This window comes from Kineothrix sp. MSJ-39, from assembly GCF_018917935.1.
Taxonomy (GTDB): domain Bacteria; phylum Bacillota; class Clostridia; order Lachnospirales; family Lachnospiraceae; genus CAG-194.
In genome coordinates this window covers 173,015-338,750 of sequence record NZ_JAHLPN010000002.1, presented here as the reverse complement: position 1 = coordinate 338,750, position 165,736 = coordinate 173,015, and the positions used below count along the sequence as shown (strand labels likewise).

Here is a 165,736-nt window from a genome sequence, read left to right as displayed (position 1 = left end):
ATTCATGTTGAACCTCCGGTCTGATTGTTTTGTTTACATCCGCCAAGATGCAACTCAATCTTACCTTGAGGTTCTTTTTTATTCAATTGGCGCTTTTAATGAATTACAGGAATGCTCCTCCTGAATTACCTAATGGTAACGAAATGATCAGGGTACAGGATCATACCCGCCTTTTGAAAAAGGATTACATCTTATAATCCGCCATAAAGCAAGGGCTCCGCCCTTAAGTGCCCCATATTTTTCAATCGCTTCCATACCATATTCGGAACAGGAAGGAATATAAGGACATTTTGTACTTTTCATTGGCGAAATATATTTTCTATAGAATTTAATGATAAAAAGAAATAATTTTTTCATATCAATTTCTAACTTCTCCATCTGCATGTGAAATACCATGGAGTTTTACAAGATGTAAAAAAGCAGATTCCGCTTCCTTATAAGAAACGTCCTTTGCATTTGGTCGTGCAATGACTACTATGCTTAAACCACTATTAAGCATATCTTCATGTAGTCTGTAAATTTCGCGGACAATTCTGCACAGGTGATGTCTGACGACACTATTGCCCACTTTCTTACTTACAGATATTCCAATATAATTTCTATCCTGACTGTTTTCTAATACATACATAATAAAATACTTATTGGCAAAAGATCTGCCATTTCGATAGACATATTGAAAATCTCTGTTTTTTTTCAGCGATTCTGAAAATTTCATAAACTTTCCTCATGAGAGAAAAATAGGTCACATAAATGTGACCTAAGCTGATAATCTCTTTCTTCCTTTAGCTCTTCTTGCAGCTAAAACTTTTCTTCCACCTGCAGAACTCATTCTTGCTCTAAAACCATGAACCTTAGATCTCTGTCTCTTCTTTGGCTGAAATGTCATTTTCATCGATATACACCTCCTTTTTAACGATTAGAAAACATCATTAACGATTATATAAGAAAGAAGAAACCTCGTCAAGCCTTATAAATCATAAAAAATTTTTTTAATTTTTTTCACTCTATATCTTGTCTTCTGCCATTCTTTCCACATACTATATCTAGTTTTTCACAGAGTAAAAAATTTTGCACTTATTTACATAAATTTATACACAAAATGTGCATGGAATGTGGATAACTTTGTTTTTCCACACAATTATTTTTCAATTTTTCCCATTTTATAGGGTTTTGAATGTTGATAACTTCAAAAAAGTTTTCAACATTTTTACCCTGAATTTACATAATAAAATTTTTTTTATAAAAAATTATTGAAAGCCCCTCTGATTTGAATTTTTTTCAAGTTTAGTTTAATATAGTAATACATTTAGGTAAGGAGAATCAATCATGAATCAGATCGGTGAAAAATGGGAAGAAATCAAGCAGCATATCAAAACAGAATATGATCTTTCTCCCGTATCATTTAATACATGGATCCAGCCACTGAAATTTCACGACGTAGATCACGATACGGTACAGATCGTCATTCCTTCTGATCAGGCACATGCAGTCAGCTATATTTCTGCTAAATATAAAAACTACTTTCAGGTATCCATCTCTGAAATGTTCAATCATGAATATAACGTTTCCTTCTTATTAGAAAAGGACATTCATAATAAGAAAGAAAACGAAGAAGAAAATTATATTTATAATATCAACAGCGCGAAAGCTAACTTAAATCCAAAATATAATTTCGATACCTTCGTTGTAGGCAGCAACAACAAATTTGCACATTCCGCAGCACTTGCTGTTGCAGAATCTCCGGGTGAAGTTTACAATCCGCTTTTCCTTTACGGAGGAGCCGGTCTTGGAAAGACCCATCTGATGCATTCCATCGGACATTTTATTTTGGAACAGAATTCCGAGAAAAAAGTGCTTTACGTCAATTCCGAGCAGTTTACAAATGAAGTAATCGAATCAATTCGTTCCGGTAATGCAGCTTCCATGACAAACCTGCGTGAAAAATACAGAACGATCGATGTCCTGCTTCTGGATGATGTACAGTTTATTATAGGAAAGGAAAGTACACAGGAAGAATTTTTCCATACCTTCAATGCGCTGCATACAGCAGGCAAACAGATCATTCTTTCCTCCGATAAACCACCAAAAGAAATGGAAACTTTGGATGAAAGATTCCGTTCCCGTTTTGAATGGGGACTCATTGCTGATATCCAGCCGCCGGATTACGAGACCAGAATGGCGATTTTGAAAAAGAATATTGAAAATTACGACCAGGATATTGATGAAGAAATACTGAAATACATCGCTACCAACATCAAATCCAATATCCGTGAGCTGGAAGGTGCTCTCCGTAAGGTAATAGCTTCTTCCAGACTGAATAATACAGAATTATCTCTTTCCCTGGCAGAAGATGCCCTGAAGGATATTATTTATCCGGAAGCTCCAAAGGAAATTACGCCGGAGCTTATTATGAATATTGTAGCGGAACACTTTAATATTTCTGCTTCCGATATTGCTTCTTCCAAGAGAAATTCCGAAATTGTCATGCCAAGACAGATTTATATGTATCTTTGCAGAGAGCTTATCGATATTCCTTATAAATCCATCGGTAAAACGATCGGTAACAAAGACCATACTACCGTTATGCATGGTGTCGATAAGATCAAGAAAGAAATGGAAGGCAGTGAAGATCTTCGCAATAAAATAGAAATTATTAAAAAGAAGATCAATCCTGCTTAATACACATTTTTGTGTGGATAATGTGGGTAAATACAGTTGAAATGCAGTTGATAAACTTTTATAAATGTTTATTTCTGTTTTCCTTTACAGCTTAAACGATTTCTGTTTGAAAAAGGAATGTTGAAAAATACCCTTTTATCCCCCTAAAATTTAAAACAATATACGAAGTTATCCATTCCATTTTTTCCGATAAAATAGTATAATAGAAAGGGTTATCAACAAATCCACATCTATTACGAAGAATATTATGAAATAATCTTTTAATATGTATTATATGCAAATTTTTACTTTTTCCACTTTTTGTTTTGAAGGAGTTTTAAGGCTATGAAGATCATATGTAAAAAATCTAATTTATTAAACGGTGTACAGATTGTATCAAAAGCTGTATCCAGTAAAACAACAATGCCTATCCTGGAATGTATCTTAGTTGATGCATCACAGGGTATCATCAAGCTGACTGCCAATGATATGGATCTTGGTATTGAAACGATCATTGAAGGTGAGATTGCAGAAAGCGGTATCATTGCCATTGAAGCCAAATTTTTCTTAGAGATTGTACGTAAGCTTCCTGATAATGATGTAACAATAGAAACAGATCAGAATTTGAATACATTTATCTCCTGTGAAAAAGCACATTTTAACATTGTAGGTAAATCAGGAGAAGATTTTTCTTATCTGCCTGTCATTGAAAGAGAAAATCCTGTGATCATTTCACAGTTTACTTTAAAAGAAATCATCAGACAGACTATTTTCTCTATTGCAGACAACGATACAAATAAGCTGATGACAGGAGAACTCTTTGAAATTAAAGAGGATGTACTCAAAGTAGTATCTCTGGATGGACATCGTATTTCCATCCGCAATACATTCCTGAAAAATGCCTATGATTATAAAAAGGTGATCGTTCCGGGCAAGACTTTAAATGAGATCAGCAAGATCTTATCGGGAGATGCAGATAAAGACGTCAGCATTTATTTTACCGATAAGCATATTATTTTTGAATTTGATCAGACGGTCGTTGTTTCCAGACTGATCGAAGGAGAATACTTCAAGGTAGATCAGATGATCTCTTCTGATTATGAAACAAAAGTAAAGATCAATAAGAAAGAGCTTTTAAACTGTATCGACAGAGCAACACTTATGGTAAAAGAAGGCGATAAGAAGCCGATCATCATGGATATCAATGATGTCAGCATGGAGCTTCGTATCAATTCTACGATCGGTAGTATGAACGAACTGATCGATATCAGAAAAGAAGGAAAGGATCTGATGATAGGATTCAATCCGAAATTCATGATCGATGCATTAAAGGTAATTGATGATGAAGAAATTGAAATGTTTATGGTAAATCCAAAAGCACCATGTTTCATTAAGGACGAAAAGGGTACATATTTGTATCTGATCCTTCCTGTTAATTTTAATGTCATCAAATAAAAGAGAGAGAAGCATAAATGGAAGAATTAAAAATAAAAGATGAATTTATAAAGCTGGGACAGGCATTGAAGCTTTCAGGAATTGCCGCATCCGGTATTGATGCCAAGATCATGATACAGGATGGAGAAGTGAAATATAATGGACAGACAGAGCTGCAGAGAGGGAAGAAGGTATATCCCGGAGATACGTTTGAAGCAGCAGGAAAGCAATTTGTAGTCGTAAAGTAGGTTAAACTGTGATCATAAAATCTATTAAGCTTGAAAATTTCAGAAATTATGAAAATCTGGAGCTTTCTTTTGAGAAAGGCACCAATATTTTATATGGTGATAATGCGCAGGGAAAAACCAATGTATTAGAGGCTGTTTATCTGTCAGCCACTACAAAATCTCACAAAGGAAGTAAGGATAAAGAGATGATCAGATTTGGGCAGGAGGAAGCACATATCCGCACGAATCTGGATAAAGAGGGAATGGAATACAGAGTTGATATGCATCTGAAAAAAAGCAAGTCAAAAGGGATTGCGGTCAACGGACAGTATTTAAAGAAAGCAGCGCAGCTGCTTGGTCTTTTGAATGTGGTATTTTTCTCGCCGGAGGATCTTTCCATCATTAAAAACGGTCCTTCCGAGAGAAGAAGATTTGTTGACATGGAGCTCTGTCAGATTGATAAATATTATCTTTATAATCTCAACCAATATAATAAAATAGTGAATCAGAGAAATAAGCTGCTGAAGGACTTTTATCACAATACAGATATTTCCGAAACACTGCACGTGTGGGATATGCAGCTTGTTACATATGGCAAACAGATCATTGAAAGAAGAAAAGAATTTGTAGACCAGCTCAACGAGATCATTTATGGAATCCATAAAAATCTTTCCGGTGATAAGGAAGAGCTTGTGATCGTGTATGAGCCGGATACGGAAGCAGAAAACTTTGAAAATGCTCTGCGGATTTCCCGTGAGAAAGATATCAAGTATAAAATGACATCCGTTGGACCGCACAGAGATGATTTCAGTTTTGTGGCAAACGGTGTGGATATCAGAAAGTACGGCTCGCAGGGACAACAGAGAACAGCAGCTTTATCTTTGAAGCTTTCGGAAATAGAGCTGGTGAAAAAAGTAACGGGTGATAATCCGGTACTTCTGTTAGATGATGTTCTTTCAGAGCTTGACAGCAACAGACAGAACTATCTGTTAAATAATATTGGAAATATCCAGACGATCATTACCTGTACGGGTCTGGATGAGTTTATCAATAACAGATTTTCCATCGATAAGATATTTAAAGTAACAAATGGCAGGATAGAATCAGAGAATTAGCATTATAGGAGGCAGAGCATGAGTGAAAATTACGGAGCAGATAATATTCAGATATTAGAAGGACTTGAGGCTGTCCGTAAAAGACCGGGAATGTACATCGGAAGTACTTCTTCGAGAGGTTTACATCATCTTGTTTATGAGATCGTAGACAATTCTGTTGATGAAGCACTTGCCGGTTATTGTACGGAAATCCAGGTTTTTATCAATGAAGATAATTCTATTACCGTTATTGATAACGGTCGAGGTATTCCTGTCGGTATCAATCATAAAGCAGGGATTCCTGCTGTTGAGGTTGTATTTACGATCTTACATGCGGGCGGAAAGTTCGGCGGTGGCGGATACAAAGTATCCGGTGGTCTGCACGGCGTTGGTGCTTCTGTTGTCAATGCGCTTTCCAACTGGCTGGAAGTACAGATCTACAGCGAAGGCAAGATTTACCAGCAGCGGTATGAAAAGGGACATGTCTGCTATCCGCTGAAGGTAGTTGGAGAATGTGATAAAGAAAAGACCGGTACAAAGGTTACATTCTTACCGGATGATACGATTTTTGAAGATACAGTTTACGATCATGATATTTTAAAGCAGAGACTGCGTGAAATGGCATTCCTGACAAAGAATCTGAAGATCGTTCTGACTGATAAAAGAGAAGAAAATTATGAAAAGGTGTTCCACTATGAAGGTGGTATCAAGGAATTTGTCAAATACTTAAATTCCAGCAAAACACCGCTTTATGAGGATGTACTTTACTTTGAAGGAAAAAAAGACGGCGTTTATGTGGAAGTTGCGATGCAGCATAATGATTCCTACAATGAATCAGCCTTCAGCTTTGTAAATAATATCAATACACCGGAAGGTGGTACACATCTTGCCGGTTATCGAAATGCCCTGACAAAAACATTCAATGATTATGCCAGAAATAATAAGCTGTTAAAAGACAGCGAGGCAAATCTTTCCGGTGAAGATATCAGAGAAGGTCTGACAGCAATCGTTTCCATCAAGATCGAGGATCCGCAGTTCGAAGGTCAGACAAAGCAGAAACTGGGTAACTCCGAAGCAAGAGGAGCTGTTGATTCTGTAGTCAGCGAGCAGCTTACCTATTATCTGGAGCAGAATCCGCAGGTGGCAAAAATTATCTGTGAAAAATCTATTATGGCACAGCGTGCCAGAGATGCAGCCAGAAAGGCGAGAGATCTGACAAGAAGAAAAACAGCTTTGGGAGATACAGCACTTCCGGGTAAACTGGCAGACTGCTCCGATAAGGATCCGAAAAACTGTGAAATTTACATCGTAGAGGGAGATTCCGCCGGCGGATCCGCAAAAACAGCCAGAGACCGTGCAACACAGGCTATCCTTCCACTGCGTGGTAAGATCTTAAATGTAGAAAAAGCAAGACTTGACCGTATTTACGGAAATGCGGAGATCAAAGCAATGATCACTGCATTCGGTACAGGTATTCATGAAGATTTTGATATTTCAAAACTTCGTTATCATAAGATCATCATTATGACCGATGCCGATGTGGATGGTGCACATATTGCAACACTGATGCTTACATTTATTTATCGTTTTATGCCTGAGCTGATCAAACAGGGATATGTATATCTGGCGCAGCCACCACTTTACAAGCTGGAAAAGAATAAGAAGATCTGGTATGCCTACAGTGATGAAGAACTGGATAAGATCTTAAATGAAGTAGGCCGTGACCAGAATAACAGGATCCAGCGTTACAAAGGTCTGGGTGAAATGGATGCGGAGCAGCTTTGGGAAACAACCATGGATCCGGAAAGACGTGTTTTATTAAAAGTTGTGATTGACGATGAGGCAGAATCTGAGCTTGATCTTACTTTTACAACCTTAATGGGTGATAAGGTAGAGCCAAGACGTGAGTTTATTGAAGAAAACGCCAAATTTGTAAAGAATCTGGATATTTAGTTTAGGAGGAAAGTCATGGACGAAATGATGGATCAGAATATATTTGATAAGGTCAAGCATGTTGACTTGAAAAAGACAATGGAAACCTCCTATATCGATTATGCAATGAGTGTTATTGCATCGAGAGCGCTTCCGGATGTCAGAGATGGTTTAAAACCGGTACAGAGACGTGTTCTTTATTCTATGATCGAGCTGAATAACGGACCGGATAAGCCACATCGTAAGAGTGCGCGTATCGTCGGTGATACAATGGGTAAATATCATCCGCATGGAGACAGTTCTATTTACGGAGCACTTGTCAACATGGCACAGGAATGGTCAACACGTTATCCACTGGTAGACGGTCACGGTAACTTCGGTTCTGTGGATGGAGACGGCGCAGCAGCCATGCGTTATACAGAAGCAAGACTTTCCAAGATTTCCATGGAGCTTCTTGCGGATATCAACAAAGATACAGTTGATTTTGTTCCAAACTTTGATGAAACTGAAAAAGAACCTTCCGTACTGCCAAGCCGTTATCCGAATCTGCTGGTAAACGGTACAACAGGTATTGCAGTTGGTATGGCAACCAACATTCCGCCACACAATTTAAGAGAAGTGGTAGATGGTGTTGTAAAGATCATTGATAATAAGATCGATGAAGACAGAGATACCGATATTGAAGAAATCCTGCCTATCATCAAAGCACCGGATTTTCCGACCGGCGCAGTGATCCTTGGTACAAAGGGATGTGAGGAAGCATATCGGACAGGCCGCGGTAAGATCAGAGTCAGAGCTGTCAGCAATATTGAAACAATGCCAAACGGAAAGAACAGGATTGTAGTCACTGAGCTTCCGTATATGGTAAATAAAGCAAACCTGATCATAAAGATAGCAGAGCTTGTAAAACTGAAAAAGATAGACGGTATCACAGATCTTCGTGATGAATCAAGCCGGGAAGGTACAAGAGTTGTCATTGAGCTCAGAAAAGATGTCAATCCGAATATTATCCTGAACCAGCTTTACAAACATACACAGCTTCAGGATACATTTGGTGTCATTATGCTGGCTCTTGTGGATAATCAGCCAAAGGTACTGAATCTTCTGGATATGCTTAAGTATTACTTAAAGCATCAGGAAGAGGTTGTAACAAGAAGAACCAAATATGATTTGAATAAAGCAGAAGAAAGAGATCATATTTTACAGGGCTTACTGATCGCGCTGGATAATATCGATGAAGTGATCCAGATCATCAGAGGCAGTGCAAATACACAGGTTGCAAAAGAAAATTTAATAAACCGCTTCGGTCTTTCCGATGCACAGGCACAGGCGATCGTCGATATGAGACTTCGTGCTCTGACAGGTCTGGAAAGAGAGAAGTTAGAGGCAGAGCATGCAGAACTGGTAAAAAGAATTGCAGAACTCAAAGCAATTCTGGGTGATGAAAAACTTCTGTTGGGTGTTATCAAGACAGAAATCAAAGCAATCGCCGATAAATACGGTGATGACAGAAGATCCAAGATTGGATTTGATGAATTTGATATCAGCATGGAAGATATGATCCCAAGAGAAAATACAGTCATTGCCATGACATCACTTGGTTATATCAAACGTATGACAGTCGATAATTTCCGTGCACAGAACAGAGGCGGTAAGGGAATCAAAGGAATGCAGACGATTGAAGATGATTACATCGAAGATCTGCTGATGATGCATACGCATTACTATATCATGTTCTTTACAAACTTTGGCCGTGTTTACCGTATGAAGGGATACGAGATTCCGGAAGCAGGCAGAACGGCAAGAGGTACAGCAATCATCAATCTGCTGCAGCTTAATCCGGGAGAAAAGGTAAATGCAGTCATTCCGATTCCGGATGATCATGAGCTTACCGGAAAAAATCTCTTTATGGTAACGAAAAACGGTATCGTAAAGAAAACACCGATCGATGAATTCAACAATATCCGCAAAAACGGTCTTGCTGCCATCAATTTAAGAGATGATGACGAGCTGATAGAAGTAAAACTGACTGATAAAGACACAGAGATCTTCCTGGTAACAAAGAATGGTATGTGTATCCGCTTTAAGGAAACAGATGTCAGAGCAACGGGAAGAACTTCCATGGGTGTTATCGGTATGAATCTGACAGATCAGGATGAGATCATTGGTATGCAGCTTGATCATCAGGGAGACAGTCTTCTGATCGTATCCGAAAAGGGTATGGGAAAGAGAACCTATCTGGATGAATTTACCGTACAGAAACGTGGCGGTAAGGGTGTAAAATGCTATAAGATCACAGATAAGACAGGATATGTAGTCGGTGTAAAGGCGGTCAATGATGATCATGAGATCATGATGATCACAACGGAAGGCATTATCATCCAGCTTCGTATGGAAGATGTATCAACGCTTGGCCGTATCACATCCGGTGTTAAAATGATCAATCTGGATGAAAATGTAAAGGTTGCTAAAATCGCGAAAGTTCGTGAAAAGGTTTCCGATGGAGATCATGAGATAGAAAATATCGAAGATGTGGAAGAGCCTGAAGAAATTGTTGAGGAAAAGACAGAAAGCTTTCCGGAGGATGAAGAATAATGGAAGCATATGATGTATTTCGTGATCTTGCGATCATAATTATATTTGCAAAATTTTTTGGTATTGTAGCAAGAAAATGTAAAGCGCCACAGGTTGTAGGTGAAATTGTGGCAGGTCTGTTGATCGGACCGAGCGTGCTCGGTCTGGTAGATCAGACAGATTTTATTGTACAGATGGCGGAGATCGGTGTTGTACTTCTGATGTTCAGTGCCGGACTTGGTACAGATCTGAAGGAACTTTTAAAAACAGGACCGATCGCATTTCTGATTGCCTGCTGTGGTGTATTTGTTCCACTTGTACTTGGAGCAGTCTTTTATATCTGTTATTATGGCGCGCAGCCATGGGGCAGCGAAGGTTTTTACAAGGCAGTTTTTATCGGTACGATCATGACTGCAACGAGTGTCAGTATTACCGTTTCTTCCCTGAAGGAAATGGGCAAACTGAAAACAAAGGTTGGTACAACCATTTTAAGTGCAGCTATTATTGATGATGTCATTGGTATTATGGTTCTGACATTTGTTATCGGATTTAAAGATCCTGAAACAGAACCTTCCAAGGTTGTGATCAGCACATTATTATTCTTTGTATTTGCGATCGTTGTCGGATTTATCAGCTATAAAGTGTTTAAGATCGTGGATAAAAGATATCCGCATACGAGAAGAATTCCAATTGCCGGACTTGCTTACTGTTTTGCATTTGCCTATATTGCAGAGCATTTCTTTGGCATTGCGGATATTACAGGTGCTTATTTTGCCGGTATTATCCTTTGCAGTATCAATGATTCCGATTATATAGCAGAAAAGATGGATATTAACTCTTATATGTTATTTGGTCCTGTTTTCTTTGCTTCCATCGGATTGAAAACGGATATTGATGATATGAATATTCCAATCCTGCTGTTTTCTATTGGATTTGTCATTGTAGCACTGCTTTCCAAGATCATTGGTTGTGGTCTGATGGCAAAGATCTGCAGATTCAGCTTTGCAGATTCTATTAAGATTGGTGTTGGTATGATGACAAGAGGTGAAGTAGCACTGATCGTAGCGCAGAAGGGACTTTCTGTCGGATTGGTAGAGCCGGTTTATTTTACATCGGTTATTCTGCTGATCATTGTTTCTTCGATCGCAACGCCTATTTTGCTGAAAGTGTTGTTCTCAAAAACGCCGGAAGCGGCTTAATATGTTTAAGATGAAAAAATTCCTGCAATCATTTCATGAAAAACGATTGCAGGAATTTTTATTTTAACTTATTTTAAACTCATCAGCTCTATATTAATATCTTGGTATTACACCGTAAACATCTAAGTTCTTGCTGTCTGAAGAACTGTTATATTTCTTCTTACCAAATTTTACTTTATTTGCTTTGATATAGTAGAAGTTGTTCTTAGACTTTGGATTGTACTTCACGTTGGCGCTTGTGCCTTTTACATTCTTTGCAACAGCTTTCCATTTGCCCTTTAAAGATGTTTTCCAGTAAACTGTGTAAGATGTTGCACCTGTAACTTTAGTCCAGGTTAATTTACCGGATGTTGCATATCTGCTTGCTCTGACGATCTTTTTCGGAACTGCGCCCGGAATGTATTTCTTCATGGATGACCATACACTGTACTTTTTCTGACCGTTGATTTCAACATAAGCTCTCATTCTGTACTGGAATGGCTGTGTAAAGAGTTTCTTGTTATAGATAGCTTTGTAGGATGAATAAATGCTTACATTTTCTTTTGCAATTTTTTTGTTCTTTGCATTTTTAATTTCCAGTTCGTAACCATCTGTATTGTCTGTCGTAGAAGTAGCATTCCATGTGAAATATGTTGAATTGTTGCTACGCTGTTTGATAGATACATTGTTTGGAGCAGTCGGGACTGTTTTGCATTTTCTGGAACTGTAATTGTATGAAGTAGTTACAAATTTTTCCGCTCCCGCAGATTTACGGACCGGATACACAAATACATAAAATGAAACATTTGGCTGTGTCTGTAAAGTAACAGAGCAGTTTGTTGTTGTACCATAAGCCTGTGCAGTTTCTTCATTGGAAGTACTGCCAATACCAATCAGATAATGTGTAGCACCTGTAACCGGAGCCCAGGAAACTGTAACCGAATTATTTGTTGCATTTGTCTGTGTAACCGTAGAAATCGTATCAGGTGCTGTATTAAATTCAATAACCTTTGACCATGCAGCAGGTGTATAGGTTTTATAGTTGGAATACTGCTGATAATTATCTACAGAACAGATCTGTGCATAATAAGTTGTACCAAGTGTAAGGCTGTAAATATAAATTTCGTTTTTGGTTGTTCTTTCGTAATTAAATGTTGTTGCATTTGGTGTAGCAGCATATCGGATAATATATCCGTATGCACCGCTCTGGGCAGTCCATCCCAGTTCTACTGATCTGGTAGATGCACCTGTTTGCTGCAGATCAGTTGGTGGCTGGGCTGCTTTTACATTTGCAGGCTCTAAGAAAACCGTAATTAGAAGAACCATTGCAGCAATAAACCACAATTTGCGTAATTTTTTACTTGTTTTTTTCATGAAATCCTCCCTTTTAGATAATGGTTCAAAAATAAGAAATAGCTCTTATTTCTGAAAATAATAGTGGTACTTTAAATGTACCTAAAGTAGCGCATAACGTCAATATAGGACATGATAAAATATAAAAGGGGGTATTGTACAGAATATACAAATTGTACAAAGAAGTATAAAAAATAAGCACCGTCCCCATGGCTCAAGTCCACAAAAACAGTGCTTCTCATGCGCGATCAGGGGCTCGAACCCTGGACACCCTGATTAAGAGTCAGGTGCTCTACCAACTGAGCTAATCGCGCTTATTGCAAATGCCTTATTTACAACGCAAGTATGATTATAGTATAATAAACCTTAGTTTGCAAGTCTTTTTTTGAAAAAAATTTAAAAAAATTAAAAATAAGTGAAAAAGAAAGAAAAACAAGAGGAAATTTGAAATGATTATTGATTCACATGCACATTATGATGATGAAGCGTTTGAAGAAGACAGAGACAGTTTGTTACAATTCATGCAGGATAATGGGATTGAAAAGATTATCAACGTCGGTGCCAATATAAAAGGAAGCAGGGCTTCTATAGCATTATCTGAGCAGTATTCTTTTATTTATGCTGCAGTCGGTGTTCATCCGAGTGATACGGAAGAACTGGATGAAGAAAAGATGGCATGGCTGAAGGAAGTATCTGCAAAGAAGAAGGTTGTAGCGATCGGAGAGATCGGACTGGACTATTACTGGCCGGAGCCGGATCGGGAAATACAGAAAAAATGGTTTATCAAACAGATGGAACTGGCACAGGAGGTTAATCTGCCTGTCATTATCCATTCCAGAGATGCAGCACAGGATACGATCGAAATTTTGAGGCAGTTTCCGGCAAATGGTGTGATTCATTGTTACTCTTATACGAAGGAATCCGCAAAAGAATTTTTGAAAATGGGATATTATTTTGGTATCGGAGGTGTTCTTACCTTCAAAAATGCCAAAAAGCTGAAAGAAGCGGTAATGGAAATTCCGATGGAACGGATCTTACTGGAAACAGACAGTCCGTATCTTGCACCGGAACCAAATCGCGGAAAAAGAAATTCTTCCCTGAATATTCCTTATGTGGTAAAGGAGCTGGCACAGCTGAAAGGTATATCCGAAGAAGAAGTGGTAAATATTGCGACAGAAAATACAAAGAAATTATTTCATCTGATATAATAAAACATGAAACGAAATTTTTCATGTAGCATTCATTCATAAAACGAAAAAGGAAAAATAATATGGCTAACTTAGGAAATCCATCGGGAACGATAGAAATATTACAGAAATACAATTTTAATTTTCAAAAAAAATTCGGGCAGAATTTTCTGATTGATCCGAGAGTGCTCGATAAGATCATAGATGCAGCGGAGATCACAGGGGAAGATATGGTGCTGGAAATCGGACCGGGCATCGGTACGATGACGCAGTATCTGGCAGAGCATGCAAGAGAAGTGGTTGCTGTGGAGATTGATAAAAATCTGATCCCGATTCTGGAAGATACCTTGTCTGCTTATGAAAATGTCACTGTGATCAATGAGGATATCTTAAAAGTGGATATCAGAAAGCTGGCAGATGAAAAGAACAATGGAAATCCGATCAAGGTGGTGGCAAATCTGCCTTATTATATTACAACACCGATTATTATGGGGCTGTTTGAAAATCATGTACCGCTGAAAAGCATTACGATCATGGTACAGAAGGAAGTGGCTGACAGAATGCAGACAGGACCGGGTTCAAAAGACTATGGCGCATTATCCCTTGCTGTGCAGTATTATGCAAAGCCGGAAATCGTTGCGAATGTTCCGCCAAACTGCTTTATTCCAAGACCGAATGTGGGAAGCGCGGTTATCAGACTGACGAGATATGAAGAAGCACCTGTTTTTGCAGAAGATGAACATCATATGTTTTCTCTGATCCGGGCAAGTTTTAACCAGAGAAGGAAAACGCTGGTAAACGGTCTGACAAACGGTGGTGTGGCGCAAAAAGAACAGGTTCTTTCGGCACTTTCCGAGATGGATCTGCCTGCTACGATTCGGGGAGAAGCACTGACACTTTCCCAGTTTGCGACACTTTCCAATTTGCTGCTTTCCATGGTAAAAGAACAATAAAAATTCACAGTTAAAACACGGTTATTATTTTGACACAGGTATATGACTATGTTAAACTAAAACGGAATATGAATGTTTAAAAAAAGCAGTTCTTACCATTAAATTGAGGTGAAAGAAATTGGATAAATACGAATATCGGATCAGGGCAGAGGAAATCAATGCACTGATCGAGCAGAAGGACTACATACAGGCAGTAAAAATAGCAGATACGATCGACTGGAGAAGAGTCAGAAGTGTTGTAATGCTCTGCAAGGTGAGCGAGCTTTACAAGATCAACAGACGATATGAAGAAAGTAAAGAAGTATTATTATTAGCTTATGATCTGCAGCCGGGATCACGTAAGATCGTGTATTCGCTTTGTGAGCTTTCCATTAAGCTGGAAGAAACAGTGCAGGCTGTTGAATATTATAAAGAGTTTATCCAGATCGCGCCAAGAGATACAGGACGTTTCATTTTACAGTACAGATTGTATGAAGCACAGGATGTCAGTCTGGAAGAGCGTATTGCTGTACTTGAGGAATATAAGAAAAGAGATTATCGGGAAAAATGGGCATATGAGCTGGCTTATCTGTATCACAGGATCGGACTTGCCACACGGTGTGTGGAGGAATGTGATGAACTGATCTTATGGTTCGGAGAAGGCAAGTATGTTATAAAAGCATTGGAGCTGAAAATGCTGCATGCACCTCTGACACCGGAGCAGCAGGAAAAATACAATGCAAGATTTGCAGTTCCGGAACCGGAAGAAGTGCAGGAAGAACAGCAGCCTTCTATGCCGATCGAGATCAAATCTGTAGAAGCAGCAGGTGTGATCACAGCGGAAATTCCGACAAAGGAAGTAGAAGAAGAAATGGAAGCTGAAAATCTGTATCCGCAGGAAGAAGCAGAAAATGACGAAGAAGCTGCAGAGGAAGAATCCGAGGCTTCGGCGGAAAACGAAGATACAGATTCTGCAGAAGCGGAAGACGAAGATGCTGATATGAAGATCGTAAGTCCTGATATAGATGATATTCAGGTAAAGACGATCGATGTCGGTGATGAATACAGCACGATCAATCTGCAGGAAGCACTTGCAAAAAATATAGCAGAAATGCTGGCAGAAGAAGATATGGAAGCCTCCGATGCGACAAAGGCACTTCCGGTGGATTCTATTTTTCAGGCAACGACACAGAAAATAGAAGATATGCCTGCTTTCAGAGAAGAAGAGAAAAAGGCGGAGCAGGAAGAAAAACCGGAGCCGGAATCTGTAGAAGAGGAAGCTATAGAAATTGAAGAACCGGAGCAGTATTCAGAACCTGTAGAAGTGAGAGAGATTTCTGCAGATGAGAAACCGGAAGAAATAGAAGAAGCAGGGGAATCGGAAGATAAAACTGCAGAAACAAATATATCGGAAGAAATTCCTGAGACAGAAGAACTGGAAGAGATCGAAGAAGCAGAGCCTGTAGAGGAGTCAGCAGAAAAAGAAACGGAGCAGGAAGCAGCTAAAGAGGATATTGCAGAAGCTGTCATAGAATCAGAAGATACTGAACCTGTAGAAATGACAGAAATTTTCTCAGAAGAAAAGCCTGAAGAATCAGAAGAACTCCCGGAAACAGAGGAACTGGAAGAAATCGAGGAAACAGAGCAGGTAGAGGAGCCAGCAGAAGAACCGGAATCTGCAGAAGAGCAAGAGCCGGAAGATATCAAACCGCTTCTGTTTGGCGGAGACAAACCGTTACCGGAAGCACTGATCCAGGCAGTTCAGACTGTTGCAATGGAAGCAGCGAAGGAAGCAGCCAAAGAGGCTGCAAAGCAGGCAGCACAGGAAGTGGCACATGAAGCAGTGGAAGCCATTAAGGAAATGACGCCTGCCAAAGAGGTTGCTGAGGAAGAAACAGAAGCAGAAACCATCAAGGAAGAAGAAACACTTGTAAAAGAGCCGGAACCGATGGTAGAAAAGCAGATCACCGGTCAGCTCAGTTTTGCAGATATTATGGCAGAATGGGAAGAAACCAAGAAAGCCAACGAAGAAAAGCATTTACAGGAAATGAAGCAGCGGGTTTTAGAGCAGACAGGCCCTCTGTTATCGGATTTTGATGCAGCAGCAAGAGCCAGTGTCCAGTCAGATCTGGATATGATTAATCCGGTTCTTGATGTATTCTCCGATACGGATGATCTTGCTACGGAAGTAGAAGATGCATTAAAAGAAGAAACAACAGAAGAAAAGACCGAGACAGAAGAACCGGTTGCAGCAGAAGAGCCTGCAGCGGAAGATATCGATCTGCCGGAAGAAGAATCTGTAGAAGAGATCGTTGCTTCCGTAGAACAGACAGATTATGTGGCTGAGCCTGAGCAGGAAGAATCCGCAGCAGAAGAAGAAACAGAATCTGTAACAGAAACAGAGCCGGTTTCAGGCGATGAAGCGGAAGAAGAATTGCAGGATCGGCCGAATAAATTTAATACGGCAGAGATCAACGGTCTGGAAGCCAAGCTGATGACAGCACTTGAAAACCAGCATTATGATACAAGCAATATGCAGGTACAGGCGCTGGAAGAAGAAATGGAACAGTCCGAAAAAGATTCCAAACCGGAGAATTTTATTTCATTATCTGAGATCGAAAAGCAGCAGGAAAGTGTTTTACCGGCAGAAAAACAGGAAGAAAAGCCGGACGGTCTGGAAAAACGTACTCTGACAAAAGCAGAAAAAGAAATGTTTGGTGCGATCGCGCAGACAAAAGAACTGCAGGAACAGATCGCACATGCACTGGATGCCATTTCACTCGTTCCGTTTACCGGTAATGTGATCATTACAGGAGATAAAGGAACGGGCGCGTTAACGATCGCACAGAATATCGCACTGGATATGCAGTCGAATGAATCCTTTACGGGAAGTACGGAAACGCTGACAGCAGAAGAGCTGGAACAGAAGGATATCACAACATTATTTGAAAAAACGGCAAATGGTGCGATCATCATCGATCAGGCGGGTGATATCAAACAGTCTGTATGCCAGAGTATATTAAAGGCCTGTGATGAAATGCAGGGAAAAGGCATTCTGCTTATCCTGACAGATACCAAGCAGGATATGGACAGACTGATCCGTTCAAATCCAAAAGTACAGGATTACTTTAATGTAAAGATCGATATTCAGGTTCTGGATAATGACGGACTTGTAAATTTTGGACGGGAATATGCGAGGGAACAGGAATATTCCATTGATGATATGGGTGTTCTGGCACTTTATAACCGAATTGAAGAAAAACAGACAAACGAGCATGCGGTTACGGTAGAGGAAGTAAAAGAGATCATAAACGAAGCGATCAGTCATGCGGACAAAAAAAACCTTTCCCACTTTATGGATGTTGTTTTTGCAAAGCGGTATGACAAAGAAGATATGATCGTATTAAGAGAGAAGGATTTTATCAAAAAATAGAAAAGGGGTTAAGGTATGACAGAAAGCAAAAAACAGGAATGTCCGGTTATGATCACCGAGGCAGATGCTTATCTTTTTGCACAGGGTACACATTATGAAATCTATGAAAAAATGGGTGCGCATGAAGCGGAAGTAGATGGGCAGAAGGGAGTTTACTTCGCAGTATGGGCACCAAATGCCAAATATGTGAACGTGATCGGCTCTTTTAATAACTGGGATATCTTCAAGGATAATATGGAGCGTATTTCAGACGGAGGTATTTTTGCACTATTTATTCCGGACGCAAAGGTTGGGGATATGTACAAATATGTGATTACGACAAGTGATGACAGAAAATTGTACAAAGCAGATCCTTACGGCAATTATGCACAGCTCAGACCGGATAATGCATCTATCGTAACAGATCTCTCCGGTTTCAAATGGACAGATACTGTATGGCAGACAGAAAAGCAGACAAAAGATGTTTTAAAACAGCCTATGGCAATTTATGAATGTCATATCGGTTCCTGGATGAAACATCCGGTCAGTGATCCGGAGAAAGAGACCGGATTTTATAATTACCGTGAATTTGCAGATCGCTTTGTAGAATACTGCAAGGATATGAAATATACGCATGTAGAGCTGATGGGAATTGCTGAGCATCCGTTTGACGGTTCCTGGGGATATCAGGTAACAGGCTACTATGCACCGACTTCCCGTTACGGAACACCGGAAGATTTCATGTATCTGGTCAATACCTTACATAAACACCATATCGGTGTCATTCTGGACTGGGTTCCGGCGCATTTTCCAAAGGATGAATTCGGTCTGGCAAATTTTGACGGAACATGTCTGTATGAGCATCCGGATGCCAGAAGAGGAGAACATCCTGACTGGGGAACAAAGATCTTTAATTATGGCAGACATGAGGTCAGCAACTTCCTGATCGCCAATGCGATGTTCTGGATCAACAAATTCCATATTGACGGACTCAGAGTAGATGCGGTAGCTTCCATGTTATATCTGGATTACGGCAGAGAAAACGGACAGTGGCTGCCAAATGAATTCGGCAATAATAAAAATCTGGATGCAATTGAATTTTTCCGTCATCTGAATTCCATGATGAAGAAAAAATATCCGGGCACAATGATGATCGCAGAAGAATCCACTGCATGGCCGCTCGTAACAGGCGATCCAAAGGAAGGCGGACTTGGCTTTACTTTCAAATGGAATATGGGCTGGATGCATGATTTCTGCTCTTATATGAAGCTGGATCCGATCTTCAGAAAAGATAATCATTATAAAATGACATTTGCGATGAGCTATAATGAAAGCGAAAATTATATTCTGCCGCTTTCCCATGATGAGGTCGTTCATCTGAAATGCTCTATGCTCAATAAAATGCCGGGCTTTTATAAAGACAAATTCGCAAATCTGCGTATAGGATATACTTATATGTTTACCCATTGCGGTAAGAAGCTTCTGTTTATGGGACAGGATTTCGGACAGGACTGCGAATGGTCGGAAGAAAGAGAGCTGGAGTGGCATTATCTTGAAGATAAAGAGCACAGTTCCATGAAATACTACACACAAAAGCTCCTGGAGATCTACAACAAATATCCATGTCTGTCTGAAAATGATAACAACTGGAAGAGCTTTGAATGGATCAATGCGGATGATAAAGACAGAAGCATTTACAGCTATGTGAGAAAGTCAGAAAACGGCAGAAATAATATTCTGGTTGTTCTGAATATGACTCCGATGGAACGGAAGGACTATCAAGTCGGTGTTGATAAAAAGAAGAAATATAAATTGCTTTTAAACAGCGATGATGTTGATTTTGGCGGAAACGGTGCTGTGATTCCGAAAGAGATTACTGCAAAGGCAGTGGAATGTGACAACAGACCATATTCCCTGACATTTGATCTGCCGGCTTACGGTGCTGCATTATTCCTGTTTTAAGCAGCATTCTCTTTAGAAAAAAGAAAAAGAATCCGAAATAAAAGGTAAGCACATTGTGCTTACCTTTTTTTGTTATGGCGACGAGGAAAATGCACGCATTTATGCGATGCATTTGACGACCGCTAATCAGAGCGAGATTCGCAGAGCGTATCTCGTCTCTGTAATGAAGATAGAAACCGAAAGAAAGAGGATCCTATGAGAATCAACTTTACGAATATACAGGTCAATCAGGAAAAAGAAATACCGAAGGCGCAGACAGCAGAAAAAAAAGATACAAAAGCTGCTGCTGTATTTGCTGCAAATCCGTTTTCAGCTACGCAGACAAAACAGGGTATTTACGATAAACAGGGAAAAACGATGGAAGATATCCAGACAGAAACATCGGTTGTGGATACTGCCTCTTTAAAGGATTATATGACGGTTATGGCAAATACCATGTCTGCGGATGATTATCAGGCACTTGTAAAAGACGGCATAAATCCGGGCAGGATTGAAGCAGGTGATGCGGTAACGATCATGGATCACATCAAGGCGGAAATGGCAAAAGCCGGTACTGTGATCACGGGTTTTAACAGCAGTGATGATTTTTCACTGGATAAGCTGACAGCACTTTCCGGCGATGCAGGCTATGCGCAGAGCCTGATGGCGGCATTTTCCCAAAATGACATTCCGCTTACGGAAGATAATGCCCGGGAAACAGTAGATGCAAAAGATCTTGCTATGCAGATCGGTGATGTAACGGATGATATGAAGCAGTATCTTTTGGAAAACGAGCTGCCTGTCACGATTGAAAATACTTATAAAGCAAAATTTGCCGCCACTTATCAGGGGCAGGAAAAGGATCAGGCGATGGCAGCAGATCCTGCTTTTGCAAAGCAGATCGACAGTGTGATAGAAGAAGCAGGGCTGACTGCTGATGAACAGACAAAAGCCGATTGTATGTGGCTCGTTGGAAGAGATATCCCATTGACGGCGGAGAATCTTCTGCTGCTGCAGGATATGAACCGTATGGAGCAGGGAAATGAAGCTGCTGTTACGGAAAAGATAGTAGAAGCATTAAAGGAAGGAAAAGCACCGAAGGAAGCACTTCTCGCCGGAGAGAGCCTTCTTAAAAAGGCAGAAAAGATCATGGATGAGGCTGTTTCTATCAGTGATGAAGCTGTTGACAAGGTTGTTTCCGAAGGACAGACCTGCAATATCCACAATCTGGCAAGAGCGCAGGCGGATCTGGAGATGCAGCAGAAGGAAGCTTCCGTTTCGTCCGGTAATATGACGGAAACAGATGCGCAGCTATCAGGGCAGCAGATCCATGCAAGACGTGTTATGGAAGAAGTGCGGCTCCAGATGACAGTCAGAGCCAATCTGCTTCTTTTGCAGAGTGATTATGCGATTGATACACAGCCAATCGAGGATCTTGTGGAAAACCTTAAAAAAATAGAGCAGCAAAGTGGAGAAACCATGGGAATTTCTCTCCCGGATGAAGCGATGGATGCGGTCTGGAAGGAAAACAGTCATAAGATTATGCAGATCGGTCAGATGCCTGCTGCAATCCTTGGTCCGATCGGCAGACAGATCGGCAGTTATCAGCTTTCCGGTATTTATGAGGCAGGTCTGAGCCGTCAGAGTATGTACCAGAAAGCGGGAGAAAGTTACGAAGCACTGATGACACAGCCAAGAGCGGATCTGGGAGATTCCATCAAAGATGCTTTCCGAAATGTGGATGATCTGCTTTCCGAAAACGGAATGGAAGCTACGGATGCAAACAGAAGAGCTGTCCGTATTTTGGCTTATAACCGGCAGGAGATCACAAAAGAGAATATTGAAGAAATCCGATACGCAGATGCAAAGCTGCAGAACTTGCTTTCTGAAATGACACCCGCGAAGACGTTGCAGATGATACGGGAAGGTGTCAATCCGCTGGAGGAAACAGTAGATGATCTGACTGCTTATCTGCAAAATCAGCAGACAGACTATGTGGACAATGAAGAAAGATTCAGCCGGTATTTATATAAGCTGGAACAGGAAAAATCCATTTCCGCAGAAGAAAGAGCTTCTTATATCGGTATTTACCGTCTGATCCGCCAGATTGAAAAAGGAGACGGAAAAGCGATCGGAACCGTTGTTGCAAACGGGCAGGAGCTTAGTTTTTCCAATCTGCTTTCCGCTGTCAGAACAGGACAGAAAAAGAAAGTGGATGTAAAAGTAGATGATGATTTCGGTCTGCAGAAGGAAGTGGTGCAAAAGGGCGAAAGCATTTCCGACCAGATCGACAGCTATTATCAATATCAGGCGAAGGGGCTGTTTGATGCACTTTCCATGGAAACGGTACAGACGGAAATGGAAAGCATTTCTATCATGCAGAGCGGGGAAGAGCTTGCCAAGATGCGGGAAGATCTCACGGGTCAGGAACCTGTGATCGAATTTCTGACGGCTTTCGGGCAGCCTGTGCATGCCCAGAACATGGCAGCGGCAAAACAGATGTTAAACAGCCGCGGAGATATGTTTAGAAAGATCAAAGATGCAGAGTCTGAGACGGAAAATGCAGATACTTTCCCAAATGTCGATGCTGCTTTTGAAGAGCTGTTATCTCATTTTAACGATGTGGAAGAAGCAAAGCAGTCTTATAAGGACTTTACCGATACAATGCAGGAAGCAGTGGAGGAAGCTGTTTATGAACAGTCGGATCTGCTCGATATCAAAGCACTTTCTTTGGTTGCCAAGCAGCTTTGTTTATCTTCTCATCTGGCAAAAGAGGAATGCTATGAAATGCCCGCTGTGATACGCGGAGAACTGACAAGTGTTACTGTCCGCTTCCGTCATACAGAGCAGAAAGAAGCATCTGCTTCTTTACAGGTAACTTTGACGGATGGAGAGATCATAGCTGCAAAGTGCAGACAGGAAAATGGCAGAATAACAGGATATATCGGCTGTAACAGGGAAGATACCCTGCAGAAATTACAGGAAAAAGAGGAAGATTTTAAACAGTCTGTTCTTTCGGAAACAGGATATTCTGCCGATATTACTATTGTATATAGTCAGGATATTAAAAATTCTTATTATGATACGGAGCAGTCTGCAGGGAAGCAGATGCATACAAATACAGAAAACCGGTCAGAAGAGGTACAGGGAAGTCATACTTCTGCAAATGGTCTGTATCAGACAGCAAAACAGCTGATCAGACTGTTAATGGAAATATAAGCAGAAAGGTGAACAGGTATGAAGATCAATTACAATGTATCGGCGGTTGTAGCCAATGCAGCACTTACAGTGAATGAAAAAAAGTTTAATGTTTCAACAGAGAGATTATCGACAGGTTATAAGGTAAATCATGCAAAGGAAAATCCATCCGGAATTGCGATCGCAAAGCGTATGAATGCACAGCTCAAGGGGCTTTCACAGTCTAAGGATAATGCAAGTACGGCAGTTTCCGTTGTCAGCACGGCAGAAGGTGCACTGACAGAAATACAGTCCATGATACAGCGTATGAATGAGCTTTCCGTACAGGCAGCAACAGGTACAAAAACAGATTCCGACAGGGAATCCATTCAGGCAGAGATAAAAGAGCTGAAAGAAGAAATCGAACGTATGAAAAATGATACGGAATTTAACGGCAAAAAGCTGTTAAACGGCGATTGCGATCTAAAAGGCTATGCAGATGCAAAGGGCATTAAGGTAAGCTATTATTCCGATGAAACACCGGTCGCAAATTATAAGTTCAGTCTGGTAAATCCGATCCCGCTTGATCAGGATGGAAATGTAGATCTGAAAGACGGTAGTGTAACACTTCTGCAGGATGGCAGTGAAAATGCATTCCCGAAAGATGCCAAGATCACTTATGACGGCGACAAAGTAACTGTCACAGCAGCAAATGAATTTGAAATTACATTCCAGGTAGATAAAGACGTTACAAAAACAAGTCAGGATGGCAGCATTTCTCTTGATATTACAGGAATCGGAGCCATGCGTGTCCAGATCGGAGCCAATGAGGGACAGGTGCTTGCGATTCGTATTCCGGAGGTTTCTCTGGATACACTCGGTCTTTCTGATATCGATATTTCCACACAGGAAGGTGCGCAGCGTGCGATGGACCTTACCAAACAGGCGAATGCTTATATTTCTACTGTCAGATCCAGAATTGGTGCTTATGAAAACAGACTGGAGCATACACAGAGCAGCCTCGGTGTCACAGAAGAAAATGTGACAAGTGCTTTCTCCCGTATCATGGATACAGATATGGCAGAGGAAATGACAGAATATGCAAACCAGCAGGTGCTCAATCAGGCAGGCATTTCCGTTCTGACACAGGCGAACCAGAGACCGGCAGAAGTACTGCAGCTGTTACAATAATTGCCACATATTTGCGAAGCAAATGTGCGGCCAAATAACTTGCAAAGCAAGTTATAGAATAATTGTCATATATTTGCGTCAGCAAATGTATGACCAAATAACTTGCAAAGCAAGTTATAGAATAATTGCCACATATTTGCGAAGCTTGTCACATATTTGCGTCAGCAAATGTGCGGCCAAATAACTTGCAAAGCAAGTTATAGGACATTAGAGGACTCCTACATGACAAACGAAAAAAAACAGGAATTTACACTGCGGATCACGCAGGCAAACAAAAGCCAGCTCATTGTGCTGTTATATGAAATTTTTCTGCAATATATGGAAGATGCAAAAGATGCGCTTGCGGACGGACAGAAAGATGCTTTTCACAGAAGCATGGAAAAATCCATTGACTGTCTGCGGGAGCTGACAGATAGCGTGCAGGAAAAAAATGAGCTTGGCAGAACTGTTCTGGGTTTATACTTATATGTCAGCAGGCAGCTTGGCATAGCCCTTGGCAGTAAAAAAGCAGAACCGCTTTTTGAAGCAGAAAAGGTGATGCGCAGACTTTACGAAATATATAAAGAAGATGCTGTCAACGATACGAGTGATCCTGTCATGCAGAAGAGCCAGCAGGTTTATGCAGGTCTGACCTACGGACGGGAAGATCTGACAGTCAGCAGTCAGGATGGCAGCAGCAGTCGCGGTTTTTACGCATAAGACAGATAATAAAAATAGTAATATTATGATACATCCTTTTCACAGGATAATAAAATTTTAGATAAAAACAAAGAATAGAAACAAGCCAATGCTGCAAAACCAAAAAAGAACAACAGGCTTCCGATCATGACCAGATTTTTGCCCGAAAGAGATGAAAGAAAAAGTAAAAAGGCAGGGATAAACAGGATCAGAATGGTTGTTGGCAGATTACTGAGACTCAGCAGTATGGCATTTTTTAAAGTGTCTTTTAAAGTTGCTTCATAAAAGGAAAGCAGCGGAAACGCATAAATGATAATGGAAAATAACACAAACAGCAGAATCAGAAACGGAACTTGTAGCAATACATATTTCCGGTCAAGTATAAAACAGACAATATACAAATCTGTCAGGAAAAAAGCACATAAAAGAAAAAGACAGATCCATAAAGGCGTTGCAGATTTAAACTGCTTTCGAAAACAATGCATATAGTTTTTATGGATTGAAATACCTTCTTTCCGGATCATTTTAATACTTGTATTATATAATGCGCAAAGTGAACTCCCTATTGTAAAAAGAGGGAGCGATGTCAGAATAAAGAGAAAATTAAGTTCCATCAGATCAAAAAAACATTCTAAAATCCGAATCAGTGGATTATCAGCCTGAAACAAATCCTTCATAAAAATCATTCCTTTCTTTAAATCATCCATATTATAAATTGAGTATACAGGAAATATGTGTTTATTGTTAGTACGAAATACATATTTGGCAAGAATTGCAAAATAAAAAGCAAGAATCGTAAAGAATCAAATATAAAAAAATGTATAATAAAGTTATGTTATTACACAACGGGGCCTGTTATTGGGAATAGCAATGCAAAGTAAAAAACAAAGGGTATTGTAAGGAGGAAAAAAATGAAGAAGTTAATTGCAAGTATTTTATGCGCATGCACAATATCAACTCTTCTTGTTGGTTGTGGCAGTACATCTGATCAGGCTGATCAGGCTGGAGATACAACTGCTGAAACACAAACGGATGCAGAGAGCGAAGAAAGTACAGAAAGTACAGGAGATGCAAAGACAAATGCAGATGCGGATCATGTGATCAATGTCTGGGCATTTACAGATGAAGTGCCTAATATGATTGAAAAGTACAAAGAATTGCATCCTGATTTTGATTATGATATCAACACAACAATTATTGCAACAACGGATGGTGCTTATCAGCCGGCACTGGATCAGGCACTTGCATCAGGAGGAGCTGATGCACCTGATATTTATTGTGCAGAAGCAGCTTTTGTACTGAAATATACACAGGGTGATGCTTCACAGTATGCAGCAGCTTATGAAGATCTTGGCATTGATGTAGCTACTATGACAAAAGATGCGGATATTGCGCAGTATACGATGGATATCGGAACAAATCCTGACGGAAAACTGGTTGCACTTGGTTATCAGGCAACAGGTGGTGCTTTTATTTATCGTCGTTCCATTGCAAAAGATGTCTGGGGAACAGATGATCCGGCAGAAATTTCAAAGAAGGTTGGTCCTGGATGGGATCAGTTCTACAATGCAGCAGCTGAATTAAAAGCAAAAGGTTATGGTATTGTTTCAGGTGATGGCGATATCTGGCATGCAGTGGAAAACAGCTCAGATAAAGGTTGGATTGTGGACGGAAAATTAAATATCGATCCAAAACGTGAAGAGTTCTTAGATCTTTCTAAAAAACTGAAAGACAATGGTTATCATAATGATACACAGGATTGGCAGGATGCATGGTTTGCAGATATGAAGGGCGAAGGTGCACAGCAGATTTTCGGTTTCTTTGGTCCTGCATGGCTGATCAACTATACACTTGCTCCTAACTGTGGTGGCGAAAAGGTTGGAGAAGGTACTTATGGTGACTGGGCAGTATGTGAGCCTCCAATCGGTTTCTTCTGGGGCGGTACATGGCTTCTTGCAAACAAAGATACACAGAAGAAGGAAGCTGTAAAGGATATCCTTGAGTGGATTACACTTGACAGCAGTGAAGAAGGTCTGCAGTATATGTGGGCAAACGGTACTTATAATGGAGAAGGTGGCACAAAAGACTGTGTAGCCAGTGGAACAGTTATGTCAAAATCTGACGGATCCGTGGATTTCCTTGGCGGACAGAACATGTTTGATGTATTTGTTCCGGCTAACTCTTATGCAAAGGGTACCAACCTGACACAGTATGATGAGACGATCAATACTTACTGGAGAGAACAGGTTCGTGAATACACAGCAGGTAATAAGTCCCGTGAGCAGGCAATTGCAGATTTTAAACAGCAGGTAGCGGATAATCTGGACGTAATCGTAGAATAAAAATGATCTGAAGCCTCATCCCGGTTAAGGGATGAGGCTGTATCATACATCTTTGATGTATGAAAGGAATTGGAGGTGAAAGATGTGAGAAAAAGAAAGCATCACGGATATGCAAAATACGGTTACATATTCAGTATTCCTTTTATGGTTGCATTTATATTGTTTTCTTTATATCCGATCGTATATACAGCTTTGATTGGTTTTACAGATCTGAAGGGTCTCGGAATGACAAATTTTCATTTTCTGACAGAAGATCCCTTTCGTAATTTTAAAATTATATTGACCAATCCGTCTTTTCAACAGGCGTTAAGAAATACAGTTTTCCTGTGGATCTGTAACTTTATTCCACAGATATTATTGGCACTTTTGTTAACTGCATGGTTTACAGATAAACGAAGTAAGGTAAAAGGACAGGGATTATTTAAGGTTCTTTTCTATATGCCGAATATTATTACTGCTGCAACTGTGGCAATCCTGTTTAATGCTTTATTCGGATATCCGATGGGACCGGTAAATGATCTACTTGTAAGACTTGGTATCACTAATGAGCCTGTAAACCTGCTCATTAATAAAGCAGTTGCAAAGGGTGTTGTTATTTTCATCCAGACATGGATGTGGTATGGCTATACAATGGTTGTCCTGATTTCCGGTGTACTTGGTATCAGTCCCGAGATTTTTGAAGCAGCGGAAGTAGATGGCGCGAATCGTGTACAGACATTCTTTTATGTTACGATTCCGAATATTAAAACAATTTTGTTGTTTACACTTGTTACAAGTCTTATCGGTGGTCTGAATATGTTTGATATTCCAAAGCTGTTCCTGCTTGGCGGACCGGATAATGCAACACTTACAACAAGCGTATTTATTTACAATCAGGCATTCAGTGGCAGTTATATGTATAACAGGGCAGCAGCAGCGAGCATGATCATGTTCCTGATCATCTGCGTTATCTCAGCATTTATGTTCTACATTTTAAGAGATAAAGATGAAGAACTCAGACTTCGTGAGATCAGAAGACAGGAAAAGAAGTACAAACAGGAGCTGAAGGCACAGAAAAGAATGGAAAGGGAGGGTGCAAATGTTACACAATAAAGAAAATAGAATTCTGAAGATTGTGATCTACGTTGTATGTATTCTGCTGGCGATCATCAGTATTATGCCCTTCTGGATCATGATTATGAATGCGACGAGATCGACAACGGAAATACAGCAGCATGCAATTTCTCTTCTGCCATCTACACATGTGATCAAAAACTTGAAGATTCTGCTTGGAAAAAGCTTTAATCCTGCCAGAGGATTTATGAATTCCCTGATCATTTCCGTAGGTTCCACAGGGCTGGCGGTTTATTTCTCATCATTGACGGCATATGCACTGACAGCATATGACTGGAAACTGAAACGGCCGTTTTTCAGCTTTATCATGGCTGTTATGATGATTCCTGCGCAGGTTACGATGATCGGTTTTTACCAGATGGTTTATAAAATCCATATGACAAATAATCTGCTCATGTTGATTTTACCGGCAATTGCTTCGCCATCTATGGTATTTTTTATGAGGCAGTATTTACAATCCACTTTATCGATGGAAATTGTGCAATCAGCAAGAATTGACGGTGCAGGTGAATATTTTATATTCAATTCCATTGTCCTCCCTATTATGAAACCGGCGATTGCAACACAGGCAATCTTCAGTTTTGTATCCAGTTGGAATAACCTGTTTACACCGCTTGTCCTGCTGACAGACCAGGATAAATATACCATGCCTATCATGGTCAGCCTTCTTCGGGGTGATATTTATAAGACGGAATACGGTTCTGTCTATCTGGGTCTGACATTGACCGTTTTACCACTGATCATTGTGTACCTGTTGCTTTCTAAGTATATTATTGCAGGTGTCGCATTAGGTAGCGTAAAAGGTTAATATAAAGTATCTCTCTCATTCACAAAAAAAGGAAGCTTTTGGCTTCCTTTTTTGTTGAAAAGAGATGTTTAATTTACCTGTTCTTCGCGGAATTTATTACGGTATTCCGTTGGAGAACAATTGGTACATTTTTTAAAACACCGGCAGAAGGTAGTCAGATTATTAAAACCCGTCTGGAATGCAATGTCCGTGATCGGAATGTCGGTTGCAAGAAGAGACTGCGCAGCCTGTACTCTTTTGTGAGACAAATAATCATAAAAAGTTGTATTTGTATGGATCTTAAATAAACGTGAAAAATGGTATTTGGAAAAACCAATGTAATCAGCAGCCTGTTCCAGACTCAGATCTTCCTGATAGTTAGCATCAATAAAGGTCAGAAGGCTTACGAACTTATCATAATGTTCCCTGTGTTTATTAATATTATCTGTATCAGCCTGAGTAACGGACTGATCATATTGTTCTTTTCCAATCAAAATACAGCTTTTCAGTAAAAGAGAAAATATCGTTGTTTCCCAAAAAATATCATTGGAAAAATAAGTATCGATCATCTGCATCAGATTAGCATAAAATTCCTGATAAATAGAAGGCTTAGTAATGGCAGAGCAGTAATAAGCATCCATAAAAACAGGATCAAGTGTATGATAATCTTCCAGATTGGAAAAGGAATCGATATTGATCAGAAAAATAAAGCGGGTACCTTCTTCCTGACAGATGATCTTGTGTAACATATTTGGTGGAATCAACAATATATCGCCAACATTTAAATGATAGGTCTTGTTGTTGGCAATAACAGTGTATGTGTTTTCTATGCATAGGATCATCTCCATTGCAGTATGATGATGTGTGGCATATCCTTCTACCTGATTATTGTACCATATGCGGATATGGGATTTGGGACTGTAATCGATCTGCTCCAGAGAGCCTGTCAGATTCCGCCCTACAAACTCAGTAACAGGCTGCTTATATTTTGGTGGTGTTTCTCTTTTTTCTGCCATAAAACTCCTCCTTTTACATGCATAAAACGCAAAATTACCTTCTTTTTCCATTATAAAATACAAATTGATAAATGGAAAGTTTTTGCGTGTATGATTCGCAATATTTGTAAACGATATCGCAAGAAATGTGAGGTCGCTGCAAAAGTAATTTTGTAAGATAAAAGCAGAAGTTAACAAAGGACGGAACAACAGTAGAGAGTATGAGGATTTTGCAATGAACAGAAAAGAAGCAGAAGAAAGAGCGGTTCATCTGGTTGATCAGATGACAGTAGAAGAAATGGCATCGCAGCTCAGATATGATGCACCGGCTATTGAAAGACTGCATATTCCGGCATATAACTGGTGGAGTGAAGGACTTCATGGTGTGGCAAGAGCCGGAACTGCAACTGTATTTCCACAGGCAATAGGGCTTGCAGCTACATTTGATCCGGTGCTAATAGAAAAAATAGGAGATACGATCGCGACAGAAGCCCGTGCAAAATACAATGCAGCTTCTGCGCATGGGGACAGAGATATTTATAAAGGTCTGACAATCTGGTCTCCTAATGTGAATATTTTCCGTGATCCGAGATGGGGACGCGGACATGAAACATATGGAGAGGATCCATATCTGACAAGCAGACTTGGAGAATCCTTTGTAAAAGGATTACAGGGTGATGGATCTTATTTAAAAACAGCGGCGTGTGCAAAGCATTTTGCGGTACATTCCGGTCCGGAAAAGGAAAGACATCATTTTGATGCCAAGGCCACCAGAAAAGACATGTGGGAAACTTATCTGCCCGCTTTTCAGGCCTGTGTGGAGGCAGGTGTGGAATCTGTGATGGGTGCATATAACCGCACGAATGGGGAGCCATGCTGTGCCAACACTTATCTGATGGAAGAGGTATTGCGCGGTAAGTGGCATTTTGAGGGACATTATGTATCTGACTGTTGGGCAATCAAGGATTTCCATGAAAACCATAAAGTAACCAGAAATGCGGAAGAAAGTGCGTATCTGGCGCTGGAAAAAGGATGTGATCTGAACTGTGGCTGTACCTACCGGGAGATTATGCCTGCTTATAAAAAGGGAGATCTGCCACTTTCCCTGATCCGCCGTGCGGCGATCCGTTTGTTTACAACAAGATTTCTGCTCGGAATGTTTGACAAAACAGAATATGATGAGATACCATATGAAACCATTGCCTGCAAAGAACATCTTGCGCTGGCAAAAAAAGCAGCAGAAGAAAGTATTGTTCTTTTAAAGAATGATGGTATTTTACCGCTGAAAAAGAAAAAAGGTATGACAATTGGCGTGATCGGACCAAATGCAGACAGCAGAGAGGCACTGATCGGCAATTATCACGGAACACCTCCGAGATATATTACGGTTCTGGAAGGAATCCAGGATTATCTGGGAGAAGACGGACGTGTATTATATGCACAGGGCTGTCATTTATACAAAGACAGAGAAGAGGCACTGGCACAGCCTGATGACAGGATCAGTGAAGCAGTCAGCTGTGCAGAACATGCAGATGTGGTTGTTCTCTGTCTGGGACTCGATGAGACTCTGGAAGGAGAGGAAGGAGATACCGGAAATTCCTATGCTTCCGGTGACAAGCTGGATCTGCTTCTTCCACCGCCGCAGCAAAGGCTTTTGGAAGCAGTTGCGAAAACAAAGAAACCATTTATCGTCTGCCTGCTTGCAGGTTCTGCAATGGATCTTAATTTTGCGGATCAGGAAGCTGCTGCCATTCTACAGGCGTTTTATCCGGGAGCAGAAGGCGGAAGAGAAGTGGCAAGGCTTTTATTTGGAGAATATTCACCATCCGGAAAGCTTCCTGTCACCATATACCGGGATCTGACAGAAATGCCTGCATTTACAGACTATACGATGCGGGGAAGAACTTACCGCTATCTGACAAAAAAACCACTTTATCCGTTTGGCTATGGTCTGACCTACAGTGATTGTGTGATAGATGAAATACAGCCGGAAAAAGAATATACTTACGAAGATGCTGTAAAAGACGGTATAGAGATAAAAGTACATGTGGAAAACAGGGGCAGTTATGATACAGAGGAAGTACTACAGGGCTATGTGAAAGTACAGAGTCCGAATGAAGTGTTGCATCCGAAGCTCGGTGTTTTTGCAAGGATCCATATAAAAGCCGGGGAAGGACAATGGATCAGCCTGCATATTTCCAAAACTGCATTTTCTACTGTAACAGAGGATGGCGAACGTGTCTATGATGGTAAAAAGGCGCAGATCTTTATTGGATTCGGACAGCCTGATGAGCGGACAGCAGAGCTGCTTGGTGTCAACAGTCTGTCATTTGAAATCTGATAAAATTTTTACTATGGAATAGGCAGAAGGATCATACATAAATAATAAAAACAGGCATACACTGAAATAGAAAAATACATGATGGTGTTTGAAATGGGAGAATTTACATCTCAGAATTATATGTATATTTTTATTGTGTGTGTCTGTCTTTTTGTTTTGTTTTTGAGCAGTTTTCAGAAAAAAAGACGACTGGTGCTTGGTCTGGTGGAACGTGGCATTTTAGGTTTTGTGACGATCATAGGACTGGATCAGCTCTTTTCTTATCTGGCACTGGATCTGTTCGTCGGGGTTAATGTCTGGACGCTTTTGACAAGCACGATCCTAGGAATTCCGGGGGTTTGCATGCTGTTTTGCATGCAGCTTTTCTGAAAATCCGGCAGTTTTCACAAAAATGATCTTTTTTGTAAAGAGGGGTTTACTTTTGTAAATCCCTCTTATATAATGCAGCTTACAGACAGATAGCAGTTCTGCTATCGGTGAAACAGTTCCTGTTTCACAATTTCCACGTTTTTAAAATTATATCATTTTGGAGGATGTATGATCTTTTTGTATGGAATCCTCTGTCTGGCAGTTGTGATGGATCTTTTTACGTTCCGGATCAGTAACCGGATCATACTGGCAGGATATCTGGCAGGCATCTGTTATCGGTGGCTGACTGGTGGCTGGATAGGAACAGGCAGAGGTATTTTGGAAGCAGCGGTTTTCTTTTTGCTTCTCATACCGGTTTACCGCTTTGGTGCATTTGGAGGCGGTGATATCAAGCTTTTCAGCGTGTGTGCCCTGTTTACGGGAATTATGCACAGTATTTCTATTTTTATCTATGCCTGCTTTGCGGGCGCGTTCATTTCCATTATCGTATTGGCATATCGCCTCATTTTCAAAAAAACAAGAAAAAAAGCAGTCATCCATTTCAGTATTCCAATCCTGTTTGGCGTGATTGCACTACAAACAGGAGGAAGTATTTTATGAATCAATTACTTGCAATCTGTGACAGGGAAACAATCCTTGTGAAAACACTTTCTGCGTATTTAAAAGACCGCTTTCATTTTCCTATCATGGCATTTGATGATGCGGATCGTTTTCTGGCATTTGAAAAGGAACGGGAGGAAGAGGATATCTGCCTGATCGGAGAAGATTTTCTGGATGCTTTTCAGACGGAGCAGCTTCTAACAAAAGTCAGACGTCCGCTGTATCTGACGGAAGCAAAGAACGGCTCCGGTATTTATAAATATCAGTCGATCCATGAGATGGCAAAGGCCATTTTGAAGCTGTGTGAGGAAGAAGCACTTTTACCGGTAAAGGGAACTGCAGCTACGGAAACAAAACTGATTGCTTTTTACTCTCCGGCGCATCATATGCTGCAAAGTTCTATCGCACTGACGATGGGGCAGATCCTTGCAAAAAATAAGAAAGTGCTTTATCTGAATTTTGAACCTTATTCCGGGTTTGAGTATATCATGCAGAAGAAATTTGTATACGATATGATGGATATTCTGTACTTTTTACAGGAAGATGCGGAAAAATTCAGATGCAGATTGGAAAGCATGGTGGAAATGACCGGAAATCTTTACTACTTACCACCCGTTTTTTCCTATCCCGATATGGAGGAAATCGATGAAAAAACATGGCAGGCATTTTTGCGGAAGATCATCCGGGAAACAGACTATGAAGTGATCATTCTGGATCTGACGGAGCAGGTAAGAGGACTTTTTTCTTTGCTGGAGCTGTGTGATGAGATTTACAGCTGTATCCCTAAGGATGGACTGGCAATGGCAAAGATGGAGCAGTATAAAAAGCTGCTCTCCCATATCAAAAAAGAGGATCTGCTTTCCAAAACGAAAGAATGCAAAATACCTGTTTTTAAGGAATTTTCCTATCAGGCGGCACTTTATACACATACGGAACTGGCGGATTATGTACAGAAGCTGATGGAAAAAGAGGAAGAAGATGAATGAGCTGAAACAGGAAATCAAAAGCCGCCTTCTGGAAAAGCTGGATCATTCCATGGAAATGGAAGATGAAGCGGTGCAGGAACTGGTTGAAAACGAAGTCTGGCTTATGGGGAAAGAGACATATATCCCACTGGCAGAGAAAAAGAGACTTTGCCGGGAAATTTATTATGCGATCCGGAAGTATGATGTTTTGCAGGAGCTATTGGAAGATGAAACTGTGACAGAGATCATGGTAAACGGTCCGGATCACATTTTCATTGAAAAGGAAGGAAGACTACAGCAATGGCAGACTGCCTTTGAATCAGAGGATAAGCTTCTGGATGTGATCCAGCAGATCGTTGCAAAAGCAAACAGAGTGGTTAATGAAAGCAGTCCGATCGTAGATGCAAGACTTTTCGGAAGCCGTGTCCATGTCGTACTGCCGCCTGTTGCACTCAATGGGCCGATCCTGACGATCCGCCGCTTTGGGAAGACACCGCTGCTCATACCGGAGCTTTTAAGACTTGGTTCTGTTTCACAGGAGATCTGTACTTTTTTGGAAAAGCTTGTCATTGCGGGCTATAACATTTTTATCAGTGGCGGAACAGGCAGCGGAAAGACGACCTTTTTAAATGCACTTTCTTCTTTTATACCCCGCACAGAGCGGATCATCACGATCGAGGACAGTGCGGAGCTGCAAATTCAGGGAAATGACAATCTGGTGAGGCTGGAAACAAGAAATGCCAACGTGGAAGGCTGTAAGCCTGTGACGATCCGGGATCTGATCCGTGCATCACTTCGTATGCGGCCGGATCGGATCATCGTCGGAGAAGTCAGGGGCGCAGAAGCAATCGATATGCTGCAGGCCTTAAATACCGGTCATGACGGAAGTCTGAGCACGGGACATGCCAACAGTGCAGCAGATATGATAGCCCGTCTGGAAACAATGGTACTCATGGGGATGGAGCTTCCGCTTGCAGCGATCCGCAGGCAGATCGCCGGTGGTGTGGATCTGATCGTTCATCTGGGAAGACTGCGGGACAAGAGCAGACGGGTATTGTCCGTATCAGAGGTTGTTGGTTATGAGCAGGGGGAAGTTCTGCTTTCTGTTTTGTATGAATTTCAAGAAACAGGAGAAAGGAATGGCAAGGTGCAGGGAATATGGAAAAAGACAGGATCGCTTGTTCATACGGAAAAACTGCAGCAGGCGGGTATTACACTATGAATTATGACAAATATACATTCAGACGGCGGGAGATGATTTCGTTTCTGATTGCTGTTACAGTTCTGTTTTTACTGATCGGAAAGCTTTTTTTCGGAACATTTTTGGCAGGCGGTCTCTGTATTGTTTTTTTCCCTTTTTTATGGAAAAAGAAAAAGAAACAGCTTTTGGAAAAGCGGAAAAAGCAGCTTGTAAAAGAGTTTAAGGATCTGATCCTTTCCTTTGGTGCTTCTCTGAAGGCGGGTTATTCCATTGAAAATGCCTTTCTGGAAGCCTGCAGAGATCTGACTTATTTATATAATGCATCTGCGGATATTCTGCAGGAATGTCAGAGCATGAAACGACAGATGGAAAACCACATTTCTCTGGAAGTGCTTTTGAATGATCTGGGAGAGCGAAGCCGGATGACGGATATCATGGATTTTGCAAAGGTATTCGCCACAGCCAAAAAGAGCGGCGGAGATCTGAACGCCATGATTGCCAATACAGCAGATGTGATCGGTCAGAAAATAGAACTGCTCGCGGAAATAGATGTCATGCTGACCGGAAAGAAAATGGAACAGCGGATCATGCTTCTGATCCCACTTTTTATCATGGGATATATTTCCCTGACTTCCCCCGGTTATTTTATGCCTCTGTATCAAAATCCAATGGGTATTCTGATCATGTCCGCCTGTCTCCTTCTTTATGCCACAGCTTATCTGTTATCTGAAAAGATCATGGAGATCCACATATGAAAAAATTAGTTTATGAATTTTGTTACCGGCTATTTGGGTATTCTGTTTTTCAAAAATTGTATCAGCCAAAAGTAAAAGAACATTTAAGGATTTTGCATCCCACGATGGAAAAACAGGAAGCTCTGCGGACATATTATGCAAGGAAAACCGCGGATCTGCTGCCTGTTCTGCTGGTAGGGATCTGTTTTCTTCTGCTTTTGTACGGAAAAGAGAAAACAGAATCCGTTCTGCAGAACGGTTATGAGCTCAGGCGCGGACAGTATCTGGAGGATCCGAGAGAGGTTGCACTTGTCATATCCAATGGCAGGGAAGAAAAAAATCTGGTCTATGCGCTGCAAAGCAGACAATTTACCAAACAGGAACTTACCGAAAAACGGGAGCAGTTGATAAAAGCTTTTGAAACCATATTGCTTGGAAATAATACATCTTTTGCTCATGTGACGGAAGATCTGAACTTACAGAAAGAATATGAAGGATATCCGTTCCGGATCGATTGGGAAAGTGATGATTATACACTGATCGACAGTGATGGCAGTGTGAATACAGAGGAACTCAAAGAGCCAAAAGCTGTGCTTCTGACTGCGATCATGTCCTGTCAGGAACAGATCTGGGAACACAGTTTTTCTGTGATGGTATATCCTTATGTTTCCAAGGAAAAGCAGCAGGAAGAAGTACTGACAGATATTCTGCAGGATGCAGATGAGAAGCAGAAAACAGAAGAAGTAATGCAGCTTCCCAAAGAAGTACAGGGACAGACTGTCAGCTATCATCTTTCGGATCAAAATACAGTTCTGATCGCTTTTCTCTTCCTCCCTGCTGTGTTTCTCCTGCTTTTCCTCGCAAAGGATCGGGATCTGGAGAAGGAAACAGAGAAAAGAAGCAGGGAGCTTGTACTTTCCTATCCGTCATTTGTCAGCAAATTTACGTTGCTTGCAGGTGCAGGCATGACGGTTCCTTTTATTTTTCAGACAATGGAAAAAGAAGAGAAAAATCCTTATCTTGCCATGGAACTAAAGCTTTTTTGCCGGGATATGAAAAATGAGATGCTGGAACCGGCGTTGGACAAATTCGGAAAACGATGTGGAAGTGCTCTTTATCTGAAATTTTGTGCCCTGCTGATCCAGAATGTAAAAAAAGGAACAAAGGATTTTCTGCCTATGCTCCGGGAAGAAGCAGCTTCTGCCTTTCTTCTACAAAAGCAGCAGGTAAAAAAAGCGGGAGAAGAAGCAGGGACGAAGCTTTTGTTTCCCATGGTACTGCTTTTACTGCTTGTCATGCTGCTTATCATGATTCCGGCATTTTTATCGTTTTCAGTTTCCTGACGTTTTCCGACATATGCATGGTAGTCTGCGTCAGAAAATGTCTGAAATATAGATCATGCTACGTATCCGCTCGGGTGCGAAAGTGTGCGGTATATAACCTGTTTAAATCCGGAAAGGGGGTGAGAAGATGCAGGTGATCAAAGAAATCTGGCGTGATGAAAAAGGAATCGGAACAGTGGAAATGATCCTGATTCTGGTTGTTTTGATCGGACTTGTTCTGATCTTTAAAAAGCAGCTTACGACGATTGTCAACAATATTTTCAAGACCATTTCAACAGAAAGCGGCAAAGTCTGAGCTTTGCGAAGGGAGGTATCAAATGAAAAAAGGATCTGTTACTGTCTATATGACATGGATGCTGGCGGTGTTACTGTCTTTGTTTGTGACGGTCATAGAAGGTGCCAGACAAAGAGCAATCAGCATACAGGCAGAAACCGCTGTGGATCTGGCAGTGTATTCTGTGTTTGCAGAGTATAACCGGGCACTTTTTGATGCATATGATCTTCTTTTTATAGATACCTCCTATGGAGAGGAGAAAGGCTCCCTTGCACGTACCAAAAAGCATTTCAGTTACTATGCAAATGAAAATCTCATGCAGGGTCAGATGGCAGCTACGGCAGATCTGACGAAATGCTTCCTGTCGGATGTTTCTTTCCCTGCATATGCATATGCAACAGACCAGAAAGGAGCGGTTTTTGAAAAACAGGCAATCCGGTATATGGAACAAAAATATGGCCTGTCTTATGTGACAGACCTGAAAAAAGAACTTACCGACGCACAGGAAAGTGGATTATTTACAAGAAATGTGACGGCGGAAAGGGAGCAGAACCAACGCATTATAGAAGAAACGGAGCTTCCGAAAAAAGACACCGGAATGGTTGATGCGGAAGGAAATCCTGTTTTGGAAGAAACAGAATTGGAAAATCCGGCGGATCAGGTAAATGGAAGCAGGGCAAAAGGGGTTCTTCTGCTTGTAACAGACCAGAAGCAGCATATTTCGGAGCAGATGATCGATCCTGCCAGATTCAGTTCTCACAGAGAAGGAAAGCAGGAGGGAATCGGTCTTACCACGCGGGAGCAGGTAAAAACAGCGGAAAAGCTGTTGTTTGACAGTTATATCATGGAAAAATGCAGTTGTTTTCTCGATGAGGAAAAAGACGCAGGAGAATTGTCCTATCAGCTGGAATATATTCTGGGCGGAAAAAACAGTGATATAGAAAATCTGAAATATGTTGTCCATAGGTTACTTCTGATCCGGGAAGTCAGTAATGTTACTTATCTGTTTTCTGATGGAGCCAAAATGGCGGAAGCAGCGACGATGGCTTCTGCAGTCGCTACGGCAGCAGGTGTTCCGGTATTGATCGAACCGATCAAAATCTCTTTGTTATTTGCATGGGCTTATGCAGAGGCGGTGTATGATGTCAGAACGCTTCTGGCAGGTGGCAGTGTGTCTTTGCTCAAAACAGCGCAGAACTGGCATTACAGCCTGGAAGGAATGCTGCAATATGAGGGAGATACGGCAGTTAAGGATACACAGGAGAAAAAGCCGGGAGAATTGTCTTATCAGGAATATTTGCGTCTGCTTCTGGCAGCGGAAGGAGAAGAGAAAAAGGTACTGCGTATGATGGATGTTGTGGAAATGCATCTGCAGACAGAGGATGCATCCTTTTATCTGGCAGATTGTGTGGATTATCTCAGCGTACAGGCAGAGATCGGAAGTAAATATGGCTACAGTAAGGAATTAGAAAGAACTTTTTACTACTAATATAAATCAGAAAAGGAGGGTACAGAAGATGGTCTCTGGCATACATAAAATCAGAAGACAGAAAGGAAAAATACTCCAGACACAGTTTTATTATCCCGTTCAATCGAACAACAATCTCCCAAAAAAGATCTGCCAGAGACCATTTTCTGTATCCTTCTTCCATAAGCGGCGGAAGAATCGGGGAAGTATGACCGTAGAAGCCGCGCTGGTTGTTCCGGTCTTTCTGATCGGATGTCTTATGCTGTTATCAATCGTTTTGCTGATGCGGGACAATATGGGCCGGCAGTTAAAGCTGCATAAAACCGCCAGGGAAACGGCGGTTTTGGCTGTCAGTGTGCAGAGCAGCCAGAGCGATATGATCCGTCTGCGCCGTGTTTATCCAGCTTCTTTGACACCAAAATGTCCGGGTATACAAACGATCCTTTTGGAAAATCGCTGTGTTGTCCATAAATTCAACGGCTATAATGCGGCAAACGGGGATGTGACAGGAGAGAGTGAGATCTACGTTTATCTGACAGAGCATGGAACGGTTTATCACAGAAAAAGAAGCTGTAAGCACTTGAATATCGATATTTTACCCGTCAGTGGCAAAGATGTCGGTGCAAAAAGAAACAAGGACGGAAAAATTTATGATACATGTAAAAAATGTCTGAAGCTGACGAAGGAAGAGCTGAAGCGGACAACTGTGTTCATTACAGATTATGGGGTAAAGTATCATACGGAAATTACATGCCCGGATCTGAAGCGGAGTCTGCGGGTTGTATTGTTGTCGCAGGCAGAAGGGAGAGCAGCATGCAAAGATTGCTGCAGAGAATAAAATGAGGCGGGAATGGATCTGTTTTCTTTTTCTGCTCTTGTTATCTGTGCGGGATATCAGAGAAAAAAAGATAAATATTGTTCTCCTTTTACCGGGGGTTGTACTTGCATTGTATCAAATACCGGATGGGTTTTTACGGGCAGCAGTACCGGGCTTTCTTTTCAGTATTTTTGTGTTTGTTCTTTCTTTTCTGACAAAGGAAGCGATCGGAATGGGTGATGCTTTTGCGGTTTTACTGTGTGCATGTTATCTGCCCTTTTATTCTTTATTTCTTATTTTTGCAGCAGGACTTTTTATGGCAGGTATTGCGGGGGTATTTCTTATTTTGATACACAGAGGAAACAGAAAGACAGAAATACCATATCTTCCGTTTCTTACGCTTTCATATATGATTTATTTGGTTAGTAATTTCTTAGGGATAAAAGGATGAGCAATGGTTCTGCTAAAATCAAAGATGAAAACAGGCAGATATATAGAAATGGAGCAGAAAATGAAAATGGGCGTGATAGAAAGCAGAAAAATAAAAAGAATACGGGCAGGAAAATACGACAAAAAGGGCAGTGCAACTGTGGAAGCTGCATTCCTTCTGCCGCTTCTTCTGGCACTGTTTATGCTTTTGACAGAAACGGCTCTTTTCTTTTATAACCGGGCAGCAGCAGTGGATCTGGCAGGGCAGGCAGTGATCCACGGTGCGCAGATGGAGCATGCGGGAAAGCGCGAAATAGAGGACAAGATCCTCAAAGAAATGCGGGAAATGGGGAAAAAGAGGCTGGTTTTTCTGACAAATGTGGATTATTCCGTTTCGGTTTCTTTATGGGAGATCAAAGCACAGATCAGACTGGAACGAAAAAGTCCCCTTCTTTCCTTTTTCCGGGGAATGGGATTTCAGGCAGGGGTATTTTCCGGGCAGATTGACAAAAAGATAAAACGTGTGAACCCATCGAAAGTGATCTGGGAATCGCACCGGATCCGGCAGATCAGTAATCAGACCAAAAGAGAGGGCAAAGGATGAAAATAGAATATCAAAAGCAGGCACAGGGCAGTTTTCTGATTCTGGAGGAGATGGAACGGGCATCTGCATTTTCCCTGCAGATGCTGGCAGAAAATGAAATATCGGGACTTTTTCCATGCAGTCTGCAAAATTTTAACGGAGAAAAGAGACTTTCTTATGCTGTATGCGGAAGCGATCTGGAAACACTGGCAAAAAGACAGGCTCTGACGGCAGCAGATATGCAGACTCTTTTTACGGCTCTTTATCTGGTTTTATTAAAGCTACAGGAATATTTTCTGCCTGCGGACGGCTTATTGCTTTCTCCGGAGATGATCTATTTTTATGAAGGATCCTTTTATTTCTGCTATGATCCTTCCGCTGTGGCAGTTTTGCAGGAAAAGGTCACAAATCTGGCGCAGGAGCTTTTGAGCATGATCGATCAGGAGGATGAATTTGCAGTTACCTATGCCTATCAGTTTTATAAGCTGGTACGGGAAGACAGTCTGGGACTGGAGGCAATTCTGACGCGGATCATAGAAAAGCCAAGGGAAAAGGAAAACAATACAGAAAGTCTACCGGAAGAAAGAAAACAATCGGAGGAAACGGGAAAAGAGAGAAAAGAAAAGGAGATACAGAAGAAGCATACAGAAGGTGAAGCAGAAGAAAATGTGAAAAATAAAAAAGCTCCGGTTCCGTTATTATTTACCTGTGTGATATTCTTAAGTCTGATTTTTATCGGTTATTGCATATGTACAGGCAGAAATTCCGCTATAACAATCGCTTTTTCCGTTTTTTTCTGTTGCTGCGGAATGCTTGGAAATGCAATTTTTTATCTGTATCGGAGGTCGCATTAGCCACTGCTAACATTGACATCAAAGGCAAGAAATGTTACCCTTTTAAAGATAGAAAAGGGTAACTTTATGAATGAGAAACTGGAAGAATTTTTTATAGATCAGGGTTTTAAAAAGCTGATGGAATTTGTTCCCGGCTTTGCGGTTTATTTCATTATGGAAAACAGATATGCAAATGCAGTCTGTCTGATCGACCAGACAGCACATCCGGAAATTACCGCAGAGCAATATGAGCAGATCACAAAGAAGATCAGCTGGCGTTTTGTAGACGGCGGTTGTCTGGATGTACATATGTTATCTCTGATCCTGACAGATGATGAAAATGCCGCAATGCGGTTATCCGGTGATGATGCTTTCTGCTGGCTGATCCTGAAGCAGGAAAACCGGCTTCTGATCCCGGAAGGCAGAGCAGAAGATTTTTATGGTATGAAGGAGCTTCTGACAAAATGTCTGGAAGAGCCATATGCATTAAAGGGCAGACTGGAAGATCCGATCATCTATGATGCCAGAGGACAGCAGTTTTATAAAAGCATCAAAGAAAGACCACTTGTCAATCATGCGATCTTTATTATCAATGCGCTTGTATTTACAGCCTGTATCCTGACAGGAGATTTCCTGTATGACAGAGGAGTATTAAATCGTGACCTGGTGTATAACAGCGGACAGTGGTACAGAATCCTGACCTGTATGTTTTTGCATGCGGATATCACGCATCTGGTCGGCAATATGATGCTGCTTTATTTCCTCGGGGATATTGTAGAGCGGGCACTTGGACATTTTAAGTATCTGCTTTTATATCTGGGAAGCGGAATTGCGGGAAGCTTTGCATCTATGGCATTTTCGTATTACTTTATGGATGACAGAAGTTCCCTTGGTGCAAGTGGAGCGATCTTTGGTATGATCGGCGGACTTTTGTGGGTTCTTTTGCGGAACAGAGGAAAGCTGGAGATCATGACAGTTCCGAAGATCCTGTTTTTGATCAGTTATTCCCTGTTTTCAGGATTTACGGGCAGTAATATTGACAATGCAGCACATGTAGGCGGCTTACTTAGCGGATTTATTCTGGCAATTCTTCTATATAGGAAGAAACGCAAAAAACCGCAGGAAAGCAGAAACGGATAGAGACAGAGAGAAGGAAACAGATGAAGATCAATATTTATTATGGTGGCAGAGGGCTTGTAGATGATCCGACGATCGTTGTGCTGGATAAGATGCAGGCAGTTTTGGAGGAACTGAATGTTTCTGTGGAGCGGTTCAATCTGTATGAAATGAAAAATGCACTGACGACACTTCCGTTGACGCTGAAAGCAGCAGACGGTATTATTCTGGCAACTACCGTGGAATGGTACGGTATCGGCGGATATATGCAGAGCTTTTTGGATGCGATCTGGATGTACGGAGATAAAGATAAGATCCGTCAGATTTATATGTGTCCGGTTGTGATGAGCACAACCTACGGAGAAAGAGAAGCAAAGCTGAATCTGAGCAATGCATGGGAAATTTTAGGCGGTCTTCCTGCAAGCGGCATTTGCGGTTATATCAAAGATGTTTACGAATTTGAACAAAATAAAGATTATGTGACGATCATTGAGAAGAAGGCAGAGGATCTTTACCGGACGATCCATCAGAAGGTAAAAAGCCTTCCTGCAAGTAATCAGGCAGTCAACCAAAGTGTAGCACTCAATAAAGGCATGGAACTGACGCCACAGGAATCGGAACAGCTTTCCAAATATGCTTCCGATGAGATCTATGTACAGAAGCAGAAAGAAGATATTCAGGAGCTGTCCGCATTATTTAAGGGTATGCTCGGCAAACAGGAAAAAGCACAGATGCAGCAGATTTATGCACCGTTTGAAACGCATTTTCATCCATTGCCCGGACAAAAGGGTCTGTATAAAATAGAACTGACAGACAGAGAAGATGTCTTCTATTTAAAAATAGAGCAGCATGAGCTGGAGATCTTAGAGGAAACAGGGACAAAACCGGATATTGAGATGACACTCACGGAAGAAGTGCTGCAGAAGATCATGCAGGGACAGGAAACATTCCAGAAGGCATTTATGACCGGTAATATCAAAATGAAAGGTGATTTTGGTCTGTTCCGTATGCTGGATGAAATGTTTGTATTCTGATAAATAGAAGGAGGAAGCAGTATGAAAAACGATTCATGTATTTTTTGTAAGATTGCCAATGGAGAAATTCCATCCAAAACATTATATGAGGATGAGAAGTTTCGTGTGATCCTGGATCTTGGCCCGGCGACAAAGGGGCATGCACTGATTCTGCCAAAGGATCATTTTGCAAATCTGTACGAACTGCCGGAGGATGAGGCAAAGGATGTGATCGTCCTTGCAAAGAAAATGGCAGCTAAAATGACAGAAAAACTTGGCTGTGACGGTTTTAATCTGGTACAGAACAACGGAGAAGTAGCAGGGCAGACTGTATTCCATTTCCATATGCATCTGATCCCGCGTTATAAAGAGGACGGACAGAAGATCGGATGGAATCCGGGCAGTCCTTCCCAGGAAGAATTGGAAGAGATCAAAAATCAGATCCTTTCCTAACAGAAAGATAAAAAACAAAATCGAAAGATAAGAGAGGAATTTAACATGCAACAGTCAGGACAGACCTATCTGGAAACGATCTATTTACTGAAAAGAGAAAACGGACGCGTAAAATCCATCGACGTAGCAAAAGCACTTGGTTTTTCCAAGCCGAGTATCAGCCGAGCCATGGGTAAGCTCAAGGCAGAAGGATATCTGGAAGTTGGCGAAAAGGGAGAACTGGTCCTTACAAAGGAAGGCAATAAGATCGCAAAGGATCTTGTGGAAAAACAGGAAACACTGACACAGTTTTTGATGATGACAGCAGATGTGGATCAGGAAACAGCAGAAGACGATGCCAGAAAAATGATGCATTTTATCAGCAAAAAATCCTTTCAGGGTATCCAGAACTTTATCAAACAGGTAGAGGAACTTAATTAGGAAATTGGAGGAAAGACATGCAGACGAAACCGGACGTAGAGCAGATGCTCATGCAGTCTTTGAAAGAGCTTGTACTTGTAATACCTCTTGAAAAAATCACAATTAAAGAAATCACAGATAAGGCGCAGGTGATCCGTCCGACCTTTTATAATCATTTTCAGGATAAATATGAAGTGATCGAACGCATCATAAAGGATGAGATCCTGCAGCCGATCCGTCCCCTTTTGAAGAATGATATGATCGATGAGTCCATGATCCTGATCTTTACCAATCTGCAAAAGGAAAAAGAGTTTTATACAAAGCTGGCAAAAACAACAGGGCAGAACAGCTTTGAAGAAATCGTCAGAAAATGTGTAGAGGAATTACTGCTGGAATTCATGATCTCTAAAACAGGGGAAAAGGTTGTGAAGGACAAGTGGCTGACGCCGTCAATGATCGCCAAATACTATGCACAGTCCATGACTTTTGTTGTCATGAACTGGATCCAGAGCGGAATGCCTCTGTCTCCAAAAGAGATTGCAGAGGTTTATGACTATATCATTACAAGATCCATGCAGGATATTATAGACGAGTTAAAGGAGTAAGTTACGCCTAACATTTTTTTGAATATGTAATAATTTGATATACAAATCGATCAATTTGTATATCAAATGAGAACAAAGAAAAAGAATTGCATCTTCCTAAATGCAGTTCTTTTTTTTATACTGCATGCAGAGTAAGAGAAATATTGATTTCAAATCAAAGAAAGAGATGAGGAAAGTTATGGACAAATTTAGCAGAGGTATTGTAAAAAGCCGTTTTGTCATCTTCATCGTCAGTCTGGTGCTTCTTGTACCGTCCTTCTTTGGATACATAAGCACAAGAGTCAATTACGATGTCCTCTCTTACCTGCCAAAGGATATTGAAACAATGGTAGGACAGGACGTTCTGACGGAGGATTTTGGAACCGGTGCATTTACAATGATCGTTACCGAGGGGCTTCCCTATAAGGATGTCTCCAAACTGAAAGAAAAAGTAGAAGATGTCGATCATGTTAAAAAAGTAATCTGGTATGACAGCTTCGTAGACATCTCCATCCCGACAGAGCTTCTTCCACAGGAGCTGCAGGATGCATTTGCAAAAGGAGATGCCACTCTGATGATCGCCATGTTTGATACGACAACAAGTGCGGATGAAACAATGGATGCGATCGAAGAGATCCGTGATGTGACACAGAACCAGTGCTTCGTCAGTGGTATGTCAGCAGTCGTAACGGATACAAAGAACTTATCCAACAAAGAAACACCGATCTATGTACTGATCGCCGTTATTCTTTGTAGTATCATTCTTTCCCTGACAATGGATTCCTACATCATTCCGCTTTTCTTCTTACTGAGTATCGGAATGGCAATCGTATATAACTTAGGTTCCAATGTCTTTATGGGACAGATTTCCTATATTACGAAGGCGCTCGCCGCGGTATTACAGCTGGGTGTTACGCTTGACTACTCCATTTTCCTGTGGCACAGCTACGAAGAGCAGCAGGAGTTATGCGGCGGAGATAAGAAAGAAGCAATGGCAAAAGCCATCAGCGCTACTTTCTCTTCCGTAGTCGGCAGTAGTATCACAACAATCGCCGGATTTATCGCACTTTGCTTCATGAGCTTCACACTTGGTCTTGACCTTGGTATTGTCATGGCAAAGGGTGTTCTGATCGGTGTAATCGCCTGTGTAACAGTTCTTCCGTCATTGATCCTGATCTTTGATGGCATTATTGAAAAGACAAAGCACAAACCACTGCTTCCGGAATTCCGGATTTCAAAGTTTGTGGCAAAGCATTACATTATCATTGCAGTAATCTTCATAGTGCTTTGGATTCCGGCAGTTTTCGGTTATAACAGAACAAGCGTATATTACAATCTGGATTCCACATTACCGGAAAGCTTACCGAGTATTCAGGCAAATAACATACTGAACGATAAATTTGCCATGAATACAATGGAGATCGTTCTTGTGGATACAAACCTTTCCGCAAAGGAAAAAATGCAGCTGGCAAATGATATGAAGGATGTAGACGGTGTTAAGACCGTACTTGGTCTGGATGCACTTGTCGGACCGGCAATTCCGGATGAACTGATTCCTGATGACATCAAGAGCGAGCTTGTACAGAACGGTCGTGAAATGATGCTTGTCATGTCGGAATATAAAGTTGCATCCGATGAAGTCAATGAACAGTGTAATAAACTGGAAGAGATCATCAAGAGTTACGATGACAGCGGAATGCTGATCGGTGAAGCACCTTGTACAAGAGATCTGATCAAGATTACAGATAAGGACTTTAAGACAGTCAGTATTGTTTCCATCGGTGTTATCTTCCTGATCATCGCGGTCGTATTTAAGTCAATCTCATTACCGATCATCCTCGTTATGACGATTGAATTTGCGATTTTTGTCAATATGGGTATTCCGTATTATACAGGATCCGTTATCCCGTTTATCGCATCGATCGTAATCGGAACGATCCAGTTAGGTTCCACAGTCGATTATGCGATCCTGATGACGACAAGATATAAAGTAGAAAGAAATAATGGCAAGGATAAGAAAGAAGCGGTTACAATCGCACATCAGACATCGATCCAGTCAATCTTTGTCAGTGCCATGAGTTTCTTCGCAGCAACTTTTGGTGTAGGTGTTTATTCCGATATCGATATGATCAGTCAGTTATGTACCTTAATGGCACGTGGCGCGATCATCAGTATGATCACAGTTTTACTGGTACTTCCATCTATGCTGATCATCTTTGATAAGCTGATCTGTGTAACAAGTATCGGAATTGGAAAGCGTTCTAAGAAAAATAAGGAGGAAGCATTATGAAAAAATCAGCAAAAGTAATTGCACTGGCATGTGCAACAGCACTTTTGACCACTACGATCTTTACAGATCAGGCATTAGCGGAAAAAGAAACTGATCAGGATTTGAGTGAGCAGGAGGAAACTCTGACAGACACTTTAAATTCCCAGTTCTCTTCAAGTAATACATCAGATGTAGATAAGGAAGAAACCGTATATGTCTTTACAGATGCAAACGGTAATACAGATCATATCTTAGTCAGTGACTGGTTAAAAAATAAGACCGGTGCAAAAACGATCGAGGATTCATCCGATCTGAAGGATATTGAAAATGTAAAAGGTGATGAAACCTTTGATGGCAGCGGAGATAAGATTACATGGAATGCAGATGGCAATGATATTTATTATCAGGGTACATCTACAAAGCAGTCTCCGGTCAGCATCAAACTTTCCTATTACTTAGATGATAAGGAAGTTACACCGGAAGAAATTGCCGGTAAGAGCGGTAAGGTAAAAATCCGTTTTGACTACACAAATAATGAAACACAGGAAGTTGAAGTCAATGGTAAGAAGGAAACCATTCATGTTCCGTTCGTTGTATTGAGTGGTCTGGTATTATCAAATGACAACTTCAAAAATATCGAAGTTACGAATGGTAAACTGATCTCAGAAGGTAACAATTCCATTATTGCCGGTATTGCAATGCCCGGACTGAAGGACAGCTTACAGGTTAACTCCAAAAATTTTGATACAGATAAGGTAAATGTTCCGGAATATGTAGAGATCACAGCAGATGCAACAGATTTCTCACTGGATATGACAATGTCCATGATTTTGAGCGATATTCTGGATGATCTGTCATTCAACAGTGATGATATTGATACAAGCGAACTGACAGACAGCATGGATCAGCTGACAGATGCAACAGACCAGTTATTAGACGGTACAAAGCAGCTTGCGGATGGTACAGGAACATTAAAGGAAAAAGTTGGCGAATTTAATGACGGACTGAGAACATTAAACAGTGGTATCGGTCAGTATACAGCAGGTGTGGCACAGCTTGCATCCGGTATCGGAGAACTGAAAGCCGGTACAAATCAGTTAGCAGCAGGTGTTCCACAGCTGACAAAGGGTATAAAACAGTTAAAAGATGGCGCAGTATCTGCTAAAGATGGTGCAGATCAGTTAGTTGCAGGCTATAAAGGAACCGATAAATCAGCAGGTGCAGCAAGTGGTGCAAAATCACTGGCAAAGGGTGCTAAGACATTAGATAAGAGCATGGCAACAGCAGATCAGGGTGCACAGCAGTTAAAAGCCGGTGCAGATCAGTTAGTTGCAGGTTATGCGGGAGACGGAACAGCAGCAAATCCTGGCGCAGCAAGTGCAGCAAGCCAGATTGCAGCAGGACTTTCACAGCTGAATACAGAAGTACAGAATATTTCTCTTCCGGGTTCTACATCAACAACACCGGAGCAGGCAAAGGCACAAAATGAGATTATAGAAAAAGCAGTTGAGGATGCAATGAATGATGAAAAGGTTCAGGCAGCACTTTATCAGGCAGCTTTGGGTGAAGTTGATACAGATACAATAAATACAGCTATTTCACAGGTAATTATAGAAGAAGTAAAAAATGCGCTTACAAATTCTATTACAACAGCTGTGCCAGGTGCTATTATGCAGATGGCAGCAAATAATCAAATCCAGTTCACTGTAAGTGGTAATGAATTGGAAAATGCAGTTAAAGGTGCAGCAGGATCAGTTGGAAAAAATGTTGAACAGTCTTTATCACAGTTATCTGAAAACAAAAATATACATGACACTGTTGAAAAGCAAATTACTGGTACAGTAAAATCTGCATCAAAAGCAGTTGCAGATAAAACAGCGCATATTGCAGGTGCAGCAGGTGCAGAGGCAGCAGCAGGTATTGCAGCTTCTCAGGTTACAGAGTTTGCTCCACAGGTGGAAAAACTGAAAAATGGTGTTAGTCAGTTAGCAACAGGTTCTGCAGCTCTGAATCAGGGTATCGGCAGTTTATACGATGGTTCAAAACAGTTACAGTCAGGTATTACAACATTAGCAAGCGGTACTTCACAGCTTTCCGCAGGTGCAAGTGCATTATCTGATGGTGCAGATGCTTTAAACAAAGGTATTAACGGTTACACAAATGCCAAGGGAGAAAAGGTAACAGGTCTTTACGGTGGCACAAAAGCACTTGCAAAAGGTCTGAAACAGTTAAAGACAGGTCTTGTTACATTGGATTCCAAGAGCGCTACATTGGCAGCAGGTGTGATCCAATTAAACGAAGGTGCAGGTAAGCTTCAGGAAGGTGCAGGTAAGCTGACAGGAAGCTCAGGAACATTAGTAGATGGTTCTGCTAAGATCGTAGATGCAGGTAAACAGCTTGCAGATGGCGTAGATACATTGGATGAAGGTGCAAATAAGTTAAATGATGGTATGATCGAATTTAACGAAGAAGGTATTCAGAAGCTGACAGATGCATTTGATGGCGACATCAGTACATTACTTGACAGAGTAAATGCAGTAATGGATGCAGGAAAAGATTATAACAACTTCAGTGGTGTGGCTGATGGTAAGAGCAGCAGCGTGAAGTTCATTATCAAAACAGAAGGTGTAAAAGCAGAGTAATGAAAAGGGGAGGTGCAAAGCATGGATGCCAGTTTATTATTGGTAATCGGAATTGCTTTAGGATTAGGCTTTGATTTATATGCTAAGGCAGTCTGCCAGGGAGCTTTGCTCTCCCGTATCGATAAAGCAAAATTAGCGCTTGGACTTTTGGTCTGTGGCATATACCAGTTGATTGTGTTACTGGTTGGATATGCACTGACGATCTGGCTCAGAGGTTCTTATCTGGCAGATAAAGGAGAAGCTTTAAATCCATTGATCAGTATGATCATATTTGTGGCATTTGCCATAAAAATGCTGAAGACCGCATGGAAAAATGAAGGTATCGTGGAAAGCAGACATGATGAAAAATATCTGATCCGTATTTTCATAAGCCTTTGCCTGCAGGTTGGATTTTATACACTTCTGACCGGTATTGCCCTTGGTATGATGCAGCTTCGATCCATTTATGAGATTGGTATTTTAACAGTTGTCTGCATCATAGCCGTATTACTTGGTCTGATCGGTGGATATCGTTTTGGATACAGCCAGAAAACAGGTGCTTATGCAATCGGTGGCAGTATCCTGATTATTGTCGCTGTAGCGACAGGATTTTTATATCTTTAATCATTTTCAGATCCTTTCAGGATCTGCAATGATATATTTTCATTCCCTATTTGATAACTGCCCGGTTCGCCGGGCAGTTGTTTTTTGTTATGGCGATGAGGAACAAAATCAAGCATATGCTAAGTTTGACATGAAGGATATAATATAATAAATGAATCATATGCCACAATTTTATTAAGGAAGGTATAGAACGTGATACAGGATATTGCACCAAAGAAGTTTTACAATCAATATGCAGCAAAAAAAACATCCGCAAATAGCCGGATCTTGAGTTTTTCTGATGGGAAGATACTCTATCGGGAAACAGCCGGAGAAATGGATTTTCTCACATTTGAGCAGGTAGAGGCACATTTCATGCTGGAAAATGAAAAATCAGAACTTCCGGTATATACTTATTTATTTTCTATAGATGAAGAAGATTTCTTTTTGATGGATCTGCAGGATCAGATATTTGAGGATTTCACGTATCACAGAATGTTTGAAACCAGACGACTTCATCCAAAGGAATATGTACTTGCAGCAGCGACAGGCTGGCATTTATATGTATGGTATCGTGATAATCAGTTTTGTGGCAGATGTGCCCAAAAACTTGTGCATGATGAACATCTTCGGATGATGAAATGTCCATCCTGTGGCAACATGGTTTTCCCAAAGATTGCGCCGGCGGTTATTGTAGGTGTGACAAATGGAGATAAGATCCTGATGACGAAATATGCAGGCAGGGAGTATAAAAAATATGCGCTCATCGCAGGCTTTACAGAGATCGGAGAGACTGCAGAGCAGACAGTAGAGCGGGAAGTCATGGAAGAAGTCGGACTTCATGTCAAAAATATCCGCTACTACAAAAGTCAGCCATGGGGATACGACAGTGACCTTTTGCTTGGCTATTTTTGTGAACTTGCAGAGGAACATGAGATAGAGCTAGATGAAACAGAGCTTTCGCTTGCAGAATGGGTAGATTATAAGGATGTTCCGGATGATCCGGAGGGACTGAGCCTTACCAGAGAGATGATGCTGACCTTCCGGGAGAAAAAGAAAAGAGAACATGGGGAACTTTCATAATTCTTAAGTTTTTTTCGGGTAAAAAGTCATTAAAAAAACACATTTATTATGTATAAATGACGGTAACAAAAAAAGAAAGGATGAAAGTTTATGAAAGCAAAACAAATTGCAATATTATTAGCATTGACTACTATGATGATCGCTGGATGCGGATCAAATACAAAAAATACAGATACTCCGACTGAGGTTAATACAAGTACAGAAACGACAGATGAGACCTCATCTGATGAAACAAATGTAAATGAGACAGCTTCTGATGCGTCATCATCTGATGAAGCAAATACGGAAGAAACGGATTCTAATTCCGGCGAGACTGCAAATGAAGCAGCAGTCAATTTTGCTGAGAAGATCAAAAGTGCTGTAGCTGCAAAGGATCAGGAAGCTCTGGCGGATCTTGTGAATTATCCGGTCTATGTTGGTTTTAAAGATAATGGACAGGTTGTAGATACGAAGGAAGATTTTATGAAACTGGATGCTTCCGAATTGTTTACCGATGATCTGCTTGATGCTGTTGCAAATGCAGATGAGAGCGAAGATGTCATGAGTCCGAGTATGGCAGGGTTTACCCTATATCACAACAATGAAGGTGCAAGCCTGACTTTCAGTGTACAGGAAGGAAAGCTGGGCGTTACAGGAATTAATTATTAATAATGGTATTTGTACAGAATGAAACGGAATATGATGGCACAGAATATATGGAAGATCTGGGAAAATCAGAGGAATATGTAAAGAGTCTGATAGAATCTTAAAAAGCATTGAGATTGAAGTTAAAACATATAATCCTCCTTTTGATAACGAACAACACAGACCCATGTTGATTCATTGTCAAAAGGAGGATTTTATTATTGTGTATGAAAAAAAGGCTACTTGGTATCCAATATTTGGAATGCTCTGTAAACAGATAAATTAAATTCCCGTGGTCCCATATTCCTTCCTCTTTCTCTGGCGGCGGTTCTAAAGTCCTGTAAAATCCAGTTATGTGTTTCTTCACTTAATGGACCGTCTGCATCAAATATACCGGCTCTTTCCAGAGCAGGGACAGCGTCCAGACTGAGATCACTTAAGTAATAAACATCCGCATTTTCCTGCTGACAGTTGTAAGCTGCAGTGATCGCATCCGGTCTTGCCAGAGAGAAAAGCAGGTAGCAGACGGTAACTGTTACTGTCATGAAAGAGAACAGTGGGAAACTGCTTTTGTAAATGGAAATAACAACACCGGTCAGGCAAATGGCAAGGGTAAGGAGTGCCACAAGTACAAAAATCCGTAAAAAGGTCAGTTGATAGGATTCTATGTATAAAAGCATACGCATTGTGCTGGAGGCGATCATAATATAAGTACACCCGCAGATAATGGTCAGGATGATTTTGAGCACTTTGTTTTCCCGGTAATGCTTCTGGCAGAACAGGACAAGTACAAGATTGATCAGGCAGACGAACAAAAGCTGGAAAAAGCCCTGTCTTGCATATGCTGCATAGGTGTAACCATCAGGTAACTGCATGTTTCCAATAAACAGATAGGCAATCTGAATAATACTGAAGCACAGATAGATCACCGTTAAAATAGAGGAAAAAGTAATGGCAATGATCGGTTCCATTGTCTTTTTATTTTCCATGACAGGGTTTACATCCTGAAAAGCAAGCTCGATCAGGATACAATAAGAAGCAAACATGCCAAAGCAGATGGTAAACACAATTGCGAATATGGTACCAAAGTCAATGTTCTCAAAGAGACTGGAAAACAGCCGGTCTGAAAAGGAACGGAATACCACATCCGCACTTAACAGTAAGGAACAGACAACTAAAAGCAGCGGAATTGCGATCAAAATACCCAAAAAGACATAGTAAATTTTGGTGTTTTTCCTTTTCTGATGTGCTTTTAAATATTGCTGCAAGCTCTTAAACGGATAGTTGAGCCGTCCAATAGAAAATGTAATTGTATGAAGGAGCGCGCCGCAGAACTTGGAAAAATCCCATTCCTTTGTATCGTAAAAATGGCGCAGTAAAAAGCAGAAAAATAAAAGTATAATACCTACATAATTTAAAAAGGCAAGAATCAGACTGTCAGTCAGCATATTGGAAAGCCCTAAAAGACAGATGGAAATGATAAAGAACCATTTCTTATTGTCTGTCTTAATAGAGAGTTTCTTAAAACAGAAAAGTACATAACCGATCGTGGCAGCGCAAAGTAAGACAGAGGTAACAGCCATGAAATTCTGATAGATACAAAAACAGAAAAACAAGCCATATAAAATACTGCCAACGCCGAAGGTAGAAAAGTTATCCACCATAGCCTTTATGAGAGGCGGATCGTCCTTTTTGCAGGTTACAGGGCTCATATTGGTAGATATCTCAGTATTATTTGTAACCTGTTTATTTTGATCTGCAGTATGCTTTTCCGGATTTTGATTTGTAATATTCATTTTACTTCCCTTCTTTCTCATTTATTTTCCGTACTATTTTCATCCGGTTCATATGCTAAAATATCGCCGGGCTGGCAATCCAGTGCTTTGCAGATCGCGTCGAGAGTCTGCAGGCGGATTGCCTTTGCTTTATTGTTTTTTAAAACGGACAGGTTTGCCATTGTGATATCTACTTCCTTGGATAATTCAGTCAGGCCTTTTTTTCGTTTCGCCATCATGACATCAAGATTGATAATGATTGCCATAGTATATTTCCTCGTCTTTCTTTTCTAAATGATAGAATGCTTCTGAATTGCTTCATCAGATCGTCAGATCATTTTCTTCTTTGTAGCTGACAGCGCGGTCAAATACACCGGCGAGCACTTTACTGAACAGTCCTGCGATCACAAAAACAAGAATAATGATCAAAACAGCGGGTGTTAAGTAAAGAAACAGGCGGAAAGCTGTCAAAAGAGCAATTAGAAAGCTGTATGTACCCATTTTATGCAGGCTTTTTACATTTTCTTTGACAAAGCAGTTGTCCGCAAGTACCGTATCGAACATTTTCCGTAATTCTCCGATCAGCAAAATTGCTAAAACGCCGGACAGGAAAAAGATTACGACAAGCGGCCAGTAGTAGATAACAAACAGATCATTGTAGGATCCGTACCATTTGAATGTAAATGGCAGTGTCAGGCATACAAGCATGCCTGCAAAATACATAAAATCCAATAAAAATTTTGTGATTCTGGTCAGTTTCAGATTCATGGTAATTCCTCTTCTTTCTTTCCTTTGATTTATCCAGATCATAATACAAGATCATATGAATGTCAATAATAATTTATCGTAAATCGATAAAATATTATTGCAAAACTATAAGACAAATTTGTATATTGTCATATATTATTGCATCTTTTATAATAAGTGCATAGGGCAGGATAAGTCCTTCTGGGGATTGTTATGAAATGAACGGTTTATGTAATGTCTGAGATTTTACCGATTAGATAAAATCTATTGAGTCATGGCATAAGATGAAGGAAAAGAAACAAAGAAAGACAAATGCTGAGCAGTTGTCGATCGTGGAAAAGCTCAGACCGATTGATGATGGATTCTTTGAAGTGATGATGGAAGATCCGGATACTTGCGAAGAATTGCTGCAGATATTTATGGAAAAGGCTGATCTGAAGATCCGTAAAGATACGGTTACAGGGCAGAAAAGCATCCATATTATTGGAAAACGTTCGATAAGAGTGGATGCATACGCAGAAGGGGAAGAAGATGTTGTTTACAATATCGAGATTCAGAAAGCAGATAATGATAATCACGTAAAACGAGTCCGTTATAATGCATCCGCGATCACAGTAAATCGTTCAGAACCCGGAGACAGATTTGAGCATGTACAGGAAGTATACATTATTTATGTTTCCAATTTTGATGTATTGCAGAATGGGCGAACAATCAGTCATGCAGAGATGATTTGTAAGGAAACAGGAGAATCGTTACAGGATGGACTGCATGAAATTTATGTGACGACAACCGGAAAAGAAGATAGCAAAATAGCACGTCTTATGAAGGAATTTCTGAATCCGGATATGAATAATCCTGAATTTCCCAAAACATCCAGACGTGTACAGGCAATGAAGCATGATCCAAAGGAGGTGGCAATCGTGTGCAAGGCAATAGAGGAATATGCAGATAAGAGAGCGATAAAAGATGTTATTGATGAATTAAGAGTATTTGGTGTTACCAATGAGCAGATTGCTGAAAGAATAAAGATAAAATATAATCTTTCCGATGACCAGATTGCTGCTTATTTGAAAACAGAATAAAAGTGAAAATGTCTGAGAGCAAGAATCAGATATATACTATAACCCAAATTCCCGGAAGTTATCCCATTACTTCCGGGAATTTTTATGTATACAGGCTATTTTCTGCCACTTACCTGCGTATTTCGACCGCTTACCGAAAAGGCATTTACATTTGGCATAGATACCGTATAATGACAACAACAGGAGGTGGTCAGGTGAAGATACGAGTGGAAATAGATCCAGAAGCGTCAGAAGAAGAAATCGTGCTCCATTGCAGGGAGCTGACGCCGGAGGTCGTAAAGCTTCAGCAGATGTTGGCGAAGCAGATCAAAAGTGCCGGTCAGATCATATTGTATCAAAACGACACCGAATATTATCTGGAAACAGACAGAATCCTGTTTTTTGAAACGGAAGGCTCGCAGGTGCTGGCACATACGGAAACTGAAATATTTGAAGCAAGGAAAAAACTGTATGAGCTGGAAGATATACTTGGAGCGGATTTTCTGCGGATCTCCAAATCCGCGATCGTGAATCTGAACCGGATCTATGCGATCCGGCGGAATCTGGCAGCATCCTCGGAGATTTCCTTTCAGGGAACGCACAAACAGATTTATGTTTCAAGAGCTTACATAAAAGTATTGAAGGAAAGATTGGAAGAAAAGAGGTTAGAAAGATGAAAAAAACAAGCAGAATATTTTGGGGACTTGGATTTATCACAGCAGCGGTATTTCTGGTATTGAGCCAGATGCATCTGATCACAGCACAGATCAGTGTATGGAGTGCATTGATCGGTATTTTGTGTGCAGCACTCCTTGTCAGCAGTATTGCAGACAGAAGTTTTGGCGGGATCTTCTTTTCACTGGGGCTTGCCTGGCTTACATTTGCCGAAACACTGGGACTTCCCAAAGTCGGTTTTTGGAATGTGGTGATCATAGTTGTATTTCTGACGATCGGATTCAATATTTTGTTTCCACATAAACACAAAAATCATGGAGAGCAGGATGATCCGCATGCAAAGAGATCGGATTTTACCAAGTACCAGAAGATAACTGAGGAAGAAGGAGACGGTTATGTGGAATGCTCCAATTCATTCGGCGAAACAACGAAATATGTCAATATGTCTGATTTAAAACGCGGACGTTTTCAGAATTCTTTCGGAGAACTGAAGGTATATCTGGATCAGGCACATATGGCAGGAGACAGCGTAACGATCGAGGTTTCCAATAGTTTCGGACAGCTTACTTTATTTGTCCCGAAAGAATGGAATGTAGTGCAGAAGGTCAGTGTATTTGCGGCAAGTGTGGATGAGAAGCGTTGCGGAGATTCTAATGGTCCGGTCTGCTATCTGAACGGAAGCGTCAGCTTCGGAGAAATTGAAATTGTATATGTATAAAGTGGAATAGCCTATGAAAAGAGGGTTGCTTCCGGCAAATGATCTTGTCGGAAACAACCCTCTTTTTTGTCGGCTGTTTTTTATGGATTGCTTAAAAATTCATCCGGCGTATAAAAATTCCCACCGTAAGGGTGGCAACAGGATCAAGATTGTAGTGTTATAATCATTACGTTGAAAACCAAATTGATTCTGTAATACAAAGCATCAACAGTAAGCAGAAGATAACTGCAATATTTAACAAAAGAATACCAAGATAATGGACTACTTTATTTCGGCTGCGGCAAAATGGCAGGAACCTTTGTACGTCAAGGTAATTAAAGCTGCAGAAAATGATAGAGAGAAATATCGCGAAAACATAGATTCTTTCAACCCATAAATGCGCGCCATAGGTGTTTTTAATCTCAAGTGTCAGGCAGAGCCATGTAAGAAACAGGTAACAGAGAAAGGACAGAAACATTTTCCATGGTGTCTTTGTCCGGAATCCCGGTAATGCATATTTTTGAAAACCGGAGGAAGCTGTAGCAGAAAGACCGGTTTCGGATGGCAGCTTTGAGAGATGGGATAATTCATTTCTAAGTTCCCTTACATCCTGATAACGCCCGGAAGGATCTACCTGTGTACATTTCTGTATGATTGTCTGAATTCTTTTATCAGAGTAGTTTACGGAAGCAGTCATTTCTTTCAGGAGAATGCCCAGAGAATAAATGTCTGTCTGGGGAGAGGATGCGCCAAAGCCGTATTGCTCCGGGGCTGCATAGCCCTGTGTACCAAGCAGCACTGTATCTTTTTCCTGCTCGGAGTAATATTTGGCAGCATTAAAATCAAGCAGAACTGCTTTGTTGTAATTTGTGATGATAATATTGGACGGCTTGATATCTCTGTGTATGATGGCGGGAGAATGTGCATGAAGGCTTTCCAGAATATCGCACAGCTCCGGCATATAGCAAAAGATATCGGTTAGGGAAAGCTTACCTTCATCGATCTTGTCCTGAAGAGAACAGCCCGAAATGTATTCTTCGATCAGGATCAGCCTGTTATCCTCTTCCAGATATTCGATGATCCGGGGAATTCCCATAACAGGATTTTTGTACAGGTATTCATAAACGGCAATATTATAAACATCCAGGATCTTTTTGATATAAAGTTTCTGTGTTTCAATATGTTGTACCAGATAAATATGGTGCGGTTCATTTATAGTAGCGATTGTTTTGTAATAGGAGACAGCAAGTCGATGTGATAAGTCCATAACAGCAGCCCTTTCTTTTTACTATGTGGATATTATAGCAGACAGGAGGATATATGAGCGAAAAATCTACCAAAGAGTTAGCAGATATTTTGGGAAAAACACATTTATCGGAGTTTGACCAGTATTGTAAGGATCATAAGGAGAGCATGAAAGCAGGAAAAGATATGTTTTCCATTTATATAAAAAATATTTTGAGCGAAAAAGGCATGACCCAGCAGACAGTGTTTCTGAAGGCGGATATTCCGGAGCGATACGGTTATAAGCTGTTATCGGGAGAAAAGCACACAAAGCAGAGAGATGTCATTTTGCGGATCTGTTATGCGGCAGAACTGTCTCTGGCAGAGACACAGAGAGCACTGCAAAATTATGAAATGCCGATGTTATATGCAAAAATACCGCGAGATGCGCTTTTGATGATCATTTTTAATGAAAGACCGGGCAGTATTATCGAAGTCAATGCACTTTTGAAAGAAAATAATATGGCACCGCTGCGCACAAGCGGATCACAGGATTAGAGGGATAATAAAGCGGGGACGCCTGTTTTTATTATAAATAACAATTTTCAGGAGGTACATAGGAAATATGAAGAGGAATCTGAAGGTAGTAACGTTAGGTGTTTGCCTTTCTCTTTTAGCAGCGATGGCAGCAGGCTGTGGATCTGACAATGTCGGAGAAGACAAGCAGATCGCAGGCGTGGAAACAGATTCTGCCGATGCAGAAGCAGAAACTTCAGCAACAGATGCAGCAGAGGATGGAAGCGCACAAGAAGCAGCAGGAGCTGCAGCCACGATCACAGAGCAGGTCTTATATGATGAAAATGATATCAAGATCACCGCAACGGGCTTAGAAGACGGTTTGTTTGGTACAGAGCTGCAGTTGCTCATTGAAAACAATTCCGGGCAGGGGATCACCGTGCAGGCAAGAAATGCCAATGTAAACGGATACATGGTTTCCACTATGATGTCAGCGGATGTGGCAGCAGGCAAAAAAGCAAACGATTCCCTGACTTTTGAAACAAGCGGCTTAAAGGAATGTGGTATTGAAACGATCGCAACGATGGAATTTGCTTTCCACATTTTTGATACAGAGTCGTGGGACGATATAGCAGACACTGCGGTCATAAAGGTAGATACTTCCGCAGCGGGCAGCTACACACAGACATATGATGATTCCGGGGAAGTGTTAGTCGATGCTGACGGCGTTAAGATCGTTGGAAAGGGATTATCCGCAGATGGTTCGTTCTGGGGACCGGGCGTGATCCTGTATATCGAAAATAACACAGAAAAAGATATTACTGTGCAGGTCAGAGATGTGTCTGTCAATGGATTTATGGTCGAGTCATCCATGTCGGAAGATGTTGTGGCAGGAAAGAAAGCGCTCAGTGCAGTACAGTTTTTCAGCTCTGATCTGGAAAGCAATTCGATCACAGATATCACGGATGTAGAGCTGTATTTCCATATTTTTGAGCTGTCAACTATGGATACGGTATTTGATTCCGATGTGATCACAATTCAGTTTTAAGAAAGGGAAGAGGTTTCAATATGAAGGTTTGGAAGTTAGTTTCAGGTATTTTATCAATGGTTCTGTTTATTCTGGTGGCTTTTCAGTCCTGCGCTGCGGGCGTGTCAAATGCGCTGGAGAATAACGGAGAGGTTTCCGGATCAGCGGGACTGATCGTGGCAGTGCTGATGCTGGCAGGCGGGATCGTTTCCGTTGCAACAAGAAAGTCCGAAAAGATGGGCGGCAATATTGCGCTGATCATCTTATTCGGACTGGCTGCTCTGCTTGGATTTTCAAATTACGGAAGCTTTTCCGATCTGATGATCTGGTCTGTCTGGTGTCTGCTGAATGCGATCCTGGCAGTTGTTGCGATCATCACAGGAAAGAAGAAAGCGTAAATTATTCTTCTTTTTTCTTCCGGTAACACATTCTATATTCTATTTCGCCGAGATCCTCGTGCGGAAGAGAGCGGAGCTTCTGGAAATTACGGTTTTCGTAAAAACAGACAGCTCCGTAATTTTTCTCGAAAACATCCAGCTCGATGAAGTCATAATATTGCAGGACATAGGCGATCAGCTTTGTCCCGATGCCAAGCCCGCGGTAATCCTTATGGACGAAAAGCCCTTCAATATAGCCTTCATCCACACCAATAAAACCGACGATCAGACCGTCTATTTCGTATACATAGACCTCTGATTTCGGAATCAGTCTGGATACATACCCATAACTCCTGTCCCAGTAGGAGATAGGAATAAAGTCATGCACTTCACAGTTACCATCGTACCAGATCTGCATGACTTTCTTTAAATCCATATCATAAAATTTCCGAATGATATCCATATAATCAATCCCCCAATCGATTATAGTCTGCCATATTTCTCATGTTGTAAAAAATCCGCTATATAAAAAATCGGAGTGACAAGATTCGAACTTGCGACCTCCGCCTCCCTAAGACGGCGCTCTAACCAAACTGAGCCACACCCCGAAAATCAACAGTTGAAAAACCGTATCAATACTGTACCATCATATATGTAATTCCCTAAAAACGCAAGAGAAAATTATATATTCTTTATATATTTCAGCGTCTGCTATATGGTATAATGTAATAAACGCAAAAAGAAAACAAGCGACACCGAAGGTGTCATTTGTTTTCTTGCGTTTATTAACGAGCAAACGGTCTGCGAAGCAGACAGAGAGCACCGGAGGTGCGGGTTTGCGAGTAAATCCGGAGGAGAAGGAAGAGCAAACGGTCTGCGAAGCAGACAGGAAGCACCGGAGGTGCGGGTTTGCGAGTAAATCCGGAGGAGAGGGAAGAGCAAACGGTCTGCGAAGCAGACAGAGAGCACCGGAGGTGCGGGTTTGCGAGTAAATCCACTACAGAAAATAATAAAAAGGAACTCAACATGAAACAAGGCATACTTTTTGATTTAGACGGAACATTATGGGACAGCGCACAAGCTGTCGTAGACTCCTGGAATGAGATCATCGAAACCTTACCGGACTTTCATAAGCTGATCACGAATGAAGACATGTGTCAGCTCATGGGTAAGACAATGGATGATATTGCATATACTTACTTTCATACAGTCAGCAGGGAAAGGGCACTTGAGATCCTGCAGGCTTGCATGGATCATGAAAATGATTATATTGAGCAGCATGGCGGTGTTTTATTCCCGGGGCTGGAAGATGTGCTGAAGGAGCTGTCGGAAAAATATGATCTCTTTATCGTCAGCAACTGCCAGCTTGGGTATATCGAAGCTTTCCTGTCATACCATAAGCTCGGAAAATATTTTAAAGATACGGAATGCTTTGGACGAACAAAGCGTTGCAAAGGGGATTCGATCGCAATCCTTCTGGACAGACAGGATCTGGAGCAGGCTGTTTATGTGGGAGATATTGAAGGCGATTTCATTTCTGCCACGCAGGCGGGACTTCCGTTTATCCATGCAGCATACGGTTTTGGCAAAGTACCGCAGGCAGCTTACGCGATCCGGTCCATACAGGAGCTTCCTGCCATGGCACAAAAGGTGTTTGCAAAGAAAGACATCCGTGCGTTTCTGCACACGCAGAAGCTGATCACCGATGGTGCATTTGGTACGTATTTCAGCAGCATCTGTCAGAACGGCATTTTCCCGGAACGCGCCAATACACAGGCGCCTGCACTTGTAAAACAGGTGCATGAGGCTTACCTTTCAGCCGGCGCACAGCTTATCCGAACGAATACATTTGCAGCGAATACAAAAACGCTGGATATGGGACTGGATGAGGTGCTGGAAACGATAGAAGCGGGCTTTACGATCGCCAAAGAGGCAGCGGAGCCTTACAGACAAAAGCATCCGGTCTTTCTGGCAGGTGATATCGGGCCGATCCCCGGTGGCAGACAGGAGCAGGAAGAAGAGATCACAGAGGAATATTTGCAGATCGCGCGGAAATTTGTGGCACTGGGAGCAGATCTTCTGGTGTTCGAAACATTCCCGAATCTGGATCAGATCCTGCCCGTGATCCAGCAGATCCGCAAGGAATCACCGATCTTTATTCTGGTGCAGTTTGCGGTCAACCAGCTGGGCTACAGCGTGGCAGGCATCAGTGCAAGAAGCCTGCTTGAGGAGGCTGCGCAGGTTACAGAGATCGATGCAGCAGGCTTAAACTGCGGTGTCGGTCCTGGTCATATGTATAATATCGTCAAACAGGTAAATACCCTGAGCAGTAAATATTTATCCGTACTTCCGAATGCAAGTTATCCGAAGGTTGTACAGGACAGATTGGTATTTCTGGAAAATATGGATTATTTTGCGGACAAGATGGTGGAGATCACCGATCTCGGTGCCTCTATTGTCGGTGGCTGCTGCGGAACCAATCCCGACTATATCAGAAGACTGGTAAAAGCACTCGGAGAGAAGCATCTTCGAGCAGAAAAGCCTTCTCCGGTGCATATCACCGTAAAGGAAAAGACAGAGCAGGCAGAGGATCACAGCTTTTATGCGGGAAAAAGCGGAAAGCTGATCGCGGTTGAGCTTTCACCACCGCCTTCTGCGAACGATCAGAAGCTGTTAGAGGCAGCGCATCTGCTTTCTGCCATGCATGTAGATACCGTTACTTTCCCGGATTCTCCGTCCGGGCGGACAAGAGCGGATTCCATTCTGATGGCGGCAAAGGTAGCGCGGGAAACAGATCTTTGTGTTATGCCGCATATCTGCTGCAGGGATAAAAATGCGATCGCGATTCGTTCACAGCTTTTGGGCGCATATTTAAGCGATATCCGTAATGCGCTGGTGATCACGGGAGATCCTGTGCCAAGTATGGCAAGAGAAGATGTCAGAAGTGTATTTAATTTCGATTCTGTCGGTCTTATGAAGCTGGTTCAGGAGATGAACCGAGAGGAATTTGCATCCGATCCGTTTTTTGTAGGTGGTGCGATCAACCAGAACAGGCTCAGGCTTGATGTGGAGATCAATCGTGTGAAACGGAAAATGGAACATGGAGCAACTTTCTTCATGACACAGCCTGTTTTTACAAAAGAGGAGATCGATAAGATCCACCGTATCAAGGAAGAAACAGGTGCGCGGATCCTCTGTGGTATCATGCCGCTTGTCAGCCGTAAAAATGCGCTGTTCATCAAAAATGAGATGACAGGCATGTGTGTGACGGATGAGATCGTGGCACGTTTTGCAGATGACATGGGCCGCAGTGAAGGAGAAGCGGTTGGCTGCGCTATTGCAAGGGAAATGATGGCACTTGCGGCAGATTTTGCAGACGGTTATTACTTCTCGATCCCATTTAACAGGGTATATTTATTACGTGATATGACAGGAGTTATCAATGAGTCAGGAAAAGAAAAATGATGGATTTATCATGCAGGCTGGTATTCTGGCGATCACCGGTATTTTAGTCCGTGTCATTGGAATCTTATACCGTGCGCCGCTTACAGGCATTATAGGGGATGAAGGAAACGGCTATTATACAAGTGCGTACAATATTTACACGATCATTCTGCTGATCTCATCTTATAGCATTCCTTCTGCGATCTCCAAGGTGATCGCACAGCGACTGGCACTGCGCGAGTATCGGAATGCACATAAGATCTTCCGCTGTTCGCTCCTGTATGTGTTTATCGTGGGCGGAATTGCCAGTCTGGTTGCATTTTTTGCAGCCCCTTGGCTGGTGGAAACGAATTCTACGATCGTACTGCGTGTGTTTGCACCGACTATCTTTTTATCCGGTTTTTTAGGTGTACTTCGCGGCTATTTCCAGGCGCATCGGACAATGCTGCAGACATCCTTTTCCCAGATCATTGAGCAGATCTTAAATGCAGTGGTCAGTCTTGGAGCTGCTTATTTGCTGATCAAAACGGTTTCGGGAAAGGACGAAACAACACAGGCGATCTACGGAGCCATGGGAAGTGCCATGGGTACGGGCAGCGGTGTTTTGATCGCGCTTCTTTTTATGTGGCTTGTGTACAAGCTGAACCAGAAGTTTATCCTGCGCAGAGCCGATCGTGACAGAAATCATACAGAACTGAGTTATTCCCAGATATTCGGCATTATTTTCAGTATGGTAACGCCGTTTATCCTGAGTACATTTATTTACAATTTTTCCACCTCGTTAAACCAGACGGTCTATACCAAGATCATGAAGTATGTGCTTGGTATTTCAGAAAAGGAGATTGCGACCAATTACGGTGTGTTCGGCGGAAAGGCAGTTGTCATTGCCAATATTCCGATCGCGATCGCTTCCGCGATGTCCTCTGCGATGATCCCAAGCATTTCCGGTTCTTATGCACAGGGTGATCTGAAAAAGGCGCGTCATCAGGTGGCAGCAGCGATTAAAACAACCATGCTGATCTCCATTCCGTGTGCAGCGGGCTTATTTGCACTGGCACAGCCTGTCACACAGTTGTTATTCCCGCAGAGATCTTCCCTTGCGCTGGCATCTTCCCTGCTTCGGGCGATCAGTATCACAGTTGTCTTTTATGCTCTGTCTACATTGACAAATGCGGTATTACAGGGAATCGGAAAAGTGAATGTTCCGGTTATCAATGCAGCACTTGCCCTTGTTGTGCAGACGGTCGTTTTAGTACCGCTTCTGCTGTTTACAAAACTTTCTTTATATGCACTGGCGATCGCCATGATCACATATTCGCTGCTGATGTGTGTGCTCAATAATATAGCGGTCAGAAAATCCCTGCATTATAAGCAGGAATGGCTGCGTACTTTTGTGGTTCCGGGGCTTGCTTCCCTGATCATGGGTGTTCTGGCATATCTGATCTATCAGGGCATTTATATGCTGCTGAAGATCAATGTGGTAGCACTTTGTATTGCGATCCTGGTTGCGATCTTTGTATACTTTGCCCTTGTGATCTGGGCAGGCGGACTGACAAAGGATGAGATCCTGAATATGCCAAAAGGAGCGACTCTGGTTCGCATTTTACAGAAAATAAGATTACTGTAGTGAATGTCATGAACCGAAAGGTTCATGATGTAGCCTCAGCTCATCTGCGAAGCAGATTATGCATGAGCTGAGGTTCACGATATTTTCATGATATTATAGGAGGATAAATATGAAAAAAAGAACCTTGATCCTATGTGGACTGCTTCTTTCCATCAGTCTGCTGGCAGGCTGTCAGAAGCAGGAGGAAGTGACAGCAGATCAGACACAGGAAGTTTCAGATGTCTCCGCTGATCAGGTACAGGAAGAAGACGGACAGGCGTCTGATACAGATACAGCAAGTGATGAAGCGGAAGCTGCAGATGACAGTGAAGCGTCCGATACGGAAGAGAATGTATCCGATAAAGCTGCAGCTTTTGAGATTTCCTATGAAAAAGAAACGGGTGAGATGAAATCGGATGATGGAACGATTTCTTATCTGAAGTATGAATTTAATCTGCCAAAGGTAACCAGTACAGACAATCCGGAAGCGGCTGAGCAGATCAACAGCTACTTTGCGCAGCAGAAGGAAGCCCTGCTTTCCGATTGTAATGAATATTATGAGTGGGCAAAAGAGGATTATCAGACCAGAGTGGATATCGCACAGGAAAACGGAACAGAAGAACCGACGGAAGATACCTTCGGTTATTACAGTGGCAGCGATTATACCGTGATGCGGCAGGACGATACCGTGATCAGTTTTCAGGAGCAGTCCACGACTTATACCGGAGGTGCACATGGCAATAATATAATCGCCGGTGTTACCTTTGATGCAAAGACAGGAGAGAGGATCCTTCTGAGTGATCTGATGGAAGACGAAGAGGAAGGAAAAGCGCAGGTTGATCAGCTTCTGCTTGAAAAGGCACAGGAAATGCAGGAAAAATCCATGCAGGAAGACGGATATGGCATCTTTTTTGAAGAATATGAAAACTATATTCCGGATGTGCTGACAGAGGATTCCTGGTATCTGACAGAAGATGGCATGACGATCGTATCGAACGAATATCTGCTTGCACCATATGCAGCAGGTGCGACCTATTTTGATCTGCCTTATGAGACTTGTGATTTTATAAAGGAAGTGTATCGAAAATGAGTGAGAATATCCATGCAGCCAGAATTAATCAGCTGAGAAGCAGAATGCAGCAGGAGGATCTGCGGGCCTATCTGATCCCGATGAATGATTTTCATGGCTCGGAATATATCGGAGAATATTTTAAAACAATTGCGTGGTTTGGCGGATTTACCGGATCTGCCGCCACGCTTCTTGTCACTGAGACGGAAAGCCTTTTATGGACAGACGGCAGATATTTTCTGCAGGCAGAGGAACAGCTTGCGGGAACGGGCATCCGGTTAATGAAAATGGGAGAGGCGAATGTCCCGACAGTAACGGCGTATATTGCCGGTCAATTACAAAAATGTAAGCAGGCAGGGAAAACGATGCGGATCGGTTTTGATGGCAGAGTCGTCGGTGCTGCTTATGTGGAAAAGCTGCAGCAGGAAATTGAAGAGCTGTGCGGGCAGAAGGCACAGATAGAGGACGGAAAGGATCTGGCAGGTGAGATCTGGGGGGCGGAAAGACCTCCGCTTTCCAAGGAACCGATCTGGGAGCTTGCACTTTCTTATGCAGGGGTAGCCAGAGATATCAAGCTGAAGGCTGCACAGATCAAAATGCAGGAGCAGGGCGTTGATTACCTGATCCTGACTTCGCTGGATGAGATTGCCTGGATCCTGAACCTGCGCGGGAATGACATTGCCTACAATCCGGTATTTCTTTCTTATCTGGTGCTTTCCAAAACAAGAGCAACCTTATATGTCCGCAGCAGAGAATCCTTACCGGTATTTGAGGAGGCGGTCGATGTCAGGGCGTATGAGGATTTCTATCAGGATCTTCAGTCATTCCCGGCAGGAAGTAAGATCTGGCTGGACGTGGATACTGTGAATTACAAAATTGTAAGTATGTTGGCAGAGAATTACAATATTGTAATCTCCAAAAGCCCGGTCGCTTTGGAAAAGGCAGTAAAAAACCATACAGAAGTAGAAAATGAAAGACAGGCACATATCTGGGACGGCGTTGCGGTGACACGTTTCATCCGCTGGCTGAAAACAGAGGTCAGAACCGGTAAGGAAGAGGCTACAGAGCTTTCCGCGGCGGAAAAGCTGGAAGGCTACAGGAAGCAGATGCCGCATTATCTGGGGCAGAGCTTTGCGCCGATCATAGCCTATGGCAGTCATGGTGCTATCGTGCATTATGAGCCGACGGAAGAAACGGATATCCCGATCGGAAAAGAGAGCTTCCTTCTGGCAGATACAGGCGGTCATTATCTGGAGGGAACGACAGATATCACAAGGACAATTGTCATGGGGCCGATTACAAAATTGCAAAAGCAGCATTATACCGCGGTGCTTCTGGGCAACTTACGGCTGATGGATGCAAAATTCCGCTATGGACTGAGCGGAGCGCATCTGGATTATCTGGCGAGAGAGCCATTATACAGAATGGGGCTTGATTTCAAGCATGGAACAGGGCATGGAGTCGGTTATCTGCTGAATGTGCATGAAGGGCCGAATGCGATCCGCAGCCGCGTGGCGGAGGATGGCGTATTCAAGCAGGGCATGATCACTTCCGATGAACCGGGGCTTTATATAGAAGGTGCATATGGGATCCGTCTGGAAAACCTGCTCCTGTGCGTGCATGCGGAAAAGACAGAGTACGGACAGTTTATGAAATTTGAGCCGCTTACGTTTGTGCCTTTTGATCCGGAAGCGATCGACTGGGAGATGCTGTCCGGGCACGATAAAGAGTTGTTTGAGGGTTACCAGAAACAGGTATATGAGACACTGGCACCTCATTTAACAGAAGAAGAAAAGCAGTGGCTTTTACGGGAAACAAGGAATTTGTGATGCAAAAGGAGGAAAATGCATGAAAACAGGCAATATCTTGGTCATAGACGATGATGTGGAGATCCGTGAGATCGTACAGGTGCTTCTTTCCAGTGAAGGATATACGGTAGAAACTGTGGCAGATGGTATGCAGGCACTAACGATCCTGAAGGAAAAGACATTTTCGCCGGATGTGATCATTCTGGATATCATGATGCCCGATATGGACGGATACAGTGTCTGCAAGCAGATCCGCGAGATCTCGCAGGTTCCGGTTCTGTTTTTGACGGCAAAGAACAGGGAGACCGATCTGGTAGAAGGCTTTCTGGCAGGCGGTGATGATTATATGCAGAAGCCGTTTTCTTATACAGAGCTGATTGCCAGAGTGGGCGGACTGATGCGCAGATACAGACAATACGGCGGACAGTCGGATCCGCAGAAGGAAAAGCAGGTCTTTATCAGCGATCTGATCATCGACAAGGATCAGGTTTCCGTGACGAAAAACGGCAAAAATGTGGAGCTGACGAATACAGAGTACGGCATTTTACTGCTGCTTTCCGAAAATAAGGGCAAGGTATTCTCCCTGCAGGAAATCTATGAAGCGGTCTGGCAGGATACTTTTTTACCTTCCGCGAGCAATACAGTCATGGTGCATATCAGAAATCTGCGGGAAAAACTCAAGCAGGAAGAAGGACAGGGCGAGCTGATCAAGAATAAATGGGGAAGAGGCTACTATATTGAGTAAGGAAAAGAAGCAAAAAGAGATCTATACTTCTGTATTTAAGACAAAGCTCTGGAAAAAGCTGTATTTTTGCTGTCTGGGGGCAGCAACGGGATCTGTTTTACTGCTTGCACTGCTTTTCTTTGGCAGCAGGAGCATTATTTACCATCATATGGCAGAGCAGGATGTACAGCAGACACAAAAAGATCAGGTTATGGCGGAATTACAGGCTTTTGTATCCCAGCGGGGACTTTCCACGATCAACAAAAAGGAGATCCTGCAGTGGGAAAAGAAAAAGGGCGTGATGGGCACAAAAGATACGATCCGGGAGCTTGAAACGTTGCAGGCAAAATATAACAACTCCGTCATTTCGATCTACCAAAGACCGCAGGAGATACAGCCATACGAGGTGCGTTTCAAGGATGCGGTTGTCCTGTGCGAACCGATTTTGGACAGAATGACGGAACGGTATACGACGGTCGCACTTGTTATTTCCGTGCTGATCTCAACGTTATTTTTTATCTTTTTGCTGATGCAGTGCATGAAAAAGAGATTGTCTTACGTAGTAGGACTGCGCGACGATCTGCGTCTGCTCGAGGCGGGAGATCTGGATCGTGAGGTTACAGTAAGCGGAAATGATGAACTGTCACAGATTGGAGAGGGTATCAATAACCTGCGGCGGAACGTGCTGCATAAGATCCAGACGGAGAGAGATGCCATTACGGCAAACCATGAGCTGATCACGGCGATGTCGCATGACCTGCGGACGCCTCTGACAAAGCAGATCGGATATCTGGAGATTTTGTACCGGCGCAAATTCACACAGGAAGAGGAGCTGTTTGATTATATCCAGAAGGCAAGAAGTAATGCATTTATCATGAAGGATACAACGGACAAGCTGTTCCGGTATTTCCTTGCATTTGGCGGACAGCAGCAGGAGGCGCAGCAGTCCGAGGTAGACGGCAAAGCACTGCTGAATTCTGTCCTGAAGGAACAAATCGCTTATATCAACAGCCAGGGCTTTGTTGTTTCCTTTTCACCCATCCAGGAATCGTTCCGGATGCTGATCAATCCCGAGGAATTCGCGCGGATCTTTGACAATATTTTCCATAATCTGCGTAAATACGGAGATAATACGGTTCCTGTCAATATCAGTTATACACTGCAGCCGGGAGAGCTGCTTTTAATGGTGCAGAACGGCGTCAGACAGGATACTTCCAAGGTGGAAAGCACGAAGATCGGGCTGAAAATTGTGGAAAAGATCATGAAATCCATGGGTGGCAGTGTAGAAGTTATGAATGATGGACAGTATTTTATCATTCAGCTGGTTTTTAAAGTCGATGATTAAAACACAAGGAGAACGGTATGAAAAAATATATGATGGCACTCGATCAGGGTACGACAAGCTCCAGATGTATTCTGTTTGATAAAATGGGGAATATCCGAGCAAAAGCACAGAAGGAATTTACGCAGATCTATCCGCAGGAGGGCTGGGTAGAGCACAACCCGAAAGATATCTGGTCTTCCCAGTATTCGGTCATGACGGAAGCGCTGACGATGCTGGGTGAGGATGAGTGTATTGCCGGTATTGGGATCACGAACCAGCGAGAGACAACGATCGTCTGGAATAAGCAGACAGGTGAGCCTGTTTATAATGCCATTGTCTGGCAGTGCAGAAGAACGGCAAAGGAGATCGACCGATTAAAGGAAGAAGAGCCGGCGCTTTCTGCTTATATCATGGAAAAGACAGGGCTTCTGCCGGATCCGTATTTTTCCGCTTCCAAGATCGCATGGATCCTCGATCATGTCGAAAACGCAAGACAGGAAGCAGAGACCGGAAATCTGCTGTTCGGAACGGTTGATACATGGCTGATCTGGAATCTGACCAGAGGAAAGGTACATGTGACAGATTATACAAATGCATCCAGAACGATGCTATTTGATATCCATACACTGTGTTGGGATCAGAAGATACTGGATTATTTCCATATTCCAGCTTCCATGCTTCCGCAGGTAAAGCCGAGCAGCTGTGTTTATGGTTATGCAAATCTGGGTTCTCTGGGAGAAAGTATTCCGATCGCGGGCGCAGCGGGTGATCAGCAGGCAGCGCTGTTCGGACAATGCTGTTTTACACCGGGAGAAGTAAAAAATACATATGGAACGGGCTGTTTTATGCTGATGCATACAGGCGACAGGGCTGTAAAGTCGCGTGCGGGACTGTTGACAACGATCGCAGCATCGGCGGACGGAAAGGCAGAATATGCACTCGAAGGCAGTGTTTTTGTGGCAGGGGCTGCGATCCAGTGGCTCAGGGACGGAATGCACCTGATCGAGCAGGCACCACAGACACAGAAGATCTGTGAATCGGTAGAAGATACCGCAGGCACGATGATCGTTCCTGCTTTTACGGGAATGGGAGCACCTTACTGGAATCCATATGCCAGAGGTATGGTAACGGGATTGACGCGAGGCTGTCAGAAGGAGCATTTTATACGGGCGATCATGGAGTCGATCGCATTCCAGACGATGGATGTGCTTACCGCCATGCGTGCGGATGCGGAACTTTCTTTGCTGAAGCTGAAAGTGGATGGCGGCGCAAGTGCCAATGATTTTCTGATGCAGTTTCAGGCGGATCTGCTTGGTGTGGATGTGCAGCGTCCGCGTTGTATTGAGACAACCGCACTTGGTGCGGCTTATCTGGCAGGACTGGCGGTCGGTTACTGGAAGGATACAGAGGAGATCAAAGAAAACTGGCAGATTGACCGGGTCTTTACTGCTTCCATGCCACAGGAAAAGAGACAGGAGCTTGTCAGAAGCTGGAAACGTGCGGTAGACTGTGCGCTCTACTATGCAAAATGGGAGGAAGAACATGATTGATTCTTCAAAGATATCATTGAATTTTATCAAGAAACTGGAATATACCGGTGGGTATCAGGGGATGCGCTATATGCTGAGAAAAGAAAGCAGGGATGAAGATATGGTGCTGACCGCCTATGCATGGCCGGAACCATTTTGTTTCTCCAAAACAGAGCCGGAGAAAAAAATACAAAAAGAATTCCCCCTTACCCCGGAGGGCAAGGAGGAAGCTGTTAACTGGTTAAATGAAACATATCAGTCGCAGTTTGCGTAATTACCGACGTTTCTGCCTGCATCTGTTCCGATGAGGTTCAGTGCTTTCTGCGTCAGATGGAGTCCGTCTCCCTGCAGATAGGCAGCGGAAAGAGTTGCGGCTTTGGCAGAGCCCATCGTAAAGGAATTGCTGTTTTTACAAAGCTTTGCCTGTGCATTTCGTATAATGGTATAGTTTCTGGCTATTTCAGGATTATTATAGTATTTCGGAAGACCGATGATGAAGCACTGCTCCATATTGGTCTTCTTTTTTATCTTCTGATACATGGATTTCAGATTGGAGGTATGTGCTTTTGCGGACATACCGGCAAACGCATCGTTTTCACCCTGCATCCATACCAGATAGGTATGTCTGACAGTCAATCCTTTTTTCTGTGCAAGCTTCTTTGCTGCATTAACTCTGGTGATCACAGATTTATATCGGAAATCTTCCCAGGAAACAGAGCCGGTTCCGACTGCGGAAGCTGGAACGGCGATCACAGGCGTCTTTGTCTTCTGATAATAGGCATTGACAAAGGCTGTTACCATAGAACCTCTGGCATAATCATAGTTTTGCAGATTTTCGTCGTCCTGTCCTTTGCCAAAAGGCTCTTTCAGTGCGGAAAACTTATTTTTGGCAGTGACATAGTTGTATGCATATCCTGCATGATCCTTCAGCTTGGGTGCGGAAGCTGCATTTCCGACACCGGTCATATTGCTCTGGCCTGCAAAGACGATAATATCAACGTGATCCTTTACGGTTACGGTACAGGTTAGCCTTTTCTTGCCTTTTTTAGCAGTAATCACAGCCTTCCCTCCGCTTTTTGCCTTTATGCGGCCGGTATCTTGATTAACGCGGGCAACAGACGGGGCAGAAGATGTGTAGGTATAACCGCTGCCTGCTGAAAAAGTGGCTGTTTCCCCTTTCAGTAAAGTCATGCTTTTTCCCGCTGCGTTGACAGATAAGGAAGGACAGATCAGCAGGATCAGTCCCAGAAAAAGAAAGAAAATACGATAATTACGTTTCATAAAGTCCCCCAATAGTTACATGTTTTTTATACTGTTTTAATTTCCAGATAACCAACCAGATTCTTCTGATCAAAATTGTCCAGAATACCCATGGTCGGATCGTAATAAGTGCCATCATAGCAGAGAAGATAGTGGCTGTAGCGTCCCATCTTTTCCATTAAGATTGCACATTTAGGAAGTGAGACTTCTGCGCCTTGTGTATAATGGATCACATTTTCGTGCTCCAGTCCGAGATAATCAAGTGTATCGACCATTTTGCCCATGCTTGCCTGCCAGTCTCTGCAGTGCATGATCTCACATGCCTCGTCAAGTGTAACTCCTGCCAGCATGGCGATACAGGTCTGTCCGCATAAGCCGTCGTTTGGCTGTGTGATCAGCTTTACGGAATCGATCCTGCGGATCGGCTGTGCTGCGGAATAAGGAGAATCACCGCGGTAATGCGGGCTGCGGTTCAAGATTTCAAAAGTAACCGGGAATTCTTCTTCCATATGTCCCTCTGCCTGCTGCTCTGTGACCGGAATGGTGTAATAGCCCTTGCCGAGCGGTGTCAGATTACATTCCCAGGAAAGATCCATGGCATTGACGGAAATCGTGAGAACCCCCTGGCTGTCACAGACTTCCCATACATTAAATGGAATATTTATTTTCAGTTCTCCGTTTTCGGATAAGATATGGCCACTAAAGTGGAATTTCATGTTCTAAACCTCCTGTTTCATCATTTCACTCAATTTTGCAGCAAAAACAAATGTTTTTCGTGAGTGTACTTAATAACATGATAGCATACGCCGCTTTGACGGAAAAGAGATAATGTGGGTTTTTCTTGTATTTTTTGACAAGCAATCACAGAATGTATATAATTTGGAGAGTTGGAGGATACAGAATGAAAACAAAAGTACTGGTACTGGATATTGACGGAACATTGACAAACTCCAAAAAGGAGATTACGCCGGAAACAAAGCGCGGCATTATCCATATTATGGAGCGCGGACATAAAGTGATCCTGGCATCGGGCAGACCGACACCGGGCATGCGCCGCTATGCGGATGAGCTGGAGCTGGCTGCTTACGGCGGTTATCTGCTTTCCTTTAACGGAGGCAGGATCATCAACTGCAAGACTGGTGAGATCGTATACCAGCGCACGCTTCCGCCGCATGTGATTTCCGGGCTTTACCAATATGCCTGTAAACATGATATGGGTATCATCACCTATATGGGAGACGATATTCTGGTTGGCAGAAGAATGGATGAATATATTGAACTGGAATCGCGGATCAATGCGATGCCATGCAAGGCTGTCAAAAACTTTGCAGCTTACGGTGAATACAATCTGAATAAATGCCTGATGACTGCAGAGCCGGAGGCGGCCGCACGTCATGTGGAGAAGCTGAATGAGCTGTATGGCGACATTTTAAGTATTTACCGTTCAGAGCCTTTCTTTATTGAAGTAATGCCTAAGAACGTAGATAAAGCCACCTCGCTCGACCGCATGCTCGAGACAGTGGGACTGACAAGAGAAGATGCGATCTGCTGCGGAGATGGCTTCAATGATATTTCAATGATCAAATATGCAGGTGTCGGTGTTGCCATGGCAAATGCACAGGAAGAAGTCAAGAAATCAGCTGATTTCATTACAGATTCCAATGACGAGGATGGCATTGTCAAGGTTATTGACACGTTTGTGCTGAATCAGGAGAATGCGTAATCCGCGTTTTCTTTATGTAATAGGTAACTTTGTTCCTATTACATAAAGAAAACGCTCCGCGGGGATGCGCACTGCGGCGTACAATGTAGATGTCGCAAGCGACCGCCGCAGGCGCAAGAATGTGCTAGGGCACATTCTTTGTTAAAAAAAACCGATACATTGGCACAGATACTAAAATACCTGACAGGATCCAGAGGATCGGTTCACAGATGCAGACGGCGAGATAGCCCATGCGCGGTACCAGCACAAACACGATGACGGCTTTGCCTGATAATTCGATGATGCTGGCGATCACGGGAATGATTTTCTGTCCGAGTCCCTGCAGGGTAGAGCGGAAAAAGCAGAGAACACAGAGGAACACGTAAAACGGTACATTGATCCGCAGGTATTTCACAGCGGTTCCGATGACGAATGTATCGGAATCCGTGATCATACGGACAAGTGCTGCACCATCAAAATATAACAGGAAAAATGCAACAAGCGACCAGACGAATCCAAGGATGGTCGCTGATTTTATGCCTGCACGGACTCTTTCCGGTTTTCCTGCGCCTGTGTTTTGGCTGGTAAAGGTAACCAGAGAAGCAGCCAGCGTGGAGATCGGCAGAATGGAGAAGGAGAAGATCTTACGGGCAGCAGTATGTGCGGCGATGATCTCCGTACCAAGGGAGTTGATACCACTCTGCAGGATAATGGATCCGATATCGACGATCGAATACATGAGTGCCATTCCTGCACCTGATGTCAGAAGATCCGTAAAAGTCTTTCCGTTCCATTTGAAATGTTCCGGTCTGACATGCATATACGGGATTTTCCGGATGACATATATAAGGCAGACGATCACGGAAATAAGCTGTGCGATGACGGTTGCAATGCTCGCACCGCGGATGCCAAGTCCCAGCCCTTTGATGCAGACCAGATCAAGCCCCAGATTCAGGGTGGAAGAGATCGCAAGTGCGATCAGCGGGAAAACACTGTCTCCGAGGGCACGCAGCATATTGCTCATCAGGTTATAAGCAGCAGTTACGATCAGACCGAGGAAGATCACCTGGATATAAGCAATGGAATCTTCCATGATATCCGCCGGTGTATGTAAAGCGGTCAGAAGGGGTCTGATAAAGATAAGCCCCAGAACGGTCATGGTAATCGTGATCAGGAACATCAAAAGGATGCTTTTGGCAATGGTTTCTTTGATCCTGTTTTCATCGTGTGCACCAAATGCATTGGCGGTCAGAATGGAAAAACCGATACAAAAACCATTGATCACATTAAACAGAAGAGAAACGACAGCAGTCGTGGAACCGACCGCAGCCAGTTCGGAAATACCGAGCGTCCGTCCTACAATGATCGTATCACCTAAATTATAAAATTGCTGCAGGATATTTCCCAGAAGAATGGGAAGAGAAAATAATAATAATAGTTTTGTCGGATTACCTTTTGTTAATTCTTTCATGACAGCTCCCAAGAACCTTACTTAATCGTTTAACAGAGGTTCTTTTTTTTTACGAGCTTTCTCAATCCGAAGCCATTCTTGCACAAAAAGCCGGAAATGTCAAATAAAAAAACACATTTTTTACACAAAAATTTCCAGATTTGCACACAACTGTTCTTTATGCTTTGAATAGTTCATTTCGAGACGGAGAAATGCCGGTTTTATTCCCGGTATTTTATGAAACAAAAGGAGGTTCCCATGGAGGAGGAAAAGAAATTCAGGAAAAAGGTGTGGATCATTTTAGCCTTTGTCATGCTGCTGTGTATCATTGGTACGGTTATTTTTATGCAGCAGAAAAAATTGCGGAGCACGAAGGATCGGAAAGGAGTGATCACACAGCAGACCGCTACAGTGGAAAAGCAGGATATTTCCTCCTCCATCAGTGTGACCGGAACGATCGCAAGTGCAGATGCAAGAGATGTCTCCGCTTCTGTGAAGGATGTGGAAGTCACAGCGGTGAATGTCAGTGTGGGTGATTATGTGAATGCGGGCGATACGATTGTTACACTGGATTCTTCCGCACTCAGTGATGAGCTTACCACCGCACAGGATACATACAGTCTGGAAGAAACCAAAACAAATAAATCCGTTGCCGATGCAAAAGACAGCATAGCGGATGCGCAGGATGCTTATACGGAAGGCAGCGAGGAGCAGGCAGCGCTTGTCAGTGATGCCCTTTCTTCTTATAACGAAGCAAAGCAGACGGAAAATGATCAGAAAAATGCTTATGAGCAGGCACAGGAGCAGACCAAAAAGGCGAAGCAGGCTTATGAAAAGCTGAAAGACCAGAAAAGTGCGCTGCAAAAAGCATTAAAAACGGCAAAAAAGGAAAATGAACAGGCGCAGCAGACGCTCAGTGAGGCACAGGCAGCTTATGAGCAGGCGCAGGCAACGGCAAAAGATGAGAACGGAAATGTAGATACGGAAATCTATCAGGCATATACGGATGCCCAGAATGCTGCAAAGGAAAAAGAGCAGGCATTAGAGCAGGCGCAGCAGGCATATGATGCAATCGAAACAGCAAAAAATACATATGAGCAGGCAAAGGAAGCGGAAGAGGCGGCAAAAGCAGCTTACGAGGAGGCTTCCTCCAAAACGGGAAATGCTTATTCTTCCTATGAAAAATCGCTGTCTGAGCAGGAAAAAACAAACGAAAAGAACGAAGAGGCTATTTCGGACAGCCAGTATAACTATACGATCACTGCGCAGGAAGCGGCGAACAACTTAAAAAGCCAGAAATCACAAGTACAGGAGCTGACCGAAAAACTCGGCAAGTGTGTTGTGACTTCTCCGATCAGTGGTGTGATCACTTCGATCAATGTGGAGGAGGGCGATACCTACGATGGCAGCACAATGTTTACCGTGCAGGATATGAGCCAGTTTGTTGTAGATGCAACAGTCGATGAATATGATATTGCGGACATCCAGAAGGATATGGAGGCAGTTGTGAAAACAGATGCGACGGGGGACGAAGAACTGACCGGAACAGTGACATATGTGGCACAGACACCGGAAAGCACGGACAGCTCCCAGCAGTCCACAAGCAGCGCAAGCTCTGCAAGCTATAAGATCCAGATCACACTCAGTGATACCAATGACAGACTTCGTGTCGGTATGACTGCCAAGACGAGCATTGTGCTGACTTCCGCAAAGGACGCGCTCACGCTTCCGTATGACTGTGTGGAAACGGATGCGGACGGCAGTTATTATGTGACACTCGAGGACGGAACAAAGCTGACCGTCGAAAAGGGTGTGGAGAGCGACTATTATGTGCAGGTGATCTCCGATGAGATCTCGGAAGGCACAAAGGTACAGATTCCGCTCAGCAGTCAGTCAGATACAAGTTCTTCCGATGTGGTATCACCGGAAAATGCAGATTTTATCATGGATAATAACGGCAATATGATGGATGGCGGAAGTATGGGAGGCCCGGGTGGTGGACCTGGCGGATCCGGCGGACCGGGTGGTATGTAATATGGAAAAGACAATGATTCAATTAAAGGGGATCCGAAAAAGCTTTTACGAAGGAACGGCAAATGAACTGGAGATCCTGCACGGACTGGATCTGACAGTCAGACAGGGAGAATTTGTTTCGATCGTGGGAGCATCAGGATCCGGCAAAACAACACTGATGAATATTATCGGACTGCTTGACCGTCCGTCCCAGGGAAACTATCTGCTGGACGGTGTGGATGTCTGTGCGGCAAAGGACCAGGAACTGTCCCATATCCGCAACCGCAAGATCGGATTTGTATTTCAGACGTATAATCTGATCTCCCGGACAAGTGCGCTGAAAAACGTGGAGCTTCCGATGCTGTATGCGGGCATTTCCCGTGCGCAGAGAAGAGAGCGGGCAAAGGAGCTTCTTGATATGGTCGAGATGACAGAGCGGATGCAGCACAAACCGGATGAACTGTCCGGCGGACAGAAACAGCGTGTGGCGATCGCAAGAGCCATGGCAAACGATCCGGCGATCCTGCTGGCGGATGAACCAACAGGCGCGCTTGATTCTGTAACCGGCAGAAAGATCATGGATCTGTTCCACAAGCTGAACCGCGAACAGGGCAAAACGATCGTGCTGATCACACATGCTACAGAGCTGGCAGCGGAAACAGACCGTATCATTACGATAAAAGACGGCAATATTACCGGCGAAAAGGCAGGAGGTGGCATCTATGCTGGTGTTTGAGAATATCATGCTGGCACTTTCGGGGCTGAAAGCCAATAAAATGCGGGCGCTTCTGACGATGCTTGGCATTATCATCGGTATTGCTTCCGTAATTGCCATTATGACGGTAGGAAATTCCTTGAGCACTTCGATCACAACCTCTATGCAGGATATGGGTGCAAACGACCTGACCGTCGGTGTAAAGCAGAAAAGCACGTCGCAGGAGGTCACCAGAGATGGGATGCGGTTTGGTGCAGGCAGAGGCAGAAGTATGAGTGAGGAGGATTATATCACAGAGGATATGATCACAGCCTATGAGCAGACCTATGCAGAAAATATCAAATGCATTTCTCTCACAGAATCTGTCGGAAGTGCGGTGGCAGAGGATGGGGAAGCCTATGCTAATATCAGTATTACAGGTGTCAATGACGGGTTTCTGGAAGCTAACGACTTGACTTTGTTAGCGGGAAGATCGCTGACAGAGCGGGATCAGGAGGAAGGCAGAAAGGTTGTCCTTGTTTCGGATAAGCTGGTGTCGAATCTGTTTGACGGAGACGTGACAAAGGCAGTCGGCAGTACGATAGAGGCGGCGGTCGGAAGCCGCTATTACACGTATACGATCGTCGGTGTTTATGAATATGAGGATTCTGCGTTCAGCAGTGACTCGGAATATGATACGACAACAGATGTGTATCTGCCTCTGCTTACAGCAAAAAACCAGACACATGCAACAGATGGTTTCTCTCAGCTTACCGTTGTTTCGGCGACCGGAACGGATACGGAAACTTTTCTGGAGGAAACGGAGAATTTCTTTAACCGGTATTACAGCAGAAATGAATACTACGAAGTGAGTGTGACAAGTATGGAATCCATGCTTTCTTCCATGACCAGTATGCTGACGACCGTTTCTCTGGCGATCGCAGTCATTGCGGGAATTTCCCTGCTGGTAGGCGGAATCGGTGTTATGAACATTATGCTGGTTTCCATTACGGAACGTACGAGAGAGATCGGAACAAGAAAAGCACTCGGTGCGACAAACGGATCGATCCGTCTGCAGTTTATCATGGAATCGGTTGTGATCTGCCTGCTGGGCGGTGCAATAGGAATCGTGCTCGGACTGACGCTGGGAAGTGTTGCCACAAAGATGCTTGGCTATGCAGCGAAAGCATCTGTCATGAGTATTGTATTTTCTGTGGTATTTTCTATCTTTATCGGTGTATTTTTCGGGTATTATCCGGCAAATAAAGCCGCAAAGCTCAATCCGATCGAAGCCCTCCGATACGAGTAAGGCGGGGAAAGAGCTGCTTTATTGTTCTACAATGGAAACCTCTGTCCTGGTGGCAAGATCCAGATCATAGACGGAAACCTTTCCGTCCGGATCTCTGTCATCAATGACACGGATGACCGGCTGATACGGAAATCCCGGATTCTGGGATTTTACGATGCCATGTGTTCCGTCGGACAGATAAACAACGATACCGTTTGGATAGATCGCAACATTGGAAAGCAGTGCATCTAAGTAAGCACCGTTTAACTTGCCGCTCCGGACATCCTCCTGCAGGATCCTGCAGGCTCTGTAGTTGCTCAGGCTCTTCCGGTAGCAGCGTTCGCTCGTCAGGGCATCGTAGACATCTGAAATGGCAACGATCTGTGCATACGGATGGATCTCATCGCCCTTTAAACCGGCGGGATATCCGCTGCCGTCCAGTCTCTCGTGATGCTGCAGAACGACAAGGCGGGAAGCATCGGAAAGCAGATGTTTTTTCTCCAGTGCTTCATAGCCGAGCGAAGGATGCAGCTTGATATGATTGTATTCCTCCTGCGTGAGTGCGGAGGATTTCAATAAAATAGATTCGTTTAAAATGATCTTTCCGAGGTCATGCAGGAGTGCACCTTCTGCAAGCTCTTTCAGCTCTTCTTTGGAAAGTCCGGATTTAACACCGATGAGGACGCTGTAAATAGTCGTGTTAACACTATGTACCATGGTTGCATCATCTACAGTACAGATCTGACTTAAACTGATCAGGATATCTTTGTTCTGGAAGATCTCATCAAGTAAAGCAGTTACGATCTCAGCCAGTTCCGGCTCATGGAAATTGCCCTGCTGGCGCAGATGATCGCAGACAAGACGCAGAGTTGCCTTGCACTTTTCCCTGGTCTGTTCACATACCACGTCAGGAACTGTGATATCGTCAGAGACCGGATCGTTGACATATACGGAAAAAACACCGATGTTATTCAGCTTTTCCTTATATTTGGTAAGCTCTGCTGCGCCGGTCTGCAGGATCAGCTTTGTGCCCTGATAGATCGGCTTTGCAAGTGTCATGTCATCTGTTACTTCATTTAGTGAGATTCGTCGCATACTATTTCCTCAATTAACCCCGTAATGGTTGCGATAGCACCGAGCTGGTTGCTCTTTTCCATGTTATCGATGTAAGTCTGACGGGTAAAGAACAGCTCGTGTACTTTATCGGTCAGCGCAGTTTCTGTTATATCATCCTCGGAAAGCACCATGGAGAAGCCCTGTGCTTCAAAGGACTTGGCATTTAAAACCTGATCGCCGCGACTTCCGCTGACAAGCGGGATCAGCAGGTTCGGCTTTTTCAGGGCAAGCAGCTCACAGATCGCATTGGCGCCCGCGCGGCTGATGACAACATCTGCCATGGCAAACAGATCCTTGAGCTCTGCTTTTACATATTCAAACTGCTTATAACCCTTTGTGGTCAGAAGCAGATTATCCACTTTTCCCTGTCCGCAGATGTGTACGACCTGGAAATCCTTTAACAGGGCAGGCAGTGCGTCGCGGACGGCTTTATTGACATTGGCAGCACCAAGACTGCCACCGATGACCATGATCACAGGCTGGTTGGCAGAAAAGCCGCAATAGTCAAGACCTGCGATCTTATTGCCCTTTGTCAGCTCCTCGCGGATCGGAGATCCGGTCAAAACCGCTTTATCAGCCGGGAGATTCTGCAATGTTTCCGGGAAGTTACAGCAAACCTTTGTTGCGACCGGAATACATAATTTATTCGCAAGACCCGGTGTCATATCGGACTCGTGGATGATGCACGGGATCTTCAGGCTGGCAGCAGCACGGACAACCGGAACGGATACAAAACCGCCTTTGCTGAATACAATATCCGGTTTGATCTGCTTTAAGATCTTTTTCGCTTCTGCGAAGCCCTTCACAACACGGAACGGATCCGTGAAATTTTTCACATCAAAATAGCGGCGCAGCTTTCCTGTCGAGATCCCGTAATACGGAATATCAAAGTCTGCGATCAGCTTTTTCTCGATCCCGTCATAAGAACCGATATAATGGATCTCATAGCCAAGCTCGCGGAGCTTTGGCAGAAGTGCGATATTCGGTGTAACATGTCCGGCTGTTCCACCGCCGGTCAGGACGATTTTTTTCATGATTTCGCAGCCTCCAGTGATTCTAAGGCACGTGCAAGCTGATCCGGGCAGGACGTATTTTTAAAGCCGCAGCGGATTCCTTTTAATCTGGAAATGGCATCTTCTACTTTCATGCCCTCTACCAGTCTGGAAATACCCTGCAGATTGCCGTTACAGCCGCCTGTAAAGGAAACGGATTTGATGATGTCACCTTCTACCTCTAAATCGATCGCACTTGAACAAGTACCTGATGTTTTATATATCATAGTTTACCTTCTTTCTATAAATATATGAAGATGTGGCTAACAAAACAAACTTCTTCAAAGTGCATTATAGCAGAAACTATTTGACTGTAAAAGATATTTTTCCGGGAATGGGAGAAAAAACGATATTGCACGATATGCTTGCAAAATACACGTTCTTTTGCTACACTAAAGCTGTTTGAGATACTTGAGGAATGTCGGGGTTACGAGCGGTTACGGTATCCGGCAGATCCCTCCCAACAGAAAAGGAAATAAAGGAGCGAAAAAAATGAGCAATAAAGTTACATTTGATTACTCAAAAGCAACTTCTTTCGTAAGCGAAAACGAAGTTGACTTAATGAAAAAGATCACAATGGATGCAAAGGAAACATTAGTATCCAAAACAGGTGCAGGTAATGATTTCTTAGGATGGATCGATCTTCCGGTTGCCTATGATAAAGAAGAGTTTGCACGTATCAAAAAGGCAGCAGCCAAGATCCAGAGCGATTCAGAAGTACTGCTTGTCATCGGTATCGGCGGTTCTTACCTTGGTGCAAGAGCAGCGATCGAATTCCTGCGTCACAGCTTCTACAATATGATTCCGAAGGAAGTTCGTAAGACTCCTGAAATCTACTTCGTAGGTAACTCTATCAGCTCTACTTATATCAAGCATTTAATGGATGTCATCGGCGACAGAGATTTCTCTATCAACATGATCTCCAAGTCAGGTACAACAACAGAGCCTGCTATCGCTTTCCGTGTATTCCGTGAAATGATGGAAAAGAAATACGGCAAAGAAGAAGCAGCTAAGAGAATTTACGCAACAACAGATAAAGCAAAGGGATCTTTAAAGGGTCTTGCTACAGAAGAAGGCTTCGAGACATTCGTTGTTCCGGATGATATCGGTGGCCGTTTCTCAGTTCTGACAGCAGTAGGTCTTCTGCCGATCGCTGTTTCAGGTGCAGATATCGATAAGTTAATGGAAGGTGCTGCAAGCGGAAGAGAAAACGCATTAAATCTTCCATATGAAGAAAACGATGCCCTCAAATATGCTGCAGTTCGTAACGCACTGAACCGCAAGGGCAAAGGCATTGAAATCTTAGCAAACTATGAGCCAAGCTTCCACTATGTAGCTGAGTGGTGGAAACAGTTATACGGAGAATCAGAAGGTAAGGATCAGAAGGGTATCTATCCGTCAAGCGTAGATCTTACCACAGATCTTCACTCTATGGGTCAGTTCATCCAGGATGGTACAAGATCCATGTTTGAAACAGTTGTAGAGATCGAGAAGTCCCGCGAAGAGATCACGATCGGTGAAGAACCGGTTGATCTTGACGGACTGAACTACTTAGCCGGCAAGACAGTTGACTTCGTCAACAAATCAGCTATGAACGGTACAATCCTTGCTCATACAGATGGACAGGTTCCAAACCTGAAAGTTAATGTACCGGAAGTAAACGAGTTCTACTTAGGACAGTTATTCTACTTCTTCGAGTTCGCCTGCGGTGTATCAGGTTACATCCTTGGTGTAAACCCATTCAACCAGCCGGGTGTTGAAAGCTACAAGAAGAACATGTTCGCTCTCCTTGGCAAACCGGGCTATGAAGCACAGAGAGAAGAGCTGTTAAAGAGACTGTAAGATAATATGTAATAAGTATGTAACAGCATATGCTGTTATGCTATGTACTTTATGTGTTTAGAATGATTTATGGGGCTTCGCGAACGCGAAGCCCTGTTATTTTGTTATGGCAACGAGGAAAATGCATGCATTTATGCGATGTATTTGACGACCGCTAATCAGAGCGAGATTTGCAGAGCGGATCTCGTCTCTTTCTTATTATCTTTATTTATCTTCATTTATCTGATGTCTGCAACAGATTTAAAGGGAGTTACCACTGGATAGTGGCAGAATTCATTTATTATTTTGATATTTAAGGCAGATTTATCACAGGATGCTTCAGTCAGGGGGATAAATATCGGTGGATTCGTCCAATATCCGGTAAATTAGATGATATGTATGAATGAAATTTTTATGTTTTTTAAAAGTTCGTCTTTTGGGGAAATTTTCTGGAATTTAGGGCGAAGAAAAAAGTTGTCGCTCTTCTTGATTTTTCAGGAATTCATACGAAATGAAGCAAATTGTCGTTTTTGGATGAAAAAATCATATTAAAAAGTTTTCTGTGATGAAAAATCAGATGATAAAAGAGAAAAATTTCATACCAAAAGGAAGAAAATAGAGAAAAAGTATGAATTTCCTGAAAATAGGGTTTGGGCAGGGAAGAATACTTCATCCAAAATGCCGGAAAATCTGTAATTGGTATGAAATTGTAAATTTGCATATCATTTGTGCTAATCTACAGATTTGTAAGGCAGTCTTGAGATTTATTCTCCCGGACAGCAGTCTGTAGTGATATAATGGAAACTATAAATAACGAAACTGAGTAAGAGAAGCAAAATGCAATATATATAGAAAGAGCAACAAATGAAACGAACACTGACCTACAAGATCACAAACCCGATGCCCGGGCAGAAGGTGAGTGGCTTTTTGAAAACGAAGGGATTTTCCACGCAAAATCTCATCAATCTGAAAAAAGATCCGGAGAGTGTGCAGGTAAACGGAAACTTTGTTTATCAGAATTACATTCTGCAGGATGGTGATGAGATCAAAATTACGATATGGGAGACGGAGGGCTCTGAGCAGATCCTTCCGGTGGAACTGCCGCTGGATATCGTATATGAGGATGAAGATCTGCTGGTGATCAATAAAGCTGCGGGCATGCCCATTCACCCATCACTGCATAATTATGATAACTCTCTGGGCAATGCGCTGGCGTGGTATTTCAAGCAGAAAAATACGCCATTTGTATTTCGCTGTATCAACAGGCTGGACAGAGATACGTCCGGGCTTACGATCGTGGCAAAGCATATGGTAAGCGGTGCGATCCTGGGGCAGCAGGTAGCGGCAAAATCCCTGCAGGGAGAGCAGGCAGAGGGGATCAGCAGAGAATATTATGCGATCGTAAAAGGCAAGGTAACGCCGTCCGCCGGTGTGATTGATGCGCCGATAGGACGGAAAGAGAGCTCATGCCTGGAGCGTATGATAGATTTTGAACATGGGGACAGGGCGGTAACGCATTACCGTGTGGTAGCAGAGGCTAACGGACACAGCCTGCTCGCGCTTGTGCTGGAGACAGGCAGAACGCATCAGATCCGTGTACACCTCAAATATTTGGGCTATCCTCTGATCGGCGATTATCTGTATAATCCGGATAAAGAGCTGATCGACAGACAGGCACTGCATGCGCACAAGATCAGTTTTATGCATCCGATCACCGGAAAGCGGATGGAGTTTACCGCGCCAATGCCGGAGGATATGCAGCATGTGCTTGCACCGCATGAAATATAATTTTATAATAATGATATGATGTCAGGGTCATAAGGTCTAACCCCATGTGAGCTTGCTCACAGGTGGGTGAAAGACCTTGGGACCCGCCCCGATATGAGCATAAAAGTGGGATGACAATCCCACGATATGCGAATATTGGGTAGAATTGCGAGAGCAGCGTAGCTGCGAAACAATTCGTAGGGAAACAAGTAATATCTACTAAAATTAGCATAGAAATAAAACAGGGATACAAAAATAAAAATGGAACATAACAAAGAAAAAGAACTGCCGATCGGCTTTATGGATTCAGGTCTGGGTGGGATCAGTGTACTGAAGGCAGCAGTGCAGATCATGCCAAATGAAGATTTTATTTATTATGGAGATTCCAAAAACGCGCCATATGGCGTGAAAGACCGGGAAAAGATCAGAGAATTGACCTTTCATGTGGTGGAAACTCTGATGAAACGGGGAATCAAGGGACTGGCGGTCGCCTGCAACACGGCGACGAGTGCGGCGGTGAAGGATCTGCGGCTGATGTACCCTGATCTTCCGCTGGTCGGGATCGAACCGGCGATCAAACCGGCGGTCAGCCAGTATAAGGGCGGCGAGATCTTAGTGCTGGCAACGCCTATGACGATCCGGCAGGAAAAATTTCATAATTTACTCGGATTGTACAAGGAACAGGCGCATATTATTCCCGTGCCATGTGCAGGACTGATGGAATTTGTCGAGGAGGGACATCTGGACGGCGAGTTTCTGGATGCTTACTTCTCCAAATATCTGCTCCCTTACATAACGGACAAAACAGAGACGATCGTACTCGGCTGTACCCATTATCCGTTCCTCAGACCGCATCTCCGTGAATTTCTGGGCAACAGACAGATCGAGATCATCGATGGCAGCATGGGAACGGCAAAAGAGCTGAAAAGACGTCTTGGCGAAAAAAATCTGCTCCACGCAGAAAAACGGGAGCAGCAGATTATTTTTGAAAATTCTATGGAAAAACAGGAAATGATCGATCTGAGCTGGAAGCTTCTCCGCCTGCCGATTGATTAAACTGTATGCAGATGGCAGTCCCAGACTGTTCAACTACCGATATTGTTTACAATAGATAGCAGAAAGCTCACTGATATTAGGCATAATGGGAATCTCATTTGCCAAGTAGTGCACGAAGTTTCGCGGAGGTTTCCGCATAAGAGGTAAATTGCAGTGCCTGCAGTCCAAACGCTTTTGCACCGGCGATATTTTGGACACGGTCATCGATAAAAACAGTTTCCTGCGGCAGAATATTGAATTTTTCGCAGGCATAGGCATAAATTTCACGATCAGGCTTGATCATCTTACATTGATACGAAAACAAAGCATCATCCACGTATTGTAAAAACGTCATGAGGTGCTTTGTTTTTTCATATAATTCTCCGGCGTAATTGGACAGGATGTAAACAGGATATCCCTGTGCTTTTAAAGATTTTACCCAGTCATCCGCATAAGAAAGCGGGAAAAGCGTTTCCTTTGTGCGTCCGGCAATTTCGCGGATCAGAGCTTCCTGCGACGGATCTGCCTTGATAAATTCCTGCAGGGCTTCTGTTTCCGTTACCGTTCCTTTGTCGAGCTGATTCCACAGCGGATGGGTAAAAATGCAGCGCATGGCAATTCCCTGCTGCTCCTTTGTATAGCCCGCCTCTCTTAAAAACCGCTCCGGGTCAAAATCGAGCAGTACATTTCCCACATCAAACAGTATATTTTTAATCATTTGTAAAATTTTCTCCTCGTATCTATACAGTATCCAGTATATAAATATAATAATTTATTGTAAAATCATAACACACCGTAGTTTTGAATGCAAAGCATCCTTTGCTGATTCTTAACCGGGGACTATTTATAATGTATCGTATGGGAGGCCACCATGAACAAAAACATAAGAAGAAACATACTGAAAACGGTTTTGATACCGGCTGTGTGTCTGCTTGTCTGTATTATCATAGAGCGTTACTTTGCGGTTGATATGGTAGCACCTGCGATCATGGCACTTGCAGTATTCCTTGTTTCGCGTGTAACAGAAGGGTATGTTTACGGTATTGCGGCGTCGGTTTTAAGTGTTCTGGCGTTGAATTTTGTATTTGCATTTCCTTATTTTGCATTTAACTTCAGTATACCGGAAAATATCATATCCGCACTGATCATGCTGATCATAACGATCATGACAAGTACTGTAATGGCGCAGCTCAAATGGCAGGAAAAGGTGCGGGCAGAGAGTGCGAAGGAGAAAATGCGCGGCAATCTGCTGCGTGCAGTATCACATGATTTCAGAACGCCGCTGACAACGATCTATGGTTCGAGTACGACGATCATAGACAACTATGATCATCTGAAAAAAGAGCAGATCCTGCAGCTTACGACAGGTATCAGAGAAGATGCGCAATGGCTCATGAATATGGTTGAAAATATTCTGTCCATTACAAGAATTGATAACGGAGGGGTCAGGCTCAAGAAAAATTCCGTTGTACTGGAAGAGCTGATCAACTCTGTGCTGGTGAAATTTAAAAAAAGATATCCGAACCAGAAGGTCACCGTGTCAATCCCGGATGAATTTATCAGTATTCCGATGGATGCGGTGCTGATCGAGCAGGTTATCATCAATATTCTGGAAAACGCTGTGCAGCATGCACAGGGGATGACAGAGCTTTCCCTGACGGTCCATACGGAAAGCGGAAAAGTTGTTTTTGAGATCACCGACAATGGTTGTGGCATTCCCAAAGAACGGTTAAAGAGCATTTTCAAAGATTATTTTGAAATCCAAGATGCTCCCGTGGATCATAATAAGAAGAGCATGGGAATCGGACTTGCGGTATGTGCCTCTATCATTAAGGCACATGATGGTGAGATCTCCGTGGAAAACCGGGAAGAAGGCGGATGTACCTTCCGATTTACGCTTGATGAGGAGGACAGCTTAAGTGAACAGCTATAAGATTCTTGTAATAGAAGATGAAAAGAATATTTGCAATTTTATGAAAATGATCTTTGAGACCAATGATTATCAGGTCATTATGGCACAGAACGGAAAGAACGGACTGACGATGTTCTTTTCGCATAATCCCGATCTTGTCATCCTGGATCTGGGACTGCCTGATATGGATGGAATTGAGATCATTCGGAAGATCCGGGCAAAAAGTGATACGCCGATCGTCGTTCTGTCAGCCAGAACGGATGAATCGGATAAAGTGGAAGCGTTGGATCTTGGCGCCAATGACTATGTGACAAAGCCGTTCGGAACTGCGGAGCTTTTGGCAAGAGTCCGTGCAACACTTAGGAACAGTCGTTTTCAGGGTACGGGTAAAAGCGTGCGGGAATCTTTTTCTCTGTATGACATGGAGATCGAATATGATGCAAGGAAGGTCATGATTGCAGGAGAAGAGATCAAACTGACACAGACAGAATATAATATTGTACAGCTTCTGGCACTGCATGCGGGAAAAGTACTCACCTATGCGGAGATCATCAAAAAGGTATGGGGCTATTCCGATTATGGCAGTGTAAAAAAACTGCAGGTCAACATGGCAAATATCCGGAAAAAATTCGGAGAAAAGCCGGGCGAATACAAATACATATTAAATGAACTGGGAGTCGGTTACCGCATGAATGATGTCTGAAAAGGAGGATTATCATAATGGCGGAAAATATTTTTGCCGGTCTCATGGGTCTGGCAGTGATCGCTGCAGGCATATGGGGATGGACGCTGGAACATGGCAAATCAAAGAAAAAAGAACAGACAAAACAAGAAGAAGCGAAATAACAGGATATGAAAAGGCGGGTTAACCTGCCTTTTTTCTTTTGAAAGGTACGGCGGCAGGTCAGTATTTGTGCAGGTCAAAAAATGCTTGACCTCAAGTCAGCTTTAGGATATATAATAAAGCATAATGAGAAAAAATAGCAAGAGGAAAGGAGTATCTTAAGATGGATAAGATCAAGAAAAATTTTGGTTTTGGATGTATGCGTCTTCCGATGAAGGGTGATCAGGTAGATACAGAAGAAACCTGTCGTATGGTAGATGCATTCCTGGACGCCGGTTTCAATTATTTTGATACGGCGCATGGCTATCTGGACGGCAAAAGTGAGCTTGCATTAAAGGATTGTCTGACAAGCCGCTATCCGCGTGACCGTTATATCCTGACAAATAAACTGACAAACTTTTATTTTAAGAAGGAGGAAGAGATCCGGCCCTTCTTTGAAAGCCAGCTTGAAGCGTGTGGTGTGGACTATTTTGATTTTTACCTCATGCATGCCCAGAATGAGGAGATCTTCAAGTTTTTCAAATCCTGCCATGCATATGAGACAGCATTTGAACTGAAAAAGGAAGGCAAGATCCGTCATGTTGGTATTTCCTTCCATGACAGGGCAGAGATCCTGGAGCAGATCCTGACAGAATATCCTGAGATTGAAGTCGTACAGATCCAGTTCAACTACGTCGATTATGATGATCCGGCTGTACAGAGCAGAAAGTGCTATGAGATCTGCCGTAAATTCAACAAACCGGTACTTGTTATGGAGCCAGTCAAGGGCGGCAATCTGGTGAATCTGCCGGAAGAGGCAAAGAAAGTGATCGAGGATCTGCACGGAGGCAGTCCTGCCAGCTATGCGATCCGTTTTGCAGCAGGTTTCCCGGGCATGATGATGGTACTTTCCGGTATGAGCAGCCTTGCACAGATGCAGGACAATATCAGCTTTATGAAAGATTTCAAGCCACTGGATGAAACAGAGATGGAAGCGGTCAAGAAGGTGCAGGCGATCTTCAGAAGCATGAATCTGATCCCTTGTACTGCCTGCCGGTATTGTACAGCAGGCTGTCCGAAGAAGATTTCCATTCCGGATCTGTTTGCGATCATGAATACAAAGCAGCTCTATCATGACTGGAATGCTGATTACTATTATAATGCGGTACATACTGCACCGGGCAGAAAGGCTTCCGACTGTATCAAGTGCGGAAAATGTGAAAAAGCCTGCCCGCAGCATCTGCAGATCCGCAAGCTGCTTGAGGAAGTTGCAAAGGAATTTGAAAATAATCAGGGAGAATAAGGAGAAATAAGATGTCAAACACAAAGATGAAAACTTTAGAAATGCCGCGTCTTTCCATTAAGACACAGACATTTGCAACCATAGGCGCAGTCATTGCTGCAGTTTTACTGCCACAGATCCTGCATCTGGTCGGCGCTGTTTCCGGAATGGGTACAGCACTCGGTGAAACCTTTTTACCGATGCATCTGCCGATCATTTTAGTCGGTCTGTTAGCAGGCCCTTACGCCGGTGCGATCGCCGGAATGATCAGCCCGCTTTTAAGCTTTGCGGTAACGGGAATGCCCGGAGCTGCCATGCTTCCGTTTATGATGATCGAGCTGTTTGTTTACGGACTTCTGGCAGGACTTCTGCGTACAAAATCTATGCCAACGATCGTGAAAGTCCTGGCTGTACAGATCGGCGGACGTGTGATCCGTGCAGTTGCGATCTGCTTTGCTGTTTATGTGATCGGAAGCAATAAGATCCCGGTTTCTATTATTTTCAGCAGTATCAGAGTCGGTCTGATCGGACTGCTTCTGCAGTGGGCACTCATTCCGCTCATCATTTACCGCGTGGAGGACGCAGCAAGACATGAAGGCTGATACGGAAAAAGCAAAAGCTCTGCTGCTGGAAAAAAGCTGTACATTTGCAGCGGTCAGGGAAGATGACACGCTGACAAGTGAAGAACGCGGCGTAAGACCACTGCTTTCCCTGCGCAGAGAAGGAAAGAGCCTGCAGGGTTACTGTGTGGCAGATCAGATCGTGGGAAGGGCAGCAGCTTTTCTGTATGCAGCACTTGCCCCGTCTGAGGTATATGCATCCGTCATAAGCGATGCCGGGCTTGAAACGCTGGAACAATACGGAATCCCCGCATATTACGGCGAAAAGACGGCGCAGATCCGCAACAGGCAGGATACAGATATCTGCCCGATGGAAAAGGCAACAAAGGATGCCAGAACACCGGAGGAAGCGGAAGAAAAGATCCTCGAAGCGATCCGGCAGATGCAGATGATGCAACATAAATAGATCTAAGAGAGAAGAAATGAAAGACCTTTCGTTTCTGGTAATCAACCAGAAACGGGAGGTCTTTCTGTTTCTTCTCTGTGGAATGTTTCTATTTTGTATCAAATTATATTGACAAATAAATATAAAATGATATCATGATGATATCAAATAGAAAGGAAGGTATTTCCTATGAATGAAAAAATTTACACAACAAAGAAAAATGGTATGGTAGTTCTGCTGGCAGAGCTTCTGGTTTATGCGCTGGCGATCACGGGCATCGTGCTTTTCGCGATCTCTTATGAAAGATATCCGCGCACGGGCACACTTGTCATGATGGTTCTCTGCATTGTCATAACGGCGATCGCGTGGATTCCACTTTGCGGTCTGCGTATTTTAAAGCCGCAGGAAGCACTTGTACTGACACTGTTTGGTAAGTATGTCGGTACGATCCGTGAAGCAGGTTTTTATTTTGTGAATCCGTTCTGCAGTGCAATCAACCCTGCAGCAGCAACAAAGCTGGCACAGTCCGGTGATATCCAGACAGCCAAGACAACCCTCAACATATCCGGAGAGGGCGCGGCACTTTCGGTAGCAGAGGCTTCCGGCAAGAAGATTTCTTTAAAAGCAATGACACTGAACAATGGCAGACAGAAGATCAATGACTGTCTCGGTAATCCGGTCGAGATCGGAATTGCCGTGATCTGGCGTGTGACAGACACCGCAAAAGCAGTATTTAACGTAGATAACTACAAAGAGTACTTATCTCTGCAGTGTGACAGCGCACTTCGTAACATTGTACGGATCTATCCATATGATGTGGCACCGAATGTAGATACAACAGGTGACGGGCAGGCAGATGAAGGAAGCCTGAGAGGTTCCGCCGAGATCGTCGCAGCAAGGATCCGTGATGAGATCCAGAGCAAGGTCAACGATGCAGGGCTTGAGATCGTTGAGGCAAGGATCACCTATCTGGCATATGCACCGGAAATCGCCTCTGTTATGTTGCAGCGTCAGCAGGCATCTGCTATCATAGATGCAAGAAAAATGATCGTAGACGGCGCTGTCGGTATGGTGGAAATGGCTCTTGAGCAGCTTAGCCAGAAACAGGTCGTTGAACTGGATGAGGAGAGAAAAGCAGCCATGGTATCAAATCTTTTAGTTGTTTTGTGCGGCAACCATGATGCGCAGCCTATCGTAAATTCGGGAAGTCTTTACTGATGGCTGCCAAAAAGCAGATTCCGCTGCGCCTTTCGGAAAAGCTATATGCCGATATTGCCGCATGGGCAGAAGATGATTTCCGTTCTGTCAACGGACAGATAGAATATCTGCTTTCCGAGTGTGTCAGACAGCGTAAAAAAGATGGAAAATATGTATCAACCGAGCTGGATGTACCGCCGGAGCTTGATATAGAATGAGGAAATTTGTATGAACAAACCATATATTACAAAAAGGCATCTTGTGATGGAGATCCTGTCATATGTACTTTTGCTTGTATGCTTTATCATTGCGATCGTCGGTATGGCAACTTTACCGGACGAGATACCAACGCATTTTACGATGAGTGGCAAGATCGACGGATATGGCTCACCGGGAACGCTTTTAATGCTTCCCATTATCATGCTGATATGCAATGGCATGACCAGTCTGATAATGCATGTTATGCCCCCAACCATGTGGAATACGCCCTCAAAGCTGAAACCGCAAAATGCGGTCAGGGCATTACAGGATATCATGTCCATGATCACATGGATGGAGCTGGAGGTCAGTGCATTTACCCTGTTTTTTACAATCTGCATTTACCGGGGAAGAGATTCAGGCTGGCTTTCTATTGTTCTGTTTGTGGGAGCATTGACGGTAACGATCATTTACTATACAGTCGCTTTTCAGAAGCATAATAATATGTAACTATTCAGAGCCATGCAAATCCGTAATAAACTGACCATTTATGGGCAGATTTTTACGGATTTATATGGCGAAGTAATCACATGAGCAAAAGGAAAGCATCGTAAGATGCGATTTTGCGAATGTGGTTCTGAATAGTTACAATAATAAAATTTAATTCAATAAATATACACCGAAATTCAGATAACCGGCGAAGGTTACCCAGAGCAGATAAGGAAGCATCAGGTAACCAGCCGGTTTTTTGATGCGGAAAAACGCGATCATGGTTGCCAGAATAAGTCCCCAGAGACAGAGCAGCCATAAAAAGGAAAACAAATACCAGGCTCTGTCAAAAAACCAGATAGACCAGAAGAAATTAAAGATAAGCTGCAGTCCATATAAACATAATGCGCCGGAATAAGGCTTTTCCATGCCTGCAAGGTAGGAAGCAATTCCCATCAGAATATAGAGGATCGTCCATGTGATCGGGAATAACCAGTCCGGTGGAGTAAGTGGCGGCTTATTGACGAGTGCAAATGCTTTCATACCGTCTTTGGTCAGCCATGCACTGGCAGCACCTACAGCGAGCGGGATCGCAATCGCCGTGATCAGATTTTTCCAGTCTGTTTTCTTACGCATCATGGATTTCCTCCTGTTGCTATGCCATGTCACGCACATGGCATAGATCCGTTTCTTCATGGACTAGTATATGAAAACAGAAGGGAAAATATGTAGAGATCAGTCTTTTAAAATATGACTTTCCAAAAATGCATCCATTTTTTCCAGATAAGCATCTGCCTGTACAATAAAGCCGACATGTCCGCTCGGAACAGACAGAATCTGTGCATCTAAAGGTCTGAAAAGAGCAGCCAGTCTGTCCTGATCTTCCTTTGTGAACATATCGTGATCCGGGAGTAGAACCTGCACTTTGCCACGCAGATAAGCAAAATCGCTTTCCGTAAAAAGCTTGCACCTTTTCAGCTCGTTGACAGCTTTTACGCTGTGGATAAATTTTTCTTTATAATGCAGATCGGAGGCGACCGTTTCGTAAAAGGTTTTTCCATATGCCTGATCTTCCGGGGATTCACAGGTTAAAAAGCCATCACATTTTTTCAAAAGAAGCTGCATTTCCTTTTTTGCCGGGGTCAGTCGAAGTGTGGTTAAAAGGATCGGACAGGTCAGCCATTCTTTTTTGAAATGCCGGCAATAATCGGAATCTAAGGTCAGGGTTGTCATCAGTATCATGCCCTGTACCATAGCAGGATATTTCTTGGCAAACATCTGCGCATGGATACCGCCATCGCTTGCACCGATCAAAATAACCCGGCTGATGGAAAGTTTCTGTAACAGCGCATAGGCAAATTCCATCTGTTTATCGATAGATGCGGTATGAAGTGGATATTCATAATTCAAAAATCGATAGTCTTTTTCATAATGCAGCGCATAAGCTGTCCACATTTCCTGCATTTCCAGTCCGTGGAAAAAAAGAAGAATAGGCGCGTCTTCCTTTCCGCCATACTGATATCTGACTTTGATCCCATTCACATCGATCGTCTTGTAGGGATATTTCTGTACAAAAGCTTCATATTCTGTTCTGAAATTTCTTGTCTGGTTCATAACTGACTCCTATCTGTAACATTTTATTTTACTGTACGTGACCAAAATAAGTTAGTTTAGTCATATCTAGGTTAGCATTTCCTAACAGCCATGTCAATAGGAATACTTTCAAAGAATAAACAGTACAAAAAATAGGAGATAGGTATAAAATAGTTGACTGCCTGATGCAACAGGCATATAAAAGAAATGGAACAGACAAAAGAAAAGCCATAGAAGGGAAGTAACAAAATGAAGGTTGTCATTGTGGCACGGAATTTTGACGCCGGGAGCAGAGCGGCGATCGAGAAACTGGAACAGGCAGGATATGAAATAGAAGAATGTAGGGATCATGAATTTGGCGTTGGAGCGGGAGAAGAAGAGCTTTATGAACGAATTAAAGACGCGGAGGCTGTAATCGCAGGGCTGGAGCCTTATACGGAGCATCTGCTCTCCCGTTGTCCGAAGCTGAAGATGATCTCAAGGAGAGGCATCGGTTATGATTCTGTTGATATTGCTGCCTGCCGGAAATTCGGTATTACACTTGCAAGAACGACAGGCGAGGTAGAAGCGGCTGTTGCAGAGCATGTGCTGGCATATATTTTATATTTTGCGAGAAGCCTGCATACGCAGTCCGCGGATATGCATGAAGGGCTCTGGAACAGGTGTATGCATCCGGGCGCGAAAGGAAGAACGATCGGCCTGGTCGGATTTGGCGGGATCGGCAAAGAGATCGCAAAGAGGGCAAATGCCATGGATATGCATGTGCTCTATTATTGCAGACATCCGAAACCGGAGTGGGAAGGGCTTTACGGTGCAAGCTACAGACCACTGGAAGAACTGCTGGCAGAGAGTGACTACGTATCCGCCAATATCCCGCTGACTAAACAGACGGAAAACTTCTTCGGAGAAGCAGAATTTGCACATATGAAGGAAGGCAGTTATTTCATCAATATTGCCAGAAGCCCTGTTGCAGACAATGATGCCCTCAAAAAATATCTGTTAAACGGGCATTTAAGCGGCGCAGCACTTGATGTATTTCCGCATGAGCCATGCACGGACTCTGTTTTCATCGACGTTCCGAATGTCATCCTGACCCCACATACGGCTTCTTATACAATGGAAAATTTTGTGTGCATGAATGAAGTTGCTGCGCAGAATGTGATTGATTTTGTGCAGGGGAAATTGGAGGAAAAGTATAGGGTAGTATAGATGTAGCATAGATGAAAATATTCATTTCATTTCTTGTTTCCGTTATGGCAGGTGTAGTCAGCTACTACATATGCAAGTGGTTAGGCGGTAACGATAGCGACAATTAGCCCGCGGATGCTCTACCGTATAAAAAGAGAAGAAGCCCCAACAGACGGCAATCTGTTGGGGCTTCGTTTGTGCATACACACTTTCATTTCATTTCTTAGCTAGCTTTACTATAGCATATGCATCTTATCATTTCAAGATTCTTCTCGTAAATAAAATCCGCCCTTGACATATATAGATGATCGATATAATATATAGACAACCGATATATCGGCAATCTATATAGTGCGAAAGGAGTACAGAAATGGCAGTAGAAAAATCACTGGTATCAGGCAGTATGACAATGCTGCTTTTGGGACTTTTAAAAGAGAAGGATATGTATGGCTATGAAATGATCGACACGCTTCGCCGGAAATCCCAGAATGTATTTGAACTCAAGGCAGGCACTTTATATCCGCTCCTGCATGGCATGGAGGAAAAAGGGTTGCTTACCGCTTACGAACAGGAATACGCGGGAAAGGTCAGAAAATATTACAGCATTACGAAAAAGGGAAAACAGGAGCTTGCCAAAAAGACGGAAGAATGGCAGGAATATGCTTCTGCCGTGACAAACGTGCTGGCTTTTCAAGGATAGCGGAGGGTAACTATGGATGAATATTTAGAAAAATTATTATCACAGATCCGCAGCAAAAAGGCGCGTCCCTTTATAGAAGAAGAGATCAGAGCCCATATAGAGGATCAGACTGCCGAGAATCTGAAAAACGGTATGAGCCCGGAAGAAGCAAGGGCAGCAGCAGTCCGTGATATGGGAGATCCCGTACAGGCGGGCATTTCTCTGGATGCTGTCCATAAGCCGCAGATCGCCTGGGGACTTCTGGCATTTGTAGCACTGATCAGCGGGATAGGTATCTTTTTGCAGATGGAGATCAGCAGACAGCTGGGAGATGGTACATCCTATATGGATGGAACACAGTACGTATTCTTTGTTATGACAGGTATCGTATTGATGAGTATTGTGCAGTATGTGGACTATACACGCATCGCAGGCTATGCAAAGTGGATCGGCGCAGCGCTCCTGCTTGTTGGTTTGTACGCTGTCCTATTTGGCAGCATGGCTAATGGAAGTCTTTACTATATTACAATAGGCAGCTATCATATTTCTTCTCCGTTTTTGGGATTTATTTATGTACCGCTGTACGGAGCGATCCTGTATCAGTACTATGGGCAGGGGTATCGAGGACTTTTGAAAAGTCTGATCTGGATGCTCTTACCGGTATGGATCCTTGGACGGGCAAACAGCATTTCCATGACGATGTCGTTTACGATCTGTTTGTCTGTTGTACTGACGCTTGCGGTGGCAAAGGGATGGTTCAAAGTTTCTAAATGGAAGGTATTGACCGCTTTATGGTCTGTTGTATTGCTGCTTCCCATGCTGGGACTTTTCCTGCTCTACAAATTACAGATACTTGCACCTTACCAGATCGCGAGGGTAAAGGCATTTGCAACAGGAAACGGTGAAGCCGGTTATGTGACTGCAGCACTCCGTGAAAGTTATCAGTCGCTAACTTGGATCGGTGCTATGGACCAGCAGACAGGTGCGAAACTGCCGGATCTGAATGCAGATTATATTTTCACGTATCTGTGGTCGGAGTATGGTATTTTGGCAGGTATTTTGCTCTGCTGTCTTCTTGGTATTCTGCTTGTGCTTGTATTTGGTGCAGCCCTGCATCAGAAAAATGAGCTTGGCTTCATGATGGGCTGTGGATGTGGAACCGTTTTCCTGACCCAGATCGGGCTGAACATTATGATCAATCTCGGTCTGTTTCCGGCTTGCGCGACCTCGCTTCCTTTCCTGTCTGCAGGCGGCGGCAACATTTTATTGTCTTATACGCTGATGGGCATTGTGCTGAGCATTTACCGGTATAAAAATATATATCCGCGTTTTTTCGGCCGCCGGGCAGTCTCTTCCCTCTTGCGCTGATCCCGTCTGCGTTGTAAGATAGGTAATCATAGCAAAGCAGATGTAACAATGGGACAGAAGGCATAAGAAAAGAGGAAACAACATGAGACTTGATAAATATTTAAAGGTATCCAGACTGATCAAACGCCGCAGTGTTGCAAACGATGCCTGTGATGCAGGACGTGTCATGCTCAATGACAAGGTCGCCAAAGCAGGTACAGAGGTAAAGGTCGGTGATGTGATCACGATCAACTTCGGCAATAAAGATGTCAAAGCAGAAGTGCTTTCCGTACAGGAAACCGTGCGGAAGGAAGAAGCAAAAGAAATGTTTAAACTGTTGTAGTTATAAATCAGAATTTCTCACATATATTGAAAAGAATCAACAAGGGATCATATATGGGAGGAATGACATGGAAGAGAATATGGCAACAAAGCAGAGAGCACATAAAGTCATGCTGACAAACAGAAGGACATGTATGGTCAGTGGCGTGGCGGATGTGCTCTCTTTTGATCTGGCGGAGATTTTGCTGGAAACAGATCAGGGCATGCTGATGATCAAGGGAAAGGATCTGCATGTAAACCGTCTGACATTAGAGCGCGGAGAGGTGGATATCGAGGGGCAGATCGATTCTTTCACCTATTCAGATGCCGGTCAGTATGGGGAGAAGGGAGAGTCCTTTTTGGGCAGATTGTTTAAATAATGAGTGTGGAAGTGATAGATCAGGGTGTTTTCTGGCTGTATTGCTTTGTAACGGGGGCTGTGATCACCTTTATTTATGACCAGATCAGGATCGTAAGACGTGTATTGCCGCATGGCTCCGTTCTGGTTGCGATCGAGGATCTTTTATTCTGGTTTTTTGCGGCGATCGTCATTTTTTCATTGCTTTATCGTATGAATGCGGGAACGCTGCGCTGGTTTGCCGTGTTCGGTCTTGCTGCCGGTATGTATCTATATAAAAAAATTTTCAGGGATTTTTTGGTAAATTTTATGTCAACAATTATACGGCGCATACTAGATATAGTGGTACGTATTCTGATGGTTCCACTAAACTTTGTAAAACGCCCAATTTTAAAGGGTTTGCGGGCTGTTAAGAGCAGTAAAAACAGACTAAAAAAGAAGTTGACGGCTAACATAAAAGAAGGTAAGATAACTTTATGTAAACACAAAAACCAGTTAGAAATGGGGAATCGTGATGAGCCGTAGAAGGTATCGGGGAAGGCGGCAGAATCGGTCTGGTATGTTTTTGGTTTCGACAGTTGTCATTGTGTTGATGCTGATGGTTTCCGTTAAATGTGTGGAGCTAAAAGAAAAGCAGGATCAATACGTTGTCAGACAGGAAGAACTGAAGCAGCAGATAGCAGACGAGGAAGCAAGAGCCGAAGAATTAGAAGAACTGAAAAAATATGTCCAGACAGATTCTTATGTGGAAGAGATCGCAGAAGAAAAGCTGGGGCTTGTTCATAACGGAGAGATTATATTTAAGACAACAAAGTAAGCAGGAGCTGATAAATCGGCTCCTGCTTTTAGTATCAATAAGAAAAAACAACTGCCCACCACATTTTGACAAATTTTGAACCGCCCATGCTGTATACTAAGATTCCGAAAAGAGAAAAAGGAGTCTGACCTATGGGAAGAAAAGAAGGAATCGAAACATATACCAGAAGTCGTCTGATCGGATACGCACAGCTTTTACAGGAGATCGCGCAGGAATATAAAGCAGGGCAGAAAAGGACCGATGGAGCGGAAGAAGCATGCCTGACCAGATCTTCTCTGCTGCTGCGTGAGCAGGAGCGGGAAAATACAACTATTTTTGCGGGATTTGTCATGGATACCTCAAGACAACTGGAAAGTCTGGCGGAAACGGAATTTGCCGGATCCGCAGTTTGTGAGCGGCAGAAAAAGCGGATCGTGAAGCTTTTAAGGGAAGAGGGGATCAGTGTTCTGGAGTTTTACCGGACAAGCAACCGGAACGGATATCTGGAGATCGGAATGGTCGTAAGATCCGAAAACAGTTGTTACTATGATGTAACGGAGATAGCGGATCTGTTGTCGGAGATCACACATAAGTCGATGCTGCCTGTGGGAGGACATGCTTATATCCACAGTGAGCCGGCAGTTGTCTGTTTTCAGGAAGAAGCCACGTACCGGATCTTCGGTGGTTTCGCAAAGGCAACAAAAGAAGGCGAAGAGGTGTCCGGAGACAACTATATTCTGCGGGAATTCGGAGACGGTACTTATCTTGCGGCGATCGCGGATGGCATGGGAAGCGGCGCACTGGCGGGCGAGGACAGTGAAAGAACATTGTCGTTAGTGGAAAAGTACATAGAATCGTCTCTGCCCCTGCGGGATTGTATACGGGCGTGCAATGAGCTTTTCTATATGAACCGGGAAGAGGAGCGGACGGTTTCTCTGGATCTGATGGAGCTGAACCAGTATACGGGAGAATGTCACTTTTATAAGTGCGGTGCAAGTGCTTCCTACTGGATCAGACATGGGCAGATCCATGAAATTGCAGCAGACAGACAGCCACTCGGACTGTCGCCTGCGCCGTCGGAGTTTGATGAAGTGCTGTATCTGGAATCCGGAGATACGGTTATTTTGTTATCCGACGGTATCGCGGAGGAATTTTATGAAAGCCCGGAGCTTCTGCGGGCAGGAATGGAACGGCTGAAGACGGAAAATCCGACAGATCTGGCGACAGGCATTCTGGAGCTGGCGGTCAAGGCAGCAGGTGCGATCCGGGACGATATGACGGTGCTTGTTGTTTCGCTGTATCAGGAGGATGTCTGACTTTATTGCATTTTCTGCCGAAAAAAGCTATATTTACAGTATGGAAAATACAGCGGAAAAAAAGAAAAAGGAAATAGAAGAAAAGGTGCTTTCTTATGTGGAAAAGCATCATATGCTGGCAGCGGGGGATCATGTGCTATGCGGTCTGAGCGGCGGCGCGGATTCTGTGTGTCTGTTGTATCTGCTGCTTGCCATCAAAAAGCACATACCGATCACGATCACCGCGGTTCATGTGAATCACAGACTGCGGGCAGAAGCAGATGCGGATGAGGCGTTTGCAAAGGAACTTTGCGGTAAGCTGGAGCTTCCTTTTTACCGGGAAGAAGCGGATGTAAAAGCACTGGCAAAGGCGGAAGGCATGACACTCGAAGAAGCAGGCAGGATGGCGCGGTATCAGATCTTTGCGCAGCTTGCGGATACGCTGAAGGCAACCAGGATCGCTGTGGCACATCATGCAAACGATCAGGCAGAAACACTGCTGTTTCATCTTTGCAGAGGCAGTGGATTGACGGGGCTTGTCGGAATGCGTCCGGTCAGAGAACAGATCATCAGACCCCTTCTTTGCCTGAAACGGGAAGAGATCGAGGTATATTTACAGGCGGTTGGGCAAAGCTATGTGACAGATGCAACAAATGCGGACAGTACCTTTGCCAGAAATGCATTGCGCAATCAGGTGATCCCTGTTTTGGAGGAAAAAGTCAGCAGCAGAAGTGTGGAGCATATGGGACAGATGGCGGAAATTGCGGGGCTTGCCTGCGATTATCTGGAGGACTGCCTGCAGAAGGAGCTGGAAAGATGCACAAAAGCGGAGGAAGGAGATAACGGAAGTTGTCTGAGGCTGATCCTCCCTGCATTTAATATGCTGCATCCTTATATGAAAGGACAGGTGCTGCTTGCGTGTCTGGCGGAGATGTCGGGCAGCAGAAAAGATCTGGCAAATGTACATGTGCAGGCACTTTTGTCACTTTGTGAAAAGCAGGTCGGAAGCAGCCTGGATCTGCCGTATCAGATCACGGCGTATCGCAGCTACGACAGTATCTGCTTTGTGAAAAAAGGGCAGAAGCAGACAGCATTTTTTGAAAGAGAGATCAGTATCACGGAAGGTGCGGAGAGCAGGATCGATCTGCCGGGCGGTCAAATTCTCCTGTTTCGGCTCCGGGAAGTACCGCAGGCGGGGAATTCCATGGAAAATATACCCCGAAAAGCATATACGAAATGGATTGATTATGATAAAATAGATGGGTCTTTGGTGATCCGTAGTCCGCAGGCGGCAGATTTTTTCTACTTCAGTGATAAGAATCGCAAGTTTGTTAAAGACTATATGGTGAATGAAAAGATCCCGAAAGCGGACAGGGAAAAGCAACTGCTGCTCGCTGACGGTTCTCATATGGTTTATTTTTTAGGGCGCAGGATCAGCAATTATTACAAAGTAACGGAAGATACCCGTCATATATTAGAAATCACAGTTACAGGAGGATAAAAATGGCTGAAAAAATCAGAGTAATGATTCCGGAAGACAAGGTAGATGCCAGAATCAAGGAGATCGGAGAGGCAATCAGTAAACAATACGAAGGAGAAGAAGTACATCTGATCTGCGTACTGCGCGGCGGAAGTTTCTTTATGTGTGAGCTTGCAAAACGTATCACGGTTCCGGTAACACTGGACTTTATGTCAGTTTCCAGCTATGGTATGGATACAAAATCAAGCGGTGTTGTAAAGATCGTCAAGGATCTGGACGATTCCATCAAAGGAAAAAATGTAATCGTAGTGGAAGATGTTGTAGACTCCGGTCGTACACTCAGCTATCTGCTCGATATGCTCAAAGACAGAGGACCGAAGAGCCTGCGTCTTTGCACGCTTTTAGACAAGCCTGAAAGACGTGTTGTACAGGTACATGTGGATTATACGGGCTTTGAGATCCCGGATGAGTTTGTTGTAGGTTACGGACTTGATTATGCACAGAAGTATCGTAATCTGCCTTACATCGGTGTTGTGGAGCTGGATGAAGCTGCAAAATAACACAGGCAGGAAAGGATTTAACTATGAACGGAAACAGAACAAGAGGAATGGGCGGATCGCTCATCCTGATATTGCTTTTGTTGGGTCTTGTGATCTGGATCTCCAGTATAAGAAGTTCCGAGACGGGCTATAACTGGAATGATTTTATGGCAGATTACGAAGCGGACCAGATTAGTTCGGCTGTGATCAAACCCAACGCAGAAGTACCGACCGGTAGTGTCATCTTTACAATGAACGACGGTTCCTCCAGAGAACTGTTTGTTTCAGATGTGACGGTCATTGAAGAATATATGCATCAGAAAAATGTGGAAGTTGTCATGCGGGATATGCCAAGTGAAAACTGGTTTTTGTATTATGTACTTCCGATCCTGATCGTATTTATCGTATTTGTATTTTTCTTCTCGCTGATGAATGCGCAGTCAAACGGTGGCGGCGGTGCTTCCAATAAGATGATGAACTTCGGAAAATCCAGAGCCCGTATGACAACCGGCGGGGATATGCAGATCACCCTCAAGGATGTTGCGGGGCTGCAGGAAGAAAAGGAAGAACTGGAAGAGATCGTTGAATTTTTGAAAAATCCGGGTAAATTTACCAAGGTAGGCGCAAGAGTGCCAAAGGGCGTTTTGTTAGAGGGCCCTCCGGGAACAGGTAAGACGATGCTGGCAAAGGCAATCGCCGGTGAAGCGCATGTTCCGTTTTTCTCTATTTCGGGATCTGATTTCGTGGAGATGTTTGTCGGTGTCGGTGCTTTCCGTGTCAGGGATCTGTTTGAAAATGCAAAGAGAAACCATCCGTGTATCATCTTTATTGATGAGATCGATGCTGTTGCAAGACAGCGTGGAACCGGTATGGGAGGCGGTCATGATGAAAGAGAACAGACGCTGAACCAGCTTCTCGTGGAGATGGACGGTTTCGGTGTGAATGAAGGAATCATCGTCCTTGCAGCAACAAACCGTGTGGATATACTTGATCACGCGATCCTGCGTCCGGGACGATTTGACAGAAAGATCAGTGTCGGCAGACCGGATATCGGTGGCAGAGAGGCTATTCTGAAAGTCCATGCCAAGAACAAACCGCTGGCAGAGGATGTGGATCTGAAGCAGATCGCACAGACAACAGCAGGCTTTACCGGAGCTGATCTGGAAAATCTTCTGAATGAGGCTGCGATCATTGCGGCAAAGGATGACAGAAACTTTATCCAGCAGGAAGATATCAAAAAAGCATTTATCAAAGTGGGGATCGGCGCAGAAAAGAAGAGCCGTATTATTTCCCCGAAGGAAAAAAAGATCACAGCATATCACGAGGCAGGTCATGCGATCTTATTCCATGTCCTTCCCGATGTCGGACCGGTCTACACCGTATCCATCATTCCGACCGGTGTCGGTGCAGCGGGTTATACGATGCCTCTGCCCGAGCGTGATGATATGTTTATGACAAAAGGCAGAATGCTGCAGGATATCATGGTAGATCTGGGTGGACGTATTGCAGAAGAGCTGATCTTTGATGATATTACGACAGGTGCTTCCAATGATATTAAACAGGCAACCAATGAAGCACGCAAGATGGTAACGCGATTTGGTATGTCCGAGAAGATCGGAACGATCAATTACGATGATGACAGCGATGAAGTCTTTATCGGTCGTGACCTGGCACACACCAAGACAATGAGTGAGGCAGTGGCAAGTGAGATCGATGCGGAAGTGAAGACGATCATTTCCGACTGCTATGAAAAGGCAAAGAAGCTGATCGAGGAAAACATTGATGTACTGCATGCCTGTGCAGGACTTCTGCTTGAGAAGGAACGTATCACCAGAGACGAATTTGAGGCGCTTTTCCCGGTTTATTATAAACAGCCGGAAGAAGAAGTACCGATGGGTGAGCCGGTGTAAGAGAATGGATTGCCGGGCACGGTAACGGCATTGTGAAAAATAAACAGTGAAAATGCTGAAAGGTGTGTCTTTTGTTGACACACCTTTTCTGCTATTGGTAATAATCAACAAAAAATATCATCAACATTTATTAAATTTGTAGAATGTGAAGGTGGACAATATAGGGGGGCTTTGCTACAATACACTTGTAACCCCCCAATACATTACATAGTTTTTTGCTATACCCCATAAGAAAGAAATACCTTCTCCGAAAGACCAGTTAACTTGTTAACTGGTCTTTCGACCGTTTCGGGGGAAAAACTATTGAACTTACCTTGCATATACTATAAAATATAGAGAAATAGGGAGGGTTTCGTAATGGATTATCAACAGTATGAACAGATAGAAAAGAATCTGCGCTATATCGCATCTATGCGGCCGGTTTTTAATAAGAGGGCTTTATTCTCCGATATGACGGCAGATTATATTTCTCCACAGGAGCCGGAACCTTTTTCAAAAGTGAAGATCAGATTTCGCAGCGCAGTCAACAATGTAGACTACGTGTTGTTTGTACACAATAATGAAAAGCTGCTCATGTCGAAGGTAGAGCAGGATAAGCAGTTTGATTATTATGAGATCGAAGTAGCACTGGATGATCAGAAATATGAATATTATTTTGAGATCCATGTGGGAAAAGTCTATTGCTTTTTTGACCTGCGCGGCGTGACGAGAGATGTGCAGGATTATTATAAATTTACACTGATCCCCGGTCAGAAAGTACCTGCCTGGGCAAAGGGCGCGGTCATGTATCAGATCTATATTGACCGTTTCTATAACGGCGATCCCGACAATGATGTCCTGACAGACGAGTATACCTATATCGGCGAGCACGTGAACCGTGTGACAGACTGGAATAAATATCCGGCTGTTATGGGTGTGCGTGAATTTTACGGCGGCGATCTGGCAGGTGTTTTGCAGAAAATGGACTACCTGCAGGATCTGGGTGTGGATGTCATTTATTTCAATCCGCTTTTTGTATCACCTTCCAATCATAAATATGATATACAGGACTACGATAACATCGATCCGCATATCGGTAAGATCGTAGATGAGCAGGGAGACCTTCTGCAGCCCGGTCAGATGGAAAACCGTTATGCGACAAAATATATCAACCGCGTTGCCAATAAGAAGAATCTGGATGCTTCCAATGAACTGTTTGCACAGGTTGTCGAGGAAGCGCATAAGCGTGGCATGAAGGTTATCCTGGACGGGGTTTTCAACCATTGCGGTTCCTTTAATAAATGGATGGACAGAGAACGTGTCTATGAGAATTTTGAGGGATATCCGAAAGGGGCTTATGTTTCCGCTGACAGTCCCTATCGTGATTATTTCCAGTTTTATGACCAGAACCAGTGGCCGTATAACGGCTCTTATGATGGCTGGTGGGGACATGATACACTGCCTAAGTTGAATTACGAAGGTTCCCGTGAATTATATGATTATGTACTGCACATCGGACAGAAGTGGGTATCTCCGCCATACAACGCGGATGGCTGGCGTCTTGATGTGGCAGCGGATCTCGGACATTCGCCGGAAATGAACCACAGATTCTGGAAGGATTTCCGAAATGCGGTCAGACAGGCAAATCCGAATGCGATCGTTCTGGCAGAGCATTACGGTTCTCCGAAGGAATGGATCGAAAACTGCGAATGGGATACGGTCATGAACTATGATGCTTTTATGGAGCCTGTTACCTGGTTTTTGACAGGTATGCAGAAGCACAGTGATGACTACCGCGAGGATTTATACGGAAATGCGGACAGCTTCTGGGGCGCGATGATCCATCACAGTGCAGCAATGACAACGCCATCTCTGCAGATCGCGATGAATGAGCTTTCCAACCACGATCATTCCCGTTTCCTGACAAGAACCAACAAAAAGGTTGGACGTGTGAACACAATGGGCTGCGAAGCAGCCAATCAAGGGGTCAACAAGGCTGTCATGCGTGAAGCCGTTGCGATCCAGATGACATGGCCGGGCGCACCAACGATCTACTATGGCGACGAAGCAGGTGTCTGCGGCTTTACCGATCCGGATAACAGAAGAACCTATCCATGGGGCAATGAAGATCACGAGCTGATCGACTTCCACCGGGAAATGATCCGTATCCACAAGGAAAATCAGGAGCTTCTCACAGGCTCAATCAAAAAGGCTGCAGGAGATTACAATTTTATCTCCTATGCGCGTTTTAACAAAGAGGAGCAGTGCCTGATCGTAGTCAATAACGGATACAATGATGTGACAAAAGATATTCTCGTCTGGGAATTCGGTATTCCGCGCGACTGTAAGATGGAACGCCTGATCCTGACAAGTAATGCAGGATATACGGTAGAGAAGGAAACATACAATGTTGTGGCAGGGAAGCTGACGCTTACACTTCCACCGACTTCCGTGATCGTGCTGAAGCATTATAAAGAATAGAATTTTATAGTAGAGTGGTTGAGAAATCAACCACTCTTTTCAGAGAACAGAGAAAGGAACCATCCATGCTATTTCAAAAGAAAACAGCGATTTCATTTCCTTCTTACGATCCGGAGCATCAGCAGGCAGTTCTGAAGTGCTCCATCTGTACCGGAGAGCAGGTCGCAGGCTTTTTGGACAGGCAGACCGGGCATTTCACGGATGTTATGCTGATCCGGAATGAGAAAGATTTAGAGACGTTTCAAAAGCATTATAAACTATCCGGTATCTCTAAGATCTATTAGTTAAAGGTGGATAACGCGCCGGAAAAGAGGCTGACATGTGGAAAATAAAACAGATTTTTGACGGAGACTACGGCTGTGAAGAAACCTGCAGTGAAACCGGGCAGGTAAAAGAGCTGATGGTATCTGTTACATTGGTAGAAGAAAGCACCGAAGAAAACGGAAAAGAGTCTATAAAATATGTCACGGTTCCTGACCGTTTTCTTACAGAGCATGGCTTGGAAGAGGGCTCTGACTGGCGTCTGACAGATCAAAAGCCACCAAGGGAATATGCCTTCTGGGGCTGGGAACATGCAAATGTGCTGGCGGTCAGCAATGCCTATCCGGGGATCAGAACGCCCTGGGATCTTTATGATGCCCTGTCTGAAATCTGGTGCAGCGAAACGTGTGCACCGCGTATGCGCGATGGCTGGACGAAAGAAAATAAAACGCTTGGGCAGTGTTCCATTACAGCGTTTCTTGCACAGGACATTTTCGGTGGAAAAGTTTATGGAATTTTAAGAGCCGGAGGCAATTATCACTGCTATAATGTCATTGGAGATTGTGCATTCGATCTGACCAGTGAGCAGTTTGGCTGCGAAAAGCTGGATTATACGGGAAATCCGGTGCAAAGCCGGGAAGTACATTTTGCAAAAGAAGAGAAGAAGCAGAGATACGAATACCTGCGAGAACAGTTAAAGGAGGAAAGAAAATGACACGAGAAGAAGCATTCACATTATTACAGAAGTACAATAAGGATCCGTTTCACATTCAGCATGCCCTGACCGTGGAAGCTGTCATGAAATGGTATGCAAATGAACTGGGTTACGGCGATGATGCAGAATATTGGGGCATTGTCGGGCTGTTACATGATATTGATTTTGAATTATACCCGGAGGAACATTGCCTGAAAGCACCGGAGCTTTTACGGGAAGGCGGAGCCGGCGAAGAACTGATCCATGCAGTCTGCTCCCATGGCTATGGCATTACAGTCGGATGTGGCAAGACGATCGATGTAGAGCCTGTGCATGAAATGGAAAAAGTACTCTTTGCAGCAGATGAGCTGACCGGTCTGATCTGGGCAGCAGCACTGATGCGTCCGTCCAAGAGTACAAAGGATATGGAACTGAAATCCCTGAAGAAAAAATATAAGAGCAAAGGGTTTGCTGCAGGCTGTTCACGTGAAGTAATTGAACGTGGCGCGGATCAGCTTGGCTGGGAGCTTGAAAAACTTCTGACTATGACATTGTCCGCCATGGCAGCAACGGAAGATCAGATACAGGAAGAAATGGCTGCACTAAATGCATAAAACGAAATGACCTGATAAAAGAGGATAGCTTCGGCTATCCTTTTTTTGTTATGGCGACGAGGAAAATGCACGCATTTATGCAGTGCATTTGACGACCGTTAATCAGAGCGAGATTCGCAGAGCGTATCTCGTCTCTGTACGCAAAATAAACTATAACTATAGTGTGATATATCCATTATAATATTAGCTATTGGGTAGATATTCCTAAAATGTAGTCTGAGGAAACATGATAGAGAGTACAAAGAGAAATCAGATGATGAATGGGAAGTTCGTTTGCGCCGCGTTCGTATCGTGCATACATGGTCTGCGATGTGCCGAGATAGCTGGCAACATATCGTTGTGTGTAGTCATGATCTTCGCGCAAATCCCGTATTTGTTTGGTATAACAAAAGGTATCCATTTGCAAAGCTCCTGATGAAAATACTATGTTGGTAAAATTTGCCAAATCTTAGAAAAAGAGTATCATAAGATAGCACTTTCGACAGGAAATAGTAAAGAAATGTACTAAAATATACAAAAAAAGAATTTCTTGCAATTTCATACATGATATGCTAATATTTCTAATGGTTGAGACAGCAATATTGTCTCATATGGGTGGATTCCCGAGTGGCCAAAGGGGACAGACTGTAAATCTGCTGGCAATGCCTTCGAAGGTTCGAATCCTTCTCCGCCCAGTATATGTAGTAAGAGGGGACCCACGAAGTGGGGAGTTTCTTTACTACCAGCACAGGAAAATTTCTGTAATGTATACGCCCGCGTGGCGGAACTGGCAGACGCGCAGGACTTAAAATCCTGTTGTAGCGATACAGTACCGGTTCGATTCCGGTCGCGGGCACGATTTAAAACAGCTTCAAATTCTTGTAAATCAAGGGTTTGGAGCTTTTTTCATATTTGAAAATTTGTATGCAGGTGTATGCATGCCGCATAAAATAAGGATTTCTACATGCATAAGGCTGTCTGGAAACAAGGGATACCGTTAAAACAAAAATATAAATATTTTATTGATACTATATGCATTTACTTTCATACTAATATGTAATATCATATTAGCATAAAAGGAGAAACTATATGACTCAATTTGAAAAATTAGATTTATTGTTGATTGAATACAGGGGAACAATTCAGACCTTTCAAGTTATAAATAATGGAATTAGTAAAGCTGTGTTTTATGCATATGTGAAGGAACGGGGATTGGAACAGGCAGCTCATGGTGTTTATGTTTCACCGGATACATGGACAGATGCTATGTACATTTTACATTTACGTTGTAGTCAGGCTGTATTTTCTCACGAAACTGCATTGTTTTTTCATGATTTAACGGACAGAGATCCTTTGAAATATGCCATAACAGTAAGAACCGGATATAATCCCAGCCGTTTACAGGAAGATGGTTTTCAGGTATATACAATAAAAAAAGAATTACATGAGGTAGGAATTACAACTATGCAGACATCATTTGGGCATGCTGTTCCGGTATATAATATGGAGCGGACAATATGTGATTTGCTTCGAAGTAGGAAAAATATAGAAATACAGGTCTTTCAGGATGCATTAAAGCAATATGCCAGACGTAAGGATAAAAACTTGCGGATGCTTATGAAATATGCAGCCCTGTTTCATGTTGAAAATGTTCTTAGACCATATTTGGAGGTGTTGCTTTAAATGATAACAACAGCAAGGCAGTTAAAAGATTTGATTCGGAACTTGTCAAAGAAAAAATCCGCAGATGCGCAAATTTTGATGCGGAATTATATGATGGAACGTTTTTTAGAACGAATTTCTTTATCAGAGTATAAAAATCAGTTTATATTAAAAGGCGGAATGCTGGTGGCAGCAATGGTTGGGCTTGATGCCAGAGCAACTATGGATCTGGATGCTACCATAAAAGGTACTAATGTTAGTGTTACGGATGTAGAGATGATCATATCCAGAATTATATCCATTCCTTTAGACGATGGTGTTTTATTTCGAATCAAACGGATATCGGAAATTATGGAAGAAGCAGATTATCCCGGTATTCGTGTAAGCATGGAAACGAAATTTGATGGTGTAATCACACCATTAAAGATTGATATTTCTACAGGGGATGCAATTACACCAAGAGAGATCAAATACAACTTTAATCTTATGCTTGAAGACCGCACAATTGAGGTATGGGCATATAATCTGGAAACGGTATTGGCTGAGAAACTGGAAACTGTTATTAGTCGAAATATTACAAATACACGAATGAGAGATTTTTATGATATTTATATCTTACAAAAGCTGTATGGAGAACAACTCAAAAAGCAAGTTTTACGGAATGCACTTGTGGCTACAGCCAAGAAAAGGGGAACATTAGAACAAATTGAATCTGAGGATATAAGAGAAATATTCGATGAAATTGAATCAAATCCGGTTATGGAGACCTTATGGAAAACATATCAAAAGAATTATTCTTATGCTGCTGATATTTCGTGGCATATAGTTATGGAGTTTACTAGAGAATTATATCAATCTGGATATTCGGGTAAGTTTTGAAACATGATTCGTAAGATTTGGATATTTTTCATCATATAACTACTCAAAATCAATAACCTTGAATAAACAACATTTATCTACTGAGAATTGACGAATAAATCAGTTGTGTTATAATATAACCACAAAGGTGCTACCGATAGACGGCTAGCCCAGAATAAATTATGGTTGTAAAAACAACCGTCGTAATCTTTCTGAGGGACTAACGGCGGTTGTTTTTACTGTTTATAAGCCTTTCGACTATTCTTCCGATTGCAAATCCAGCAGAGAAGAACGGTCTGATATATAGTAATAAATGAAATCTTGAATTTGATACATATTTATGATATCCTTAGCATATATTAAAGATGTGATGCATCATATCTTATGGGCTGGTCGAAAGACCCGGGTCCACCAAATGGCGGGTAAGACACCCGCCTTTTTAATACGTAAAATTGGGGTTTGAATAGAAAAGAGGGCCATGAAAGAATTAAGTATATTTGTAGATGAGTCAGGAGATCTGGGAGAATATGATTACCATGCACCATTTTATATAATTTCTTTGGTATTGCATGATCAAAGATATAACATGGAAAAAGAGTTGATTGCTTTAGAAGAAAGCTTATCAAATTTAGGTTGGGCTAATCATTGTGTGCATGCTGGACCGGTAATAAGATCGGAAGAGGATTATAGGGGATGTAGTCTTGAAGAAAGGCAGAAAATATTAAAAAGAATGATGTCATTTGTAAGACATTTAGATATTCGCTTTAAATCCATCTATATTGAAAAGAAACATATGGAAGACTCAGTTGAAGCAACTGGAAAGCTAAGCAAACAATTAGCTTCATTCATTCGTGAGAATATGGCATTTTTTTATGATTATGATGTTGTAAAAGTATATTATGATAATGGACAAATTGAGGTAACAAGAATACTTTCGTCTGTATTTAATGCTTTATTGGAAAATGTTCAATTTAGAAAAGTAATGCCATCAGATTATAGATTATTTCAGGTTGCGGATTTGATATGTACATTAAAATTGACAGAATTAAAATCGGATGCACATATGCTTTCAAAATCAGAGAAATACTTTTTTGGTGATGAACGAACATTACGTAAGAATTATATAAAACCGCTTAATAACAAAGAAATGTAACATGAAGAAAACTGTATGGGCAGCTTTAATTCCTTGTATATTAATAAGTTGTGGCATTTTTATATACCTTTAAAAATTATTGGGAAATATCAATAATGTAATATGATAGATATAGAGTTATATTATGAATATGAGGGATAAGATGCAAAAGTATTGTATTTACAAAGTAACAAATTTAATAAACGGAAAAATTTATATTGGAAAAACTAATAATTTCAAAAAAAGAAAATTAGAACATACTAGATATGACGTAAATAATGAAAATATTTTCCATAAGGCTTTGAGAAAATACGGTGAGAATAATTTTATATGGGAAGTAATTGATGAATGTGAGGGACTGGATGAAATAAATAAGCTGGAAAAGTATTATATCAGAAAATATAAATCATACAAACCAAATGGATATAATATGACTAAGGGTGGAGATGGGGGAAGTATGTGGAATGCTAGACCGGTGGTTTGTTTGACATTAGAGGGAAAATTTGTAAAGAAATATGATAGTGCTGCGGAAGCAAAAAAAGATGGTTTTAGTGATTCCAATGTACTTGAGTGCTGCAAAAATATCTTACTGCAAACCAAAAAGCACTTGTTTATGTTTGAAGATGAATATATTAAACAGGGGCCAAAAAAGTATAAGAAGCCTGTGAGTAAATCAAGAAAAGCGATAGTGCAATGTGATAATAAAGGAAATTTTATTAAAAGATATGAAAGTGTGCTTATGGCATCAGAGGAAACAGGAATTGCAAGATCAAGAATTTCATCTGTATTGACCGGAGTCAGTAAAACAACAGGTGGATACATATTTGTGTATGAAAATCAATACCCCATTACAGATTTAAAAAAATATATACATAGAAAAAAGGGCAAAGAAATAGAAAAAATAGATATAGTAACTGGAGAAGTCCTTAAAGTATATAAAAGTGTAGCAGATGCAGGGAGGGATTTAAAAGTAAATTATAAGAGTATTCATAAAGTGTTAGATATGTCCGGCAGGACAGCATATGGATATAAATGGAGAACCATCAAATAAGAAAACTAAAAGAAATGGATATTTATGATGATTGAATGGAAATCTACCCATCGGATGGAATACCGGATAATTTTGTGATATAGGATAGAGATTTTCCGAATGAACTTTGAAAAGAAACTTCTGTCGTTTTTCCGGCAAAAGTTCGAGTGGAAGAAAACCGAAGATATATAATTGGATTACTTTTGCCTGAAAAAATTTGCACCCCTCCCACGGATATGCTAAACTATCTATAGTTAGAACCTGCTAACAGAAAACGGATCAGTCAGGTTTATGGGAGGTAATGCGCATGAAACGGGCATATGCAGTGTCGCAATACGGAAAGTGCTATGAGCAGTATTGTAAGGAATATCTGCCGCAGCAGGCGAAGGAGATTTTTGATAAGGCAGAGCAGTATTATATAGAGTTTGTCAAAAATGATATGCCGGATCTGGGAGAAAACCTGATGGCAAAAAACATGCTGGACTGGTTTACCATTCTTTCATTTTATGAGGCAAGCGATCATAAGCTGGACGGTGAAGTGCTTCTTAAGATCAAGCGGAAAGCTGCGGATAAAATGCGTTTTCTGGGAAAATTCGTGAACGGGAATAAGAGCCGGTGGCCTTATAAAATGTTCGAGAAAACCTATGTGAACTTTAACAAAATGAAAAAAGAGCATCAGGATAAGGGCGAATGGATGGACACTTGGGATGTGAAGATCAACCCGGATCACCGGACGGAAGGCTTCAATTTCTACCTGATCGGCTGTCCGATCGCAAAGCATGCTAAGGAGCACGGCTATGACAAGCTGCTTCCGTATCTGTGCAAAACAGACCATTATCTGGCAGAAGTCATGCATGCCCGCCTGATCCGTACCCAGACAGAGGCACTGGGAGGCGATCACTGCGATTACTGGTATGTCGGGGATGAAAGCCCTGCGCTCGCCGAATATAAAGATCTGGAACAGATATAAATTAGGACGCTTTATTTGGTGGACCGTCGAAATTCCAGTGGCGATATGCCATATTCATCTGCAAATACTTTGGCAAATTTGCCTTGATTTTCATAGCCGACCATGTTTGCGATCTCAATTACCTTCAGGTTCGTGGATGCCAGCAGACTGGCGGCTTTTTCCATGCGTTTCTTTCTGAAATAGGCAAGATAACTGTCGCCTAAAATTCCCTTTACATACAATTTAAAACTGCTTTCGCTGATACCGAAACGGTCTGCCATTTCCTTTGCGGTGATCCGTCTGGACAGATCCTGCAGGATCAGAGATTCCGCCTCTTTGACAATCGCGATCTGCGATCTGGTAAAGTAGGTGTCCGGCTCACTTTCACATGGCATGGTCATGAGTGTATGGAGAAGACGCAGCACATAATAGCGCAGAACGCCGACCTCCGGCTTCTTTTGCAGCTCCCAGACTTCTTTTACAAGTGCGGACAGCGTATCGTGCATCCGATGCAGGTAAAGTCCGGTATTTTGGCAAAACAGCTCTGTGATCCTGTCGACTGAAATGCCCATCTGGGATAGAAAATCTGCCCCAGCCGCCTGATGGAGCACAGACAGATCGATATAAAGCTGGACGCCTTCGTATAATCTACCCGGATAATAAAAATCCTTTGTGGGCAGGATTGTGCTGGCGCAGACCTGCTTTTCCTTTACGATCACATAGCGGTTACCTGTCAGGGAGGTGTCGCATCTGCCGCGCAGACAGAAATTTACGACCAGCATCTGATCGGAAAACAGCGCGCCGTCCCCGGTTGTCCAGCTATCCGTATAAATGTGGTTAAAAGACATCGTAATGCCCGGTGCGAGAATATAGACGTCTACAAGTCCTTCTTTTTCTTTTTGCAGTGAAAGATGATTTTCTAAAGTGTCCATGTGCCCATTCTAGCATTCTCCTGCCCGTAAAACAATCAGATCCAAAAATATAATTGCTAAACGGGCTTAAAATAACCAAATGGATTTTACACATAGTATATAGTCTGCTAGTATGCAAGCAGTTAGATGGTGCTAATTAAATGCTGTTTGGACTAATTTGGAAAACAGGAGGAGAAAAAGTGGAAAAGAAAACACTTTCTGAAGCAGAACCGGGAAAACGGTATTCTGTTTTGGAGATCAAAGAGGAAGCTCGTCTGATCAACAGATTATCTGCTATGGGGATCATGCAGGGAAGCCAGATCGAAGTCTGTCAGAATCAGAAAAAACAGCCGGTGCTGCTTTTTGCAAGAGATACGCTGGTGGCGATCGGGCGTCAGGAATGTCAGAAGATCGTGATAGGAGGGCTTGGCAATGCATGATAACAATGGAAATACGCCTGTGATCGCGCTGCTTGGACAGCCAAATTCCGGGAAATCTACTATTTTTAATATGATGACAGGTTCTCATCAGCACGTGGGAAACTGGCCGGGGAAAACCGTTGAACAAAAAGAGGGTACATATAAATGGAAGGGACAGCAGCGGATCCTGGCAGATCTGCCGGGCAGTTATTCTCTTTCAGCAGGCTCGGATGAGGAGATCATCACAAAGGACTATATTGCTTCGGGGAATGCGGATCTGGTGCTTGTCATGGCAGATGCTTCCCAGTTAAAAAGAAGTCTGTATATGTTGGCAGATTTTGCGGGAACGCCCGTTCCGGCGGTTCTGATCCTGAATATGATGGATGTGGCGGAAGGACAGGGCATTGTGATCGACACCGGAAAGCTCTCTGAAAAACTGGGCATTCCGGTAGTACCAATGTCTGCGATCTGCAGGAAAAACTACCAGTTATTGTATGAAACGATCGAAAAGGCACTGGCTGAGAAGCCTGTCCTGCACTGGCATACCATGGAGCAGCCAAAGGAGAAGATGGCGTTTATCGATGACGTGCTCAGCGACGTGTTAAAGGCAGGAAAAACAGCGAAGAATGCATTTACCAGTTTCGATAAAAAAGCACTTTCGCCGGTAAAAGGAAAGCTGATGGCATTTGGGATCATTCTGGTGATCTTTCTGCTTGCCATGATCTTTGCGGGAATTATCTCAGGCATTGCATCTGCTGTTCTGACGCCGCTGGCAGCAGGGCTGAAATATGTGATGGAACAGATCCATGTGCATCCGCTGCTCATTTCCCTGGTCTGCGATGTACTTGTCAATGTGCTCTATTTTGCCTGCATGATGGCATCTTTTGTGCTGGGCATAACACTGGGATTTAATTTAATGGAAGAAACAGGATATCTGGCAAGGATTTCCTTCCTGTTTGACTATACGATGTCAAAGGTCGGACTGCAGGGCAAAACGATCATGCCATTTTTCATGGGACTTGGCTGTACGATCGCAGGCACGACCGGAACGCGCGTGGTCGATAATTGGGGACAGCGCGTGCTGGCGATCGCCATGTCATGGGCAGTTCCGTGCGCAGCAACTTTATCGGTCGTTCCGACGATTGCGATCGCGTTATTTGGCAGTACAGGTGGATTTCTTGTGATCGTATCGATCTTTTTATTTATGTTTCTGATGATGTGGGTTGTCTATAAGGTATTTGGCAATTCTCTTTCCCCGAAGGAAGAACGCGTGGGACTCATCATGGAGCTGCCACCGTATCATAAGCCGGATCTTAGAAATATCTTATATGTGACATTTCAGCGTACTTTTGACATCTTCCTGCGCGCACTGCGTGTCATCACACTGGTGTCCATTGCCTTTTTCGTGCTGACCTACGGCTTTGGCGGATCGCCGGAAACAAGTATTTTGTACCGTATTGGTGTGATCATAGAGCCGGTAACGATGTTCTTCGGACTGAAATGGCAGGCGTTTCTGGCATTCTGTGCCTCAGCGATCTCCAAAGAATCGCTTCTGGGCGTGTTAAACACGCTGTACGGAACGGGCGGAAGCCTTGTCAGCTCTACGTTTGGTGCTAAGACCGCAGGAAGTGCAGCAGGTATTTCAGAGATACTGTCTGCTAACTTTACAAAAGCGCAGGGACTTGCCTTTATCTTTGCGATCAGCTTTAATATGCCGTGTGTCAGTGCACTTGCTGCAACTGCAAGAGAAACACATTCCGTCAGATGGACAGCCAAGATCGGTGTTTTCTACACGGCCGCAGCATTACTGGTTTCCTGCATTGTATACCATGTCGGACTGCTGGTATTTTAATGCCTGCATAACAGAAAAAGTCAGCGGCCTGATAGTTTGCAAAAAAACAGATATATGCTATACTCGGAGTTAGAACTAACTAACAACAAATAGAGGGAGCAAATATGCATATTGAATCAAATACCATTCAGGAAACTTTAGTCATCCCATTATGGGGCAGGAAATATTGTTCGGATATTTATCCGGAGCTTTACAAAGATCCGATGGCGGAAAAGATCATGGAAAATCTGGATTACGATTTTTCCGTGCTGGAGCAGAAGAAAAGCAGTACGATGTTCCGGTTCGGCTATCTGGAAGCAGCAGCGAGATATACGGATCTGGCAACGGAGATAAAGGAATATATCGGGCAGCATCCAAAGGCAGCGGTCGTAAATCTGGGCTGTGGGTTGGACTGCAGCGCGGAAAACAACGCAGGCCCAGATAATAAGATCTACAATATTGACAGGCAGGATGTGATCGATGTCAGAAATGAACTGATTCCGCCGGCAGAGAATGTAACGAATATCGGATCGGATCTGAATGATACCGCATGGTTTGATGCCATAGATGACAGTGACGGCGTGATCTTCTTTGCCGCCGGGGTATTTTATTACTTTCTGGCAGAGGAAGTGCGCAAGCTGTTTACTGCGATGGCAAAGCGTTTCCCGGGCGGACGGCTTGCTTTTGACACAGCAAACCGCAAGGCTGTTAAGATGATGCTGAAAACCTGGGTAAAAACAGCGGGCATTACGGATGTGGAGAAATATTTTTATGTGAATGATGTGCAGGATCTGGGGGCATGGCTTCCGCAGGCAAAGATCTCGGCAAAGGGCTATATGCTGGGCTACAGCGATCTGAAAATTCCTTCGGTCAGCGGCTTTTTCAGATTCCTGTCCAAAGTGGGAGACGGCTATATGAAGATGCGGATCGTACGGATCGACTTTTAGAATTGAGGGAACGCTAGCGTTCCCTCAATTCTTGTGTTATACTCATCAAGTAGGCTTACCTGCATGTATATATAGGAGAATGGAGAAGCATATGTTATTCGGAAAAAAGAAAAATGAAACAGCAGAAGAGAGAGGAATCGGTTCTGCAATAGAGCTTGGTGAAAGAATAGAGATATTTGATTCGTATGGCAGAAAAGCCAGTATGTTAAAGACTGACTGGGCAGAAAAGCTTCTGCCGGGCAGATTAAAAGAATGCTGGGACAATGCGGATCGTCTGTACGCAGAGATCATCTTCAATGTAGATAATAATATGGCATACGAAGTCACAGAGGCAGCGGAGCATCTGTTTGAGCTGGAGCCTGAGAAAGAGAGAGCAGCGATCTTACTTTCTATTGTATACAGAAAGCAGGAGCGGTTTGAAAGTGCCAGAACAGTGCTGGAGGACTTTATGCAGGAGCATGGCAAGTCAGGCGCGCTTCTTGTCAATCTTGCCAGAGTTTATGAAGCACAGGATGATATCAAGAAAGCACAGAATACCTTATGGGAAGGACTTACTCTGGATCCAAATCAGGATAACGGACTTTCCTGGTGGCTGTTTACCCAGCGGGAAGAGGGTGACAAGGAGAAGTATCTGCGTGCACTGAAGGCAGCAGGACAGCTTCCGGGCGCATATCTGCCACAGCTTTATCAGGCACGTTTTTATCTGGAAGAAAATCAGGTCAGAGATGCTCTGAATATATATAAAGAAGTACTGGCAACGGATGCGGACAAGCGCCAGGTTCTGCCGATGATCTCCGGTGATCTCGGTAAATTCAGTCTGCTCAAGGCAATGGTCACACTGATCGCTCCTGTATATGATCTGGATGAGCACGATGCCAGAACCGGTCTGAACCTGGTGCAGGCATATCTGGGACTTGGCGAGCTGGAAGAAGGCGAAAAGCTGCTTGGCAGGCTGTTCCGTCTGGAGCGTGCAGATCTGAAGCAGCCGCTTCTGGAGATCTCAGCCCGTTTTGATAAAGAGAAAAGACAGAAAGTTGTGGAACAGCAGCAGACCGCGGATAAAAAAGTGGAGATACTTGGGATTGACAAACCGCTCTTTTATTTCGGTATGAAAGAAGGTACGTTCCCGGAGGTAGATAAGACAGGAAAGAAAAAGATCGGTATTTTATCTTATACCAATAAGAAGGAATCTGTTGTGGAAAGACGTGCGGAAGCAGAAAACGAAGCAAGCAGACTGACAAAGAGTATTCCGCTCTTTATCAGCGAAGCCCTGTATTTTTATTCCGATTTTTCGCCGATCGTATATATTCCGCTCATCAACCAGATCGGTGCGGTATTGCCCGGAACCGAGTGGGATCAGGCATTTTTGGAAAGAATGGTCAAACAGCATGGTCTCGACATGCTGATCACAGGTGATATTCAGGTCACAAAGGACAACAGCGGTTATGCGATAAATACGAAGATCGTCCATGCAGATGGCAGCACGCATAAGGATGAAACTGTTCTGACAAAGGGACAGGATATCATGAGCCTGCTCAGTCGTATGTATCTGCATGCAACCGGATCTGCACTGCATGATGCAACGGAATTAAGCGGCTTTTACCAGCTTCCGAAGGTAGAGCTCTCCATGCAGTATCTGACAGCACTTGCACAGTCTCTGACACAGACCATGGTACAGATGCGTACCGTACCGTTTGCGCATTTATGGGGCGAGCGTAATATCATCAACTGGTTTATGAACATTGCACTTGCCGATCAGAAATACTTTATGATGAAGCTGCTCTTTTTACAGAGCCTGATCCGCAGCCGTGCGTATGGTTCCGACGTGTATCTGGAATATACCAATGTTGCCAAAAAGATCCTGGCAGACACGGAAAAGCAGGCGGCAGAAATAGGCGAGACAGCGCAGCATATAGTTGAAGCCTTGGAATCTATGCTGGTTATAGAGTAAACCTATAACGGATTCTAAAAATGTGCAATAACCAAAAGCATTGACAAAAAAGCACAGAGCGGATATACTCCTATTATTCCGATAGGAAATAACGAATCTAAACGGAAATAGGAGGAGAACATTATGAAAAAGTTAACAGCATTATTACTGACAGGAGCACTTGCAATCAGCGTGCTGACCGGATGCGGTAATACAACAGATGACACAAAGGATCAGGCAGTTACAGATGCAGCAACAGATGCAACTGATGAAGCTGCAGACGCAGCAGATGCTTCCGATGCAGCAACAGATGAAGCAACTGATGAAGCAACTGACGAAGCAAGCGATGCAGCAGTAGAAAGCAAAGGTACTATCACAGTAGCAGCATCCGCTACACCACATGCAGAGATCTTAGAGGAAGCAAAGCCAATCTTAGCTGAGCAGGGATGGGATCTTGAAGTAACAGTATTTGATGATTATGTACAGCCAAACCTTGTAGTAGAAAGCGGCGAATTTGATGCAAACTACTTCCAGCATATTCCATATCTGGATGAGTTCAACGCAGAGCAGGGAACACACCTTGTAAATGCAGGTGGTATCCACTACGAGCCATTCGGTATCTACCCAGGAACAAAGTCAAGCCTTGATGATCTGGCTGACGGCGATGTGATCGCAGTTCCAAACGATACAACAAACGAAGCAAGAGCACTGCTTCTTCTGGAAGCAAATGGCGTGATCACATTAAAGGATGGCGCAGGTCTGACAGCTACAGTAAATGACATTGCAGAAAATCCAAAGAATGTAGAGATCAAAGAGCTGGAAGCAGCACAGGTTTCCAGAGTAAAAGACGAAGTTGCATTTGTCGTATTAAACGGTAACTATGCACTGCAGGCAGGTTTCTCAGTAGCAAAGGATTCTATCGCATATGAGACATCTGATTCCGAAGCAGCTAAGACATATGTAAATGTTATCGCAGTCAAAGAAGGAAACGAAAACAGCGATGCGATCAAAGCTTTAGTAGATGTACTGAAATCTGATGAGATCAAACAGTTCATCAACGACAAATATGACGGCGCAGTTATTCCTTTTGAAGAATAAGAAATAAAATAATGATAAGGCCTCCGGTCATTTGGAACGCTATGCTCTATGACCGGAGGTATCTGTATTTTAACGGAAAGATTGAGGAAGATGTATGGAACCAATCATTGAACTTACGCATGTAAGCAAAACCTTTCATGCACAAAACGGAGAAGTAGAAGCTCTGAAGGATATCAGCCTTTCTATTGAAAAGGGTGATATTTTTGGCATTATCGGACTTTCCGGCGCAGGAAAAAGTACACTGGTACGTTGCCTGAACCTGCTGGAAAAGCCGACGAGCGGAGAAGTGATCGTAAACGGAAACAGCCTGATGTCGCTTTCCAATAAGCAGCTTCGCAAAGAAAGACAGCGGATCGGTATGATCTTTCAGCATTTCAACCTGCTGATGCAGAGAACCGTTCTCGATAATATCTGTTTCCCGCTTGAAATTGCCGGCGTCAAAAAGAGCGAAGCAAGAAAAAGAGCGATGGAACTATTGGAAGTTGTAAATCTGTCTGAAAAGGCAAAGGCATATCCGGCGCAGCTTTCCGGTGGACAGAAGCAGCGTGTGGCGATCGCACGTGTGCTTGCGACAGATCCTGAGATTTTGCTGTGTGACGAGGCGACCAGTGCGTTGGATCCACAGACCACAAAGTCTATTTTATCGCTTTTGAAGGAAATCAATGAAAAACGCGGTATTACGATCGTTGTCATTACACATGAAATGGCTGTTGTACAGGAGATCTGCTCCCATGTTGCAGTGCTTGACCACGGCAATCTGATGGAAACAGGCTCTGTAGAAGATCTGTTCCGCAAACCGAAAACGGATGCGGCAAAACGCCTGGTGCTTTCCGGTTTTGCACATATCGGTGAGATGAAGGGCGAAAGAAAGGTACGTGTCACATTCGACGGACATACCGCTTTTGAGCCGATCATCGGTAATATCATTCTGGAATATAAGACGCCGATCAACATCCTGTATGCGGATACAAAGACGATCAATGGCAATGCAGAGGGTGAAATGATCCTGCAGCTTCCGCAGAATGAGGAGATTGCAGATAAGATCGTATCATATTTCAAAGAGAAGAATTTAGGTGTTGAGGAGGTAGATGATTATGCTAGATAGTACAACGATCCATATGCTTGTGGAAGGTACAGGCGCAACACTTTACATGACATTGCTCTCCACCTTTTTCGGTTATGTACTCGGACTTCCGATCGGTATTATCCTGACGATCACAGATAAAGAAGGTATCAAACCGAATGCGGTAGTGTATAAGATCCTTGATTTTATCGTAAATATCCTGCGTAGTATTCCGTTCCTGATCCTGCTGATCCTGCTCATTCCGGTTACGAGATTTATCGTCGGTAAGAGCTATGGTGTGGCAGCAACGGTTGTACCGCTTGTATTTGCAGCAGCACCATTTATCGGACGTATGGTGGAATCCTCCTTAAAGGAAGTAGATAAGGGTGTGATCGAAGCCGCACAGAGTATGGGTGCAGGCACTATGACGATCATCTGGAAGGTGCTTTTAGCAGAAGCGCGTACTTCCCTTCTGGTTGGCCTGACGATCGCGATCGGAACGATTCTCGGCTATTCCGCCATGGCAGGTGTTGTCGGCGGTGGCGGACTCGGTGATATTGCGATCCGTTACGGTTATTACCGTTACCAGACTAATATTATGATCATCACGATCGTCATTCTGGTTCTGCTCGTACAGATCCTGCAGGGAATCGGTATGATGGTTTCCAAGAAGCTGGATAGAAGACAGCACTAAAATAAATATGATGCCAGGGTCAAAAGGTCTAAACCCACATGAGCTTGCTCATGGGTGGGTGAAAGACCTTGGGACCCGCCCCGATATGAGCATAAAAGTGGGATGATAATCCCACGATATGCGAATATTGGGTAGAATTGTGGAAGTGCGTAGCATGGAACAATTCGCAGGCATCAAAGTCGGGGGATTTTGCCCCCGACATCATAAACATGAAATCATAAAATAAAAAGGCACCGGGTGAGGAACCTCAGCTCATGAAAATCGTCTCCGACGATGAGCTGAGGCTACATAATGCTTTGTGATACAAAGCATTACCTTATTCCGGTGCTTTCATACTTTCTACCATAGATACTTTCTTCAGTGATCGTCCGATCACAAGACTCACAATGATACTGAACAGAAGCGTCAGCAGGATCGCGTACAGGAAGCTGACCGGGCGGATACTTCTGCCGAACATGACCGCATCGACCTCAACGGTCGTAATGACAAACCGGTGCAGGGCGATACCGCCGAAAATACCGAAGAAGATACCTATTATTGTCAGGGCGTAGCTTTCCCGGTTGACGTAGCTGTCCACTTCACGGTCGTAGAAGCCGAGTACCTTGATCGTGGCAATCTCTTTGACACGCTCCGCCACATTGATATTGGACAGATTGTACAGTACAACAAAGGCAAGCCCTGCAGCACAGACAATGATGAGGACAACAACCGCATCAATGGAATTGAGCATATTCAGTACCTGCTTCACATTATCCTGTGTAAAGGTCAGGCTGGCAACATGATCCATGTCAAGAAGCACAGCGGAAACCTGATCCCGCATAGTCTGGCTGTCATCCGGCATTTTGCTGAGCGCTGCGTTGTAAACGGGCGCTTTTTTGAAGCCTGCTTTATAGGTGGCAGCACTCATGTAGACATAGTTGCTGACATAATGCTCGCAGACACCGGTTACGGTAAAGGAGGCTTTTTCCTCGTCCTCATTTTGCAGCGTGATACTGTCGCCTGCCTGAATGCCCAGTGTTTTTGCCAGTTTTTCCGTTACGATGATGCCATCCTCCTGCAGTGGTGTGGCTTTGCGGGAAATACGTTCGTGCAGATCTACAAAATCGCCAAAGGCGGAAAGATCTTTCGGAACCATCAGATAGACATCCACATCGCCGTCCTCTGCTTCCTGTCTGGTTGACTGGATCGAAATTGCAAGAGAATCCGAGAAAACCGTCGGATTTTCAAACAGATATTCCTGCACGGAGCCCTGCGTAAGGGCATCTTCTTCCGTAACGATCGTCATCAGATCATAATGGAACACATCATCATACTGCTTGGTAATGATCGCATTGAGGGAATCGGAAATACCGAAGCCTGCGATCAGCAGGGAAGTACAGCCTGCAACACCGATCACAGTCATCCAGAAACGCTTTTTATAACGGAACAGGTTACGGCAGGTTACCTTCCAGGAGAATGGGAAGTGACGCCACAGTGGCGTGATCCGCTCCAATAAGATCCGCTTTCCTGCCTTTGGTGCACGGGGCAGCATTAAAGTTGCCGGTACTTCGGATAAAGAGCTGCGACAGGTCAGTGCTGTCACGAGCAGGGAAAGCGCGATCAGTGTTCCGCCGGAGAACAGTGCCTGGGAAAGCCGCCAGGGCGTTGCGATGGCAGGCATATAATACATCATTTCATAAGCAGACCAGATAATGCTCGGGAATGCTTTAAATCCGACCGCAAGTCCGACGAGCGTTCCGGAAACGGAAGCCGTCAGTGCATACAGGATATATTTTTGCATGATCGTCCTGGCGGAGTAGCCAAGTGCCTTCATTGTTCCGATCTGTAAGCGTTCTTCTTCGACCATACGTGTCATTGTCGTGGAAACGACAAGTGCTGCCACCAGGAAGAAGAAGACCGGGAAAACGGTCGTGATAGCGTTCAGCTTGTCGATATTGGCGGTAAAGGAAGAGTAGCTGACGTTTTTATCTCTGCCCCAGACGTACCATTTTGGCATTTCCAGTGTATCCAGATCTGTCTGTCCGTCTTCGATCTCCTGTCTGGCGTCTGCCAGCTTTTCATCCACTTCTTTTTTGGCGTCTTCATAAGAAATCTCACCATCTGCTAATTTCTGCGCATTTTCCGCAATCGTTGCTTTGGCATCGTCCAGCTTGTTTCTGGCATCTTTCAGAGAAGCTTTGGCATCGGAGATCCGGGAAAGTCCGTCTGTCAGCTCGGTCTGTTTGCCGGACAGCGTAGCCCAGCTTCCCGCCAGCATGGCTTTGGCACCGGCGAGCTGCTTTTTACCGTTTTCAAGCTGCTTTCTGCCTTCGTCATATTGTTTCTGTCCTTTTTGAAGCTTTTGATTGGCTTGGGCAAGTTGTTCTTTGCTATCTGCCAACAGCTTTTTGTTTTCTGCCAGCTTGTCGGCATTTGCATCATAAGCACTTTGTCCCGCTGTAATGGATTCTCTGGCACTGTAAAGCTGGGAGATCGCAGGCAGAAGCTGGCTGATCCACTGTTCCAGATAAGCTGCCTCTACGGAATTGGCGGAAACTGACGGAAGCGCAACACCGTATTCTGCCATATTTTGTAAAAATGCGGTAGTTGTCTGCGGCGCACCATAGCCTTTATTACTTAAAAAGGCAAGAAAGCCATCCAGTCCATCCGCCGTCATGGAAGGCAGAAGAGAGGTCATGCCCTGTACACAGCCGGCAAGTCCGGACTGATAGCCTGCTTTTGCCGTATCCAGCTGCTCCTTGGCAGCGTCAAGCTGTGCCTGTCCGTCTTCTAACTGTTTTTTGCCACTCTGATAAGTGGTCATGCCACTGTCATATTGTGCCTGCCCTTTGTCCAGCTCTGTTTTGGCGCTGTCCAGTTTGGCTTCATTTTGCTGCAATAGCGTTTCACTATTGCTGATCCGGGCATCTGCCTCCTGCAGCTTCCTTTTGGCATCGCTAAGCTGGATCTCCCCATCTGCCAGCTTCTGCTCGTTTTCGGCGATCTGTGAAAGTGCATCCGCATAATCGGCTTCACCCTGTTCATATTCTGCCTGCCCGTCCGCAAGCTCTTTTTCACCGTCTGTCAGCTCTGTTTTGGCATCGGAAAGTTTCTGATCCGCTTCTTCTTTCGCTTCGTTATAGGAATCCCATGCATCGTCGATCTTCTGCTGCGCCTCGTCATAGATCTCGTCATATCTTGTCTGGCAGCGCAGATCCTGTATTGCTTCAATCTTGGTTTTCACAGCATCGACGAGTGGATCGTAATCATCGCCCAGACTGTTGGCGGCGAGGGCACCATCCACGGTTAAGTAAATTTCTGTATAGGCTGCAAAAGCGTAATCCTCCGGGAGCAGATACATAAGAAGATTGACACGCCCGTTTCCCACACTGGCGGGCTCTCTTTCAAAGCTGAAGTAGTTCGCACTGTGGACAATACCGACAACTTCGTACTCGGTTGTGGATAACTTACTGTCCAGATCTTCATTTTCAGGGCTGATCACCAGCTTGGAACCGATCGGATAAGCGGATGCCATATCGTTAGCCCCTGCTTCCACAACACATTCACCGGACTTTTCGGGCATACGGCCGTCAACAAGGAAGAGCTTATTGATTATATCCTGCTTTTCTGCACCGGTAGTCAGTGGCAGCGAATGTGCTCTTGCCACGACGGTATCATCTCCGGTCTGCACGAGAAGATCCGCATTGTAGGCAGGCTGGACGTCTTTGACGCCGTCTATGGCAGCAAGGGCGGAAACATCGTCATCGGTCAGACCGAGCGTGGAAACTACACGGATATCATAAAAGTTTGCATCGTCCATGTACGCTTCCATAGATTCCTTCATGTCATCCGGTGTTGCGTTCAGACCGGCAAGAAAGCCGACACCAAGTGCAACGATGGAAAAGATGGCAATAAATCTGCTTTTGGTATGCTTAAAGGTTCGTCTTATATTTTTGCGGTAGCTTCGGGTCATTTGTATCTTATCCTTTCAAGAAAACAGGGCTTTGCATGTAAGAGTGGCAGTTACCATTCAATCTCTTCTACCGGTGTAGGATGTTCGTTCAGTTTCTCCTCGACAACCTTTCCGCTGCCGATGCGGATCACGCGGTCAGCCATGGCGGCAAGTGCGCTGTTGTGGGTAATGACGATCACGGTACGGCCCTGTTTCCTGCAGGTCTGCTGTAAAAGGGCAAGTACCTGTTTTCCTGTTTTATAATCAAGTGCGCCTGTCGGTTCATCACAGAGCAGGATCTTCGGGTTTTTCGCAAGAGCTCTGGCGATTGAAACGCGCTGCTGTTCTCCACCGGAAAGCTGGGCAGGGAAGTTGTCTGTCCGGTCGGAAAGACCGACTTCGGCAAGCACGGTATCCGCGTCGAGCGGATCCTTGCAGATCTCGGAAGCAAGCTCAACATTTTCCTTGGCGGTCAGGTTCTGTACCAGATTGTAGAACTGGAATACAAAGCCGACATCGTAGCGGCGGTAAGTTGTCAGACGCTTACTGTCAAAGGAACTGACACATTCTCCGTCTAACAGGATCGTGCCTTCATCGCATGTATCCATTCCGCCAAGCATATTTAAAACGGTCGTTTTTCCTGCACCGGAAGGCCCTAAGATCACACAGAATTCCCCTTTTTCGATCGTAAAGGAGATGTGATCCGAGGCGGCAAACCGGTTATCACCGACCTGATAATATTTACAGACATTCTGAAATTGTACAAAAGGGGTTTTTTGTTCCATGGGGACCTCCTGGGGGCTTCACTTTTGTGCTCATAATGGGAATTACGTGATATCATACGGATTGTTCCGTGCATCGCACTTTCACAATCCTTTACTGGAACTCCAGCTATGAGAATCGCCTACGGCGATGAGCTGGAGCTGTATCCTGCATCAAAGATGCAGGACATTTCCATCATTCGCATATCTTAATGCTCATATCGGGGCGGGTCAGGAAGTCATGAAACCACTCCTGTGCAAGCACATCGTGTTTTCTGACCTCTGACCCTGATATCACTATATTATATCATCATATAAGTTTTATTTTGTAAAAATTTGATGAAATATGGTATCTTGCGCGGGATAGGAGTAGAATGATACAATAATATGCTGTCAGGGACATAAATCAAAACACGATGTGCCTGCACATTAGATAGAAAGAGGATGGCAGAAGTTGCATTTATTTCCGACTTTGAGAAAATATCAGAAAGAAAATCTGGGAAAAGATATTCTGGCGGGATTGATCATCATGGCGGTTTCGATACCGATCTCCATGGGATATGCGCAGATCGCAGGACTGCCTGCGGTTTACGGACTGTATGGTTCTGTACTGCCGATCCTGTTTTTTGCGGTCTTTTCCACTTCGCCGCAGTTTATTTTCGGTGTGGATGCTGCGCCTGCGGCGCTTGTCGGATCCGCACTGCTTTCTCTTGGAATTGAAAGCGGCTCTGCGGAGGCGATGCGTGCAGTTCCGGTTCTGACATTGTTTGTGTCACTTTGGCTGTTTGCCTTTTCGTATATGAAAGCCGGAAAGCTTGTCAATTATATTTCCGCACCTGTGATGGGCGGTTTTATCACGGGAATCTGTACGACAATCATTCTGATGCAGATACCGAAGCTGTTTGGCGGCAGTGCAGGTGTGGGAGAATTTTTCGAGCTTGCTGCGCATATCGCAGAAAGTCTGGAAAAGCTGAATCTGCCATCCCTTTTGCTGGGGCTTGCAGCACTTTTTATATTGCTTCTTTCCAAAAAGCTGATCCCAAAATTCCCGATGGCGGTGCTTTTAATGGCAGCAGGCGCATGCATGACAAAGTTTCTGCCGCTGAAGAGCTGGGGCGTTGTGACGTTATCCGCAGTAGAACCGGGGCTGATGCCATTTGCTCTGCCTGATCTTTCCGTGATCCCTGTCAGGGAGGCGGTAACGATCAGCTTATCAGTGGCGATCGTCATTATGGCGGAAACATTGCTTGCGGAAAACAGCTTTGCCCAGAAAAACGGATATCGGATCAATGACAATCAGGAAATTTTTGCGTTTGCAATGGGTAACCTTATAGCAGCACTGACAGGCTGCTGCCCGATCAACGGATCCGTTTCCCGTACAGCGATGGGAGAACAGTATCAGGCACGGACACAGCTTACCGGCATTGTAGCAGGTATTTCGATGCTTATCCTGCTGCTGGGCGGAACAGGCTTTATTGGTTACCTTCCGGTACCGATCCTGACGGCGATCGTTATTTCTGCGCTTTTGGGTGCCACAGAATTTGATCTGGCAGTCCGTTTGTGGAAGATCAGCCGGACAGAGTGTATGATCTTTATCGGTGCTTTTCTGGGCGTGTTATTCTTAGGTACGATCAACGGCGTTCTGATCGGTATTTTGTTATCCTTTGCGGAGGTCATCATCCGGACGGCAAAGCCTGCCAGATGCTTTCTGGGCATTCAGCCCGGACACAGGCATTTCCGGGATCTGAAGGAAAGCAGCCAGATCCATGCGGTGTCAGGTGTTCTGATCTACCGGTTCAGCAGCAATCTGTTTTTTGCCAATATACAGGTGCTCAGGCAGGATATCGAGGATCATATCACGCCGGAGACAAAGGCGGTCATTTTGGATGCGAGCGGGATCGGAAGCATTGATATCACCGCTGCGGATGGGCTGGATATCCTCTGTAAGTCTTTGCAGAAGCAGAATATCCGGTTTTATATCACGGAACACATTGCGGGACTGAACGAGCAGCTCCGCAAGCTGGGGCTTGGCTATCTGATCGAGGAAGGACATGTCAGACGCACGATCCATATCGCGCTCAAGGATATGGGAATTGGCAGACCGTATCCGCTCGAAGGCGGTGTTGATAATACAGAACGCAGTGCTTCCAGAAAGCGTGCGGACAACCGCGTACAGGAATTTGTCTGGGCATTTGGACAGGATGCGGAAGTGATGATCGAGAAACAGATCGAAAAGCAGATTGAACAGCTCAAGGAGACAGGCGATGTTGAGGCACTTCTGCATGGCCGCTGGGCACATATGGAAGAACTCGACGAGGATGAATGGCTGGAACATCTGGAAGAACATCTGAAGGAGATCGTCAATATTTCCGGTAAGGATGAACAGAAGCTGGCAGAAAAGATCGAGGCACATCGAAAAGAAGTGCATGACCGGATCGCGCAGGAACATCCTGAGCTGGCACAGAAATTCCGGGAGAGAAGACATATCCTGGATGCACATTTGAAAGAAAGAAGACCGGAGGTCTATGAGCTGATCATAGCCCTGCGCAGGAAGTACGAAGCAGAGCTGAGCCATGACGACCACGATAACTCATAAAAAAGAAGGACAGAACATGAAAAACAGTATTTCATTAGAGGAATTTAAGTTGCTTCCCCCGGGAAGCTATCAACTGATCGACATCAGAGGCGAAGAGGAGATCGCACACGGTGCAATCCCGGGCGCAGTTGCGATCCCGCAGGATTTGCTTTCAGAAAACGGGCAGCTTGACCGGGCAAAAAAGCAGGTCATCTGCTGTAGCAGAGGAAAATTCAGTGTAGAAGCGGCAGAAGAACTGGCGGAAGCAGGGTATGATGCGGTCAGTCTGGAGGGCGGTTATATCGCATGGCTGTTAGATACCGTAAAGCAACAGGAAGCAGAGGATTACTGCAAGGAAGTGGAAAAGAGTATCCGCAAGAAATTCCGCAAGACGATCTGGTGCAGATTTGTCAAGGCAGTCAAGGATTATGAGCTGGTAAAGCCGGGCGACCGCATAGCAGTCTGTATTTCCGGCGGAAAAGATTCCATGCTTATGGCAAAGCTGTTTCAGGAGCTTCTGCTGCACCATAAATTTGATTTTACGGTAAAATTTCTTGTGATGGATCCGGGCTACAGCCCTGCAAACAGACAGGTGATCGAGGAAAATGCAAGAAGACTGCAGATTCCGATCCAGATTTATGAGTCAGATATCTTTGATTCTGTATACAATGTAGAAAAATCACCGTGTTATCTCTGCGCGCGCATGCGCCGGGGATATTTATACAGCTTTGCAAAGGAAATGGGCTGCAACAAGATCGCGCTCGGGCATCATTACGACGATGTCATAGAAACGATTTTAATGGGAATGCTGTATGGTGGACAGGTACAGACCATGATGCCAAAGCTGCACAGCACGAATTTTGAAGGCATGGAACTGATCCGTCCGCTGTATCTGATCCGTGAGGACGATATCAAGGCATGGCGTGATTACAATGATCTGCATTTCATCCAGTGTGCATGCAAGTTTACGGATACGTGTACAACATGCAATAACAACGAAAACCGTTCCAAGCGTGTGGAGATCAAGGAACTGATCAAAACCTTGAAGCAGGTCAATCCGTTTGTGGAATCCAATATATTCCGCAGCGTGGAAAATGTGAATTTAAGCACTGTCGTGGCATATAAAAAGGACGGCGTGAAGCATCATTTTTTGGAAACTTACGATGATGCAGTACAGACAGAGAACGAGCCCGGAATGCAGAATGGGACGGAAATACAGATGCAGAGCGAAGAGACAAGATAGACGGGAATTGGAAGAAGTGCAGAATCAAAAAGAAAGTGTAAAAGGGTAAAATGGAACAGGATTATTTAGAAGTAGATCGGGAAATAGAAGAAAAAAGACAGCTGCAGCGTCAGAGAAGGCGTGAGGAAATGCGGCGGAAAAAACAGCAGCAGATGCGGATCAGGAGAGCCTGCAGGATCGGAATTCCGGCTCTTTTCGTTCTGGCCGTTGCGATCGGACTTATTGTAGCACTGCATAAGCCGAAAGCAGCGCAGACAAAGCAGACGCAGACCGGACAGGCAGTAGATGATGTCACGCAGATCCGGACGGACGAAGATGGCGACAATGCAAATGGAGAAAATGCGATAGCAGACGCAGATGGCGAGATAGCACCGGCTAATGCACAGCCGGCAGACGGACAGACGGCGCAGGCTGCAGAACCGGGTGTTGCCTACAGTGCGGAGGAAACACCGGAAACAACAGATGTGCCTGCGGAGGTTGTCAGCAGCTACGCTATTTTGGTAGATGTGGGAAATAAAACGATTCTGCAGCAGCGGAATGCACAGGCGGTCATCAATCCGGCGTCTATGACAAAGATCCTGACGGTGCTTGTGGCAGCAGAGCAGATCGATGAAAGCAAGCTGGATGACAAGGTGACGATCACAATAGAGGATACGGACTACAGCTATTCCAACGACTGCAGTAATGCGGGCTTTGAACTGGATGAACAGGTGACGGTCAGAGATCTGTTTTATGGAACGATCCTGCCATCCGGTGCTGAGGCAGCAGTCGCACTTGCCAAATATGTGGCTGGCTCCGAAGAAGCCTTTGTGGCATTGATGAATCAGAAAATGGAAGAAATGGGACTTTCCCAGACAGCACATTTTACAAACTGCGTCGGTCTGTATAACGAAGCGCATCACTGCAGTGTTTATGATATGGCAATGATTTTAGAGGCGGCAATGGATGATCCGTTCTGCCGGGAAGTGTTGTCCGCACACACCTATACAACATCCGTGACGGAGCAGCATCCGGAAGGCATCATTCTTTCCAACTGGTTTCTACGACGGATCGAGGATAAAGACAACGGCAAAATGGTGCTCGGTGCCAAAACGGGTTATGTGGTGCAGTCGGGTAACTGCGCTGCCAGTTATGCGCAGGATGTGGCGGGAAATGCCTATGTTTGTGTGACCGGAAATGCCACAAGCAGCTGGAGATGTATCTATGATCATGTGGAGATTTACAAGACTGTGCTCGGTACAAATAGCACTGAATAGTGCATAATGCACGCTGAAGGTGGACAAAAAGTCAAAATCGCAGTAAAAAGTAAACATATTGTACAATAAATGCGGGAAAAACACGGTGAAAACCGTGTTTTTCCTATTTCGACAATCTTTTCAGAGTGTGTTATCATAAATAAGATGGATTCGCATGGGGAAAGGCAGACTTATGAAGCATTTATTCGTATTTAATTTTTCAAACGTGGGCGTGATACTGTTTCTGATGATGGAACTTCTGTTCCTCATCGTTCTGATACATGGATATTTATATCTGAAACGAGAGAAAAAGCTATGGCAGAAAGAAGGCAAGGGCAATGCACATGACAATTTTGTGTGCGGTAAAATTGGGACAGCCTATCTTCTTTTGGAACGGGAAGAACTAAGACCCGTATATTACACGGAAAATTTTGCCGAAGTTGTCGGTATTTCCGGCGAGCAGCTTTATACAGATTTTCAGATGCTCCGCCAGACAATGGATAGAAAAGTATTCAAAGAACTCTGGCAGGATTATATACAGTGGGATCACGAGGGAAAACTGGAAACAGAATACCAGTCTAAGCAGACGGATTCTCCGCAGCTGCGTCTTACAATCATACCGGATGAAAACAAGGGGTATGATTTTTTCATTTTTCAGAATATTTCCGAGGAAAAACAAAAATTACAACAGCTGGAGCAGAAGCTTCTGGCGGCAGAGGATGCAAGTAAGTCAAAAACAACTTTCTTATCCCGTATGTCGCATGAGATCAGAACGCCGATCAATGGTATCATTGGTATGCTTTCCCTTGCACGGGGGCAGGTCGTAACAGAATCGGTTGCGGATGGCTATCTGCAAAAAGCAGAAGATCTGTCAAAACATCTGGTTGCACTTGTCAATGACATCCTGGATATGTCGAGGATCGAAGCAGGCAAGATCGAGCTGGAAAATGCGCCGTTTGATATCCGCAGCCTTGCACAGAATCTGCGGAATATGTTCCAGACAAATGTGGAGGCAAAGGGAATCCGGTTTGAAATGGAACTGCTTGATTTTGACGGCTATTATCTGATTGGTGATGCTTTCCGTCTGTCACAGGTTATCGTGAACTTCCTGTCGAATGCACTGAAGTTTACGAGTGAGGGAGAGATCCGTGTTACCTTCCGTCAGCTTTTAAAAGAAAATGGTATTGTGGATCTGATGATCCGTGTACATGATACAGGTATTGGTATGCAGCCTGAGTTTTTAAACCGTATCTTCCGCCCGTTTGAGCAGGAGAGTGTGGAAACAGCCAAAAAATACGGCGGAACCGGTCTGGGTATGGCGATCAGTGATCAGATCATCCATCTGATGGGTGGTGAGATCATGATCGACAGTATGCCCGGTAAGGGCTCTGATTTTATGGTTTATCTGCATCTTCCGGCTGCAGAGCAGGCAGAGACGGAAGCGGTAGCAGCTGTAAAGGAAGCCTATGAAGACGATTATACTTTTGCCGGAAAACATATTCTGATGGCAGAGGATAATGAGATCAATGCGGAGATCGCAATGGAAATCCTGCAGGGAGCAGGTGCACAGGTAACGATCGCTGAGGATGGAGAAGAAGCCGTAGAGAAATTTATGGCAAGTGACATCGGATATTATGATTTTATCTTAATGGATATTCAGATGCCGAAGCTGGACGGACGTGCTGCAACAGGCCGTATCCGTCAGGCAGACAGGGCAGATGCGAAATCTACGCTGATCTTTGCGCTTTCAGCGGATGCATTTTTAGAGGATGAACGTATGTCAAAGGAAGCAGGTATGGACGGTCATTTTGCAAAACCGGTTGATTTTGAGCAGGTGCGCTGGCAGATCGGACAGATCGTGCACGAGAGAAAGGACAGACTGTAATGAAATTCACAAATAAATGGAAGATCATAGGAACGATAGCGGGACTTGTCTTCGTGTCGGCAGCAGGTGTTTCTGTGGCAGCAAGCTATAAAGAGAAGGCATTTGACCCGGGTGTGTATGAAGAGCGGGATCGGAAAGACAACCAGATCCTGTTTCCGGGAGAGGATATTTCGCTCGGTGATGATGAGCAGGAAAATGACAGCGAACTCTGGCAGCAGGATGAAAATGCCAATGAGAATAAAAAACCGGAAAACAAACCGTCTTCTTCTGTTTTATTTCAGACGATGCTGGTAGCGGATGATGCGGCGCAGAATGACAATCTGCCACAGGATGACCAACAGGATCCGCAAAATGACGTTATTTATACACCGGGCAGCCAGAATGATCCGAAAACGCCTTCCGCACACAAAAAGGAGGAGCCGAAGACAGATCATGAACAGCCGCAGATCAGACCGACCAAAAATCCTTCCGACGGAAACGGTGGGAAGGATAATGGGAAAAAAGATCCGAATAAGAATGACGGAAACGGAAATAACGAGAAGCCAAGTACACCTGACAAGCCCGATACACCGGATACACCTGTGACACCGACGCCGGCACCGAATACCCCATCTTCCGGCCAGACGGATTCCCCCGATAATAATGATCATAAGACGGATGATAAGGACAATAAAGATGACAAGGGAAATACAGATACACCGGAGAAACCGCCCCATCAGGATCCGGATACAACAACTCCGACCATGCCCAAGGATGATACAATCATAAGTGCAGATCCTTATCCGGGGGATGGAAAACTGGATATTAAGGACGAGGAAGATTATAAGAGATACAGCCTGAAGATCATAGGACTGCGTGACATCGAGGATAGCATCAATTCCTTCTATACGGGAGAGTACCTGAATGACCAGAGGGTTCTTTATTCGGTAATCGTTTATGTCTGTGAAGACGGAGTTCCGAAATACCGCCTGACAGAGCTCAGTGATAATTTTAAGCTGGGAGAATATCCGGAACAGGTTACGGGAGATAAAGTGCCGCTTACTTTTTATTTCCGACCGGGAGCGGGATATGACTGGATTGAAGAAACCTATGATGCAGAGGTTCGTTATTCCGCAAAGCTTTTATTAAAGGATCTGGATAATCAGAAAATCTTTAAACAGGTACTGGTTCCGAAAGATACACCACAGATTCCAATGGCATCTTACTATTATGATGTCGCCGGAAATGGTCTGCCGGGTTTTGGCATGGAAGATGATCCGATCAGCAAGCTTTTTCTGGGCTGGTCAGAGACAGAAAACGGAAAGAGCGTAGGTCCGCTATATAAGGTGGAAAAGACGGGCGCACAGGTGCTTTATGCACTGCCCACGGAAGAAGTGCCGTCTTCCATGAAGGCAGGATGGGAATATGCATTCTTTTATCTGGGAAATACCTCTTACTATACAAGGATACAGGTCCTGACGGATGCGGTGGCGGCAGATGGCGTACTGACGATTCCCGAAGGTGTTCAGGCACTGGACCTGACATACGATTTTGACCCGATTACCTGGCTTCCGAAATATTTTACCTGTGACACAATGAAAATACCGGATTCCCTGCTGTTCTTATCCACGACGAATACAGGCGAAGATCAGGAGGAAGATTTTGTATTCGACGTCAGACAGGCATATGAGGCAGGGGAAAATAACCTGAATTATGCGACGGAAAACGGTATTTTATATAACCGGGAAAAAACACAGATTCTGTCTATTCCGGATACCATGGAAAAACTTACGGTGGGTGAGCAGATCACATCGGTTCATTTTGATGACGAGAATGTCATAAAGGAAATTCATTTTACCGCTGCAAAGCCGGTCACAGCTTCCTTTAGCAGTATGACCAATGCAAAAATTTATGTACCGACAGAATATTATCTGAAATATTTATCTGCCTGGGGCAAAACACCCGGAGGCAGTAACCAGCTTCTGGCGGAAAGCAGTGATATAGAGGACTTTACAGAAGATGACAGCGCTATTTATTCTGCAGACGGCAAGACACTTCTGGCAGTTAAAAACGGTGTAAGCGGTGTTTATGTGGTAAAGGAAGGCGTGGAAAAGATTGCGGAAGGTGCTTTTGATAACTGTGGCAGTATAGACCTTCTGCTGCTTCCTGAATCTCTGAAGGAACTGGAAAGTAAGAGCCTGTCAGAGAATGCGCCGCAGAAGATTCTGTTTCTGGGATTGACACCGCCTGCGATACAGGCGGACAGTTTTTCCGCATTCTCTGTGATACAGGTAGAGACGGCGGCAAGAGAAGCGTATGAAAAGACATTTGCAAAACTGCTTCCCGACAGGGATCAGATGATCGATCGTATTTTCAGTTATATTGCAAAAGAGGATGGTTACAGCTATCTGTCAGAGGAGAAAGATGAGATCTATCCGGCAGATGCACTGCTGCTCAGTGTTCCGGCTGATATTACGACCTTTACCGGGCAGTCGCTTCCGGATGTGAAATTAACGGAGATTGCGCCTGGTGTATTCACAAACTGTAACGCCCTTAAGGTAGTAGAACTGCCTGCAGGTCTGACAAAGATCGGGGAAGGTGCGTTTAAAGGCTGCAGCAGCCTGCAGGCATTTTTGTCGCATGAACCGGACTATCTGGAGATCGGATATGGCGCATTTGATGATACTCTTGCATTCCGTTTTGCGGCATTTGATGCTAAGTACCTGAAGAGTTATGCCTATTATGGAATGGCAAGCTGGTACGGAAACTGTAACGGAACGGGAACCGTCAATATAGACCGGTTCAGCCCGTCTTATTATATGGTAGATATGGCAGGCGGCAAGATCCTGTACGGTGTCGGTACGGATGAAAAAGGAAATCCGGCAGATAACTGCTACGTTTTAGGTGCGACGGATGATATCACGGGAGTTGTGCATCTGGAAGATAATGCAACGGAGATCGCAGGCTATGTATTCCGGAACTGTACAAATCCGTTTACGGTTGAAGGACTGGATCATCTGATCGCGATCGGTGATTATGCATTTGAAAGCAGTGGCATTCAGGGAGATATTACAATGAACGGAGGCTTGGTTTATCTGGGATCCTCCGCATTCCGTTACTGTTCCGGTTTAACGGGTGTGACACTGGACGGAACAGGCTTTAATAACACCGTATATCAGCAGCCGTTTGGCCTGTATGTTTTCAAATATTGTAATAATCTGACGAAGGTAGAGATCACCGGAACAGGAAGCTATGATATTGGCAGTGAGGCATTTGCAGGCTGTACCAGTCTGCAGGAGATCCGGATTGCGAAAAGTGCAGGTATTCAGAAGATCGGATTCAGTGCATTTGCATCCACGCCGATCACTTCCATTACACTTCCGCAGACAGTGAATGAAATCGACTACGGTGCATTTGATATGTGCAGCAATCTGGAAAAAATCCATCTCCTGTCGCAGACACCTCCAAGACTTGGAAATTATTCGATTGGTATGGCGTTTACATTCGGTGATCTGCAGGTGGCAGAAGATTATATCTCGATTCCGGACGGAAGCGGGCAGGATTATATAGATGTATGGAAATATTATATGCTTGGATATTCACCGGAGTATGGAGATGATCTGACAGAAGATGATCTGGCAGAGAGTGAAAATCTTGTCCGTAAAATACTCGGGCTTCCGGAAAACGAAGAAAAGGATCCGAGTGTCAGTGATAATGACATAGATACAGAGAAAAATGGGAACACGGATGATTTACCGGTCACAGTATCGGAAAATGCAACAGAGCAGATCACACAGGAGGACAGATCATGATTTTAGAGCAGTCAGAACATATTATCAACGAGGTTGAAAAGGCCTTTATGGGAAAGAACGAGATCGTTCGGAAAGTACTGATGACCATTTACGCCGGCGGCAATATTTTGCTGGAGGATTGTCCGGGCGTCGGTAAAACAACACTTGCCCTTGCCTTTGCAAAGGCGATCGATCTGAAATTTAAGCGTGTCCAGTTTACACCGGATACTCTGCCATCCGATATTACAGGGTTTACCATGTACAACAGACAGACCGGCGCAATGGAATATCTGCCCGGTGCAGCAGACTGTAACCTGCTTCTGGCGGATGAGATCAACAGAACCTCTTCCAAAACACAATCTGCTCTTCTGGAGGTCATGGAGGAACATAAGGTAACAGTCGATGGTGTAACGCATATCCTCCCAAGTCCGTTTATCTGTATCGCCACGCAGAACCCTGCAGGTGTGGCGGGAACACAGGCACTTCCGGAGTCCCAGATGGACCGCTTTATGATACGGCTTTCAATCGGTTATCCGTCTACAGAGGATCAGGCAATGATCCTGAAAGCACGCAGATACAACAATCCGCTTGATGATATCAAGCCTGTCACCACGCTGGAAAATCTGTCGGAGATCCAGAACTATCTGAATTCCGTTAAGATAGGTGATGATGTCCTTTACTATATCATCCGCCTTTGCGAGGAAACGAGAAAACATCCGCTTGTGGAGATGGGTGTCAGCCCGCGATGTGTTTATGCACTGACACGTATGGCAAAAGCGCATGCCATTTTGGCGGAGCGTGGTTATGTGATACCGGAGGACGTAGTGGCTGTTTATACGGATGTGTGTGCACACAGACTTCTTCTTCGTCCGCAGGCAAGAATTGAGGGTGTTACACCGGAAGAAATTTTAGCCGGTATTATGGAGCAGGTAAAACCGGAGGTAACTTCTATCCGCTAAGGAGTATTTTATGAAAAAATATCGTATATGTTATCTGATCCTGACAGGGATCACGCTTCTTGCGCTCTTTTGCAGCGGAAACCGTTATCTGCTGGCGTTGTCTGTCATGGAACTGCTTCTGCCCGTTATCCTGCATATCATGATGCAGCTGGAGATGCAGCAGATCAGACCGAAGATGCAGGTAGCGCGCGGATGCGTTGCGGGAGAGTCCTGTCCGATGTATTTTGAATTAGATGGTAAAATACCGTTTATTGCGACCGGAACGATCCGCGTTGTGATCGAATTTCACAATACGCTTTATGACAGAGTGATCGTACAGGAACTGAATATTTCAAGTACACAATATAAAAGAAAATATGAAGTGGATTTTCAGCCGATTTCCTGTGGGGAAGAGCATATTATCTGTAAGGAGATCGTATGCTACGATATTTTTGGCGTAAACAGTGTGCATCTGCAGCCTATGACGGAGCAGATCGTAACAGTTGTACCCAGACATATTCCCCTGCAGCTGCTTGATAGCAAGGTCTTATCAGGCAGACAGGAAAGGGAACAGTTTGACTACAGAAAAAAAGGAAATGACCGCAGCGAAGTTTTCGACATCAGGGAATATCAGCCCGGAGACGATGTGCGATCTATTCACTGGAAGCTTTCCGGTAAAATGGATCAGATTCTGGTCAAAGAGCCGGGGTATTCTTCCCATTATGATACGGTAGTCCTGTTTGATATCGGTCTGAAGCAGGAGAATGAGGATTGCGGAGAAGGTGCGATCGCAGGTGTTTTCGACTTTGCAATGACCTTCAGCGAAAAGCTTCTGGAACTGAAAAAACCGCATTATGTGGCTATGTTTATGAAGGAAAGCTTTGTCTGTAAGGAACTGGATCATATGCATACGCTGGAACAGCTTGTGCAGACCAGCATGGGTGTTTCTCTGCCAAAGCAGACAGGCGGTGTCCTTTCTTATTTCAGGATGCATCATCTGTCGGATCACTTTTCAAAGATTTATTATATATGCGGCGGTGCTTTTTCAGATGTGCTCTATAGTCTGGCGGAGGAGACGGAGCTGACTGCTTTCTGCATTTCGGATGCAGAGAAGATCTCCACGATCCGGAAGGGGAAAAGCATCCTGACGGAAATCCCACAGAAAGAACTGGATAAGGCACATCACATCGAAATATAAAGGAAATGGTATGAGCGATAATACAAGAACCAAGATGAAAATCATATATCAGGAAGAGACGGAAAAAAAGGCATATGCTGCGCTCTGGGATATGCTTCTGCTTTTGTTTCTGCAGACGGGTCTGCTCCTGTTTCTGTCTGTTTTTACCGAGCGACAGACAGGGGAGCTGACAATTCTGTTTCTGGCAGCAACGGTAGTGGATCTTATTTTTGTATTGCGCTTTTATCTGATACAAAAGGACAGTAGTCTGTTCTTCTTTCTGCTTGTCCTGATCGGATGTCTGGCGGCGGGGATCAGACACTTCTATCTGGGATTTTTCGGACTGATCAATTATATGCTCAGCTGGTGGAACATCAAGTATGAGGATGCGATCGCACTTGCCATGCAGCAGCAGATCACGGACTGGGATATCGATCTGTTCTGTCTGGCGGTTCTGATACTGGCAACGATCTTTTTCTGGCAGCAGCTGCATAAGAAAAGCCTGATCATTTCAGGTTTGCTTCCGCTTATCTGTATGGCGGCAGGACTTGTGTTGGATCGCTTTTCGGCTGTTGGATGTGCTGCTTTTCTGATCGGTTTTGCCGGCATATGGCTTTCACAGATCCGGACAAAAGCAAGCAATAGAAGATTTGGCTGGCTGCTTGGGGTTGGCATTACAGTGCTGGCAGTTTCTTTTATCGTGGGGGATCAGCCGGTTACTTCGGTGATGCAGGCAAAAGAACATACCATACAGGCAACAGAAGATCTGGTGTATGGAAAAGATACATTACCCGAAGGTGATCTGGAAATGGCGGGGCAGCTTTTGAGCGGGAAAAAGGAAGTGCTTCGTGTAAAAACAGCACAGAAAAAAACACTTTATTTAAAGGGCTTTGTTGGCAGCAGATATCAGGACGGCAAGTTTACGCAGCTTCCGAAATCTGCTTATAAAGGAGAGCGGAGCGGTATGTTGAAGTGGCTTGCGGATATGTCTTTTATCCCGCAGAATCAGTATGCATCCTATGTAAGGCTGGAGTCCGATTCCCAGATCCGGAAAAATGAGATCAGGATCCACAATACCGGAGCGGACAGGCATTATGTCTATATGCCATACTCTGCCGCTGCCCTGCCACTCATCGGTGTAAAAGAAAACAGGGATACCAATTATGTTTCCGATCTGCTGACAGGCAGCAGACAATATCAATATGCAGAGTGGTCGGATACAAGACCGGGCGAACTGTTATATGCAAAAAACTGGCTGCAATCACCACATACGGAAAAACAGGAGTTATATGCAGAAGCGGAAAATGTCTATGCACGGTTTGTCTATGATAACTATTTGGAACTGGGTCCGCAGATGGAACAGCTTCTGGATGATATTTTCTATCAGGATGATTTCCTTTCGCAGGATGAAACGATATATGATATTACGCAAAGGATCCGTGAGGTTCTGACACAGAGGGCATCTTATATGGAAAAACCGGAAATCCCGCAGGGCACAGATCCGGTCACATGGTTTTTAAACAAAGGACATCAGGGGAATGCTGTGTTATTTGCTTCCGCAGCAGTGCTTGCTTACCGGGCAGCGGGGATCCCCGCAAGATATGTGGAGGGTTATCTGGTTTCGCAGCAGATGGCGGAAGAAGCGGGAGATGCGGAGATTGTTGTAACGGAACAGAATGCACATGCCTGGGTGGAAGTATATCTGGATGGTGTGGGATTTGTCCCGATCGATGTCACACCCGGTTTTTATTATGATACTTATACACTTCTGCAGATGGTACAGAAGCCGCAGAATGTCAGTCAGACGGCGGGAAATGAAGAAGATGACTCTTATGGGGATCAGATTGATAATATGACAGATCAGGGAACTGCCAGTGATGAACAGAGAGGAACGAAGAAGCCGACAGAAATTGTAGTTGCGCATATCTTACTTGTTCCGCTGCTGCTGCTATTTATTGTTGCTTTGGGTGAACTGTATTATCTCCGGTGTGTCTGCAGAATTGAAAGAAAATATAAAAAACTTTCGCCGGAGGCGAAGACACTTTTTCTGATCCGGACGATCGACAGGATCCTGCAGATCTATGAAATTGACACAAGACCGGGCTATCGGACAGAAGAAGCAGACCATATTCTGCATGAAAAGTGGAAAATGCCCGAAGGAAGTTATTGTAAAGTAACTGAAGTGATAGAAAAAGCTGTTTACGGAGAGGAACAGCTTGCGCCATATGAGAGAAGAATGCTGACACTGTTTTCAGAGCAGCTTTATGAAGCACGGAGGGAAATGGGCTTATGGGGCAGACTGCGTATGCATTACCTGCCCTGCCATATCAGGTGACAGATAAGAGGGAGAACTGTCTATGAAGAAAGAAAATCGATTACTGGTACATCTTGTATCCAATATTGTGCTGTTGTTTGTGCTCCTATGGGTGCTGCTGCTTCTGACACACAGGGAAAATTTTGCAAGACAGATGCAGCAGGTCAGACAGTATACGGAAGAACTGTCTGGCAGAACAGCACAGCATATCAGTGATATATTTGAGGATAAAAAGAATGCCATTGAAGGGCTGTCGCTGCTTTATGAAGCCAAAGCGGAATCAGGGGATGTGGATATCACACTGCTGAAATCGCTGGAGGATCTGTCTGATTTTGACTATGTCCGTTTTGTGGACCAGAGAGGCGAGGATTATACAACGGAAGGGTATCTGACAAATGTAAAGGACAGAGCCTATTATATACATGGAATTGCCGGGGAAATCGGGATCGCGGGCGTGCTGGAATCCCGTGTCAGCGGCGAAACACTGGTCGGCTTTTATGCGCCTGTGCATTATCAGGGAAAGATCAATGGTGTTCTGGTCGGCTTTTTGCAGGAAAAGACCGTGGGAGATCTTCTGAAAACAGAGCTTTACGGCTATCCGGCAGATACGGTGATCGTGGACCGGGAAGGCACGATACTGGGCAGATTTACAGCAGATTATGGCAAACGGGTGATCAGTATCGAGGGACTGATAGCCGGGATCAAAGAGTCTGACAGGGAAAAAGTGAAGCATGCGGTCTCTGCAGGAGAAACCGCAACATACAATTTTCAGGATTCTGTCGGTGCTTCTGTGGGTAACACGCTTCCGATCGAAGGAACTGACTGGCAGCTCATGCAGAATTTTCCACCCAAAGCAGCAAAATTGCTTGTAAAACAGGTGAATCAGGATGAAGTGTTTGCCATGGGACTGCTTGTTATCGTTATGTTGTTCTTTGCATTCCAGCTGTTTGTTTCACTAAGACGAAAGAGAATTCTGGAGAAGGAAAATCTGGATCGGAATAAATTTATTGCTCTGCTGCAGGATGTAACGGATGATCTGATCTGTCTGATCGATGTGGATCTGACGACGGAAACAGAGAAGCAGTACCGGATGGACAAGGAGATCAAACTGGGTGACTGGGCGGACGGCGATTATACTTATGCGCATTGCATTGAAGCATATGCAAACACTTATGTATGCGAAAATGACAGAGCACAGTTCATGGAAGAGACAAAGCTCCCTGTGCTGAAAGAACTGCTCTCGCACCAGAAAAATTACTATATGGAATATGATGCGGTGATAGACGGCGAGCAGCGCAGACTGCAGGGAAAATTCACCATTTCCAAAGATGATCCGTCCGGAGCGCATCTGCTGATCAGTACCAGAGACATTACGGAACTGACAAAGGAAAAGGTAAAGCAGCAGACAAGCATGGATCTGATCGTGTCCGCTGCCAGTAAGGTATATCCTTATATTCTGGAAGTCAATCTGTCGAAGAACCATGCAAAAACCGTGTACAATCAGGGCATCGTCAAAAAGGGCAAGATGGAAGAAAAGACGATGGATGAGATCATGGAAAGTCTGCAGTCAACGGTCATTATAGAAGAGGATTACCGGAAGCTGATGGGAGAGATGAGCCGCACGGCGCAGATGGATGCGTATCAGAAGGGAAAGCGGGAACTGTCGCTTCGTATCAGACAGCTGGCAGATGATGGACTTCTGCACTGGATGGAGATCCGGAATATCCTGATGGAAAATGCATCCGGTGATCTGTGCAGTATTTCCATGTCACGTTGTATTGATGAAGAGATCCAGATGACACTGGAGCTGGAGAAGACAAAGGAAGCAGCGGAAAGTGCCAATAAGGCAAAGAGTATCTTCTTATTTAATATGTCTCACGATATCCGGACACCAATGAATGCGATCATGGGATTTTCCGCTATGGCAGAGAAGCATATCCATGAACCTGAAAAAGTACTGGATTGTCTCAAGAAGCTGAATATATCGGGCGAACATCTGCTGAAGCTGATCAATAATGTGCTGGATATGGCAAGGATCGAAAGCGGTAAAGCAGAGCTTGTCATAGAGCCGCATCATATTCCGACAGAAGTTGCCAATATGCAGCATATTTTTCAGGCGGACCTCAGCAGAAAGAAGCTGCGATTCCTCACTTCTGTAGATGTGGACAATGAGGTAGCATATTATGACCTGCTGCGCATGAATCAGATCGAACTGAATCTGATCAGTAATGCGATCAAATATACACCGGAAGGTGGAACGATCTCTTACGCGATCAGACAGCTGGATCAGACAAACGGACTGGCTACTTATGAGGCAAGTGTCAGTGATACGGGCATTGGCATGAGTCCGGAGTTTGTATCCATTGTTTTTGATGCATTTGAGCGGGAACATAATAACACGATATCAAATACGCAGGGAACAGGTCTGGGGCTTGCGATCACGCAGAAGCTGATCCGGCAGATGGGTGGCAGTATCAGCTGTGAAAGTGAAAAGGGAAAGGGAACTACATTCCGCCTTACAGTTGCTCTGCCGGTTGGTTCCATGCAGGATCTGAAAGAGCAGAAGCAGAAAGAAATGACGATATTCGATTTTGCGGGGAAACGTATATTGTTAGTGGAGGATAACGTACTGAACCGGGAGATTGCCAGTGATATCTTAGAGGAGGAAGGATTTACCGTGGAAGAGGCAGATGACGGAAATATGGTGGTTGAAATGCTCAAGTGGTCACAGCCGGGCTATTACGATCTTGTGCTGATGGATATCCAGATGCCAAAGATGGACGGCTATGAGGCGACGAGACAGATCCGCCGGATAGACAGTGACTATTGCAGAGAGATTCCGATCATTGCACTGACAGCCAATGCTTTTGAGGAAGATAAGCGTGCGGCCGCACAGGCAGGCATGAGCGGGCATATTGCCAAACCGATCAAGGTGGAAGCACTGCGGCATGAGCTGGCAAAATGTCTGCGGAAGAATGAGGCCGCATCTGTGTAGAGGGATATAGAAGATCACGGTCTGACAGGTAATGATCGACAGGATGTTTCGACAGAGTGGAGCGATAAGGTAATGAGGAGTAAAGAGAGCAGATATGATACTGTGTTCACGTGTTATATCTGGAAGGTATAGTTATACATCTATAATATGTATTTTTAATTATATAACCGGTATGTTACAGTGAATATGCAAAGAGATACAGATGAATATTTACGAAACAGTACCAAAAAAGAAACCGGTTTTCAGTCTGGTTTCTTTTTTTCTGTCCTTTTGGGAATAGTTTCCCCACAAGGCTTGACAACAAACTATAAAAAGTGTTACACAGATATAGGATGCATTTGGATCCACAATAAAATGACCTGACAGGTCAAAAGAACAAGGAGAAAAAAGATGCAGGAATTAAAGCCGATCAAAGAAGGTAAAGTACGCGAGATTTATGACAATGGAGACAGCCTGATCATGGTAGCGACAGACCGTATCAGTTGTTTCGATGTGATTCTGGACAATGTGATTTCCAAAAAGGGAACAGTTCTGACGCAGATGTCTAAATTCTGGTTTGATATGACAGAAGATATCATTCCTAACCACATGATTTCCGTTGATGTAAAAGATATGCCTGAATTTTTTCAGCAGGAAAAATTTGATGGTAACAGCATGATGTGCAGAAAGCTGCAGATGATTCCGGTTGAGTGTATCGTACGTGGATACATCACAGGCAGTGGCTGGGCAAGCTACCAGAAGGATGGTACAGTCTGCGGTATCAGGCTTCCGGAAGGCCTGAAGGAATCCGATAAGCTGCCTGAGCCTATTTACACACCTTCCACAAAAGCTGAGATCGGTGATCATGATGAAAATATATCCTATGAGCAGAGTATTGCCCATCTGGAGAAATATTTCCCGGGCAAAGGGGAAGAATATGCAAAGAAGATCAAAGATTATACGATTGCTCTTTACAAAAAGTGTGCAGAATATGCGCTGACAAAAGGCATTATCATTGCAGATACCAAGTTTGAATTCGGTCTGGATGAAAACGGAAATGTTGTACTCGGTGATGAAATGCTGACACCGGACAGCTCTCGTTTCTGGCCTGCAGATGTATATGAGCCGGGGCATGGACAGCCATCCTTTGACAAGCAGTTTGCACGTGACTGGCTGAAAGCCAATCCGGAAAAGGGCTGGAAATTACCGGAGGACGTTGCACAGAAGACAATCGACATTTATCTGGAAGGCTACGAAAAGCTGACAGGTAAATCACTTGCTTAATAAACAGCGTATCTGCTGTGAAGTATGTAGATTCAATAAAAATGTGATCATGAAAATATAAGGGAGCATCAAAAGGTGCTCCCTTCTTGTGTAATAAGAAACTTCGTTTCTGCCACACAAAAACGCTCCGCGAGAATGCGCACTGCGGCGTGCAATGTAGATGTCGCAGGCGCAAGAATGTGCCAAGGCACATTATTTTTATACTAAAGAAATAACCTGGGAAAGGAAACAGAGTGTATGGAAGAAAAAGTGCACAAACGCCGTGTCCGCTATGCGGGTAAGTATCCGAAGAAATTTGAGGAAAAATATAAAGAACATGATCCTGAAAAGTATGCAGATACTGTGGCACACGTGATCGAAAAGGGATCGACGCCCGCGGGCATGCATATTTCCATTATGGTAAAAGAAATACTGGATTTTCTGAAGATAAGACCGGGGCAGCAGGGGCTGGACTGTACGCTGGGCTATGGCGGACATTCCCGTAAGATGCTGGAAAAGCTGGAAGGAGAGGGAATGCTTGTCGGGCTTGACATTGATCCGATCGAATCGGAAAAAACAGTTAAACGGCTGCGGGAAGCAGGCTTTTCCGAGGATAACTTTCAGTTCCGGCTGACAAATTTTGCCAATATTGATAAGGTGGCGGAGGAATTCGGGCAGTTTGATTTTGTACTGGCAGACCTTGGGGTTTCTTCCATGCAGATTGACGATCCGAAGCGCGGCTTTTCCTATAAAACGGAAGGTCCGCTGGATCTGCGGCTGGATCCGCTGCACGGCGACAGCGCGGCAGAGCGGCTTTTGCAGATCACACAGAAGGAATTTGAAGGAATGCTCATTGAAAATTCCGATGAACCGTATGCGGCGGAAATTGCCGCCAGTGTATTTGGCAGATTAAAGACCGGGAAAAAGATAGAAACGACAACGGATCTGAGAAACGCCGTGGAAGCGGCGCTTGTCCGTCTGCCCAAAGCAGAACGGGAGGAAGCGGTCAAAAAATCCTGCGCCCGCACCTTTCAGGCACTGCGTATCGACGTAAACAGCGAATTTGAGGTGCTTTACAGCTTTCTGGAAAAGCTAGATGGCATTTTAAAGCCCAGCGGAAGAGTTGCGATCCTGACCTTCCATTCCGGCGAAGACCGGCTGGTCAAGAAAGCTTTCAAGGAATTGAAAAAAGCGGGCGTTTACGCCGAAATCTCCGCGGACGTGATCCGGCCGTCTGCCGAAGAATGCCGTCTGAACCCGCGCGCCCGCTCCACCAAGATGCGCTGGGCGGTGAAAGCGGAGTAAGGGTTTCAAAAATAGAATAATTTCCAGTTGTTTTCCACATACTAACTCCAAATCTAATATATAGCAAAAGAGTGGTGAAGCGCTCTGGCTAAAATATGAAATTGGAGGAAAATGTATTGAAAGCGACAGGTATTGTACGAAGAATAGATGATCTGGGGCGCATTGTCATTCCAAAGGAGATCCGAAGAACTTTACGGATCCGCGAAAGCGATCCATTGGAAATTTTTACCGATAGAGAAGGCGAGATCATCCTGAAAAAATATTCACCGATCGGAGAAATGACAACTTTTGCCAAACAGTATGCGGAAAGCTTGGCACAGGTTTCCGGCAAGATCGCACTCATCGCAGACAGAGATCAGTTTATTGCAGCAGCGGGCGGATTGAAAAACCTGCTCGGAAAATCGATCAGCCACAAAATGGAAGAGAAATTAAATGACCGTGAGATCCTGCATCTGTCAAAGGCAGATAAGAACTTTATTGAAATTGCAAGTGAACCGCTGCCGGAGCTTACACAGTATGTGTCCGCTCCGATCCTGGCAGAAGGAGATGTGATCGGCGCTGTTATTCTTGCCGCAAGTGATGAGAAGGAAAAACTCGGCGAAGTAGAAAAGAAGCTCGTGTTATCCGCCGCAGGTTTTCTGGGCAGGCAGATGGAGCAATAGATGTGGATGAAGTGAAAAATCCCCGGTGCAAACACCGGGGATTTTGTATGTGCTATGGCAAACCCTTTATTCTGTCGTTTTGGCGGAATGACATCTTACATGACACCAAAATTGACGATTTTGCGGAAAAACTGCAAAATAAAATCAACGATTTTGCAGGAAAACAGCAAAACAAAATTGACGATTTTGCGAAAATACAGTAATATGAAATTAACGATTTTGCAGAATGGAGATTTCTGTATATGTATAAAAGAAAAATATATGATCAGCTATTACACTGGAAAAACACATCGAATGGAAAAACTGCTGTTTTAATAGAAGGTCCAAGACGTGTGGGAAAATCCACTGTGGTAGAAGAATTTGCAAAAAATGAATATGAAAGCTATATTATTGTGGATTTTTACAGAGCATCTTCTGCTACAAAGCAGTTATTTGACGACCTTTCAGATTTAAATTATATATTTTTACAACTACAGCTTACCTATCAGACGAGTCTGCAGGATAGAAAGTCCTGTATTGTTTTTGATGAGGTTCAATTATGCCCTAAAGCGAGGCAGGCAATAAAAGCATTGGTCAAGGACGGCAGATATGATTATATTGAAACAGGATCTCTGATATCTATTCATAAAAATGTAAAAGATATTTTAATTCCAAGTGAGGAAAGAAAGCTTCATATGTATCCAATGGATTATGAAGAATTCAGATGGGCTCTTGAGGATACGATATCAGTTACAATGTTAAAGCAGTTTTATGATGCCAAAAGACCACTGGGGCAGGCGGCAAATCGTAAGATGTTACGGGATTTCAGGTTATATATGCTTGTTGGCGGTATGCCACAGGCGGTAGAAAGTTATATAGAAACGAATGATCTGAGAAAAGTTGATGAAATAAAGAGGGACATTCTTACACTATACGAGGACGATTTCAGAAAAATTGATTCAACAGGAAAGATTTCAGCATTATTTGATGCGATTCCGGCTCAGCTTATGGGAAATGCTGCAAGGTATCAGGTATCAAGCGTACTATCCGGCAACAGAGCGGGAGATATTTTGGAACAGATTGCAGAACTGAAGGATTCCGGGACAGTACTTGTAGCATATCATGCGAATGATCTGGGGGCTGGAATGGCACAAAATAAAGATCTGGAAAGATTTAAACTTTTTATTGCAGACATTGGATTATTTGTGACACTTGCATTTAAGGACAGAAGTTTTACGGAAAACGATATATATTCACGTTTACTAAATGATACTTTGCAAGCCAATCTGGGATATCTTTATGAAAATGTGATCGCACAGACACTGGCAACAAACGGACATGAGCTGTACTATCATACGTTTTTGAATGCGAAAACACGACATAATTATGAGATAGTTTTTTTAATAACTGAAAAGAACAAGATATGCCCAATTGAGGTAAAAAGCTCCGGATATAAGAGTCATGCATCAATAGATGCATTTTCTCAAAAATTTTCATCTAAAATTATTCGTAAAATCATGCTTTATACAAAAGATTATATGCGTGATGGAGATATGGAATGTATTCCGGTCTATATGGCACAGTTTTTGTGAAAAAATCCCCGGTGCAAACACCGGGGATTTTGTATGTCATGTTATGGTTTACAAATTCCGCAAGGACTGTAGCCTTGTGCAATGATCTCTTCTCTGCAGTCAGGATAGTGAAATTTTTTCGTATTGGTATTCAATATATAACGGGGGGTAGATGGTGTAACATTTGTATTCGGATCCGTGGGCGATACAGATGGCTGTGACGGAGTATTGGAAGGAGCCGGCGCAGGGGTTGTGTGATCTCCGGAATCTGATGCCTTATGGACAATGACCTTAATGGTTTTTCGAATTTTTTTCGGTTTGTAGAAATCAGTTCCTTTTTCAACGGTTACTTTTCCGTTACGGCTGATGGAAATTTTCTGACTGCCGGAAGATATGCCATAGGTGATCTTACCGGGAGCTTTGCAACCTATTTTAAAGGACTGGTTTTTCTTCTTCACCTTTGCGGCATCAAAAGTTTTCGTATATGTACCATCTATGATATACTGACTGATCCGCTTATTTCCTTTTGTGACACCGCCCGCGAGATAGTCGATCTTATAGCCGGGTTTTACATTATAGACAAAGACATTGAAGCATATCCCTTTACCGTTATCCTCTACAGAATATGCCTCCATTTGTACCCCTGAGGCATCGCTAATGGCATACAGAAAGTCATGGCAAAAACAAATAAGAAAATACTTAGTTTCTGTTTTAGTTTCAACCCACATTTATATATGGCAAGGGGCAAAAACTTTTGACAATGAGCATGAAATGTGGTATTTTACCACTTGAGCGTTATTCGAAAGAAAATGCATCAAGAAGAAAAATATCTTACATATCATATATGAAATATGGAGCAGACACAGTAAAAGCAGGCATTGCCTGCAGCGTCTGTGAAATAAGAGATGACCTTATGGCATCTACTTGCAAGGTAGTGACAATTCTGTTTGGTGTATCTGCCGGGTTTCCCGGACTTTTCCCTATAACACTTATTCCCCAAAATAAAATAATTCTGAAAGGCAGGGGACAATAGCCGCTTTATCAGAGAAAAAGGAGATTTGTTATGACACAGAAAAAGAACTTTGACACGAAATTTATGGTGGAGCTTGCATTGATGATCGCGATCATTATCATCATGTCGCTGACACCGCTTGGTTATATCCGCACACCCGGATTATCCATCACACTTCTGACAGTACCGGTTGCTGTCGGTGCGGTGCTGCTTGGACCGACCGGTGGCGCGATCTGCGGACTGGCATTTGGTCTGACAAGCTTTTATATGGCACTGACCGGTGAATCCGCATTCTCTTCCATGCTTTTAAGCATCAGTCCTGTCGGAACCGTTGTGACATGTATCGTACCGCGTGTTCTGGAAGGCTGGCTTTCAGGACTGCTTTTCAAAGCAATGTACAAGGGTGGCGCATCCAGAAAGTTCTCTTATTTTGCAGCAAGTCTGGCTTGCCCGCTCTTAAATACACTGCTTTTCATGTCCTCTTTATGTATCTTTTTCTACAACACAGAGTACATTCAGGGCATGGTAAGTACATTTGGTGTAAGCAATCCGTTTTTATTTGTAATCGCATTTGTTGGTATGCAGGGACTCATTGAAGCGGTGATCTGCTTTGTTGTGGCATCCATTATCTCACGTGCCCTTTTCGCAGCCCTCAAACGCTAAATGTCATGCATCTGAAAGATGCATGATGTAGCCCCGAGCTATTCCCGCAGGGAATTCTCATGCGAGGGGTTCCCGAAAATGTCATGCATTCGAAGAATGCATGATGCAGCCTCAGCCCATCACCGAAGGTGATTATGCATGGGCTGAGGTTCCCGAAAAATGTCGCGCATCATGCCACATATTTGCGGAGCAAAAGGAGAATCAAACTATGACAGACAGCAAGGAAATTCAGGTAACAGACATAAAGGGCATTTCCATCGGACATGCCCAGAATCAGGATGCAGGAACAGGCGTGACTGTTCTGTATTTTCCGGATGGTGCAAAGGCAGGCTGTGATATCAGCGGCGGAGGCCCTGCTTCCCGAGAAACACCACTGACAAGTCCTTTGACGGCAGATAATCCGATCAATGCGATTGTATTGTCAGGTGGTTCCGCCTATGGACTTGCAGTTTCAGATGGCGTTATGACATGTCTGGAAGAGCATGGGATCGGATATCCGACCGGGCCTGCGCTGGTTCCGCTTGTCTGTCAGTCCTGTATTTATGATCTGGGTTATAAAAGTGCAAAGGTTAGGCCGGATGCAGCGATGGGAAGAGAAGCAACAGAAAAAGCACTTGCCGGCTGTGACACAGGAATGGGAAATATCGGAGCAGGCTGTGGTGCAACGGTAGGTAAGCTGTATGGCATGGGACAGTCTATGAAAGCAGGACTGGGACTGCATTGTATCCAGATTGGCAGTTTTCAGATCGGAGCGATCGTTGTTGTAAATGCAGCGGGAGATATTTATGAGGCCGGGACGGGAAAGAGACTTGCCGGACTTCTGAGTGCAGACAGAAAGCAGCCTCTTGACAGTGTGGCAGAAATGTGTAAATGTTTGGTGCCACATGACCAGTTTACCGGAAATACTACGATCGGAGCAGTTTTTACAAATGCCGCTTTTTCCAAGGCCGAGCTGAATAAGATTGCAAGTATGACAAGAAATGCATATGCGAGATGTATTAATCCTGTTGGAACTATGGCGGATGGTGACAGCATCTATGCGGTTTCCATCGGCTCAGAAAAGGTTGATATCAATGTCGCCGGAACAATTGCTGCTTCTGTTATGCAGGAAGCGATCAGAAAAGCTGTTGAAAATGCCAAGATCCCGGAAGAGGAATTTGTTGCTGCTGTGCAGAATCTGTAAGAGGACATTCTTAACAGTCTGTTATAAGAAATAGATATGGATTTTTAGTGGTTGGCATAAAAGATTCGTCCGGAAAGTAAAATTTGCTGCATATGGGCGAAACGAAAATTTCCTGTCGGATAAAACTTCATCTCAAGACGCATTGTATATGTTATTTGGACGAAAAAAATAAGGAAATGAGACGGGATTTCAAGATATATTCGTTAGTTCCAGGAAAACAACAAGAATAATTCATACGAAACCATGAATTTTCTGATAAAAAGACGAAAAACATTTGAACAAGGAAAATTACATTCGCCCTATAAGGACAGATTTGTTCTTATAGGGCGAAAAATAATTTATAGGTATTTTATGTTTCCACCATATTGAAAGATTTCACCTATTTGGTATGAAGCTTAGATAAAATCGAACTCAAAGAAATATAAAGGATACAAAAAAGACACAAATAAACAAAAAAATATAGATAAGTAAATCAGGGCTGCTATGTAGAATAAGCAATCGATAGTGTAGCCGACTGAGATTTGCGGAGCATTTGCCGAGCGGAGAGACCGCCACGCTTTTTGGCGGCTGGAGCTCGTGCAAAATATGCTCCTGGCAAATCGCAGGGTAGGCAAACGTGATTGCGTTTCTATATAGCAGCCCTGATTTCATATAGTATCATCTCATATTTCAATTCTACAGATTAAAATATCTGACAACCTAATCCTCAAAATACTTCTGGAACTTTCCGTTGTCCGCATCAAAGAAGCAGATACCGACAATACCACGACCTGTGTGTGCACCGATCGCACAGCCAACAGTTGTGATCAGGTAATCTTTTGGACTACATTCTTTATCCAGAAGCTCTTTGACAAAGCCGAGTGCGGCTTCATCTTCGCCGTGGCAGATCGCGATCGTCTGCTTTGATGGATCATAAGCATTTTCCTTCACATATTCCACAAGTGTCTTAAAGGACTTCTTTTGTCCACGCACCTTCTGGATCACGGTCAGAGCACCATTCTTGTCTACGATCAGGATTGGCTTGATGTCCAGCGTTTCACCGATCGTTCCGGAGAACTTGGATAATCTGCCGCCCTTGATCAGGTAGTTTAAAGTGCGGACTGTAAATACATGATGGATATGATCGATAAAATAATCAGCCGCTTCTATGATCTCTTCTTTGGAAGCACCCTTTTCCAGCATGGTGACAAGCTTGGAAACAAGAAGTCCGAAACCGATGGAAGCGCATTTGGAGTCGATGATCGTCAGATCAAAGTCCGGGTAGTTTTCCAGTACGTTGTTTCTGGCAATGTTTGCGGCATTAAAAGTACCTGCGATCCCTGTGGAGAAGCACAGATAGATCACGCTGTCGCCTGCCTCTGCATAAGGCATAAAGGCATTTTCAAACATTTCCGGATTGATATGATAGGTGCGGACATCGCGATTCATATCATCTAAAATATCATAAAATTCTTTTGTCTGGATCGTAGCACCATCAAAATAGTCAACTTCATCAATAACGACCGGGGTCGGGATCACATGCAGATGATGCGCCTGCACATAGTCCTTTGGCAGATCCGTAGCGGAATCTGTAATAATTTTCAGCATAGCATTTACCTCTTTCGTTTTATTTGCTTATTCTGCACTCATCTGATCAAGGAGCGCGATCTTGATATCATACAGCTTTGCGGAAAGATCCACATATACCTTATGCGGATTGACAAGTCTTCTTGTTTCCGGCCAGAGCGTTTCCAGCTCTTTCTTGCAGTAAGCCTGGATATCCATTACCTTTGGAGATTCATAGACACATTCGCCGTTTAAGAAAACCGGAACCATCAGTTCACGCAGGGTATAGCTGCCTGCAGGAAGCTTTGTTTTTTTCCATGGCTCTAAAGGATCAAATAAAAGCATTGGCTCATTTTCGTCAAATACCTCATCGGCAAGACAAATGAGATCTGCTTTGATTTTACCACTTTCCTTTTCATAAATTCGATAAATTTTCTTATTACCGGGATTTGTTACCTTCTCGGTATTCTCAGAAAGCTTGATCTTCGGGATGAATTCTCCGTTTTCTCCCATAACAGCAGCCAGTTTGTATACACCGCCGAAGGATGGGCAGTCCTTACTTGTGATCAGATGTGTACCAACACCCCAGGAGGTAATGGCTGCACCCTGTACCTTCAGACTGTCGATCAGGAACTCATCCAGATCGTTGGAAGCGGAAATGATCGCATCCGGGAAACCGGCTTCATCGAGCATCTTACGTGCTTTTTTGGAAAGGTAAGCAAGATCACCGCTGTCAAGACGGATTCCGTATTTGGTAAGCGGAATACCGGCTTCTTTCATTTCTTTGAAGACGCGGATCGCATTCGGAACACCTGATTTTAACGTATCGTAAGTATCTACCAGAAGCAGGCAGGCATTCGGATAAATATCTGCATATGCTTTGAATGCTGTGTATTCGTCCGGGAAGCTCATGATCCAGCTATGGGCGTGTGTTCCGCTGACCGGAACATCAAACAGCTGTCCTGCCAGTACGTTGGAAGTACCGACACAGCCGCCGATCATGGCTGCTCTTGCACCGTAGGTACCTGCATCCGGTCCCTGCGCACGGCGAAGACCGAACTCCATGATTCCGTCTCCTCTGGCTGCAAAGCAGACGCGGGAAGTCTTGGTGGCGATCAGACTCTGGTGGTTGATGATATTTAAGATCGCTGTTTCCACAAGCTGTGCCTGCATGATCGGTGCAATGACCTTGATCATTGGCTCACGCGGGAACATGATACTGCCTTCCGGGATCGCATAAATATCACCGGTAAATTTGAAATCTTTCAGATAGTCCAGAAAATCCTGCTGGAAAATACCGAGGCTTGCCAGATAATCGATATCCTGCTGCTCGAATTTCAGCTCCTTAATATACTGGATGACCTGCTCAAGACCTGCCATGATGGAATAGCCGCTGTCCATAGGGTTGTTTCTGAAAAATGCATCAAAGATAACCGTTTCGTTACGATCTTTGTGTTTGAAGTAGCCCTGCATCATCGTCAATTCGTATAAATCGGTCAGGAGGGTCAAATTTTGTCTGTCCATGTTATTTCTCCTCTGTTTTTGCTAATTTTTCTGATTTCTGGATCAGTATAAAACCGATCAAAAATAAGACAATCAGTGCCAGCACACCATAGCTGGAGCTATGGAAAATAAGGGCACACAGGGAAATGAGCAGAGGTCCGAAGAAGTCTGCAAATTTCCCAAATATATCAAAAAATCCAAAATACTCACTGGATTCTTTTTTGGGGATCAGCTTACCGAAGTAAGAACGGGAAAGTGCCTGAATACCACCCTGACACATACCGACAAGGACTGCAAGGATCCAGAAGTCGAGTGCGCTGTCAAGCAGATAGCCATAAAAGCAGATGCCGCAGTAGATCAGGATAAATACTTTAATGACATTGATGGATCCAAAACGCTCTGCAAGCTTGCCGCTCCAGATCGCACATGGAAAAGCAACGATCTGTGTCAGAAGAAGAGCCAGGATCATCTGCGTGGAATCAATGCCGACCTCACCGCCATAGCTGGTTGCCATGGAAATGATGGTATAGACACCGTCAATGTAAAAGAAGTAACCTAATATATAATAAAGAAGTCTTTTGTTCTTTTTCAGTTTCATGAAGGTAACATATAGCCTGCGGAAGCTGTGTTTGACGATATTTTTCTTCGGCCGCAGGTAATGTGTCTGCTTCACATTTTTCAGAAGCGGGATTGTCAGTAAAAACCACCATACGATCGTGATCACAAAGGAAATCTGTGTCGCAAGGAGTGTGGTCAGTCCAAACGGTTTGACAAGGATCAGTATAATACCGGCAATAAACGGAATACAGCTTCCGATATAGCCAAACGCATAACCGAAGGAAGAAATCTGATCCATCCGTTCATCCGTCGTCACATCGACCAGCATGGCATCATAGAAAACATTGCAGGCGGTATAACCGATCCGCGAAACAATGAAAAATACAAGGAAGGTGATCCAGTTTGGTGCGATCGTAAAGGCGATACCACCGCCGATACCGATGGCAAGGAAGATCACGAAAATCCGTTTTTTCATATTCTGGTAATCAGCCAGGGCACCAAGGATCGGAGAAAGCAGTGCCAGGATCAGGATGGCGATCGAGGTGCAGGTTCCCCAGATGGAGGTCGCATGAGTGGCACTGATACCGGCTTCTGTTGCCAGTGCACGGAAATAGATCGGAATCGTGGCAGTCAGTGTCATGATAAACGCGGAGTTTGCAACATCATACAAAATCCAGCTTTTTTCCTCTTTTGTCATCTTTTGTTTTTCCATGTATTCTCCTTTATGTCGCAGGGCGGCAGTCCCATCATGCAGCCCCGGCAAACGGTCACTGTCTTGTCAGTGATTATTAGATAAAGTGTATGCTTTTTTTGGCTTTCTGTCAATGAAATACGTCTTCGGGCAAGCTTAAAATTGTATCAGGTTTCAAGACTTTATTTGTGCACTCCGACAGAAAATCATGTGTTTGTCTATACAAGAAATCTGTTGACAGGAAAAAGCAGGGATGTTAAACTCGCCACATAATACATAAGTGATATCGGTAGAAAAATCCGGGAGAGATTATGCAGGCTTTTATTTAGGAAAGAAAGCTGCAGGCATAACGCCGAAGGGGCAGTCGCAACAAACTCTCAGGCAGAAGGACCGGATTGGGACGATACTCTGGAGAGCAATGGTGCACCGAAGAAGCAAAATCTTTCAGGTTGAAAAGACAGAGGCGTATCTGTATCAGAACATCTGATATGGATGCGCCTTTATGTATGTGATAGGAATTTCCTATCACATACATAAAGATGCAGGAAACCATGCAAGGAGGGACGTCTATGAAAACAGACATTGAAATCGCACAGGAAGCACAGATGCTTCCTATCACAGAGGTAGTTAAAGAGATCGGGCTGACCGCAGACGATCTGGAGCTTTACGGAAAGTACAAAGCAAAGATCTCGAATGAATATTTGAAAAAGATAGAGGGAAATCAAAAAGGAAAACTGATCCTTGTAACGGCGATCAACCCGACGCCTGCGGGAGAAGGCAAAACGACAACAAGTGTCGGGCTCGGACAGGCTTTCGGCAAGCTGGGGAAAAAGGCAGTCATCGCACTGCGTGAGCCATCCCTTGGACCGTGCTTTGGTATCAAAGGCGGTGCAGCAGGCGGCGGCTATGCACAGGTTGTTCCGATGGAAGATCTGAACCTGCACTTTACAGGCGATTTCCATGCGATCACTTCAGCAAACAACCTGCTCGCAGCACTCCTGGACAACCATATCCAGCAGGGCAATGCGCTCCGCATCGACACACGCCAGATCGTCTGGAAGAGATGCCTGGATATGAATGACCGTGTCCTGCGGAATGTTGTTGTGGGACTTGGCAGCAAAACAGACGGTTTTGTCAGGGAAGACCATTTCGTGATCACGGTTGCTTCCGAGATCATGGCGATCCTCTGTCTGGCAACGGATCTGGAAGATCTGAAAGACCGCCTCGGTAAGATCATCGTGGCATACGATCTGGACGGGAAGCCTGTAACAGCGAAAGACCTGCAGGCAGTCGGTGCAATGGCAGCACTCTTAAAGGATGCCATCCTGCCAAACGTGATCCAGACACTGGAGCATACCCCTGCGCTTGTCCATGGCGGTCCGTTTGCCAATATCGCACACGGCTGTAACAGCGTCCGTGCAACGACCGCAGCGCTTTCCATGGCAGATTATGTTGTGACAGAGGCGGGATTTGGTGCAGACCTCGGCGCAGAGAAGTTCTTTGACATCAAGTGCAGACAGGCAGGGCTGAAACCGGATGCAGTTGTACTGGTCGCAACGATCCGTGCCCTGAAATATAATGGCGGTGTTCCGAAGGCAGAGCTTTCCGCAGAAAATGTGGAAGCACTGAAGAAAGGTATCGTCAACCTGGAGAAGCATATCGAAAACCTGCAGAAATATAAAGTACCTGTTGTTGTGACACTGAATTCCTTTGTTACGGACAGCGAGGCAGAGATCGCATATGTGAAGCAGTTCTGTGAAGAACGCGGCTGCGAATTTGCCATTTCCGAAGTCTGGGAAAAGGGCGGCGAAGGCGGTATTGCCTTAGCTGAGAAGGTGTTAAAGACACTGGAAGAAAAAGAAAGCCATTTTGAGCCGCTGTATCCGGATGAACTGCCGCTGACAGAAAAGATTGAGACAGTCGCAAAAGAGATCTACGGTGCAAAGGGCGTAAACTATACAGCCGCAGCAAAGAAGCAGCTTGCAAAGCTGACAGAGCTTGGCTTCGGGGATCTGCCGGTATGTATGGCAAAGACGCAGTATTCCCTGTCCGATGATCCGTCGCTTTTAGGCAGACCGGAGAATTTTGATATCACAGTCCGGGAAGCTTATGTATCCGCAGGTGCAGGCTTTGTGGTTGTGCTGACAGGCGCAGTCATGACAATGCCGGGCCTTCCGAAACAGCCGGCGGCGTTCGGAATTGATGTGGATGAAAGCGGAAAGATTACCGGTCTTTTTTAAACAATATATAGAATGAATTTGTATATTCCCCGCCAGACGCGCTTCCGCTCGTTAAAAAACGTAGCGGATACATAAGGGCACAAAATACGTGCCCTAAGTACCGACGTTTTTTATGGGCGGTCTGGTGTGAAACATGCAAATCCATCCAACTGCATGATTATAAATATGAAATGGAGGGTAATTATGAATATTATAGATGGCAAGGCAATTTCCAAGCAGATCAAAGATGAAGTAAAGGAAAAGGTCGCTGCGCTGAAGGCGCAGGGCGTTACGGTAACACTGGCGGTCGTACAGGTCGGCAATGATCCGGCTTCGAGCGTATATGTGAATAATAAGAAAAAAGCCTGTGCTTATACGGGCATGGAATCAGAGAGCTTTGAGCTTCCGGAGGAGACAACGCAGGAAGAGCTGCTTTCTTTAATAGAAGAGTTAAATAACCGAAAGGAGATCAACGGTATTCTGGTACAGCTTCCGCTGCCAGAGCATATCGATGAAAATGCGGTGATCCGTGCGATCTCCCCGAAAAAGGATGTGGACGGCTTCCATCCGCAGAGTGTTGGTGCGCTCTGTATCGGACAGCCGGGTTTTGTATCGTGTACACCGGCGGGGATCATCGAGCTGCTAAAGAGATCCGGTATTGAGATCGCCGGAAAGGAATGTGTCATCATCGGCAGAAGCAATATCGTCGGAAAACCGATGGCACTTCTGATGCTGCGTGAGAATGCGACAGTGACGATCACGCATTCAAAGACAAAGGATTTAAAAGACGTCTGCAAGCGTGCGGATATCCTGATCGTAGCAATTGGAAAACCACAGATGATCACGGAGGAATATGTCAAAGAAGGAGCCGTTGTCATTGATGTGGGGATCCACAGAAGAGAAGAGGGACTATGCGGGGATGTTGATTTTGAGAGGGTGAGCGGGCATTGCAGCTATATCACACCTGTACCGGGCGGTGTAGGGCCGATGACGATCGCAATGCTGATGCACAACTGTGTGGAAAGTGTAGCCTTACAAACGGAATAATGTGCATATGTATGCAAAGGAATGTGCAAATATACAAAAAACAAAGTCAATCTTGCATAAACAGAAAGAATCGGATATAATGTGAAGCATATTCAAGGGACGATGTGGTCGACACATTGTCCCTTTCTGTTTGCTATCATAATATGAAAATTTCCCGCGAAGGAGTGTGCGAAAGCATGCTCCTTTGCGCGTTTAGTGAGAGGAAGTGATCCCATGAGTTCATTGCGTATCTGCCCGGTGGGCGATCAGGCGGTTCTTTGCGAGTTTGATAATGTGATCGATGTGCAGACAAATGACCGTGTGCAATATCTGGCAGCACAGATCAGGGCAGCACATCCAAAAGGCGTGACAGAAGTGCTTCCTACTTACCGGAGCCTGCTCATCTTTTACGATCAGGGAAAAACGACCTATCAAAAGCTGCTGCCTGTCATAAAGAAGTTTTCCGCTGCGCAGACAGCCGAAACACAGGAGAAGAAACGGATCCGCATTGTGCCCTGTCACTATGGCGGGGAAGAAGGACCGGATCTTGGAGAGATGAGCAGGGAGCTTGGACGGAGTGAAGCAGAGATCATACAGATCCATCAAAGTGTGGACTACAAGATCTATATGCTGGGATTTCTTCCCGGTTTTGTGTATCTGGGCGGACTGGATGAACGGATCCATATGCCAAGACTTTCCATTCCGCGGACAAAGATCCCAGCAAGATCGGTGGGAATCGGCGGTAGTCAGACAGGCGTATATCCGATGGATTCGCCGGGCGGCTGGAGACTGATCGGGCGTACACCGCTTTCCTTTTACGATCAGACAAATGATCCGCCCGTTTTATGCCATGCGGGGGAATACATCCGTTTTGTTTCTGTGACAGAGCAGGAATATGCGCTGATCAGACAGGATGTGAAAAATAAGGTCTATCAGCCGGAGTTTGCATAAAGAGAGCGAGGTGATCGTATGAGCATGCATATTTTACAGGCAGGGCCGCTCACGACGGTGCAGGACAGAGGCAGATTCGGTTATATGGAATATGGGATCACGGCCTCCGGCGTTATGGATACGCTGGCATACACGCAGCTTGTTTCTCTTCTGGCAAATGAACCGGATGCAGCTGTTTTGGAAATGACGCTGATGGGAGCAGAGCTTGTATTTGAGGAAGATGTATGTGCTGCCTATACCGGAGCGGATATGCAGGCGGTTTATGACGGAAACATACCGGTGGAGCGGGGGCGTGTTTACCGGATCGAAAAAGGACACAGGCTTCGCTTTGGCATGGCGAAAAACGGTGTGAGAGCCTATTTTGCCATTGCAGGTACGATAGAGGTTCCAAGCGTGATGGGGAGCAGATCTACCAATTTGAAATGCGGGCTGGGTGGTTTTAAAGGTAGAAAGCTGCAAAATGGGGATGCGATTCCAATCCGCGTCAGAGAGTTTTCCGAAGCAGAACAGAAAAGACTGCTCAAAAAGACGGTCAGCCAGATGGATTATGAGAGGGAGAAAACGGTGCGGGTTATTTTAGGGCCGCAGAAGGAAATGTTTACAGAAGAAGGGGTTAGGACATTTCTGGAGACGCCGTATACCGTAAGCGTGGAGAGTGACCGGATGGGCATCCGTCTGGAAGGTAAAAAGGTGTTAGCAGAGGGTAACACAGATATCATCTCGGATGGCATTGTATTTGGATCTGTGCAGATCACAACAGCGGGGCTTCCGATTGTTATGATGGCGGATCATCAGACGACGGGTGGATACGCAAAGATTGCCACTGTGATACAGGAGGATCTTCCCATACTGGCACAGGCCGGGCCGGGCGATCAGATCCGTTTTGCGCAGGCAGATCTGAAGAAGCTGCAGAAGCATTCACCGGGCAGTTTCCTGAGAATGTTGTTTGGTGGCAGATGAAGGACGGCAGATATAACAAAGAGGTAAAAAGATTGCCCATGCATAGTTAGTTATTATGGATCAATATGGATCTTGGTCGTTACAGATGCTACATAGCGGTATATATGAATGGTTACTCATAGGCAACTGACGTGAGAGAAGAGAGGAAGTGATGCAACATGGTAAATAAAATAGAAGACAGTTACCCGGACGGAACCTGCGCGGCTGATTACGCAGACAGCTCACCAAAGGAAGTGCGGCGGCTGATTCGGGAGGAAAAGATCACAGGGGAAACAAGCGGTATGTGCAGCGAGTATGCACAGGCTAACCTTGTAGTGCTCCCTAAGGAGCTTGCATTTGATTTCCTTCTGTTTGCGGCTAAAAATCCGAAAGCGTGTCCAATCCTTGAGGTGACAAATGACGGGGACAGGTATTTAAGCGAGATCGCCGATCATGCGGATATTGCAAAAGATATCCCACAGTACTGTATTTACGAAAACGGCGAGCTGACAGGCAGGTATACCGATGTATCAGCATTTTGGAGAGAAGATCTTGTCAGTTTTCTGATCGGCTGCAGCTTTTCCTTTGAAGGCGAATTGCTGAAAGCAGATATTCCGGTCAGACAGATCGAGGAGCATTGCAATGTACCGATGTATAAGACGAATATTCCCTGTAAAAGCGCAGGGGTATTTCATGGAAATATGGTTGTCAGCATGCGCCCCATTCCTTATGCACTGGTGTCAAAGGCTGTGCAGGTAACAGGGGCGATGCCAAAGGTACACGGCGCACCTGTCCATATCGGAGATCCAAAGGTGATCGGAATCCGGGATCTGGCAAAGCCGGATTTTGGAGATGCGGTTACGATCCGTGAAGGAGAAGTACCGGTATTCTGGCCGTGCGGTGTCACACCGCAGGCTGTGGTCATGGCATCAAAGCCAGGCTTTTGTATCACACATGCGCCGGGACATATGCTGGTAACTGACGTGAAAAATATTAACCTCAAATATTAACATATGCTAACTCTGGTACAGAAGCAGAAAATGATATAGAAACTGAAACCTGAAAAATCGATAGTGTGCCAGAAATCAAAAACTGCATCAGAAGTAGTGAATATGGAAGAGTAAACAGGATACAGAAAGGATGTGTGCAACATGAAAGTAGATTTGAATGCGGATCTGGGCGAGAGCTTCG

General features: G+C 43.9%; 147 protein-coding genes, 4 tRNA genes, 1 pseudogene and 2 riboswitches (1 of these 154 only partly in view). Of the genes and pseudogenes, 122 read left to right on the top strand and 30 right to left on the bottom strand.

All coding sequences use genetic code 11. The features are described 5' to 3' along the window. Positions 1-147 precede the first annotated feature (147 nt). Genes yidD through rpmH form a run of 3 tightly spaced genes read right to left on the bottom strand, consistent with a single transcriptional unit; the run spans position 148 to position 892 of the window. Complete coding sequence (gene yidD, locus KQI22_RS03115) at positions 148-357, bottom strand: membrane protein insertion efficiency factor YidD (protein ID WP_216550627.1); 210 nt, start codon at positions 355-357, stop codon at positions 148-150. 1 nt (position 358) lies between these two features. Beyond that, positions 359-715, bottom strand: a complete 357-nt coding sequence (gene rnpA, locus KQI22_RS03110; RefSeq protein WP_216550606.1) for a ribonuclease P protein component — start codon at positions 713-715, stop codon at positions 359-361. Positions 716-757: 42 nt separating this feature from the next. Next, positions 758-892 carry a 50S ribosomal protein L34 gene (rpmH, locus tag KQI22_RS03105; protein ID WP_022003951.1) on the bottom strand — a complete coding sequence of 45 codons (135 nt, stop codon included), beginning with the start codon at positions 890-892 and terminating at the stop codon, positions 758-760. Positions 893-1,326: 434 nt separating this feature from the next. On the opposite strand from rpmH, the gene dnaA reads away from it, so the two are divergent. From dnaA to KQI22_RS03070, 7 genes are all read left to right on the top strand, one after another. Next, positions 1,327-2,679 carry a chromosomal replication initiator protein DnaA gene (gene dnaA / locus KQI22_RS03100; protein ID WP_216550605.1) on the top strand — a complete coding sequence of 451 codons (1,353 nt, stop codon included), beginning with the start codon at positions 1,327-1,329 and terminating at the stop codon, positions 2,677-2,679. Positions 2,680-3,003: 324 nt separating this feature from the next. After that, positions 3,004-4,113, top strand: coding sequence for a DNA polymerase III subunit beta (gene dnaN, locus KQI22_RS03095; RefSeq protein WP_216550604.1), 1,110 nt, complete (start codon positions 3,004-3,006; stop codon positions 4,111-4,113). A 17-nt stretch (positions 4,114-4,130) separates the two neighbouring features. After that, complete coding sequence (locus KQI22_RS03090; protein WP_216550603.1) at positions 4,131-4,340, top strand: RNA-binding S4 domain-containing protein; 210 nt, start codon at positions 4,131-4,133, stop codon at positions 4,338-4,340. Positions 4,341-4,348: 8 nt separating this feature from the next. After that, the gene (gene recF / locus KQI22_RS03085; RefSeq protein WP_216550602.1) at positions 4,349-5,434 is read left to right on the top strand and encodes a DNA replication/repair protein RecF; all 1,086 of its coding nucleotides are present in this window, start codon (positions 4,349-4,351) and stop codon (positions 5,432-5,434) included. Between the two features lie 18 nt (positions 5,435-5,452). Next, positions 5,453-7,366, top strand: coding sequence for a DNA topoisomerase (ATP-hydrolyzing) subunit B (gene gyrB / locus KQI22_RS03080; RefSeq protein ID WP_216550601.1), 1,914 nt, complete (start codon positions 5,453-5,455; stop codon positions 7,364-7,366). A 27-nt stretch (positions 7,367-7,393) separates the two neighbouring features. Further along, positions 7,394-9,940: a DNA gyrase subunit A gene (gene gyrA / locus KQI22_RS03075; protein WP_305854757.1), complete on the top strand. Its 2,547-nt coding sequence runs from the start codon at positions 7,394-7,396 to the stop codon at positions 9,938-9,940. Beyond that, on the top strand, positions 9,940-11,118 hold the full coding sequence (locus KQI22_RS03070) for a cation:proton antiporter (protein ID WP_216550600.1): 1,179 nt from the start codon (positions 9,940-9,942) through the stop codon (positions 11,116-11,118). The genes gyrA and KQI22_RS03070 overlap by 1 nt, the downstream gene beginning before the upstream one ends. A gap of 93 nt (positions 11,119-11,211) precedes the next feature. Here the strand turns inward: KQI22_RS03070 and KQI22_RS03065 are convergent, their stop codons facing one another. Further along, positions 11,212-12,471, bottom strand: coding sequence for a hypothetical protein (locus KQI22_RS03065; protein WP_216550599.1), 1,260 nt, complete (start codon positions 12,469-12,471; stop codon positions 11,212-11,214). Between the two features lie 220 nt (positions 12,472-12,691). Continuing rightward, positions 12,692-12,764 (bottom strand) — tRNA-Lys (locus KQI22_RS03060). Between the two features lie 135 nt (positions 12,765-12,899). On the opposite strand from KQI22_RS03060, the gene KQI22_RS03055 reads away from it, so the two are divergent. From KQI22_RS03055 to KQI22_RS03025, 7 genes are all read left to right on the top strand, one after another. After that, positions 12,900-13,658 (top strand): TatD family hydrolase, encoded by a 759-nt coding sequence (locus KQI22_RS03055; protein ID WP_216550598.1) that lies wholly within the window; start codon positions 12,900-12,902, stop codon positions 13,656-13,658. 62 nt (positions 13,659-13,720) lie between these two features. Continuing rightward, complete coding sequence (rsmA, locus tag KQI22_RS03050; protein ID WP_216550597.1) at positions 13,721-14,590, top strand: 16S rRNA (adenine(1518)-N(6)/adenine(1519)-N(6))-dimethyltransferase RsmA; 870 nt, start codon at positions 13,721-13,723, stop codon at positions 14,588-14,590. 118 nt (positions 14,591-14,708) lie between these two features. Then, positions 14,709-18,002 (top strand): tetratricopeptide repeat protein, encoded by a 3,294-nt coding sequence (locus KQI22_RS03045; protein ID WP_216550596.1) that lies wholly within the window; start codon positions 14,709-14,711, stop codon positions 18,000-18,002. A 15-nt stretch (positions 18,003-18,017) separates the two neighbouring features. After that, positions 18,018-19,943 (top strand): 1,4-alpha-glucan branching protein GlgB, encoded by a 1,926-nt coding sequence (gene glgB / locus KQI22_RS03040; protein WP_216550595.1) that lies wholly within the window; start codon positions 18,018-18,020, stop codon positions 19,941-19,943. Between the two features lie 195 nt (positions 19,944-20,138). Then, positions 20,139-23,141, top strand: coding sequence for a DUF6240 domain-containing protein (locus tag KQI22_RS03035; RefSeq protein WP_216550594.1), 3,003 nt, complete (start codon positions 20,139-20,141; stop codon positions 23,139-23,141). Between the two features lie 18 nt (positions 23,142-23,159). Continuing rightward, positions 23,160-24,290, top strand: a complete 1,131-nt coding sequence (locus KQI22_RS03030; protein WP_216550593.1) for a flagellin N-terminal helical domain-containing protein — start codon at positions 23,160-23,162, stop codon at positions 24,288-24,290. Between the two features lie 222 nt (positions 24,291-24,512). Continuing rightward, positions 24,513-24,989: a flagellar export chaperone FliS gene (locus KQI22_RS03025; RefSeq protein ID WP_216550592.1), complete on the top strand. Its 477-nt coding sequence runs from the start codon at positions 24,513-24,515 to the stop codon at positions 24,987-24,989. A gap of 23 nt (positions 24,990-25,012) precedes the next feature. Here KQI22_RS03025 and KQI22_RS03020 read toward each other — a convergent pair whose 3' ends face one another. Continuing rightward, positions 25,013-25,582, bottom strand: coding sequence for a YesL family protein (locus KQI22_RS03020; protein ID WP_253293484.1), 570 nt, complete (start codon positions 25,580-25,582; stop codon positions 25,013-25,015). Positions 25,583-25,879: 297 nt separating this feature from the next. Between KQI22_RS03020 and KQI22_RS03015 the strand changes: the two genes are divergently transcribed. From KQI22_RS03015 to KQI22_RS03005, 3 genes are all read left to right on the top strand, one after another. Beyond that, a complete protein-coding gene (locus KQI22_RS03015) occupies positions 25,880-27,310 on the top strand; it encodes an ABC transporter substrate-binding protein (RefSeq protein ID WP_216550590.1) in 1,431 nt (476 codons plus the stop codon). Positions 27,311-27,394: 84 nt separating this feature from the next. Beyond that, the gene (locus tag KQI22_RS03010; RefSeq protein WP_330623248.1) at positions 27,395-28,402 is read left to right on the top strand and encodes a carbohydrate ABC transporter permease; all 1,008 of its coding nucleotides are present in this window, start codon (positions 27,395-27,397) and stop codon (positions 28,400-28,402) included. Next, the gene (locus tag KQI22_RS03005; protein ID WP_216550589.1) at positions 28,389-29,231 is read left to right on the top strand and encodes a carbohydrate ABC transporter permease; all 843 of its coding nucleotides are present in this window, start codon (positions 28,389-28,391) and stop codon (positions 29,229-29,231) included. The genes KQI22_RS03010 and KQI22_RS03005 overlap by 14 nt, the downstream gene beginning before the upstream one ends. 68 nt (positions 29,232-29,299) lie before the next feature. Here the strand turns inward: KQI22_RS03005 and KQI22_RS03000 are convergent, their stop codons facing one another. Further along, positions 29,300-30,226, bottom strand: a complete 927-nt coding sequence (locus KQI22_RS03000) for a helix-turn-helix domain-containing protein (protein WP_216550588.1) — start codon at positions 30,224-30,226, stop codon at positions 29,300-29,302. Between the two features lie 214 nt (positions 30,227-30,440). Here KQI22_RS03000 and KQI22_RS02995 point away from each other — a divergent pair, with 214 nt between their 5' ends. The 23 genes from KQI22_RS02995 (at position 30,441) to KQI22_RS02885 (ending at position 52,951) form a co-directional block, all read left to right on the top strand. After that, positions 30,441-32,546: a glycoside hydrolase family 3 C-terminal domain-containing protein gene (locus tag KQI22_RS02995; protein ID WP_216550587.1), complete on the top strand. Its 2,106-nt coding sequence runs from the start codon at positions 30,441-30,443 to the stop codon at positions 32,544-32,546. 78 nt (positions 32,547-32,624) lie between these two features. Next, positions 32,625-32,915, top strand: a complete 291-nt coding sequence (locus KQI22_RS02990) for a pro-sigmaK processing inhibitor BofA family protein (protein ID WP_216550586.1) — start codon at positions 32,625-32,627, stop codon at positions 32,913-32,915. Positions 32,916-33,083: 168 nt separating this feature from the next. Beyond that, positions 33,084-33,515 carry an A24 family peptidase gene (locus KQI22_RS02985; RefSeq protein ID WP_216550585.1) on the top strand — a complete coding sequence of 144 codons (432 nt, stop codon included), beginning with the start codon at positions 33,084-33,086 and terminating at the stop codon, positions 33,513-33,515. Next, the gene (locus KQI22_RS02980) at positions 33,512-34,501 is read left to right on the top strand and encodes a hypothetical protein (protein WP_216550584.1); all 990 of its coding nucleotides are present in this window, start codon (positions 33,512-33,514) and stop codon (positions 34,499-34,501) included. The genes KQI22_RS02985 and KQI22_RS02980 overlap by 4 nt, the downstream gene beginning before the upstream one ends. Further along, positions 34,494-35,702: a CpaF family protein gene (locus KQI22_RS02975; RefSeq protein WP_216550583.1), complete on the top strand. Its 1,209-nt coding sequence runs from the start codon at positions 34,494-34,496 to the stop codon at positions 35,700-35,702. Before KQI22_RS02980 ends, KQI22_RS02975 begins: the two co-directional genes overlap by 8 nt. Then, on the top strand, positions 35,699-36,436 hold the full coding sequence (locus tag KQI22_RS02970) for a type II secretion system F family protein (protein WP_216550582.1): 738 nt from the start codon (positions 35,699-35,701) through the stop codon (positions 36,434-36,436). Before KQI22_RS02975 ends, KQI22_RS02970 begins: the two co-directional genes overlap by 4 nt. Continuing rightward, positions 36,433-37,758, top strand: coding sequence for an immunoglobulin-like domain-containing protein (locus KQI22_RS02965; RefSeq protein ID WP_022003771.1), 1,326 nt, complete (start codon positions 36,433-36,435; stop codon positions 37,756-37,758). The genes KQI22_RS02970 and KQI22_RS02965 overlap by 4 nt, the downstream gene beginning before the upstream one ends. A 127-nt stretch (positions 37,759-37,885) precedes the next feature. Beyond that, positions 37,886-38,053, top strand: a complete 168-nt coding sequence (locus tag KQI22_RS02960; protein ID WP_022003770.1) for a Flp1 family type IVb pilin — start codon at positions 37,886-37,888, stop codon at positions 38,051-38,053. A 22-nt stretch (positions 38,054-38,075) separates the two neighbouring features. Next, complete coding sequence (locus KQI22_RS02955) at positions 38,076-39,521, top strand: DUF5702 domain-containing protein (RefSeq protein WP_216550581.1); 1,446 nt, start codon at positions 38,076-38,078, stop codon at positions 39,519-39,521. Positions 39,522-39,708: 187 nt separating this feature from the next. Beyond that, on the top strand, positions 39,709-40,338 hold the full coding sequence (locus KQI22_RS02950) for a TadE/TadG family type IV pilus assembly protein (protein ID WP_216550580.1): 630 nt from the start codon (positions 39,709-39,711) through the stop codon (positions 40,336-40,338). Position 40,339: 1 nt separating this feature from the next. Further along, positions 40,340-40,768, top strand: coding sequence for a prepilin peptidase (locus tag KQI22_RS02945; RefSeq protein ID WP_216550579.1), 429 nt, complete (start codon positions 40,340-40,342; stop codon positions 40,766-40,768). Positions 40,769-40,792: 24 nt separating this feature from the next. After that, the gene (locus KQI22_RS02940) at positions 40,793-41,350 is read left to right on the top strand and encodes a TadE/TadG family type IV pilus assembly protein (protein ID WP_216550578.1); all 558 of its coding nucleotides are present in this window, start codon (positions 40,793-40,795) and stop codon (positions 41,348-41,350) included. After that, positions 41,347-42,183: a DUF6382 domain-containing protein gene (locus KQI22_RS02935; protein WP_216550577.1), complete on the top strand. Its 837-nt coding sequence runs from the start codon at positions 41,347-41,349 to the stop codon at positions 42,181-42,183. The genes KQI22_RS02940 and KQI22_RS02935 overlap by 4 nt, the downstream gene beginning before the upstream one ends. A 66-nt stretch (positions 42,184-42,249) precedes the next feature. Then, the gene (locus KQI22_RS02930) at positions 42,250-43,302 is read left to right on the top strand and encodes a rhomboid family intramembrane serine protease (protein WP_216550576.1); all 1,053 of its coding nucleotides are present in this window, start codon (positions 42,250-42,252) and stop codon (positions 43,300-43,302) included. Positions 43,303-43,322: 20 nt separating this feature from the next. Beyond that, positions 43,323-44,312 carry an SCP2 sterol-binding domain-containing protein gene (locus KQI22_RS02925; RefSeq protein WP_216550575.1) on the top strand — a complete coding sequence of 330 codons (990 nt, stop codon included), beginning with the start codon at positions 43,323-43,325 and terminating at the stop codon, positions 44,310-44,312. Positions 44,313-44,333: 21 nt separating this feature from the next. Then, complete coding sequence (locus KQI22_RS02920; protein ID WP_216550574.1) at positions 44,334-44,744, top strand: HIT family protein; 411 nt, start codon at positions 44,334-44,336, stop codon at positions 44,742-44,744. A 45-nt stretch (positions 44,745-44,789) separates the two neighbouring features. Continuing rightward, a complete protein-coding gene (locus tag KQI22_RS02915) occupies positions 44,790-45,164 on the top strand; it encodes a metal-dependent transcriptional regulator (protein WP_216550573.1) in 375 nt (124 codons plus the stop codon). A gap of 17 nt (positions 45,165-45,181) precedes the next feature. Further along, entirely contained in the window at positions 45,182-45,748 is a 567-nt protein-coding gene (locus KQI22_RS02910) for a TetR/AcrR family transcriptional regulator C-terminal domain-containing protein (protein ID WP_216550572.1), read from the top strand. 178 nt (positions 45,749-45,926) lie between these two features. After that, the gene (locus KQI22_RS02905; protein ID WP_216550571.1) at positions 45,927-48,017 is read left to right on the top strand and encodes an efflux RND transporter permease subunit; all 2,091 of its coding nucleotides are present in this window, start codon (positions 45,927-45,929) and stop codon (positions 48,015-48,017) included. Then, on the top strand, positions 48,014-50,638 hold the full coding sequence (locus KQI22_RS02900) for a hypothetical protein (protein WP_216550570.1): 2,625 nt from the start codon (positions 48,014-48,016) through the stop codon (positions 50,636-50,638). The genes KQI22_RS02905 and KQI22_RS02900 overlap by 4 nt, the downstream gene beginning before the upstream one ends. Positions 50,639-50,659: 21 nt before the next feature. Then, a complete protein-coding gene (locus tag KQI22_RS02895) occupies positions 50,660-51,241 on the top strand; it encodes a manganese efflux pump (RefSeq protein WP_216550569.1) in 582 nt (193 codons plus the stop codon). 192 nt (positions 51,242-51,433) lie between these two features. Continuing rightward, the gene (gene nudC, locus KQI22_RS02890; protein ID WP_216550568.1) at positions 51,434-52,303 is read left to right on the top strand and encodes an NAD(+) diphosphatase; all 870 of its coding nucleotides are present in this window, start codon (positions 51,434-51,436) and stop codon (positions 52,301-52,303) included. Between the two features lie 90 nt (positions 52,304-52,393). Next, a complete protein-coding gene (locus KQI22_RS02885) occupies positions 52,394-52,951 on the top strand; it encodes a hypothetical protein (RefSeq protein WP_216550567.1) in 558 nt (185 codons plus the stop codon). Positions 52,952-53,166: 215 nt separating this feature from the next. On the opposite strand, the gene KQI22_RS02880 is transcribed toward KQI22_RS02885, so the two are convergent. From KQI22_RS02880 to KQI22_RS02870, 3 genes are read right to left on the bottom strand one after another with little or no spacing between them, the layout of a single operon-like run. Next, positions 53,167-54,723, bottom strand: a complete 1,557-nt coding sequence (locus KQI22_RS02880) for a DUF4153 domain-containing protein (RefSeq protein ID WP_216550566.1) — start codon at positions 54,721-54,723, stop codon at positions 53,167-53,169. A gap of 17 nt (positions 54,724-54,740) precedes the next feature. Then, entirely contained in the window at positions 54,741-54,968 is a 228-nt protein-coding gene (locus KQI22_RS02875) for a helix-turn-helix domain-containing protein (RefSeq protein WP_216550565.1), read from the bottom strand. Between the two features lie 55 nt (positions 54,969-55,023). Continuing rightward, positions 55,024-55,470 (bottom strand): DUF2975 domain-containing protein, encoded by a 447-nt coding sequence (locus tag KQI22_RS02870; protein ID WP_216550564.1) that lies wholly within the window; start codon positions 55,468-55,470, stop codon positions 55,024-55,026. 263 nt (positions 55,471-55,733) lie between these two features. Between KQI22_RS02870 and KQI22_RS02865 the strand changes: the two genes are divergently transcribed. The 3 genes from KQI22_RS02865 to KQI22_RS02855 all read left to right on the top strand — a co-directional run bounded on the left by KQI22_RS02865 (position 55,734) and on the right by KQI22_RS02855 (position 57,903). Continuing rightward, positions 55,734-56,531 (top strand): PD-(D/E)XK nuclease family transposase, encoded by a 798-nt coding sequence (locus KQI22_RS02865; protein WP_216550563.1) that lies wholly within the window; start codon positions 55,734-55,736, stop codon positions 56,529-56,531. Positions 56,532-56,701: 170 nt separating this feature from the next. After that, positions 56,702-57,187, top strand: a complete 486-nt coding sequence (locus tag KQI22_RS02860; RefSeq protein WP_253293479.1) for a LytTR family DNA-binding domain-containing protein — start codon at positions 56,702-56,704, stop codon at positions 57,185-57,187. Then, a complete protein-coding gene (locus KQI22_RS02855) occupies positions 57,184-57,903 on the top strand; it encodes a LiaF transmembrane domain-containing protein (protein ID WP_216550562.1) in 720 nt (239 codons plus the stop codon). Before KQI22_RS02860 ends, KQI22_RS02855 begins: the two co-directional genes overlap by 4 nt. Before the next feature lie 166 nt (positions 57,904-58,069). Here the strand turns inward: KQI22_RS02855 and KQI22_RS02850 are convergent, their stop codons facing one another. Continuing rightward, a complete protein-coding gene (locus KQI22_RS02850; RefSeq protein WP_216550561.1) occupies positions 58,070-59,149 on the bottom strand; it encodes a serine/threonine-protein kinase in 1,080 nt (359 codons plus the stop codon). Positions 59,150-59,202: 53 nt separating this feature from the next. On the opposite strand from KQI22_RS02850, the gene KQI22_RS02845 reads away from it, so the two are divergent. From KQI22_RS02845 to KQI22_RS02835, 3 genes are all read left to right on the top strand, one after another. After that, the gene (locus KQI22_RS02845) at positions 59,203-59,664 is read left to right on the top strand and encodes a hypothetical protein (protein WP_216550560.1); all 462 of its coding nucleotides are present in this window, start codon (positions 59,203-59,205) and stop codon (positions 59,662-59,664) included. Between the two features lie 67 nt (positions 59,665-59,731). Further along, positions 59,732-60,670 carry a hypothetical protein gene (locus KQI22_RS02840; protein ID WP_216550559.1) on the top strand — a complete coding sequence of 313 codons (939 nt, stop codon included), beginning with the start codon at positions 59,732-59,734 and terminating at the stop codon, positions 60,668-60,670. Between the two features lie 20 nt (positions 60,671-60,690). Next, the gene (locus tag KQI22_RS02835) at positions 60,691-61,047 is read left to right on the top strand and encodes a hypothetical protein (protein WP_216550558.1); all 357 of its coding nucleotides are present in this window, start codon (positions 60,691-60,693) and stop codon (positions 61,045-61,047) included. Position 61,048: 1 nt separating this feature from the next. Here the strand turns inward: KQI22_RS02835 and KQI22_RS02830 are convergent, their stop codons facing one another. Together KQI22_RS02830 and KQI22_RS02825 are read right to left on the bottom strand one after the other, a co-directional pair. Further along, entirely contained in the window at positions 61,049-61,489 is a 441-nt protein-coding gene (locus KQI22_RS02830; RefSeq protein WP_216550557.1) for a GNAT family N-acetyltransferase, read from the bottom strand. A 70-nt stretch (positions 61,490-61,559) separates the two neighbouring features. After that, positions 61,560-61,634: transfer RNA gene (locus KQI22_RS02825), tRNA-Pro, on the bottom strand. Positions 61,635-62,052: 418 nt separating this feature from the next. Between KQI22_RS02825 and KQI22_RS02815 the strand changes: the two genes are divergently transcribed. The 8 genes from KQI22_RS02815 to KQI22_RS02780 all read left to right on the top strand — a co-directional run bounded on the left by KQI22_RS02815 (position 62,053) and on the right by KQI22_RS02780 (position 72,804). Next, positions 62,053-64,491: a bifunctional homocysteine S-methyltransferase/methylenetetrahydrofolate reductase gene (locus KQI22_RS02815; RefSeq protein ID WP_253293478.1), complete on the top strand. Its 2,439-nt coding sequence runs from the start codon at positions 62,053-62,055 to the stop codon at positions 64,489-64,491. After that, the gene (locus tag KQI22_RS02810; RefSeq protein WP_216550556.1) at positions 64,469-66,097 is read left to right on the top strand and encodes a putative polysaccharide biosynthesis protein; all 1,629 of its coding nucleotides are present in this window, start codon (positions 64,469-64,471) and stop codon (positions 66,095-66,097) included. The genes KQI22_RS02815 and KQI22_RS02810 overlap by 23 nt, the downstream gene beginning before the upstream one ends. A 109-nt stretch (positions 66,098-66,206) precedes the next feature. Beyond that, on the top strand, positions 66,207-67,166 hold the full coding sequence (locus tag KQI22_RS02805) for a DUF3298 and DUF4163 domain-containing protein (protein WP_216550555.1): 960 nt from the start codon (positions 66,207-66,209) through the stop codon (positions 67,164-67,166). Then, positions 67,163-68,974, top strand: a complete 1,812-nt coding sequence (locus tag KQI22_RS02800) for an aminopeptidase P family protein (RefSeq protein ID WP_216550554.1) — start codon at positions 67,163-67,165, stop codon at positions 68,972-68,974. The genes KQI22_RS02805 and KQI22_RS02800 overlap by 4 nt, the downstream gene beginning before the upstream one ends. A gap of 19 nt (positions 68,975-68,993) precedes the next feature. Then, entirely contained in the window at positions 68,994-69,698 is a 705-nt protein-coding gene (locus KQI22_RS02795) for a response regulator transcription factor (RefSeq protein ID WP_216550553.1), read from the top strand. Then, positions 69,691-71,022, top strand: a complete 1,332-nt coding sequence (locus tag KQI22_RS02790) for a sensor histidine kinase (RefSeq protein WP_216550552.1) — start codon at positions 69,691-69,693, stop codon at positions 71,020-71,022. The genes KQI22_RS02795 and KQI22_RS02790 overlap by 8 nt, the downstream gene beginning before the upstream one ends. Positions 71,023-71,039: 17 nt before the next feature. Then, positions 71,040-72,551, top strand: a complete 1,512-nt coding sequence (gene glpK / locus KQI22_RS02785) for a glycerol kinase GlpK (protein ID WP_216550551.1) — start codon at positions 71,040-71,042, stop codon at positions 72,549-72,551. Then, on the top strand, positions 72,544-72,804 hold the full coding sequence (locus KQI22_RS02780) for a hypothetical protein (RefSeq protein WP_216550550.1): 261 nt from the start codon (positions 72,544-72,546) through the stop codon (positions 72,802-72,804). The genes glpK and KQI22_RS02780 overlap by 8 nt, the downstream gene beginning before the upstream one ends. Here KQI22_RS02780 and KQI22_RS02775 read toward each other — a convergent pair. After that, entirely contained in the window at positions 72,786-73,811 is a 1,026-nt protein-coding gene (locus KQI22_RS02775) for a sialate O-acetylesterase (RefSeq protein WP_216550549.1), read from the bottom strand. The two genes, KQI22_RS02780 and KQI22_RS02775, sit on opposite strands and share 19 nt — an antisense overlap. A 26-nt stretch (positions 73,812-73,837) precedes the next feature. After that, positions 73,838-74,506 carry a DUF1905 domain-containing protein gene (locus KQI22_RS02770; protein WP_216550548.1) on the bottom strand — a complete coding sequence of 223 codons (669 nt, stop codon included), beginning with the start codon at positions 74,504-74,506 and terminating at the stop codon, positions 73,838-73,840. Positions 74,507-74,691: 185 nt separating this feature from the next. Between KQI22_RS02770 and KQI22_RS02765 the strand changes: the two genes are divergently transcribed. Continuing rightward, entirely contained in the window at positions 74,692-75,513 is an 822-nt protein-coding gene (locus KQI22_RS02765; protein WP_216550547.1) for a Cof-type HAD-IIB family hydrolase, read from the top strand. A 124-nt stretch (positions 75,514-75,637) separates the two neighbouring features. On the opposite strand, the gene KQI22_RS02760 is transcribed toward KQI22_RS02765, so the two are convergent. After that, a complete protein-coding gene (locus KQI22_RS02760) occupies positions 75,638-76,963 on the bottom strand; it encodes an MATE family efflux transporter (protein ID WP_216550546.1) in 1,326 nt (441 codons plus the stop codon). A gap of 237 nt (positions 76,964-77,200) precedes the next feature. Here KQI22_RS02760 and KQI22_RS02755 point away from each other — a divergent pair, with 237 nt between their 5' ends. Genes KQI22_RS02755 through KQI22_RS02745 form a run of 3 tightly spaced genes read left to right on the top strand, consistent with a single transcriptional unit; the run spans position 77,201 to position 80,958 of the window. Continuing rightward, complete coding sequence (locus KQI22_RS02755; protein WP_216550545.1) at positions 77,201-78,976, top strand: HlyD family efflux transporter periplasmic adaptor subunit; 1,776 nt, start codon at positions 77,201-77,203, stop codon at positions 78,974-78,976. A 1-nt stretch (position 78,977) separates the two neighbouring features. Further along, positions 78,978-79,691 (top strand): ABC transporter ATP-binding protein, encoded by a 714-nt coding sequence (locus KQI22_RS02750; RefSeq protein WP_305854755.1) that lies wholly within the window; start codon positions 78,978-78,980, stop codon positions 79,689-79,691. After that, on the top strand, positions 79,678-80,958 hold the full coding sequence (locus KQI22_RS02745; protein ID WP_216550544.1) for an ABC transporter permease: 1,281 nt from the start codon (positions 79,678-79,680) through the stop codon (positions 80,956-80,958). The genes KQI22_RS02750 and KQI22_RS02745 overlap by 14 nt, the downstream gene beginning before the upstream one ends. Positions 80,959-80,976: 18 nt before the next feature. Here KQI22_RS02745 and KQI22_RS02740 read toward each other — a convergent pair whose 3' ends face one another. From KQI22_RS02740 to KQI22_RS02730, 3 genes are read right to left on the bottom strand one after another with little or no spacing between them, the layout of a single operon-like run. Beyond that, positions 80,977-82,032 (bottom strand): HD-GYP domain-containing protein, encoded by a 1,056-nt coding sequence (locus tag KQI22_RS02740; protein WP_216550543.1) that lies wholly within the window; start codon positions 82,030-82,032, stop codon positions 80,977-80,979. Further along, positions 82,014-83,087 carry an undecaprenyldiphospho-muramoylpentapeptide beta-N-acetylglucosaminyltransferase gene (locus tag KQI22_RS02735; protein ID WP_216550542.1) on the bottom strand — a complete coding sequence of 358 codons (1,074 nt, stop codon included), beginning with the start codon at positions 83,085-83,087 and terminating at the stop codon, positions 82,014-82,016. The genes KQI22_RS02740 and KQI22_RS02735 overlap by 19 nt, the downstream gene beginning before the upstream one ends. After that, positions 83,084-83,332, bottom strand: coding sequence for a TIGR03905 family TSCPD domain-containing protein (locus KQI22_RS02730; protein ID WP_216550541.1), 249 nt, complete (start codon positions 83,330-83,332; stop codon positions 83,084-83,086). Before KQI22_RS02730 ends, KQI22_RS02735 begins: the two co-directional genes overlap by 4 nt. A gap of 265 nt (positions 83,333-83,597) precedes the next feature. Between KQI22_RS02730 and KQI22_RS02725 the strand changes: the two genes are divergently transcribed. The 3 genes from KQI22_RS02725 to murI all read left to right on the top strand — a co-directional run bounded on the left by KQI22_RS02725 (position 83,598) and on the right by murI (position 87,749). Next, on the top strand, positions 83,598-84,947 hold the full coding sequence (locus KQI22_RS02725) for a glucose-6-phosphate isomerase (RefSeq protein ID WP_216550540.1): 1,350 nt from the start codon (positions 83,598-83,600) through the stop codon (positions 84,945-84,947). 843 nt (positions 84,948-85,790) lie between these two features. After that, positions 85,791-86,714: an RluA family pseudouridine synthase gene (locus tag KQI22_RS02720; RefSeq protein ID WP_216550539.1), complete on the top strand. Its 924-nt coding sequence runs from the start codon at positions 85,791-85,793 to the stop codon at positions 86,712-86,714. Positions 86,715-86,954: 240 nt separating this feature from the next. After that, positions 86,955-87,749, top strand: coding sequence for a glutamate racemase (gene murI, locus KQI22_RS02715; RefSeq protein WP_216550538.1), 795 nt, complete (start codon positions 86,955-86,957; stop codon positions 87,747-87,749). Positions 87,750-87,843: 94 nt separating this feature from the next. Here the strand turns inward: murI and KQI22_RS02710 are convergent, their stop codons facing one another. Next, complete coding sequence (locus tag KQI22_RS02710; protein WP_216550537.1) at positions 87,844-88,446, bottom strand: HAD family hydrolase; 603 nt, start codon at positions 88,444-88,446, stop codon at positions 87,844-87,846. 153 nt (positions 88,447-88,599) lie between these two features. On the opposite strand from KQI22_RS02710, the gene KQI22_RS02705 reads away from it, so the two are divergent. The 9 genes from KQI22_RS02705 (at position 88,600) to KQI22_RS02670 (ending at position 94,655) form a co-directional block, all read left to right on the top strand. Next, positions 88,600-89,661 (top strand): sensor histidine kinase, encoded by a 1,062-nt coding sequence (locus KQI22_RS02705; RefSeq protein ID WP_216550536.1) that lies wholly within the window; start codon positions 88,600-88,602, stop codon positions 89,659-89,661. After that, entirely contained in the window at positions 89,648-90,343 is a 696-nt protein-coding gene (locus KQI22_RS02700; RefSeq protein WP_330623242.1) for a response regulator transcription factor, read from the top strand. Before KQI22_RS02705 ends, KQI22_RS02700 begins: the two co-directional genes overlap by 14 nt. A gap of 17 nt (positions 90,344-90,360) precedes the next feature. Then, positions 90,361-90,486, top strand: a complete 126-nt coding sequence (locus KQI22_RS13940) for a hypothetical protein (RefSeq protein WP_256447399.1) — start codon at positions 90,361-90,363, stop codon at positions 90,484-90,486. A 161-nt stretch (positions 90,487-90,647) separates the two neighbouring features. Then, positions 90,648-91,766 (top strand): aldo/keto reductase, encoded by a 1,119-nt coding sequence (locus KQI22_RS02695; RefSeq protein ID WP_216550535.1) that lies wholly within the window; start codon positions 90,648-90,650, stop codon positions 91,764-91,766. Positions 91,767-91,792: 26 nt separating this feature from the next. Next, positions 91,793-92,347, top strand: a complete 555-nt coding sequence (locus KQI22_RS02690; protein WP_216550534.1) for an ECF transporter S component — start codon at positions 91,793-91,795, stop codon at positions 92,345-92,347. Next, positions 92,337-92,771, top strand: coding sequence for a DUF1893 domain-containing protein (locus KQI22_RS02685; protein WP_216550533.1), 435 nt, complete (start codon positions 92,337-92,339; stop codon positions 92,769-92,771). The genes KQI22_RS02690 and KQI22_RS02685 overlap by 11 nt, the downstream gene beginning before the upstream one ends. A gap of 168 nt (positions 92,772-92,939) precedes the next feature. Further along, positions 92,940-93,968 (top strand): SPFH domain-containing protein, encoded by a 1,029-nt coding sequence (locus KQI22_RS02680; RefSeq protein ID WP_216550532.1) that lies wholly within the window; start codon positions 92,940-92,942, stop codon positions 93,966-93,968. Beyond that, a complete protein-coding gene (locus tag KQI22_RS02675; RefSeq protein WP_216550531.1) occupies positions 93,968-94,165 on the top strand; it encodes a PTS ascorbate transporter subunit IIC in 198 nt (65 codons plus the stop codon). Before KQI22_RS02680 ends, KQI22_RS02675 begins: the two co-directional genes overlap by 1 nt. Before the next feature lie 10 nt (positions 94,166-94,175). Further along, positions 94,176-94,655 carry a DUF1648 domain-containing protein gene (locus tag KQI22_RS02670; protein WP_216550530.1) on the top strand — a complete coding sequence of 160 codons (480 nt, stop codon included), beginning with the start codon at positions 94,176-94,178 and terminating at the stop codon, positions 94,653-94,655. Between the two features lie 150 nt (positions 94,656-94,805). Here the strand turns inward: KQI22_RS02670 and KQI22_RS02665 are convergent, their stop codons facing one another. Both KQI22_RS02665 and KQI22_RS02660 read right to left on the bottom strand, forming a co-directional pair. Then, a complete protein-coding gene (locus KQI22_RS02665) occupies positions 94,806-95,273 on the bottom strand; it encodes a TspO/MBR family protein (RefSeq protein ID WP_253293477.1) in 468 nt (155 codons plus the stop codon). A gap of 96 nt (positions 95,274-95,369) precedes the next feature. Next, a complete protein-coding gene (locus tag KQI22_RS02660) occupies positions 95,370-96,248 on the bottom strand; it encodes an alpha/beta fold hydrolase (RefSeq protein ID WP_216550529.1) in 879 nt (292 codons plus the stop codon). 228 nt (positions 96,249-96,476) lie between these two features. Between KQI22_RS02660 and KQI22_RS02655 the strand changes: the two genes are divergently transcribed. The 15 genes from KQI22_RS02655 to KQI22_RS02585 all read left to right on the top strand — a co-directional run bounded on the left by KQI22_RS02655 (position 96,477) and on the right by KQI22_RS02585 (position 110,169). Next, complete coding sequence (locus KQI22_RS02655) at positions 96,477-97,436, top strand: phosphoglycerate dehydrogenase (protein ID WP_216550528.1); 960 nt, start codon at positions 96,477-96,479, stop codon at positions 97,434-97,436. 349 nt (positions 97,437-97,785) lie between these two features. Then, the gene (locus KQI22_RS02650) at positions 97,786-98,115 is read left to right on the top strand and encodes a PadR family transcriptional regulator (protein WP_216550527.1); all 330 of its coding nucleotides are present in this window, start codon (positions 97,786-97,788) and stop codon (positions 98,113-98,115) included. Between the two features lie 12 nt (positions 98,116-98,127). Then, entirely contained in the window at positions 98,128-99,462 is a 1,335-nt protein-coding gene (locus KQI22_RS02645) for an FtsW/RodA/SpoVE family cell cycle protein (RefSeq protein WP_216550526.1), read from the top strand. A gap of 82 nt (positions 99,463-99,544) precedes the next feature. Continuing rightward, the gene (locus KQI22_RS02640) at positions 99,545-99,784 is read left to right on the top strand and encodes an RNA-binding S4 domain-containing protein (protein WP_216550525.1); all 240 of its coding nucleotides are present in this window, start codon (positions 99,545-99,547) and stop codon (positions 99,782-99,784) included. 67 nt (positions 99,785-99,851) lie between these two features. Next, on the top strand, positions 99,852-100,142 hold the full coding sequence (yabP, locus tag KQI22_RS02635) for a sporulation protein YabP (RefSeq protein WP_022004303.1): 291 nt from the start codon (positions 99,852-99,854) through the stop codon (positions 100,140-100,142). Continuing rightward, complete coding sequence (yabQ, locus tag KQI22_RS02630; protein ID WP_216550524.1) at positions 100,142-100,645, top strand: spore cortex biosynthesis protein YabQ; 504 nt, start codon at positions 100,142-100,144, stop codon at positions 100,643-100,645. The genes yabP and yabQ overlap by 1 nt, the downstream gene beginning before the upstream one ends. Before the next feature lie 34 nt (positions 100,646-100,679). Beyond that, a complete protein-coding gene (locus tag KQI22_RS02625) occupies positions 100,680-100,937 on the top strand; it encodes a septum formation initiator family protein (RefSeq protein ID WP_253293476.1) in 258 nt (85 codons plus the stop codon). Positions 100,938-101,068: 131 nt separating this feature from the next. Continuing rightward, complete coding sequence (locus tag KQI22_RS02620; protein WP_216550522.1) at positions 101,069-102,232, top strand: SpoIIE family protein phosphatase; 1,164 nt, start codon at positions 101,069-101,071, stop codon at positions 102,230-102,232. After that, entirely contained in the window at positions 102,225-103,712 is a 1,488-nt protein-coding gene (gene tilS, locus KQI22_RS02615) for a tRNA lysidine(34) synthetase TilS (protein WP_216550521.1), read from the top strand. Before KQI22_RS02620 ends, tilS begins: the two co-directional genes overlap by 8 nt. A gap of 2 nt (positions 103,713-103,714) precedes the next feature. Further along, positions 103,715-104,251, top strand: coding sequence for a hypoxanthine phosphoribosyltransferase (gene hpt, locus KQI22_RS02610; RefSeq protein ID WP_216550520.1), 537 nt, complete (start codon positions 103,715-103,717; stop codon positions 104,249-104,251). A 23-nt stretch (positions 104,252-104,274) separates the two neighbouring features. Continuing rightward, complete coding sequence (gene ftsH / locus KQI22_RS02605) at positions 104,275-106,140, top strand: ATP-dependent zinc metalloprotease FtsH (protein ID WP_216550519.1); 1,866 nt, start codon at positions 104,275-104,277, stop codon at positions 106,138-106,140. A gap of 357 nt (positions 106,141-106,497) precedes the next feature. Continuing rightward, positions 106,498-108,600, top strand: coding sequence for an alpha-glycosidase (locus KQI22_RS02600; protein ID WP_216550518.1), 2,103 nt, complete (start codon positions 106,498-106,500; stop codon positions 108,598-108,600). Positions 108,601-108,614: 14 nt separating this feature from the next. Beyond that, positions 108,615-108,884 carry a hypothetical protein gene (locus KQI22_RS02595; RefSeq protein ID WP_330623240.1) on the top strand — a complete coding sequence of 90 codons (270 nt, stop codon included), beginning with the start codon at positions 108,615-108,617 and terminating at the stop codon, positions 108,882-108,884. Positions 108,885-108,919: 35 nt separating this feature from the next. Beyond that, entirely contained in the window at positions 108,920-109,576 is a 657-nt protein-coding gene (locus KQI22_RS02590; RefSeq protein ID WP_253293475.1) for a YunG family protein, read from the top strand. Then, entirely contained in the window at positions 109,573-110,169 is a 597-nt protein-coding gene (locus KQI22_RS02585) for a hydrolase (RefSeq protein ID WP_216550517.1), read from the top strand. Before KQI22_RS02590 ends, KQI22_RS02585 begins: the two co-directional genes overlap by 4 nt. Positions 110,170-110,356: 187 nt before the next feature. On the opposite strand, the gene KQI22_RS02580 is transcribed toward KQI22_RS02585, so the two are convergent. Further along, positions 110,357-110,569, bottom strand: coding sequence for a helix-turn-helix domain-containing protein (locus KQI22_RS02580; RefSeq protein ID WP_216550516.1), 213 nt, complete (start codon positions 110,567-110,569; stop codon positions 110,357-110,359). 192 nt (positions 110,570-110,761) lie between these two features. On the opposite strand from KQI22_RS02580, the gene KQI22_RS02575 reads away from it, so the two are divergent. The 7 genes from KQI22_RS02575 to KQI22_RS02545 all read left to right on the top strand — a co-directional run bounded on the left by KQI22_RS02575 (position 110,762) and on the right by KQI22_RS02545 (position 115,800). Further along, positions 110,762-110,843 (top strand) — tRNA-Tyr (locus tag KQI22_RS02575). A gap of 77 nt (positions 110,844-110,920) precedes the next feature. Beyond that, positions 110,921-111,004: transfer RNA gene (locus tag KQI22_RS02570), tRNA-Leu, on the top strand. 233 nt (positions 111,005-111,237) lie between these two features. Then, positions 111,238-111,831: a type IV toxin-antitoxin system AbiEi family antitoxin domain-containing protein gene (locus tag KQI22_RS02565; protein ID WP_216550515.1), complete on the top strand. Its 594-nt coding sequence runs from the start codon at positions 111,238-111,240 to the stop codon at positions 111,829-111,831. Continuing rightward, entirely contained in the window at positions 111,832-112,689 is an 858-nt protein-coding gene (locus KQI22_RS02560) for a nucleotidyl transferase AbiEii/AbiGii toxin family protein (RefSeq protein ID WP_216550514.1), read from the top strand. A gap of 457 nt (positions 112,690-113,146) precedes the next feature. After that, positions 113,147-113,821, top strand: coding sequence for a DUF3800 domain-containing protein (locus tag KQI22_RS02555; RefSeq protein ID WP_216550513.1), 675 nt, complete (start codon positions 113,147-113,149; stop codon positions 113,819-113,821). A 142-nt stretch (positions 113,822-113,963) separates the two neighbouring features. Continuing rightward, complete coding sequence (locus KQI22_RS02550; protein ID WP_216550512.1) at positions 113,964-114,851, top strand: GIY-YIG nuclease family protein; 888 nt, start codon at positions 113,964-113,966, stop codon at positions 114,849-114,851. A gap of 286 nt (positions 114,852-115,137) precedes the next feature. Continuing rightward, entirely contained in the window at positions 115,138-115,800 is a 663-nt protein-coding gene (locus tag KQI22_RS02545; protein WP_216550511.1) for an L-2-amino-thiazoline-4-carboxylic acid hydrolase, read from the top strand. A gap of 11 nt (positions 115,801-115,811) precedes the next feature. On the opposite strand, the gene KQI22_RS02540 is transcribed toward KQI22_RS02545, so the two are convergent. After that, positions 115,812-116,711, bottom strand: coding sequence for a helix-turn-helix domain-containing protein (locus tag KQI22_RS02540; protein ID WP_216550510.1), 900 nt, complete (start codon positions 116,709-116,711; stop codon positions 115,812-115,814). Positions 116,712-116,890: 179 nt separating this feature from the next. Between KQI22_RS02540 and KQI22_RS02535 the strand changes: the two genes are divergently transcribed. The 7 genes from KQI22_RS02535 (at position 116,891) to KQI22_RS02505 (ending at position 124,672) form a co-directional block, all read left to right on the top strand. After that, positions 116,891-117,130, top strand: a complete 240-nt coding sequence (locus tag KQI22_RS02535) for a FeoA family protein (RefSeq protein WP_216550509.1) — start codon at positions 116,891-116,893, stop codon at positions 117,128-117,130. Beyond that, positions 117,123-118,961 (top strand): ferrous iron transporter B, encoded by a 1,839-nt coding sequence (feoB, locus tag KQI22_RS02530; protein ID WP_216550508.1) that lies wholly within the window; start codon positions 117,123-117,125, stop codon positions 118,959-118,961. Before KQI22_RS02535 ends, feoB begins: the two co-directional genes overlap by 8 nt. Positions 118,962-119,065: 104 nt before the next feature. Next, on the top strand, positions 119,066-119,887 hold the full coding sequence (locus KQI22_RS02525) for a class I SAM-dependent methyltransferase (RefSeq protein WP_216550507.1): 822 nt from the start codon (positions 119,066-119,068) through the stop codon (positions 119,885-119,887). A gap of 91 nt (positions 119,888-119,978) precedes the next feature. After that, positions 119,979-121,838, top strand: coding sequence for a tetratricopeptide repeat protein (locus KQI22_RS02520; RefSeq protein ID WP_216550506.1), 1,860 nt, complete (start codon positions 119,979-119,981; stop codon positions 121,836-121,838). Positions 121,839-121,958: 120 nt separating this feature from the next. Further along, the gene (locus KQI22_RS02515; RefSeq protein WP_216550617.1) at positions 121,959-122,915 is read left to right on the top strand and encodes a MetQ/NlpA family ABC transporter substrate-binding protein; all 957 of its coding nucleotides are present in this window, start codon (positions 121,959-121,961) and stop codon (positions 122,913-122,915) included. A 94-nt stretch (positions 122,916-123,009) separates the two neighbouring features. Beyond that, positions 123,010-124,020: a methionine ABC transporter ATP-binding protein gene (locus KQI22_RS02510; protein ID WP_216550505.1), complete on the top strand. Its 1,011-nt coding sequence runs from the start codon at positions 123,010-123,012 to the stop codon at positions 124,018-124,020. Further along, positions 124,010-124,672: a methionine ABC transporter permease gene (locus KQI22_RS02505; RefSeq protein WP_216550504.1), complete on the top strand. Its 663-nt coding sequence runs from the start codon at positions 124,010-124,012 to the stop codon at positions 124,670-124,672. The genes KQI22_RS02510 and KQI22_RS02505 overlap by 11 nt, the downstream gene beginning before the upstream one ends. A 316-nt stretch (positions 124,673-124,988) precedes the next feature. Here the strand turns inward: KQI22_RS02505 and KQI22_RS02500 are convergent, their stop codons facing one another. Together KQI22_RS02500 and KQI22_RS02495 are read right to left on the bottom strand one after the other, a co-directional pair. Further along, a complete protein-coding gene (locus tag KQI22_RS02500) occupies positions 124,989-128,624 on the bottom strand; it encodes an FtsX-like permease family protein (RefSeq protein WP_216550503.1) in 3,636 nt (1,211 codons plus the stop codon). A 50-nt stretch (positions 128,625-128,674) separates the two neighbouring features. Beyond that, positions 128,675-129,388 carry an ABC transporter ATP-binding protein gene (locus KQI22_RS02495; RefSeq protein ID WP_216550502.1) on the bottom strand — a complete coding sequence of 238 codons (714 nt, stop codon included), beginning with the start codon at positions 129,386-129,388 and terminating at the stop codon, positions 128,675-128,677. 448 nt (positions 129,389-129,836) lie between these two features. Here KQI22_RS02495 and KQI22_RS02490 point away from each other — a divergent pair, with 448 nt between their 5' ends. The 14 genes and pseudogenes from KQI22_RS02490 to KQI22_RS02425 all read left to right on the top strand — a co-directional run bounded on the left by KQI22_RS02490 (position 129,837) and on the right by KQI22_RS02425 (position 152,276). Beyond that, complete coding sequence (locus KQI22_RS02490; RefSeq protein WP_330623239.1) at positions 129,837-131,960, top strand: SulP family inorganic anion transporter; 2,124 nt, start codon at positions 129,837-129,839, stop codon at positions 131,958-131,960. 16 nt (positions 131,961-131,976) lie between these two features. Beyond that, the gene (locus KQI22_RS02485) at positions 131,977-133,182 is read left to right on the top strand and encodes an ATP-binding protein (RefSeq protein ID WP_216550500.1); all 1,206 of its coding nucleotides are present in this window, start codon (positions 131,977-131,979) and stop codon (positions 133,180-133,182) included. A 50-nt stretch (positions 133,183-133,232) separates the two neighbouring features. Next, positions 133,233-134,438 carry a D-alanyl-D-alanine carboxypeptidase family protein gene (locus KQI22_RS02480; RefSeq protein WP_216550499.1) on the top strand — a complete coding sequence of 402 codons (1,206 nt, stop codon included), beginning with the start codon at positions 133,233-133,235 and terminating at the stop codon, positions 134,436-134,438. A gap of 172 nt (positions 134,439-134,610) precedes the next feature. After that, a complete protein-coding gene (locus tag KQI22_RS02475; RefSeq protein WP_216550498.1) occupies positions 134,611-136,302 on the top strand; it encodes an ATP-binding protein in 1,692 nt (563 codons plus the stop codon). Beyond that, positions 136,302-140,093: a leucine-rich repeat domain-containing protein gene (locus KQI22_RS02470; RefSeq protein WP_216550497.1), complete on the top strand. Its 3,792-nt coding sequence runs from the start codon at positions 136,302-136,304 to the stop codon at positions 140,091-140,093. The genes KQI22_RS02475 and KQI22_RS02470 overlap by 1 nt, the downstream gene beginning before the upstream one ends. Further along, positions 140,090-141,031, top strand: coding sequence for an AAA family ATPase (locus KQI22_RS02465; RefSeq protein WP_216550496.1), 942 nt, complete (start codon positions 140,090-140,092; stop codon positions 141,029-141,031). The genes KQI22_RS02470 and KQI22_RS02465 overlap by 4 nt, the downstream gene beginning before the upstream one ends. 10 nt (positions 141,032-141,041) lie before the next feature. Then, positions 141,042-142,208 carry a DUF58 domain-containing protein gene (locus tag KQI22_RS02460; RefSeq protein ID WP_216550495.1) on the top strand — a complete coding sequence of 389 codons (1,167 nt, stop codon included), beginning with the start codon at positions 141,042-141,044 and terminating at the stop codon, positions 142,206-142,208. Positions 142,209-142,218: 10 nt separating this feature from the next. Further along, the gene (locus KQI22_RS02455; protein WP_216550494.1) at positions 142,219-144,522 is read left to right on the top strand and encodes a transglutaminase domain-containing protein; all 2,304 of its coding nucleotides are present in this window, start codon (positions 142,219-142,221) and stop codon (positions 144,520-144,522) included. Positions 144,523-144,544: 22 nt separating this feature from the next. Further along, entirely contained in the window at positions 144,545-147,496 is a 2,952-nt protein-coding gene (locus tag KQI22_RS02450; protein WP_216550493.1) for a hybrid sensor histidine kinase/response regulator, read from the top strand. A gap of 375 nt (positions 147,497-147,871) precedes the next feature. Further along, a pseudogene (locus KQI22_RS02445) lies at positions 147,872-148,759 on the top strand (phosphoribosylaminoimidazolesuccinocarboxamide synthase); the annotation flags it as partial. Between the two features lie 237 nt (positions 148,760-148,996). Further along, positions 148,997-150,043, top strand: a complete 1,047-nt coding sequence (rsmH, locus tag KQI22_RS02440; protein ID WP_216550491.1) for a 16S rRNA (cytosine(1402)-N(4))-methyltransferase RsmH — start codon at positions 148,997-148,999, stop codon at positions 150,041-150,043. Positions 150,044-150,159: 116 nt separating this feature from the next. Beyond that, a complete protein-coding gene (gene spoVT, locus KQI22_RS02435; protein ID WP_305854756.1) occupies positions 150,160-150,705 on the top strand; it encodes a stage V sporulation protein T in 546 nt (181 codons plus the stop codon). A gap of 2 nt (positions 150,706-150,707) precedes the next feature. Continuing rightward, positions 150,708-150,908, top strand: a complete 201-nt coding sequence (locus KQI22_RS02430; RefSeq protein WP_216550489.1) for a hypothetical protein — start codon at positions 150,708-150,710, stop codon at positions 150,906-150,908. Positions 150,909-150,947: 39 nt separating this feature from the next. Further along, a complete protein-coding gene (locus KQI22_RS02425; RefSeq protein WP_216550488.1) occupies positions 150,948-152,276 on the top strand; it encodes an ATP-binding protein in 1,329 nt (442 codons plus the stop codon). Positions 152,277-152,317: 41 nt separating this feature from the next. Here the strand turns inward: KQI22_RS02425 and KQI22_RS02420 are convergent, their stop codons facing one another. Continuing rightward, positions 152,318-152,890 carry a hypothetical protein gene (locus KQI22_RS02420; RefSeq protein ID WP_216550628.1) on the bottom strand — a complete coding sequence of 191 codons (573 nt, stop codon included), beginning with the start codon at positions 152,888-152,890 and terminating at the stop codon, positions 152,318-152,320. Between the two features lie 125 nt (positions 152,891-153,015). On the opposite strand from KQI22_RS02420, the gene KQI22_RS02415 reads away from it, so the two are divergent. From KQI22_RS02415 to KQI22_RS02405, 3 genes are all read left to right on the top strand, one after another. Continuing rightward, a complete protein-coding gene (locus KQI22_RS02415) occupies positions 153,016-153,288 on the top strand; it encodes a hypothetical protein (RefSeq protein ID WP_216550487.1) in 273 nt (90 codons plus the stop codon). A 30-nt stretch (positions 153,289-153,318) separates the two neighbouring features. After that, a complete protein-coding gene (locus KQI22_RS02410; protein WP_216550486.1) occupies positions 153,319-153,930 on the top strand; it encodes an ECF transporter S component in 612 nt (203 codons plus the stop codon). 208 nt (positions 153,931-154,138) lie between these two features. Next, positions 154,139-155,113, top strand: a complete 975-nt coding sequence (locus tag KQI22_RS02405; RefSeq protein WP_216550485.1) for a P1 family peptidase — start codon at positions 154,139-154,141, stop codon at positions 155,111-155,113. Between the two features lie 699 nt (positions 155,114-155,812). On the opposite strand, the gene KQI22_RS02400 is transcribed toward KQI22_RS02405, so the two are convergent. From KQI22_RS02400 to KQI22_RS02390, 3 genes are read right to left on the bottom strand one after another with little or no spacing between them, the layout of a single operon-like run. Further along, a complete protein-coding gene (locus tag KQI22_RS02400) occupies positions 155,813-156,700 on the bottom strand; it encodes a DegV family protein (RefSeq protein WP_216550484.1) in 888 nt (295 codons plus the stop codon). Between the two features lie 27 nt (positions 156,701-156,727). Then, positions 156,728-158,182, bottom strand: a complete 1,455-nt coding sequence (locus KQI22_RS02395; RefSeq protein ID WP_216550483.1) for a nicotinate phosphoribosyltransferase — start codon at positions 158,180-158,182, stop codon at positions 156,728-156,730. A 1-nt stretch (position 158,183) separates the two neighbouring features. Next, entirely contained in the window at positions 158,184-159,431 is a 1,248-nt protein-coding gene (locus KQI22_RS02390) for an MFS transporter (protein WP_216550482.1), read from the bottom strand. A gap of 269 nt (positions 159,432-159,700) precedes the next feature. Next, positions 159,701-159,813, top strand: a riboswitch (glycine riboswitch). A 3-nt stretch (positions 159,814-159,816) separates the two neighbouring features. Beyond that, a riboswitch (glycine riboswitch) is annotated at positions 159,817-159,873 on the top strand. A 106-nt stretch (positions 159,874-159,979) separates the two neighbouring features. Here KQI22_RS02390 and KQI22_RS02385 point away from each other — a divergent pair. The 6 genes from KQI22_RS02385 to KQI22_RS02360 form a co-directional block, all read left to right on the top strand. Then, positions 159,980-161,650 (top strand): formate--tetrahydrofolate ligase, encoded by a 1,671-nt coding sequence (locus KQI22_RS02385; protein ID WP_216550481.1) that lies wholly within the window; start codon positions 159,980-159,982, stop codon positions 161,648-161,650. Positions 161,651-161,830: 180 nt separating this feature from the next. Further along, the gene (folD, locus tag KQI22_RS02380) at positions 161,831-162,676 is read left to right on the top strand and encodes a bifunctional methylenetetrahydrofolate dehydrogenase/methenyltetrahydrofolate cyclohydrolase FolD (protein WP_216550616.1); all 846 of its coding nucleotides are present in this window, start codon (positions 161,831-161,833) and stop codon (positions 162,674-162,676) included. A 213-nt stretch (positions 162,677-162,889) separates the two neighbouring features. Then, the gene (pxpB, locus tag KQI22_RS02375; protein WP_216550480.1) at positions 162,890-163,606 is read left to right on the top strand and encodes a 5-oxoprolinase subunit PxpB; all 717 of its coding nucleotides are present in this window, start codon (positions 162,890-162,892) and stop codon (positions 163,604-163,606) included. A gap of 18 nt (positions 163,607-163,624) precedes the next feature. After that, positions 163,625-164,566 (top strand): biotin-dependent carboxyltransferase family protein, encoded by a 942-nt coding sequence (locus KQI22_RS02370; protein ID WP_216550479.1) that lies wholly within the window; start codon positions 163,625-163,627, stop codon positions 164,564-164,566. A 158-nt stretch (positions 164,567-164,724) separates the two neighbouring features. Further along, positions 164,725-165,555, top strand: coding sequence for a putative hydro-lyase (locus KQI22_RS02365; RefSeq protein ID WP_216550478.1), 831 nt, complete (start codon positions 164,725-164,727; stop codon positions 165,553-165,555). Between the two features lie 141 nt (positions 165,556-165,696). After that, positions 165,697-165,736, top strand: partial view of a LamB/YcsF family protein gene (locus KQI22_RS02360; protein ID WP_216550477.1) — the start only. 728 nt of this gene lie beyond the right edge of the window; only the first 40 of its 768 coding nucleotides appear in the window; the start codon lies at positions 165,697-165,699; its stop codon lies beyond the right edge, outside the window.

Bases quoted from the DNA above. Each gene is read 5' to 3' on its own strand.
- KQI22_RS02460 (WP_216550495.1), top strand. From the start codon at position 141,042: ATGAAAAAATATCGTATATGTTATCTGATCCTGACAGGGATCACGCTT.
- KQI22_RS02505 (WP_216550504.1), top strand. From the start codon at position 124,010: ATGCTAGATAGTACAACGATCCATATGCTTGTGGAAGGTACAGGCGCA.
- KQI22_RS03015 (WP_216550590.1), top strand. From the start codon at position 25,880: ATGAAGAAGTTAATTGCAAGTATTTTATGCGCATGCACAATATCAACT.
- KQI22_RS02405 (WP_216550485.1), top strand. From the start codon at position 154,139: ATGACAGACAGCAAGGAAATTCAGGTAACAGACATAAAGGGCATTTCC.
- KQI22_RS02695 (WP_216550535.1), top strand. From the start codon at position 90,648: ATGGATAAGATCAAGAAAAATTTTGGTTTTGGATGTATGCGTCTTCCG.
- KQI22_RS13940 (WP_256447399.1), top strand. From the start codon at position 90,361: ATGGCGGAAAATATTTTTGCCGGTCTCATGGGTCTGGCAGTGATCGCT.
- KQI22_RS02710 (WP_216550537.1), bottom strand. From the start codon at position 88,446: ATGATTAAAAATATACTGTTTGATGTGGGAAATGTACTGCTCGATTTT.
- KQI22_RS02640 (WP_216550525.1), top strand. From the start codon at position 99,545: ATGAGACTTGATAAATATTTAAAGGTATCCAGACTGATCAAACGCCGC.
- KQI22_RS02855 (WP_216550562.1), top strand. From the start codon at position 57,184: ATGAAAAAAACAAGCAGAATATTTTGGGGACTTGGATTTATCACAGCA.
- glpK (WP_216550551.1), top strand. From the start codon at position 71,040: ATGAAAAAATATATGATGGCACTCGATCAGGGTACGACAAGCTCCAGA.
- KQI22_RS02730 (WP_216550541.1), bottom strand. From the start codon at position 83,332: ATGATATATAAAACATCAGGTACTTGTTCAAGTGCGATCGATTTAGAG.
- KQI22_RS02585 (WP_216550517.1), top strand. From the start codon at position 109,573: ATGACACGAGAAGAAGCATTCACATTATTACAGAAGTACAATAAGGAT.
- KQI22_RS02365 (WP_216550478.1), top strand. From the start codon at position 164,725: ATGGTAAATAAAATAGAAGACAGTTACCCGGACGGAACCTGCGCGGCT.
- KQI22_RS02950 (WP_216550580.1), top strand. From the start codon at position 39,709: ATGACCGTAGAAGCCGCGCTGGTTGTTCCGGTCTTTCTGATCGGATGT.
- KQI22_RS02450 (WP_216550493.1), top strand. From the start codon at position 144,545: ATGAAGAAAGAAAATCGATTACTGGTACATCTTGTATCCAATATTGTG.
- KQI22_RS02740 (WP_216550543.1), bottom strand. From the start codon at position 82,032: ATGCGACGAATCTCACTAAATGAAGTAACAGATGACATGACACTTGCA.
- KQI22_RS02525 (WP_216550507.1), top strand. From the start codon at position 119,066: ATGCATATTGAATCAAATACCATTCAGGAAACTTTAGTCATCCCATTA.
- KQI22_RS02415 (WP_216550487.1), top strand. From the start codon at position 153,016: ATGAGCATGAAATGTGGTATTTTACCACTTGAGCGTTATTCGAAAGAA.
- KQI22_RS02735 (WP_216550542.1), bottom strand. From the start codon at position 83,087: ATGAAAAAAATCGTCCTGACCGGCGGTGGAACAGCCGGACATGTTACA.
- KQI22_RS02800 (WP_216550554.1), top strand. From the start codon at position 67,163: ATGAGTGAGAATATCCATGCAGCCAGAATTAATCAGCTGAGAAGCAGA.
- KQI22_RS02805 (WP_216550555.1), top strand. From the start codon at position 66,207: ATGAAAAAAAGAACCTTGATCCTATGTGGACTGCTTCTTTCCATCAGT.
- KQI22_RS02400 (WP_216550484.1), bottom strand. From the start codon at position 156,700: ATGCTGAAAATTATTACAGATTCCGCTACGGATCTGCCAAAGGACTAT.
- KQI22_RS02995 (WP_216550587.1), top strand. From the start codon at position 30,441: ATGAACAGAAAAGAAGCAGAAGAAAGAGCGGTTCATCTGGTTGATCAG.
- KQI22_RS02965 (WP_022003771.1), top strand. From the start codon at position 36,433: ATGAAAAAATTAGTTTATGAATTTTGTTACCGGCTATTTGGGTATTCT.
- dnaA (WP_216550605.1), top strand. From the start codon at position 1,327: ATGAATCAGATCGGTGAAAAATGGGAAGAAATCAAGCAGCATATCAAA.
- KQI22_RS02775 (WP_216550549.1), bottom strand. From the start codon at position 73,811: ATGAAACGTAATTATCGTATTTTCTTTCTTTTTCTGGGACTGATCCTG.
- KQI22_RS02495 (WP_216550502.1), bottom strand. From the start codon at position 129,388: ATGGAACAAAAAACCCCTTTTGTACAATTTCAGAATGTCTGTAAATAT.
- KQI22_RS02370 (WP_216550479.1), top strand. From the start codon at position 163,625: ATGAGCATGCATATTTTACAGGCAGGGCCGCTCACGACGGTGCAGGAC.
- ftsH (WP_216550519.1), top strand. From the start codon at position 104,275: ATGAACGGAAACAGAACAAGAGGAATGGGCGGATCGCTCATCCTGATA.
- KQI22_RS02840 (WP_216550559.1), top strand. From the start codon at position 59,732: ATGAAGAGGAATCTGAAGGTAGTAACGTTAGGTGTTTGCCTTTCTCTT.
- KQI22_RS03020 (WP_253293484.1), bottom strand. From the start codon at position 25,582: ATGGAACTTAATTTTCTCTTTATTCTGACATCGCTCCCTCTTTTTACA.
- KQI22_RS02810 (WP_216550556.1), top strand. From the start codon at position 64,469: ATGAGTCAGGAAAAGAAAAATGATGGATTTATCATGCAGGCTGGTATT.
- KQI22_RS02465 (WP_216550496.1), top strand. From the start codon at position 140,090: ATGATTTTAGAGCAGTCAGAACATATTATCAACGAGGTTGAAAAGGCC.
- KQI22_RS02680 (WP_216550532.1), top strand. From the start codon at position 92,940: ATGAATGAAAAAATTTACACAACAAAGAAAAATGGTATGGTAGTTCTG.
- KQI22_RS02620 (WP_216550522.1), top strand. From the start codon at position 101,069: ATGGGAAGAAAAGAAGGAATCGAAACATATACCAGAAGTCGTCTGATC.
- KQI22_RS02830 (WP_216550557.1), bottom strand. From the start codon at position 61,489: ATGGATATCATTCGGAAATTTTATGATATGGATTTAAAGAAAGTCATG.
- KQI22_RS02835 (WP_216550558.1), top strand. From the start codon at position 60,691: ATGAAGGTTTGGAAGTTAGTTTCAGGTATTTTATCAATGGTTCTGTTT.
- KQI22_RS02770 (WP_216550548.1), bottom strand. From the start codon at position 74,506: ATGAAATTCCACTTTAGTGGCCATATCTTATCCGAAAACGGAGAACTG.
- KQI22_RS02675 (WP_216550531.1), top strand. From the start codon at position 93,968: ATGGCTGCCAAAAAGCAGATTCCGCTGCGCCTTTCGGAAAAGCTATAT.
- KQI22_RS02795 (WP_216550553.1), top strand. From the start codon at position 68,994: ATGAAAACAGGCAATATCTTGGTCATAGACGATGATGTGGAGATCCGT.
- KQI22_RS03065 (WP_216550599.1), bottom strand. From the start codon at position 12,471: ATGAAAAAAACAAGTAAAAAATTACGCAAATTGTGGTTTATTGCTGCA.
- KQI22_RS02725 (WP_216550540.1), top strand. From the start codon at position 83,598: ATGAGCAATAAAGTTACATTTGATTACTCAAAAGCAACTTCTTTCGTA.
- gyrB (WP_216550601.1), top strand. From the start codon at position 5,453: ATGAGTGAAAATTACGGAGCAGATAATATTCAGATATTAGAAGGACTT.
- KQI22_RS02870 (WP_216550564.1), bottom strand. From the start codon at position 55,470: ATGAATCTGAAACTGACCAGAATCACAAAATTTTTATTGGATTTTATG.
- KQI22_RS02690 (WP_216550534.1), top strand. From the start codon at position 91,793: ATGAAAACTTTAGAAATGCCGCGTCTTTCCATTAAGACACAGACATTT.
- KQI22_RS02670 (WP_216550530.1), top strand. From the start codon at position 94,176: ATGAACAAACCATATATTACAAAAAGGCATCTTGTGATGGAGATCCTG.
- KQI22_RS02470 (WP_216550497.1), top strand. From the start codon at position 136,302: ATGAAATTCACAAATAAATGGAAGATCATAGGAACGATAGCGGGACTT.
- KQI22_RS02850 (WP_216550561.1), bottom strand. From the start codon at position 59,149: ATGGACTTATCACATCGACTTGCTGTCTCCTATTACAAAACAATCGCT.
- rpmH (WP_022003951.1), bottom strand. From the start codon at position 892: ATGAAAATGACATTTCAGCCAAAGAAGAGACAGAGATCTAAGGTTCAT.
- KQI22_RS02750 (WP_305854755.1), top strand. From the start codon at position 78,978: ATGGAAAAGACAATGATTCAATTAAAGGGGATCCGAAAAAGCTTTTAC.
- rnpA (WP_216550606.1), bottom strand. From the start codon at position 715: ATGAAATTTTCAGAATCGCTGAAAAAAAACAGAGATTTTCAATATGTC.
- KQI22_RS02880 (WP_216550566.1), bottom strand. From the start codon at position 54,723: ATGAATATTACAAATCAAAATCCGGAAAAGCATACTGCAGATCAAAAT.
- KQI22_RS02860 (WP_253293479.1), top strand. From the start codon at position 56,702: ATGACAACAACAGGAGGTGGTCAGGTGAAGATACGAGTGGAAATAGAT.
- KQI22_RS02975 (WP_216550583.1), top strand. From the start codon at position 34,494: ATGAATGAGCTGAAACAGGAAATCAAAAGCCGCCTTCTGGAAAAGCTG.
- KQI22_RS02485 (WP_216550500.1), top strand. From the start codon at position 131,977: ATGAAAAACAGTATTTCATTAGAGGAATTTAAGTTGCTTCCCCCGGGA.
- KQI22_RS03000 (WP_216550588.1), bottom strand. From the start codon at position 30,226: ATGGCAGAAAAAAGAGAAACACCACCAAAATATAAGCAGCCTGTTACT.
- glgB (WP_216550595.1), top strand. From the start codon at position 18,018: ATGACAGAAAGCAAAAAACAGGAATGTCCGGTTATGATCACCGAGGCA.
- KQI22_RS02720 (WP_216550539.1), top strand. From the start codon at position 85,791: ATGAAACGAACACTGACCTACAAGATCACAAACCCGATGCCCGGGCAG.
- dnaN (WP_216550604.1), top strand. From the start codon at position 3,004: ATGAAGATCATATGTAAAAAATCTAATTTATTAAACGGTGTACAGATT.
- KQI22_RS02940 (WP_216550578.1), top strand. From the start codon at position 40,793: ATGAAAACAGGCAGATATATAGAAATGGAGCAGAAAATGAAAATGGGC.
- KQI22_RS02625 (WP_253293476.1), top strand. From the start codon at position 100,680: ATGTTTTTGGTTTCGACAGTTGTCATTGTGTTGATGCTGATGGTTTCC.
- KQI22_RS02845 (WP_216550560.1), top strand. From the start codon at position 59,203: ATGAGCGAAAAATCTACCAAAGAGTTAGCAGATATTTTGGGAAAAACA.
- KQI22_RS02990 (WP_216550586.1), top strand. From the start codon at position 32,625: ATGATGGTGTTTGAAATGGGAGAATTTACATCTCAGAATTATATGTAT.
- KQI22_RS02885 (WP_216550567.1), top strand. From the start codon at position 52,394: ATGAAAGCAAAACAAATTGCAATATTATTAGCATTGACTACTATGATG.
- KQI22_RS02580 (WP_216550516.1), bottom strand. From the start codon at position 110,569: ATGGATACCTTTTGTTATACCAAACAAATACGGGATTTGCGCGAAGAT.
- KQI22_RS02475 (WP_216550498.1), top strand. From the start codon at position 134,611: ATGAAGCATTTATTCGTATTTAATTTTTCAAACGTGGGCGTGATACTG.
- KQI22_RS02500 (WP_216550503.1), bottom strand. From the start codon at position 128,624: ATGACCCGAAGCTACCGCAAAAATATAAGACGAACCTTTAAGCATACC.
- KQI22_RS02875 (WP_216550565.1), bottom strand. From the start codon at position 54,968: ATGGCAATCATTATCAATCTTGATGTCATGATGGCGAAACGAAAAAAA.
- KQI22_RS02910 (WP_216550572.1), top strand. From the start codon at position 45,182: ATGCAGACGAAACCGGACGTAGAGCAGATGCTCATGCAGTCTTTGAAA.
- yabQ (WP_216550524.1), top strand. From the start codon at position 100,142: ATGAGTGTGGAAGTGATAGATCAGGGTGTTTTCTGGCTGTATTGCTTT.
- KQI22_RS02520 (WP_216550506.1), top strand. From the start codon at position 119,979: ATGTTATTCGGAAAAAAGAAAAATGAAACAGCAGAAGAGAGAGGAATC.
- yabP (WP_022004303.1), top strand. From the start codon at position 99,852: ATGGAAGAGAATATGGCAACAAAGCAGAGAGCACATAAAGTCATGCTG.
- KQI22_RS02930 (WP_216550576.1), top strand. From the start codon at position 42,250: ATGAATGAGAAACTGGAAGAATTTTTTATAGATCAGGGTTTTAAAAAG.
- KQI22_RS03090 (WP_216550603.1), top strand. From the start codon at position 4,131: ATGGAAGAATTAAAAATAAAAGATGAATTTATAAAGCTGGGACAGGCA.
- KQI22_RS02765 (WP_216550547.1), top strand. From the start codon at position 74,692: ATGAAAACAAAAGTACTGGTACTGGATATTGACGGAACATTGACAAAC.
- KQI22_RS02600 (WP_216550518.1), top strand. From the start codon at position 106,498: ATGGATTATCAACAGTATGAACAGATAGAAAAGAATCTGCGCTATATC.
- KQI22_RS03070 (WP_216550600.1), top strand. From the start codon at position 9,940: ATGGAAGCATATGATGTATTTCGTGATCTTGCGATCATAATTATATTT.
- pxpB (WP_216550480.1), top strand. From the start codon at position 162,890: ATGAGTTCATTGCGTATCTGCCCGGTGGGCGATCAGGCGGTTCTTTGC.
- KQI22_RS02980 (WP_216550584.1), top strand. From the start codon at position 33,512: ATGAATCAATTACTTGCAATCTGTGACAGGGAAACAATCCTTGTGAAA.
- KQI22_RS02665 (WP_253293477.1), bottom strand. From the start codon at position 95,273: ATGATGCGTAAGAAAACAGACTGGAAAAATCTGATCACGGCGATTGCG.
- KQI22_RS02895 (WP_216550569.1), top strand. From the start codon at position 50,660: ATGGATGCCAGTTTATTATTGGTAATCGGAATTGCTTTAGGATTAGGC.
- KQI22_RS02985 (WP_216550585.1), top strand. From the start codon at position 33,084: ATGATCTTTTTGTATGGAATCCTCTGTCTGGCAGTTGTGATGGATCTT.
- KQI22_RS02410 (WP_216550486.1), top strand. From the start codon at position 153,319: ATGACACAGAAAAAGAACTTTGACACGAAATTTATGGTGGAGCTTGCA.
- KQI22_RS02550 (WP_216550512.1), top strand. From the start codon at position 113,964: ATGCAAAAGTATTGTATTTACAAAGTAACAAATTTAATAAACGGAAAA.
- KQI22_RS03025 (WP_216550592.1), top strand. From the start codon at position 24,513: ATGACAAACGAAAAAAAACAGGAATTTACACTGCGGATCACGCAGGCA.
- KQI22_RS02650 (WP_216550527.1), top strand. From the start codon at position 97,786: ATGGCAGTAGAAAAATCACTGGTATCAGGCAGTATGACAATGCTGCTT.
- tilS (WP_216550521.1), top strand. From the start codon at position 102,225: ATGTCTGACTTTATTGCATTTTCTGCCGAAAAAAGCTATATTTACAGT.
- KQI22_RS02645 (WP_216550526.1), top strand. From the start codon at position 98,128: ATGGATGAATATTTAGAAAAATTATTATCACAGATCCGCAGCAAAAAG.
- yidD (WP_216550627.1), bottom strand. From the start codon at position 357: ATGAAAAAATTATTTCTTTTTATCATTAAATTCTATAGAAAATATATT.
- KQI22_RS02900 (WP_216550570.1), top strand. From the start codon at position 48,014: ATGAAAAAATCAGCAAAAGTAATTGCACTGGCATGTGCAACAGCACTT.
- KQI22_RS02705 (WP_216550536.1), top strand. From the start codon at position 88,600: ATGAACAAAAACATAAGAAGAAACATACTGAAAACGGTTTTGATACCG.
- rsmH (WP_216550491.1), top strand. From the start codon at position 148,997: ATGGAAGAAAAAGTGCACAAACGCCGTGTCCGCTATGCGGGTAAGTAT.
- KQI22_RS02540 (WP_216550510.1), bottom strand. From the start codon at position 116,711: ATGGACACTTTAGAAAATCATCTTTCACTGCAAAAAGAAAAAGAAGGA.
- KQI22_RS03055 (WP_216550598.1), top strand. From the start codon at position 12,900: ATGATTATTGATTCACATGCACATTATGATGATGAAGCGTTTGAAGAA.
- feoB (WP_216550508.1), top strand. From the start codon at position 117,123: ATGCATGATAACAATGGAAATACGCCTGTGATCGCGCTGCTTGGACAG.
- KQI22_RS02815 (WP_253293478.1), top strand. From the start codon at position 62,053: ATGAAACAAGGCATACTTTTTGATTTAGACGGAACATTATGGGACAGC.
- KQI22_RS02590 (WP_253293475.1), top strand. From the start codon at position 108,920: ATGTGGAAAATAAAACAGATTTTTGACGGAGACTACGGCTGTGAAGAA.
- KQI22_RS02905 (WP_216550571.1), top strand. From the start codon at position 45,927: ATGGACAAATTTAGCAGAGGTATTGTAAAAAGCCGTTTTGTCATCTTC.
- KQI22_RS02970 (WP_216550582.1), top strand. From the start codon at position 35,699: ATGAATTATGACAAATATACATTCAGACGGCGGGAGATGATTTCGTTT.
- hpt (WP_216550520.1), top strand. From the start codon at position 103,715: ATGGCTGAAAAAATCAGAGTAATGATTCCGGAAGACAAGGTAGATGCC.
- murI (WP_216550538.1), top strand. From the start codon at position 86,955: ATGGAACATAACAAAGAAAAAGAACTGCCGATCGGCTTTATGGATTCA.
- KQI22_RS02925 (WP_216550575.1), top strand. From the start codon at position 43,323: ATGAAGATCAATATTTATTATGGTGGCAGAGGGCTTGTAGATGATCCG.
- KQI22_RS02420 (WP_216550628.1), bottom strand. From the start codon at position 152,890: ATGGAGGCATATTCTGTAGAGGATAACGGTAAAGGGATATGCTTCAAT.
- KQI22_RS02390 (WP_216550482.1), bottom strand. From the start codon at position 159,431: ATGGAAAAACAAAAGATGACAAAAGAGGAAAAAAGCTGGATTTTGTAT.
- gyrA (WP_305854757.1), top strand. From the start codon at position 7,394: ATGGATCAGAATATATTTGATAAGGTCAAGCATGTTGACTTGAAAAAG.
- KQI22_RS02385 (WP_216550481.1), top strand. From the start codon at position 159,980: ATGAAAACAGACATTGAAATCGCACAGGAAGCACAGATGCTTCCTATC.
- KQI22_RS02655 (WP_216550528.1), top strand. From the start codon at position 96,477: ATGAAGGTTGTCATTGTGGCACGGAATTTTGACGCCGGGAGCAGAGCG.
- KQI22_RS02755 (WP_216550545.1), top strand. From the start codon at position 77,201: ATGGAGGAGGAAAAGAAATTCAGGAAAAAGGTGTGGATCATTTTAGCC.
- KQI22_RS02915 (WP_216550573.1), top strand. From the start codon at position 44,790: ATGCAACAGTCAGGACAGACCTATCTGGAAACGATCTATTTACTGAAA.
- KQI22_RS02955 (WP_216550581.1), top strand. From the start codon at position 38,076: ATGAAAAAAGGATCTGTTACTGTCTATATGACATGGATGCTGGCGGTG.
- KQI22_RS03035 (WP_216550594.1), top strand. From the start codon at position 20,139: ATGAGAATCAACTTTACGAATATACAGGTCAATCAGGAAAAAGAAATA.
- KQI22_RS02865 (WP_216550563.1), top strand. From the start codon at position 55,734: ATGAAGGAAAAGAAACAAAGAAAGACAAATGCTGAGCAGTTGTCGATC.
- KQI22_RS02560 (WP_216550514.1), top strand. From the start codon at position 111,832: ATGATAACAACAGCAAGGCAGTTAAAAGATTTGATTCGGAACTTGTCA.
- KQI22_RS02565 (WP_216550515.1), top strand. From the start codon at position 111,238: ATGACTCAATTTGAAAAATTAGATTTATTGTTGATTGAATACAGGGGA.
- KQI22_RS02780 (WP_216550550.1), top strand. From the start codon at position 72,544: ATGATTGATTCTTCAAAGATATCATTGAATTTTATCAAGAAACTGGAA.
- KQI22_RS02745 (WP_216550544.1), top strand. From the start codon at position 79,678: ATGCTGGTGTTTGAGAATATCATGCTGGCACTTTCGGGGCTGAAAGCC.
- KQI22_RS02480 (WP_216550499.1), top strand. From the start codon at position 133,233: ATGGAACAGGATTATTTAGAAGTAGATCGGGAAATAGAAGAAAAAAGA.
- KQI22_RS02945 (WP_216550579.1), top strand. From the start codon at position 40,340: ATGAGGCGGGAATGGATCTGTTTTCTTTTTCTGCTCTTGTTATCTGTG.
- KQI22_RS02395 (WP_216550483.1), bottom strand. From the start codon at position 158,182: ATGGACAGACAAAATTTGACCCTCCTGACCGATTTATACGAATTGACG.
- KQI22_RS02555 (WP_216550513.1), top strand. From the start codon at position 113,147: ATGAAAGAATTAAGTATATTTGTAGATGAGTCAGGAGATCTGGGAGAA.
- KQI22_RS02960 (WP_022003770.1), top strand. From the start codon at position 37,886: ATGCAGGTGATCAAAGAAATCTGGCGTGATGAAAAAGGAATCGGAACA.
- KQI22_RS02685 (WP_216550533.1), top strand. From the start codon at position 92,337: ATGAAGGCTGATACGGAAAAAGCAAAAGCTCTGCTGCTGGAAAAAAGC.
- KQI22_RS03005 (WP_216550589.1), top strand. From the start codon at position 28,389: ATGTTACACAATAAAGAAAATAGAATTCTGAAGATTGTGATCTACGTT.
- KQI22_RS03030 (WP_216550593.1), top strand. From the start codon at position 23,160: ATGAAGATCAATTACAATGTATCGGCGGTTGTAGCCAATGCAGCACTT.
- KQI22_RS02935 (WP_216550577.1), top strand. From the start codon at position 41,347: ATGAAAATAGAATATCAAAAGCAGGCACAGGGCAGTTTTCTGATTCTG.
- KQI22_RS02455 (WP_216550494.1), top strand. From the start codon at position 142,219: ATGAGCGATAATACAAGAACCAAGATGAAAATCATATATCAGGAAGAG.
- KQI22_RS02425 (WP_216550488.1), top strand. From the start codon at position 150,948: ATGTATAAAAGAAAAATATATGATCAGCTATTACACTGGAAAAACACA.
- KQI22_RS02660 (WP_216550529.1), bottom strand. From the start codon at position 96,248: ATGAACCAGACAAGAAATTTCAGAACAGAATATGAAGCTTTTGTACAG.
- KQI22_RS02510 (WP_216550505.1), top strand. From the start codon at position 123,010: ATGGAACCAATCATTGAACTTACGCATGTAAGCAAAACCTTTCATGCA.
- rsmA (WP_216550597.1), top strand. From the start codon at position 13,721: ATGGCTAACTTAGGAAATCCATCGGGAACGATAGAAATATTACAGAAA.
- KQI22_RS02920 (WP_216550574.1), top strand. From the start codon at position 44,334: ATGAAAAACGATTCATGTATTTTTTGTAAGATTGCCAATGGAGAAATT.
- KQI22_RS02760 (WP_216550546.1), bottom strand. From the start codon at position 76,963: ATGAAAGAATTAACAAAAGGTAATCCGACAAAACTATTATTATTATTT.
- KQI22_RS02545 (WP_216550511.1), top strand. From the start codon at position 115,138: ATGAAACGGGCATATGCAGTGTCGCAATACGGAAAGTGCTATGAGCAG.